The organism is Bartonella australis AUST/NH1, from assembly GCF_000341355.1.
Taxonomy (GTDB): Bacteria; Pseudomonadota; Alphaproteobacteria; order Rhizobiales; family Rhizobiaceae; genus Bartonella; species Bartonella australis.
The window spans coordinates 1415172-1596490 of record NC_020300.1; the positions used below are offsets into that span (position 1 = coordinate 1415172).

General features: G+C 42.8%; 161 protein-coding genes, 1 tRNA gene and 2 pseudogenes (1 of these 164 only partly in view). 74 read left to right on the forward strand and 90 right to left on the reverse strand.

What is annotated here, in order from left to right; translation table 11 throughout:
* From glmM to BANH1_RS06195, 5 genes are all read right to left on the reverse strand, one after another.
* Window positions 1-100: the beginning of a phosphoglucosamine mutase gene (glmM, locus tag BANH1_RS06175; RefSeq protein WP_041583320.1), read on the reverse strand. Its footprint begins 1250 nt before the window's first position; only the first 100 of its 1350 coding nucleotides appear in the window; it begins with the start codon at window positions 98-100; its stop codon lies off the left edge, out of view.
* Between the two features lie 416 nt (window positions 101-516).
* The gene (gene ftsH / locus BANH1_RS06180) at window positions 517-2571 is read right to left on the reverse strand and encodes an ATP-dependent zinc metalloprotease FtsH (protein WP_015398504.1); all 2055 of its coding nucleotides are present in this window, start codon (window positions 2569-2571) and stop codon (window positions 517-519) included.
* A 129-nt stretch (window positions 2572-2700) separates the two neighbouring features.
* Window positions 2701-4272: a tRNA lysidine(34) synthetase TilS gene (gene tilS, locus BANH1_RS06185; protein ID WP_015398505.1), complete on the reverse strand. Its 1572-nt coding sequence runs from the start codon at window positions 4270-4272 to the stop codon at window positions 2701-2703.
* Between the two features lie 583 nt (window positions 4273-4855).
* Complete coding sequence (gene pal, locus BANH1_RS06190; protein WP_015398506.1) at window positions 4856-5368, reverse strand: peptidoglycan-associated lipoprotein Pal; 513 nt, start codon at window positions 5366-5368, stop codon at window positions 4856-4858.
* Window positions 5369-5735: 367 nt separating this feature from the next.
* Window positions 5736-6425, reverse strand: coding sequence for a DUF1013 domain-containing protein (locus BANH1_RS06195; protein ID WP_015398507.1), 690 nt, complete (start codon window positions 6423-6425; stop codon window positions 5736-5738).
* A 361-nt stretch (window positions 6426-6786) separates the two neighbouring features.
* Here BANH1_RS06195 and BANH1_RS06200 point away from each other — a divergent pair, with 361 nt between their 5' ends.
* A complete protein-coding gene (locus BANH1_RS06200) occupies window positions 6787-7533 on the forward strand; it encodes a YebC/PmpR family DNA-binding transcriptional regulator (protein ID WP_015398508.1) in 747 nt (248 codons plus the stop codon).
* 427 nt (window positions 7534-7960) lie between these two features.
* Here the strand turns inward: BANH1_RS06200 and rpmE are convergent, their stop codons facing one another.
* Window positions 7961-8182: a 50S ribosomal protein L31 gene (gene rpmE / locus BANH1_RS06205; RefSeq protein WP_015398509.1), complete on the reverse strand. Its 222-nt coding sequence runs from the start codon at window positions 8180-8182 to the stop codon at window positions 7961-7963.
* Window positions 8183-8390: 208 nt separating this feature from the next.
* Between rpmE and BANH1_RS06210 the strand changes: the two genes are divergently transcribed.
* Entirely contained in the window at window positions 8391-10199 is a 1809-nt protein-coding gene (locus BANH1_RS06210) for an ABC transporter transmembrane domain-containing protein (protein ID WP_015398510.1), read from the forward strand.
* A 155-nt stretch (window positions 10200-10354) separates the two neighbouring features.
* Here the strand turns inward: BANH1_RS06210 and BANH1_RS06215 are convergent, their stop codons facing one another.
* The 4 genes from BANH1_RS06215 to BANH1_RS06230 form a co-directional block, all read right to left on the reverse strand.
* Complete coding sequence (locus BANH1_RS06215) at window positions 10355-11146, reverse strand: inositol monophosphatase family protein (protein ID WP_015398511.1); 792 nt, start codon at window positions 11144-11146, stop codon at window positions 10355-10357.
* Window positions 11147-11149: 3 nt separating this feature from the next.
* A complete protein-coding gene (efp, locus tag BANH1_RS06220; RefSeq protein ID WP_015398512.1) occupies window positions 11150-11722 on the reverse strand; it encodes an elongation factor P in 573 nt (190 codons plus the stop codon).
* Between the two features lie 315 nt (window positions 11723-12037).
* Window positions 12038-13093, reverse strand: coding sequence for a tetratricopeptide repeat protein (locus tag BANH1_RS06225; protein ID WP_015398513.1), 1056 nt, complete (start codon window positions 13091-13093; stop codon window positions 12038-12040).
* A gap of 155 nt (window positions 13094-13248) precedes the next feature.
* Window positions 13249-13923 carry a thiamine phosphate synthase gene (locus tag BANH1_RS06230; RefSeq protein ID WP_015398514.1) on the reverse strand — a complete coding sequence of 225 codons (675 nt, stop codon included), beginning with the start codon at window positions 13921-13923 and terminating at the stop codon, window positions 13249-13251.
* A gap of 37 nt (window positions 13924-13960) precedes the next feature.
* Between BANH1_RS06230 and opgC the strand changes: the two genes are divergently transcribed.
* From opgC to tolB, 10 genes are all read left to right on the forward strand, one after another.
* Window positions 13961-14227 (forward strand): OpgC domain-containing protein, encoded by a 267-nt coding sequence (opgC, locus tag BANH1_RS07640; RefSeq protein ID WP_083878134.1) that lies wholly within the window; start codon window positions 13961-13963, stop codon window positions 14225-14227.
* A 1106-nt stretch (window positions 14228-15333) separates the two neighbouring features.
* Window positions 15334-15855 carry a DUF1465 family protein gene (locus BANH1_RS06240; RefSeq protein WP_015398515.1) on the forward strand — a complete coding sequence of 174 codons (522 nt, stop codon included), beginning with the start codon at window positions 15334-15336 and terminating at the stop codon, window positions 15853-15855.
* A 276-nt stretch (window positions 15856-16131) separates the two neighbouring features.
* A complete protein-coding gene (gene ruvC, locus BANH1_RS06245; protein WP_015398516.1) occupies window positions 16132-16641 on the forward strand; it encodes a crossover junction endodeoxyribonuclease RuvC in 510 nt (169 codons plus the stop codon).
* Window positions 16638-17273 carry a Holliday junction branch migration protein RuvA gene (gene ruvA / locus BANH1_RS06250; protein WP_015398517.1) on the forward strand — a complete coding sequence of 212 codons (636 nt, stop codon included), beginning with the start codon at window positions 16638-16640 and terminating at the stop codon, window positions 17271-17273. The genes ruvC and ruvA overlap by 4 nt, the downstream gene beginning before the upstream one ends.
* A gap of 2 nt (window positions 17274-17275) precedes the next feature.
* Window positions 17276-18370, forward strand: a complete 1095-nt coding sequence (gene ruvB / locus BANH1_RS06255) for a Holliday junction branch migration DNA helicase RuvB (protein ID WP_015398518.1) — start codon at window positions 17276-17278, stop codon at window positions 18368-18370.
* Window positions 18363-18812, forward strand: coding sequence for a tol-pal system-associated acyl-CoA thioesterase (gene ybgC, locus BANH1_RS06260; protein ID WP_015398519.1), 450 nt, complete (start codon window positions 18363-18365; stop codon window positions 18810-18812). The genes ruvB and ybgC overlap by 8 nt, the downstream gene beginning before the upstream one ends.
* A 165-nt stretch (window positions 18813-18977) precedes the next feature.
* Complete coding sequence (tolQ, locus tag BANH1_RS06265) at window positions 18978-19691, forward strand: protein TolQ (protein ID WP_015398520.1); 714 nt, start codon at window positions 18978-18980, stop codon at window positions 19689-19691.
* Window positions 19692-19702: 11 nt separating this feature from the next.
* Window positions 19703-20155 carry a protein TolR gene (gene tolR, locus BANH1_RS06270; RefSeq protein ID WP_015398521.1) on the forward strand — a complete coding sequence of 151 codons (453 nt, stop codon included), beginning with the start codon at window positions 19703-19705 and terminating at the stop codon, window positions 20153-20155.
* A gap of 75 nt (window positions 20156-20230) precedes the next feature.
* Window positions 20231-21391 carry a hypothetical protein gene (locus BANH1_RS06275; protein WP_015398522.1) on the forward strand — a complete coding sequence of 387 codons (1161 nt, stop codon included), beginning with the start codon at window positions 20231-20233 and terminating at the stop codon, window positions 21389-21391.
* 46 nt (window positions 21392-21437) lie between these two features.
* Window positions 21438-22757, forward strand: coding sequence for a Tol-Pal system beta propeller repeat protein TolB (gene tolB, locus BANH1_RS06280; protein ID WP_015398523.1), 1320 nt, complete (start codon window positions 21438-21440; stop codon window positions 22755-22757).
* Window positions 22758-22999: 242 nt separating this feature from the next.
* Here the strand turns inward: tolB and BANH1_RS06285 are convergent, their stop codons facing one another.
* The 4 genes from BANH1_RS06285 to tkt all read right to left on the reverse strand — a co-directional run bounded on the left by BANH1_RS06285 (window position 23000) and on the right by tkt (window position 28609).
* Window positions 23000-24031, reverse strand: a complete 1032-nt coding sequence (locus tag BANH1_RS06285; protein WP_015398524.1) for a class I fructose-bisphosphate aldolase — start codon at window positions 24029-24031, stop codon at window positions 23000-23002.
* A gap of 143 nt (window positions 24032-24174) precedes the next feature.
* Entirely contained in the window at window positions 24175-25368 is a 1194-nt protein-coding gene (locus BANH1_RS06290) for a phosphoglycerate kinase (protein ID WP_015398525.1), read from the reverse strand.
* 227 nt (window positions 25369-25595) lie between these two features.
* Entirely contained in the window at window positions 25596-26606 is a 1011-nt protein-coding gene (gap, locus tag BANH1_RS06295) for a type I glyceraldehyde-3-phosphate dehydrogenase (protein ID WP_015398526.1), read from the reverse strand.
* Complete coding sequence (gene tkt, locus BANH1_RS06300; protein ID WP_015398527.1) at window positions 26603-28609, reverse strand: transketolase; 2007 nt, start codon at window positions 28607-28609, stop codon at window positions 26603-26605. Before tkt ends, gap begins: the two co-directional genes overlap by 4 nt.
* Window positions 28610-28918: 309 nt before the next feature.
* Here tkt and BANH1_RS06305 point away from each other — a divergent pair, with 309 nt between their 5' ends.
* Together BANH1_RS06305 and BANH1_RS06310 are read left to right on the forward strand one after the other, a co-directional pair.
* Window positions 28919-29194 (forward strand): DUF4164 family protein, encoded by a 276-nt coding sequence (locus BANH1_RS06305; protein WP_015398528.1) that lies wholly within the window; start codon window positions 28919-28921, stop codon window positions 29192-29194.
* Between the two features lie 12 nt (window positions 29195-29206).
* Window positions 29207-29596 (forward strand): cell division protein ZapA, encoded by a 390-nt coding sequence (locus tag BANH1_RS06310; protein WP_015398529.1) that lies wholly within the window; start codon window positions 29207-29209, stop codon window positions 29594-29596.
* Between the two features lie 115 nt (window positions 29597-29711).
* On the opposite strand, the gene pyk is transcribed toward BANH1_RS06310, so the two are convergent.
* Together pyk and BANH1_RS06320 are read right to left on the reverse strand one after the other, a co-directional pair.
* Complete coding sequence (gene pyk / locus BANH1_RS06315) at window positions 29712-31148, reverse strand: pyruvate kinase (protein ID WP_015398530.1); 1437 nt, start codon at window positions 31146-31148, stop codon at window positions 29712-29714.
* On the reverse strand, window positions 31145-31717 hold the full coding sequence (locus BANH1_RS06320; protein WP_015398531.1) for a DUF1036 domain-containing protein: 573 nt from the start codon (window positions 31715-31717) through the stop codon (window positions 31145-31147). Before BANH1_RS06320 ends, pyk begins: the two co-directional genes overlap by 4 nt.
* A gap of 238 nt (window positions 31718-31955) precedes the next feature.
* Here BANH1_RS06320 and BANH1_RS06325 point away from each other — a divergent pair, with 238 nt between their 5' ends.
* Window positions 31956-32213: a DUF2312 domain-containing protein gene (locus BANH1_RS06325; protein WP_015398532.1), complete on the forward strand. Its 258-nt coding sequence runs from the start codon at window positions 31956-31958 to the stop codon at window positions 32211-32213.
* Window positions 32214-32229: 16 nt separating this feature from the next.
* Here BANH1_RS06325 and BANH1_RS06330 read toward each other — a convergent pair whose 3' ends face one another.
* From BANH1_RS06330 to BANH1_RS06340, 3 genes are all read right to left on the reverse strand, one after another.
* The gene (locus BANH1_RS06330) at window positions 32230-34053 is read right to left on the reverse strand and encodes an ABC-F family ATP-binding cassette domain-containing protein (RefSeq protein ID WP_015398533.1); all 1824 of its coding nucleotides are present in this window, start codon (window positions 34051-34053) and stop codon (window positions 32230-32232) included.
* The gene (locus BANH1_RS06335) at window positions 34053-34535 is read right to left on the reverse strand and encodes a hypothetical protein (protein WP_015398534.1); all 483 of its coding nucleotides are present in this window, start codon (window positions 34533-34535) and stop codon (window positions 34053-34055) included. Before BANH1_RS06335 ends, BANH1_RS06330 begins: the two co-directional genes overlap by 1 nt.
* Window positions 34536-34627: 92 nt before the next feature.
* Window positions 34628-35308 carry a thiamine diphosphokinase gene (locus BANH1_RS06340; RefSeq protein ID WP_015398535.1) on the reverse strand — a complete coding sequence of 227 codons (681 nt, stop codon included), beginning with the start codon at window positions 35306-35308 and terminating at the stop codon, window positions 34628-34630.
* Window positions 35309-35450: 142 nt separating this feature from the next.
* Here BANH1_RS06340 and BANH1_RS06345 point away from each other — a divergent pair, with 142 nt between their 5' ends.
* Window positions 35451-36938, forward strand: coding sequence for a M48 family metalloprotease (locus BANH1_RS06345; RefSeq protein ID WP_015398536.1), 1488 nt, complete (start codon window positions 35451-35453; stop codon window positions 36936-36938).
* Between the two features lie 172 nt (window positions 36939-37110).
* Here the strand turns inward: BANH1_RS06345 and BANH1_RS06350 are convergent, their stop codons facing one another.
* Window positions 37111-38022 carry an RNA polymerase factor sigma-32 gene (locus tag BANH1_RS06350; protein WP_015398537.1) on the reverse strand — a complete coding sequence of 304 codons (912 nt, stop codon included), beginning with the start codon at window positions 38020-38022 and terminating at the stop codon, window positions 37111-37113.
* Between the two features lie 559 nt (window positions 38023-38581).
* Here BANH1_RS06350 and BANH1_RS06355 point away from each other — a divergent pair.
* The 3 genes from BANH1_RS06355 to BANH1_RS06365 all read left to right on the forward strand — a co-directional run bounded on the left by BANH1_RS06355 (window position 38582) and on the right by BANH1_RS06365 (window position 41367).
* A complete protein-coding gene (locus BANH1_RS06355) occupies window positions 38582-40120 on the forward strand; it encodes a hypothetical protein (RefSeq protein ID WP_041583122.1) in 1539 nt (512 codons plus the stop codon).
* 36 nt (window positions 40121-40156) lie between these two features.
* Entirely contained in the window at window positions 40157-40495 is a 339-nt protein-coding gene (gene fdxA / locus BANH1_RS06360) for a ferredoxin FdxA (protein ID WP_015398538.1), read from the forward strand.
* A 287-nt stretch (window positions 40496-40782) separates the two neighbouring features.
* Window positions 40783-41367 (forward strand): CarD family transcriptional regulator, encoded by a 585-nt coding sequence (locus BANH1_RS06365; protein WP_041583325.1) that lies wholly within the window; start codon window positions 40783-40785, stop codon window positions 41365-41367.
* A gap of 559 nt (window positions 41368-41926) precedes the next feature.
* On the opposite strand, the gene rpmF is transcribed toward BANH1_RS06365, so the two are convergent.
* Window positions 41927-42106 (reverse strand): 50S ribosomal protein L32, encoded by a 180-nt coding sequence (gene rpmF, locus BANH1_RS06370; protein ID WP_041583326.1) that lies wholly within the window; start codon window positions 42104-42106, stop codon window positions 41927-41929.
* A 514-nt stretch (window positions 42107-42620) separates the two neighbouring features.
* Between rpmF and BANH1_RS06380 the strand changes: the two genes are divergently transcribed.
* Window positions 42621-43523, forward strand: a complete 903-nt coding sequence (locus BANH1_RS06380) for a polyprenyl synthetase family protein (RefSeq protein ID WP_015398541.1) — start codon at window positions 42621-42623, stop codon at window positions 43521-43523.
* A gap of 108 nt (window positions 43524-43631) precedes the next feature.
* Here BANH1_RS06380 and ispG read toward each other — a convergent pair whose 3' ends face one another.
* Entirely contained in the window at window positions 43632-44873 is a 1242-nt protein-coding gene (gene ispG / locus BANH1_RS06385) for a flavodoxin-dependent (E)-4-hydroxy-3-methylbut-2-enyl-diphosphate synthase (RefSeq protein WP_015398542.1), read from the reverse strand.
* Window positions 44874-45126: 253 nt separating this feature from the next.
* On the opposite strand from ispG, the gene BANH1_RS06390 reads away from it, so the two are divergent.
* Window positions 45127-45411 carry a hypothetical protein gene (locus BANH1_RS06390; protein ID WP_015398543.1) on the forward strand — a complete coding sequence of 95 codons (285 nt, stop codon included), beginning with the start codon at window positions 45127-45129 and terminating at the stop codon, window positions 45409-45411.
* Window positions 45412-47235: 1824 nt separating this feature from the next.
* Here BANH1_RS06390 and atpC read toward each other — a convergent pair.
* From atpC to BANH1_RS06425, 6 genes are all read right to left on the reverse strand, one after another.
* Window positions 47236-47658 (reverse strand): ATP synthase F1 subunit epsilon, encoded by a 423-nt coding sequence (gene atpC, locus BANH1_RS06400; RefSeq protein ID WP_015398545.1) that lies wholly within the window; start codon window positions 47656-47658, stop codon window positions 47236-47238.
* A 49-nt stretch (window positions 47659-47707) separates the two neighbouring features.
* Window positions 47708-49300 carry a F0F1 ATP synthase subunit beta gene (gene atpD / locus BANH1_RS06405; protein ID WP_015398546.1) on the reverse strand — a complete coding sequence of 531 codons (1593 nt, stop codon included), beginning with the start codon at window positions 49298-49300 and terminating at the stop codon, window positions 47708-47710.
* Between the two features lie 19 nt (window positions 49301-49319).
* Window positions 49320-50231 carry a F0F1 ATP synthase subunit gamma gene (locus tag BANH1_RS06410; RefSeq protein WP_015398547.1) on the reverse strand — a complete coding sequence of 304 codons (912 nt, stop codon included), beginning with the start codon at window positions 50229-50231 and terminating at the stop codon, window positions 49320-49322.
* A 20-nt stretch (window positions 50232-50251) separates the two neighbouring features.
* A complete protein-coding gene (gene atpA / locus BANH1_RS06415) occupies window positions 50252-51787 on the reverse strand; it encodes a F0F1 ATP synthase subunit alpha (protein ID WP_015398548.1) in 1536 nt (511 codons plus the stop codon).
* Window positions 51787-52371, reverse strand: coding sequence for an ATP synthase F1 subunit delta (gene atpH, locus BANH1_RS06420; RefSeq protein WP_015398549.1), 585 nt, complete (start codon window positions 52369-52371; stop codon window positions 51787-51789). Before atpH ends, atpA begins: the two co-directional genes overlap by 1 nt.
* A 289-nt stretch (window positions 52372-52660) precedes the next feature.
* The gene (locus BANH1_RS06425) at window positions 52661-54856 is read right to left on the reverse strand and encodes a primosomal protein N' (protein WP_015398550.1); all 2196 of its coding nucleotides are present in this window, start codon (window positions 54854-54856) and stop codon (window positions 52661-52663) included.
* A gap of 295 nt (window positions 54857-55151) precedes the next feature.
* On the opposite strand from BANH1_RS06425, the gene fsa reads away from it, so the two are divergent.
* Window positions 55152-55805, forward strand: a complete 654-nt coding sequence (gene fsa, locus BANH1_RS06430; protein ID WP_015398551.1) for a fructose-6-phosphate aldolase — start codon at window positions 55152-55154, stop codon at window positions 55803-55805.
* A gap of 8 nt (window positions 55806-55813) precedes the next feature.
* Here fsa and BANH1_RS06435 read toward each other — a convergent pair whose 3' ends face one another.
* Both BANH1_RS06435 and leuS read right to left on the reverse strand, forming a co-directional pair.
* A complete protein-coding gene (locus tag BANH1_RS06435) occupies window positions 55814-56443 on the reverse strand; it encodes an LPS assembly lipoprotein LptE (protein WP_015398552.1) in 630 nt (209 codons plus the stop codon).
* Window positions 56430-59054, reverse strand: a complete 2625-nt coding sequence (gene leuS / locus BANH1_RS06440) for a leucine--tRNA ligase (RefSeq protein ID WP_015398553.1) — start codon at window positions 59052-59054, stop codon at window positions 56430-56432. Before leuS ends, BANH1_RS06435 begins: the two co-directional genes overlap by 14 nt.
* A 148-nt stretch (window positions 59055-59202) precedes the next feature.
* Here leuS and BANH1_RS06445 point away from each other — a divergent pair, with 148 nt between their 5' ends.
* The 5 genes from BANH1_RS06445 (at window position 59203) to BANH1_RS06470 (ending at window position 64640) form a co-directional block, all read left to right on the forward strand.
* Window positions 59203-59883 carry a YggS family pyridoxal phosphate-dependent enzyme gene (locus tag BANH1_RS06445; RefSeq protein WP_015398554.1) on the forward strand — a complete coding sequence of 227 codons (681 nt, stop codon included), beginning with the start codon at window positions 59203-59205 and terminating at the stop codon, window positions 59881-59883.
* 231 nt (window positions 59884-60114) lie between these two features.
* Entirely contained in the window at window positions 60115-62061 is a 1947-nt protein-coding gene (acs, locus tag BANH1_RS06455) for an acetate--CoA ligase (protein ID WP_015398555.1), read from the forward strand.
* 273 nt (window positions 62062-62334) lie between these two features.
* Window positions 62335-62994, forward strand: a complete 660-nt coding sequence (ftsE, locus tag BANH1_RS06460; protein ID WP_015398556.1) for a cell division ATP-binding protein FtsE — start codon at window positions 62335-62337, stop codon at window positions 62992-62994.
* A complete protein-coding gene (locus BANH1_RS06465) occupies window positions 62987-63961 on the forward strand; it encodes a cell division protein FtsX (protein WP_015398557.1) in 975 nt (324 codons plus the stop codon). The genes ftsE and BANH1_RS06465 overlap by 8 nt, the downstream gene beginning before the upstream one ends.
* A gap of 4 nt (window positions 63962-63965) precedes the next feature.
* Window positions 63966-64640 carry a YdcF family protein gene (locus tag BANH1_RS06470; protein ID WP_015398558.1) on the forward strand — a complete coding sequence of 225 codons (675 nt, stop codon included), beginning with the start codon at window positions 63966-63968 and terminating at the stop codon, window positions 64638-64640.
* Between the two features lie 208 nt (window positions 64641-64848).
* Here BANH1_RS06470 and BANH1_RS06475 read toward each other — a convergent pair whose 3' ends face one another.
* From BANH1_RS06475 to BANH1_RS06500, 6 genes are all read right to left on the reverse strand, one after another.
* Window positions 64849-66831 carry a MacB family efflux pump subunit gene (locus BANH1_RS06475; RefSeq protein WP_015398559.1) on the reverse strand — a complete coding sequence of 661 codons (1983 nt, stop codon included), beginning with the start codon at window positions 66829-66831 and terminating at the stop codon, window positions 64849-64851.
* A 3-nt stretch (window positions 66832-66834) separates the two neighbouring features.
* Window positions 66835-68049: an efflux RND transporter periplasmic adaptor subunit gene (locus tag BANH1_RS06480; RefSeq protein WP_015398560.1), complete on the reverse strand. Its 1215-nt coding sequence runs from the start codon at window positions 68047-68049 to the stop codon at window positions 66835-66837.
* On the reverse strand, window positions 68046-69527 hold the full coding sequence (locus BANH1_RS06485; protein WP_015398561.1) for an efflux transporter outer membrane subunit: 1482 nt from the start codon (window positions 69525-69527) through the stop codon (window positions 68046-68048). Before BANH1_RS06485 ends, BANH1_RS06480 begins: the two co-directional genes overlap by 4 nt.
* A 57-nt stretch (window positions 69528-69584) precedes the next feature.
* On the reverse strand, window positions 69585-70400 hold the full coding sequence (locus BANH1_RS06490; RefSeq protein WP_015398562.1) for an exodeoxyribonuclease III: 816 nt from the start codon (window positions 70398-70400) through the stop codon (window positions 69585-69587).
* Window positions 70401-70405: 5 nt separating this feature from the next.
* A complete protein-coding gene (locus BANH1_RS06495; RefSeq protein ID WP_015398563.1) occupies window positions 70406-71053 on the reverse strand; it encodes an outer-membrane lipoprotein carrier protein LolA in 648 nt (215 codons plus the stop codon).
* 292 nt (window positions 71054-71345) lie between these two features.
* On the reverse strand, window positions 71346-73781 hold the full coding sequence (locus BANH1_RS06500; RefSeq protein ID WP_015398564.1) for an FtsK/SpoIIIE family DNA translocase: 2436 nt from the start codon (window positions 73779-73781) through the stop codon (window positions 71346-71348).
* Between the two features lie 213 nt (window positions 73782-73994).
* Between BANH1_RS06500 and BANH1_RS06505 the strand changes: the two genes are divergently transcribed.
* On the forward strand, window positions 73995-75239 hold the full coding sequence (locus BANH1_RS06505) for a ubiquinone biosynthesis hydroxylase (RefSeq protein WP_015398565.1): 1245 nt from the start codon (window positions 73995-73997) through the stop codon (window positions 75237-75239).
* A gap of 509 nt (window positions 75240-75748) precedes the next feature.
* On the opposite strand, the gene BANH1_RS06510 is transcribed toward BANH1_RS06505, so the two are convergent.
* Window positions 75749-76036, reverse strand: a complete 288-nt coding sequence (locus BANH1_RS06510; RefSeq protein ID WP_015398566.1) for an H-NS histone family protein — start codon at window positions 76034-76036, stop codon at window positions 75749-75751.
* A 559-nt stretch (window positions 76037-76595) separates the two neighbouring features.
* Between BANH1_RS06510 and BANH1_RS06515 the strand changes: the two genes are divergently transcribed.
* The 16 genes from BANH1_RS06515 (at window position 76596) to virB11 (ending at window position 90061) form a co-directional block, all read left to right on the forward strand.
* Window positions 76596-77261: a lytic transglycosylase domain-containing protein gene (locus BANH1_RS06515; protein WP_015398568.1), complete on the forward strand. Its 666-nt coding sequence runs from the start codon at window positions 76596-76598 to the stop codon at window positions 77259-77261.
* Between the two features lie 138 nt (window positions 77262-77399).
* Window positions 77400-77693: a KorA family transcriptional regulator gene (gene korA, locus BANH1_RS06520; RefSeq protein ID WP_015398569.1), complete on the forward strand. Its 294-nt coding sequence runs from the start codon at window positions 77400-77402 to the stop codon at window positions 77691-77693.
* The gene (gene trwL / locus BANH1_RS06525) at window positions 77662-77970 is read left to right on the forward strand and encodes a VirB2 family type IV secretion system major pilin TrwL (protein WP_015398570.1); all 309 of its coding nucleotides are present in this window, start codon (window positions 77662-77664) and stop codon (window positions 77968-77970) included. The genes korA and trwL (BANH1_RS06525) overlap by 32 nt, the downstream gene beginning before the upstream one ends.
* Window positions 77971-78113: 143 nt before the next feature.
* On the forward strand, window positions 78114-78422 hold the full coding sequence (trwL, locus tag BANH1_RS06530; protein ID WP_015398571.1) for a VirB2 family type IV secretion system major pilin TrwL: 309 nt from the start codon (window positions 78114-78116) through the stop codon (window positions 78420-78422).
* 154 nt (window positions 78423-78576) lie between these two features.
* A complete protein-coding gene (locus tag BANH1_RS06535; RefSeq protein ID WP_015398572.1) occupies window positions 78577-78891 on the forward strand; it encodes a TrbC/VirB2 family protein in 315 nt (104 codons plus the stop codon).
* A gap of 12 nt (window positions 78892-78903) precedes the next feature.
* Window positions 78904-79212, forward strand: coding sequence for a VirB3 family type IV secretion system protein (locus BANH1_RS06540; protein ID WP_015398573.1), 309 nt, complete (start codon window positions 78904-78906; stop codon window positions 79210-79212).
* Between the two features lie 2 nt (window positions 79213-79214).
* Entirely contained in the window at window positions 79215-81686 is a 2472-nt protein-coding gene (locus BANH1_RS06545) for a VirB4 family type IV secretion/conjugal transfer ATPase (RefSeq protein ID WP_015398574.1), read from the forward strand.
* The gene (locus tag BANH1_RS06550) at window positions 81683-82417 is read left to right on the forward strand and encodes a TrbJ/VirB5 family protein (protein ID WP_015398575.1); all 735 of its coding nucleotides are present in this window, start codon (window positions 81683-81685) and stop codon (window positions 82415-82417) included. Before BANH1_RS06545 ends, BANH1_RS06550 begins: the two co-directional genes overlap by 4 nt.
* 224 nt (window positions 82418-82641) lie before the next feature.
* Window positions 82642-83481 (forward strand): TrbL/VirB6 family protein, encoded by an 840-nt coding sequence (locus BANH1_RS06555; protein ID WP_015398576.1) that lies wholly within the window; start codon window positions 82642-82644, stop codon window positions 83479-83481.
* A gap of 584 nt (window positions 83482-84065) precedes the next feature.
* On the forward strand, window positions 84066-84857 hold the full coding sequence (locus BANH1_RS06560; RefSeq protein WP_015398577.1) for a TrbJ/VirB5 family protein: 792 nt from the start codon (window positions 84066-84068) through the stop codon (window positions 84855-84857).
* A 241-nt stretch (window positions 84858-85098) separates the two neighbouring features.
* Window positions 85099-85989: a TrbL/VirB6 family protein gene (locus BANH1_RS06570; RefSeq protein ID WP_015398578.1), complete on the forward strand. Its 891-nt coding sequence runs from the start codon at window positions 85099-85101 to the stop codon at window positions 85987-85989.
* Window positions 85990-86221: 232 nt separating this feature from the next.
* Window positions 86222-86365, forward strand: coding sequence for a hypothetical protein (locus tag BANH1_RS06575; RefSeq protein ID WP_015398579.1), 144 nt, complete (start codon window positions 86222-86224; stop codon window positions 86363-86365).
* Window positions 86362-87060: a VirB8 family type IV secretion system protein gene (locus tag BANH1_RS06580; protein ID WP_015398580.1), complete on the forward strand. Its 699-nt coding sequence runs from the start codon at window positions 86362-86364 to the stop codon at window positions 87058-87060. Before BANH1_RS06575 ends, BANH1_RS06580 begins: the two co-directional genes overlap by 4 nt.
* A gap of 13 nt (window positions 87061-87073) precedes the next feature.
* Window positions 87074-87871, forward strand: coding sequence for a P-type conjugative transfer protein VirB9 (virB9, locus tag BANH1_RS06585; RefSeq protein WP_015398581.1), 798 nt, complete (start codon window positions 87074-87076; stop codon window positions 87869-87871).
* On the forward strand, window positions 87871-89022 hold the full coding sequence (virB10, locus tag BANH1_RS06590) for a type IV secretion system protein VirB10 (RefSeq protein ID WP_015398582.1): 1152 nt from the start codon (window positions 87871-87873) through the stop codon (window positions 89020-89022). Before virB9 ends, virB10 begins: the two co-directional genes overlap by 1 nt.
* On the forward strand, window positions 88997-90061 hold the full coding sequence (virB11, locus tag BANH1_RS06595; RefSeq protein WP_015398583.1) for a P-type DNA transfer ATPase VirB11: 1065 nt from the start codon (window positions 88997-88999) through the stop codon (window positions 90059-90061). The genes virB10 and virB11 overlap by 26 nt, the downstream gene beginning before the upstream one ends.
* 321 nt (window positions 90062-90382) lie before the next feature.
* Here virB11 and BANH1_RS06600 read toward each other — a convergent pair whose 3' ends face one another.
* The 7 genes from BANH1_RS06600 to rimM all read right to left on the reverse strand — a co-directional run bounded on the left by BANH1_RS06600 (window position 90383) and on the right by rimM (window position 96333).
* Window positions 90383-91162 (reverse strand): succinate dehydrogenase iron-sulfur subunit, encoded by a 780-nt coding sequence (locus BANH1_RS06600; protein ID WP_015398584.1) that lies wholly within the window; start codon window positions 91160-91162, stop codon window positions 90383-90385.
* Between the two features lie 15 nt (window positions 91163-91177).
* Window positions 91178-93022, reverse strand: a complete 1845-nt coding sequence (sdhA, locus tag BANH1_RS06605; RefSeq protein ID WP_015398585.1) for a succinate dehydrogenase flavoprotein subunit — start codon at window positions 93020-93022, stop codon at window positions 91178-91180.
* Between the two features lie 4 nt (window positions 93023-93026).
* Window positions 93027-93413, reverse strand: coding sequence for a succinate dehydrogenase, hydrophobic membrane anchor protein (gene sdhD, locus BANH1_RS06610; RefSeq protein WP_015398586.1), 387 nt, complete (start codon window positions 93411-93413; stop codon window positions 93027-93029).
* Between the two features lie 18 nt (window positions 93414-93431).
* Window positions 93432-93833 carry a succinate dehydrogenase, cytochrome b556 subunit gene (sdhC, locus tag BANH1_RS06615; protein WP_041583329.1) on the reverse strand — a complete coding sequence of 134 codons (402 nt, stop codon included), beginning with the start codon at window positions 93831-93833 and terminating at the stop codon, window positions 93432-93434.
* Between the two features lie 566 nt (window positions 93834-94399).
* A complete protein-coding gene (gene rplS, locus BANH1_RS06620) occupies window positions 94400-94828 on the reverse strand; it encodes a 50S ribosomal protein L19 (protein WP_015398588.1) in 429 nt (142 codons plus the stop codon).
* Between the two features lie 215 nt (window positions 94829-95043).
* Window positions 95044-95742: a tRNA (guanosine(37)-N1)-methyltransferase TrmD gene (gene trmD / locus BANH1_RS06625; protein WP_015398589.1), complete on the reverse strand. Its 699-nt coding sequence runs from the start codon at window positions 95740-95742 to the stop codon at window positions 95044-95046.
* Window positions 95743-95796: 54 nt separating this feature from the next.
* Window positions 95797-96333: a ribosome maturation factor RimM gene (gene rimM / locus BANH1_RS06630; RefSeq protein WP_015398590.1), complete on the reverse strand. Its 537-nt coding sequence runs from the start codon at window positions 96331-96333 to the stop codon at window positions 95797-95799.
* A gap of 173 nt (window positions 96334-96506) precedes the next feature.
* On the opposite strand from rimM, the gene BANH1_RS06635 reads away from it, so the two are divergent.
* Both BANH1_RS06635 and BANH1_RS06640 read left to right on the forward strand, forming a co-directional pair.
* The gene (locus tag BANH1_RS06635; protein WP_015398591.1) at window positions 96507-97331 is read left to right on the forward strand and encodes a SapC family protein; all 825 of its coding nucleotides are present in this window, start codon (window positions 96507-96509) and stop codon (window positions 97329-97331) included.
* Between the two features lie 22 nt (window positions 97332-97353).
* Window positions 97354-98322, forward strand: a complete 969-nt coding sequence (locus BANH1_RS06640; RefSeq protein ID WP_015398592.1) for a tyrosine recombinase XerC — start codon at window positions 97354-97356, stop codon at window positions 98320-98322.
* 29 nt (window positions 98323-98351) lie between these two features.
* Here BANH1_RS06640 and BANH1_RS06645 read toward each other — a convergent pair whose 3' ends face one another.
* Complete coding sequence (locus BANH1_RS06645) at window positions 98352-98651, reverse strand: BolA family protein (protein ID WP_015398593.1); 300 nt, start codon at window positions 98649-98651, stop codon at window positions 98352-98354.
* Window positions 98652-98771: 120 nt separating this feature from the next.
* Here BANH1_RS06645 and BANH1_RS06650 point away from each other — a divergent pair, with 120 nt between their 5' ends.
* From BANH1_RS06650 to cobT, 3 genes are all read left to right on the forward strand, one after another.
* Window positions 98772-99392, forward strand: coding sequence for a J domain-containing protein (locus BANH1_RS06650; protein ID WP_015398594.1), 621 nt, complete (start codon window positions 98772-98774; stop codon window positions 99390-99392).
* A gap of 289 nt (window positions 99393-99681) precedes the next feature.
* Window positions 99682-100692, forward strand: coding sequence for a cobaltochelatase subunit CobS (cobS, locus tag BANH1_RS06655; RefSeq protein WP_015398595.1), 1011 nt, complete (start codon window positions 99682-99684; stop codon window positions 100690-100692).
* Entirely contained in the window at window positions 100683-102572 is a 1890-nt protein-coding gene (gene cobT, locus BANH1_RS06660) for a cobaltochelatase subunit CobT (RefSeq protein WP_015398596.1), read from the forward strand. Before cobS ends, cobT begins: the two co-directional genes overlap by 10 nt.
* Before the next feature lie 187 nt (window positions 102573-102759).
* On the opposite strand, the gene BANH1_RS06665 is transcribed toward cobT, so the two are convergent.
* Both BANH1_RS06665 and rpmB read right to left on the reverse strand, forming a co-directional pair.
* Window positions 102760-103416: a VUT family protein gene (locus BANH1_RS06665; RefSeq protein ID WP_015398597.1), complete on the reverse strand. Its 657-nt coding sequence runs from the start codon at window positions 103414-103416 to the stop codon at window positions 102760-102762.
* A gap of 115 nt (window positions 103417-103531) precedes the next feature.
* Window positions 103532-103825 (reverse strand): 50S ribosomal protein L28, encoded by a 294-nt coding sequence (gene rpmB, locus BANH1_RS06670; protein WP_015398598.1) that lies wholly within the window; start codon window positions 103823-103825, stop codon window positions 103532-103534.
* 272 nt (window positions 103826-104097) lie between these two features.
* Between rpmB and BANH1_RS06675 the strand changes: the two genes are divergently transcribed.
* Together BANH1_RS06675 and BANH1_RS07445 are read left to right on the forward strand one after the other, a co-directional pair.
* Window positions 104098-104883, forward strand: coding sequence for an SURF1 family protein (locus BANH1_RS06675; RefSeq protein WP_015398599.1), 786 nt, complete (start codon window positions 104098-104100; stop codon window positions 104881-104883).
* Between the two features lie 2 nt (window positions 104884-104885).
* Window positions 104886-105047 carry a hypothetical protein gene (locus BANH1_RS07445; RefSeq protein ID WP_187287495.1) on the forward strand — a complete coding sequence of 54 codons (162 nt, stop codon included), beginning with the start codon at window positions 104886-104888 and terminating at the stop codon, window positions 105045-105047.
* 86 nt (window positions 105048-105133) lie between these two features.
* Here the strand turns inward: BANH1_RS07445 and BANH1_RS07280 are convergent, their stop codons facing one another.
* The 5 genes from BANH1_RS07280 to htpX form a co-directional block, all read right to left on the reverse strand.
* Window positions 105134-105286, reverse strand: a complete 153-nt coding sequence (locus tag BANH1_RS07280) for a DUF1127 domain-containing protein (protein ID WP_015398600.1) — start codon at window positions 105284-105286, stop codon at window positions 105134-105136.
* A gap of 167 nt (window positions 105287-105453) precedes the next feature.
* Entirely contained in the window at window positions 105454-107070 is a 1617-nt protein-coding gene (gene purH / locus BANH1_RS06680) for a bifunctional phosphoribosylaminoimidazolecarboxamide formyltransferase/IMP cyclohydrolase (RefSeq protein WP_015398601.1), read from the reverse strand.
* Window positions 107071-107233: 163 nt separating this feature from the next.
* Entirely contained in the window at window positions 107234-108943 is a 1710-nt protein-coding gene (locus BANH1_RS06685; protein ID WP_015398602.1) for a heparinase II/III family protein, read from the reverse strand.
* A gap of 64 nt (window positions 108944-109007) precedes the next feature.
* Window positions 109008-110351 carry an RsmB/NOP family class I SAM-dependent RNA methyltransferase gene (locus tag BANH1_RS06690; RefSeq protein ID WP_015398603.1) on the reverse strand — a complete coding sequence of 448 codons (1344 nt, stop codon included), beginning with the start codon at window positions 110349-110351 and terminating at the stop codon, window positions 109008-109010.
* 51 nt (window positions 110352-110402) lie between these two features.
* Window positions 110403-111458, reverse strand: a complete 1056-nt coding sequence (gene htpX, locus BANH1_RS06695; protein ID WP_015398604.1) for a zinc metalloprotease HtpX — start codon at window positions 111456-111458, stop codon at window positions 110403-110405.
* 85 nt (window positions 111459-111543) lie between these two features.
* Between htpX and BANH1_RS06700 the strand changes: the two genes are divergently transcribed.
* The gene (locus BANH1_RS06700; protein WP_015398605.1) at window positions 111544-111759 is read left to right on the forward strand and encodes a DUF1674 domain-containing protein; all 216 of its coding nucleotides are present in this window, start codon (window positions 111544-111546) and stop codon (window positions 111757-111759) included.
* Window positions 111760-111890: 131 nt separating this feature from the next.
* On the opposite strand, the gene rpsP is transcribed toward BANH1_RS06700, so the two are convergent.
* The 4 genes from rpsP to BANH1_RS06720 form a co-directional block, all read right to left on the reverse strand.
* The gene (gene rpsP, locus BANH1_RS06705) at window positions 111891-112310 is read right to left on the reverse strand and encodes a 30S ribosomal protein S16 (protein ID WP_015398606.1); all 420 of its coding nucleotides are present in this window, start codon (window positions 112308-112310) and stop codon (window positions 111891-111893) included.
* 57 nt (window positions 112311-112367) lie between these two features.
* Window positions 112368-112643: a chorismate mutase family protein gene (locus BANH1_RS06710; RefSeq protein WP_015398607.1), complete on the reverse strand. Its 276-nt coding sequence runs from the start codon at window positions 112641-112643 to the stop codon at window positions 112368-112370.
* 24 nt (window positions 112644-112667) lie between these two features.
* Window positions 112668-114239, reverse strand: a complete 1572-nt coding sequence (ffh, locus tag BANH1_RS06715; RefSeq protein WP_015398608.1) for a signal recognition particle protein — start codon at window positions 114237-114239, stop codon at window positions 112668-112670.
* 230 nt (window positions 114240-114469) lie between these two features.
* Window positions 114470-115129, reverse strand: a complete 660-nt coding sequence (locus tag BANH1_RS06720) for a carbonic anhydrase (RefSeq protein ID WP_015398609.1) — start codon at window positions 115127-115129, stop codon at window positions 114470-114472.
* A 255-nt stretch (window positions 115130-115384) separates the two neighbouring features.
* Between BANH1_RS06720 and BANH1_RS06725 the strand changes: the two genes are divergently transcribed.
* On the forward strand, window positions 115385-120094 hold the full coding sequence (locus tag BANH1_RS06725) for an NAD-glutamate dehydrogenase (protein ID WP_015398610.1): 4710 nt from the start codon (window positions 115385-115387) through the stop codon (window positions 120092-120094).
* Between the two features lie 218 nt (window positions 120095-120312).
* On the opposite strand, the gene BANH1_RS06730 is transcribed toward BANH1_RS06725, so the two are convergent.
* The 3 genes from BANH1_RS06730 to BANH1_RS06740 form a co-directional block, all read right to left on the reverse strand.
* A complete protein-coding gene (locus BANH1_RS06730; protein WP_015398611.1) occupies window positions 120313-121068 on the reverse strand; it encodes a glutamine amidotransferase in 756 nt (251 codons plus the stop codon).
* Window positions 121069-121149: 81 nt separating this feature from the next.
* A complete protein-coding gene (locus tag BANH1_RS06735) occupies window positions 121150-122709 on the reverse strand; it encodes a heme biosynthesis protein HemY (RefSeq protein WP_015398612.1) in 1560 nt (519 codons plus the stop codon).
* 12 nt (window positions 122710-122721) lie between these two features.
* Window positions 122722-123909, reverse strand: a complete 1188-nt coding sequence (locus tag BANH1_RS06740) for a COG4223 family protein (RefSeq protein WP_041583332.1) — start codon at window positions 123907-123909, stop codon at window positions 122722-122724.
* 378 nt (window positions 123910-124287) lie between these two features.
* On the opposite strand from BANH1_RS06740, the gene tsaD reads away from it, so the two are divergent.
* Together tsaD and BANH1_RS06750 are read left to right on the forward strand one after the other, a co-directional pair.
* A complete protein-coding gene (gene tsaD, locus BANH1_RS06745; RefSeq protein WP_015398614.1) occupies window positions 124288-125382 on the forward strand; it encodes a tRNA (adenosine(37)-N6)-threonylcarbamoyltransferase complex transferase subunit TsaD in 1095 nt (364 codons plus the stop codon).
* 322 nt (window positions 125383-125704) lie between these two features.
* A complete protein-coding gene (locus BANH1_RS06750; RefSeq protein ID WP_015398615.1) occupies window positions 125705-126139 on the forward strand; it encodes an EVE domain-containing protein in 435 nt (144 codons plus the stop codon).
* Here BANH1_RS06750 and BANH1_RS06755 read toward each other — a convergent pair.
* Both BANH1_RS06755 and BANH1_RS06760 read right to left on the reverse strand, forming a co-directional pair.
* Entirely contained in the window at window positions 126131-126694 is a 564-nt protein-coding gene (locus tag BANH1_RS06755) for a L,D-transpeptidase family protein (protein WP_015398616.1), read from the reverse strand. The genes BANH1_RS06750 and BANH1_RS06755 overlap by 9 nt on opposite strands.
* An 810-nt stretch (window positions 126695-127504) precedes the next feature.
* Window positions 127505-128212: a TlpA disulfide reductase family protein gene (locus BANH1_RS06760; RefSeq protein ID WP_015398617.1), complete on the reverse strand. Its 708-nt coding sequence runs from the start codon at window positions 128210-128212 to the stop codon at window positions 127505-127507.
* Between the two features lie 36 nt (window positions 128213-128248).
* On the opposite strand from BANH1_RS06760, the pseudogene BANH1_RS07645 reads away from it, so the two are divergent.
* The 5 genes and pseudogenes from BANH1_RS07645 to BANH1_RS06785 form a co-directional block, all read left to right on the forward strand.
* A pseudogene (locus BANH1_RS07645) lies at window positions 128249-129039 on the forward strand (lyase family protein); the annotation flags it as partial.
* 80 nt (window positions 129040-129119) lie between these two features.
* A complete protein-coding gene (locus BANH1_RS06770; protein WP_015398618.1) occupies window positions 129120-129299 on the forward strand; it encodes a hypothetical protein in 180 nt (59 codons plus the stop codon).
* 8 nt (window positions 129300-129307) lie between these two features.
* Window positions 129308-130579, forward strand: coding sequence for a diaminopimelate decarboxylase (gene lysA, locus BANH1_RS06775; protein ID WP_015398619.1), 1272 nt, complete (start codon window positions 129308-129310; stop codon window positions 130577-130579).
* Window positions 130580-130696: 117 nt separating this feature from the next.
* Entirely contained in the window at window positions 130697-133165 is a 2469-nt protein-coding gene (locus BANH1_RS06780; RefSeq protein WP_015398620.1) for a TIGR02302 family protein, read from the forward strand.
* Between the two features lie 261 nt (window positions 133166-133426).
* On the forward strand, window positions 133427-134197 hold the full coding sequence (locus BANH1_RS06785; RefSeq protein WP_015398621.1) for a class I SAM-dependent methyltransferase: 771 nt from the start codon (window positions 133427-133429) through the stop codon (window positions 134195-134197).
* Window positions 134198-135077: 880 nt separating this feature from the next.
* Here the strand turns inward: BANH1_RS06785 and holA are convergent.
* The 4 genes from holA to BANH1_RS06805 are packed head-to-tail and all read right to left on the reverse strand — an operon-like array spanning window position 135078 to window position 138833.
* Window positions 135078-136121, reverse strand: coding sequence for a DNA polymerase III subunit delta (gene holA, locus BANH1_RS06790; RefSeq protein ID WP_015398622.1), 1044 nt, complete (start codon window positions 136119-136121; stop codon window positions 135078-135080).
* A 4-nt stretch (window positions 136122-136125) separates the two neighbouring features.
* Window positions 136126-136920: an ABC transporter ATP-binding protein gene (locus tag BANH1_RS06795; RefSeq protein ID WP_015398623.1), complete on the reverse strand. Its 795-nt coding sequence runs from the start codon at window positions 136918-136920 to the stop codon at window positions 136126-136128.
* Complete coding sequence (locus BANH1_RS06800; protein WP_015398624.1) at window positions 136913-137809, reverse strand: ABC transporter permease; 897 nt, start codon at window positions 137807-137809, stop codon at window positions 136913-136915. The genes BANH1_RS06795 and BANH1_RS06800 overlap by 8 nt, the downstream gene beginning before the upstream one ends.
* A 58-nt stretch (window positions 137810-137867) precedes the next feature.
* Complete coding sequence (locus BANH1_RS06805) at window positions 137868-138833, reverse strand: ABC transporter substrate-binding protein (RefSeq protein WP_015398625.1); 966 nt, start codon at window positions 138831-138833, stop codon at window positions 137868-137870.
* A gap of 181 nt (window positions 138834-139014) precedes the next feature.
* On the opposite strand from BANH1_RS06805, the gene BANH1_RS06810 reads away from it, so the two are divergent.
* Window positions 139015-139089, forward strand: a tRNA-Gly gene (locus BANH1_RS06810).
* Window positions 139090-139252: 163 nt separating this feature from the next.
* Here BANH1_RS06810 and thiD read toward each other — a convergent pair.
* Window positions 139253-140116 (reverse strand): bifunctional hydroxymethylpyrimidine kinase/phosphomethylpyrimidine kinase, encoded by an 864-nt coding sequence (thiD, locus tag BANH1_RS06815; protein ID WP_015398626.1) that lies wholly within the window; start codon window positions 140114-140116, stop codon window positions 139253-139255.
* A 123-nt stretch (window positions 140117-140239) separates the two neighbouring features.
* On the opposite strand from thiD, the gene BANH1_RS06820 reads away from it, so the two are divergent.
* From BANH1_RS06820 to BANH1_RS06830, 3 genes are all read left to right on the forward strand, one after another.
* Window positions 140240-141043 carry a lysophospholipid acyltransferase family protein gene (locus BANH1_RS06820; RefSeq protein ID WP_015398627.1) on the forward strand — a complete coding sequence of 268 codons (804 nt, stop codon included), beginning with the start codon at window positions 140240-140242 and terminating at the stop codon, window positions 141041-141043.
* Between the two features lie 92 nt (window positions 141044-141135).
* The gene (locus BANH1_RS06825) at window positions 141136-142215 is read left to right on the forward strand and encodes a D-alanyl-D-alanine carboxypeptidase family protein (protein WP_015398628.1); all 1080 of its coding nucleotides are present in this window, start codon (window positions 141136-141138) and stop codon (window positions 142213-142215) included.
* A 22-nt stretch (window positions 142216-142237) separates the two neighbouring features.
* A complete protein-coding gene (locus tag BANH1_RS06830; RefSeq protein ID WP_041583131.1) occupies window positions 142238-142504 on the forward strand; it encodes a hypothetical protein in 267 nt (88 codons plus the stop codon).
* Between the two features lie 176 nt (window positions 142505-142680).
* On the opposite strand, the gene BANH1_RS06835 is transcribed toward BANH1_RS06830, so the two are convergent.
* Genes BANH1_RS06835 through BANH1_RS06845 form a run of 3 tightly spaced genes read right to left on the reverse strand, consistent with a single transcriptional unit; the run spans window position 142681 to window position 145431 of the window.
* Window positions 142681-143436 carry a L,D-transpeptidase family protein gene (locus tag BANH1_RS06835; RefSeq protein ID WP_015398629.1) on the reverse strand — a complete coding sequence of 252 codons (756 nt, stop codon included), beginning with the start codon at window positions 143434-143436 and terminating at the stop codon, window positions 142681-142683.
* Between the two features lie 39 nt (window positions 143437-143475).
* On the reverse strand, window positions 143476-144432 hold the full coding sequence (locus BANH1_RS06840) for an acetyl-CoA carboxylase carboxyltransferase subunit alpha (protein ID WP_015398630.1): 957 nt from the start codon (window positions 144430-144432) through the stop codon (window positions 143476-143478).
* 60 nt (window positions 144433-144492) lie between these two features.
* The gene (locus BANH1_RS06845) at window positions 144493-145431 is read right to left on the reverse strand and encodes a tyrosine recombinase (RefSeq protein ID WP_015398631.1); all 939 of its coding nucleotides are present in this window, start codon (window positions 145429-145431) and stop codon (window positions 144493-144495) included.
* Between the two features lie 443 nt (window positions 145432-145874).
* Between BANH1_RS06845 and BANH1_RS07650 the strand changes: the two are divergent.
* The 3 genes and pseudogenes from BANH1_RS07650 to BANH1_RS06855 form a co-directional block, all read left to right on the forward strand.
* Window positions 145875-146284 (forward strand): annotated as a pseudogene (locus BANH1_RS07650) (3-dehydroquinate synthase family protein); the annotation flags it as partial.
* A 411-nt stretch (window positions 146285-146695) separates the two neighbouring features.
* The gene (locus tag BANH1_RS06850; protein WP_015398632.1) at window positions 146696-147088 is read left to right on the forward strand and encodes an MliC family protein; all 393 of its coding nucleotides are present in this window, start codon (window positions 146696-146698) and stop codon (window positions 147086-147088) included.
* Window positions 147089-147105: 17 nt separating this feature from the next.
* Window positions 147106-147498, forward strand: coding sequence for an MliC family protein (locus BANH1_RS06855; RefSeq protein ID WP_015398633.1), 393 nt, complete (start codon window positions 147106-147108; stop codon window positions 147496-147498).
* Between the two features lie 25 nt (window positions 147499-147523).
* Here the strand turns inward: BANH1_RS06855 and mnhG are convergent, their stop codons facing one another.
* The 7 genes from mnhG to BANH1_RS06890 all read right to left on the reverse strand — a co-directional run bounded on the left by mnhG (window position 147524) and on the right by BANH1_RS06890 (window position 154262).
* Window positions 147524-147925 carry a monovalent cation/H(+) antiporter subunit G gene (gene mnhG / locus BANH1_RS06860; protein ID WP_015398634.1) on the reverse strand — a complete coding sequence of 134 codons (402 nt, stop codon included), beginning with the start codon at window positions 147923-147925 and terminating at the stop codon, window positions 147524-147526.
* Complete coding sequence (locus BANH1_RS06865; RefSeq protein WP_015398635.1) at window positions 147922-148203, reverse strand: K+/H+ antiporter subunit F; 282 nt, start codon at window positions 148201-148203, stop codon at window positions 147922-147924. Before BANH1_RS06865 ends, mnhG begins: the two co-directional genes overlap by 4 nt.
* Window positions 148200-148685 carry a Na+/H+ antiporter subunit E gene (locus BANH1_RS06870; RefSeq protein ID WP_015398636.1) on the reverse strand — a complete coding sequence of 162 codons (486 nt, stop codon included), beginning with the start codon at window positions 148683-148685 and terminating at the stop codon, window positions 148200-148202. Before BANH1_RS06870 ends, BANH1_RS06865 begins: the two co-directional genes overlap by 4 nt.
* Complete coding sequence (locus tag BANH1_RS06875; RefSeq protein WP_015398637.1) at window positions 148682-150304, reverse strand: monovalent cation/H+ antiporter subunit D; 1623 nt, start codon at window positions 150302-150304, stop codon at window positions 148682-148684. The genes BANH1_RS06870 and BANH1_RS06875 overlap by 4 nt, the downstream gene beginning before the upstream one ends.
* A gap of 2 nt (window positions 150305-150306) precedes the next feature.
* Window positions 150307-150648, reverse strand: coding sequence for a Na+/H+ antiporter subunit C (locus BANH1_RS06880; protein WP_015398638.1), 342 nt, complete (start codon window positions 150646-150648; stop codon window positions 150307-150309).
* Window positions 150648-153569 carry a monovalent cation/H+ antiporter subunit A gene (locus tag BANH1_RS06885; RefSeq protein ID WP_015398639.1) on the reverse strand — a complete coding sequence of 974 codons (2922 nt, stop codon included), beginning with the start codon at window positions 153567-153569 and terminating at the stop codon, window positions 150648-150650. The genes BANH1_RS06880 and BANH1_RS06885 overlap by 1 nt, the downstream gene beginning before the upstream one ends.
* A gap of 207 nt (window positions 153570-153776) precedes the next feature.
* A complete protein-coding gene (locus BANH1_RS06890; RefSeq protein ID WP_015398640.1) occupies window positions 153777-154262 on the reverse strand; it encodes a BA14K family protein in 486 nt (161 codons plus the stop codon).
* A 157-nt stretch (window positions 154263-154419) separates the two neighbouring features.
* Here BANH1_RS06890 and BANH1_RS06895 point away from each other — a divergent pair, with 157 nt between their 5' ends.
* Both BANH1_RS06895 and BANH1_RS06900 read left to right on the forward strand, forming a co-directional pair.
* Window positions 154420-155517 (forward strand): carboxynorspermidine decarboxylase, encoded by a 1098-nt coding sequence (locus tag BANH1_RS06895; protein ID WP_015398641.1) that lies wholly within the window; start codon window positions 154420-154422, stop codon window positions 155515-155517.
* 61 nt (window positions 155518-155578) lie between these two features.
* A complete protein-coding gene (locus tag BANH1_RS06900; RefSeq protein ID WP_041583333.1) occupies window positions 155579-156817 on the forward strand; it encodes a saccharopine dehydrogenase family protein in 1239 nt (412 codons plus the stop codon).
* A 128-nt stretch (window positions 156818-156945) separates the two neighbouring features.
* On the opposite strand, the gene lpdA is transcribed toward BANH1_RS06900, so the two are convergent.
* The 8 genes from lpdA to BANH1_RS06940 form a co-directional block, all read right to left on the reverse strand.
* Window positions 156946-158352, reverse strand: coding sequence for a dihydrolipoyl dehydrogenase (gene lpdA, locus BANH1_RS06905; protein WP_015398643.1), 1407 nt, complete (start codon window positions 158350-158352; stop codon window positions 156946-156948).
* Window positions 158353-158385: 33 nt separating this feature from the next.
* Complete coding sequence (gene odhB, locus BANH1_RS06910) at window positions 158386-159621, reverse strand: 2-oxoglutarate dehydrogenase complex dihydrolipoyllysine-residue succinyltransferase (RefSeq protein ID WP_015398644.1); 1236 nt, start codon at window positions 159619-159621, stop codon at window positions 158386-158388.
* 32 nt (window positions 159622-159653) lie between these two features.
* Window positions 159654-162653 (reverse strand): 2-oxoglutarate dehydrogenase E1 component, encoded by a 3000-nt coding sequence (locus BANH1_RS06915; protein WP_015398645.1) that lies wholly within the window; start codon window positions 162651-162653, stop codon window positions 159654-159656.
* Window positions 162654-162786: 133 nt separating this feature from the next.
* On the reverse strand, window positions 162787-163689 hold the full coding sequence (sucD, locus tag BANH1_RS06920; RefSeq protein WP_015398646.1) for a succinate--CoA ligase subunit alpha: 903 nt from the start codon (window positions 163687-163689) through the stop codon (window positions 162787-162789).
* A gap of 3 nt (window positions 163690-163692) precedes the next feature.
* Window positions 163693-164889 carry an ADP-forming succinate--CoA ligase subunit beta gene (gene sucC / locus BANH1_RS06925; protein WP_015398647.1) on the reverse strand — a complete coding sequence of 399 codons (1197 nt, stop codon included), beginning with the start codon at window positions 164887-164889 and terminating at the stop codon, window positions 163693-163695.
* An 87-nt stretch (window positions 164890-164976) separates the two neighbouring features.
* Window positions 164977-165939 (reverse strand): malate dehydrogenase, encoded by a 963-nt coding sequence (gene mdh / locus BANH1_RS06930; protein ID WP_015398648.1) that lies wholly within the window; start codon window positions 165937-165939, stop codon window positions 164977-164979.
* A gap of 331 nt (window positions 165940-166270) precedes the next feature.
* Complete coding sequence (gene zapE, locus BANH1_RS06935; protein WP_015398649.1) at window positions 166271-167437, reverse strand: cell division protein ZapE; 1167 nt, start codon at window positions 167435-167437, stop codon at window positions 166271-166273.
* Window positions 167438-167525: 88 nt separating this feature from the next.
* Window positions 167526-168056, reverse strand: a complete 531-nt coding sequence (locus BANH1_RS06940; protein WP_015398650.1) for an AprI/Inh family metalloprotease inhibitor — start codon at window positions 168054-168056, stop codon at window positions 167526-167528.
* Window positions 168057-168304: 248 nt separating this feature from the next.
* Here BANH1_RS06940 and dapF point away from each other — a divergent pair, with 248 nt between their 5' ends.
* The 5 genes from dapF (at window position 168305) to gloB (ending at window position 173203) form a co-directional block, all read left to right on the forward strand.
* Window positions 168305-169156 carry a diaminopimelate epimerase gene (gene dapF, locus BANH1_RS06945; protein WP_015398651.1) on the forward strand — a complete coding sequence of 284 codons (852 nt, stop codon included), beginning with the start codon at window positions 168305-168307 and terminating at the stop codon, window positions 169154-169156.
* Entirely contained in the window at window positions 169156-170439 is a 1284-nt protein-coding gene (gene mtaB, locus BANH1_RS06950; RefSeq protein WP_015398652.1) for a tRNA (N(6)-L-threonylcarbamoyladenosine(37)-C(2))-methylthiotransferase MtaB, read from the forward strand. The genes dapF and mtaB overlap by 1 nt, the downstream gene beginning before the upstream one ends.
* A gap of 14 nt (window positions 170440-170453) precedes the next feature.
* A complete protein-coding gene (gene ftsY / locus BANH1_RS06955; RefSeq protein WP_015398653.1) occupies window positions 170454-171677 on the forward strand; it encodes a signal recognition particle-docking protein FtsY in 1224 nt (407 codons plus the stop codon).
* Window positions 171674-172363: a septation protein A gene (locus BANH1_RS06960; protein ID WP_015398654.1), complete on the forward strand. Its 690-nt coding sequence runs from the start codon at window positions 171674-171676 to the stop codon at window positions 172361-172363. The genes ftsY and BANH1_RS06960 overlap by 4 nt, the downstream gene beginning before the upstream one ends.
* A gap of 69 nt (window positions 172364-172432) precedes the next feature.
* The gene (gene gloB, locus BANH1_RS06965) at window positions 172433-173203 is read left to right on the forward strand and encodes a hydroxyacylglutathione hydrolase (RefSeq protein WP_015398655.1); all 771 of its coding nucleotides are present in this window, start codon (window positions 172433-172435) and stop codon (window positions 173201-173203) included.
* A 449-nt stretch (window positions 173204-173652) separates the two neighbouring features.
* On the opposite strand, the gene BANH1_RS06970 is transcribed toward gloB, so the two are convergent.
* The 6 genes from BANH1_RS06970 to rho form a co-directional block, all read right to left on the reverse strand.
* Window positions 173653-174561, reverse strand: coding sequence for a ParB/RepB/Spo0J family partition protein (locus BANH1_RS06970; RefSeq protein ID WP_015398656.1), 909 nt, complete (start codon window positions 174559-174561; stop codon window positions 173653-173655).
* A gap of 48 nt (window positions 174562-174609) precedes the next feature.
* Entirely contained in the window at window positions 174610-175419 is an 810-nt protein-coding gene (locus BANH1_RS06975; RefSeq protein ID WP_015398657.1) for a ParA family protein, read from the reverse strand.
* 6 nt (window positions 175420-175425) lie between these two features.
* Complete coding sequence (gene rsmG / locus BANH1_RS06980; protein WP_015398658.1) at window positions 175426-176073, reverse strand: 16S rRNA (guanine(527)-N(7))-methyltransferase RsmG; 648 nt, start codon at window positions 176071-176073, stop codon at window positions 175426-175428.
* Window positions 176073-177941 (reverse strand): tRNA uridine-5-carboxymethylaminomethyl(34) synthesis enzyme MnmG, encoded by a 1869-nt coding sequence (gene mnmG, locus BANH1_RS06985; RefSeq protein WP_015398659.1) that lies wholly within the window; start codon window positions 177939-177941, stop codon window positions 176073-176075. The genes rsmG and mnmG overlap by 1 nt, the downstream gene beginning before the upstream one ends.
* A gap of 110 nt (window positions 177942-178051) precedes the next feature.
* Window positions 178052-179359, reverse strand: coding sequence for a tRNA uridine-5-carboxymethylaminomethyl(34) synthesis GTPase MnmE (gene mnmE, locus BANH1_RS06990; protein ID WP_015398660.1), 1308 nt, complete (start codon window positions 179357-179359; stop codon window positions 178052-178054).
* Window positions 179360-179392: 33 nt separating this feature from the next.
* Window positions 179393-180658 carry a transcription termination factor Rho gene (gene rho, locus BANH1_RS06995; protein WP_015398661.1) on the reverse strand — a complete coding sequence of 422 codons (1266 nt, stop codon included), beginning with the start codon at window positions 180656-180658 and terminating at the stop codon, window positions 179393-179395.
* Window positions 180659-181319: the final 661 nt, after the last annotated feature.

Genomic DNA, 181319 nt, shown 5'->3' on the forward strand with positions numbered 1-181319 from the left:
CCCCCACTGCCATTCCTACCTTCATGGCGAAATCCGGCGTCATCGGAAAAAAATTGGCTTTACCCCGAATTCCATCTGTCCCAAAATATTTTCGCGCCATTTTTTTTTCCTTTTTACGCATGCTCCCCCTGTTACCGTCTTTCACTGAACTGAGATTATCCACGCTCCCAAATCCTTTTGAGATAATATAGGCACTTACCGCCCAATATGAGCCCCCCTTGAGAGCATTTTTAAACCCGCCGGAACCACAAACCTTTCCTGTAGCAATCTCCACCCCCACCGCGCCAATAAATCCTCTTTATGGCATCTTTTACGTACCTTTTTTGAGAAAAATTCTAACAGAACAACCTCAAGCAGGGAGCATTCAAACTCGATGCAACAACTCGATTTTCACAGACGGCTTCCCAAAAGCTTCCTTCTACAGCGTTTAAGAGATCTCTTAAACGCGCGAGCCGGTCCACCTGCTTAAAAGAACTCTTTTCATTAGTTTTACTCCGCATCATGAAAAAAGATCTGTCATTCTTTACGCTTAACTGAGTTTGATTTTTTTTCGGCCTTCTTTTTGCCCTCAGAAGCATTAACCGCTTCTGTTTTATTTTTTGTCTTTCGCGTTATTTTTCCGACCTCATCAGGCTCAGAATCACTAGACTCAGCGCGACCAGACTGGGCATCATCAGACTTTGCGGCCTCTCCTTTCATTTTGGCCCCTGTCTTCGGCACAGAAGAACTGCGTGAAGGGATATTGTCATTTCCCTGCAATCGTGAAGGAATTTTTCCCGCAATCACTTCGTTAATTTCGGAACCAGTTAACGTCTCATATTCTAACAAGCCCTGAGCGAGCGCTAACCATTGTTTTTCTTTTGTTTTGAGGATTTTTGAAGCTGCCTTATAGGCATCATCGATGAGCTTGCGCACTTCAGCATCAATCATGCGCGCCGTTTCTTCGGAGACATTCTGTGTTCTAGCGACTGTATGACCCAAAAAGATTTCATCTTGATTATCCCCATAAGCCACATGCCCAAGCAAATCAGAAAATCCCCAGCGCGTAATCATAGCCCGTGCTAATTTTGTTGCTTGTTCGATATCGGATGCTGCACCAGATGTAATATTTTCTTTTCCGAATTTTAATTCTTCAGCAACCCGTCCGCCCATCATAATGGCCAAACGAGAAATCATCCACCGATAGCTCATAGAGTACCGATCTCCTTCGGGCAGTTGCATAACCATACCCAGAGCTCTTCCCCTTGGAACGATCGTCGCTTTATGCACGGGATCAGCAACCGGCACATTCAAAGCAACGATAGCATGCCCTGCTTCATGATAGGCAGTGAGCTCTTTTTCTTCTTGCGTCATAGCTGTTGAACGGCGCTCGGCCCCCATCATGACTTTATCTTTTGCATCTTCGAACTCTTGCATTGTAACCACTCTTTTATTGCGGCTTGCGGCCATTAAAGCGGCTTCATTGACAAGGTTCATGAGGTCAGCCCCCGAAAATCCCGGTGTTCCTCTTGCCAAAATTTTCAAATCGACATTTGGTGCTAAAGGTACATTGCGCACATGAACTTTTAAAATTTGCTCACGCCCAGCCACATCGGGATTTGGCACAACAACTTGCCGGTCGAAACGTCCTGGTCTTAATAAAGCAGGATCGAGAACATCTGGGCGGTTTGTCGCGGCAATTAAAATAATGCTTTCATTGAGCTCAAAACCATCCATTTCAACGAGGAGCTGATTTAACGTTTGCTCCCGCTCATCATTTCCGCCTCCTAATCCAGCACCACGATGACGTCCTACAGCATCGATTTCGTCGATAAAAATAATACAAGGAGTATTCTTTTTTGCCTGTTCAAACATATCGCGAACCCGACTTGCACCGACACCGACAAACATTTCCACAAAATCTGATCCTGAAATTGTAAAGAACGGCACATCGGCTTCACCCGCGACGGACCGAGCAAGGAGAGTTTTCCCTGTTCCCGGAGGTCCCACAAGCAAAACACCTCGCGGGATACGCCCTCCTAAGCGTTGAAATTTTTGTGGATCGCGCAAAAATTCGACAATTTCCTGTAAATCTTGCTTCGCCTCTTCCACACCGGCGACATCTTGAAAGGTGACACGACCATGCGCTTCAGTAAGCAATTTTGCTTTTGATTTACCAAATCCCATCGCGCCGCGTGATCCATTCTGCATCTGCCGCATAAAGAAGATCCACGCTCCTACGATGATAATAACGGGAAGTAATGAGAACAATAAATTGAGTAAGATGCTATTTCCAGAACCTTCAGGCACAGCTTTAATGTTGATTTTTTTGTTTTCTAATTTTTGCACTAAGCCCGGATCTCTCGGCGCGTAAGTTGAAACAACTTTACGATCAACAGTGTGTCCCGTTAATTTTTGTCCTTGAAGGGTAACGGCTTTAATCTCGTTATTTTCAACTTTTTGTAAAAATTCAGAATAAGATATTTCACTGTTCCCGCCGCGCTGATTATCTCCATTAAAAAGAGAAAATAACACGATCAGAATCAGAGCAATGACCCCCCAAATCAAGAGGGAGCGATAATTGGAATTCATATTAAGCCCACTTAGTCAGATAAAGATTTTTAAAAGAGTCGTTTTCACTATCATAGCTTAACATATAACCTTGTCCACGCCTTGCCAAGGCATGAGCGAGTGTTTATCGTCTTTTAAAGCAATTTTTATTTATCTTTTCCATTCAATATTAAAAAAAGGCCCAACAACGCTCACAATAGCAGCGTCTTCACGCGACAGCAACCAGTTAAAGGGAGCCATAATTCGCCTTATGGTGATTTTGTATTGGGGATGAAACGGGTTGATGGACTGCGAATGATCAATTATTTTGTTATTTGAAGTCATAAAGGGCGATGGATAAGTTAACTCCGGAATATCGGTCATTTTATCATTTGAGATCATTAACAGCGATTGCAAAGAAGGAAAATGAGGACGTTTAGGCTCCATTGTACCGTTGTCTAAGGTGATACCGTTGTCTAAATAGCCCTTCAGCTGAGAAAGATTAGCTGTCCCAACTTTTATTGATTCTTCACCGTGGTTGCTAATCTGATAGCGTCCATCCCACACAAAAGTTTTTCCTGGCTCAACGACCGTCTCTTTAATATTTCGGGCTTCGCGCCAAAAAGTTATACCATTTTGGTTATATTCAATGACAGACCCCGCCAGAGTAAAACGTTTTTTTTCAAAATGTTCCAGACACAATCTTTGATTAAGGGCCCTTAATTTTTTATGCGACAGCAAATAAGGGCTTCCCCCCATTAGCACGGCAAACAACCCAACGATAAAGGGGAAATCTGGATGTTGTGATAAGAAAGGCGCCGGCTTTCCAATAAAACATCGCCCATACTCAACAGCAATATCCAATGCTAAAATCAAATCGGCGATTTTCTGGGTTTGTAGGCGACGTTTTAGCGCCGCGTGGTTAACTTTTTTAGCAAGAATAGTCAGTTTTTCTGAGTGCATGGAACGGCGCACACGCGCACGTTCAAAGTTAAGGTTCTCATTTGTTGGATCATCAATCCACGTTTCTCCCCGAAAACGTAAATAATCGCGCAATATCTCGCGCTCTATGCCGAGGAGTGGGCGAATTAACCGGACCTGTTGACGCAACAAAGCCTCGCGCGGGATACATGATAAACCGCGTTCATATACCAATTCATCGCTGTTTTTTGGCGTGCCATTTGTCACGCTTTTGGTCTCAATTTCTGTGCAAGCATTACTCCCTTTTTCTTGCTGAAAAAGACTTATATTCTCTCGGATATGCTGGCTGTGCGTTTGATAAGTTTCATCCTTTTTTTGTTGCAAAATATTCACAGTTTTTGAAATACGCTGACTACGCATTTGGTAAGTCTCGACTTGATCATTCAGTGTATGCCCTGTCATGATCAGAGTCGCGCCTTGTTTTTGAGCTTCATCAAACAGCAAATTATAGCGCGCGATGCGCGATTTTTCGGAGATATTGGTCTTTGGTTTTTCGCCTTCCCACCGCACAATAATATGTTTAATCTGGTAGATACGACAAATTTCCGAAACGCTTTTTGCCTCGTGTGCTGACTCTTTACGCAATTGGTGATCAATCGTCACAACGATCATTTCAGGGGGAGAAGGCAATGTTTTTAAATAATCCCGGACCAAAAATAACAAAGCCAGCGAATCCCCTCCTCCAGAAACTGCAAGGATCAGTCTTCGACAAGTGGCAAAGTCGGATTTTTTAAAAAGATTTTCTGCCAACTGAACAAACACTGGAAATGATTTTCTCCTGTCCAAACATTTACACTGATTGCACTGTGATAGCCTCACAATAATTGCATTTTAGGACGTCGCAAGCAATCATATTTCAACGTTTTACGCCACCAGTATATCCATGAAGGAGATGCAAAGTGCCCTGTTATAGCTGTGCTTGCCCCTCATAAAGACGGCCTTCCCGATCAGCCGGGCACCCAACAGCAGAACACCCTCTAGCTATTTTATTCAAGGCCACAACTTGCGATAAAACCCCGCCCCTCGTTACAAGACTTTATTCTCATAAAATCCTTTCAACTAAAAGTGCCCTACCATCCACAGAATTTTGTCGACAACGCCCCCGAAAAGCCTTTTTAGTTTAAAATATAATGGGGAAAAATAAAACTATATTTTTTTCGCACAATAGGCCGCTGTCAGCGCTCTCGCTGATAATTTGAGCAAATAGACAAAAATTCGGGCAAAAAATTAAAACTTGCCACAAAAAGCGGAATTTAAAATGCTCATTACTTTATTTTACCTACGGGTGCGTTTTTTGCCCCTCAGTAAATTTGATTAATGAGTCAGGTACCTTTCATGCCTATTTTTAATCATTGGTTCCAGTGCTTACTGTTGTGACAGCCCGCCGGTTTTGGTTCCAACATGAAAGAGCATTGCAGATCGCCACGGGTCTTTCTTTTCCGTAGGAAATTGTCCGCATCCGCTGTGCAGAAACACCTAAAGAAACTAGATAATCACGCACTGCAACAGCACGGCGCTGCCCAAGAGCTAAATTATATTCGCGTGTACCCCGTTCATCAGCGTGGCCTTCGATAGTAACAAAATAACGAGGATAACGAAGCAACCATTCTGCTTGACGCATTAAAATTCGCTGAGCGTCCGGCTCAATAGAAGAAGAGTCAAGTTCAAAGAAAACGCGATCTCCAACATTGACCATAAATTCCTGCTTTGAACCCGATGATGCAGCACCGTATCCGGCATCAAAATAATCCCCCATACCCGCGGTGCCGGTATTTTTTTTAGCGCACCCAACTGCGGTCAATAAAACAAAAAGTAAGGTTATAAATGGATGACGGATAATATTTTGGATAGGGCCCACGTGCCAATTCTCCTGTCGTTTAGAACCAAAATTAAATAGCGCAATTTTTTAGCAGCTCTTTAAAAACGATTATAGTTAATATAGAGCTTTTTTCCTTGTTTATTCCCTATTTTTTGCATCCCCAAGGTGCCTCTTCTCCGCATTTTTACCCTGCAGGAAACTTCACGAGGCCAGCTTAAGAGCTTAAACCAACCTTGTATTATAGATCATTTTGAAACTCTCAGAGATATCCACTTGGCAAAAGCCCCGCCGGTATCTAAGCTTCTCGCCGTGCTTTGTCCTGCTTCACCATCATTAAAAACGCAATTCTCCACGGCCCATGCGGGAAGCAAAGTCGCCCCCGCCCTGCTCATACAGGTCCCTGTCCTCATAAATCACCTTGAGGTTCTTTTTGAAGAGCATTCAGCTTGGCAAAAACCTTGCTGGCGTCTAAATTTTCATCGGTAATTTGCTTAGCTTCGCCCTCGTCAAAGACGCCATTTTCTGTAACCGACGCAGGAAGTAAAGTCCCGTCCCCTTCAGCTGGCACAGGGCGGTTTTTTGCCGCGCGATGGAGTTCAATATCTAAATCGATTTGTGAACACAGGCCCAGCCCCACGGGATCTAAGGGAGCTAAATTAGCACTATTCCAATGTGTCCGGTGGCGAATTTGCTCAATGGTTGCTTTTGTTGTCCCGATTAACCGTGCAATTTGTGCATCTTTCAATTCAGGGTGATTCAACACCAACCATAATGTACCATTCGGGCGATCTTGACGCCGGGAGAGAGGGATATAGCGCGCACCCTTTCGTTTTTTTTCAGGGATATGCACTTTTGATTGAGAAATTTTTAAGCGCACTGTTTGATCTGCCTCAGCGCGCGCGATCTCGCTGCGTGTTAATTGCCCGGAACTAATTGGATCAAGTCCTTTAATACCGTGGGCGGCTTCACCGTCAGCAATGGCTTTCACTTCTAACACATGCAATTTACAAAATTCCGCAATCTGATCGAAAGAAAGCGCTGTATTATCAACCAGCCAGACCGCTGTTGCTTTTGGCATCAAAAGTTGTGCTGCCATTTTTATAATATCCTCTTATTCGCCTCTTTATCGAGGCAGGTTACCGCCCGCTCTAAGGCCATTTATCTTCCAGAGCCCTAGAGTCTTTTGTTTCCTAAACCGCCAACCGCCCCCGCTCCGCTTTAACTGAACGGGACACAGAAGAAACCGTCTCTACTATGAAATCACGCTTTTTGATAGTTTATAGCGCGATTTTCAAGTCACTACAAGATACACCTATCCTGTGATGATTACTACGAGAATATCTTTACCTTTGACGCGAATTTTCTTATAAAGATTTTATCGGGTCTATTCACCTTACGCTGTGGTACATTTCGTTAACCTAAAGAGGCGTCTGGTCATCCAAACTGAAAGGTAAGCCATGGCAGGCCATTCACAATTTAAAAATATTATGCACCGTAAAGGGCGCCAAGATGCAGTGCGTTCGAAGATATTTTCTAAGCTCGCGCGCGAAATCACGGTTGCAGCGAAGCAAGGCTCTCCTGATCCGGCAATGAATCCGCGTTTAAGGCTCGCTGTGCAAAACGCCAAAGCGCAATCGATGCCCAAGGACAATATCGAACGCGCCATTAAGAAAGCTTCAGGCGGTGATGTGGAGCATTATGATGAGGTACGCTACGAAGGTTACGGCCCAGGAGGCGTCGCGATTATTGTTGAAGCATTGACTGATAACCGCAACCGCACAGCCTCTAATGTGCGCGCGGCCTTTACAAAATCGGGTGGTGCTTTAGGGGAAACGGGTTCGGTGGGTTTTATGTTTAACCGAATCGGTGAAATTATTTATAAGCCCGAAGCAGGCACTGCGGATAGCATTATGGACGCCGCGATTGAAGCAGGTGCCGAGGATGTCCAATCCGAAGAAACAGGCCACCACATTATTTGTGCTTTTGAAGATATTGGCGAAGTTTCGAAAATTCTTGAAGACACTCTTGGCGAAGCGGAATCGATTAATACTGTTTGGAAAGCAACCACCCTTGCACCGGTGGATGAAGAAAAAGCACTATCAATTTTGCGCCTTATTGCAACGTTAGAAGAAGATGATGATGTGCAAAATGTTTATGCTAATTTTGATGTCAGTGACGAAATTTTAGCAAAACTTTCTGCATAACCGCGACCGGCTGCGTTATAATATGCACCTATAGTCTTCCGGGTATTTTTAACCGGGAGCGTCTAAACCTCTCTGTTAGAGACAAAAAGCGGATAAGTTTGTTTTGCCCAGCGGGCGTATATTGAGCAAACAAAATACAGCTAAAATTGTCCACGAGGACGCGAATATGACGCTCTTCGGGCCACTACTTCCCCGTTGTTGCGGTGCGGATAGCTTCTTCTCAAGCGGTTACACTGTTACGGTAATTATGTTACCGTAACACCACTCTCATAGCCGCATTGCACGATTAACTTCTTGTGCCGGTTCAGTTTTTCACAGATTGGGATACGGCTTCAAATATATGCCTGCACAAGCTCACAGGCCCTGCCTAGGCAATGGAGCACACCCAAGGCCGCTGTTTGAGACAGCGGATCTAATCAGCAAAATTTTAGATGCCGAGATTACCAAAGCGATTTCTGAATTTGGAAACACGCCCGCCACGATCGACCAATGTCTGAGAACCGCCTATCCACGCTGGGTGGGTTCTTGGATCAATATCTAAGCTAAGAGTATCCCCCTCTTTTCCCCATGTTGAACGGGTCGCATAGTGGGTTCCGTCAGTCATAACGACTTTAATCATATGATAATCGGGATGAATATTTGCCTTCATACGGAAAACCCTCTATTTTCAAACAATGAAACACCCCTTTGACTGTATTTTAAGCGCGTTCTCTATTGTTTTTTTGATAAACTGATCGTACTATGGCCGCGTTATAGCTGAATGTGCATTAAAAAACAAGTGTCCAAGAAGCGTAGCCCTGGGGGGAATAAAACGACCAGACGGGCATCGTTAAGCAATCAAGTTGAATTATCATAAAATGAATAAAAAACATCTTATAAAGCCGCTGAGCTCTTCCGTGAAATCCAAAGAGAGGCGCGACAGGAAGCGTTCTGTGTCTTTGCTTTCAAGTTTTAAGCCTTACATTATCCGCTACCGTTGGCTTATCGTTGTCGCTTTTTTGTCCTTGCTTGTCGCGGCCTTTGTCACGCTGGCTTTACCTGTCGCCATTCGCCAAATGCTTGATCACGGTTTTACAGTTTCAAATCACGGAAAAATCAATTTTTATTTTGGTGTTTTGTTTTTTCTAGCGCTGCTTTTAGCGCTTGCTTCAGCCACCCGCTATTATTGCGTTATCACATTAGGTGAACAAGTAGTTGCTGATTTACGGCGTGATGTTTTCGCACATATCATGAAATTTTCACCGGCATTTTTCGATCATTCTCATTCTGGCGAAATTGCTTCACGGCTTTTGACAGACACGACCCAGATAAAATTAGCCATAGGATCAACAGCTTCTATCGCTTTGCGTCACCTGATTGTGGTGGTCGGTTCCATTGTGATGATGGTCATCACAAACGCTAAATTATCCGCGCTTGCCTTGCTTGCCATCCCTGTTGTATCTATTCCACTGATTATCTTTGGGCGTAAAGTCCGCTCACGCACACGCTCTGCACAAGATCGTCTAGCCGACGCAAATGCCCTAGCAACCGAACAGATAAGCGCTATTCGCACTGTGCAAGCTTTTACTGCTGAAAAATTTATTTCTGCACGCTTTTCAGATCTAGTTGAACGTGCATTTCAAACGGCGCGCGCCTCCGTTATTCTGCGCTCTTTTTTCACAGGCTTTGCAATTTTCTTGGTGTTTAGCAGCGTCGTTGCAATTTTGTGGATCGGATCACACGATGTTTTGAAGGGCACAATGTCCGGCGGTACATTAGGTCAATTCGTCCTATACGCAGTTTTTGGAGCAGCAACTTTTGCACAATTATCAGAAGTTGGCGCAGAATTAGTGCAAGCAGCAGGTGCAGCTGAACGGCTTGCTGAATTATTGCAAGAAAAGCCTTTTATTTCATCGCCAAAGCTTCCTTTACCATTAGCACAGCCTGTCCAAGGAGCGATTACTTTTGAGCAAGTTGATTTTACTTATGCTTCTAGACAACAAGAAAAGATTTTGCACAATCTTTCTTTCTCTGTCAAAGCTGGTGAAACAGTTGCTTTTGTTGGCGCTTCAGGTGCAGGAAAGAGTACTATTTTTTCTCTCATTCTCCGCTTTTACGACCCCATGAGTGGCCATATCCTGTTTGATGGTGTTGATATTAACCGCCTTTCCCTTCACGATTTACGCCGCTCAATTGCGTATGTCCCGCAAGATGTTGCTATTTTTGACGGCACATTACGCGACAATATTGCCTTTGGCGCCGAAAATGCCAGTCAAACAGAAATTGAAGCAGCAGCCCAAACAGCCAACGCGCTTGAATTTATCGAAGCGTTGCCAGACGGCTTTAACACTCAAGTTGGAGAACGCGGTATCATGCTCTCTGGTGGGCAAAGACAGCGCATTGGTCTTGCGCGAGCAATTTTGAGAAATGCGCCCTTATTGCTTCTGGATGAAGCGACATCGGCCTTAGATGCTCAAAGTGAAAATCTCGTGCAAAAAGCTTTAGATGGGATTATGCAAAATCGCACAACGTTGGTTATTGCGCACCGTTTGGCGACAGTTTTAAAAGCAGATCGCATTCTCGTGATGGATGGAGGTTCTCTGGTTGAAGAAGGGACCCACGCAGAACTCATCGCACAAAATGGGCTTTATGCGCGTTTAGCCAAACTGCAATTTTCACAAAAATGAGGTCCTCTCCAGCGTTATTAACGGCTTAAATTGCCACAGCGCTGGCATATCCTCGGCGCATTAATATCTCTAAATCACTAATGTACTGAGAGCGCCAACATCTCTCGATGCATCATTGAACCAAATGACGTGTAACGCTCGTTATTTTTGCTGTCTTAAACAGTTTTTTTGAGAGTTTTTCTTAATTCAGCGTGAATCAATTCATTACCGGCGATGATATTTTTTTTACCAAAAATATCATTTCCTCCTTCTCTATCAGTGACAAAACCACCTGCTTCGCGAAGCATCAATATTCCAGCTGCCATATCCCAAATTTGAAGATCATTTCCCCACAATCCATCAGCTCTTCCAGCCGCAACATAAGCCAAGTCGAGAGCCGCTGCCCCTAAACAGCGAACACCAGCAACCTCTGCCATAATATTGCGCAACTCAATGAGATATTGCCCATGATTTGAGTGTCCTAAATAAGGCGCTTCAGTTACAATGACGCAATCTATCAATTTCCGCCGTGCGGCCACGCGGCAGCGCCGGTCATTAAAGAAGGCACCTTTTCCACGCTCGGCGGTAAAGAGCTCATCGGCAACGGGATTATAAATCACACCAGCAACGATCTGTCCTTGACGCTCTAAGGCGACAGAAACAGCGAAAAAAGGAATGCCGTGCAAAAAATTTGTTGTTCCATCTAAAGGATCAATAATGAAACGATGCTGAGAATCTTCACCAATAATTTCTCCAGATTCTTCTGTTAGAAAGCTAAATTTTGGCCGTGCTTTGACCAATTCAGAGAGAATAATTTTTTCTGCTTTACGATCCGCTTGGCTGACGTAATTTGCTGGGCCTTTCAATGATACTTGCAAATTTTGGACCTCGCCATAATCGCGCACTAAGGACCGCCCGGCCTTAATGGCGGCTTGAACCATAACATTCATAATTGCAGAATGGGCCATATTTTATCCTTTTTCATTTGCGCGACGCAAATAAATCAATTCATTAGTATCAACAATAATACGTTCGCCAGCATTCATGAAAGGCGGCACGAGGATACGGATACCATTATCGAGAATGGCAGGTTTATAAGATGATGTAACAGTTTGCCCTTTAATGGCAGGATCAGCCTCAGCAATGGTTACAACGACTTGATCTGGAAGCGATATACCAATCGGTTTTTCTTGATAAAGCTCAACGGTCACAGTCATGCCGTCTTGCAAGAAAGCGGCACGATCGCCGACAAAATCTTTTTGCAACTCAAGCTGTTCATAAGAATGCGAATCCATAAAAACCAGAACATCACCTTGTTGATAAAGGAAAGTAAAGTCCTTTTGTTCAAGTCGGACTCTTTCAACGGTCTCGGCGGCACGAAATCGTTCATTAAGTTTCGTACCATCGATCACATTTTTCATTTCAACCTGATTAAAGGCCCCCCCTTTCCCTGGTTTTACGGCATTACATTTAACAGCTACCCACAAGCCCCCTTGATGTTCAATCACATTTCCAGGCCGAATTTCATTACCATTAATCTTCATAGTCTACACCCACTTTTATCTCTGCAAAAGAGAACTCTACATCCTTATTTTTCATCTTTTTAGAGAAAAATTTTCTAATCTTTCTATAAAAGGAGTCGCATGCGCCTTAATCTTTCAGTTTTCTGTAAGACTATAAAAGGACCTCAAACACAAGCTCCTTAAAAACTTCAGGCCACCATATAGCTTAGCGTATCGGCTCTCTGCAAGACTATAAAAGCATCCTCGCTGCGCGCGCTTTGAAAATTTTTCCGAAACTTAACATAGACGGATTAATACGCTCAAAAAGAACGCAACCTTTTTTGATGAGGGCACCTTTTAGTGAGCAGATATGAATCGTCGCGCTTTCTCACGCGCTTCCTTCAATTGAGTTTCGCCCATCCCTTCCAACATCGTTTCAAGATCCTGGGCCTGTGCTTTTGCCCGCTTTGCAACCATATACCAAGCAGCCGCCATTACGGTATCACCTGTTGTTCCGATCCCATCACGATAAAGTCTTGCCAAAGCGATTTGTGCTGGCACAACCATTTTAATTGCATTATCAGAGAGTAAATAAAAAGCGCGGTGAAAATCGGTATCTCCTCCACGGCCTTGAACAAGCCATTGGGACAAAATGATTTGCGCCATTACATTGTTATTATCAGCTGCCATTTCGATCAATTTTCGTGCGTTATCGTAATCTTTGGGCATTGTTAAAGTTCCCGAAGCAAGAATTTTTGCTGCCGCGAAAGCGGCCTCAGAATCTCCAAGAGCTGCACCTTTCAAGAACCAGACTAAAGCCTGATCCATGGCTTCACTTTCGATATTTTGCGAAGAAACCCCTGCGAGCTCCCGCTCTTTCTGTAAAGCTTTATGAAGGAGCAGCTCCCCATAATAAAATTGAGCTTCTTTAACGCCAGCTTCAGCGGCTTTTCGAATAAACTCTTCCGCTCGTTTTTGATCCTTTGTTACAAAATCACCGTTAAACAACATAAGCCCGTAGCGCAGTTGTGCTTGTGGTTCGCCTTGTTCCGCCGCACGCTGAAACCAAAAAGCCGCACACTCCCCGTTCATTGGAACAGCATATCCTTCCACATATATCCGTGCAACCAAAGTCTGTGCGATTGGGTCATTGAGTTCAGCACGTTCGAGCGCAGTATAAAAAGCCCTTAGATAACGCCCTCGGACATAATAATCATAAGCTTCATCATACTGCCCAGCTTCTAAAACATGGAAAGATTTCCGAACCTTCTCGTTTTTCACAAAATCTTGAACAGCGCGCACTGTACATTTGGAAGCGTCTGATGCCTCATCGGCAGCCTCAATTTGATTTGCAGCCACTGTCGAAGACCAAATTGTCATCAAAGCTAGCGCATAAATGACTCTTTTTACCATGAAGATCACACCTCTATTCACCATGAAAATTATACCCCCGCTTATTATAAAAGGCCGTACCCCAGCTTATACCGTAAAAGGTTGCATCCCTATTTATCATGAAGAATTATACCCCCGCTTAGCATGAAGACCGTGCCTCTCCTTTGCCATAAAGATTACATCCCCGTAGGGAGGGAATAATTTTCACATTTCTTTTTCACTTTATCGAGAACCTCTAAAGGGTCGTCATGAGCGAAAATCATTTCTTCAACAACAATGAATTCACATGTTGTTTTTAAGCTTTCCTCAAAAGTAATAGGATCACTCCCTGCTTGGATAAGAGCAGGAATTTCCATAATTTCTGCCCACCATTGCGCTAACTGAATATTTCGAGGATGAGCATGTGGTTTTTTGTCAGCGCCTAATTTTCCGAACAGCAGATAATCAGCTCCATTTTCAGCAACGCTCATAGCACAATGGCGGTTACGCAAATTCCCAACACCGACTATTTTTTGTTCTTTTTTCTGCTTATTAAGGCTTTTCAGAGCGTCAAGGTCCCCTTCCAGATGCACACCATCAGCCTTTATTCGGCCTGCAATACGGCTATTATCAGCGATGAGAAGAGCAGCCCCACTGTTTTGAATATCGTCAGCGTATAATCGGGCACTATTTTGCAAAAAAACTTCGTCGCTTTGTGGACCTTGCGAATCGTAAATGATCACGCAAGCAAAAGGTTTTTTAAGCAACATCTTACGCAAAAATGCGGGATCTACAGCGCGGCGAATATCCAAGGCTAAAACCAATTGGGGGGAAAGATATGGCTCTGTCGATTTATTTTTTCGCTCTATCATACAGTAACCCCTGCGCACCAAAATAAAGTTTTATTGTATGAATATAACTTGCCAAAAGCAACTGATAGCCTTTGTTTCTTGTAAAGGTCCGTTTACGGCACACAATAGTGTTCCCGATCACGACATCTCCCTTTCCTACCGTAATATACACATAGACATTTTACGTTCTTTAGCGCTGTTGACGATTTTCATCAACCATATTCCTAGAATATTTTACGAACATATAACGCATAAAAATTTTGATTTTTCTGATTCAACCGAAATATTCGTTTTACTTTCAGATATTTTTTCAATCTTAACTTGAATGCCCGCTGATATAAAGCGGGCTTTATTTACGTTGCACACAAACTGCAACAGCAAATTTTCCGGCTTTATAAAGTACAATTTCTCGTCATCTTTACAGTTTTGAGCTTTTTTAGCGCCTTTTTGCTTTGGCACTCCGAGCACCTTTTATCAAGTGAACACTCTCAGCTTATTCCTGGCACAACTTTTTACCGCATCTGTGTATATTAAGCTTTAGTTAATCAATTAGGCTGTCATAATATTTTCCCACTTTATATGACTCTTACGATTTCTGCTCTTTTTGTACTGCGCCTTGACCATAAATCATAAATATAAAAGGTGCCCTCTTGCGCTCTCCTTCATGGTTTAACTTTCTTGCAACCCTTATAGGATTTCTTATCCTTCTTACTCATTATCGGGGCAGCGGTTTTTGGGCCCTTTGTCGTGGCAATTTCTTTTTGTTACCGAACGCTCATAAGTGCTTTATCTCTCAAACAATAACAAAAAACCGATTCTCAATCTCTTTTATTGATTTTATTGGTCGGTTACATCACTCTCTTTACGGGGTTTACTTTAACTTGCGGGGGGGGGTGCTTAGGTGGCTTCCTGGATCCTCACTGTTCATCGACTTTAATAAAAATTTTCTGAGCTTATCTCACCTCTTTCATATTTTAGCTTCACCACCCCCAATTTTCTGTTTACCGCGGCTTCGTAGACTGTTTCACGTATCAAAAAGGCACTTTTAGAAGATTATGAGGGAAATATGACTTATGTTTTTGCAACCGACACCATTTTTGTAGATGCTCGGATAAATTTATAAAACAGTAACGACAAATATATTTTTTTTCAGACGCTCTCTTGATTGTGAGCGGCATCGCTATACAATCCGTCATCGCTATCATTGCGAAAATTCGTGGGATATCGTCGCCTGTTATTTTTTGAGCGTCAATAAATTCAGAGCACCGTTGCGAGGTAAAGTATTCTTGGTATAAGGCCCGTTATCCTTAATACAAAAAGCGCGTTGCGCGATAATCTTAAAGAAGCTATTCTAGGGAATGATGAAAAAACTGCTCAACTTTGTGTTTATTGGTTGTCATAGTTTCTATCTTGGTACGGGAGTGTAAGAGCGTGAGTGCACATGAACGTCCCCATGATAAACCTATTGTCATGATCGAGCACGATGCTTTTGAAAGTATTTTTGACCGTCTTTATGAAGAGACAATGACTCTGATTGAAGAAACGGCGACTTATATTGATACAGAGGGCAAAATAATTGCTCGTTCTCTTCCGGCGGAAATCTCGGCTCTTTACGCAAAGGAAGCTGTATATTTGAGCACGCGGCTTATGCAAGTCGCTTCGCGGCTTTTACTCCTTCGTGCGGAACGTGAAGGAGAAATGTCGCCCGAACAAATTAAGCAAGAGAGTGCGAAAGTCTCTCTTCATACACCGTCCTTAGAGCTAGAGACAACTTACTGGGAAGAATTACCAGAGATTTTCCGCTGCTTTGTAGCTCAGTCGCTGCGTCTAGAAGAGCGGATGCGCCACGTGAGCCATGATGGAAGGCAAGATCTGTCTCAAATTGTCAAAAACAATAACCCGGTTAACAAACAAATTGCGCTCTTGAACACGATTTTCCAGCGCCCTCAATGAATTTTGAGCGTCTTCCTTTCCTCAATAAAGTCTTAACAAGCAACGCTCGTTTCTCCCTGCATACTAAATGCGGCTACAGCTGTTACTTTTCAAGCTCAGACCCAATCCTTTCTTAACCCTTTCTCTGCATAAGCGCGCGATATAGACGCTATTTTCAAACTCAACTTCAAGCCTTCCCTAACATTTTTTAAATTTTGTTTACCTTGATATGTTCTTCTTATGTTCTTTTCCTATTCCCTCTATTCAAGCATATAAAAATAGCATAAACTGGGCCCTATGGCAGAGACGATTCGTATTATAGGTATTGATCCTGGGCTACGGCGGACAGGATGGGGGGTCGTCGACCTATTAGGCAATCAGCTCCGCTTTGTCGGAGCGGGAACGCTCCACTCCGATGCACAGCGTGACCTCGCTTCCAGACTTTGCCAGCTCCATGAAGGGCTTTTAGCTGTCCTGCACCAATTTATGCCCCACGAAGCAGCCATTGAGCATGTGTTCGTTAACAAAGATGCCACGGCCACTTTAAAACTTGGTCAAGCGCGCGCCATTGCACTCCTCGCTCCAGCTCAAAAAGGTCTCCCTGTTTCCGAATATGCACCGAATAAAGTTAAAAAGTCGGTCATCGGTGTCGGCCACGGCGCCAAAGAGCAAATCCATATGATGGTGAAAGTCCTCCTTCCGCAAGCTAAATTTGACAGCAGTGACGCCGCCGATGCGCTCGCGCTTGCACTCTGCCATAGCACCCACCGCACCGGCTTATCTCGTCGCTTAAAGGCCTGCGCATGATTGGCAAATTGAAGGGGATCCTTGAAGACATTTTCGACGACCATATTATTCTCGATGTGCATGGCGTAGGATATGTCGTTTTTATTTCAAACCGGCTGCGTCCTTCTTTACCAACTCTCGGCGAAAGTTTAAGTTTGTTCATTGAAACACATGTTCGTGAAGACGCAATTCGTCTTTTTGGATTTACAACAAAAGCTGAACAAGATTGGTTTTGTCTTTTGCAAAATGTGCCAGGAGTAGGTGCAAAAGTTGCCTTAGCCATTTTGGGTATTTTATCGCCCAATGAACTGACACAAGCAATTACACTCAATGATACGGCCATGATCAGTCGCGCTCCCGGAGTTGGCAAAAAAGTTAGCGAAAGAATTGTCGGTGAACTCAAAAGCAAGACGCTTCCCTTTAGCGAACATATCAAAAGAGTCTTCCCCCCTGCTTTAAATTCCCACTCAGAAGCAGCTAATCAACCAGTCGATGATGCATTATCGGCCTTAATCAAGCTTGGTTTTGAACGTGACCAAGCAGTTAATGCTTTAACTTCAGCGATGAATGACCTTGAAGGAGAAACTATTTCTTCAGCCCTTCTCATTCGCCATAGCCTCAAATTGCTTTCCCTCCCGCTTAACGTAAGGTAACAATGAACAAAGATGAGAATCGACGCCTGCTTGATGCTGTTCCCCTTCCTGAAGATCCGGACCGTTCTTTAAGACCGCAGACACTTAATGATTTTATCGGCCAAGAGGCAGCACGCGCAAATTTAAAAATATTCATTGAGGCTGCGAAAACGCGCCAAGAAGCTCTCGATCATGTTTTATTTGTAGGCCCTCCCGGCTTAGGAAAAACAACCCTTTCGCAAATTATGGCTAAAGAATTAGGGGTTAATTTTCGTTCCACATCGGGGCCAGTCATTGCAAAAGCTGGAGATTTGGCCGCCCTTTTAACCAATCTTGAAGAACGCGATGTTCTTTTTATTGATGAAATTCACCGTTTAAATCCAGCAATTGAAGAAATTCTTTATCCAGCGATGGAAGATTATCAGCTTGATTTAATCATTGGCGAAGGGCCTGCTGCGCGTTCCGTTAAAATTGACTTAGCCAAATTCACTTTAGTCGCTGCAACAACGCGTTTAGGCTTATTGACCACCCCATTACGGGATCGCTTTGGCATACCAATTCGTTTAAATTTTTACACTATAGAAGAATTAGAATATATCGTTCAGCGCAATGCTCGCCTTTTTTCAGTGCAGATTAATGATGACGGTGCCCGCGAGATTGCGCGCCGCGCACGGGGAACCCCGCGGATTGCAGGCCGGCTTTTACGTCGGGTTTGTGATTTTGCTCTTATCAAACGTGCAGGAAAAATTGATCAGGCTACCGCTGATGAAGCACTTTCTCGACTCGAAGTCGATTCCCTTGGCCTTGATCCGCTTGACCGCCGTTATTTGATCCTTATTGCAGAAACTTTTTTAGGCGGCCCGGTAGGGATTGAAACAATCGCCGCAGCTCTTTCAGAACCGCGTGATGCCATTGAAGACATTATTGAGCCTTATCTCTTACAACAAGGTTTTATTCAACGAACAGCGCGCGGACGGATTATCACAGAAAAAGCTTGGACACATTTAGGACTTTGCGCGCCTCCTTCCACGATTTCACCACAAAAGCTCTCTAAAGTGGGCGGGAAACAAGTTAACACATCGGTACAAATTTCTTTATGGGAGGAAAGAGATGACTAAAATAGCGCATCTCAGTGACGTTTGCACAAACCCTTTTCACGATCTTCAAGCACGAGTTTACGTCGCTGATACGGACTTTTCTGGTGTTGTTTACCACGCACGCTATCTAGAATTTTTTGAACGAGGCCGCTCAGAATTTTTGAGAGATACGGGCGTCAATAATATAGAATTAGCATCGGGAGCGCAGGGTGAAAAATTATTTTTTGTCGTTCGGCATATGGAAATTAATTTTTCACGACCTGCGCAAATTGATGACCTTTTGGTGATTAAAACGCGAATTGGCCATATTCAGGGCGCACGCCTTATTATAGAGCAATGTATTATGCGCGATGACGTAATTTTGGTGAGTGCGAAAGTTGAAATTGCTATTATTAACCAAGAAGGGAAGCCACGACGTCTCCCCAAAGGTTTATTTTCTGCACAATCTCCGACAGAGCAGTAGAGACGGAGACATTTATCGAAGTTTCTTTTTCCGAAATAATTCTTTGTTAATAAATTTTATTTTGTTTCGTTGAATTTAGAAACTGTAAAACAATATGCTTTATTGCGTATTTTGAGTCAGTCTTCCGTTTAATAAGTCAGTCTTCCGTTTAAAAAGGGGGCGGTCGTGTCGCAAATAGAATTTACGAATCCCGAAACTTTTGGCATATTAAGCTTGTTTATGCAGGCCAATTGGGTTGTGAAAGTTGTCATGATTGGGCTGCTGTTTTCTTCTGTATGGAGTTGGACGATCATTATCGATAAAATATTAGCATACCGGCGCATGCGGAGTGACATAAAACGCTTTGAGCGTATTTTTTGGTCGGGAAGGCCATTGGAGGAACTTTACACTGTTTATAAAAGTCGGCGTGTAGACGGTATATCCGCAGTTTTTATAGCAGCGATGACAGAATGGAAAAAATCATTCGTAAAAGGGAAGCAACCGTCCCTGAATTTACAAACGAGAATTGATAAAGCTATGGATCTCGCTTTAGCGCGTGAAAGCACAAAAATAGAGTCAAGATTAGGATTTTTAGCTACTCTTGGGTCAGCGGCCCCTTTCGTTGGTCTATTCGGAACAGTTGTTGGTATTATGAATTCATTTCTTTCTATTTCCGCATCTCAAAATACATCGCTCGCGGTTGTCGCACCAGGGATCGCAGAAGCGCTTCTAGCTACTGCAATCGGCTTATTTGCGGCAATTCCTGCGGTTATCGCCTATAACAAATTAACGCATGAAAGTGCGCAAATAATAGCGAAAATAGAAGGGTTTGCTGATGAATTTTCGACAATTATATTGCGGCGCATTGATGAAACCATAACATCTGATTTACCTTTATAAGGAGCGAAATCATGGCGCTTTCTGTTGCTCCTTCTCCTCAAAAAAATACACGTAGGCGGCGGCGTGCGCACGGCTGCTTGATGAGTGAAATTAATGTGACGCCTTTCGTTGATGTCATGCTTGTCTTGTTGATTATTTTCATGGTATCTGCCCCGCTTCTAGTAAACGGAGTCCCTCTTGATCTGCCTCGTAGTCAAGCAGGGCCGGTGCAAGCCAATACCCCCCCGCTAACGGTTTCACTTGACGAAAAAGGGCGCTTAGCCATTAATCATGATTATTATGATACATCTGAAGCTCTCATTGCAAAGCTCAAAGCTCAATTGAAGAACGGCCCTGCACAAAAAGATCAACGTATTTTTGTGCGCGCCGCTAAAACTGTTGAATATCAACAAGTTCTACAGCTGTTAGCTGATATTCAGAAAGCTGGTTTTTCGCAAGTTGCTTTAGCCAGTTTGGCGCAATAAAACCTATTATAAATATCGTATAACGCGCGCAATAACCGTGAGCAATTACCAAAATGGAAAAAGCAAGGCATAGGGATGAACAAAGATCTTCATCATAATACAAAATGGAGCCTGATTTTGTCGCTTGCCGCGCACGTAATTCTTCTTAGTTGGGGGAGCGTGCATTTTATTAATTCTGTTCCTTTACCGCAACAACAGTTGGAAGCTATCTCCGTTACCTTGGCTCCCCTGGACCAAGAGCTTTCCTTTCAACAAGGATCATTAAACGCTCCTCTTCGCGAAAATCCGGCACCACGACCGACCATGAAACCGCAAGACGAAGAAGATGCTCGCCATATTGGTGACGAGACAATCGATAATTTATCTCCGCTCAATCCAAAGGAAAAACTGCAGCATATTGATGCAACAGTCCCACCCTCTGGAGAAGAAGAGGACACACTGAAGGCCCTTGTACCACCGCTCAAAGAACAAGAATTGCTGGAACCAGAAACATCTCCTCAAATAACCGAAAATGAGGCCATAATCCCGCCGAAAGAACCAGATCCAGCGGCACCGCAGGTGCCAATGACGCCCGTTCAAGAACCAGAGTCGGTCGCGCCATTGGTGCCGGAAACTACTAAAGAAGCGGAACCACCAGCACCTGCCGTACCTGTTAAGAAAATAGAGAATCGTGAATCGCCCGAAAAAATTGAGCTACCAGAAAAAACGCCTCTCCCACATCTCAAACCCAAACCGGCTAAGCAATCCGCCTCCCAAGACGCAAAAACTCCTAAGAAACAGGGAGAACTGACAATTGAAGATATTTTAGTGAGAGAAGAAAAAAATCTTTTGAATCGTACGCGCACTCAAGGAGGGGGCGCGAAGCGCTCCAATAAGCCGGAAGCTTTAGGCCCACAAAAAAACGTCGGTGATACCGCAAAAATGGCACAAACATTAGTAAATATCGCTGGCGCATGCATACAAAAAAAGCTTAAACTTGTTGCCATTGGTGGAAATTTAGACAATCGTCCGATTGTGCATTTGCAGTTTTACTTAGACCGTAGAGGGATGGTCGTGGGGGAGCCGGTGATTAAACCATTTAGTGGTGAAGAAAATCAGCAAGCTATAATGATGCGGCAAGTATATGCGGCCGTTTTTTCGTGCCAACCTTACGCAGACCTCCCGCGTGATCAGTATGATTTATGGGGGCAAGGTTTTGATTTTAATGTTGATCCCCTTCGAGGAATGGCACCATAAAGAATATATTTTCTCTTTTAGTGAAAATGAAAGGATACACCCCGTTATGACTACCGCAAAACGCAGCGTTTTTTCTTGGTTTATCGTCGCCGTAAGTTTGTGGCTTTCGAATTTATCGGCCCATGCACAGTTAAAAGGAACCATTGCGGGCGCTGATTTTAACCCTATACAAATCGCAATTACGAATTTTATTTCTAACGATTCGCTGGGACAAAAGATTACCGCGGTGGTCACCGCAGATCTTGAACGGTCGGGGCTTTTTTCACCACTTAGCAAAGAGTCTTTTCTTGAACAAATTACCAATATTAATAGCCAACCGCGCTTTTCCGATTGGCAAAAAATAAATGCACAAGGATTGGTGGCTGGGCAAATCATCAGAGAAACCGACGGGCGACTCAGAGTTGATTTTCGTCTATGGGATGTCTTTAGTGGTCAACAAATTAAAGGACGCCGATTTTATACAGCAACAGAACGCTGGCGGCGTGTTGCACATATGATCTCAGATGAAATTTATAGTAAAATGACGGGCGAAAGTGGCTATTTTGATACACGCATTGTTTTCATAGATGAAACAGGCCCGTACGACGCGCGCACTAAACGTTTAGCAATTATGGATCAAGATGGGGCAAATCTTATCTATCTTTCCGACGGAAGTGAATTGGTTTTAACGCCGCGCTTTTCACCTAAGCGGCAAGAAATTACCTATATGGCTTATGGACACAATAAAACACCTCATGTTTATCTTCAGCAAATTGAAATGGGACAAAGGGAATTGATAGGTGCCTTTGACAATATGACGATTGCCCCGCGTTTTTCGCCTGATGGTCAAAAAGTGATTATGAGTTTGTTGCAACATAATGGGAGTGTGAATCTTTACACTATGGACTTGCGCACGCGGACCATGACGCGCTTAACGACAACTCAAGCTATTGATACATCAGCCTCTTATTCGCCAGACGGTAAGCAAATTGTTTTTTCATCAGACCGCGGCGGAAAGCCACAAATTTATAAAATGGATACGGACGGGGGTAATCTCCAGCGTATTTCTTTGAATGAAGGGAGCTATGCCACACCTATTTGGTCGCCGCGCGGTGATTATATTGCTTTCACAAAACAATATAAGGGGCAATTTTCTATCGGTGTTATGCACCCCGATGGGCGGGGAGAACGAATTTTGACCACGGGTTTTCATAATGAGGGCCCTACATGGGCTCCTAATGGCCGTGTGTTAATGTTTTTCCGTCAAGAGCCGGGTATGGGGCCTAAAATTTATACGATTGATATTACTGGACGCAATGAACGCCAATTACCTACCCCCAACGACGCCTCTGACCCGGCTTGGTCGCCCTTGCTCAGTACTCAATAAAGGAGAACTGTGCGTAGTGGGTAAATTAATATCGTGATGCAGGCGAAAAGCCCTAGCGATCCAGAGCGAACCGTCCGTCAGAGCAAATAAATGCCTCCTTTAGGTCCCCGTGCTCTGGTGGATTTTTGGCACCTCCGACTGTGTACCCGCGGCACCCTCATATAATGAGCGCCTCCTGCAGCAACCCCCCGCCGCTTATTATCATGATAGAGGCAGAGGGAGTGCACAAAATTCGCCTTTGTTTAACTGGGGGATTTTTCTTGCTCTTTTGTCCATTGCCCTAAGGCCGCTAGATGGTTCATCCGCGCGCGGTGACAAAAAGCTTTTTGTGCAGAAGCAATATTCTCTTTTTTCCCTCCCCACGCTTTCAAAGCGGCTGCTTGTAGTGCACGTCCGTAAGAAAAAGTTAATTTCCAAGGAAACGAACCTAAGGCATTCATAGCTGATAAATGGGCGGTTGCTTCTTCATCAGACTGCCCCCCTGAAAGGAAAGCGATCCCTGGAACAGCAGAAGGAACAGTCTGTTTAAGAACACGAACCGTTTTTTCAGCTACTTCTTCAACAGAAGCGTGGCGCGCATCTTTTCCATCAATCACCATATTGGGTTTCAAAATCATACCTTCTAAAATGACGCGTGCCTCAAATAATTCTTCAAAAACTATTTTTAAGACGGCCTGCGTGACATCAAAGCAACGTGTTATTGAATGCCGGCGCGATTGACCATCCATCAACACTTCCGGCTCTACAATTGGTACAAGACCAACTTCCTGACACAAAGCAGCATAACGTGCTAAAGCTTGCGCATTCTGGCGTATGGCACCTCTCGTCGGTAAAGAATGTTCATCGATCGCGATAACTGCACGCCATTTAGCAAAACACGCGCCTAAAGCATCATACTCTTTCAAGCGCTCACGAAGACCATCCAAACCTTCTGTGATCGTTTCATGAGCAAAAGCCGACAATGGCTTAGCACCTGTATCAACTTTAATTCCCGGCAAAGCACCCGCATCACGAATGAGATCTGTCAACATTGAGCCAGTTGACGCTTTTTGACGAATGGTTTCATCAAACAAAATGACGCCAGAAATGGCGCGCTCCATGGCTTCTTTTGTTGTGAAAAGCATTTCACGATAAGCGCGACGATTATCCTCACTTGATTCTAAACCGATAGTCTCAAAACGCTTTCCAATCGTAGCGGTACTTTCATCGGCTGCTAAAATACCTTTACCCGCTCTGACCAAAGAAAGCGCTCTATCTTCAAGACATTTATTCATAAAAAGTTCCTCTTTTTTGGCTCAATTTCCATAAATAGGCGACTCACCCACATAATTCACCCCCCCTTATGCCCCGACCTTACATGAAAGCAAAAATGCGAGGAAGAACCTTTTTCTTTATCCCTAAAAAACTTTACTCTCCTTCAAGCCCGTATTAAAGCGAGAACGCCGGGAAGAACCTTACCCTCCATCCACTCTAAAAAAGCCCCACCTGCGGTTGAAAGATAAGTAAAATCACGGGCAACACCTGCGTGATTCAGCGCAAAAACCGTATCTCCTCCACCGGCAATCGACGTTAATTGACCCCGCTTACTGCGCTCCGCTGCGTGGCGTGCAACAGCAACCGTCCCTCGATCAAAAGGAGGCATCTCGAAAACACCAAGCGGTCCATTCCAGACCAGGGTCGCTGCCGTATCAATTGCCGCATTAATATGAGCGATGGAACGCGTACCAATATCCAAAATCATCCCTTCTTCAGGAAGTGATCCAATATCATAGAGACGATGTGGCGTCTCTTTTTCAAAACGGAACCCAACCATCGCATCCAAAGGTAAAAGGAGTTTACATTGGCTAAGACGCGCCTTTTCAATAATTTCTCTCGTTGTTTCAACGAGCGTGTGCTCACAGAATGATTTTCCGACACGGTAGCCTTGCGCCGCCAAAAAACTATTGGCCATGCCACCGCCGATCACCAAACTGTCAACTTTTTCAAGCAGATGATTCAGGACAAAAAGCTTACTCGAAACCTTAGCACCTCCCACAATGGCCATGACGGGACGCATTGGAGTGCAGAGTCCTTTTTTCAGAGCACATAATTCACGTTGCAGTGAACGTCCTGCGTAAGAGGGCAATAAATCTGTTATTGCCTCTACCGAGGTGTGGGCGCGATGAGAAACCGAAAATGCGTCGTTGACATAAAGATCACCCTGTTGCGCTAAAGCTTCGGCAAAAAAGCGATCGTTTTTTTCTTCACCTGGGTGGAAGCGTATATTTTCAAGCAAAAGGACCCCACCCTCTTGCAATTTCTCAATTGCATCACAAGCTGGTGCCCCAATACAATCTTCTGCAAAATAAACTTTTTGGCCTATTATTTCGGCGAGAACCCCAACAACTGGACGCAACGACAATTCGGGAACTCTCTGGCCTTTAGGGCGGCCACAATGGGAGAGGAGAATAAGTTTAGCGCCCCGTCTTTGCAACTCAAGAAGAGTATCTTTGTGCCGCTCGATGCGCGTTTTATCGCACACCTCACCTTGTGACATTGGAACGTTAAAATCTACCCGCACAAGTACGCGTTTTCCAGCAACATCAGCGTCATCAAGCGTGCGAAACTTCATCTCTGCTCTCTCTTTACTTCTGATTCTTCAGACTATTGCACCTACTCAAATCCCCCACTTACACAAAAAAAGCCCCGCCTCTTTGCTCCCTATTCTGCCTTCTCCGCCTTGCAAAATATAAATTATTTCCGACTTTGACTCAGATATATTTTATACTCTTTATTTTTAAAATAGTTAAGTCACTTTAACCTTTTTTCTGCGTGAGAAAATCCGGAGATTCTCCCCATTTATAACGTCTTCGCAAAAGCCACAGCAGTATCACTCATGCGATTTGAAAAACCCCATTCATTATCGTACCAAGCGAGAACCCGGCAAAATTTACCGTCGATCACTTTGGTTTGATCATTTTGGAAAATCGCCGAATGCGGGTCATGATTAAAATCGCTGCTCACGAGCTTTTCTTCTGTATAACCCAAAATCCCCTTAAGTGGGCCCTGAGCAGCTGCACAAATAGCAGTATTAATTTCTTCAATAGTTGTGGAACGATTTGCGGTAAAAGTCAAATCAATAACAGAAACATTAGGGGTTGGAACACGAATAGATACACCGTCCAACAAACCTTTTAATTCTGGCAAAACCAACCCAACCGCCTTGGCCGCGCCTGTTGACGTAGGGATCATAGAAAGAGCCGCAGCACGCGCACGATAAAGATCGCGATGCAGTGTGTCTAAGACAGGCTGGTCACCTGTATAAGAATGAACCGTCGTCATAAAGCCTTTTTCGATGCCAATGGTGTTATGGAGAACCTGTGCAATGGGTGCCAAACAATTTGTTGTACAGGAAGCATTTGAAACAACACGATGCTCTTTACTTAGTTCTTGGTGATTGACTCCGTAGACAACCGTTAAATCTGCACCTTCAGAAGGCGCGGAAACAAGGACGCGCTTTGCCCCCGCCTCTAAGTGAGCACTCGCCTTATCACGCGCGGTAAAAAGGCCTGTGCATTCTAGAACAATATCAATATCCAATGCCTTCCACGGTAATTGTTTTGGATCACGCTCAGCTATAACCTGAACCAGCCCATAGCCTACTACATCAATAGCATCACCGATAACCTTAACGTCCGAAGGAAAGCGTCCGTGTACTGAATCATAGCGCAATAAGTGGGCATTTGTTTCCACTGGTCCCAGATCATTAATAGCAACAACTTTGATATCTTGGCGCCCACTTTCCACAATGGCGCGCAAAATATTACGTCCAATACGGCCAAATCCATTAATCGCGACACGAACAGTCATTTTGTCTCTTCCTTACTGATTTTTTCGAGCTTTTCCTCGACGCTAGCCACTACATTCTCACAAGTGATACCGAAATGCATATAAAGTTCGTCAATCGGCCCGCTTGCGCCAAACCCATTCATGCCAATAAATACCCCCTCAGAGCCAATGAATTGATCCCATCCTTGCCGGATGGCCGCTTCAATAGCGACCTTGATTGGTGCATTACCAATTAACGCTTGTTGATATGAGACAGATTGTTGCGAAAACAGCTCAAAACAAGGAACTGATACCACGCGTGTTGGGATACCTTTTTCTTCTAGCACACCGTGTGCTTTGATAGCAATTTGTACTTCCGAACCGGAGGCAAACAGAGTAACTTTTGCCTCATCACTCGCCATCAATAATTCGTAAGCACCGAGCGCGCATAAATTTTCTTCTTCATAATCTTGGCGCAATGGAGGTAAATCCTGCCGACTTAAAGCCAAAGTAGAAGGTGTTTTGCGTGCTTTCAGAGCTAATTGCCAACATTCTACCGTCTCCATTGCATCAGCAGGCCTGAAAACAAAATGATTAGGAATCGCGCGCAAAGCCGCTAAATGCTCCACCGGCTGATGAGTAGGACCATCTTCGCCGAGACCGATTGAATCGTGAGTCATAACATAAATTACCCGCAAGCCCATCAAAGAAGACAAACGCATTGCGGGGCGCATATAGTCCGAAAAGCATAAAAAAGTTCCACCATAAGGAATAAAACCGCCGTAAAGAGCGAGACCATTCATTATAGCGCCCATAGCGTGCTCGCGAATCCCATAATGCAGATAGCGCCCTGAAAAATCACGTGCGGAGATTGTACGCATTTGACTCGTTTTTGTATTATTAGACCCTGTAAGATCAGCAGAACCACCGATAGTTTCCACGACAACCTCGTTAATGACATTGAGGGCCATTTCAGAAGCTTTACGCGTCGCGACAAAAGGAGCCTCTGCGGCTAATTGCTCTTTGTAATCATCAATAATGCTGTCAAAGTTCCCTGCGAGATCACCCCGCATTAATCGTTCAAACTCGACGCGCTCCGACATAGGGAAAGTGGCAAATTTTTCTTCCCATTCTTGCCGTTTTTTAGCGGCATTAAGGCCCGCTAGACGCCAACAATCGAGGATATCAGCTGGAACTACAAAAGGTTTCGCACTCCACGCAAGAGCTTTACGCGTTTCAGCGATCTCTTTCGCCCCCAAAGGAGATCCATGAACTTTATTGGTCCCCCCTTTATTTGGCGCTCCAAAGCCGATGGTCGTTTTACACGCGATAAATGTTGGTTTATCGGAAAATTGTGCAGTTTCGATAGCGCGTTCCAGCGCCGCTTGATTATGGCCACTCACTTTGATTGTATTCCAACCAGAGGCTTTAAAACGCGCAATCTGATCTGTACTATCTACCAGAGAAATAGCACCATCGATTGAAATATCATTATTGTCCCACAACACAATCAGCTTATTCAGTTTTAAGTGCCCGGCGAGTGAAATCGCTTCTTGGGCGATTCCTTCCATTAAGCACCCATCTCCTACCAGTGCATAAGTGTAATGGTTAATCAGATCGCCAAAACGCGCATTTTGCAAACGCTCACCGAGCGCCATTCCTACGGCGTTGGCTAATCCTTGCCCAAGTGGTCCAGTCGTTGTTTCTACCCCTGCTGCGTGTCCATATTCTGGATGGCCCGCAACTCTGGACCCTATCTGGCGAAAATTGCGAAGATCCTCGAGAGAGATGTCTTCGTAGCCAGAAAGATACATCACGGCATAAAGCAACATAGACCCGTGTCCCGCCGATAAAATAAAGCGATCACGATTAGGCCAATGAGGATTTTTGGGGTCATGAGCTAAAAATTTTGTGTAGAGAACAGTGGCAATATCTGCTGCCCCCATCGGCAAACCAGGATGACCAGAGTTTGCTTTCTCAATCGCATCAATAGCAAGAAAACGGATAGCATTGGCCATCTGATTCTGTTGTTCGGTATTCGTCATAAATGATAAACCACTTTCATTAAGTCCATTACTTTTGTTTACCCTGTTCCCTCTTGAGCACGTAGGAGGCTCTATTATAGTGCGACAGAAACTACCCATGCATAATTTTTGTGACCACCTGATGAGTTTTTTCTTGCATTTCGCACATACCATTTATGCTAACAATATCAAAAAATCTAGCTTTTAATACACAACAATCCCCTGCTTTGCTTGCTAAAATATCCTACATATTTAAAAATGAATTATATGCAAAAAAAGAAAATGAGTGATTCGTTTTTATACAAAAGACCGATAAAGGATAAAACCGCCATGGACCAGGAGACCGCTGTTCTGCCAAAAGCTCTAGAGCAACTGGAAAAAGCACTCAGAAACTTAGAAATTACCATTATCAACCGCAATGCTGTCATTGATAAAAATAACGAATGGGAAGAAGAAATTCAGCGGCTGAACGCTGATCGTGGTCGCCTTGCCCAAGCACTTGATAAAACTGAAGCACACGCTGAACGACTGGAAGCAGTTAATAAAGAAGTTTCTAAACGGCTAATTAAAGCTATGGAAGCAATTCGTATTGTAATTGATAGGTGAAGGTTTAAACAGATGGAGACTATTCCCGTTACGATTGATGGTAAAGTTTATCGTATGGCCTGCGACGAAGGGCAAGAACATTATCTCACCGAGCTTGCAGCCCAATTAGATCAGTATATCACTCATTTGAAAAAAAATTTCGGAGAAATCGGTGATCATCGTTTATCTGTGATGGCCGGCATTATGATCATAGATGAAATGGAAGAAATAAAACGAGAACACAAAAAGCTTAAGGAAAGCTACACGACTCTTTTGCGTCAAAATGATGAAAGAGACCGCGTCGTGAGTAAGATCGTTCAAGAAACAACCCAACGAATCGAAAAGCTCACGAAGCAATTACTTAAAGACGATCAAGCTAATAGTACTCCGCAGGAAGAAGATAAGGCGGAGACCTCGCAATAATTGTTAAAAGATAGCAGATTTAAATGTCAAAGAATTTTGCGAGAACGACAGCCACAGCGAAAATGCTGAATCTCTTTTCAGAAAAATAAAGGGGCGAGAGTCCTTCCGCGTTCTTTCACACGCCCTTCATTCCATCTTTAGAAACAGCGGCGATACGCAATAAATTTGTGGCACCTGGCGTTCCAAGCGGGACTCCGGCCGTCACAATAAACCGGTCACCTCCCCGGCAAAATCCTTCCCGAAAAGCGATCGCAGCGGCCCTATTGACCATATCATCTAAACTACGTGCATCTTCTGTCACGACACAATGAAGCCCCCAAACTAAAGCCAACCGCCGTGCTGTTTTCACAATGGGCGACAAAGCAATAATCGGTCGGTTTGGGCGTTCCCGCGATGTCCGTACACCCGTCGCACCTGAAGCAGTATAAGCCACAATAGCTGTTAATTGGAGTGTTTCAGCGATCTGACGCGCTGCAAGAGCAATTGCATCTGCTCCTGTCGACTCTGGCACAGGATGCTGTGCACTGACCATTGCTGCATAAGTGCGATCTTGTTCAATTTGCCGCGCGATCCTATCCATCATGAGCACAGCCTCTTCAGGATAAAGGCCAGACGCTGATTCAGCCGACAACATTATTGCATCTGTCCCCGCATAAACCGCTGTAGCAACATCGGAAACTTCTGCTCTTGTGGGAACGGACGCTGTTATCATTGATTCAAGCATTTGTGTAGCAACCACGACGGGCTTCCCCGCTGAACGACACGCTTTTATAAGCTCCATCTGAATAGCTGGAACCCTCTCTAGCGGTAATTCTACCCCGAGATCTCCACGCGCAATCATAATGCCATCTGCAACATCAATAATCTTTTCTATGTGCTCCAAAGCCTGGGGCTTTTCGATTTTAGCCATCAATGATACCCTGCCTTGCGTCACCTCACGAACCGCTACGATATCTTCTGAACATTGGATAAAAGAAAGCGCTATCCAATCAATCTCCTGCTCTAAAATAGCTAAAAGATCAGCGTGATCCTTTGGCGTCATCGTCCCAAAGGGCAAGATTGTATCAGGAAGACTTATTCCTTTTCGGTCGGAAATATGGGTTCCAGCAATCACACGGCACTGGAGAGAATGACCATCGCAAACCTCAGCGCGCAATTCGAGCTTACCGTCATTAATCAATAATCGATCACCCGGTTTAACAGCAGATAAAATTTCTTTGTGAGGCAAAAAAACACGCTTTGCATCACCGGGCATATCGCAATCATCTAAGGTGAAACTTTGCCCAACTACCAAATTTTCTTGGCCACGAGCAAAGCAGCCAACACGCAATTTTGGACCTTGCAGATCTGCTAAAATACCAATCGGCCGATTTACGGCTTTTTCTATAGCCCGTATTCGCCTCACTAAATCACACATCGTTGCATGATCAGTATGGCTCATATTAAGGCGAAACACATCCGCCCCTGCGTTAAAAAGCTTTTCAATCATTGAAGATGAAAAAGAAGAAGGACCAAGAGTAGCAACGATTTTTACTTTACGTGCACGTTTCACGGTGATGGCACTCCTAAAAGAGTAGAACCACGGGAAAGCCGTGATAGGGCCCTTGGGACAATAGGACTTTGCGGAGGTGGATTTGCAGACCAAGAGGCATCTGTTAACTGTATTGTCCAGCTCGTTTGACCACCTGTATCAATTTCCTTAAACTCAACTTTTTGAAATCCTCTAGCGAAACAATCATGAACCCCTTCAATCATAAATTGGCTGTCTTGCACACACATAGCCACGGATCCAGGCCAATAGCCTTTTTTTTGAGCATCTTCAGCGTAAAAATAATAAAATCGCGATGAAAGGGGCCCATCAATCAAAGTTTTACATTCTGTTGTCGGAATGACCCACCACCCCTCACTCACCCAACCTGAAGGCGTGCGATAACCAAGGGCAACGCCAACTGACCTTTGGGTTTCATTACAAACCCGAAAGTCAGCTTTCGCAAAACCGGCAATCTGAAATGAAAAAAGGACGCTTAAAAGAAAAATAGCGAAAGCCCTCTGAAATGTCTTCGCCCATTTTTTAATAATCACGAGCTCAATTTTACGACAAAAGCCACTCAAATAAAACATGCATTCCTTCTCTTCTTTTTGCATCTGGAACATTTAAGCGTGGCGCGTTGTCTCGCTACTCTTTGTGCGCCTCCCCGTCACTATTTTGCTAATAGACACGCTTTATATATAATTAATTTAAACTCAATCTGTGAAAAAAAAACGAAAATCTTGACTTTGCATCTGTTTTTCAGGAATCTCCAACATAGTTATCTATCAAAAAGAACCAGCTTACAACAGACAACCCGGAGAAAATACAATGAGCGATATGATTGATCAAACACAATCTATATCCGTAAACCAACTGCGTGCTTTTATTGAACGTATTGAACGGCTAGAAGAAGAAAAAAAAACAATTTCTGATGACATTAGAGACGTTTACACTGAACTTAAAGGATCGGGTTTTGATGGTAAAGCTGTGCGCAATATCGTACGGTTACGCAAAAAAGAAGACCATGAACGGATCGAAGAAGAAGCTATCATTCAGCTCTATAAAAATGCGCTTGGCATGAATTAATTCGAATCAGAATACACTAATTTGGACACGTTTCCCCTTCTATTTCTTCGCGCAAAATTTCGAGTGTAAACCATTTTTCTTCTTTTTGTGCGCACAGTTTTCGCTTCTCTTCGAGCGTTGTGGATAAATGCTCAAAGCGAGTTTTGTCGCGGCTATAGAGTGACGGGTCGGATAATTCTTTTTCAATTATTTTGATTTCATCCTGCAAAAGAGCAATTTGTTCAGGCAGTTTTTCGAGTTCATAAACCTGTTTATAAGATAATTTGCGCGGTGTTGTTTTGTTTTGCGCAGCTATTTGTTTCACAGGATCACGCTTATAAGGCTTCGGATTTTCTTTACGCTGTGAAAGTGCAACTTGCTTTCTTTGCGCCATCATATCGCTATAGCCGCCTGCGTACAAAATCCAGAAACCGTCTCCTTGGGGGACAAGCATATGAGTTACTGTACGGTCTAAAAAATCCCTATCATGGCTAACCAACAGAAGTGTCCCTGCAAAATCAGCGATAAATTCTTGCAATAAATCCAATGTTTCCATATCAAGATCATTGGTCGGTTCGTCCAAAATCAACAGATTTGCAGGTTGCGATAGGAGCTTCGCCAATATTAAACGCGCTCTTTCCCCACCCGACAATTCTTTAAGTGGAGTTCGTGCTTGTTCGGGCGAAAATAAAAAATCCTTCATATAAGAAACAACGTGCTTTTCCTGACCATTGACCAGCAAACTGTCAGCCCTTCCACCCGTTAAATAATGCGCTAAAGTTTCTTCTTCATTTAAAGTACGCTGTTGATCGAGCAGCGCGGTCGTTAAATTATATCCATATTTAATCGTCCCACTATCGGGTGGTTCTTGGCCGGTCAAAACGGATAACAAAGTTGTTTTGCCTACGCCATTCGGACCTATGATACCAAGCTTATCACCACGCTGAAGCCTCAAAGACAAGTCTTTTACAATGATACGATCACCATAAGATTTTGAAATTCGTTTAGCTTCAAGCACCAATTGCCCTAAATCTTGACTTTTAGCGGCTTCCAAGTGCACATTTCCGGTTGGACCTATATAAGTTTGATGCGATTGTCTTAGTTCTTTTAAAACACCCAAGCGTCGTACATTACGTTTTCGCCGCGCTGTGACTCCGTAGCGTAGCCAATGTTCTTCGCGCTTAATCTGGCGATCTAATTTATGTTGGTTGCAGGCTTCCTCTTCTAGGACTTTATCGCGCCACTTTTCAAATTCGCTGAAACGCTTTTCCAGTCTTTTTAACGTACCACGATCAAGCCATGCTATTGAACGCGTCACCGTCTCCAAAAACCGCCTATCATGTGAAATGACCACAATCGCTGCATTTAAAGAACATAAGGTACTTTCAAGCCATTCAATTGCTGGTAAATCAAGATGATTGGTTGGTTCATCCAACAGGAGGATATCTGGTCTTGCAGCGATAGCCCGTAATAAAGAAACACGCCGCTTTTCCCCACCAGAAAGCTTTGCCACTTTTTCAGTACCCGAAAAACCGAGCGTTCCGAAGAGTGTCTTGACCCATTGCGTATCAGGCGCATCATCTAGCCCAGCTTCCACGTAAGTGCTGATATCGTCAAAGCCCGACAAATCAGGGTTTTGCGGCACATAACGCACTGTAGCCCGAGGATGGCGAAAAATTTCGCCTTCACTCGGTTCTATAAATCCCGCTGCAACTTTTAAAAGTGTTGATTTTCCACATCCATTACGACCAACAAGTGCGATGCGCTCCCCTTGTCTCACCGATAAATGAACTTGATTGAGCAAGGGAACAGTCCCAAAAGTTAAGGAAATACGATCAAGCTGCAGATGCGGTATTGCCATCAATGAGACTTCATTGATCGGGAGCAAGGTGCTTGAAATAACACACCTTTTTCATCACGATAAGTGCACAATTGTGGATGTTTAACTGGCTGAGAACAAGGAGCCTCATAGGTCACACCTCTTGCGTCACGGTAAGTGCATAATTGTGGATGTTTAACCGGCTGAGAACAAGGAGCCTCATAGGCCACGCCTCTTGCGTCACGGTAAGTGCACAATTGTGGATAATTAGGAGCGGCATAAACCTCCCTTTTATTTCTTTTTTTCTGGACTTCAGCAACACCTGCCATTGTTCCAACAAGAGCGCCAACCGTTGCACCTGCTGTTGTTCCAGATCCTCCGCCGGCAATTGCCGTTCCTGCTAAAGCACCTAATGCCGCACCACCGACACCATAATGCGCAACTTTTTCTTGAGAAGTTGTACAAGCGACAGAACTTAACCCGACGATTGAAACAACCGCCATTGTCAAAATTGGTTTTAACATATCAAATCTCTCTCCTTAATTTAAGACCGAAACGAAGTCATATTGACTCACATCAATACCCACCTCTTTCCTTCTTGCTTCATTCTTCTGCACTATGTACCAGAAGAATCTTGTGAAATAGGCAGAGATGCTAGCAATATAGCTTTACCAAAACATAAATGAAAACGAAAAGTTCCAAGAATCCGATTAGAAAGTGTCAAAGATGACCCAAAAGGCACATCCTTGCCATAAAGTGGCCATTTTACGCCTGACAATGTCAAACCTCGCAAATCAGAAAATCCAACAATGCTCACCAAGCATCCATCCTGTAAATCACTTATCAAACATCCATCTGGTAAGTCATAAGAAAAAGATTTTGGCACAACTGGCCAGCCTTCTTCATAACCGCTTGTCAATAAAACTGGGATACCTTTTTCTGCCATCGCTATTGCTTGCATCATATGAGAAAGGCTATGATCGCTTCTTTCTCCCCCAAAAGCGCCGCATAAGATAAGTTGCGTGGCGCCTTGTTGTAACGCTTCCTCACATGCTAACGCACTATCGGTCGCTTCTTTATCAGAGGGAAAAATTTCGCGGTGAACATCCCCATATTTTTTGAGCAAAATCTTGTCAGAGGAATCGAAATCCCCTAACCAAATTTCAGGAACAACGCCCAATGCCGCCGCGTGGCGCATCCCACCGTCAGCGGCAATAAACCGGCTCCCGCGAATTTGGTTACGCAGACGATCGGTGACGCGCATATCTCCGTTTAATAATATTGTAAATGTTGTCATACATATTACGCCTTTGTGAAATTCTTTTTTATATTCGTACAGATACAATCATGAAGAAGTCCAACTGCCCCCTGTGTGCAAAACACGCGCAAAAGCACAAGCAAGTTTTTCAAGGAAAAATAGCCAGTAAACGAGACGTATGATGAACAAAGATACCAGATTCGCTCGGAATATATTCTCTTTTCGCATTAAAATTTGTGCGGTTGTAACTGTGAGTCTAGTATTTCTCCTTTCTGCGTGCCAAACAAGGGATATTCTCCTTTTTTCCAACCATTCCACAAAAATCAATCGGGCCGGCCAGCGTGATATCTCTGCCGCATTAGGTGCTACACAACATTCCCGCCTTTTAGAAACCTACGGACGCGAATATCATGATGCAAAGCTTGAGCGCATGTTAGAAAAAATTACGAACAGACTGACGGCAGCTTCGCAAAACCCCGATCTCGTTTATAATGTAATTATTTTGGATTCGGCCCATATAAATGCATTTTCGCTTCCTAATGGCTCTATTTACGTCACCAGCGGCATGTTAGAATTAGCGAATGATTCCTCAGAAGTTGCGGCAGTTTTAGCCCATGAAATGGCACACATCATGGCTAATCACGGTCTTTTACGCCTGCAAAAAGAAGCCGAATTGCGTCAATTAGATCATGTCCCTGTCAATATTCTTTCTCGCTCAAGAAACTCTCTCCAAAGTGCTTTTAAAGGCAAGCGGCAGTTAGCACAATTTTCCCGTAATCAAGAACTCCAAGCTGATTCTATCGGTATAGAAATGCTCAACCGCGCCGGATATGACCCATTTGCCGCCCCGCGCTTTCTTCAGTCGATGGAAGCCTACAGCGCTTTTCGCAACACCTCGGGAACCACAAATACCTCTTTAGATTTTCTAGCAACGCACCCAACAACGCCAAAAAGGATTCTCCTTGCTATAAAAAAGGCCTCATCGATGAATGCGCCTCACACAGAGAATACCGATCACGATAATTTTTTGAAAAATATTGACGGCATGATTTTCGGTGGAAATCTCCGGGAAGGCTACGTACGTGGCAATCAATTTATTCATCCGCAATTGCGGATAACCTTCTCTGTTCCAAATAATTTTGTGATAGATAATTCAGCGCATACCGTCTTGGCCAGCGGCCCAAACAAAATTGCGGTTCGTTTTGACACAGTACCGCGCCCTGCAGAAATATCTGCAAGTAATTATTTAAAAAGTGGATGGATCGCAGGCCTTGATGAATCCTCTGTCCAACCAATCACCATAACTCAAGGCTTGCCGGCAGCCCACGCCTATGCAACCAATGAGCATTGGCAATTTGATATCGTTGTCATCCTTGGCAAAAATAATATTTTCCGCTTTCTTACCGCTGCTCCTCGTCATTCCCCCAATTTTAGCGCTGTCGCCAAAAGCACAACTCAAAGTTTTCATCTTCTTTCATCATCGCAGTTAAGCGAGCTTAAACCTTTTAAAATCCGTATTTTGCGTGTTAAACAAGGAGACAGCATTGCGAGCCTTTCTAGCGAAATGCGCGGCACGATTTACAAAGAAAAGCTGTTTCGCATTATCAACGGGCTCTCCCCGACTCAAACTTTACGCACGGGAACACACGTTAAGATCATTACTGAGTAAATACGGCACCCTCGATAATCCCCACATTAACCGGCTCTACAGGATAAATGAGCGGCGCTACTGGCGGCTTCCTGCACTCCCCCTCTCTTTAAGATAGGTAAAAAGGGCCCTCTTCTCTTAAGGGAAAAACAACAAAAAAAGCATTTTCTTTTCGGATATACGTCAAACTAGCTTATATCTCATAAGCATCCGCTGGATTCACCGTCAACAATGCAGAACGTAATTTCTGCAAAGCCCGTGCTTCAATTTGGCGTACGCGCTCTTTCGAGATTCCTAATTTTTCTCCCAAAACTTCTAAGGTAGCGCCTTCTTCATTTAAACGACGGAAACGAATAATTTCAAGTTCCCGCTCATTGAGAATTTGCAAAGCGTCATACAACCATTGTGTCCGCCGCTGTCCATCAATGACTTGCTCGATCAAAGCGTCAGGAAGAGGATTTTCATCCACTAAAGCATCCATTTTAGCAACCGGGTTTTCACCATTCTCGGAAACAGAGACACTTAACGAGTTATCAGAACCAGAAAAACGAAAATCCATTCTTTCTACATCATTGACTGAGACACCGAGCTTTTCAGCGATCGTACGAAAGATATCTTGTTTAGTCAGAGCACTGTCGTCTTGCACTAATTGGGCGCGCAAACGACGAAGATTAAAGAAAAGCGCCTTTTGTGAAGAACTTGTTCCCCCCCGGACGATTGACCAATTCCGCAAAATATAATCTTGAATAGAAGCACGTATCCACCACGTCGCATAAGTCGAAAAACGCACCTCTCGGTCGGGCTCAAAACGTGCTGCTGCCTCCAACAGTCCCACATAGCCTTCCTGCACTAAATCTCCCAAAGGCATTTTAAAACGTTTAAAACGGTTAGCAATCGAAATAACCAAACGCATATGAGCTGCTGCAATTTGATGCATAGCATCATCATCGTGTTTATCTTTCCACCGTAGAGCCAAATCATGCTCTTTTTGCCGTTCAAGATAAGGCGCTTGCATCGCAGAACGCACCATATTGCGTCCTAAACTTTTGTCAGCATCGCCACAATTTTTACTGCTTTTGTAAGCAGCATTTGAAAGATTACTCATAATAACCCCTTGCGATTAAAGCTATCGAAATTACTCCGACGACGACATCATCATTTTTTAAAAAAATAACGTTAAAGTTGTATTCCTAAATTAGGACTACTTTAACGTGTATTTTTATAATCGCAATTGTTTTTTTATTATGACCATGAAACTCTCGAGTTTAGGGCCCAGACTCGCAAATTGAACGGCCCATATGGCGTAACCTTATTACCCAAAAAAAGTCCGCAAAATGCTGGTATCCTGGGCTTTTTGATGAGAAGAAAGAAAAAATTAATGCTATAAAGAGAAGAGTTTCTGTTTTATTAAATCGCCGTCTTATTTACTTTTTAGGTTGAACGTTTCATTTTATACTTGGCACCCTTAATACAACCAGCAGTTGTTTTTACGCGTAAAAAAGCTACACTTGATCGAAGAAGAAATACCTAAAATCCAGATAATCCCCGAGGGCTACTATAAGAATGATTGAAGAAAACACACTAAACGTGCTAAAGAAGCGGCATCAATACGAAATTATCGATGGTAATGTCTTGCCCATAAATCGCTGAGAAAGAAAATAATCATGGATAACGAAATCATTCAAAAAGATGATATTTTTACTGGAATGCACGAAAATGGCAGATTTGAAGGATTTCGTTTTTACGCTGATAAAAACGAAACGACTCCTCAGAAAACAGACGAACAAAGCGTAATAGACGACGAAAATTTGGTTATTACCTTCGCTAAACGTGCAGCGCGCTTTTGTGCTTCCTCTAACGGAGATTTTACACTAAGCTCTGATGGAATCGTGCGTTGGATCGGTCAACCAGTAGGGCAACTTGTAGCGACAGAAGATATTTTGAACCCCAAACTCATTCTTTTAGCCGATGCTCAATTAACAGGAGAGGCTCGCAGTAATGTTATTGCTCGGTTAGAACGTTTTATAACTTTTCATTTTGAAACAGCCTTAAAACCACTGTTTGATTTACGCAATGCCGATACTTTAACGGGTTTAACACAGAGTCTTGCCCAACAGCTTGTGGACTCTTTGGGAATTTTATCTCGCCGTACAATAGCTGAAATAATTAAAAATCTTGATCAAGAATCGCGCGCGGTATTGCGGCGATTAGGCGTCCGATTCGGAGCTTTTCATATCTACCTTGCGGCGATGCTTAAACCGTCCCCTGCTCAAGCAATTACACTCCTTTGGCGCCTCAAAAATGAAGAGCAGGACCAAAGCGGTTTAAGTGAAATACTGGCGGCCCTAGCCGCTGGGCGAACCTCATTGGTTGTTGACCCTACCTATAATCGAAAATTTTATCGCTTGTCTGGTTACCGGATCTTGGGACGGCGCGCTGTACGGATTGATATTTTAGAACGCTTAGCCAATCTCATTCGCCCTGCACTTAGTTGGAAACCAGGAATAGAACCAAGACCTGATGGCGCTTATGACGGAAGAAATTTTTTTGTTACCCCAACAATGATGTCTATTCTTGGTGCTAACAGCACAGATATGGAAGAAATTCTCAAAGGGCTTGGCTATCAATCACAGCCCGTCAGTGGAGCTGTTTTTGAAAAAACCATTGCACTAAACAACTCCCCCAGCGATGGCGACACGACAACGCAAACTTGCCCTGAAGCAGAATGTGTTGGTCCGCATTGGCAGGTCGTAAAAAAACCGGAAGCAACCCAAAAAGAAAAAAAATCGCTTGCCGCTGAAAAGCATTTTCGTGTAACCGATTCTTTACCAGAAGCGGAGCCTGTTGGCGATTTTGCTGAACAAAAACACGCACCCACAGAAGATAAAATCACCCTCTTATGGTGTTATCAACGCCAGCATAATCACCATTTTCATAAAAACCGCGATAAATTTAGGCAAAAAGAGCAGAATAAAAAGACTTTTAAAAAAGGCGCTATGAGCGACAATGCTTCCAGAAAAGGCGACGCACACACTAAATACCCACACAAATACAAAAAAATTCGTGCTGAACGCTCGGATAACCCACTTTCTCAGGTACGGAAACGCCCAGATCCTGATTCGCCTTTCGCAAAATTGGCGATACTTCGTGACCAGCTCAAAGAGGATAAAGATGCACGCGCTATTCCTTGCAATGGTCGTTAAATCAAAGATCATGAAAGCGGAAAATGGAGTTTAATCTTGACTTACGTTGTAACTGACAATTGCATTGAGTGCAAATACACCGATTGCGTTGAAGTCTGTCCCGTTGATTGCTTTTACGAAGGTGAAAATATGCTTGTCATTCACCCTGATGAATGTATCGATTGCGGTGTATGTGAGCCAGAATGCCCAGCTGAAGCGATTAAGCCCGATACTGAACCAGGATTGGAAAAATGGCTGGAACTCAATCTGAATTATGCGACCAAATGGCCTAATTTAACTACCCAAAAGAGCCCTCTCCCCCAAGCTAAAGAAATGGACGGTGTTCCCAATAAATTCGAAAAGTATTTTTCAGAAAAGCCGGGAAGCGGTGAATAATAACTGCACAACAAGCAAGAGGTCTTCCTAAAAGCTCAGATCATTTTATGTAAAAACAAAATTCTTGAGTGAACTGATTGATTTTTTTGGTGTTTGATGTTAGGAATAGTTCAGCATAATCATTCGGTAAGGTGTTTTATTTTTGCTTCTTTATTGTAAAGAAAAGTCTTTTTTTAAGTCTGAAAATACTCGATTCTACGTCTTATGAATATGCTTTAATTAAAGAACGTTTGGCGTTCGATCTGCTTTTCGGCACGACTGTTGGTCAAAAAGGAAGTAAATTATATATGGCATCCCAAAACACCTCCTCCTCTAACGCTAAAGGGTTTTCAACGTCTGAATATATCGTCTATCCTACCCACGGAGTAGGTCAGATTATAGCGATTGAAGATCAAGAAGTCGCAGGACATAAATTAGAGCTCTTCGTTATCCATTTTGCCAAAGATAAAATGGATGTGAAAGTGCCAATTGCAAAAGCCCTTTCTATCGGGATGCGGAAATTGTCCGCTGTTGATTCCGTTGAGCGTGCATTAAAAATTTTACGAGGAAAAGCCCGGGTTAAGCGGACCATGTGGTCGCGTCGTGCTCAGGAATATGACGCTAAAATTAATTCAGGAGATCTTATGTGTATCGCTGAAGTTGTACGCGATCTTTTTCGCTCCGACTTGCAGCCTGAGCAATCTTATTCCGAGCGCCAACTCTATACGGCGGCCCTTGATAGGATGGCACGCGAGATTGCCGTCATTAATAGCCTTTCTGAGACAGAGGCCATCAATCTCATAGAGATGCATTTAGAAAACAGAGCGAAACGCGGATTAAAAAATGAAATAGATGAAGTAGACGACGAGGGTGAGGTTGTTTACGCTGCATAATGAGAAAAGCGTGTAGGGTGATAGCATAAACCGGCATAAAGCCGGTTTTTGTATTAGCGGCATATTATCTAATATTCACGCTGTCTTACTCAAAAATAAAAAATCAAAGAGTGATTTTATCAATTTAGTGTCTAATCTCTTTCTTAATCATTTTTCAAATTTTATCGTAAAACATCCCGCAAAATTCTAACTTTGAAAATAATCAAAATATAAAAGATATGCCAGAATTTTCAAAAATAACAGGGTTGGGTAACATAAAGCTTCCAGGCCAAAATTTTTAGAGGCAGCCTGGAGAGGACAAAGTACGCAATAATGCCGGAGTCATCGGCTATGCTCAAGCTTTAGGAAAATCATAAATCCGGTGACAGCAGTGTACTTTCCGGCAACACAAAGATTCACCACGCGCTCATAAAGCGAGCAGCTTCCCTCAACGAGCCCCACACAATCAGGAGCTCGACACTAAGACAAGACCAATCCACGAAAAAACTTAAAGGCCCCGCCCTCCGCGAACAACTTGCCTGCGCAATCAACCAATTTATGCTGGTGCTGGATTAAAATTTCAATCCTTAGCGGGTAAAACCGAACGTCCGCGATACATGCCAGTTTTCAAATCAATATGATGAGGACGACGCAATTCGCCAGAATTTTTATCTTCGATATAAGTCGGCGTTTTGAGGGCATCAGCCGAACGGCGCATACCCCGTTTTGACGGAGAGGTTTTTCGTTTAGGTACAGCCATAAAGAGACACTCCAAATCTACTAAAACAGGACACGCAGCGCTAAAGCCAAAAAGTCCCACCCATGGACACAGTAAAATTTCACTTCCCCCTATACACTGATTAAAACCCTTTGACCAGACTTTCATTCAATTTTTTGTTTAGCTTTCTGACCTACTCGACAAATATAATATGTATAACTATATGAAACAGAAATTTGTTTTTTGATCAACTTATTTGAAGATAAAAAGTGATCTATGGGCTTATGGGACTAGGATTAATCAGAATTCGGCAAACTGGCCATAAAAGAAAAAGCCGCAGCTCTTCCGGCTAATGGATCCCCATAGAGAAGATTTATCAAAATGATAAAACCACAGCTTCTACCTCGTAAATTTAGGACCCCGAAAATAGTATAACCTTTTTTCTTTGTACGGCCTTTTACAAAAGAATGCAATCTTACCAAAATAACCATTCCCTTCTGTATTTTCCTATCATAAAAATGAACAACATTATTTTCCAGGGACAAAGGAAGAAAAAATGCATGAATTCACCACCCTTCTCGCAAAACATGCTTGCGACGTCGAAAAGCGGCTTGATGCGTTTCTGAGCAGTAAAGTACAAAATGGTGAAATTTCCCGCCCTGGAGCTTTAATTAAAGCTATGCGTCATGGTGCACTGAACGGCGGCAAACGTCTGCGCCCTTTTCTCGTTACCCAAAGTGCCGCACTTTTTGGTATACCCGCTGAGCAATCCCTTGATGTGAGCGTGGCATTAGAATGTGTTCATTGTTATTCACTCATTCATGATGATCTTCCTGCTATGGATAACGATACACTGCGGCGTGGACGACCGACTGTTCACAAAGCATTTGATGAAGCGACAGCAATCCTTGCAGGCGATGCGCTCTTAACTTTTGCCTTTGAAATTATTGCCCACAAAGCATACACTCTCGGTCCTCAAACCAAAATTGATCTTATCACTTCTCTCGCACAAGCCTCTGGACTTGGCGGCATGGTGGGTGGACAAATTCTCGATCTTGAAGCTGAAAAAAAGCCTCAAGATTACAGTGCAGTTATAACTCTGCAGCGTATGAAAACGGCAGCTCTTATTAGCTTTGCCTGTAAAGCAGGCGCCATAATTGGCAAAGCTTCTGAAGTCCTCACCCAACAGCTTGCTACTTTTGGCACATATATCGGCCTAGCTTTCCAAATAACCGATGATCTTCTTGATGTTACTGCTAGCAGCTTGACCCTAGGAAAGACGACAGGCAAAGACAAAACAGCGAATAAAGCCACTCTGATTAGTCTTTGTGGCGTCCAAGAAACTCAAAAAAAGCGAGATGAGCTTATCACTAAAGCAGAAGAACTTCTCCACCCTTTTGGCGCTAAAGCTAAAATACTCCAACAAGCCGCACGCTTTATTGCAACGCGCAAAAATTAGAGCTTTACTCCTTACGCGCCAACAAAACCACGCGCGGCCGAAAAGCCCGATCTCCATCCTGTAAAATGACTCAAATAAAAGCAAGCAGAATAGAACAGCGGTTTTTGTTCAGCCATGCCCAAAACGGGTATGGATATAATCACTCAAAATGCATTCAAACTCTTCAGCAATACGGGAACCACGCAGAATCTTCACTTTCTTCCCATCGACAAAAACTGGCGCTGCTGGATTTTCGCCTGTTCCAGGCAATGAAATTCCAATATCAGCATGTTTCGATTCGCCTGGCCCATTAACGATACATCCCATGACAGCAACTTTCAAATTTTCGACGCCAGGATATTTTTCACGCCAAACCGGCATATTTTTACATAAATCCATTTCAATTTTTTGCGCTAATTTCTGAAAAACTGTCGAAGTTGTCCGGCCACATCCAGGACAAGCAACAACCACGGGCAAAAATTGCCGAAATCCCATGACCTGCAAAAGCTCCTGACAAACTCTCACTTCCCGCGTCCGATCTCCCCCTGGCTCAGGCGTAAGCGAAATGCGAATTGTATCGCCAATCCCTTGCTGTAACAAAATTCCTAAAGCAACTGAAGAAGCGACAATGCCTTTTGTTCCCATACCCGCTTCCGTTAAACCTAAATGAAGCGCATAATCGCAACGTTCGGCCAATGCGGTATAAACAGCGATCAAATCCTGCACATCACTAACTTTAGCTGAAAGAATAATTTTATCCCGTCCCAAGCCTATCTCTTCAGCCCAAATTGCTGAATGAAGGGCTGACTGAACGACAGCTTCCCGCATGACCTCAATAGCAGATAAAGGACGTTTTTGCTTAGCATTCTCATCCATGAGACGTGTTAATAATACATTATCAAGAGATCCCCAATTCACTCCAATTCGTATCGGTTTTTGATAAGAGCAAGCAATCTCGATGATTTCCGCGAACTGTCGGTCTTTTTTCGCACCAAAACCGACATTTCCGGGATTAATACGGTATTTCGCAAGCGCTTCAGCGCACGCAGGATATTCTGCCAAAAGCTTGTGGCCAATATAATGGAAATCCCCTACCAATGGCACATAAACGCCTAATCGTTCTAATTTTTCCTGTATTTTGGGCACAGCCGCAGCAGCTTCGTCACGATCAACAGTTATCCGCACCAACTGCGACCCCGCCCGCCAAAGAGCATCAATTTGTTCAACCGTCGCATCGACGTCGGCGGTATCTGTATTCGTCATAGACTGGACGACGACCGGACCATCGCCACCCACAACGACGCCGCCCACCGTAACAGCAACGGACCGACGGCGCTCTAAAGGCTTAGACAAGTAATCACCTGAGCTCATTTGCCTCTACCTACAATCTTCTACACCCGTTTTATCAATTACTCTCTAACGACCTCTATAACGACGTCTACCGCGACACAATCCGAGACAAGCGACTGATTAAAAAATTGCCTCAACGGCGCGAACACCCCGCCCCCCTACAGCGATCGACAAAAGAGAGAATGCAACTTTTCGCTCTTCAGCCCGTTATGGCAGGCCCCTAAACACAATTCTGACTGTCATAAGGCGGCGAAAACTACGAAGGAGTAAATCAATGTGTATATTTTCACCTCGCTCTAAGGATACTAAAATAAAAAAGCGCATCGCACAATTAAAAAATGAACTCGCCGCTATCAACCGCTGGCATTCTGACGATAACAGCTGGAGTGATATGTCTGATACGTTCGACGCATGGAAACAAAAAGGGCGCCATGCTCTTCACCAAGTTAATAAACACACCGAAAAACTGAAACAAAAGGTGGAAAAAAACCCTAAAACAACGTTTGCATTGACCGTCGCGATAGCCCTGGCAGGTTTTCTCATCATGCGCAAAAATTAAAATATATTGGTCATGAACAAAATCCCCCTGTGCCCGCTAAAAAGCGGGCATTTTCTATAATCTGCAGAGAGCTTTGTAACATCCTGGAACCACTTAAAAAAAGAAGGACCAAACATTACTGATTATAAACCAAATAAAATCCTCCAGAGTCAACACCCACTTGCTATAACCAAATGGTACAAAAATTAAACTCAAAATAGCCAATGTCTTAACCTCCAGAAGCGCGTTGCAAAGTGTCTCGGTGAGCGTAATTACCGGCATATTGAAAATAAGCTGCTGCCCTCGCCCTCATACAGAATATAATAACACACACTGCAATAGGTTGCGTAATATAGGCCAGATCGCCGATTACAATATTTATTTAAGAATAAAAATTTTACACCGGCTGCAGGTGCAAAATATGCCATGTGGCCTATTAGCTTTCGATAATTCAATACAACAACAAAGAAAATAACGAACCGCCGCATATACAAAGAAGAAAATTGTCCTTTCTCATAACGAACAATGGTCGAAATACTATCAAAAATGGCAAATATTATCGATTGTATAGTAGGCAGAACATGTCGTTCCACCCATGAAGTAACAAACTCGATCATCCGCTTGCGGAGAAATAAAATTTTAGCGTAAACTAGCCTAAACTTAAATAATTTACCCTGATCCTTCGCCCCCATAACACCTAATTGCAAATTTTTCCATTCAAAATTTAGCCGTTTTTGTAAACAGAGCGCCGTTTGAGAAGTCGCGACTAAACGCAAAAAAAGAAGGACAAATCTGAAAGCTCGATCAGCTCTCAGCCGCTTAAGTTCAGAAAAGACACAACAAAACAGCCGAAAGCAGACAAGCCAGCTTCCTGCAACGTCAATATCTCCCTGCAAAAACCGAAATTGTGAAAAAACATTCACAAATTTTGTATTTTTGGGATTAAAGCTCTCCTGCAACCACGCAAACTGAGCTGTGCTAAAAGCGCTACCTCGTTCAAATAAAACTGCCCCCTGTTTAATCCTTGTGCAATCTCCCTGAATGCCGTAGCACCTAACGGCGCCAGAACTTCGCAAATTCAAAAGAGCAGTACCCCTCCCGATCACAGCATTATACACCATCGAAAAATGCTCACACAAAATAGAAATTTCTGACCAATAAGGGACACAAAAGGACGAAAACACACAACATACGCCCCCCAACCGCCGATTTGACTGAAACGCTTTTATCGTCTCTTTTCATTTTTTTACCGAAATTTCCATACTTTCGAGGTTTGACTAAAGAAAATAAAAAGCACGACACACGAATTTTCACAAAATGACAAACACACCCTCTCCGTTATAAAAAATAAAACCGAAAAACATCATCATAAATTAAAATACACCACCCTTAGCCCATAAAGCGCTCAGCCCCAGTTACCGGCCCCGCCCTTCCGTAAAGCTAATGGGAATCAAAGCAGTATAAAAAGCGGCAATAAACGTTTGTCTTACTGAAAATAGGCAGATCTGTGGCAGTTATTCAAAACACAGCTAAAAACAAATCTGGAAATAAATAATTCAGAAGAAGCACGTCATCCCAATTAATAACAAAATCAGTCAGCGAACGCACGACACCGCCCCTTGAGCATCACATAAATAGCGGTGAACCGTATAAGCTAAATCAATGTGGCACGCAAACGCCCATCCCAATATAACCACAGACTACGAAGCAAGCATAAAGAAGAAAAATATAAATAAAGCGCCTAAGAAAAGAGCTTGCAAAATAACATAAAAATAGAGGAAATTTCTTACTTTTCAGAAAAAAATAGCTGCGTTTTTCCGCTTAGACTGCTTTTTTCAACGTTCTTTATTTTGCCTCTGTCACGGAATCGCCACTATAAACCGCCAGCTGATAAAAAAGCTCTTTTATTTCACGAATATGCTCATTAGTTGAGCCCGCCCCCAACATTGCTCGAATCTGTAAAATTCGCTGTTCCAAATCATGAAAGGGAAGGTGATCGGCGGTAATAACGGCTTCAGCCAAAAGAGAGCACCCCGCAGAAGTAATATCAGCGACTCCCCCCCAAACAGCAAACTGTTTTTCACCCGAAGAAGACGCAACCAGAATACTTCCCGGCACGATACTAACCATTAAAGGTGCATGATGAGCCATAACCGTTAAATAGCCTGAGGCTGAAGGAAGAACAACCGACACTACTTCTTCTGAAAAAATGAGTTTTTCAGGCGTCACAATCTCAAACAAAAAACGCTTTGCTTCATTATTTTCCACAAGGACCTCTTGTCATCTTCTACGGCAAACATTCATTGCAAACTAATTTTTACGAAGAAGCTTCTGCAATCAGACGCTTTCCTTTTTCAACTGCCTCATCAATCGAACCAACCATATAAAAAGCCGCTTCCGGTAAATCGTCATAATTACCAGAACAAAGACCTTTGAATCCCTTAATGGTATCTTCCAACGACACGAGTTTTCCAGGCGAACCAGTAAAAGCTTCAGCTACGTGGAAAGGCTGTGAAAGAAAACGCTCAATTTTTCGCGCCCGCCCTACCAATAACTTGTCATCCTCAGAGAGCTCGTCCATTCCGAGAATAGCAATAATGTCTTGCAAAGATTTATAACGCTGCAAAATAGTTTGGACCTGACGAGCAACAGCGTAATGTTCTTCACCTACCACCAATGGATCCAACATACGCGAGAAAGAATCAAGAGGATCAACTGCTGGATAAATTCCTTTTTCGGCGATTGAACGAGAAAGAACTGTTGTCGCATCTAAATGAGCGAAGGATGTTGCAGGCGCAGGATCAGTCAAATCATCCGCGGGAACGTAAATAGCCTGGACGGAGGTGATAGAACCTGCCTTTGTGCTCGTAATACGCTCCTGCAAAGCCCCCATATCTGTCGCCAAAGTTGGCTGATACCCCACAGCAGAAGGAATACGGCCTAAAAGAGCTGAAACTTCCGCACCGGCTTGTGTAAAACGGAAAATATTATCCACGAAAAAGAGCACGTCCTGACCTTCATCGCGAAAGCTTTCGGCAATCGTTAAACCTGAAAGAGCAACGCGTGCACGCGCACCTGGGGGCTCGTTCATTTGCCCGTAAACAAGCGCACATTTTGATCCTTCAGCTGAACCTTCATTCTCTTTCGGATTCACATTCACGCGACTTTCGATCATTTCATAATAAAGATCATTCCCTTCACGTGTTCGTTCTCCTACACCTGCAAACACTGAATAACCACCATGTGCCTTTGCAATGTTGTTGATCAATTCCATAATCAAAACGGTCTTACCAACACCAGCGCCCCCAAACAAACCGACCTTACCACCCTTAGAATAAGGCGCTAACAGGTCAATCACTTTAATACCTGTAACAAGAATTTCTGATTCAGTTGCTTGGTCCACATAAGCAGGTGCTTCTTGGTGAATAGCACGTGTTTTAGTTGCGGCAATTGGCCCTGCATTATCAACCGGCTCCCCAATGACATTCATAATGCGGCCAAGCGTCGCTTCTCCAACGGGAACGCAAATCTGAGCCCCTGTATCAAAAACCTTTTGGCCGCGTGTAAGACCGTCTGTCGTGTCCATAGCAATGGTACGCACTGTATTTTCACCTAAATGCTGTGCCACCTCTAAAATGAGCCGCTGCCCCAAATTTTCTGTTTCTAACGCATTGAGGATATTTGGCAACTTTCCTTCAAATTGCACATCAACGACAGCCCCAATAACCTGCTTAATCTGACCAACCGAACCTCTTGCACGGTCATCTTTAGAAAGCGTAACTTTAGGCTCAGAAGAAACCGCTCCACTCGCTTTGGATTTCAGGGCGACTTTTTTTGCACCTGAACGAGCAGCTGGCTTCTTTTCTTCAGCTTTTGATGCTCCTTTTTTTGACGTCGCTGCTTGTACCATCAATTTTCACCTTCTTAATTTAAAGCGCTTCAGCGCCCGCAATAATTTCAATCAATTCAGTGGTGATCTGTGCCTGACGTTGGCGATTATAAGTCACAGTCAATTTATTAATCATTTCACCCGCATTGCGCGATGCATTATCCATAGCGCTCATTTTAGCACCCATTTCACCAGCAACATTCTCGAGTAAAGCATGCAAGACCTGCACAGAAATATTGCGTGGTATAAGTTCGTCTAAAAGAGAAGCCGCGTCTAACTCATAATCATAAACAGCCGGTTGTAAAACTTCATTTTCGCCCGCTTTTGCGCCGACCTCTAACTCCTTAAAAGAGCTTTTTTGTGAAATTGTTGGAATTAAATTCAAAGCTACCGGACACTGATTTATCACAGAAATAAATTCAGAATAAAAAAGCGTACACACATCAAATGCACCCTCATTAAATAAATCAACGATACGTTGACTAATTGCCTCTGCCTCTGCAAAACCAACACGCTTTACAGAACGCAAATCAACGTGATCAATCATCAATGATTTAAAATCACGAAATAAAATATCTGCCCCCTTTTTGCCTACAGTCAAAATTTTAACCGTTTTACCAGCGGAAAGAAGCGCATCAATGTGCTGACGAGCATTGCGAACAATCTGAGTATTAAAGGAACCACACAAGCCGCGCTCAGCTGTGCAAACAACTAAAAGATGCACATCATCACGATCGGTACCGCGCATCAAAAATGGCATATCAACTATATCAACGTCAGCGGAAATACGAGCAATAATAGCGGCCATACGCTGAGCATAAGGACGCGCGGCCTCGGCCGCCTCCTGCGCACGGTGTAGCCTCGCCGCCGCAACCATTTGCATGGCCTTGGTAATTTTTTGTGTCGCCTTAACCGAGGCGATACGGTCTCTTAGATCCTTAAGCGATGCCATTTAAGCATTCCATCAATCAATTACGAAAAATTCTTTGCGTAAGTATCAAGGACAGCGACAAGCTTATCCTTCGTTTCGCTCGTTATCTGTTTTTGATTAGAAATAGTATCCAGCAAATCCTGATGATCCCCGCGTAAAAGCGTTAAAAGGCCCTGTTCAAATCGACCAACATCAGAAACCACTAGTGAATCGAGGTAACCATTAACACCTGCGAAAATCACAACAACCTGTTCTTCTACTTTAAGTGGCGAAAATTGCGGCTGTTTCAAAAGTTCTGTTAAACGGGCACCGCGATTTAAAAGATGCTGCGTCGACGCATCCAAATCTGAACCAAATTGCGCAAAAGCCGCCATTTCACGATATTGAGCTAATTCACCTTTAATCGAACCTGCGACCTGTTTCATCGCTTTAATCTGCGCAGAAGACCCAACACGCGATACTGAAAGCCCGACATTCACGGCGGGGCGAATCCCCTGATAAAACAAATTGGACTCTAAAAAAATTTGCCCGTCTGTAATTGAAATTACGTTCGTTGGAATATAGGCAGAAACATCATTTGCTTGCGTTTCAATAACCGGCAAAGCTGTCAAAGACCCAGACCCGTTATCAGCATTCAGCTTTGCAGCCCGCTCTAAGAGACGAGAATGAAGGTAAAAAACATCCCCTGGATAAGCCTCACGACCAGGCGGACGACGAAGCAAAAGAGACATTTGACGATATGCAACAGCCTGTTTTGAAAGATCATCATAACCGATCAAAGCATGCTGACCGTTATCACGAAAATATTCCCCCATCGCGCAACCAGCAAGAGGCGCAATAAACTGCATTGGAGCAGGGTCAGAAGCCGTAGCTGCTACAATAATTGAATAGTCAAGCGCCCCATGTTCTTCCAAAATCTTAACAAATTGCGCGACCGTCGAACGTTTTTGACCAATAGCGACATAAATACAATAAATCTGATCTTTATCTCGTCCAGAACTTTTGTCCCGCGAAGGTTTTTGATTTAAAAATGTATCGAGCAAAATTGCCGTTTTACCCGTTTGACGATCACCAATCACCAATTCACGCTGCCCACGACCGATAGGGATAAGTGCATCGATAGCCTTCAATCCTGTTGACATTGGCTCATGCACCGATTGACGCGGGATAATACCAGGAGCTTTTATATCCACACGACGACGCTCCGCTGCTTCAATAGGCCCTCTCCCATCAATTGGATTGCCAAGCGCATCCACCACACGTCCGAGCAGAGCCGGCCCCACAGGCACATCCACAATGGACTCTAGCCGTTTCACAACATCGCCTTCACGGATATCGTGGTCCGGTCCAAAAATGACAACTCCAACATTATCAGTTTCCAAATTCAGTGCCATACCGCGCACGCCATTTGGAAAGGAGACCATCTCACCCGCTTGGATATTATCCAAGCCATAAACGCGGGCGATGCCATCGCCTACCGACAAAACCCAGCCGATTTCTGAAACTTCGACCTCTTGGTCAAATTTCTTGATTTGCTCTTTTAAAATTTTTGAAATTTCGGACGGTCTAATATCCATCAACTGACCTCTTTTTCCAACGCAATCTTAAGCGAAGACAATCTCGCCACGAGAGAAGCATCAACCTGAGATGATCCAGAGCGGATAATGAGCCCACCGAGGATGCTCGGATCAACGGAGATACGTAGCAAAATTTTTTTCCCAACAACACCTTTCAAAGCCGCGCGCAACTCTTCTTTTTGGTCGGCATTTAACGGGCGTGCAGAAATAATTTGTACCACAGCTTCCCCGCGCGACAAAGCGACACAATGCTGAAAAGCGCGAAAAATACCAGGCAGGGCGGAAAACCGACGATTCACCGCAACGACGCGCAAAAAATTGCGAATAACACGGCCTGCTTGCTCATCAGAAAACCCAATATTTTCACAGACAGAATACACCACTTCAACCCGCTTTTGCGCTGAAAAAAATGGGTTCTGCACGAAACGCTTTAAGTCTTTCTCTTGATCTAAGACGACTAAGAAAGCTGCCAACACCTTTTCAACATTATCGATGTAACCTAATTCCTGAACCAAATCAAAAAGCGCTTGCGCATAACGCCGATCCACCAGCGGCGACGGCACAAGAGACAATAAATCCGACACGAAATACCGCCCCTTTCCTTTGAACAACTCTCTGACAACGACCAGATGGCCACAAACCAAATGCCCCAAATTTCAAGAAACCCCATTTTTGAAATTTAGAACAAAAAAACTTTCCGGCTTCTAGCATAGACACAATCGACTCGCAACACCACAAAGTGGTGCTTTTTGAAAATTTTAAATAAAATAATCAAAACACCTCTAAAAACAATCCAACACTAAAGGCCCCCAAAAAAGAGGAGTTTCCATAATAAAAGCACCTTATAAAAGCGGGTTCTTTTATTTCTCATTTTCACAGAAAACTTTGTGGATCAATATCAATTTGAACCCGCACTGAGCTATGTGTCTTCGGCGCACGAGAAAGCATTGCGCGGATAAATCCCTGCATATCGAAAGAACGCGGTGCATGCAGCAAAAGCCGAAAACGATAACGCCCACGCACAAGCGCTAACTGTGCTTCTGCTGGCCCCATTACCGATACATCTTGAACTGATGGTGCTGCTTGACGCAACATGCGCGCGTAATTTTCTGCTGCCTGGCGTTTTTCCGAAGACACTATTAAAGCCGATAATCGCCCATAGGGTGGTAAATTATAATGTTGGCGCGACGCGATTTCGTTTGCGTAAAAATCTTCAGGCTGCCGCGAAAGGAGTGCCTGTATGACCGGGTGATCTGGCTGATAAGTTTGCAAGAACCCTGAACTTTTTAGCCCCATGCGCCCTGCTCGCCCTGTAACCTGAGACAGAAGCTGAAAGGTGCGCTCACCTGCCCGCAAATCACCATTAGCAAGTCCGAGATCAGCGTCAATTACCCCAACTAGAGAAAGACCAGGAAAATGGTGCCCCTTAGCCACTAATTGTGTCCCGATGATAATATCGACCTCTCCGTTTGCAACCGCTTCTAATTCTCGCCGCAATTGGTTTACTCCCCCTTTCAAATCAGTCGACAAGATCAATAATCGCGCCTGCGGAAACAGTTCCCTTGTTTCTTCAGCGATTCTTTCCACTCCCGGTCCGCAAGCGACTAAATGATCGAGAGTCCCACATTCAGGACAGGCTTCTGGAATAGGTTGATGATAACCACAATGGTGGCATTTAAGCTGGCGTTGCGAACGATGTTCAACCAACCAGCTTGAACAATCCTTACAGTGAAAACGATGCCCACAAATTCGACATAATGTTAAAGGCGCGTATCCACGTCGATTGAGAAAAAGAAGAGCTTGTTCCCCTTTATCCATAGTATGTTTTAAAGCATGCTCGAGAGAAGAAGAAATAAAACGCCCTTTTTCTACCCCTCCTCGGCGCATATCGATAATCTGCAATTGTGGCAACGCCGCCGCTTTAAAACGTGATGGTAAATGTGCTCGCTGATAGCGGCCCCACAGCACATTAACTTGGCTCTCAATTGAAGGTGTCGCTGAAGATAAAATGACAGGAAAATTCTCAAAAGACCCCCGTGCAACAGCCATATCGCGTGCATGATAAAAAACGCGTTCTTCCTGTTTATAGGCACCATCATGTTCTTCATCAACGATAATGAGCCCAAGGTCTTGGAAAGGTAAAAAAAGCGCCGATCGTGCTCCGGCAACGACCCGCACCCTTCCTTCTAAAACTTGTCGCCACACACGTTCCCGACGACGCGGTGCCAAATCTGAATGCCACTCAACGGCTGATGCTCCAAAGCGTGCGCGAAAGCGATCTAAGAATTGTTGCGTTAAAGCAATTTCCGGCAACAAAATCAAAATCTGCTTGCCGCATGTCAATGCTTGAGCTACCGCTTCAAAATAAACTTCGGTTTTTCCTGAACCGGTGACCCCATCAAGCAAAAAAACCTGAAACTGAGAAGACAAAACACCTTCGCGCAAAAGAACCGCAGCTGCTTCTTGCTTTCCTTCTAAAACAGGTGGACAAAAATCAGGATCAGGCGTTGCTGCGAGTGCAGGGGCGGGCATCACAACATCTTCAAAAACTCCCAGTGACCTTAACCCTTCAACAACTGAAACAGAAGTCCCTGCTGCATGAGCGAGGCCAGAACGCGTCCAAACCGTGCCATCGCGCACTAACTCTAAAACCCGCGATCGCGCGGCCGTTAAACGTTCAACCTCTCCCCCACGATACCGTAAACCTAACATCTGTTCTTCCGGCTCTAATGCCGCCGGTACACGTAAAACCAACCGTGCCACAAGGCCAAAAGGGGCCATAGTATATTGGCTAACGAAACGCAAAAACGCGATCATCTCAGCTTTTAACGCCGGACAATTGAAAACATGGGAGACCAAACGTAACTTTTCACGCGCACTTGGTCCATCTTCGGCCGCCTGCTCGCCAACTGCAACGACAAAACCGCAAATCTCGCGTCCTGCGACAGGAACACGAACAAAAGATCCAACCTCTATTTCTAGGTGAGGCGGAATTATGTAGCTATAGGCCTGAAGAACAGGAAGCGGCACCAAAACCGAAACAATCTGCATCTCTGTCTTTGATTTCATCTTTGATACCGGACTCGCTTTGGTGCTTTATTTTTCATACGCACCACTCTGTTTTAATAACTCTTTTTGTTCTGACTTACCGCTCCGCCTTCCCCAAGAAAAGACTTTTTCCTCCTTCACGTTGAGCACGTAAACGCTTTAACATAGCTTTCCTATATTCTTTTCATTTTTCTGCCAGATTTCTTGATCCACCGTTATAGACGGTAATCAGCCTCTTGCCTTCTTAATAAACGATAGCGCATAAAACAAACGAAGAGAATCACTGAGAAGCTTGAAAGCACCAAGGAGACCTAAAATGAAATTTTTTGTGGATAGCGCCAATATTGAAGAAATCAGAGAATTATATAATTTAGGCTTGGTTGACGGTGTCACAACGAACCCCTCTCTCATTCTTAAATCTAAACGCAATATCTTCGACGTTATAAAAGAAATTTGTGCACTTGTTAAAGGGCCCGTTTCTGCTGAAGTCGCTGCGACTGAATTTACAGCTATTATGCAAGAAGCTGCCGTTCTAGCCAAAATCGCTGACAATATTTGCATCAAAATTCCTTTGACACTCGACGGATTAAAGGCTTGTAGAGCCTTAACAGAGCAAGGGTTAAAAACGAATATCACTCTTTGTTTTTCCGCTAATCAAGCACTGCTTGCCGCAAAAGCGGGCGCGACATTTATCTCACCTTTCATCGGTAGGCTAGATGATTGCGGGGTCAACGGCGTAGAATTGCTCCACGAGATCCGCACTATTTACGATCATTACGGTTTTGCAACACAAATTTTAGCTGCCTCGATTCGTACAACCCACCATGTTAAAGAAGCTGCCTTAAGCGGTGCAGACGTTGCTACCGTTCCGCCAGAAATCTTAAAAGCTCTGGTCAAGCATCCTTTAACGGATAAAGGCTTGCAGATATTTTCGGCTGATTGGGCAAAAACGGGCCAAAATATCACGTAAAAAACAGCTTAAAGCTTTGCTACGTCTTTTGAAAGAAGCATAAAAATTTGTTCAGCTAACTCTCTAGCCGCCCGCTCACGTGCATTCTCTTCAGCTTGCATCGTTGCATATTCTTGGCGAAGCCGATCAAAAGATGTGTTTATGGCTCCCGTCCCTTTCGCAACAAGGACATTTTTCATATCTTGTAAGATATAGGAAGCCCTGCTCACTACTGTTTCAACAAAGGGGTAGTCTTCTTCTCTACCCCTTTCTAGCATAGCCTCCATCCGTTCAGAGTGACGTGTAAAAACGGATGTCTCTAACGACAATCGATACGCCGGCGTAGAAGGCTTTCCTCCGTGCCCATACATGAGAAACAGCAAATGATTGCGTACCATTTGGCCGAAACGATCTGAGGGTTCTTCAACTATAATGCTCGCAAATTTTGCAGCAAGCTGTGAAGAAAATATATCTGATTCACTATGGGAAGCCGTAAAACGCCGCGAAGAAAATATATCCGGATGCTCATTAGCAGTATCAGGAGTTATTGTTGTCGACAATTGTGATGTCTGGCGATAAAGCGGCTCAACCGTGCAGCCATATAAAAGAGCTGACAAACATATACCAACAGCGATAAAAAGCCCTTTAAACGACGACATTGACGATCCTTTGCGGAATAATAATAATTTTTTTAACAGGCTTTTCTACTAATTGTGCTCGCACAAAGCCAAGAGCTAAAACAGCCTCTTCAATGGCTTCTTTATCAGCTGTCACCGCAACAGTCACGTCACCTCGTTTTTTACCATTAATCTGCACGGGCAAAGTAATGGAATCTTCAACGATTAATGCAGGATCATAAGCAGGCCACGGGCATTGAGAGATGAGCGTTTTCTTCCCCAATTCAGCATGACATTCTTCTGCTAAATGAGGCATCATGGGTGCAATCATCGCAAGAAAAAAATCCATTGCTTGGCGCAAAGCGGACTTCATTTCATCTTCGGCATTTTCGATCTTATTCAAAAATGGCGCCATAATATTCAATAATTCATAAAGGCGCGCAATAGCTCGATTAAATGCGAGCTTCTCTAGATCATCTTCAACAGCACATAAAGTACGATGCACTACTTTTGAGAGCTCCAAAGCCGCCCCTTGACGGCCTGTACGCGGGACTACTTCTCTTAAAACCGACGCACTTAAAGCCACCGAGCGCCAAATACGCTGTACAAAGCGATGCGCCCCTTCAACCCCGGATTCCGTCCAAATAATATCACGCTCAGGAGGAGAATCTGATAAGACGAACCAGCGCACTGTATCTGCGCCATAGGAAGCAATAATATCGTCAGGATCAACCACGTTCTTTTTTGACTTCGACATTTTTTCAATCGGACCAATTGTGACTTCACTCTGATCAGTTAATTTATAAGCGTGACGTTTTCCCTCTTTTTCTATGATTGAAACTTCCATCGGTGAAACCCACCCCTGGTCATCCCGATAAGTTTCATGCACAACCATTCCTTGCGTAAAAAGCCCTTCGAAAGGCTCGTCTCCAGCGACATAACCTGCAGACTTCATAGCACGCATAAAAAAACGCGCATATAAAAGGTGTAAAATCGCGTGCTCGATCCCACCAATATATTGCTGAACAGGCAACCATTGAGCTGCCGCCTTTTGATCGACCGGCTCTTGTGCCCAAGGATTGGTGAAACGTGCATAATACCAAGAAGAATCCACAAATGTATCCATCGTATCGGTTTCACGTTTAGCTGATCGACCGCAAGAAGGGCAAGCGACTGTTTGCCATGCTTCATGACGTGCAAGAGGATTGCCTGGTTGATCAAAAGCTACATCATCCGGTAAAACAACCGGCAAATCAGCACGCGGTGCAGGGACCACTCCGCAAACCGCACAATGAATCATAGGAATCGGACATCCCCAATAACGCTGTCGCGAAATCCCCCAATCACGCAACCGAAATTGAATTGTTTTCTGTCCTTGGGGCTGATTATTAAGAAGCTGTTCCTCAAGTTTTTTAGCGGATGCTTCAAAAGCTTCCTGTGGCGTAAGACCATTTAAAAAATCAGAGTTGATCATCACTCCATCGCCAGTGTAAGCTGTTTCGGAAATTACAAAGTCCTTGACGTCAGCATCTTTTGGTAAAACGACTGGCCGCACAGGGAGAGCATATTTACGCGCAAAATCCAGGTCGCGCTGATCATGAGCCGGGCAACCAAAAATAGCTCCCGTCCCGTAGCTCATTAATACAAAATTAGCAACATAAACAGGAATGCGTACCGCCGGATTAAATGGGTGGATAGCCAAAAGCGACGTGCGAAATCCTTCTTTTTCAACTTTTTCAAGCGCCGCAGTTGTCGTAGCACCACACCGACAACGTGCGATAAATGCCTCAAGTTCTTCATTTTTTTGCGCCAGAGCTTGTGCGATTGGATGATCCACGGAAAGAGCCAAAAAAGAAGCACCAAATAAAGTATCAGGGCGCGTGGAATAACAGACAATTTCGTCAAAAGTGCTACAGGAATCGTCAGCGATATCTGTTTTATGCAAAGCCCAACGAATGAAAAGACCCCGCGACTTACCGATCCAATTTTTTTGCATAATGCGGACTTTTTCTGGCCATTTATCGAGCTCTTCAAGCCGTGCTAATAAATCTTCACTAAAATCGCTAATTTTAAAAAACCACTGTGTTAATTCGCGTTGTTCAACCAGTGCTCCAGAACGCCAACCACGACCGTCAACAACCTGCTCATTAGCCAAAACTGTCTGATCAACTGGATCCCAATTCACTTTGGCCACTTTGCGTGTGATAAGTCCTTTGTTGTACAGATCAAGAAACAATATTTGTTGGCGGTGGTAATAATCTACATCGCAGGTAGCAAATTCACGTGACCAATCTAAGGAAAATCCCAATCGCTTTAATTGCGTGCGCATCACCGCAATATTTTGGTAGGTCCACAGCTTTGGATGCACTTTATTCTGCATAGCTGCATTTTCAGCAGGCATACCAAAAGCATCCCACCCCATTGGATGCAACACATTAAATCCCTTCGCACGTTTATAACGCGCAACAACATCCCCCATAGCGTAATTTCGTACATGCCCCATATGAATGCGGCCTGAAGGATAAGGAAACATCTCTAAAACGTAATATTTTTCACGCTCATCATCAGGAGTGATTTGAAAAATTTTCTTTTCGTCCCAAATCGCTTGCCATTTTTGTTCTTGCGCGCGTGGATTATAGCGTTCGATTGTCATTCTCGTTATACTCTTTACAAAATTAAACTAAAAAGCCTCTTTAATGCTTCACCATGGATTAACGCCATGGTCAACCTTTTCAGCGAGTATTTTAAGAATTTTGAAGCGATAACTTGGCCGTCAAACAAAAAACAGAAAGCACACAATCATGAATACAGCCAATGAGAACCCCGTTAATGCATGGAAATGCCTTAAACAAAATATTGCTGAAACATGTAAAGATTACCACCGCCCCTTAGAAAGCATCCAGCTCATCGCTGTTTCAAAAACTGTTTCCGCGCAGCAGATTATCCCCCTCTTAAAAGAAGGCCAATCTCTTTTTGCCGAAAATCGTGTACAAGAAGCGGCTGATAAATGGCCCCCCTTGCGTCAGCAATTTGGCGCTATCGAACTTCACCTCATCGGGCCTTTACAATCCAATAAAATAGCAAAAGCTGTCCAAATTTTTGATGTCATTCAAACGATAGACCGGGAGAAAATAGCCAAAGGTTTAGCTGAAGAAATGCAAAAACAAAAAAAACATCTTCCTTGCTATATTCAGGTCAATATTGGACTAGAACCACAAAAAAGTGGTGTTCATCCTCAAGAAACAGCTGCCTTCGTCTCCCAATGCAAAAAGCACTACGGGCTTGACATCATTGGCCTTATGGCGGTTCCCCCTGCACAAGAAAACCCAGGTCCCTATTTTGCACTTTTAAAAAAACTGGCAAAAGAAGCCGGCCTCTCAAAGCTTTCTATGGGAATGTCGAATGACTTTAAAACTGCTCTTCAGTTCGGAGCAACAGCTCTTCGCATTGGCTCGGCTTTATTTGGGGAACGTCCCATTTAAGATTTTCTTGATTATCAAACACCTTGGTTTTTTCGTAAAAACGCTTTCCAAATCATTATTAAACAAGATTCAAAATTAGCTATTTCCCCTCTATAACCTGACCTCTCTCTGAAATAACCCTTTATTTTAGGAAAATTTGTGAAAATTATGCTAAGAAAGAGACAATAATAAAAATAGATTTTTTGATATAATCTAACAAAAAAAGAGGCCGTATTATAAAAGGGGAAGGCCATGCATGAAAAGATTTATCCTATATCAGCGGATACGAAAAAAAACGCACTCATTAATAATGAAACTTATGAAAAATGGTACCAAGACAGCACTAGTGATCCAGAAAAATTTTGGTCAAAACATGGCCAACGCATTGAATGGTTTAAACCTTACACAAAAGTGAAGAACACTTCATTTAACGGTGATGTATCGATTCGGTGGTACGAAGACGGAGTAACGAATGTTGCCTATAATTGCATCGACCGTCACTTAAAAAACCACGGTAATCAAACCGCATTGATTTGGGAAGGAGATGATCCTCATAGCGACAAAAAAATAACCTATAATGAACTTTATGAACATGTTTGCCGTCTCGCCAACGTCTTAAAGGACCACGGTGTAAAAAAGGGCGACAGAGTTACTATTTATCTCCCCATGATCTTGGAAGCGGCCTATGCCATGCTAGCGTGCGCACGCATTGGTGCTGTTCATTCAGTCATTTTTGCAGGCTTTGCTCCTGAAGCGATAGCAAGACGTATCGTCGATTGCGAATCGACCTTTATTATCACCGCAGACCAGGGCTTACGTGGAGGAAAATCGATTAACTTAAAAGACAATATCGACCGCGCCATTGATATCGCCGCACACGACCATGTCTACGTAAACCGTGTTATGGTCGTACAGCGTACAGGAGGGAAAATTAACTGGGTTGAAGGACGTGATTTTTGGTACCATGAAAAATTATCCCACGCCGATACCGACTGCCCAGCAGAAAAAATGAATGCTGAGGATCCATTCTTCATTCTTTATACCTCAGGGTCAACGGGGAAACCAAAAGGTGTTTTGCATACAACAGCCGGCTATCTCATCTATGTGTCAATGACCCATCAATATGTTTTTGACTATCATCCTGACGAAATTTACTGGTGCACAGCCGATATTGGCTGGATCACCGGCCACTCTTATTCAATTTATGGACCTTTATGCAATAAAGCCACAACTTTAATATTCGAGGGCACGCCTAATTTTCCAGATCCTAGCAGATTTTGGAAAATTATTGATAAGCACAAGGTTAATACGTTTTATACTGCACCAACGGCTATCCGTTCTTTAATGGGTGCAGGAGACTCGTTTGTCAAAAACACTTCCAGAAAATCCTTACGCCTCTTAGGTACTGTAGGTGAACCGATTAACCCAGAAGCATGGAAATGGTTCTATAATACGGTCGGAAGTGGTCTCTGCCCTATTCTTGACACATGGTGGCAAACAGAAACAGGTGGCCACATGATTACTCCGCTCCCCGGCGCAACAGAACTCAAAGCTGGATCAGTGACACGCCCTTTTTTTGGTATCCAACCCCAAATTATTGATGCTCAAGGCAAAGTTCTAGAAGGTGAAGCAGAAGGTAATCTCTGCTTTGTCGATTCATGGCCAGGCCAAATGCGCACTCTTTATCGGGACCACGAGCGATTTATTCAAACCTATTTTTCTACATATGCAGGCAAATATTTTAGCGGCGATAGTTGTAGGCGTGATAGCGATGGCTATTATTGGATCACAGGACGCGTTGATGATGTCCTCAATATCTCTGGACACAGACTGGGAACCGCTGAAATTGAATCAGCGCTCGTTTCGCATCCCGCTGTTTCAGAAGCTGCTATTGTCGGATATCCTCATCACATTAAAGGGCAGGGAATCTATAGTTTTGTGACTTTAATGGGAGAAACGCCACCGAATGAAGAATTACGACGAGATCTTATTCAGCACGTTAGGCAAGAAATTGGCCCCATTGCCACTTTGGATAAGATTCAGTTTACTCCCCATCTGCCTAAAACGAGATCGGGGAAAATTATGAGGCGCATTTTACGAAAAATCGCCGAAAATGATTTTAATGATCTAGGAGATACTTCAACGCTCGTTGAACCAGAAGTTGTTGACGATCTTATCGCTAACCGCCAAAACATATAAAGCAGATATTTAACGCGGACAACACCGGCACATCTTTGCCTTTTTCTTTGAAGGATCGATGAAATTAAAAGTTGACGATCTCTTTACTAGCGGCCAAAATGCAAAGGTTGATAAATATCAAGGCATTTAGGCACTCTTCCTGAGGCGGTTAATGCAATAAAAACAAAGGAAATAGGGGGATCCTTTGGTTACAAAAATAAAAGGAACGTGCAGCGGGGATAGAAAGGGGGGACTTACGATGATCCGAAATAAAAATAGAAGTGAGAACTGAGAGTGATTCATTTTGAAAATGTTGGTCTGCGTTATGGCATGGGCCCCGAGGTTCTACGTGATATTAGTTTTCATGTTCCGCCTGGATCATTTCAATTTTTGACCGGCGCCTCCGGAGCAGGTAAAACATCGTTGCTGCGCCTCATATTTTTAGCACTTAAACCAACCCGCGGTCATATTGATTTGTTCGGGACCGACACAGCGCTTCTCACACGACAAGAACTTCCTGCTTTACGGCGGCGTATCGGTGTCGTTTTCCAAGATTTTCGTTTACTCGATCATATGACGACTTACGAAAATGTTTCTTTGCCTTTACGAATTAAAGGACAAGAAGAAGCAGTGTACCGCAGCGAAGTAGAAGATCTTTTACGCTGGGTGGGTCTTGGAAACCATATTCATGTCTTGCCGCCAGTCCTTTCAGGTGGGGAAAAACAAAGAGTAGCGATTGCACGTGCTCTCATTGATCAACCTGAAATTCTACTCGCTGACGAACCCACAGGGAACGTTGATCCACCTTTGGCAAGACGCTTATTACGCTTATTTATCGAGCTAAACCGTTTTGGAACAGCTGTCGTTATTGCCACTCACGACGTAACACTCATGGAACAAGTCGAAGCACGGCGTATGGTTCTTCATAAGGGACAGATGACAGTTTATGAATAAGTCTTTCTCTATCTTCCGCATTCAAAAATCAATATTCACACGCGATAAAGCTGCTAAGACAGCTATTGTTCCAAGCGGCAATATTTCCAGACAAGCATTAATTGCGGTGATTGCAATTATGACATTTCTCTCGAGTTTAGCACTTGTCGGTGTTGATTTAGTCCAAAACGCCGCCAATAATTGGAGCCGCCAAATTCGTCGGGAAGCAACAATTCAAATACGCCCCATCGAAAATGTCGATATCGAAAAAGCCTTACGTGACGCGGCTGCATTAGTCCAAACATTTCAGGGCGTGCAAGACGCCAAAATCGTCGACCAAAGAGCGACTGAAAAATTGCTCGAACCGTGGCTTGGAGCGGATTTGCCCCTCAGTGAATTACCACTTCCCAGACTCATTATTGTAACTTTGAAAAAAGATAAAAAGGCTAATTTTCAAGCAATAAGTCAAGCAATCGAAACGCAAATTCCTGGAGGCCGATTTGACGATCATCACTTCTGGGTAAGCCGTTTTGTAACAATGGCGCAGACAACCGTTCTTATTGGTGTCTTGATTTTGCTACTCGTCTTAGGCTCACTTATACTTACGGTCATCTTCGCCACGCGCAACGCGCTGGCAGAAAATGCTCATATCATCGACGTGCTTTATTTCCTCGGAACTGAAACATATTTTATCGCTCGACAGTTCGACTGGCATTTTTTCAAAACTGCGTTGCGCGGTGCGTTTTACGGCGGCGCTCTCAGCGTACTTCTCTTGAACGCCTTCTCGTTCTGGAAAAATTATAACTTAGACGAGGCCCAATCCAACCAAATTAATGCTTTATTTGGAAATTTTTCTATAAGTTTTACAACCTACGGAAAACTTATATGCCTTGTCCTTTTTGTTTCTTTCCTCACTATGCTGACGGGCCGGATTACCATCTTAGCACAACTGAAAAAAATCGACCAACACGAAAACCGCTTATTTTAGTTTCATGCTCCATAATTCACCTAATCTCGAAACATTAACACCCGAAGACCCGGAGTGCTCCTTGCCAAAGCGGCCCGCGAAGTCCGCACAGAAATATGGTCGCTTTTTTCGCTATTTACCACCGACGGTACTTTCCCTTTTAGCCATCATCTTCTTTTTTTGCACGAGTTTTATCATTTTTTCCGAAAAAACCGGGCGACTTAAGCCGCCAAACCCATTGCCACCGGCAGATGCAATCATCGTTCTCACAGGGGGAGAAAATCGGATAGAGACGGGGTTGAACCTCTTGCAACAAGGAGTTGGTTCACGACTATTGATCAGTGGAGTGAACATAATAGCCAATCCGGACAGATTCACTCGTGCCGCTCGCATTAATCCGCAACTCTCCGTCTGCTGCGTTGATATTGGACGTGAAGCAGCCAACACCCGAGGCAATGCCGAAGAAAGCGCCGCTTGGATAAAAAAACACGGCTATAAGACAGTCTACATCGTCACCCATGATTATCATATGTGGCGCTCCTTGCTTGAGCTTAAACATTTAATGCCTGATGTAAATTTTATCGCTTACCCCGTTAAAAAAAATAACGCAGAGAGTCTGATACAGCAAATCAATTATATACGCATTCTTGCCTCTGAATATATTAAAATTATCAATGTATATATCAGACACATATTCTGATCTTTTTTGATAAATTTCTTACCGCTGAGACCTTTAAGACTTCAGCCCTTTTCGCGCAGAGCCCTGTATCATGGTAACTTGCCTTGTAATTAGAAGAACTTTGACTCTTTATATTGTGCTTCCCTTCACGTCTCTTTTTTTCCTAAAAAAACTCAAAACTGCGCTAAAAACGCACTAGAATAATCTCATTGATCTTAATGAGCGCCCTTTAATCACGGGCAAGAGCAACAGCAGGATCAAGCTGTGAAGCCTTTCGTGCAGGGGAAAAACCAAAACACACGCCGATAAACGTTGAAAAGATAAAAGCCATCACAATGGAATCCATCGTATAGACCAAACTTATAGGCGCATCAAGGAGAGCAAACAAACCACCGATAGAAACCCCAAATAAGACTCCTAAAGCGCCACCAATCACACAAACTAAAATTGCCTCAGTTAAAAATTGTTGCAAAATATCACTTCGGCGCGCACCGACTGCCATACGGACTCCAATTTCATTAATCCGTTCAGAAACGGTGACCAGCATAATATTCATCACTCCAATACCACCAACAATCAATGAAATTGCCGCAATAGAGGATACTAAAAGCGTTAAAATATGTGTACTCTCCATGATGCGTTTACGGAATAATTCCGAATTTCTAATGAAAAAATCTTCCTTTCCATGTCGCATCATTAAAAAATTCCGTATGGTAGATTCCGCTAATTGTGAATTAACATTATCAGCGATCTTAACTGTAATTGCCCGAACAGTTGTGCTTCCGAGAAAACGCGTTTGCAGTGTTGTATAAGGCAAATAAATCTGCAGAGTCGTTGATGCATCCCCAGAATCTTTTGAATCGATGACACCGATGATACGTGCAGGAACTTGACCTACACACACTATTTTTCCAATGGGGCTCTCTCGACTATCAGGGAAAAGGACGGAAAGTGCTTCTTCTTCAACAACTAAATCAACCGTTCGATTGCGTACACTTGTCTGGTCAAACAATCTCCCCTCGATAGCTTTAAGCCCTTGCGTCTGAAAAAATTGCTCCCCTACACCCGAGATAATAGCCTCTGCCTCAATAGCTTTGTAACGTATGGTCGAAGCTGCCGAAATCTGAGGCGTTACTCCAGATACATAAGGTAATGCCGATAAAGCTTCTGCATCTGCTTCAACCAAACTCGTTATCTTTGCTGACTGCCTATCAGAAACCCCCTTGCCGGGAAAAATTGTCAATGTATTTGATCCCAGACTTTTAAAATTTTCCAGAATTTTTTTTTGGGTGCCGTTGCCTAAAGCGACCATTGCAATAATCGCCGCGATCCCAATAATCACCCCAAGCATCGTCAAAAAAGTTCGCAGTCTATGCGCATTCATTGCCAATAAAGCCATAATAAATGTTTCACGAAAACGCTCAGCAAAAGAACGGAAAAATCCGAGTCGCTGTTTATTGTCGAGATTTTCCTTTTCATGAGCAAACTGACGGTCGAATCTTTTCTTTTTAGTCGTTGATGGACGATCAGAAATAATTTTTCCGTCGCTAATTTCAATAATACGGTCTGCTCTCTCCGCTACGTGCATATCGTGGGTCACAATAACAATAGTGCGCCCTTCTTGATGGAGCTCATCTAAAATACGCAGCACTTCTTGACCACTCTTTTGATCTAATGCACCCGTTGGTTCATCTGCGAGAATGATATCAGCATTATTCATTAAAGCACGCGCAATCGACACACGCTGTTGCTGACCACCTGAAAGCTGATTTGGGCGATAGCCCATTCGGTCTTTCATGCCCAGGCGCGTTAAAAGAGCCTGCGCACGTTTTTTTCTGTCTGCCGGTATACATCCTGCATAAATGGCTGGAATTTCGACATTACCAAGAGCTGTAAGCTCACTTAATAAATGGTAACGCTGAAAAATAAATCCAAACTGATCACGCCGCAAAGCCGATAATTCATCTGCTGAGAGTGAAGCTGTTTTTTTACCTGAGATCCAATATCGGCCTACACTTGGTCGATCAAGACACCCCAAAATATTCATCAATGTCGATTTTCCTGAACCGGAAGGCCCTACAATCGCCACCATTTCACCACGCTTAATAGTCAAATTAATATTTTTTAAGATGGGAGTGGATGTCTCACCTACGCGAAATTCACGTACCACATCCTCCAAAATAAGGATGGCATCTCTTTGCTCTATTTCCATGTTTTAGATCTCATCTTCGCTGTGCGAATCAGAAGATACCGGCATTGACCCATCACGCGAACCGGTAATCACCACATCGCCTTCATTTAACCCTGAAAGGATCTCAGCCATGACTTTATTATTCAGCCCGACGGTCACCTGTTTAGCCACAACTTTGTTTTTGCCGACCAACAGCTGAACCCACGCTTTGCGCCCTTTCGTCTCATCGTGCAAAGCGTTGCTTGGAACCAACAATACATTTTGAGCACGTCCCAGTATAATACGGACTTGAGCGGTCATATAAGTCCGCAGGGAATTATCCTTATTATCAACACGCACAAGCCCGTTATAATACACGGCTGATGACGCTAAAAAATTAGTGCTGCCCGTCATACCAGGATTGATACTGACATCAGCGCGAATCGATTCAGGGGCGGGTTCTATCCTTTCTAAGGTTCCTTCATAACGGCGCTGTGAATCACCTAAAACCGTGAAATAAACGGCCTGCCCGGGGTGAATTTTCAGAATATCAGCCTCTGAAATTTGTGCCTTAACCGTCATTTTTGATAAATCGCCTAAAATAACAATTGTTGGCGCCGACTGAACTGCATTAACGTTTTGCCCTTCTTCAACGACAGTGGCCAAAACCGTCCCCGCTGAAGGCGCTGTCACCCGCGTATACCCTAAATTGACCTCTGCACTCTTGACATCAATTTGTGCCTGCTCAATCTTCTCTTGAACCTGAATAATTTGCGCTTCACGTATTTTTACTTGCGCCAGCGCTTCATCAAAGCTAGCGCGCGAAACTGCCCGCGCTTTAGCCATATTTTCCTGCCGCGCTAAATTTTCCCGTGCAAGAGCAAGGTAAGCTTCTTGTTCCACCAAATCCGCGCGATAATGAGACAAAGCCGCCTTTTTTCTTTTCAGATCGTTTTCTTGATCTATAGGGTCGATCTCCGCTAATAAATCTCCCTCTTTTACGACACTGCCTGGTGCAACGTGCATCGCAATAACGCGCCCCGTTGCACGTGCACCAACGGCGACTAATCGATAAGGACGCACGATCCCAGAAGCTAAAACACTTTTTTCAATATCGCCACGTTTCACCAACGCTGTCGTATAAGCCGGCGTAGAGGTTTTGAAAAAAAGCGAACGAAGCAACAATAAAAAGACGATAAAAAATATCGCAATGAAAAATAAAAAAGATTTTTTTTGTTTTATCACCGAAATTTTTTTCATTGACCCACCCTCATATGCTGACGGGAATCCCCGTTGGCTATTTCTGAACGTGATACATCAACCGCACCGTCCCAACCGCCCCCTAATGCTTTCATTAGCGTAACATAGTAAGTAGCTAAAGCGACACGGCTGTCGGTGAGCGTCATTTGTGAAGAATAATACGAACGATCGGCGTTCAATAATTCAAGAAAACTGGTATTTCCACCCTCAAAAAGATCTCGCGAAAGCTTCAAGGAACGTGAATAAGCCGAATCCGCAGTCGTAAGCTTTGCGAGACGCTGACGCTCTTTAGCAAGTCTAACGAGAGCATTCTCTACGTCTTCTAAAGCCTCTAAAACAGCCGCTCGATAAGCGATGAAAGCTTGATCGCGCTGCGCACGCGCTACCGCAACAGAGGCCGCCAACTGCCCTCCATTAAAAAAAGGAAAACGAAGACTAGGTCCAAAAGACCAGCCAATTGTCGAACTTTTTCCTAATTGACCAATCTCCGTTGCCGACGTCGAAATATTCCCTGTTAAACTAAGGGATGGGTAACGGTCTGCTTCACGCTGACCTACACGCGCCGTAGCCTGTGCATATTGCCGCTCGGCTCTGCGTAAATCTGGACGTGTCAACAAAATATCGGCTGGAATCCCTGCTGGAATTGGCCATTGCGGCTGAGGAATTTTTGCTTCTTTAGCGCTCTTGAGCGACAAAGTCTCCAAGGCCGCAGGAACACGACCTGTTAGCACAGAAAGACGATGAATGCTCATCGCTAAATGAACTTCCATTTGTGAAACATTTGCTTCTGTATTGGCCATTTGCGCCCGTGCATTTGAGAGGTCAAGCTCTGAGGCATCACCAGCTATTAGTTTGGCCCGAATTAATTCAAATGTTTTACGCTGCAATGCAGCAATATGACGGGTGATCAGCAACTTTTTCTGCCAACCACGCATTTCAATATAATTTGTGGCTACATCCCCTAATAGCGTTACCATTACGGCCCGCATATTTTCTATAGCCCCCTCCAGACCATAACGCGCCGCCTCAACTGCCCGCTTATTCCCCCCGAAGAAATCAAGCTCCCAACTAGCACTGAAACCGCCATTATAGTGACTTAAAAATGCATCAGAATGTTCAGAATTTCTTGTCCCCGAAATTGACCCAGAAATATTTGGTGCGAGACGTCCCACCGTCTGTCCTAAAGTAGCGCGTGCCTCACGGATCCGCGCTTTAGCGGTAGAAACGTCATTATTCCCAGCAATCGCGTCACTCATTAGCTGGTTTAAAATAGGATCATTTAGACGCCGCCACCACCCTGCAAGCGCGACTGGACGTTCAGAGGTTTGAGCGGAATATTGTGTCCAAGCCCCCGGAACTGTAAAAAATGTCTTCCTATAATTAGGGCCAACGATACACCCTGATAGCGCAAAAAAACATAAAAAAGTGCTATAAAAAATTTTTTCCAAAGCGATCTTCTTCAAATTATCGATATGCATTCTATCTCCTGCACTTTCGAAATCAATTTGTCTTATTGCTCTACCGAAATGCTTATTTCAGACTTCTCGTGAAAAATCAAATATCGTTTGTACCGGAACATGATCCGAAGGTTGAGGCCAACCTCGTGCAGTGCGAAAAATCGAAAGGTCAGAAACAAAGGGTGCTAAATCTGGGGAAGACCAGATGTGGTCGAGCCGCCGTCCGCGGTCAGAAAGCGCCCAATCCCGCGCACGATAACTCCACCAGCTATATAGCTTAGTGGGAACCGGAAATTGCCTCCGCATCAGATCGATCCAACCGCCTCCGTGACATAAATCCTGTAAACGTTCAGTTTCAATCGGTGTATGGCTGACAACCCGCAGCATTTGCTTGTGGGACCAAACATCATCCGCCAAAGGTGCGATATTCAAATCACCCAATAAAAGAGAAGATAACCCATCTCCCTGATCGGCTTGGATAGAAGACATTTCTTCCAAAAAATCGAGCTTATGACGAAATTTTTCATTAATGTTAGCATCAGGGATATCGCCACCAGCAGGTGCATAAAAATTATGGATCCGTATTCCCCTGCCATAAAGTTCGATAATCACCGAAAGATAACGGCAATCTTTCCTTTGACAAAAAAAACGTTTTTCAACACTCCTGAAAGGCAAACGCGAAATGATTGCTACACCATGGTAAGATTTTTGTCCACTCAACGCGATATGTCTATAACCTGCAGCTTCAAAGGCCTCACGCGGGAATAATTCGTCTGGACATTTTGTCTCTTGTAGACACAAAATATCTGCAGGAAACACGTCTAAATATTGAAGAACTTGCGAAAGACGCAAACGAACAGAGTTAATATTCCAAGTGGTAATACGAAAAAACATCAGTCTCAATTCCGATTACGCGGTGCCGGGGCTTTTTTAATCGGAGCCTTTTTATAAGGAATCGTAAACATTCCATCGGCGAATTTGACTCCTGTTCGCACATTCATAATTTGGACAGTGGTTTCTAAATTTTGTTGATCAATAATGCTCCACTGCCTTAGTGCATAGCTTTTAGAATCAAAAATCATTTTTATCCACCCTGCTCCAATACTCCTATCACGCAGAATAATCGTCGTCGCCCCTGGAGTTTCACGAAGTGCCAATAAATGCCCCGATGATAAATCGATTTTATCACCCAACAAAAGCTTCATTGGTGTCTGAAAAAGCTGAGAAAAATTCCATGTGTTCAGAGCCCGATTATTCACACCTACCACTTCACCGTCCGCGATAATTTGTACAGGAACCCCCTTGTAGATGAAACGAACCTTGCCCGGACGTTCTAAATAAAATGTTCCTTCAGTTTTTTTCCCTTTCGGACTAAACTGGATAAAATCACCTGTCATCGTTTTAATTGCCGCAAAATGATCAGCAATATTTTGCGCGCGTGTCACCTGATTGAGAGATTGCGAAAAAGCAGAAAAAGTCCACGATGCACAAATAACGGCCACTGCAACATAAAATGCTCCTCGCCACGATAAAAAAAACACCTTCATTAGTTATGCTCCTGGCCTGCTTGATAGTATAGAACGCACCTCGAATATTAAATAGAAGAGGGGGGATAAATACTTTTTGCGGAGTAATAATTACGGAAAAGCATGAAAAATCCATGACACAAAAGAATAACCTCTGTACCGTAAAATCCCCTTCGCTATGATAAAAAAACGTCTTCAGCGGCAATACTCTATAATATACGGATAACAAGAAACCCACCCCCCGGTATAAGCGGAAGAGAGTGAGTAAATGCCTTTTACAGCATATTACCTGAAAAAGCGACCAAAAAGCCCCTTAAAACGGCTTTTCTTCAGCAGATATCAAAATTTCCCGTTTACCTGCATGATTGGCCGGACCAATAATTCTGTCTTCCTCCATACGCTCAATCAGCGAAGCAGCACGATTATAGCCAATCCCTAAACGACGCTGAATATAGGAAGTTGAAACTTTGCGATCACGGAGGATAACAGCAACCGCTTGATTATAAAGGTCGTCTGCGACAGAAGGGGAAGGTGAAACATCGGCCCCGTGATCTTCGGCCTCTTGCGTAATAGTTTCCAAATAATCAGGCCGTGCTTGAGCTTTGAGGTGTGCAACAACCTGTTCAACTTCATCATCGGCTACAAAAGGCCCATGAACACGCTGAATACGACCGCCTCCCATCATGAAAAGCATGTCCCCTTGCCCTAACAATTGTTCAGCTCCCTGTTCCCCAAGAATCGTTCGACTATCAATCTTTGAACTGACAGAAAAAGAAATGCGTGTAGGAAAATTAGCTTTAATTGTCCCTGTAATCACATCGACCGAAGGGCGTTGCGTAGCCATAATAACGTGGATACCGGCAGCACGCGCCATTTGTGCTAAACGTTGCACAGCTCCTTCGATATCCTTCCCTGCAACCATCATCAAATCTGCCATTTCATCAATAATAACGACGATATAGGGCATAGGGGTTAAATTGAGTGTTTCTGTTTCGTAAAGTGGCTCACCGGTTTCATGATTAAATCCGACTTGGACTGTGCGCGTCATCGTCTCGCCCTGACTCTGCGCCTCTTTCAAACGCGCATTAAATCCGCCAATATTGCGAACCCCAATTTTTGACATTTTACTGTAACGTTCTTCCATCTCACGGACAGCCCATTTAAGCGCAATCACCGCTTTTTTTGGGTCTGTCACAACAGGCGTTAATAAATGCGGAATACCATCATAAATCGAAAGCTCAAGCATCTTAGGATCTACCATGATTAGTCGACAGCGATCAGGCGTCATACGGTAAAGGAGAGATAAAATCATCGTGTTAATTGCCACAGATTTCCCAGACCCTGTTGTGCCGGCCACTAAAAGATGCGGCATTTTCGCTAAGTCTGCGATCACCGTTTCGCCCCCTATTGTTTTCCCTAAAGCAAGCCCTAGCTCGGCTTTATTATCGAAAAAATCTTGTGCTTGTAGAATGTCCCGCAGATACACCGTATCGCGCGTCGCGTTAGGCAATTCTATTCCGATCACATTGCGTCCCGGAACCACAGCGACGCGCGCTGAAATTGCGCGCATTGAACGGGCGATATCGTCCGCTAAACCAATGATACGCGAAGATTTAATACCCGCTGCCGGTTCAAATTCGTACAAAGTTACGACTGGGCCAGGGCGCGCATCAATAACTTTCCCTTTCACTCCAAAATCTAACAAAACGCTCTCAAGTTCTTGAGAATTTTCTTTTAAAGCCGCAGAAGAAAGTTTCACGGTTTTCCGATCTGATGAAGGAACAGAAAGGTAGTCCAACGATGGAAGAATGAAACTTCCATTTGCAGAAACCGCTAAAGAGTTGGCAAAATATCCATTTCGGCGAGAAGCGGACGTCTTATTTTGGGGATCTCTACATTCATTTTTTTCATCCCCAAAAACGGGCTCAATTCGATCAAACGGATCTCCCTTTTTTTCGGATCGACTACTAAACGAGAAAAAATGTCTAAAACGGGCTTGTACAGCATAAAAAAAGTGTAAAAATGCCCCCAAAAACATACAAATAAAACTGGGCCGTCCTTCACGCGAGGAATCTTCTGCGTCTTCTAGCATGTCGAGAACTGGACCCGTAACTTTAGGCCTATGGGCGCTTTTTCTTTTTCTTTTCTTAGCTTGACGTCGCCATACTACATTGCCAGAAATGGCGGCCATTAAAATACTTAAAAATGCCAGAGCAATTCCTAAAAGAACACTCTGCAAAGGAGAGGGAAAAAAAGACAACATTGAGGAGATGATATTCCAAATCTTATCGCCCACGACGCCCCCAAGGCCGATTGGCAACGGCCATTGCGTAAAAGGCGCGATAGGTGTCATCAGAGCGAAAGAAATTGAAAAACAACTTGCGGATACTATCCACGAACAAAAACGAAAAATAAAATTGCGAATATCCTTTTGTGCCAACAACAAAAGCGACCAGAACAATGGAGGCAATAAAACGCCAAGACTCGCTAAGCCAAAGCATTGCATAGCAAAATCTGAAAAAACCGCGCCAGGCCAACCTAGGAGGTTTGTGATTTCATTTGTGTTCGCGCGCGTTAACGACGGATCTTCAACATTCCAAGTCGTCAAAGCTAAAACACAGAAAACGATAAATCCTAAAAGCCCGAGCCCAATAAAGGAACCAATTTGGCGTAAAAATACCCCGACGAGGCGCGAACTTTGATAGTCCGGCGTATCTAATGGATCATAAGGAGAGGAACCTTGATGCATCAATCAATCCCAAATACACAACCTTGTCTCAAAAATAAATATACACCCCCGCCCAGAGAATTGTATCTGAAAATTTATAATACGAAAATATCAATACAGTTTTAACCAGCATAATCACAACAATTTTTCTTTTAAACTACGTAAAAAGTGATATTGGAAAGAGATGCTAAGTTCGCTTAACAGCAGAAAACTACTTAAAAGTGGAAAAACGTAGTGTCTTCTGATGCCTGCCAAGATATAAAACAATGTGATATCCTTGTCGCGGGGGGTGCTGCCGTCGGTCTAACGCTTGCTATAGCGCTTAAACAAGCTGCACCAGAACTGAAAATCAATGTTGTTGATGCCGCTTCTCCAGGAAGCGCGACCGCTAAAAATATACGAGCTCTCGCTATTACCGCCGCTTCTATTCGTATGTTCAAACAATTACAATGCTGGGAATATATTGAACCTCATGCTCAGCCTATTCATTCAATAATCATCACAGATGCGCACACGAATGACCCCGTCAAACCGACCTTTTTGACCTTTGAGGGAGATATCGCTCCAGATGAACCCTTTGCTGCCATGGTCGAAAATAAAGAGCTTACCGACGCCCTTAAAAAACGTACAAAAGATCTCAATGTTACTTTCATCGAAAATATACGTATCGTTGATTTCCACCAAAATGTCCAACATACAACCGTTTTCTTAAGTGACAAAGAAATTTGGCAAGCAAAATTATTGATCGCTGCCGATGGTGCACACTCCGAATTGCGGAAAAAAGCAAATCTTAAAAATTTTTCGCACCCCTATAAACAAACGGCCATTATATGCACCATCGGACATGAAAAACCGCACCATGGTCAAGCGATTCAACATTTTTTTCCCGCGGGACCTTTTGCTCTTTTACCTCTTAAAGGCAATCAATCAGCCATTGTATGGAACGAAAAACATCAATCTGCTCAACATTATCTCAAAGCTAATGAATCTATTTTTGAGATAGAAATCAAAAAACGGGTCGGCCATCAATTAGGAAAAATCTCTTGGAATGGTGAGCGTCAAGCCTTCCCCTTATCCCTTTCTTTAGCGCGTCATTGTATTAAACCTCGTTTTGCGCTCATTGGCGACGCCGCTCATACGATCCATCCTCTCGCAGGACAAGGGCTCAATTTGGGATTACGTGATAGCGCCGCTTTGGCCGAAATTATCATTGAAACAGCCCGATTGGGTCTTGATATCGGGTCGACTGCTGCTCTCGAACGTTATCAAAGCTGGAGACGCTCTGAAGTCGTGTGCATGGCCTTCACCAATCATTGGCTCAATCAGCTTTTTTCCAACGATATCTCATTTTTACGCATGTTGCGCGATATTGGCCTTGGTCTCGTCGATCAGGTACCAAAAATGAAAAAATATTTCATCCAGGAAGCTTCAGGCCTCACTCATAATACCCCACGCCTTTTACGCGGACTTCCGCTTTAAATTAACAAAACGCACATGTATCCTTTTCATTTTGACCCGTAAAAACCTCTATTTTATCGAAGAAAACCAGTGAACAAAGAAGCGCTCCTCTTTCCTTTTCTTTTTCTGGAAGATCTTACTGTGACCGTTTCATTGCGACTTAGATTTTTTCCGTCTTTGCTCAATATCTGATTTGAGCAGGCCCTTTTCTTATTTGTGAACAAAATTTATCGTGGACTGTGACACTATACACCGCACACAAAAAAACGCCCACACGCCAAAAAACTCCTCGGCCTTTCTTGACGGTCATCATTAGCCAACGAGGACCCCCACCTCACGCCCCAATACTCATAAAACCGCAACAAAACGAAGACACGCACAGCTAGGGCAAACAAGAGCTCTCTCATAATTTTGCCGTTTTATCACATTAAATTGCCCAAAAAGAGTCATATTTCTTTACTTAATACCACACCCACATATCATATCCGTCACTGATATCCATTCCTCTCCTTTCAGGTCTTATCGAAGAATTATGTTACTTCTAGTTCTTCGAGCGAGCAGCCGTTTTTTAACCATTCTTTAACCCATTTTGGCTTACGTCCACGCCCATTCCATAACTCCCACTGATTATCCGGATTTCTATAATGGCGCTCTTTTTTAACAAGATCTGCAATATCAATTCCGTGGGTATTGGCAATTTCAAGGATTTTCCGCCGTGCATCCTGCTTTTCCTTTGCCTGCCATTTTTTTAGTTCCACGTCGATTTGAGCGCGTATTTCCCGTAGTTCATCAGGTTTCATACCCCGAAAATCATTCATCTTTTACTCCCCTTGTTAACAAAGAATTGTGATTTGCCATATTTAAAACACAATTATAGATGATTTTCCCCTAGCGTAATCTTTATCGAAATTGAAAGTATGATTATAATCGCTTTCACGGAGGTTGTATTTTGAACTGCGAAAATTCCCTCATTTATGCCTCTGTTGTTTTTGTAGCATCCTTTTTTAATTCAATCGTTAAAATTAGCGGTTTTAGTTGTCGGGTTTTGCTTTACTTCTTCAATTCGCGCGCGCTAATTATAAAAGGTGGATGCAGATCGCTGATCCATAAACTATGTCACCCCTCAGTAAAGGGCAAGCCCTCCGCAGGGTACAATCTTAGTTTCGTCCTACTTGTGTATATTGGGCGTATGTGGGCGTTTGTCAAACAGACATTCGAGCGCTTTAGAGTTGGCGGTTGTGATTGGTGTGTTTTGAAAATAAATGACCTTATTGTACTTATCAACAGTGATATAATTTGGCCACAGACACGGAATCGGCGCTCCGTCGGTTTTTGTGTTTATGTTAATGAAGTTCCTTATCGTCAGGTGTATTGTTGATGGTCATTTCGAATTTCATGACGCTTGCTTCTACATGCGCACCCGCTATTCACCCTGATACGCTTTCAGCTATCATTGCAAGGGAATCGCGCGGTAATATTTACGCAATAGGAATTAATGGCCACCATAAATTGCCGCGTCAGCCATCTACGCTCAAAGAAGCAGTAGCAGTAGCCGAAGAACTCGAGCGGAATGGACACGACTTCGATGTAGGTCTTGGACAGATCAATGTCAAGAATCTTGGATGGCTCCGTATGTCCCTCTCTGATTTATTTGATCCTTGCAAAAACCTCAAAGCAATGCAAATTGTGTTAACGGACTGTTATCAGCGTGCTGCGCTCCGATATGGCGCAGGACAAACCGCGTTGCAAGCTGCATTAAGCTGTTACAACACGGGGAATTTTAGGCATGGTTTTACCAACGGCTATGTGCAGAAGGTCGCTTCGTACGTAAAAGTGAAGGTGCCCGCGCTTGCGCCACTCGATGCTGAATCAAATTATCAACCGCAAAAATCTGCTCAGCCTCGTTCTGCGCAAAAAAAACAAATTTTAGAGGAAAAGGCCTCCGCAAAATCTAATGAGGGGCTGGTAGATGCATTTGAGCATAAAACGACAGGTGTCCGCGACGCTTTTGCGAGAGCGAGTGGTTTTTTATCTGAGAGGTAAGAGGAGGTGGCTGTCGCTGTGTTTTGTAAATTAAAATTCCAATTTTGATAAAATAGAGTGGTAAACAATAGATATAGAGAATATTAGGCCCTAACTAATAAAATTGGACGAAATTCACTCCAAAAAGGGTTAAGGGCAATGAAGATGATAGAACAACACAGCATTGATATAGCATTTAGTCAAAAAGCAGTACGCGAAGTCACGGTCGTCATGCGTTCGGAAAGGGAGTGGTACTTTACATTTGTCGCAGATGATCCCGTAACTAAAAAGCCGAATAAATACGCGCTTCTGACACAGAGAGGAAAATTGAGAACGTGGGCTAATCCTAAGTGCCTTTTTAGTTTTCTCCAAGAAAGGGGCGTTGTTTGTGGTAACTTCAATCTTGACGAGGATGAACAACATGAAAGAACAGAGCATTCTGCGGAAGAATAGCAAAATCATAATGATTTTCACGGCTGTGGCTGCATTTTTGGTGACACAGTCTGTTTATGCCGCTCATCAAGGATTGACTAAAACAAAAACGGTTTTGACTACGATGCAGAGTGAGCTGAATGTCATTGTTCCTATCGCCGCTGCTGTTATTCTTGTATGTCTAGCTATCGGTTATGCAGGCCGCTTCATCGAAAAAAGCACGTTTGTGCGGTGGGCAATTGGCGTCATCATCGCCGGTTCCGCGGTCCAGATTGCTAATGCATTATTCAAGCCTTAATCGGACCTAGCTTTGTAATTGTGTGCTGTCGTTCAGAGACGGGGTTCGGGTCTTAACGGTTTGAGATATGTCGGCTAGTTTCTCTCACACTCTAAGCGAGAGTATTATTTATGGTGAATTCAATCTTAATGAGGATAAGTAACATGAAGCGAAATATTCTTCAAAAAAAGATCAGCAACGAAGTCATGGCTATTTTTACAGGGTTCGTCATGTTCCTTATGGGTCAGCCTGTATACGCGCAACAAAGGCTGACTAAAGCAAAAACTGTTTTAGAATCGGTCCAGACTGAGCTATCTACTATTGTTCCTATTGCTGCTGCTGTCATGCTTTTGTGTTTAGCGATTGGCTATGCAGGCCGCTTCATCGAAAAAGATACATTCGTCCGGTGGGCAATTGGCGTTATCATCGCCGGTTCAGCAACTCAGATCGCTACAACATTATTCAAGCCTTAATCAGGGGTTGACTGTATAATTGCATAACACAGAGTGTTCCATTTTTAAAGCAGGAACATGGTGTGCTACCAACGTGAAATGTATAAGTGATTTTGCTTGGATTGCAAAAGAGCGGCATTACTTTTTGTGACTTCAATCTTAACGGGATGATTACATGAGACAATTGAATATCCTCCGCACGAAAATTGTTGGTAGAATTGCTGCAGCTTCTGTGGCTGCCGTTTTGTTTTTAGCACCTCACTCTATACATGCCCAACAAAAATTAGTCGAAGCCAAAAATATAATGGCAAAATTAAAAGGAGAGCTAAGTACGATTATCCCTGTTATTGCCATTTCTCTTCTTCTCTTTTTAGTGATTGGTCGCGTATTTCGTTTCATTTCAAGAAGTGCGTTCATACGGTGGGCGGTCTGCATTATCACCGCTGGTTTAGCGTTTTACATCACCAATATGTTATTTGAAATAAGCTAATCGGAATGACTCATGAAACAGCAAAAACAGAAGGAGTTCCCTCTATTTAAAGGAGCAACTCGTGTTCCAACGATTTGGGGTGTCCCAATGATTCCGCTCATGGTCATGGCCATGGGGGTGGCTGTTGTCGCTATGACGATAAGTCTCTTATGGTGGTTCGTTGCACTACCACTGTGGTTCATTATGGCACAAATTACAAAAAGCGACGATAGAGCGTTCCGTATCTGGTGGCTGTGGATCGACACAAAATTCCGTAATCGTAATAAAAATTTTTGGGGCGCTTCAAGTTATAGTCCCTCCAATTACCGCAAAAGGAGATAGATATGAAGGCTCTTGAAAGCAGTAAACTGCTCGCATCAGAAATACCCGTAGGCCTGTTCATCCCTTACTCACACCACGTTACGGATACGATTATCTCTACCAAAAATGCGGAATATTTATCGGTTTGGAAGATCGACGGACGTTCGCATCAAAGCGCCTCAGAAGAAGAGGTTTTTCAATGGGTTGGAGAACTAAACAATACTTTGCGCGGTATTGCGTCAGCCAATTTATCGCTATGGACACATATAGTGCGCCGTCGCGTTTATGAATATCCTGATTCAACGTTTGACCGAATGTTTTGTTGCCAGCTCGATGAAAAATACCGGCATAGCTTCACTGGCTACAATCTAATGGTCAATGATCTGTATTTGACAATTATTTATCAGCCTATAACTGATAAGGTTATGTCATTTTTTGCCCAGCATGAGCGTGAGACGCTCGAGCAAAAAAAGATGCGGCAAGAATCATGCATAAAAGCCCTTGATGACATTAATCACACCCTCAACCAATCGCTTAAGCGTTACGGTGCAGAACTCCTCGGCGTTTATGAAAAGAATGGTTATTCATTCTCTTCTGCTCTCGAATTTCTTGGAATGCTCATCAATGGCGAATATTATTCTATGCCTATTTGTCACGACCATTTCTCTGACTATATGGCGGTTAATCGGCCTTTCTTTTCAAAGTGGGGAGCAGTTGGTGAACTGCGCACCTCCACTAAAATACGCCGGTTTGGGATGATGGAAATTAGAGAGTATGACGATACAACCAAGCCAGGGCAGCTCAATGTTCTCCTGGAAAGCGATTTTGAGTTCATATTGACGCAAAGCTTTTCAGTGTTATCGCGGCATGCTGCCAAAGATTACTTGCAAAGACATCAGCGTAATCTCATTGATGCTCGAGATGTAGCAACGAGCCAGATTGAGCAAATTGACGAAGCCCTCAACCAACTTGTCAGTGGACGTTTTGTTATGGGGGAGCATCATTGCACACTGACTATCTATGGCGATACGACACAAGAGGTTCGTGACTATATGGCAAAAGCGAGCTCAGCTATGCTGGATGTCGCGGTATTCCCGAAACCTGTGGATTTGGCTATAGAAGCCGGCTATTGGGCGCAACTTCCTGCAAATTGGAAATGGCGTCCGCGCCCCGCACCCATCACATCGCTCAATTTTCTATCATTTTCGTCCTTTCATAATTTTATGTCAGGTAAGCCGACTGGTAATCCGTGGGGACCAGCGCTTACCATCCTTAAAACGGTCAGTAAAACGCCACTTTATTTTAATTTCCACGCTTCCAAACTTGAGGAAGATGCCACCGACAAGCGCCTTCTCGGCAATACCGCACTTATTGGGCAGTCTGGTTCCGGTAAAACCGTGTTGCTTGGATTCTTATTGGCACAGGCGCAAAAATTCAACCCGACAACTGTCGTATTTGATAAAGATCGCGGCATGGAAATTGTCATTCGAGCTATGGGCGGACGGTATTTACCTCTTAAAATCGGCCAATCGAGCGGCTTCAATCCATTTCAGCTGCCACCAACACAAAATAATCTGATCTTTCTCAAACAATTTGTCAAAAAATTGGCGGAAGCCGGGGGCGAAATTACGCATAATGACGAGGAAGAAATTAACCGTGCTGTTGAAGCCATTATGAGCGATAGTATTGATAAATCAATGCGTCGCTTGTCGTTGCTGATACAATTTTTACCGAATCCGCGTCTTGATGATTTTAATGCACGTCCAACCGTCAGTGCTCGTTTAATTAAGTGGTGTGAAGGGGGTGATTATGGGTGGTTATTCGACAATCTTAATGACGCGCTTGATTTGTCAACACATCAAATTTACGGTTTTGATATCACTGAATTTTTAGATAACACAGAGGCACGCACTCCTGTAATGATGTATCTGCTTTACCGTACAGAAGGAATGATCACCGGACAGCGTTTTATGTATATTTTTGATGAATTTTGGAAGCCTCTGCAGGATCCATTTTTTGAAGAACTAGCAAAAAATAAACAAAAAACCATCCGTAAACAAAACGGTATTTTTGTCTTTGCTACGCAGGAACCGAGTGACGCACTGGAAAGCAATATCGCTAAGACCTTAATTCAACAATGTGCGACCTATATTTTTCTTGCCAATCCAAAAGCGAATTATGAAGACTATACGGAAGGCTTTAAATTAACAGATGCTGAGTTTGAGCTCGTCAAAGGTCTTGGTGAATTTAGTCGTCAGTTTCTTATTAAGCAAGGTGATCAATCCGCACTTGCAGAGCTTAATCTTGGAAAATTTCATGTCACAATTAATGGAGAAACTATCGAACAAGACTTTGACGATGAACTTCTTGTATTATCGGGCACACCCGATAATGCAGAATTGGTCGAAGCCATTATTGCTGAAGTTGGCGATGATCCAGCAATATGGCTGCCGATTTTTTTACACCATGTGAAAACGGAAAGGAGGTCGATATGAAAAAATTGGCTTTTGCCATGATGATGATTGCGATTTTTTTAAACGCCTCGAATTCAGCACTAGCCGCAACCGGATGGGAAATTTTTAAAAGAAAACTTGGTCTTTGGAGTCCTCCAAAGATTCCGCTGTCTCTGGCAGAAACGTTAATTCCACAGATACAGGAACAAACTAAACTCTTGGGGGAATTTGGTCAAAGTGGATCTGAAGATGAGTTAGATAAAATATATAAGTCCCTAACGGGCCCACGAACTTTTCATACTACACAATTGCCACAGAGCAGTAGTTCACTTTTCAAGGATCCAAGGAAATTCTACGAGAAGCGCTCTGATGTAACTCGAAAAGATCAACATAAGGTGCAATCTTTTGGTCCTTTTAATGATATGCTTAAAGAACGTCGCGCAATCGAAGATCGCAAGCAAATTGCAGCGGTCGTTAATAAAGCTGTGAGTTTACAGACTTTTGAAGAAGCTGATAAACGCCTTAAAAAAATTGATGAATTGATGGATCAAATTAAAACAACGCAGGATATAAAAGCTATTTCTGATTTGCAGATTCATATCGACAGTGAATTAGCTTTGATTCAAAATGAAATCACAAAATTGCAAACAATCGCACATTTGAGCAAAGCCGAACGATCGCTTATCAGGCAGAAAAGTCGCGAACGTCATATAAAGATTGTGAATAGTGCAAACACAGAAATGCCGAAGATACGGCAAGACGTCTTGCAATAACCGCACTTATGGCATTAGCCCTGCTTATTTTAAAGACGAGTGGCTGGCACACAGTGTTTGATATTATTGCAAAAATCCGAAAGAATGTGCAAGGAAAATTGACCAACGCGAAGGTAATTACGTTAAAGAGGATTTACAGAGAATTGTGCATATACAAATAGAACGGAACATAGATTAATTTTCAAAGGCGATGAAATATCAAAGAACCGCTCGAAAGGAATATTATGGCCTTCCAGCTATTCACACAACTTTCTTCCAAAATTGACCAGACAACGGCAGCGTACGTCACTGATATTTCGTCTAAAGCAATCGCTGCGATTACGCCAGTCGTATCAGTCGGTCTGAGCCTTGCTTTCATCCTCTACGGATTTCTTATCATACGCGGCGTGATCGATATGCCAATCGCCGATTTTTTAAATCGCTACATACGAATAGGTATTATCACCTCGATTGCTCTAACAGGAGGACTTTATCAAAAAGAAATTGCTGAGTTGATCACAACGATGCCCGATGAATTAGTATCCGAACTCATTAGTGACACATCAAACAGTGACACAATGACCAGGGTGATTGATAAAGCAGCGAAAAAAGGTTTTGACCGCGCAAATGAGGCTTTTGAAGAATCTGCATTTTTTGATTCTAACGGGCTGCTATACGGGATTTTTGGCGTTATCATTCTGCTTGCAACAAGCACTTTAGTGGCGATTGGCGGGGCGTTCATTATATTAGCCAAAATTATACTTGCGATTCTTGCCGGCCTCGGACCACTTTTTATCTTTGCCCTGCTTTGGCAACCAACTTATCGCTTTTTTGAGCAATGGATGTCTCAAATATTGAACTCTATAATTATTATCGTGCTGTTTTCCGCTTTGTTCAGCGTAGTAGTGAATATATTCGGGAACTACTTAGCGAATTTAAAATTTGATGGTACGCAAAACGTGAGTTACTCACTTGGTGGTGCCTTTATTCTATCCCTTTTCTCCATCGTGCTCTTACTGAAATTAGCGAGCATCGCAGGTAATTTAGTAAAAAATATTATGCTTAAACAGATATGGAAAAAGTAAGGCCAATATTTAGTAATACGAAGAAGGTTAGCGCATTTTACTCCACTCATCTGATAATAACCCATACAAATTTGTAACTAGATTACAAATTTGTATGGGTCACTAAGCATAACCGATAATTAAAGCATAGTTGGTAACGCGATAGGGTGACATCTACGCGATCAACCGGGCGCTTTTACAATTACAAAACAGGATGATATTAAAAAAATAAGCAATATTCTTCTATTTATTTACTATCAAAATTAATATATTGATAAAAAATTATAAACTACTCTTGACAGCTTCAAAAAAGGAGTATTGAAGTTAAAATAAATTATTTTGTAACTTTAATGACGGGATCTTTTACCAACTCTAAAGCCAAAGCGGTTCAGTAACTGGAGTTAGATATCTCTCAGGTAAGATAATATCAGGGACGATATGAAAAAAGAAAAGCGAGATCCATCAAAGCTATACAGCGTGGCAACTGCCATAGAGAAAGTTGTAATATGGAGTGCAAATTCGTTGGCAAAGTGATCAAATCGGCGACAACCTAACGATACCGTCGCTGACCTCCTACGGTGAATAAAAGCGGAAAGGGGTAAAAGGTGAAAAAACTGATTATTATGGTGACAATGATTGTACTTCTTGGAACACCAAATTTAGCGTGGGCTTATAGCGCGGGTATTATGGACTCAAAAACAACAAAGCATGTTGACGACATCAATCGTCGCCTAAAAAGCCAATGGGATAGAGAAGATAGAGAATATGCAGAAAGAAAGCGTAGTGTGGCAACAGCTGACGGTAGACTCAAAAGGCATATACAAGAGCAAACCGAACTCATAAAGAAACTCAAGAGTGGCCCAAAAACCGGAGCCAATGCAGATAAAATATACCGATCTATAACGGGGATACGAGATTTTAATATCCAAGACTCACCTCGCTATAAGCACTTTTCCAGCGGCCTTCAGTCGTTATATGCCCAAAACCTACAGGGTGATTTGAAGAAATTTTCCGCAGAGGTTCGGAATACACAGGCAAGGTTTCTAAGTTCCCTCGCGAATGTTCGCGCTGTGCACAATGCAATCGAAAACAGCAGACAATTAGTAGCTTTAAACGATAAAGCTCTGAGTTTGCAAAGCTTTGAGGAAGCAGAAGGACGCTTCAGACAGATCCAAGAATTATCAAGCAAAGTTTCAGAAGCACAGGACATGAAGGCTGTATCTGATTTACAGGCCATTCTTAAAGGCAAGCAAGCTATGATCCAAAATGAAATGACAAAGCTGCAAATGATTGCGCACATGAGCGAAGCTGAACAAGCACTTATTGATCAACGAAATCGCGAACTTAACAAGAAAATATTGAGCAGTGCGAATATAGGAATGCCGATTATACAATGAAATACCTTACAATGACCTCGCTTATCATACCGATTTTGTCCACTTTCAGAAATAGGAAGTCGGCACTGGATATTCGACGCTATTTTGAAAATTTTTCAAAATGGAGGAAAGATTTAATCAGTATGAGCGCAATTTTGCTCCCCGAAAAGCGTAACGCAACTTATGTAAGTGCCGATACAGTGCCACATAAACTGGCAATCCAAGATGATGAGATACCGAGAATTCATTAGAAAGGAATATTATGGCCTTCCAGCTATTCACACAACTTTCTTCCAAAATTGACCAGACAACGGCAGCGTACGTCACTGATATTTCGTCTAAAGCAATCGCTGCGATTACGCCAGTCGTATCAGTCGGTCTGAGCCTTGCTTTCATCCTCTACGGATTTCTTATCATACGCGGCGTGATCGATATGCCAATCGCCGATTTTTTAAATCGCTACATACGAATAGGTATTATCACCTCGATTGCTCTAACAGGAGGACTTTATCAAAAAGAAATTGCTGAGTTGATCACAACGATGCCCGATGAATTAGTATCCGAACTCATTAGTGACACATCAAACAGTGACACAATGACCAGGGTGATTGATAAAGCAGCGAAAAAAGGTTTTGACCGCGCAAATGAGGCTTTTGAAGAATCTGCATTTTTTGATTCTAACGGGCTGCTATACGGGATTTTTGGCGTTATCATTCTGCTTGCAACAAGCACTTTAGTGGCGATCGGCGGAGCGTTAGCGTTCATTATATTAGCCAAAATTGCCCTTGCGATTCTTGCCGGCCTCGGACCACTTTTTATCTTTGCCCTGCTTTGGCAACCAACTTACCGCTTTTTTGAGCAATGGGTAACCCAAATGCTTAATTATGTGATTCTCATTGTGCTATTCGCCACTGTATTCAGCGTGATCATGAACATATTCGGGAATTATATGAATGATTTAAAATTTGATGGTGTGCAGAACGTGAGTTACTCACTTGGTGGTGCTCTCATCTTATGCATTACCTCTGTCGTGCTCTTACTGAAATTAGCGGGCATTGCAGGTAATTTGGCAAAAGGTGTTACGCTTGGGCATATGTGGTTGAGACAAAATATGACATCTAGCTACCGCGGAAATCGCAATGCTCGTCGGTAAGGGAATGTTTGGCGTAAATTTGCAGCGTATCCGTCCGTATGTCAGATAACCAAAAACATAGCCAATAAGATCCTCTGCCATCAGTTAGATGCTTCCGGGACTAGAAAGTGAAATAATGACAAAAAACTGTTGTAAAAAAGCAATAACTGATTATTTATTTACTTATCAAAATTGAAATATTGACAAGTAAATGGTAGACTTGGCCTAATGGCCTCCAAAAAGGAGTATTGAAGTGAAATCAATCATTGCTGCAATTTTGATTATGGGCTTTTTAGCAGCCTGTACGTCGGCTCCGAAACCAAAACAGCCAGGGAGTTGGAATCGAGAGCCTGTCAATAAGACGGTGCCTGACGAAGTTCAGCGGGGTGCAATATGAGAAAAAAGGAGGCAAAACCGGTCAAAGCCGAACAGCTTAAAAGTTATTATGAAGAAAGTCGTGGTCTGGAGCGCGATCTTATTAGCGAGTTCGTAAAATCGCGCAGCGCCGCTTGGCGGACAGCGGGTGCTGCTTGTATCTTCGGATTGCTCGGTATAGCGTGCGCGATTATTGGGTTTTCCCAACCAGCTCCTACCCCCTTGGTGCTGCGCGTCGATAACGCTACCGGCGCAGTCGATGCTATTTCGGTAATGCGTGAACATGAAACGAGTTATGGTGAAGTTGTAGACAAATACTGGCTTAATCAGTATGTGCTCAACCGTGAGAGCTACGACTATGATACTATTCAGTTGAACTATGACACGACAGCGCTTTTGAGTGCACCAGCTGTTCAACAAGAGTTCTTCGGAATCTACGATGGTGAACATGCGCGCGACCGAATATTGTCTAATAAAGCGCGAATCACCGTCAAGGTGCGATCGATCCAGCCAAATGGAAATGGTCAAGCAACCGTGCGTTTCACAACGCAGCAACACAACAGCAACGGTACCGATGATGCACAAAAGCACCAAATTGCGACGATTGGTTACACCTATATCGGTGCACCAATGAAATCATCTGATCGATTGCTCAACCCCCTCGGTTTCCAGGTTACAAGCTACCGTGCAGACCCGGAAATCCTCTCACATCATTGAGGAATTGATTATGATGAAAAGACTTGCGTTTGTTGTCTTGCTGTCTTCGCTTCACGCAATGCCTGTGCGAGCACTTGAGACCCCATCCAATTCACGCTACGATCACCGGATACGCTATATAACCTACAACGTAGCTGATGTAGTCCAAATTGAAACTGTTCTTGGTGTAGCAACGCACATCATACTGGAGGAAGGTGAGCAGTATATAACTCACGCCTTCGGTGATGCTGATGCCTACGCCTTTGCCCAAAAAGGGCGGCATGTCTTTATTAAACCTAAGGCCGAACTCGCCAATACTAATCTGATTATTGTTACCGATAAACGTAGCTATAAATTCCGGTTGCAATTCCGCAATGACCGCGCTGGTGCTACCTATGAGTTAGCTTTCCGTTATCCCGATACAGAATCTCGACAGCTTCGTGAAAACAGCGAACGCACTATTCTCGAGCACGCCTTTAATCGGGGAACGAAAGTGCACAACCTTAACTACACCATGAGCGGTGACAAAGATATTGCACCAATGAATGCTTGGGATAACGGGCACATCACCTACTTCAAATTCTCCGCTAACGCGGACATACCGTCAATTTACGTAGTGGACGCTGAGGGGAATGAAAGTTTGATACCACATACCGTTTTAGGCGCTTCCAAAGAGATTATTGCGGTTAATAAGATCAATCCCAGATGGATAATACGGCTCGGCAGCCGTGCTTTAGCCATCTTCAACGAAGCCTATAACCCTTATGGTATGCCAAGCACAACCAAAACGGTATCCCCAGCGGTTTATCGTATCAATAAAGGAGACAAATGATGTTCGGCAGAGAGAAAGGAGATGAAATCAACACAGGTGAAAAGCCGGATCACACCGACACAAGATATATCGAAGGCGATTATGGCAGCTCTGAGTTAAATTCGGAACACCGCCCGACTATGCCTGGTTCGCGTGCATTATTGGTCGTTGTACTTGTTGCCATAATAGCGATACCCGTTGCTCTATCTTGGAAAGCATTGAGTATGCGCAATGCCATAGAAGCTAGCGAAGAAGATGAGCAATTAACCGTGCAACAAGTTATACCAAGTTATACCCCCCGAGTGATTAAGGAAGAGCCTCCAATCCCAGAAAAAGCGCCGCCGAGAGAGGAAGCTCCTCCGTCAGACTGGAGTCAACTTATTCAGACAGCTCTTCCATCGCAACTTGTTGATGACGTAGAAGAATTAGCGCGTAAACGTATGTTGAATTCTGGCCTTGTCAGTAGTTCTGGTGGAACAGATGCCGCGCATACCCCAAAAGCTGCGACACCCACTGACGATGATAAAGGTCCTACCAGTAAATTATCTGAGCAGTTACAACCAGTGCGATTAAGCGAATCGCGTGCAAGTCGACTCCGTAACCGTGACCTCATTATCACGCAGGGAACACAGTTAGATTGTGTCCTTGCAACGAAGATTACTACAGCGCAACCAGGAATGACTACGTGCCATTTAACACGTGACATTTATTCCACAAGCGGCCGAGTCGTTCTTCTCGATCGTGGTTCCAAGATTATTGGCTTTTACCAAAGCGGCGTACAGCAAGGACAAAATCGCGTTTTTGTGCAGTGGTCACGCGTTGAAACACCGTCCGGTGTTATCATCGATCTTGACTCGCCTGGAACTGGTCCACTTGGCGAAGCAGGCATTGGTGGCTGGGTTGATCGACATTTTTGGGAGCGATTTAGTAACGCGATCATGATTAGCCTAATCACCGACTTCGGCGGTTGGCTGAGGGACACGCATCTGAAGAAGGACAACAAGTCGCCCCCTGCCCTAGATACGCGGGACGCTCAGTCCGTCACTACAGAAATTCTCCAAAGTTCGATGAATATTGCTCCAACACTTTACAAAAATCAAGGCGAGCGAGTCAGCATCTTTGTCGCTCGTGATCTGGATTTTAGCGATGTCTACGCTCTCAAGGCAAACTAACCAAGTACTGCAGAAAGATCAAGCGATCGCGCAACTCTTGCGACCGCTTGATCGTTTTTTAGAAGCGGAAGATGTCATCGAGCTGTCTATCTGTCGCCCCGGTGAAATATGGACAAAAACTTTTGAAGGGTGGCAGGTCCATAAAATGCCCGAGCTGACAACCTCTTTTTTGCAGACCCTTATTACGGCCGTTATCGTTTATAATGGAGTAACTCCCAAAAGCGTTAATTATGTAATTTTGCCCGGAGGGCAGCGTGGTACAATTGTGCAGACGCCTGCCGTCGTCGATGGGACGTTATCGTTTGTTATTCGTAAGCATTCTCTCATCGCTAAAACATTGGACGAACTTAGCAACGAGGGCGCATTTGATAGCTTTATCGATGTAAGCTTTAGCAAACCTTCAGAAAAAGAAGCAAAAAATTTACTGTCAGCACAGGATTTTACGCGGTTAGAGCCATTTGAAGTAGAACTGTTGCAGTTCAAACGTAATGGTAAAATGCGCGAATTTCTGGAACAATGCATATTCTACAAGCGCAATATCATCATTGCGGGAAAGACAGGATCGGGTAAGACCACATTCGCTCGGTCTCTGATCGAAAAGATACCCGTGGAAGAACGTATTATCACAATTGAGGATGTTCACGAACTTTTTCTGCCCAATCACCCTAATCACGTGCATATGCTCTATGGTTATGGCGCAGGCCGCATCTCAGCCCATGAGTGCTTGAATGCATGCATGCGCCAATCACCTGACCGAATTTTTCTCGCTGAGCTACGCGGTGACGAAGCATGGGAATACCTTAATTCTTTGAATACCGGGCATCCCGGCTCGGTCACTACGGTCCACGCCAACAACGCACTACAGACATTCGAACGGTGCGCCACACTGATTAAGAGATCAGAAATTGGCCGCCAATTTGATATGCAAATGATAAAGCTCGTTCTTTATACGACTATCGACGTTGTTTTATTTTTCAAGGACCGGAAACTTACTGAAGTTTTTTATGATCCAATTTTCTCAAAATCGAAAATGGCCTAATTTTTTTTGACAAGGTCGAAAAACCCGATAAAAAGCCCGCGGCAACGCGCCGCGGGCTCTCTTGCATCAACCTGATGCTTTTTAACCTAAGCCGCCGTTTTTATTCAATTTTTTCGGCAAATTTTTGGCACTTCTGCAATATACAAATAAAAAATTGGCATAAAGTGATGAAAAATACGCACGACGGCCCCTTCCCCCCTGCACTTCGCTGCCTTAAGCAACTCACTTCCTTATTTCAAAAGTAAGTGCCCTTCAGCCACTGAAGGTAAAAAAGGAGCGCGCACAACCCCTGTGCCCCATCATGACCCTCAGGGCGTCCTTTTAAAGGCGGCGCTCAATCATAAGCTTCTTAATTTCAGCAATCGCCTTAGCTGGATTTAAACCCTTCGGACAAGTTTGCGTACAATTCATAATTGTATGGCACCGGTAAAGCCGGAAAGGATCTTCCAGATTATCGAGACGCTCACCGCACATCTCATCACGCGAATCGGCAATCCAACGGTAAGCCTGCAATAAAATAGCCGGCCCTAAATAACGATCGCCGTTCCACCAATAACTCGGGCACGACGTCTGACAACATGCGCAAAGAATACACTCGTACAAACCGTCTATTTTTTGACGATCAGAGTAGCTTTGCAACCACTCTTTTACAGGCTCAGGTGAAACAGTCTGCAGCCAAGGTTCAATAACGCGGTGCTGCGCATAAAAGTGGCTTAAATCAGGAACTAGATCTTTAACAACCGGCATAGAAGGGAGTGGATACACTTTAATTGGGTGTCGCACGTCGTCCATACCTTTTGTACATGCCAGCGTATTCGTCCCGTCAATGTTCATCGCACATGAACCACAGATACCTTCACGACACGACCGACGAAGCGTTAAAGTTGGGTCAATGTGATTCTTAATGAACAAAAGGCCGTCAAGAATCATCGGGCCGCAAGCTGAACGGTCCACGTAATAGGTATCAAGACGAGGATTCTCCTCATCATCTGGCGACCAACGATAAACGTGAAATTCCGTCACCCGCTCAGCACCCTCCGGTTTAGGCCAAACTTTCCCAGCTTTAACTCGAGAATTTTTAGGGAGCCTAATTTGTACCATAACTCATCCTTCCCCTTAGTAAACACGTTTCTTAGGAGCAATGCGTTTCAATTCAATACCGCCATCCACTTCAGAGGTTAATGGATCTACATGAACAGGCCGATATGACAATGTCACTTTCCCGTCTTTTGATAAACGCGAAAGCGTATGATGACGCCAATTTTTATCATCACGCTCTGGATAATCTTCACGTGCATGCGCCCCGCGGCTCTCCAAACGCGCCTCCGCGGAATAAACAGTCGTGATTGCATTAGCCATGAGATTTTCAAGTTCTAATGTTTCTACTAAATCAGAATTCCATATTAACGAACGGTCTGTCACTTTAATATCGGACAACTCATCCCAAATTTTGCTCATCCGCCGGCACCCTTGTTGCAAAGAATCAGCTGTACGGAACACTGCTGCATCTTCCTGCATAGCGCGCTGCATTTTCTCGCGCAGCATAGCCGTTGGCATATCCCCTTTAGCGAAGCGCAAACGGTCAAAACGCGCTATAATCTCATCGACAACTACTTCATTAAGTGGCGGAATCTCCGCATTACGGTCGATCACTTCACCGGCACGAATCGCCGCTGCGCGCCCGAACACTACAAGATCAATGAGTGAATTTGAGCCTAAACGATTAGCACCATGGACAGAAGCACATCCTGCCTCTCCCACCGCCATCAAACCCGGCTGAACGCGATCAGGGGAATCAGCCGTCGGATTTAAAACTTCCCCAAAGTAATTAGTGGGAATACCACCCATATTATAATGAACTGTTGGAAGAACAGGGATAGGTTCTTTCGTTACGTCAACACCTGCAAAAATCCGCGCTGACTCAGATATTCCTGGCAAACGCTCGTGCAATATAGCGGGGTCAATATGGTTGAGAACCAAATGAATATGATCCTTCTTGGGACCAACACCGCGCCCTTCGCGAATTTCAAGCGTTATACAACGTGAAACCAGATCACGCGAAGCCAAATCTTTAAAAGAAGGGGCATAACGTTCCATAAAGCGTTCACCCTCAGAATTGACTAAATAGCCTCCTTCACCCCGCGCTCCTTCCGTGATTAAGCAACCGGAGCCATAAATACCTGTAGGATGAAATTGAACAAATTCCATATCCTGAAGCGGTAATCCAGCGCGCGCTACCATTCCCCCACCATCGCCTGTACAAGTATGAGCCGATGTGGCAGAAAAATAAGCACGCCCGTAACCACCTGTTGCAAGAACGACCATTTTTGCAGAAAAGCGGTGGATTGTACCATCATCAAGATTCCACGCAACAACGCCCGTACACACACCATCGGTCATGATCAAATCAAGTGCGAAATATTCGATAAAAAATTGCGCATTATGCTTTAAGCTCTGCCCGTAAAGTGTGTGCAAAATCGCATGACCGGTGCGATCAGCCGCAGCACAAGTACGTTGAACTGGTGGCCCTTCTCCAAATTCTGTCGTATGCCCACCAAAAGGACGTTGATAAATTTTTCCCTCTTGTGTGCGTGAAAAAGGAACCCCATAATGCTCCAATTCATAAACAGCCGCCGGCGCGTTACGCACCAGATATTCCATTGCATCAGTATCGCCAAGCCAATCAGACCCTTTGACTGTGTCATACAAGTGCCACTGCCAATTATCAGGTCCCATATTTGCGAGCGATGCCGCAATGCCACCTTGTGCTGCAACCGTGTGTGATCTGGTTGGGAAAACCTTCGTGATACACGCTGTTCTCAATCCCTGCTCGGCCATACCAAGAGTTGCGCGCAAACCGGCACCACCTGCGCCAACAACAACAACATCAAATTTATGATCCACGTAGCTATAAGGCGCGTTACCCGCTCTCGCACCTAAAGATGACATCGTACTTACCATATTGTTAAGCCCCTAACGCAATTTTCAGAAGAGCAAAAATGATCACGCCACCTAAAATAGAACAAAATAAGACATTCAATATCAAAAATAAGATCCGCACATTTTCGCTTGGAACATAATCTTCAATAACAACCTGCATCCCGAGTTTCATATGATAAAGGTTTAAAAAAATCATCAACCCCATCAAAACGGCGATAACGGGATGCGCAAGCCGCGCGTGAACGGCGTCGTAATCTTTCCCAACAACTGAAAGAATGAGGATAATAAAAAATACTACAAGCGGTATATTAAGGAAACCTGTTAGACGCTGTAACCAAAAATGCCCTGTGCCTTCATGCGCACTCCCTAAACCGCGCACTTTCCCGAGTTCTGTCCGAAAATCTTTGTTCATACTTCTCTTTATCCCTGATTAGACAACGCTGCATCCAATAATCCAAATTACAATAGTGACAATAAGGGAAATAAAAATTGTCGTCCAAGCAGTTGCTGTCGCTTTTTCTTTAGCTAAAAGATGAGGCTTCATGTCCCAAACGATGTGGCGAACGCCGCCAACCATATGATGGACCCCAGCAAGTGTATAAAGGAATAAAATACAAAGCCCCGGATAAGAACCATAAATCCCATTAATCGTTCTAAACGCTTCAACTCCGCAGGCAATTGAAGATACCCAAATAGCGAGAAATATCATTCCAAAATAAAGCGCCACACCGGTAATGCGATGCGCAATCGACATCGCCATTGTAACTGACCAACGATAAATGCCCACATGAGGAGAACGAGGGCGACCTTTTTTCCTAGCTGTCTCCATTATACGTACCCTCTCCCGACTTCCACTAGTAACTTCACCACGAGCAAAAAACTCACACAAAGTGACTAAATGCACCATCGTTCTCACTTGCTTGCTTGGCATCTAAAGGACTGCTACCACGAATCGGCCCACAGAGACAAATTGAAGGTCGCACAAAAAAAGTCAGCCGCCCCACAGACATAAGCTATAAAATCCAATTTCTGTTTAGTACAATTTTATCCTCACGTCAAAGGCTTAACGCCATTTAAGTTTGGGCACACATTTTTATAAGCTTTTTATCGCAGTCGAGAGGCGCTTAAATCACCTGAGCTATCTAGATTCTTTAATAATTTTTGAATTTTAAATGACGTAATGAGCTTTCTTTTTTGCATATTCGTATTGAGCGCAAAAAAGTAAAGATAAATATCAGAAGAACGACAACAAAAAGGCCCTTACACAGCACCAACCAAACCGGCTTCTTCACACTTATTACATTTAACGAGACAATTTCTCCGCGAGCGTACACAATGGGGCCGCGTTACAAAAACACTTCACTCGTGAATCCCAGAAACGGACGTTTATGGGGCAATTTACCCCACAATATTCGCTGTTTCAGCTACTTTCTTCGCTGCCTCTGCGACCTTTTCACCTTTCTTACGGTGATCCATTTTTTCGGTGATACGCGCGGCCTTACCTCTTAAATTACGAAGGTAATAAAGCTTAGCACGACGAACTTTACCGCGGCGAACAAGTTCGACACCTTCAATCAAGGGAGAATAAACCGGAAACACACGTTCGACACCTTCACCATAAGAAATTTTGCGCACCGTGAATGTCTCATTCACTCCCCCTCCTGAACGCGCAATACAAATCCCCTCATAGGCCTGAATACGTGTCCGCGTTCCCTCTGTCACGCGCACCATAACACGCACCGTGTCACCCGCTTGAAAATCTGGAAGCCGGCGTTTTTCTTCAATTTTCGCGCATTGTTCAGCTTCAAGCTGTGCTATAATGTTCATTTTTTCATCCCTCGTGTTCTTCTCGAACAGCCAGAGCGCCCAACTCTTGCCCAAAAACCTTCCTCTGTATATAAATGAGGCGTCTTTTAGACTATGCTTTACACAGGAGCGAATACACCATCTTTTATTTTAGCTCTTATTTAGATTCACAGAAAGCTCTTCGCAAAAAAGCTCCCCAGAAGGTGGATTTGCAATACACTATCTTTCAAGATGAATCAAGTTTTCCGACGATTTTTGTCGTAAAGTGCGTAAAGATCGGGGCGACGTTGCCGTGTTAGCAACTCAGCTTGCTCCTGACGCCAATCTGCAACAGCTTTATGATGGCCTGATACCAATACCGGCGGAATGCTGTATCCTTCAAAAACAGGAGGCCGCGTATAATGCGGATGCTCAAGTAAACCGTCCTCAAAACTTTCACACGCTCCGGAAAGCTCATTCCCCATAACACCTGGTAAAAGCCGTACAATTGCATCCAAGAGAACCAATGCGGCTCCCTCTCCACCTGAAAGAATATAATCGCCAATAGAAATTTCTTCCAATTTTCGCGCTTGTATCACCCGTTCATCTACCCCTTCAAAACGACCACAAATTAACGTTACTCCTGAATTAAGCGCTAAAGAACGGGCATAAGCTTGGTTAAAAAGGCGCCCACGCGGGCTTAGTAACAATCTCGGAGAATCACTTGGACAACTGTCGATCGCAGCGGCTAAAACATCTGCGCGCATCACCATGCCTGCACCCCCACCCGCTGGTGTGCCATCGACACTATGATGTTTACCCGAAGCGAACCCTCTAATCTGCACCGTGTCGAGCGACCATACTCCCCGCCTTAAAGCTTGCCCTGCTAAAGAATGGCCCAAAAATCCCGGAAACATCTCCGGATATAATGTCAAAACACGTGCTCGGAACTTCATTTTTGCATCCTTTTACCCTCTTTCTCTCAATTTAAATCTTACTTCCACTTAATCTCATTCTTTATCACTGAGTAAACCAGCAGCAACCGGATCGATAACAAGAAAACCGGAAGTAATGCAAATTTTTGGCACAGCCGCTTTACTAAACGGAATAAGCACTGTTTTGCGGGTGTCTAAACGCACTTCAAGCAAATCACCAGCCCCAAAATTAAAAAAACCGCTCACCTCACCAAGAAGTCTGTCCGCATGGTCATAAACACGAAGCCCTATTAAATCTATTTGATAAAATTCATCTTCAACCAAATCATCAATCAATTGATCGCGCTCAATATAGAGGTTAATTCCCTTCAAAGCCTCCGCGGCACTGCGCTCTCCCACTCCTTTGAAACGCACAATCGCGTTATTTCTTCGCACCCGAAGCGCCACAATTTCATAAGAACGTCCTGCTTCGTCATAAAGAACACCGTAGGCCTTTAAACGCCGTGGTTCAGCACCTAAGACCTTAACCCGAACATCCCCTTTTATGCCGTAAGCTGCACCAATGACAGCAAGATAGACTTTCTTTTTAGGATTTTTTCTATTATACTGCATGCGGAAATGTCATCTCTTAGCAAATTGAAGGAAAAATCGTTTAAAGAGGCAAATTTTTAATATACTCATAACTTTCTTATTAAATTAACTCCTATTGAAGCTCGTTGCCATACCACGAATCTCCCGAAAGGGCCTTTTTTGGTAACAGAGTAGTTAAAAAAAGGAAAAGTCTTATGGCAAACGTCATGCTCTTTTATAAAAATATCACACCAGTTAACAAAGTTGCCCACAAAAATCTCAAATTTAGCCCCGTAGAAGATATGTCTTTTGCTAAAGATACCCACTGGGTTCCTTTAGCAGGAAGCGAATATTTTCAAGCTGCTCTGGACTATCCTATCTTGTTTATGGGCATGCAAGACGAAGATAAAAAGCAGCACTATACATCTGCCGCCCTCATTGGTCTTTCTAATAATGAAAACGATTACATCACTGCCGATAAAAGCTGGAAAAAAGACGCTTATATCCCCGCTTTCGTCCGTCGTTATCCTTTCGTTTCTGCACAAGCACAAAATGAAAAAGAATTTTCTGTTTGTTTTGACCAACAATCGGGCATGTTTAATGAAGTCACAGGGACAGATCTCTTCAATTCGGACGGATCCGTTTCCCCTTTTATGGAAGAGCGCATCAATTTCCTTAGAAATTTTAAAATTGCTATGGAAAAAACTACCGAGTTCATCAATATGCTCTCAGAAATGGGACTCCTTTGCCAAAAATCAATCAACGTAAAAAACAATAAGGGTGCATCAGCACAATTAGAGCATTTTTGGATCGTCGATGAAGAAAAATTCGATAAATTATCTGCCGCTCAACTCGCTAAATTGCACAAAAATGGGTTTTTAGGGTGGATTTTTGCGCACCTTATGTCGGTGAACAATCTGTTGAAGATACTCTCCATGAAAAGCGAAAATCAAACTGCTCATAATGGGGGACAAACTCAACAAAAGATCGCCAACTCCGGAGCTGCAGAATCTGAAAAGAAAAAAGCACCCGTACACTAAGGAGTAATATTCTTAGCTCGAAATGTCTCTAGAAAATAATAATGGAAAAGATGAAGATCCCTCTATAATCCCGGCGGATTATGCTATCTTGGCCGCCAGGAAGGACTGGTTAGATGACCTCGTGCAAGTGCGTCGCGTGGCTGCGCAAACAGCGGAAGCTTACGAGCGTGATACTCGGCAATTTTTGTCTTTTCTTTGTTATCATCTAGGAAATAAACCGACCTTTGATGATCTTGCCAATTTGCGCGTAGCTGATTTACGCGCTTATTTGGCGCATCGTCGTGCGCACAATATGAGCGCGCGTTCTTTGAGTCGGAATATGGCAAGTTTACGTTCTTTTTTTAGCTACTTGTCTCGTGCACAACTCGTTGATGTTCCCGCTGTTAAATTTATTCGCACACCAAAATATCCAAAATCACTTCCAAAACCCTTGACCGTACGAGCAGCAGTGCAGCTAGTTAAACAAGAAGATTCACAGGAAGATGAGCCGTGGATCATTGCCCGCAACGCTGCTGTTTTGATCCTCCTTTATGGCTGTGGTATGCGAATATCGGAAGCTTTAGCACTCACTCCAGAACAATTTTCTGATCCTGAAGTAAAAAGCCTATCTGTTACAGGAAAAGGCGGGAAAACACGCCTTGTCCCCTTGATTAAAGTTGTTCATGAAGCCGTACAAAATTATCTTGAATGCTGCCCTTATTCATTAGAGAATGGACAGCCAATGTTCCGCGGTGCTCGAGGCGGCCCTTTGCAGCCCGCCATCATTCAGCGAGCCGTTCAAAATCTGCGTGCTAGCCTTCATTTGCCAAAAACTGTGACACCACACGCGTTACGTCATTCTTTTGCTACTCACTTATTGTCGCGCGGGGGAGATTTGCGTACTATCCAAGAACTACTCGGCCATGCCTGCTTATCCACGACGCAAATTTACACGCACATCGACACAGATAACTTATTGGAAATTTATCAAAAAGCGCACCCCCGTGCCTGAAAAACCGAAGCACCTGAGGTGAGAATAGGTCAAACAGCTTTGGCTTCAAGCACTAAAGCGTGGACGCCCGCCGTTAATTCTTGCTGTAAAACAGCATAAATCGCCCTGTGTATTTCTACCCGAGTCATACCTGAAAAAGAAGAAGAGAGGATTTTTACACGAAAATGCGTTTCCCCGCGGCCATCGAAAACATGATTTTCATAATGATGCCCAATACGGATATGATGATGCCCTGCATGCAGATGGCTCTCGTTGATAACTTCAAGTTCTTGTGGACAAAAGGCTTCATTAAGCTTTATCTTAATCGCCGTTTGAATTTTAGTGGACATCTCTCTTTTTCCCTTTGCAAAAACGGGCCGCAACTGATTTTTTTATATCAAATGAACGGAAAAATAAATTTTTAAAAGTCAATTCTTGTAAAAGAGGATAATTTTGCATAAGTCAAAAATATGACGACAACATCTAAATTATTTGACTCAATTCGCATCAGTTCCAATAAAGGAAGGCAAGCTGAATCGGAAGCTCGGCAGTGTCAGTGGGAAGGTTGTGAAAAAGCGGGAGTACATAAAGCTCCAGCGGGCCGCAATCATGAAGGGCAATATTTGTATTTTTGCATCGATCACGTACGCGCCTATAACAAAAATTTCAATTATTTTTCGGGTCTTAACGACGAGGACATCGCCAAATTTCAGAAAGATGCTCTCACAGAGCATCGTCCAACATGGTCTACAGATCTCAGAAATAGCGCGTCAAAAAAAGCAGCCTCCCATTACGCAAAGATTCGCTCTGGGACAGCTGCTTACCAAAACCGTATGCGCGATCCATTCGCATTTTTTACTCAACATTCTTCAGCGGTTTCTGGCTCACGAAAATTAAAACCCTTGCAAGCCAAAGCTTTCGATACTTTGGGGTTACGAGCAAATGCTTCAGCTGAAGATATCAAAACAAAATACAAAGAACTGGTCAAAAAACACCACCCTGATGCCAACGGTGGTAACCGTTCTTCCGAAGAACGCTTCCGTGATGTTCTACATGCCTATAATTTACTCAAAAAATCTGGCCTATGCTGAAAATAGATCACACTCAAACGGCCCTGTTCAATATCGAGCGATCGTTATTTTCTTAAAGACATCGCGAAATATATAACGACGCGCTCACCCTTATCTAGATTTCATGGGTGGTGTCCAGTATGAAGGCGGCTCTGCCGATTACTTTAAAGCCCCCACGGGATAAGCTCTCCTTAAGCAATGCCCGTTCTTTACACCAAATAACTCTACTATAGAACATTGCATAAGCATCCTATGTCTTGTATCATTTTAGGCAAAAACGAGAAAGAGAAAACGCCCTTCTTGAAAAAATATGACAAAAACAAATCTTACAGATGAAAATACGCCAGATATCACATTTTGTGTTCGTGATGTATTTAATATCAATACTGATATGAAAGTGCCGGCTTTTAGCACGAAGAGCGCGCATGTGCCCGATATAGATCCTGATTATCTTTTCGACCCACAGACAACTTTAGCCATTTTGGCAGGCTTTGTTTTTAACCGCCGTGTTATGATTTCGGGCTATCACGGCACAGGCAAATCAACGCACATCGAACAAGTTGCTGCGCGTCTTAATTGGCCTTGCATTCGAATTAATCTCGACAGTCACGTCAGCCGTATTGACTTAGTAGGAAAAGATGCCATCGTTTTGAAAGAGGGTATGCAAGTCACGGAATTTAAAGAGGGTATTTTACCGTGGGCTTACCAAAACAACGTCGCTCTTGTCTTCGATGAATATGATGCAGGTAGGCCGGATGTTATGTTTGTCATTCAACGAGTCCTTGAAGCTTCTGGGCGACTCAGTTTACTTGATCAGAGCCGTGTCATCTCTCCTCACCCAGCATTTCGTCTTTTTGCAACGGCCAATACTATTGGCCTCGGTGATACAACAGGACTTTATCACGGTACACAGCAAATCAATCAAGCTCAGATGGACCGCTGGTCCATTGTAGCGACATTAAATTATTTACCCCACGATAACGAAGTCAATATTGTTTGTTCAAAAGTTAAATATTTTCAAACACCCGGAGGAAAAAAGACAGTTTCAAAAATGGTACATGTAGCCGATATGGTGCGTCAAGCCTTTATAAATGGCGACCTTTCAACAGTCATGAGCCCACGTACTGTTATTATTTGGGCAGAAAATACCGAAATTTTTCAAGATATCGGCCTCGCTTTCCGCTTAACTTTTCTTAATAAATGTGACGAGCTCGAACGCGCAACTGTCGCGGAATTTTACCAACGCGCTTTTGGAAAAGAGCTCCCTGAATCACTCATTCATAGTGTTTTTCCCCAGACAACGCAACGATCATGCTCGTAAAAGCTGGCAATAATAAAAAAAATCTGACGAAACACCCTTTTAATAAAAGCTTTGATTCTGAGGCTTTTAAAAAAGCTATTTCTGCCTGTATTCGTGCAATTGCTGGTGCGCGCGACCTTGAAGTTGTTTTTAGCCACAACAACAGACCATCACTAAGCGGTAATAACGTTCATCTAACGGAATTGTCAAAACAGGCAACAGACAAAGATATAACCATCACCCGCGGACTAGGTGACTCTATGGCACTACGTAAGGCGTGGCATAACAGCCATACTCACGCTCAATTAGCTCCGACAGAGCCAAAAGCGCGCGCTATTTTCGATGCTCTTGAACAAACACGTATTGAAGCAATCGGCACTTTAACAATGGAAGGAATCGCGTATAATCTCGATGCTATGCTTGCTGATAAATATCAAAAAGCTCATTATCAAACAATTAGCGAGCAAAGCGAAGCACCTATTCAAGAAGCAATTGCGCTCTTATTGCGCGAAAAAATAACAGCACGTACGCCTCCACCAGAAGCGGGACTCGTGGTGGAGTTATGGCGTTACTCAATTGAACAAAAAGCAGCGACAGAACTCTATGAACTTACCCACCATATTCATAATCAAGATATTTTTGCGCGAATCGTGCGGAGAATGCTTGTTACCCTGAAAATGGCTAGCCAACTGGAAGACAACAATACCAACAGCAAACACGACAAAAAACAGAAAAGTGAGATTGATACCCGACATACAATAGTAAAAGAAAGTGAAGACAAAAAACGGTTCCAAAGTGAAAAATATGCGACAACTGAACAAGAAAGTAATGCGCAAAACAAAGGAACAACGCGAGCCACTCAGCCTAGCAATTATTATGATGGAACAGAAGAAGAACAAAAAGGCCCGCAGCGAAAAAAAATGAGAAAATCTGAGTACCTTTTTGGTACTTCTCAGCGGATAAAAAGAGAGGCCGATTATAAAATTTTTACCCATCAATTTGATGAAATTTTAGAAGCTGCCGATTATTGCTCTGAAAGCGAACTGAATCATTTGTGGCATTGCCTTGATAAGCAATTAAATCACACTAAAAACATCGTCGGACGCCTAGCAAACCGCCTGCAACGCCGTCTTATGGCGCGGCAAAACCGTGCCTGGAATTTCGACCTTGAGGAAGGATACCTTGATACAACGCGCCTCCCTCGCCTTATCATCGACCCCACGCAATCACTCCATTTCAAAATGGAACGTGATACACAATTTCGTGATACAGTCGTCTCATTACTCATCGATAATTCAGGATCGATGCGGGGACGGCCCATTATCGTCGCAGCAAATTGTGCTGATATTCTGACGCAAACTCTTGAACGGTGTGGCGTTAAGGTTGAAATTTTAGGTTTTACCACCAAAACTTGGAAAGGCGGGCAATCTCGTGAAAAATGGAACAATCAAAATAAGCCTGATAATCCTGGGCGCCTCAATGATTTACGCCACATAATTTATAAAAGTGCAGACACACCGTGGCGCCGCGCCCGGCGTAACTTAGGTTTAATGATGCAAGAAGGGTTGCTGAAAGAAAATATAGACGGTGAAGCGCTTATTTGGGCCCATCAGCGCCTTTTATCACGGCGCGAACATCGCCGTATTTTGATGGTCATTTCAGATGGGGCACCGGTCGACGATTCGACACTTTCCGTTAATTCTAGCGATTATCTCGAAAAGCATCTGCGCGCCGTTATCAGAGAAATTCAAACACGTTCACCTGTAGAATTAATCGCCATCGGGATTGGCCACGATGTTACGCGTTATTATCAACGCGCAGCAACAATCGCGAACGTCGAAGAACTTGCTGGTGCTATGATAAAACAACTAGTCGCGCTTTTTGATTATCAAGCAGCCTAATCCTCGCACGACATAAAAATGAATACCGAAACTGGCTCTTAAATGTCTGAACTGCAATAAAAATTAAACCATCTGCACACAATACAGTCCCCGCATATCCGGCATTTCTACGAAAACACAGTGAAATTACACTATATTATAGCAAAAAAGTAAATCTTATCATTTCTGGAAGGTCGATAAATTACTTTTACAGCTGTCTTGGTGAAGGATGAGCACCAAAATAGCTGAGAATTGTGCCATAAGGCACAAGCATCAACAGACTCATAACAATTTTCACCGAAAAATCACCAATAGCCAGGGAAAACCAAACCGGAATTTCAAGCCCTCCAAAAGCCACACTGTCCATGATGGAGCCATCAACATAACTCGTTATGCGGTCAATAAAAGCAAAATAGTGAGAAAAAGCAACCGCAAAAAATAAAATTGTATCCAAAGCCGAACCAACCAATGCCGCTGCTAAAGGCGCTTTCCACCATGTTTGACGTCGCAGAGGAGTAAACACGGCTATATCAAGTAATTGTCCAAATAAGAATGCCGTACTAGAAGCAACTGCAAGCCGTGGTGTAGCTAATATCCAAGAAACAAAAAACCCCGCTATAAAACCAGCGTAGACTACATATCGTGCCGCAACCGGCCCATGAAAACGGTTAGTCAAATCATTGATCAGAAAAGCGATCGGATACGTGAAAGCCCCGTAAGTCAGAAACTCGCTGAAACCAAACCAGTAAACAGGATATTGAACCAAAATATTAGAAACGGTCACCGCAACACACATTGCAAGACCAGAAATAATTATATATCTTTTTGCGTCCTGTACTGCCCAAAATCTAAACGCCGACAACATATTTTAACCCAGGGAACGAAACTAAAATTAACGAGGAACTGCGATAAATAGCTAATGCGATAACGCACCGCTCCCTACAGCAAGGGCGAATATACGAATGCGACGAATAAGATCACTAAGCCGCTTGCTCAGCTCTTTTCTTAGTGATTTGGCGTTTCAGCAAGCGTGCCGACTGCGATAATTCTTTATCATCAGCCTTAACTAAAAAACCATCAAGGCCACCGCGATGCTCGACTGAACGTAAAGCATTTGCCGAAATACGCAAACGATAACTTTTCTGGAGCGCTTCCGAAATCAATGTCACATTGCAAAGATTTGGTAAGAAACGACGACGCGTCTTATTATTTGCATGGCTAACATTATTGCCATACTGCACCGTTTTTCCTGTCAATTCGCAGGTACGAGACATAAACTTCACCTTTAAATCTTAAAAAAATCTCTAGACTCTAAACCCAAAAAAACAAAATAGGCGCAAAACGCGCACGAATACTGCCTTAAACGGGCTATCAGAGAGTTGTGTTCCTATAAGTCGTTAACGGCAAAAGGTCAAGCCTTTTATTAAAGCCTTTTTTTCCCGCTTCTCTGATCAATTTCGTTATATTGTCCTACAAAATATACTGTTCTATAAAAATGTATGAAATATTTTTTGTGGCCCTCCGCACGCTAAAAAGAATTTTTACTATGACTAAGACTGACCAACCTGCTGCAAAACACAAGCACAAAAACATAAAGCTTTATTCTATTCTGCTTTATGGTTCGTGCATATTTTTCTTCTTTGTCTTTAGTGCATTAGGTCTTTGGCAAATACAGAGACTCAACTGGAAACTAAATCTTATCACCAGCGCAAATAAACGTGTTTATTTACACCCTATTAAAGCGCCGCCCCAAACTCAGTGGGCTCATATTACCTTTGATACAGATGAATATCGACCTGTCACAATCACCGGAAAATTCCTTATCAACAAGAATATCCTCGTAACTGCCGTTACTCAAAACACAACTGGCTATTGGGTTTTGGCCCCTTTACAAAGGACCGACGGCACACTAACTTTCGTAAATCGTGGTTTTATCCCCATGGATGCTCGCCACCGCTTTCAACGACATGAACAATTGCAGAAAAGCGACGCGCTTTATCACCATTTTGACACAGAAACAGAGCCGACCACAATCACGGGTTTTCTACGCATGAGTGAAAAAAATGGAATTTTTCCACGCAAAAATAACCCCGAGCAAGATCTGTGGTACACACGCCAACTTCCCGCCATGGCACAAAAACTTGGCCTGCCCACTGTCGCGCCTTATTTTATTGATGCCAACACAAAAACAACCACACAAGACGATCTCCCCATCACCGGCTTGACTGTCGTACAATTCCGGAACAATCATCTTACCTATGCTATAACATGGTTTATCTTGGCCGCCGGGGTTTTAAGTGCCTTCCTTTTTTTGCTGCGATACAAGGACTAAAAATGAGAAAGAGAGCACCCCGCTTTATTGAGCAAATAGCAGAGAATGAATATCTTCGCTACACGATCTTAAAGCTTTGTGCTAAATCTTATACGCCTCACTTGTCTCTTTCAAAAATGGCATTCAACAATCCCGATGAAGCGCTACAAGTATTTTCAGCTTGATCTGTCTGTCCGGTAAAAACAGCCCCCCGGCAAAACAGCGGGGGGCCTTCCTTTAATTTTTAATAAAGCATCTATCTGCGTGTAAATCAAAAAGGCTTACGTGTAGAACGCCACGCAACTGCGTTAATATCGCCACGATTAACACCAACATCCTTAAGTTCATACACTGAAAGATTGCTCAATGCGCTAACCGTTCGACGATAACGACGCCAGCGACCATAAGAACGCAAAATATTCATGTCTCTCACCTAAATTTACCCTACATTCCTGAACCCGTAGATTAAAGTAAATTACAAAAATGAGGTATGATATAAATGCATAACTAGCGTGCATCTATATAGCAAGAATATACCCAATTCTGCCCTATTCCCCGCGGGAGGGGGGGTTGAAGAAGGGATACACTCATTTAGTGACGAAAATGCCGGATGCCCGTGAAAACCATCGCTAAACCATGCGCATCAGCTGCTGCAATGACTTCTTCGTCACGTAGCGATCCCCCCGGTTGGATTACCGCTGTCGCACCAGCTTCAACAACTGACAATAAACCATCCGCAAAAGGAAAAAATGCGTCTGATGCAGCCACAGACCCTTTAGTCAAAGGCTGCGTCAAACCCATTTTCTGCGCATTTTCCTCAGCCTTACGTGCAGCAATTTTAGCGGAATCAATACGACTCATTTGACCGGCACCGATACCGACTGTTGCACCGTTTTTCGCATAAACGATAGCATTTGATCTGACATGTTTAACCACACGAAAAGCGAATTGAAGATCACGCATCTCATCTTGACTGGGAGCCCTTTTTGTCACCACACTCAATTTAAGATCCTCAACAACTGCATTATCACGCGACTGGACCAATATCCCTCCTGCGAGCGTTTTGGCCATCATCCCTTCACTACGTGGATCAGGCAAACCACCTGTTATTAATAAACGAAGATTTTTCTTCCGTGCAATAATTTCGCGCGCAGGCATTGTAGCATCGGGAGCAACAATTACTTCTGTAAAAACTTTAATAATCTCTTGCGCACATTCTTCATCAAGAGGCTGATTTAAAGCAACGATCCCACCAAACGCCGACATATTATCGCACATAAGGGCTTTTAAATAAGCTTCTTTTAAACTCTTCCCTTCTGCGACTCCACAGGGATTAGCATGTTTAATAATAGCCGCAGCTGCGGTTTTTTGGGGATCAAATTCTGCCACCAGCTCAAACGCCGCATCTGTATCATTGATATTGTTATAAGAAAGCTCTTTTCCTTGTAAAACTGTTGCAGTTGCAACCCCAAAACGTCTATCACTATTGCGGTAAAATGCAGCCCGTTGATGTGGGTTCTCTCCATAACGCATCACATTTTCAAGATGACCAGAAAAACTTCTCCAAGGTGGTGTTTCGATATTCAAATTTTGTGCAAACCACGATGCTATTGCCGTATCATAAGCCGCTGTACGCTCATAAGCACGCATAGCTAATTGATGCCGCAATAAAAAGCTTAAACACCCATCCCGCTGCTTTAATTCGGCTAAAACCAAATCATAATCACAAACCGCCGTTACAACACCTGTATAAGCATAATTCTTAGCCGCAGCGCGGATCATTGCTGGCCCACCAATGTCAATATTTTCAAGAACTGTTTGCGGATCTGCCCCTGATTGATAGGTCTCTTCAAAAGGGTAAAGATTGACAACAAGAAGGTCAATTCCGCTTATCCCGTGCTCTTCCATAGCTTCTGCATGATCTGGATCTCCCCTTACTCCTAATAAAGCACCGTGAATCAAAGGATGCAGCGTTTTAACACGCCCATCCATAATTTCTGGAAACCCCGTTACTTCAGAAACATCTTTCACCGGCAAACCAGCAGTCACCAAGGCTCTAGACGTCCCTCCCGTCGAAATGAGTTCAACCCCATAAGCGTGCAGTTCCCGCGCTAACTCCACCAAACCGGTTTTATCAGAAACGGAAAGGAGAGCGCGACGGACCCGACAAAAATCAGGCGTGAGAAAATTTTTTGAGGCGACGACCATAACCAAAATCCTAAAAATAAAACAGCTAAAATCTGAGAAAATCCCTTAACATATAACAGAGATTATAATACGAGCTTTCGGTAAAGCATACTCAAAGAATACTGCGTTTTTCTTTGACCCACAAATAATAAACCGGTTTTTAGCTAGATCATAAGGAAACGGATTATCGCCCCGATTCAAGGCGGGTAAAACGCCAACGAATTTTTTCCTGTAATGCAGGGCGGAAATATAAAACGATCTGCCGTGTACGCTGCGGACCTGTTAATCCGGCAAAATCAATTGAATCTTCAAGACAAATATCAGTGTCAAGTGATACAAAAAGCCACCCCAATCCACCTTTTACGGCTAATCGCACATAATCGCCATCACGGCTAACCTCAACCTGTGGATGAAGGTGAAATCTGACAGCAACATTGTTCTGTCCATTTTGGTCTTCTTTATGCCTGTTTAGCCGGCCATTGCGCGGCGCGAAAAAGCGGTCAAACCCTTCAATCATCTTCCCATTTGCGGATAAAACAAGACCGCGCTCGTGAAAAAGATTGAAAGATCGTATATAGCCATCATGGCGTGCAATAAAGCCGGTTACTTCTGGACCTTCTATTCGCCGCACTCTAACGTCCGTTGGCCCTCTAAGTAAAAGCGAAGCCCTCTTATTCTTTTTGTTATGAAAAACACCCACTGAATGATCATTAACGGTTGCGGTTGAATGTGCCGCTGTAACACGCCCAAGATGCCGATATTTTTCACGCCCATAAGAATCAATCCCTGCGTTAATAATGAAGCGGTTTCCTTGTGAAGACATTTCAAATGATAAGCACCCTGAGCACGCATGCTCTGCGGCGAAACGTGGTGGAAATTTTCCTGTATCTGCAAGGATTGTTGTCTGATTGGCATGTAGACGCTGGAAGCCCGAATAACGTGCATGGCTAAAAGGATGTCCCGCCGCTTCATCAAGATCCAAAATGGCCGATAAATACGCCGGCATAATGGGCCCGACTCCGTTAAAACGCGCTAAGGTTCGGTCCTCATGTACGAAAAACCGCAAAGCGGGCAGCATACGTTCAACAGAATCAATCAAAATACGCGGTGCTGTCTCGTCACTGTGCATGTAAAGATGGCGCAAAGACAATAAATCCGATAATAAACTGAGTAGAATGGCAGGGCTGCGTGAAATATGACCACCATCGACAAAAATCTGACGCGAAAGTTCACCTACAAGACTAGTTCGTACCTTTCCCTTCATTGCTGCAGAGATAGGCAGAGCTAAAGACGCGAACGTCAAAGCTATCGCTGCGAGTAACCGCTGATCGTTATTTTCCATACTGCGAATCGATACACGCAGATAGCGAAACTGAAAACCAAGCGCACGTAAAAAACGCTTTTCAAACCGCTCACTCGCGCCCTCTAACAACATTTGAGAATGGCAAATCCACGAAATTAAACGCCGTGTTACAACCGATCCGTCCCAAGGGCGCCCTTTCATCCCTTTGCTACTATGATCAAGCCAATCTTCTAACAAAGAACGCGCATGTACTTTGGCCAACTCGCTGCGCGCTGCTGTCATATGCCTTAGCCAATGAAAATCATGAAGCGCCGCTTCCCATTCCGGTGTAGGCGGAATGACCAAAAAAGGCGAAGTAGCACCTACATGAACGATAGAGCCGGCAAAAGCGAAACGGCCATGATAAAATTCATGCGCCATCGCGGGCTCAGCCAAGCGCAAATCAACGGGATGCGCTAAAATCTTGTGCGGACGAAAACCAGAAAATCGCCAACGAAACAGCGGACCTACCCATAAACGCCGCAGAAATTGATGCGCCGTATATACAAAAGCTGGTGTCTTTGCCTGAGGAACTGTCACTGCAATCGCCACAATCCTGTCTCCATGCACGTTTAATTAAAGGTACCTTCGCCTATTTTAGTAAATGAAGCATTAATTAAGCGATTTTTCGAAAGCGCGCTGCAAAAAAGCCGTCCATCCCGGATAATAATTCCCCTTCGATATCAAAATTTTTGCCAAAAAAATCAGCAGGCGTCGTGCGCAAAGTGCCTTTAACTGATAACAAGTGCGCCATAGCGCCCATTTCCTCTGCCAAAATAGGCTCCAAAATAATATCGCTGCGCGCGGACAAAATCTTTTCAGTAAGATCTTCGCCCTCTTCTCTTGCCAATGAACAATTAGAAAAAACGATACATCCACCCTTCTTCACTAAAGCAATTGCTGCACACAGCAACTCATACTGCAATGCCGCTAGCTTAACGATATCGTCTGGTGATTTTGTCCATAAAATATCCGGGTGACGGCGTATTGTTCCGGTAGAAGAACACGGTGCATCAAGAAGAACAGCGTCAAAAAGCTCATCGGGGCGAAAATCTCTTACGTCGCCGACCCAATAGCGTACTGAGAATTGAAGCCGGTCCATATTAGCACTAAGGCGTTTTAGTCGATTAGCCGAAAGATCAATCGCGGTTACATCGGCTCCTTGTAAAGCTAACTGCGCCGTCTTCCCACCAGGGCTTGCACAAAGATCAGACACTTTTTTACCCCGGATATCTCCCAATAAACGGGCAGGAAGCGCCGCTGCGACATCTTGAATCCACCACTCTCCTTCTGCATAGCCTGGCAAATCGACTACAGAACAATCCAAAGCAGAAAGCCGAACTGAACCATTAGGCAAAACAACACCCCCAAGCCGCTTTGCCCAACCCGCACTGTCAGATTTTACGGTTAAATCAAGTGGTGGTTCTGTATTTTGAATCGCTAAAATCTGGTCAGCCTTATCTGCTCCGTACGCCGACATCAAAAGCTGCCCGAACCAAACCGGAATATCTTTAATAGTCGGTGTTTGCGACCGCAAAAATACTGCTTCACGCGCGAAATGACGTAAAACAGCGTTAACTAAGCCTGCAAAACGCTGCATGCGCGGATCCTTTTTGGCTACACGCACAGCCAAATCAATCGCTGCATGATCAGGAACATCAAGATACAAAATTTGCGCCGCACTAATATGGAAGAGATGCTGAAGCGAGGATGCTCGCGACGGCAAAGGCCGCACTAAAAAGCGCGATAAAGCGGTCATAATCTGACCGCGGCGGCGCAATGCTGCCATCAAAATAGCCCGACATAGTAAACGATCTCGGTGCGAGAGCCCCAAATAATACGGATGCCCGTGCTCATTATCTGTCAAAGCCACAAGAGGAGTACATTTATCAATCACTGCGCCTAAAAGACGCACACACACTCGCCGAACAGCTAACCCTGGAACATTCGTCTCAGACACACTCCCCACTTTCTCATTTTTTGAAACAAGATCTTTATAATTTTGCCTTCTTTAAGACTTCGATTCAGGCTTATTTAAATCTTTGTACCGAAGCCAAGCAGGGCGCTTTTTTTCCCGCCGAAGATTCCCTCTCTCCTGGCCGCTTAACATACTGTCCCCAAAAGAGAGGTCTAAATCTTTATCGCTCAAGCTCCCGTCTCCCTTACTAAGACCGCTTTCTTTCCCCCACTGTATATTTTTGGACGTCGATATGTCCATTTCTTCCGCTTGCTTATAAAGAGCCGCGATGCGATTCGCGGTTGCGGGATGAGTAGAAAAAAGACTATCAACACCTTCACCGCTTAAAGGGTTAATAATAAACATATGAGCCGTCGCCGGATTATGTTCCGCCTCTTCATTATACACCGTGTGTTTGCTTCCTGCAATCTTACTCAAAGCAGACGCTAGCCATAAAGGATTACCACATATTTCAGCTCCCCGCCGATCAGCGGCATATTCGCGCGTACGACTAATGGCCATTTGCACCAACATCGCTGCAAAAGGCGCGACGAGCACAGCAATGACGCTTCCCAAGACTCCGGCACCATGAGAATTATCTGAAGAATCGCGCTGTCCACCCATAAATAAAGCAAAATTACCAAGCATTGAAATCGCTCCTGCAATTGTTGCCGTCAGAGTCATTGTCAGGGTATCACGATGTTCGATATGTGCCAATTCATGCGCTATGACTCCGGAAACTTCTTCTGCACTCAATTGTTTCAGCAGTCCTGTACTTGCAGCAACGGCTGCATTTTGCGGATTGCGCCCCGTAGCAAAAGCATTTGGCTGTAAGTTATCAATGATATAAACTTTTGGTCGTGGCAAGGAAGCCCTCTGAGCTAGTTCGCTCACGATCTTATAATAAATTGGCGACGAGTGCTGATTAACTTCATGCGCACCATACATACGCAGAATAATTTTGTCCAAATTCCAATAAGAAAAAAAGTTTAAGCCACCTGCCACCAAAAGCGCAACAACCATACCACTACTGCCTCCGATGAGATAACCAACTCCCATAAAAAGAGCAGTCATGAACGCTAAAAGTATTGCTGTGCGCACTATATTCATTATTTACAAAACTCCGTGATAAAGCATAATAATAATATAATGATGGGGTTCTTTTCCCGCTTCTTCAATGGAATATAGGTGTAAAATGGATAAAAAAGACGAGAAAACGAACAATAAAGACGCAAACGCCCCCCGACGGCGTCCCCTCTCGCCAGAAGCACAGCGCGCTCTACAAGAAGCCGAAGAAAGGCGTAAATACGAACTACATAAAGAGAAGCCTTTAGAAAAAGGCGGACGCGGCGGCAAGGACCCCGCGCGCTACGGAGACTGGGAAGTAAAAGGCCGCGCTATTGATTTTTAAGGGACCCCCGCACCGACTTCCGAAAGGCCGAACAGCTTTTTAAAAGCGGCGCTTTTTAGACGAAAATGAACAATAGTCACGCGCCTTGTAAAAAACTTTTAAAACGCACATTTAAATGCGTTTCAAGATAATTATACTTCCCCTGACACAGACTCTGACGCTGTTTCAGCCGCCGACGCTTCTTCGGCCGCCAATGCTTCTTCGGCCGCCAATGCTTCTTCGGCAGCTTGCTTTTCCGCGGCTAACCGCTCTTGTGCTTTTTTCCCTGGCTCACCCTTTCGCGGATTATTACGGGCGGGACGCTTTCTTAAACCAGCCGCATCTAAAAACCGTAAAACACGATCTGTCGGCTGAGCGCCCTTGTCAAGCCAATATTGAATGCGCTCTTCGTTGAGTTTCACGCGCACTCCGTCCTTAGGCAACATTGGATCCCATGCACCAACACGCTCAAGAAAGCGACCATCACGCGGACTACGAACATCTGCAACGACGATATGGTAGTAAGGGCGCTTTTTTGAACCCCCACGGGATAAACGAATTTTTAATGCCATATTCTTCTCCTACTATCAGCTCTGGCTTTCATCTAAACTCATTTTTTATTTTGCTCTTTAGCAATATGATGGCGGATAACTTCTTCGATAATGAATTTTAAAAAATTTCTCAGCAATATCGAGATCAAGATGGCTCTCTAGAGATTGCCACCAACGCTCAACCTGCCGTTGCTCACGAACAAGATCCACCCAAGGAAAATCACGACAGGTCTTTAAAACCCCGACTACTTGCGTGTAACGAAAACGCCCCGCCGAGATATGGACCAAAGCCGCACCGAAATTATTAACAGATGCCGGAAAACGCGCCGATTCATTTAGTATTTTTTCCTGCATCGCACTTCTTTCTCATTTTGCCTTTTATTTTTTCTTGGGAAGCTGAGGAGATTTTTTCCCGCTACCAGAAATGCCGCAGGGAAGGCCAGGAAGTGTGGCTTCACTCTTAGGAAAATTAGGCATCCCCCCCCTCATAATATCGTTTTTTGCTTGCTTCTGCAGCGTTAATAACTGGCTTGGATCGAGCTTCGATAAATCAGGTAATGCACCCAAATTACTTCCGGGCACGCCCATATTACCGAGCCCCATTTTGGAACCAAGCCCCCCAAACATTTTCCCCATCAGCCCCTTTTTGCCTTTTCCCCCCATAGCTTTCATCATGTCAGCCATCTGGCGGTACATCTTCAAAAGTTTATTAATATCAGCCGCACTTGTACCCGAACCTTTAGCAATCCTTTGCTTACGGCTATGTTTCAAAAGTTCAGGATTAGACCGCTCTGCAGGCGTCATGGATGAAATAATAGCTAACTGACGTTCAAAAAGACGGTCATCAAAACCCGCGGTCATAATTTGATCTTTCACCTTCCCCAGACCAGGTAACATCCCCATGATACTACCCATACCGCCGAGCTTTTTCATTTTTTGTAATTGCTCTGCAAGATCATTCAAATCAAACCGTCCAGCTTGCATCTTCTTCGCAAAAGCCGCTGCTTTTTCCTGGTCAATCGTTTCAGCGGCTTTTTCAACCAAAGAAACGATATCACCCATGCCGAGAATACGATCAGCAATACGATGCGGATGAAATTCTTCAAGAGCGCTTATTTTTTCACCAACTCCAATCGCCTTAATAGGCTTACCCGTAACGGCACGCATCGAAAGAGCTGCACCACCGCGGCCATCACTATCCATGCGTGTTAAAATAATACCTGTTATGCCTACACGCTCGTCGAAAGAACGCGCAAGATGAATAGCGTCCTGACCAGTGAGACTGTCGGCAACCAACATAATTTCGTGAGGAAGCGAAGACGCCTTAATCTCAGCCAATTCAAGCATTAGAGCTTCGTCAATATGATTACGCCCCGCCGTATCAAGCAGCACCACGTCATAACCGCCTAATTTAGCTGCTTGCACTGCACGCGCAGCGATATCGACGGCGGATTGACCGGAAATAATAGGTAAGCTAGCGAGTTGTGCCTGTTCTCCTAGTTGCCGAAGTTGCTCCTGCGCGGCGGGGCGGCGTGTGTCTAAGGAAGCCATCAAAACTTTTTTATTTTGTTTATCGGTTAAACGCTTCGCGAGCTTTGCGGTTGTCGTCGTTTTTCCTGAGCCTTGCAGACCAATCAGCATAATAACGACAGGCGTAGGAGCGTTTAAATCAGTTACAACACTTTCGCCCCCCAGCATATCAACAAGTTCATCATGAACAATCTTAACAACCATTTGGCCAGGTTTAATGGACTTAATAATCGCAGATCCAACCGCTTTTTCACGGACTCTATCGACAAAAGCACGGACGACATCAAGCGCAACGTCGGCTTCCAATAAGGCACGACGAATCTCACGCAGTGCTTCCGCTACATCCTGATCTGACAAAGTACCACGCCCCGTCAAATGAGACAGAATGGAACCAAGCCGTTCTTGCAGTGATTCAAACATCATTGACCTCATTACCACATAACAAATAAACCAAAACGCCACCCGAGAACGCAACGCGCCGTCGGATGTTGACCTCCGGGATCTTTTTACACCTCACATAGGGTCCCAGTCGGTGGCTCAAAATTAATTCCTGCCTTGAATATCTCCTTCTTCAAACAACAAAACCCCTCCTTTGTCAAGGTTTATCGTACAGTACTTTAATTTCTAGGAAGAATCTAAGGGCAAAAATTTTATAACTGAGTAAAAAATCTATTCCCGACACGCGCAAAATTGCCCGTTTCTTGTTCCATGCTCCACAATTCGCCGTTTAGGATATCAAACCAAGCTCCGTGCACCGTCAAGAGGCCCTGGTCTATACGCGCCTTTAACCATGGGAATGTTTCTAAATTTTTTAAAGAATAACGAATAGAAATGTGCTCCAGCGCCGTCTGTTTTTCCTCTACAGTCATCAATTTATCACTGAAAACAGCTTCCCCTTCCGGCGCCAAAAGGCTCATCCATTGGCCAATGAAGTCATCTGATGACAAAGATTTGAACGCTCCGTCAAAAACAGCGCTGACCCCCCCGCAATGCGCGTGGCCTAAAATAACAATATGTTTGACTTTAAGCAATTGAACAGCGAACTCAATGGCCGCTGATGTTGCGTGATATTGATTATCGGGCAAAAAAGGTGGCACTAAATTTGCCACATTGCGCAACACAAAAATTTCACCCGGCTTAGCGTCAAAAATTGCTTCTGGTATAGTGCGTGAATCACAGCAAGCAATCACAAAAATCTCAGGTTTCTGCCCTTCATCAACCAATTGCCGATAATGCGCCGCCTTGTATGAAAAATGATTTTTTACGAAAGACTCATAACCACTTAAAAGTTTTCCTGGCAAACGTGTCATAAACTTACCTTCACTCCGTCCTTCAAAAAACGCTATTAGGCCGCAAAAGCGCTAAAATAAAATATCCTTTCATCTATGCAAGATATTTTCTCTAAGACATTAAAATTACCGCTATAAACTGGGGAAATAATTTTCTTAACCAATAAAAATAAACAACTATCTCCTTCGAAAAGAAGATGCTACATTGAAAATGATATAATGTCCTGCTCTTGTGGAGGAGGAAAATCGCCGAAAACAAGTAACAGGGAGGTTATTGTGTCAAGACAAAGGTCATTAGATGCAGAAAATAGCGAAGATAAAATAGAGCAAATCCTTTTCACTCATACCGACGAAGAAGATATAGCCTGTTACGAAAAAGAAGAGCTTCAAAAAGCCGCGGCTTTCGCTGCTAAAGCCCTAAACCTCCATGAGACGGGAAAAAGCACTTTATGCTTTGAACGAGAAAACATCACTCGCAAAGGCGAGCCTATAACAGTCATCACACTTGTTAATGATAATAAGCCTTTCCTTCTCGATTCTATTTTGAATGTGTTCAACCAGAATGGACACCAAATTTACTTGATTGCACATCCTGTTATTGATTATGCCTCCGGACAACGTATCAGCTTGATGCAAATTCATATCGAACTCTTAAACAAAGAACAAGCCCAGGAACTCGGAGAGAAACTTACCTTAGTACTCGAGCAGGTCAACGCCGCTGTGCGGGACTGGAAACCTATGCTTGAAGAAATTAACAAGCATATCCACGCTTACCAAACGAATCTCCCGCTGAGCTACAAAAAAGAAGGTGAAAAAACCATTGAATTCCTCAAATGGCTTATAGATGATAATTTCATCTTCCTTGGAATGCGTACCTACGACTTTATAAAAGGCCAAGAACCTATAAAATCTTTCAAAGCCGGTAGCATCGAACTCGGCATCCTCACAGACGCTTCTATTCGCATCATCGGTGACGCCCGCGTAGAAGAACCGCCTCGAGAAATTCTCTCCTTTATGGAAAGCAATAATCTGCTTATCGTGACAAAAGCAAATAGCCGCTCGAAAATTCACCGCCCTGTTTGGTTGGATTATATTGGTCTTAAAATCTTTGATGGAAAAGGTCATTTACGCGGGGAATTGCGTGTTGTGGGTTTATTTACCTCCTCAACTTACACACACTCTATTTTACAAATCCCCTTTTTAAAAGAAAAAGCCGAAGCCATCATTCAACGCCTCGGATATAATCGCGCCGATTATTCCGGAAAAACACTTATGGATGTTCTGGAAACTTATCCAAGAGATGAAATGTTTCGCTCTGATGTTGATACACTAACAAAGAATGCCGAACTGATTATGCAATTAGACGAACGCCCGCGCTTGCGGGTTCTCGCTCACACAGATCCTTTCGGACGCTTTGTTTCCGTATTCGTATACGTGCCACGTGACCAATATAACAGTAATATTCGCGAAAAAATTGGCGAATATTTCATGGACATATATGAAGGTGATTTTTTCGAATACTATCTTCTTTTCTTAGAAAGCACCCTGACCCGCGTTCATTACGTTATCCACCGCAAAGGAGGTGATAGCGTCCCTATTATTAAACGCACGATACTTGAACAAAATATTCGTTCTATAACGAGAAGCTGGGAAGACAGCATTCAAGCTGTAGCTCTTATTACACCCCGAGTAACGGACCAACAAACGCTTCTAGCCTGCCAATTCCCCAATAGCTACCGCGACTTATTTTCAGCTGAAAGCGCTATTAAAGACGCGGGTCATATTTTAAATCTTAATGATAAACGCCCTCTTTGTGTCACTTTTTATGACACTCACAATAAAGAAAAACAAACAATTTCTCTCAGGCTCTTCCACCGCCGTGAAGCACTCGCTCTTTCTAAACGCGTACCACTCCTTGAAAATATGGGCTTCCGTGTCATAGCCGAGCAAACACTTGAATTGCCAGATGGACACGGAAGATATGTATATCTCCATGATATGCAGCTGGAAAGTGCTTTTAAACTCTCCGTCGATCTCGACAAAAACGGCTTAAAACACGCCGAAACATTTGAAGCTATTTGGGCACAAAATGCTGACAATGACGCCTTTAACACCTTAACACAAACCGCTCAACTCGATTGGCGTGAGATTATTATTTTACGTCATTATGGGCGCTATCTCCAACAAACTGGAATTCCTTATTCACAAAAACGCGTCGCTCAAAGCCTTAACTCTTACCCCGATATTACCCAAGATCTCTACGCTTTATTTCACTTAAAATTTCATCAAAGCCACACAGAAAAAGAGCGGGAAAGTGGTGAGAAAATCATTCAGCAGCGCATCGAAGAAAAACTGCAGAATGTTCCAGGTCTGGATGATGATCTCATTCTACGCCGCTACCGTAATCTCATTTCAGCGAGCTTACGAACTAACGCTTTTACCCCCCTTCCAGATGGCAGCCCACGGCGTATTTTAGCAACTAAGCTGGATCCTCGCCAAATCGAAGGTCTTCCTGAACCGCGTCCTTACCGGGAAATTTTTGTTTATGGGCCGGAAGTTGAAGGCGTGCATCTGCGTTTTGGCCCCGTCGCCCGTGGTGGCATTCGCTGGTCTGATCGTGCATTGGACTACCGCACCGAAGTATTAGATTTAGTCAAAGCTCAACAGGTTAAAAATGCAGTTATCGTCCCTGTCGGTGCAAAAGGCGGATTTTACCCACATCGCCTCCCCCAGACAAATGACCGCGCTGTTGTAACAGAAGCCGCACGACAAGCTTACATTGAGTACATCACAGCGCTTCTTTCTATTACGGACAACCTGATTGATGGCAAAGTAAGCGCACCCCATAATGTAATCCGTTATGATGGCGATGATCCTTATTTTGTCGTCGCGGCAGACAAGGGTACCGCGACTTTTTCTGATACTGCAAATGCTATTAGTCAAGCGCAGAATTTTTGGCTTGATGATGCTTTTGCTTCTGGGGGATCGGCAGGCTACGACCACAAAGCCATCGGGATCACAGCGAAAGGTGCGTGGGAAGCTGTCAAAAGACATTTTCGAGAATTATTCGATCACGATATTCAAGAAACTCCCTTTACCTGTGTTGGCGTTGGTGATATGTCAGGTGATGTTTTTGGTAATGGGATGCTCCTTTCTAAAAAAACGAAACTTATTGCTGCCTTCGATCACCGCGATATTTTCATCGACCCAGAACCAGATATAACTGAAAGCTACGCAGAGCGTATGCGCCTTTTTCAACTTCCCCGCTCTAGCTGGCAGGATTATGACAAAATGAAATTGTCAAAAGGCGGTGGTATCTTTTCACGAACAACCAAAACCATTACTCTTTCGCCCGAAGCTGCACGAGCTATTGGCTTCGAAAAACAAACGGGCACACCTTTTGAAATTGTGTCCGCTATTCTTAAAGCACCTGTTGATCTTTTGTGGTTTGGTGGAATTGGTACCTACGTGCGTGCAACGACGGAAACTGACGATCAAGTAGGCGACCGAGCCAATGATGCACTTCGCGTTACCGGTAAACAAGTACGTGCTAAAGTTGTCGGGGAGGGAGCTAATCTTGGCCTCACACAACGCGGCCGAATCGAATATATTTTAAATGGCGGACGCTGTAATACTGATGCTATTGATAATTCTGCTGGAGTCAATTGTTCTGATCTTGAGGTTAATATCAAAATTGTCCTGGCATCGGCACTCCGAGCGAAAACGTTAACTCGTGAGGCCAGAAACGAATTACTGAAAAAAATGACCCCACAGGTTGAACAATTAGTTCTGCGCAACAATTACCTGCAAACGCTTTCTCTTTCCTTGGCTGAAAGTCGCAGCGTTGTTGATTTGCCTTATCAGATGCGCTTTATGCGCGATTTGGAACAAAAGAAATTGCTGGACCGTAAGGTTGAAATTTTGCCTGATGAGCAAATTTTGCACCAAAGAATCGCCCAGGGCCAAGGTCTTACACGGCCCGAACTGGCTGTTATTTTAGCTTATGCTAAATTGACTTTACAAGAAGAGATTGCCCATAATCCCGTCGTCGATGATCGTTATTTTGACTCAGTCTTATTAAGCTATTTCCCAACCCAAATTCAGGAAAATTTTGAAAAAGAAGTCATTAACCACCAATTACGTCGCAATATTATTGCCACTCTCATTGCCAATGATATTGCAAATCGTGGCGGACCTACTTTTGTTAATCGCCTACAAAATGCGACAGGGCAAAAAATTGAAAATCTCATTCGCGTTTTTATTGCTGTCCGTGATGGTTTTGAAATTTCTCAGATTTCTGATCAAATTGATAATCTTGATAATAAAATACCTGGCCTTGTCCAAAATAAATTCTACGCTGCAATTACTTCAATGCTCTTTGAAACGACAAATTGGGGCCTTCGTAATATGGATTTATCGGATCCATTAAAAGAGATTGTAAAAACAATCAAAGAGGCTCGTATTGTTATTGAGAAACAGCTTACACACCCGAGTAGTGAAGATATTCGACAAAAAATTGAGGAAAAAACTGTATATTATAGCGCAGAAGGAGCACCAAAAGCTCTAGCAAAACAATTAGCTCTTCTAGAAGTAGCTCCGATGATTTGTGACATTTCTCTGGTTGCAAAACAAAGTGGCAGCGATCTCATTAAAACGACGAAAATTTATTCTTCGTTCGCCCAAATGATTCGCATAAATCGCATAAATGAGGCAAGTCAAACAATCCCTGTTCTCGATTATTACGACGATATGGCTCTAAGTCGAGCCAGAGAAGATATTGCTGAAAGCTTAAGGCGAATTGTTATAAAAATTTTGAAAAATTATGGTGAGAAAAGTGACCCTCTCGCCGCTTGGAGTAAAATAGGAAAAGATCAAATTCACAATGTGACGAACCGAATTGGCGCGCTCATCGAGAAAGATCTTAATATCTCCCGTTTCACCTTTGCAGCTGGTATGATCGCTCAATTAAAAGATGTCGCCTTCTAAGCTTAAAATAGAGGAACTCTGTTCTACCTTACGACCTGCCGGGGCAAAATGATTTTGCCCCACTTGTTGTGTGCCGCGGAGCCCTAAATAAACCACGATGCGCCGTTAACTTGCGTGAAGGGAAATACTGCATGTCGCGGCGAGGGTAAATTCTGTTTTTTCGTCGTATATCCCTTTATGATTTTAAGAAATTCCTTACGCAAAAGGCACTGCATGTCCTAACCTTCATACGATAAAGCAGGGGAAACACCAAAAATCCGTCGTAATATCTTTTCAAACCATTTGTGCAAAGCCCAATCATAAATTAAACAACCTTCCAAATGTGCCAAAGCGGGCTGAGCGCCTTTTTTAGTCAAATCTTGGGCCGAATCCATCAGCAAACGCCGTATCATAGCTCGCGTAAATTCAGCGTGAAATTGCCAACCCCACGCGTTATTTCCATAACGGAAAGCTTGCACGGGATATGCCTGACTTCTTGCTAAAAGAACTGCCCCTTTAGGCAAATCGTGAATACCTTCGCTGTGAAAATGATAAACCATCTCTGGCCAATCTATGAGCGCTCTGCCCTGCGGAGTCGTCTCCAATGGATACCAACCAACTTCAACAACTCCATCGCTTCTTGCACCAACACGTCCACCTAAATTACGGGCCAGCATTTGTGCTCCAAGACAAACACCCAGAAAAGGCTTATTATCTTTCAAAGATAAAGAAATCCAGTCAATCTCTTTACGAATATAGGCGTCCTCATCATTCACACTCATCGGACCGCCTAAAATAACGACGCCAGCATAATTTTCCAATGTATCAGGGAGTTTTTGTCCCAACATAGGACTGTATGTATCAAGAACAAAACCACTTTGTTGCAGTAATCGCCTCAGCCAACCAGTGCGCGCGGGCTCACGGTGGAGAACTACTGCAATTCTCGATTTACTGTTTCTTTCCTCTTTACCAAAACCCTTTTCTGCTGGAAACATTTTTCAACCAATCATTTTTGTAACCGAGATAAATTTGATTTTTTAAAATATAAGGGCACAAGCTTTTATGAGCGTCACCCGCTATAGTTTCCTTTTTTTAATAATTGAAATTTTTTTTAAAAGGGAAGGACTTTTTACAGCTACCTTAATTCCTGGATCATCCACGTTCAAACGTGTCTGACTGGGCACTTCTTCACCTTCGTTCTTTACCTGAACTTCGTGCAAAAGCTCATCTCCTACAGGGGATAATTCCTGAAGCGGCTTATCTTCAATAAAAGCTATTTTGGCAGTAATATCTTCTTTGTTTTCTTCTTTCAGCATAATACCATCAGCTTCTAATGTCTTTGGGGGCCGACAAGGTGGTATTTTCCACTCAAAACAGCCTAATCGCCCGCTTATCGGAGAAACAAGAGACCAAGAAGAAAAAAGGACACCATCACAAATCCACGCTGGGTCACGCTCTGCACGCAATGCCGAAGAAAGATATTGACGGACTAATCCCTGGTCATTTCCTTGCGCTTCTTCGATATCTGCCAGCAATAAATAAACGCTTTCACGCGGATGATAATCGAGAGCCTTTTGCGCACATTTTTTTGCTAATTCCACTTCGCCCGCATCGAGGGCAGCTTTAGCAACAAGAAAAGCCGATTCGAATGTATCCTTATTATAGGAAGCGAGTGTTTTAGCTTTTTTTAGGCGCCCAACTGCCCCTTCTTCTCTCTTAAGATAAACCGCTCCTAAATCAGGGTGAGGATTTTTTTGCCAAGCTCCGGTAATCATTTTATCAGCTTTACGGGTTTCATTTAACGTGTAAAGAATGTCCGCAGCGATCACCGTTATAGGTACAAAATCGGGCACAAATTTATGCGCTTTTAAAATAGCCGTGCGCGCTTTTACAGGATAATTCTTCAGCAAATGAAGTGCTAGCCCACTAAGCAACAGAGCATGTGTATGATTACGCTCTGTCGTAAAACGCGCAGAGCGTGGTAGAGCGTTTTGCGCCCGATTAAAAATATCAAGTGCTTTGTCCCACTGCTCCTCAGCACTAAGCCTATCAAGCACAATCTGATTGGCCCATAAAAGCGCTGGAGACAAAGTCAGCGCTTCTTCTGCATATTGCTGTGCTGCTTCATAAGCTTTCGCGTTTACAGCTTCGCGAAATAAACCGTAAAGCCCAGCAAGCCTCGTTGGTGCTTCTTTTTTGAGCTCCTCATAAAAACGAATAGCACGGATAGAATCCGTTTGTAACAATAAAGTTTGAGCTTGTAAAAGCTTCACCAACGGCTCTTGATTTCCTTCGAGATATTTCAAGGTGCACTCTTCCATTTTTCGCGCAGTCACATAATCACCCGCAAAAACTGCAATAAGCCCCTGCGAAAGAGCTTCATGACCACGTTTTTCGTGACGCACACGAAAATAGTTCGATAAAACTCTAGGAACAGAAACAATAACACCCAAAAGCCACCATAGAAATACGAGCACCGCGAGAAGAAAAACAAACGCAATCAGCGCCGTCAACAATGAAACAGTAAGCCGAAGATGTGGAAATGTTATGACTAAAATACCATTGTGATTGGCGACCCACCCAAAAACAATTCCCAACACACACACGATAAAGATATAAACAAAAATGCGTATCATCCTTAACCCTATTTACATCTTAGTTGCTTCGAGTGATTTTTGTTGTATAGAAACCAATAATTCTCTAAGGACGTCATGAACAGCAAGATATGTTTCAATCTGACGAATAAAGTCTGCCGAAACAACTTTGGCGTTTTCGGGGAGATCCCGCCATTCAGCGAGAGCCTTCTCATAATCGCCAGCTTGAATGGCTGCTTCCATTCGCGCAGCGATTGCACCCGGCGTCACACCTTCTACATTTCCTACAGGTCGGGAAATGACAAGACTTTTCGTCCGTACCCAAATTTGTTCAAAAAAACCAGCACCTGGTACAGTAGTGTTTTGCGTACCGGCGATCGCATCTGCGACATGGGCAAAATCAGCTGAAAGTTTAGCAGAACTTGGAAGACCTGTGCGCGCTGTTTTTTGCAATAAATCAAGCCCAGCAGCGGAAGGTAAAAAATGCCGCACCATTTCTAATTCATTGACATAAGATCCACCGCGATCCACAGCATTTTTTAGAGCACTAACTGCGACAAATATAGCGGTATTTACCCCGTTTTTCTCACTATTTTTAGTGATAATCTCTTCCTGCATATTATCTAATTGCTGCTTTAGCACGGCAAGATCATTTTTATTGCTTTGCCCCATGAGTAAAGCTGCATTAACATTTTGCGGTGTTTTAGCCCACGCTTGCGCATGCTCTTCAAGGGCATTCACCTTTTCTTCTAAAGCCGCGAGAGCCTTTTTGTTTTCTTCTTGGGGTACTTCATCTCCCCGAAAATTTTCAAAATGCTGCGACGAAAAAGAAGAAAAAGCTGTTTTCAAAGCGCCGAGTTCTTGAACAACATGGTCTAATTGTTCTTCCGCCTTTTCTGCTTGGCTTTTTGCAGTTTCGGCAATCTGAACAATTTTCTCTCCTTCAACAGAATAACCCGCTGAGAAAAAAGGAAAGAAACCCATCCACTGAATTCCTACCCAGAAGCTTAAAGTGATGAAACCGCCAACAATCCCTGAAATTAATAAACAAATCCAATTTACGCAAAGTGTACCTTTACTGTCTGCCCTTGGCTCGCTTTGTTTCCCCATTGTCGCCGGTTTTTCTGAATTCGACGCTTTTTGCTGTGAATTATGTTCCGCAACTTCATGCTCAATCACAGGCGCTTCGCGACTTCCTCCCTTATAATACGGTTTTTTTTTCGGTTTTGAAGAATCTGTCATCATTATCACTTATTTTTCATTCCTTATCCGTAATAAAATAACAAAATGGAAAAAGCTTTAAAAGTCAAAAACCGCGCAATTCTTCTGTCTTTATGCAAAAAAAGCGTCTGCGGGGGCGGGGTTTCGTTGTGCAATCAGTCATATATAAAGGCTCACTGCCAATTCTTGTTAAAGAGGCGCTTCTATTTCCATTTTTGCATTTTTAAGAACAAAACGAATATATAAACAATTATTAATACACCATCTTATTGACCGCAAGTAAAATCAGTTTGCTCTCCTGTAAACCAATAAACACCAATTTCGGGAGAAGTTCTTTGCATCCTCATTCATTCGTGATACCTACCATTAAAAATTTTTCGATGTAAGGTTCAACCTGAAATGCGCCTGTTGGGAATTGAAACAAGCTGCGACGAAACTGCTTCTGCTATCATTGAACGCGACAATGAAGGGAAGAGTCGTATCCTTTCCAATATTGTTTGGAGTCAAATTGATGATCACGCACTCTATGGTGGCGTCGTTCCTGAAATTGCCGCTCGTGCTCATGTTGAAATTCTCGACAGCTTAATTCTCAAAGCGCTTGAAGAAGCTAACATAGAAATCAAAGAGATTGATGCCATCGCCGTCACTAGCGGCCCCGGTCTGATAGGAGGGCTTTTAGTTGGGCTCATGACCGCAAAAGCTCTAGCCCTCGCCATCCGCAAACCATTGATTGCCGTCAATCATCTAGAAGGACACGCCTTGACAGCTGTCCTGACCCATAATGTTAATTTCCCCTATTTATTGTTGCTCGTTTCAGGTGGCCATACACAAATAATTCTTGTCCGTGGAATAGGCGATTATCAACGTTTAGGGACAACCATTGATGATGCATTAGGAGAAGCTTTTGATAAAACTGCAAAACTTTTAGGCCTCCCTTATCCTGGCGGTCCAGCGCTCGAAAAAGCAGCTCTATCAGGCAATAAAAATCGCGTTCCCCTCCCACGACCTTTAAAAGGCGAAAAACAGATGAATTTTTCTTTTTCCGGCTTAAAAACTGCCGTTCGACAAGCAGCGACGGCTATGGCTCCGCTCACAGAAAGTGATATAGCTGACATTGCCGCAAGCTTTCAAGCTGCAGTCACCGATATATTGCAAGAGCGCGTTGACTTAGCTTTGCAACAATTTACACGATACTACCCCCGCTCCTGTTATCAGTCATCTTCCCTTCCTGCTTTAGTTATTGCCGGTGGAGTAGCCGCTAATCAAGCTATTCGTTCTACTTTGCAAAAACTTGCTCATAAGCACGGCTTTGAATTTATTGCCCCCCATCCTTCTTTATGCACCGACAATGCAGCAATGATTGCTTTCGCCGGCGCAGAACGAATAGCGCGGGGTGAAACAAGCCCTTTTGATATTGCCCCTCGCTCACGCTGGCCACTCGATGAAACAGCCACTCCTTTAATCGGTACGGGGCGCCGTGGAACAAAAGTATAAAGGAAGTAAAATTGCCCTTACGCAGTATATTTGGCTGAACCCGGAATAATAATTGAATTTTCAGTACTTAACGATTTTAATTTTAATATTTTCTCCCGCACAACCGTGCCAATGTTCTTCATAAACCCTCCGTGTCAGAGGACATTTACCCGAAACGTACAACTAGCAGAAGGTGTAACGAATCCCTTTATCATAACGCAATTATTTTATAAAAAAGAAAGAAAGCATTCATGATCAACACTGCTCCATGCTCTTTAACACTCTATCGCCTCTCAAACGAAGCCCCAAAATGCGTCAAAATTTACATAAAGGAGGAGTCTTGATGGCTTATTGGCTTTTCAAATCCGAACCTCATAAATGGTCATGGAGTATGCAAAAACAGAAAGGCACCTGCGGCGAAGAATGGGATGGTGTGCGCAACTATCAAGCCCGCAACAATATGCGTGCTATGAAATATGGCGATAAAGGTTTTTTTTATCACTCAAATCAAGGATTGGAAATAGTAGGTATTGTAGAAATATGCGCTGAAGCGCATCCTGATTCCACGGCGTCTGACCCACGATGGGAATGTGTCGATATCCGCGCTGTCTGTGATATGCCATATCCTGTTTCATTAAAGCAGATTAAAGCTAATCCAAAATTGCAAAATATGGCATTGGTTAAAGCCGGACGCTTATCGGTACAGCCGGTTAGAGAAGATGAATGGAGAGAAGTTTGTTCTATGGGCGGACTTAGGCCAGAAGAAGCTTTAGCCTAAGACAACAATTTTCGTACGCCGGCTAATATGCGGCAAAAGACGCGCCATATCGCGGCGAGTAAGCGCTATGCATCCTTCTGTTGGCGCGTAATTATTACGTGATAAATGCATAAAAATTGCGCTCCCTCTCGCCATTTTCCGTTCTGTGCTATTCCAATCCAGGATGAGACCAATCGCATACAGGCCATCTTTACGCTGCATCTTTTCAGCACTTTTACGGTAAGGGAGACGCACTAGACGATTATAATTAGCGTCGCCACTAGCATCACACCAGCCATCCTGTTCTCGAATGCGACGAAATGGCAAAACTGAGCGCGGAAAGGAATGATAAAAATTACTACGAAATCCCCCTAAACAACGCATGCGAGCGAGGGGTGTAGCACCATCTCCCTCACGTTTAAAAGCAGAAATACCGGCTCGCCCTAAAGCACAAAAAAAACGATGCTGGCCAACACAAAGCACACCCCGCGCGCGCGTACTCGCCAGCCGGCGAACAATTACAGAGTCAATAAGTGTTCGTTTTTTACAGGATTTCTTTTTTAATGCTACCTGCATGAAATCTCATTTTTGTGAAACTGCTCTTGGTCGATCATAGCACAAATACATCTCACGGGGAAAAAATGAACAACTATACTCTCTTAATCGCCAAAAAAGACGCTGATATGCGCCCTATTTTAATATAAAGACTCCAAATTCACGAGGAATTTTTAAATTCTTCAAGCAAAAACGGCCGAAATAGGGATCCAAATAGCCCAAAAAGAAGATTTTGACTTCATTCTTTTTGATATTGGACTCCCCCCAATTCTGATAACTGCGAAGCGGCCAGAGAATTACGGAACCAGGGTCTCATGCTGCTATTATCGTGATTACTGATGACAATACAGACTATGGCACATTTTTAGATTTAGAAACGGGCGCCAATGACTATGTAACACCCCGGGCTCTAAGGTATTATTAGCGCACCCGCCCACGCCTAATTACGCCAATATGAACGAAATGCAATAAGTAATTATTGATGGCGTAAAAAGACTATATAAAGGACTAATTGAAAGGTAGGCATTCCTGAAAAATCGACTGTACGAATTGATTGACCGTACATTATACGTGCGAGATCGATCCTGTTATCGCATATTATACTTTAGTACAGTGCAAATCGCGCAGCCTAGGAAAGCCTTTTTTGAAAGGGGTGCATTTGTGGCACAAACTCAACCAGATGATTTTTAGGTATATGTAATCTTCAAAAGATTCACAAGGACGAAGCAACTCAACAGTGGGTGGGCCTTAGTCTTTTATCGTAAAGACCAACCCCACCTTTCAAAGTACCAAATTCGGCTATATTAAGGTCCAAAAAGGGTGATTTTGAAGTTACCACGTCGTTTCAGTAATTGCTTTTATAAGTGCTTTAGCATCATCATTAGCCCATGGTGCCGCGCCATTGAATGAAGCAATAAGGCGGCCATTTTCATCAACGAGAAGCGTTACGGGTAGTCCTAAAGCAAGTCCTTGTTTTCTAATATCTTGCAAAATATTCATTGTTTCATCACGGTAATAAACCAGATTATCAGCGTGAACTTCGTGCAAAAATTGCTGAATTTTTTCAGGAGAAGCAGTTTTATCAATATTGATGGCTATTACGTCAAAATTTTCACCACTCATATCACGTTTTAATTGCCCTAATTCGGGCATTTCTGCGCGGCATGGGACACACCAAATGGCCCATAGATTGATGAGCATCGGTTTTCCCGTAAATTCTATAAGTTTATGGTCATTTTCCTGAATATCTTTAAAAGAAAGCTGGCTCATATCATAAGGGATATCAGCGAACCGGAGATGAGTAAAAAAGCCCTTCGCTGCTTTTTTTACAGTTATCATTTTTTCCGCTCGTACCTTATTTGTGTTTTTTTCTTGTTCTTTTGCAGTCAAAATAAAGTTTGGAAGGAGAGATGTTTTACCGTCACTGCGGTTTATGATTGCGTATATGCTTGAAACGATTATAAATAATGCGAGAAAAACGAGAAAAAATTGCACTTTTTTATTTTTGTTTTTTCGGTAGATGAAAATTTGAGAAGCCATAATTCTTGTCCTTTTAACGGGTGCTTTTGAGATACGACAGATGCAAAATTAAAAAACCAAACGCGCGGCAGCCAGTTTCCGGAGAAGCCTGGTGCAATTATGGAAGAAATTAATACTTCAACTGATTTTGATAAAAAACTTTGTTGTCAAGATATTGAAAATTCCTTTTCTCATGCTTTAATTTTAGCGAAAACGAAGACTATTTCGCAACATGATTATGAAAAAATTATTCGTGATTTAAAGGCTATTCGCCAGGAAATTGAAAAAGTATATTATTTTTTCACGAAATCTCGAAGATATCCATATGAATATTGAAGCACGATTAAGAAGATTGACCGGTCCTATAGCAGGACGTTCACACACAATACGCCCCCGCAACGACCAAATTGCGGTTGATTGTCTTTTGTGTATGTATGAAAAGGCGCAGAAAATAATGCAAGCTTTAAAAGGACTGACGGAGCAATTTCCTTATTCGAGCAGAACAGAATGTCGATATCGTTATACTAGGATTTAACACATACGCATTATGTCACTGAACGCATGAATAATTGCCTTTAGGATCGGATATTTTGGTGGAGATGGGCTTTCCGACTTATCTTTATATGACAGCATAAGCGCCCACTTTTTGTGACCCTGCACATAATTCAATTGACAGTATTCCGGACCGTGATTTTGCATTAGAGTTTTTAAATGCTGACGCTCTTTGTGCAGTGCGTTTTTCGATATTAGCAGATTTTAATGTTTTAACGATTAAAAAATCAGTTGAGAGCCACAAAAATTTTGGTAATACCGCGTCTTCAGAAATTCTTCACCAAATTTCTTATTAGATAAAACATCTTGCAACTACCTGAGTAATTTCATTTTATTAAAAATAAAGATTGGGTATTGATATGAGAGGAAAAGGCTTATGAAAGCCATTTTAAAGAACTTAATGATTCTCTTTTTGGGAAGTATTTTCATCGTTGGATGTGGGCGTAAAGGGACCTTAGAATCGCTTCCTTCAACGGCAGCGGAGCCTCTACAAGGAGCGCTTATTTCCAAAAGTAAAGCAGATAAATCTTTTGTTCTTGATCAGTTGATACAATAGGAATTTTTATGCATTTTTTTTCTTATCATCAGGGCATTCTTCATGCTGAAAATTTTTCACTCTCCACACTTGCACAGAATGTAGAAACGCCTTTTTATTGTTATTCAGCTAGCGCGTTGATTGCGCGTTTAAAAGACTATCAGGATGCATTTCGAGAAATGCCGAATTTGATTGCTTATGCAGTTAAGGCTAATTCTAATCAGGCGGTTTTACGGCTTTTAGCAGCAAATGGGGCAGGAGCCGACGTCGTGTCAGAGGGTGAGTTACGGCGCGCACTTGCTGTAGGTATTCCTGCTCATCGTATTGTTTACTCTGGCGTGGGTAAAATGGTGAAAGAGATAGATTTTGCTCTTGCACATGATATTTTTTGTTTTAACGTTGAATCAGAGCCGGAACTTGAACAATTGTCGGCGCGTGCCGTCGCTCTCTCAAAAACAGCACGTATTTCATTGCGCATTAATCCAGATATAGATGCAAAGACCCATAAAAAAATTACAACGGGAAAATCTGAAAATAAATTTGGTATTCCGCTGTCCTCGGCGTGGAGTGTGTACGAAAAAGCGGCCCAATTGCCTGGTCTTCGTGTGTGCGGCGTCGATATGCACATTGGCAGCCAAATTTGTGATTTAAGACCGTTCGAAGATGCATTTTCCATTGCAGCGAACTTTGTACACCAGCTGCGCAGTGGCGGTCATAATATAACCCACGTCGATATTGGAGGTGGCCTTGGTATTTCTTACGGCAACGAGCAACATTCTATCCCGTCTCCTTTTGATTATGCGGCATTGGTAAAAAAATATATCGCACCTCTAGGAGTTGATATTATTATAGAACCGGGGCGTAGTATCGCCGGTGAAGCTGGTGCTTTGATTACGTCTGTAGTGTATGTAAAAAAGGGAGAAGGACGAAATTTTGTTATTGTTGATGCAGCGATGAATGATTTCCTTCGTCCGACACTTTATGATGCATGGCAAGATGTGATTCCGGTAAAGCAAATTTCGATGGTTCCACTGATGAATGCAGATATTGTTGGCCCAGTTTGTGAAACGGGTGATTATTTAGGATTGAATCGTTCTTTACCCATGCTGGCGGCAGGTGATCTTTTGGCAATTATGGGAGCTGGGGCTTATGGCGCAGTGATGGCGAGCACTTATAATAGTAGGCCTCTAGTCCCAGAAATTTTGGTTAAAAACGCACATTATTCGGTTATCCGTCCGCGCCTTGATTATGCACAATTGATAGGACTTGACCATATTCCAAATTGGATGGATGATTTTTAACTGCCTTTGGTTTTATTTTTACTTGGTCTTGGCGAAGCAATTTATTTTCTGGAAATTGTTGTGTAGGGGGCTTATGATTTTGGCCCACTACCTTAAATAAAGGGCGAATATTTACACATGAGAAACGAAAATACCAAAAGTTTTGCGATAAGAAAGCTTTTGTGTTTACGTATTTCGGTCTGGTTTATTTTATTTTTCAAGCGGATATGGCCGCGATTGTTGCCGTTTTTTATAGTCCTAAGTCTTCTGTGTTCGCTCAGTTGGTTTGGCATTTTTGGCATTTTGAGTTATTGGCCACATCTATCCCTTTTATGCCTCTTGCTCGTTGCTGCTGTAGGGAGTCTTTTCCCACTCTTCAGTTTTCGCTTTCCTACAGCTAAAGATGTTGATTACTATATTGAACAGGAAAACGGGCTCGAAAACCAGCCTTTGAGTGTTCAAGCGGATCAATTATGTTTTGAAGATGATGGAAATTTTAGTGCAGTTATTTGGCGTGAGCATCAACGCCGCATGGCAGAAAAATTGCATCATTTACAAATTGGGTCGGCCTATCCCAATAGCGCAGCCTACGACCCTGCAGCCCTTAGAACTTTATTTGTTTTGCTTTGCGTCTGCGCTTTTAGTTTTTCTTATGGTGCATCGGGAGGCCGTTTAGCAGATGCATTTGATTTCCGTCCTATAATAGATGAAGCATCCATACGAATTGATGCTTGGGTTGTACCACCTGCTTATACGGGAGTCGCACCCATTTATTTAACTCGAGGTGAGGCAACGCAATTGTCAGTTCCTGAAAAAAGTAGCGTGATTGTGCGTATTGTTAATGGTGCGGGTGTAGAGGTCAAAGCGATTTCTGAAGAAGATGGACATGAGATTTTTCTTTCTAAGAAAAAGGAAAAAATGACTTTAGACGATCCCATCATTCATTTTGAAACAAATTTAGAACATTCAATAAATTTATCTGTGTCCTCGCGTTATAAGCAACGGCAATGGCGGTTGCATGCGATTAAAGATCAGCCGCCAACAATTCGTTGGCTGGAAAAACCGGGTCGAGTTTTAGCCGGATCACTAGAGTTGCAATATGAAATGGACGATGATTATGAAGTGACGAAAGCTTTCGCTAAAATAGAGTCCCTTTTTGATCAGGATAAAAACGCTTCTCCTCTTTATGGAGCACCTGAGGTAAAACTTCTTTTAGCACGCGACGGAAAAGGTAAAATGCGGACAGTACGAGATTTGTCAAGTCATCCATGGGCTGGTTCGGAGGTAAAAATCACTTTAGTAGCAGAAGATGGTGCGGGCCAGCAGGGAAATAGTAGTAGTTTTCTGATGACATTGCCACAGCGTATTTTCATTAATCCGGTTGCTCGTGCAGTTAGTGAACAACGTCGTTTGTTAGCTCTTAACGCGTCTGCGCGTGAATCTGTGCTGGACATGCTTTCCGCTTTGCTCGTGCGTCCTGAAGATGGCATCAAAAATATGACACATTTCCTTATATTACAGAGTGCATGGACGAGACTGTCTATGTCAGAAACAGAGGAGCAATTGCGCGATGTAGCCCAGTATTTGTGGAAAATTGCTCTAGCTATCGAGGGTGATCAATTTGGATCAGTTCAACAAAGATTAAAACAAGCGCAAGCAGCCCTGCGCGATGCACTCCGTTATGGTGCTTCAACTGCGGAAATTGAGCGACTTGTAGCAGATTTGCGCCAGGCTATGGGTGATTATATTAGCGCGTTGGCTGAAAAAGCGCCAGGCATCGACAATGCCAGCAATACCAATATTTCTCCTAGTGATTCTGACCTTTCTTCCAATGATACCACCCTTTCTAACGATGCATTACAAGAAAAACTCAATTCAATTGAAGAAATGGCTAAGATGGGTTCTTCTTCTGCAGCTGAGCAGCTTTTGGCTGAAATTGAACAGACCCTCGACCATTTGCGTGTTCGCAAAGGTGATCAAGAAAAGAGGAAGGATGATAGCCAAACAGTATGGATGAAAGAAAAAATTGATCAGCTTGGTGATTTGATGCGCCGTCAGCAGGAAATTCTCAATGATACACATCGCTTAGAAATAGAACGGCGACATGAAGAAATTACACCGGAAAAGCAGCAAAAGCAAAGTGAAACCCTGAAAAAACGTCAAACCGAGTTGCAGTCCGAATTATCGGCATTAGAAAAAGAATTATCAGCGCAAAATATCGAGCAAAGCAACGCACTGAAGAATGCAGAAGAAGAAATGAAGTCTGCAGGAGCCGATTTTGATAGTGGGAACCACGAAATGTCAATACAACACCAATCTGGTGCTTTAGAAGCTTTACGGCAGGGCGCGCAAGATGTTTTAAATAAAATGCGTGAGACACTTAAAAAAGCGAGAAACAATCAAAATACCGCTTTTGGTCCTCGAGACCCATTAGGGCGTTCCCTTTCTTCAGAAATTGATAAAGCCAAAGAAAACACGATTGCGCCACAGGAAAATGAAAGAACGCGCGCGCGGCAAATTTTAGAAGAAATCCGCAAACGTCTTGGTAATGATCGTATTTCGGAAGAAGAAAAAACCTATCTTGAAGAGTTACTTCATTTTAATTGATTACTCGGCTTTTCCCCTCATCAATATTGAAAAAACTAAATTGAAAATTTTCACGTGGGTGACAAACTAAAGGTTAAAGGACATGGTAAAGAGTTAGTTGCGAAAAAGTTACAAAATAATTTATTTTGCGGCTTTATTTTTAAGTGAAAAAACTGAGACGCTGAGATTTTTTACCTTGCGGAGAAAAAAGAGAGGTACATATACAACCGAGTATATGAAAATCTTCGGCGTTTAAAATTTATTTCTACATGGTATGCTAAATTGGATATAGTCACACTCAGAGATTTTTACGCTTCTGCACTTGGTAAGCGTGTGCAGACGACGCTTTCTGATCAATTAAATTTATGCTGGCCGGACCTCGCCGACAAGCGGGTTGTAGGTTTTGGTTACGCGCTTCCTTATCTTTCGGTGTTACGCGCACGTGCTCAAGGATGTTTTGCTTTCATGCCCGCGGGTCAAGGTGCTCTGCCTTGGCCTTGCGCTGATAGAGTTGCTACAGCGCTCGTTTTTGAAGAAGATTTACCCCTTCCTGATGCTTCGATTGATTGTATTTTATTGGTGCATGCACTCGAATATTCGGAAAACTCACATGAAACACTGAACGAAATATGGCGTATTCTGACTCCTAATGGTCGTCTGATCGTTATCGTGCCCAATCGCAGTGGTTTTTGGGCACGCAATGACCGCACACCCTTCGGCTATGGTGAGCCTTACAGTAGGCAACAGGTCGTTCGTTTATTTGAAGAAACGAATTTTATTTCTGGCCCGGTACGAGAAATCGTGCATTATATGCCTTCCTTGGGTCATACTTCACGATTATTCTCTTTTTTTTATGGGCCGTTTGCGCGTCGTCTTTTCCCTTATTTTGGTGGACTTTTAATATGCCAAGCGCAAAAACGTGTTTACCAGGGATTGTTTGTGCGACGTCGCCAGTCGAGGCGCGTTTTTATTCCGGCACTCTCACCGCAAATTCGTGAAGGGTGTATTTCATCTCGGTCTGACATTATATCCAAGAGAAAGAAAGATCGATAATATTAAAGATATTTTGGAAGAGTTACTGCAGGTAAAGCTTAAGGCAGTAAGGTCGGGGCTCGTAACGAAGATTCTTACGCGTGGTTTTTTTTCAATTTTTTGCTGCAAGCGATAAATATAAGTTTCTGGTGTATGGACAACCATATTTTTATTGTAGCCCAGAATTTGGAGCTAACGACGCTTCACATCTTACGACCTGAGTGCCAGTGTGATAGAGAATATTCGGGAATTTCAGCTTCCTTCCCTGTAAGGTGGATTATATTGCCGCATTGACCAGTACAGAATTTTGCCTGGACTTAAAAATGTAGGGCCCACTATCGAGAATTGTGTCTTCATTTTGTTCATGTTGACGCAATTGGACGCAGGTGCGCGCCAATAATGCCGCAAAGCGGAAGGGTTCCGTCATAAATTCTTAATTCAAAAATAGAAACGGTTAGGCATAAAATACTATTTTATCATTATTATTAAGAAACCCCCACAGTTTCACTAACCTTTTACTTAATTGATGATTCCGTAAAATATGCTAATTTTGCGCAGAACAGAGCTCTACAGTAACAAAATAACTCGATCTTTTTTCATATTCATGAGCTGACCGAATAGCCGACGAAAAAATATAGTGATCTTGAAATTGTCCATTTTCCCAACGCCGTAAATGCGTAAAGAACCTAGTAATTTTATACTATTAAGGACACATCAAAATGAAAAATGCTCACCTAATAGACGCTATATCTTCTGCCACAAAAGTCTGCAGCAGCAGCGGATACGGGTTATCGAAGAACCGTTTTTTGCTACAAAAAACGAACGCCCTTTAAAGGAAAACCCACTTTATAAAATTTCGCCAAGCTATAAAAGGGATCTGATGCAAATATGGACCAAGATTTCAAGAAGCAATTTTGCGCTGTGCAGTCACTGCCAGCCCCAACAAAGTTTGGCGAATAATAGCTTCGCTCAAAAGCGGATTTTTACGGCTCTCTAAAACAGCGCTCTGAATTTTCTCCATAGCATAAGAAATTTGCTCTAATTTCCAATATTTCAAAGCTCGCTCAATTGTTTTTTTTCGCTGAAAAAAAATCGGCGGTCGTGCTTGAGAAATCACTGCAAGAGGAATTTTACCTTCAATCTCTACTTGATAACGTAAAAGCTGTAATTGCTGAAAATGCCTTTGCGCAGTGCTCAAAATAAAAAAAAGCGCACCGTGTATAATCGCATGCCGGCTAAAATAAGTGTCAAAACCTGCAACATCTCCTAATAAAACGGCATCAATCACTTCATCTTGAGAAAGAGCACTAACATCGCTTACCACTGCTTTAACGTCCTCAAGAGAAATGTGAGCCTTATCCAAGGCATAAAGGCAAAGCTTTTTCAGTTCACTACGCGAAGCAAGGCGATCTCCTCCTAGACTTTCATGCAAACACTTGCGCGCTTCCAAAGAGATGGCCATATCAAAATCACTTAATACTTCATCGATCAACATGTCGAGAGAACGAGCATCATCTGCAAAACAAGGCAGAGCCATCGCTGTCGACGCTGTTTCGATAACACTGCGCAACGTCGCTCCCTTTTTCAAATCTCCCGCTTCAATTAAAACAAAACTTGTTTCCGGTGGTTCTTTAATTAAAAGCTTAAGCGCTTCAAGAAAACCTTTCTGATTAGCGCCATTAGATATCCACACCAAGCGGTTACCGCCAAAAAGTGATAAAGTACGCGCTTCATCTCCCAGCCTTGCTGGATCCTTATCAATTTCAGATGCATCTAAACGAATCGTTGAGAAAGGGTCCTCTAACGCTATCTGTGTAAGCTTAGCAAAACGCTGTGCGCGTTCACAAACAAGGCCACGATCAGGACCATAAATTAAAATAATAGGGAAAGAACGCGAAAGATGTGCTAGAAAATGATTAACCTCGTGTGCTTTTTTCTGAGCCAAAATATTAATCCATTAAGAGTTCATCATTATCAACGGCTTCACCGCGAACCTTCTGAAACATACCGATTAAATCATTTACACTTAAGTCTTTACGCTTCTCTTGACATACATCCAAGATCACTTCCCCTCTATGCAGCATCAGTGTACGGTCCCCGTAATCAAGAGCTTGGCGCATAGAGTGCGTCACCATCATAGTAGTTAATCCTTTTTCTTCAACAATTTTCTCGGTTAAACGCATCACAAAATCAGCCATTCCCGGATCTAACGCAGAGGTATGCTCGTCAAGTAACAAAACGTCCGCATGCGCTAAAGTAGCCATCACTAAACAAATTGCTTGACGCTGCCCACCCGATAAACTGTCCATACGGTTGTGGATGCAGTTCTCAAGACCAAGACCTAATTGAGCAATCTTTTCTCGAAAAAATTGCCTTTTCTCACGATTTAAAGCTGAACGAAAACCACGCTTCTTTCCGCGGAGAGCAGCAAGAGCCAGGTTTTCTTCAATTGTCAAAGAACTACAGCTTCCTGCTAAAGAGTCTTGAAAAACACAAGCAACTCTACCGGCCCTCGCACTCACAGACTGGCGAGAAACATTTTCACCATTAATCGCGACTTTTCCTTTTGTTAGCGGAAGTGCACCCGATAAAACACTCAATAAAGTCGATTTACCAGCACCGTTCGAGCCAATAACCGTGACAAAACTACCTTGTTCAATTTTGAGGTTAATATCGATTAAGGCCTGTTTTTCTAGAGGCGTTTTCGGTTTGAACGTGACTCCGACATGAGAAAATTCAATCATGTTTCCGCCTCTCTAAATAGCGTGGTATAGTAAGAGTTAAAACAACTAAAAGCGCTGTAATCAATTGAAGATCCGTTGATGTATCAATGCCGATACTATGGGCCTCAAACGCAAATTGCACTGCAACGCGGTATAAAACAGACCCCGTGATACAGCTAAAAATGATCCAAAAAATGTTCCGCGTACGAAATAAAGTTTCGCCAATAATGACTGCCGCCAAGCCAAAAACAATTGTACCCATCCCACCCGTAATATCTGTAGCGATTGCTATTTGAATATAAAGGGCCCCTCCAAGCGCAACACACCCATTTGAAAGCCCCATACCAAAATAAATTAACGCTGATGTGTGGACCCCTTGTGCTGAAGCCATACGCGGATTAGCCCCCATTGCCCGCATAGCAAGACCTATTTCACTTTCTAAAAACCGCCAAATTCCGAATGCGACGACCAGCAAAATAATACCGACAAAAAGGGGACGCACGAACATATCAGGCATGCCGAATGAACCATAAAAGGGTGTTAAAACTGTGTCAGAAAGCGCTAAATTGATATTAGACCCCCCCATAATCCCCATGATACGAAGATTAATAGTGTAGAGGGCCGTCATCGTTAAAATCGAAGCTAAAAGATTTAAAATACCGAGCTTTAAATTCAAAAAAGCTGTCAATAAGCCGGCCAACATCCCCGCAAAAAAGGCACATGCAGTAGCGACCCAGGGATTAAAACCCAAAAGAATCAAGACACCACAGACAGATGATCCAAGAAGAAATGAACCATCAACCGTTAAATCAGGGAAATCTAAAACGCGAAATGAAAGGTAAACCCCGATAGCAACAAACGCGTAAATAAAGCCTAATTCTATAGCCCCAGAAAGAGCAAATATACTCATTTATAGCCCCCTTTCACGAGCGTCAAACATTCTTTTTCTTAATTTTATTAATAAAAACTTATTGAATAACTCCCACCGCGCGCTCTAAAATCGCTTGTGGTACTACAATGGAAGCCTTTTTAGCTGCTTTCATATCAACCCAGATATTCTTATTAGCTGCGTACACAACATCAATATCGCCTGGTTTTTCGCCTTTTAAAACACGCAAAACCAATTTCCCCGCATCAATCCCTATAGCATGGAAATCTACGCCCTGGGTCATAAAAGGACCCCGTCCGATGGAATTAGAATCCACGGCAAATAAAGGGGTCTTCGCTTCAAGTGCGACTTTTGCTGCCCCTTCTAAAACAGAAATAATTGTATTGTCAGCGGGAATCACAATGATATCCACCTTACCAATTAAGGCCCGAGTTGCTGCTTGAACGTCAGAAGATTTTGGTGCAGATGAAGGAATAACTTCGATCCCAGCCTTACTTGCTAAATTTTTAAATACCTTAAGAGTTGAAACAGAATTAGCTTCAGATGCGTTGTAGAGATAGCCAATTTTTTCCAAATCTGGCTTTACTTCTTTTAGGCTTGCAAGAATTCCTGAAACATCCAAACGATCAGAAATTCCGGTTACATTACCGCCAATCTTGGTAAGGGAAGGCACCACTTTTGCCTCAATAGGATCAGAAACCGCTGCAAAAATGATAGGGATTTTTTTTGTTGCCGCCACCATTGTCTGTGCCGAAGGCGTGCCAATTGCCACGATTACATCAGGTTCATCACCGACAAATTTGCGTGCAATCTGTGTGGCCATGGGTATACTTCCCTGCGCGGATAAAAAGGTTAATCTCAAATTTTCACCATCTTTGTAGCCATTTTCCGCTAATGCGTCCTCTACCCCCTTGCGGATTGTATCTGCGGCAGGATGCGCTACAAGCTGTGTTATCGCTACCTTAACCTGACCTGCTTCTTTCGCAAAACCATTCACCGTGAAAGCGGCCATAACAGCAACACACACGCTTATTACCTTCAGCACAGTTATCCTCCCTTATTCGCAAAGGCGGCGAACGTAGCGTATTCAAAGGGCTCTGTCAAAATTAATTCTTTGGGATATCGAAAAAAATAAATCGCCGTGAAACGTTATTTTTTTGTTGCAATTCAGGTAAGCCTAGGCCATACAAACACCGTTTGAGATAGAACATATTTCGAATTTGTGAGCGGGTGTAGCTCAGGGGTAGAGCACAACCTTGCCAAGGTTGGGGTCGTGGGTTCGAATCCCATCGCCCGCTCCATTTAATTTTTGGGTGGTTGTGCCCTAAAATAGGAAGTTTCCGGGAAGTAAGTTTTTTCGGGAGCCATTTTATCGATGTTTTTTCTCTCCGTTGCGCTTTTCTCTCCCTTGTGGGCAATGTTTGTGCGGTATCCTTTTGCGCGCGTAGATGAAATTATCTTAAATCATCCATTACTCCATAGTTCACAGAAATGGTGAACTGGGCCTCTGCCTTTTCCCACCTGCAAAATATCTGAACTTGATAAAGCATTGCTCAGATAATTTTTTGCTCTTTTAACTGCGCACACTAAAGGCTCTGTGGGCAAAAGCGCTGCAATTGCAGCTGAAATAGTACAACCTGTGCCGTGGTTATTAATTGTTTTGAGACGGGAAGCTTCAAGTGTCACAATACCGTCAAAGTCACAATAAAGGTCTGGACTGGATAAAGTCTCATCAGCTGCGCTCATATTAGCAAAACTGTCCAAATGCCCTCCCTTTAACAAAACCGCGTTACAACCAAGCGCTAAAAGCTGGGGACTGTACTGGTACATAGCTTTTAATGACCACTGCACTTCGCGCCCCAATAACATCGCCGCCTCGCGCAAATTTGGCGTTATCACCGTCGACATAGGAACAAGAACGTCACGAATAATTTCAATTGTATCAGACTGTAAGAGGATATCGCCACTTTTTGCCACCATAACTGGATCAAGAACAATAGAACGAGCTCGGTAATAAGTTAAACGCTCTGCAATAACTTGTGCAATTTGAGCATTTGCTACCATACCGATTTTAACTGCATCAACGTGAATATCCTCAAAAATAGAATCAATTTGGTCTGCAACGAAAGATGCGTCCAACGCTCGAAAAGAACGCACACCCTGTGTATTTTGTGCAACTACAGCTGTAACGACACTCATACCATAAGTCTTCATCGCTGAAAAAACCTTCAAATCTGCTTGCATTCCGGCCCCTCCGGAAGGATCAGTGCCAGCAATGGATAAAATCCGTGGAATAAAAAATTTATCTTTGCCAGCCTGCGGCATCATTGGTCTCTTTCCTTATTCTTTCCTTGTATTGTAAAATACTCCGGCAAATGTAAATAAATATAGTTTTTCACGTCAATTACGTTGCAGGTTGAAGCCTTTTGCAAATTAAAATGGGAAAATATAGTGGTTACTCTTCGTTCTCTGTTTTTTACGTTCGCTTTTTATACAACAACTTTTGTGCAAATGATTCTTTACGCACCCTTTTATTTTTTAATGCCACGCAAAAAGGCGTGGATTGTACCTAAAACGTGGGCGCGTGTTACATTATTCTTGCAAAAATACATCGTAGGCACAAATTACGCAATCGAAGGCATAGAAAATTTACCAGATGGTGCCTATATCATCGCTCCAAAGCACCAATCTGAATGGGAAACCTTCGGCCTTGTCCCCCATCTCGATGATCCTGCTCTCATTATGAAACGCGAATTAACGTGGATTCCCCTTTTTGGCTGGTATATGGCGAAAACAGGAATCATACCGATTAACCGAACAACTCCTATTAAAGCTCTCAAAACCATCATAAAATGCGCGAAACAAAAAGCGAAACAAGGGCGTCAAATTTTAATCTTCCCTGAAGGGACACGCCGACAGCCAGGCCAAGAGCCAAATTATAAATCGGGAGTTGTTGCTCTTTACAATGAACTGGGGCTTCAAGTCGTCCCCATTGCCCATAACGCCGGTTTATACTGGCCGCGCGATAATTTCCGTCGTTACCCAGGGACGATTCGTATTCGTATCCTGCCCCCTATTGAATCAGGCCTCCGTAAGCACGATTTCCTGGATCAACTTATCCAAAAAACAGAAAAAGCCTGCGATGAATTGCTTTTATTAGCTGCTCAAGATCCCACTCCACCACCTATGCCGCTCTCCGCCGTTAAAAGACTTCAAGCGCTTGGTCACCACTGGAAGGGAGAGGTGCGGCATTAAAATCCCGCCTCTTAGCTCATTCTTAAAAATTTATTATAATTTATTAAGCAGCTTTGAATTACTCCAAACTGAAAAACGGGAAGGCTCACTTCATGCGTCGATTTTTCTGCAACCTGTTGTTATCTTTTATTTTGAGCACGATGAGCTTACCGTCCTTAGCTCACCCCTTGATCTCTGTCGATGTCGAAACCGGGCGGATATTAGCACACAATCAAGCCTTTGAACGCTGGTATCCCGCCTCTTTAACAAAATTAATGACAACTTACGTTATTTTTCGCGCCATGAGTAAAGGAGAGATTCTACCTCAACAGGCCATCGTTATCAGCAAACATGCAGCGAACACTCCTGCTGTCCATTCAGGTTACAAAGCTGGCTCTGTCCTTACACTCGAAACAGCTTTAAGTATCCTCCTCGTTAAATCCGCTAATGATTTGGCAATCGCTATCAGTGAAGCTTTTTCTGGTTCAGAGAAAGCTTTCGTACAACAAATGAATATTCACGCTAGGCGCTTAGGCATGTTTGGGACCCATTTCGCCAATGCAAGCGGGTTGCCAGACCCCAACAATTATTCCACAGCGCGTGATATCGCCCTCTTAGCCGTTCAAATTCGCCGCGAATTTCCTCAATATGCCCATTATTTTTCTATCCCGGCCATTGATTTTGGCGACGGCAAAAAAATCAAACGCAATTCAAATAATCTCATTGGCCGCTTCAATGGAATAGACGGCATGAAAACCGGCTTCATTTGCGCATCTGGTTTTAACCTCGTTGCTTCAGCAACCCGTAATCAACGCACAATTATCGCCGTTATTTTAGGGGCAAACAACATCAATGAACGAGAAAGTATAGCCGCACAACTGCTTGATACAAGTTTTTCGAAAAAAGGATCACCAAAATTAACTTTAGCAACACTGAGACCCTATGGCGCTAAGATAACACAAGTAACTGATATGAAACAGAAAATATGTAACCCTAAAACAAGAGAGATATATGCAGATTCTTACGACCAGCAAGGTAACGTCATTCTTACTTCACCTTTAATTACTGCTTTGCCTTCTTTTATCCTTCCATTGCCGGTACGCCTGATAAATAAGAAACAGACACACAAAATCGCAAAAAAAATGTCACAAGGCATTCCTATTCCACATAAACGACCTGCCTATACCCCGTGATGAAAGTAGTCCGCAAAAATTGATGTTTCCCACGAAAACTACACACATTCCCGTTACCCCCGTGGTCAAGCTTTTAGATTTTAGCAAAAAAAATTTTCGACCGTGTGCTAAAAAGCCCGTGTTGGCCGGTGCTGTTATTATCAACGAATTTAGTGTAGGAAGTTCGACTACCTCTTCACTAAAAAAGCCGCAAAAGACGTCATTGCGAACTCAATTTGTTATTATTGCCGACAGTATCAAGGAAGAAGCAGCGCGGAGACTTTTTGATATTTTTCAGGCGACTCAGTAATCGATACTGCGGATAAAATCGCCGCGTCGTACCCCTTAGCTACCTGGGGATAAAATTTTAACTTTCTTTCCAAGCTTTAATGAAACGGTACCTTATAAGGAAACACAAACGCCCACCGCTCCCCATTATAAACAGAGTGCCCTAAGACATATTACAGCGCTAATGCTACAATAAATTTATATTTCAGGTATTACAAAAGCTAATTTCTCATCACCAGAGTAATCGAAAATGTAGCGTTTTTCATAAACCTCAATTTTCGGAGGTTTGCGCCTCTTTTCAAATAAATCATAACCTTCTTTAAGCATTACCCAAAATTGGTAATTAGAATCTGCACGATGACGTTTCATATTAGCATCCGTCATGCGAAAAGGGAAGGCATGTAGCTGAAACTCACTTTGTCCTCCTCTAAAAGCATCCCGCGCGAAAGCATAAATTTGTGCCATATTTTTGTCGCTCATCGAATAACAGCCCGCAGAAGAACAAGCACCGTGAACCATAAGATTACTCCCTGTACGACCATGTGCTTGATCATAAAGATTAGGAAAACCTATATTAAAAGAAAGGTAATATCTTGAATAAGGATTCATCTGGTCCGCATGGATAGTATAAAAACCTTCAGGCGCCTGACGGTCCCCTTCTTGATATTTTGGCCCAAGTTGGCCCGACCATTTGCAAATATGATACTGCGCCACGAGTATAAAATATCCTGTGTCGTCCTGTTTCCAAATTTCAGCAATATTTTCTTCTTTGAAAAACCGCATCATAATCGGCGCATATTGATCAATATGGTGCGCAACCATTCTCTCTTGAATTTCTTTAGGCAATTCCTGTTCAACCTTAGCTTGAATAGAAGTTGGCAGCCTTTGCTGACAAGCACTTAAAACCCCGATTATCGACAAAAGAAATACTGAGAAGGATTGCTTTAATTGCATTGAATAAAACTCTAATTAAAAAAATTATACAAAAAAATATCATACTAAAGAGCGACCAATTTGGAGATACTTGTCCCAACGTTCTTGTTTGACAGTTTCGCCATCCTTACCAGCCATAGATTCTAAAGCAGCTGAAATCGCATTTCCTGTAGCTTCAATTGCTGCCTTCTTGTCCCGATGTGCTCCTCCTATAGGTTCAGAAATAATGCCGTCAATAATTTTTAACTGATAAAGGTCTTGAGCAGTAATGCGCATATTAGTCGCCGCATCTTTTGCGCGAGTCGAATCGCGCCACAAAATAGAAGCCGCACCTTCTGGCGAAATCACCGAATAGATCGAATGCTCTAACATATAAATTTTATTAGCTGCAGCAATTGCTATTGCACCCCCAGAGCCACCTTCTCCAATGACAACAGAAACAACAGGAACCTGCAGACGCAAAGTTGCCGCTGTTGATTGGGCAATTGCTTCTGCCTGTCCGCGCTCTTCAGCACTCACGCCGGGATAGGCACCTGCTGTGTCTACAAATGTGAGTAACGGTAAACTAAAACGGTCAGCCATTTCCATGATACGGGCAGCTTTGCGATATCCCTCTGGACGTGCGGAACCAAAATTGTAACGTAAGCGAGTTTGTGTATCATGCCCTTTTTCTTGGCCAATATAAGCCACCGCTTCACCTTTAAAGCGGGCAAAACCGGCTTGAATGGCCTCATCTTCAGCAAATTTACGATCACCTGCCAAAGGTGTAACATCACTCAATAATTGCGCCGAATAATCCATAAAATGAGGCCTATCGGGGTGACGAGCTACCTGTGTTTTTTGCCACGGTGATAATTTTTTATAAAGATCCCTCAGAGCTGTTTGAGAACGTGCCTCAAGGCGTGCGATTTCATCGCCTGTATCGAGGCTACCTTTTTCCTGGGCAATTTTTTTCAGTTCAAGGATTTGCAGATCGAGATCGGCAACTGATTTTTCAAAATCAAGATAATGATACATAGCACCCAACCTATTTTGCGTAATCTATATGGCCGTAATTTATTTTATAAAATACTCTTTTTAGTCAGACTCACTCTGATCAGCAAGTGGATGATGCTCATTCACCAAACGATAAAGCCCCGACTCCAATACATGTGTATAAATCTGAGTTGTAGAAATATCACAATGACCCAGTAAATGCTGCACTGCGCGCAAATCAGCACCATTTTGCAAAAGATGACTAGCAAAAGCGTGCCGTAATACATGAGGAGAGAAGTTGTCACTTTTTATTCCCGCTCTTTTAGCAAGATCTTTCAATTCCCGCGCAATAAATTGGCGAGCAACATATCCTGTTGATGAATGAGCAGGAAAAAGATAAGGGCTTGCTGCGTCCTTTCCTTGATCTCGTAAAACCAACCATTGAGAAAGAACCCGACACGCTTTAGCTGATAAAAGCACTATGCGTTCTTTTTTACCTTTCCCCTGAACCAAAATACATTGTTCCTGTCCCCGTACCGCTTGAACCGGTAAACTAATCAATTCACTGATACGTAATCCCGTCGCGTAAAGCATTTCGCTCAGCACCTGAAGACGCAGCGCGCGGAGATGATCTTTAGACCCATAGTCTGCCTGATCTGTTTCTGATTGAGCAAAATCAAGCAATTTTGCCACTGTATTTTCATTAATGATTTTTGGCAAAGGGCGCCCTTGACGCGGCGCATTAATATCACTGGAAGGATCATCTTCTCTCAATCCTTCAGAAAAAAGAAATTGATAAAATTGGCGCAAAGCCGATAAACGGCGAGCCTGCGAAGCAGCTGTAAAACCAAATGTGTGCATAAGCGACAAAAGAGCGACTAAATCTTCTCTTTGCGCAGATAAAAGCGAAACAGAACGCGAAGATAACGCACCTTGCGCCCATCGCAAATCACGTCGATAAGCCGCGAGCGTATGAGAAGAGGCTGCCCGCTCAGCACTCATCATTTCAAGAAAACGGTCTATTACAATGTCACTTTTCATAGATCTACTTTCGAAGATGAACTCAATGAATCTAAGGGAACATCGATATACATATCCACCACTACTGGCTCAACTGAAATCACAAGTGCAACCATGATACTGAAAAGAATGATAATAAAAATGAAGAGAATCATTAAAAATCTGGTTAATGTTGGCATGAGGAAATAAACTATCTAAAGAACATTATATTTTTTATCATGCCCTATAAAAATTAAAAGAAGCTGACTTTAAAGCAGATAAATGTGGAAATAAAGTTATAAAAGACGATCAGTTTAAAAATATCCTGATGTACAAATAAAAAATCAATTATTATCATTTCTTGACAGACAAGTCCTTGATTTATCGGCCTTATGGACCCGGGCAAATCAGTCATTGGAAAACGTTTTCTGCCATACTCGGCTTATCTCACGCCAATTTACAAATATCGTAGCCCAAAATGAACGGAAACAGGGGAACGCACGCTGCTAAATCTAGACCATATTTTGGGGCACGTGCCTGAAACAGCGACTTCTTATGATTTAAATTGTCTGATTCACGGCGGGAGATGTGACCGTCGAAGTGATTTTAGCCGCTAATTCTCTGCCCAATTGAATTCGATAAGCCCTATATCGGTACAACGCGTTAAAGTGCATTTCGGAACCGTTAGCTTACCCACGTGGATACAAGATATCCCGGGTGAACCGCCAAATGCCGGGACATTAGTAGCTTTTATCGCCCAGGATAAAAAATTTTCACTAAATAGCTTGATCCTCACCCTAACATGCAAGCTCAGTCAATCATTCACCGCAAAAAATGTTCCAATAGACACGCTGTCTTGACCTTCTTGAAGCAGAAATTAATTAAAACTTATTGAGTGATATTTATACAATTGATTAACTTTTATACTTTCGCTAAAAGGATCAAGTGCAATTGGGTCTGCGTAGCTCAGTAGGATAGAGCACAGGATTCCTGAAAATTGGGCGCCTTGAAGAGAAATCTTCAAAGTGGATCTGTTCAAATTCGGGGAACGCTTCATAGGGAACTATATGCCAATCCCGAGCCAAGCCTCTCTTAACACAGAGAGGAAGGTGTAGAGACTGAACGGGCAGCACCTAAAAAGCGCGAGCTTCAAGGTGAAGAGACAGTCCAGACCACGAACAGCCTGTTTTAATAAGGCTGGCGATGAAAATCGAAGTGGTATGAATCCTGGGGTCGCAGGTTCGAATCCTGCCGTGGACACCATAGCATTTTTCAAAGTCACCATTCTGAATAATAAGGAAACATTATGAAAAAAACTCTAATTTTGGGATTTTTTACCGCTTTAAGTTTACCATTTTTCAGCTCAATTAGTGCCTTTGCTGGCTCCTTAATTATTGAAGTGCCAGACGACCCAAAACCCTCAGCACAAACCCTTGCCTACCAATGCGATATCGGAACCGAGAAAGAGCGAATCGAAGCAACCTACCTCAATGCTGGCTCTATTTCGTTAATTGATTTTGAGTGGAAAAATGAACGTGTCATCGGCGCACAGGTGATCGCTGATACAGGAATAAAGTACGCAGGCGCTCATTATATTTGGCTAGAAACCAAAAAGAGAGTCGCACTTTACGACCTTAAAAACGACCCACAAGAGAAAAAGCCCATCTACTGTGTAGAAGAATCGACGTTATTGTTCTAAATAATTGAGGAAGCATTATGAAAAAAAATTTACTCATCCTAGGATTTTTGAGTGCCTTAAGTTCGCCAATTTTCACCCCGCTCAGTGCCTTCGCTGAAGCTTTAATTATTGAAGTACCAGACGATCCGAAGCCTACAACACAAATAGTCGTCTATCAATGCGACACTGGGAACAACAAAGAGGAGATTGAAGCGACTTATTTTAACGCTGACAATGTTTCACTAGTCGATTTTCAGTGGAACGGTGAACGCATTATCGGCTCAAATGTAATCGCCGCCTCGGGAGCAAAATATGTGGGAGCCCAATATATTTGGTGGGAAACAAAAGGAACTGTTATACTCTACGACCTTATTAATGACCCAAAAGAGGAAAAACCTATTCGTTGCATAGAAGAGAAAAGAACACAGTAAAATCAGCTTTTGTAGATTAATAGCTCTATGAGCCGTCGATTTGGTGTTTTTTTTCTAATGCAGGCGAGCCTCCGTCTGCTTCGTGCGACGAAAGGGACAGGGGCTTTCTTTGATAATTCTCTGAGTGATCTCTGTAAACCGCCGCCTGCGACAGTAATATGGAGGTCACGGGCGCTGTTACGAATAAAAACACCGCTAATAATATTTCGTGGAAGACAAAACGATCATCCACGAATATTGAGTAAAGAACTGAAGCGATTAGAATGCTCCCAGCACCCCAGCTTGTCCCTAATGAAGGCATATGCAGACGCTCATAAAAATTTGAAAATCGAACCAATCCTATCGTCCCAATCAGCGTAAGGCCTGACCCCAGCACTAAAAAAGCAGTTATAACAAAAGCAATCCACGGCGAAATATCATTATTCATTCGATGATTTCTCCACGCATCAAAAATTTTGCCAAAGCTATACTCGATGTAAAACCCAAAAGGCCGATAATAAGAGCCACTTCAAAATAAATGGTTGTTCCCGAAAAAATATCAAATGTAAGGAATAAAAGAATAGCTGTCGTATAAAGAGCGTCTAAACCAACGATTCGATCTTGTGCTCTTGGGCCATAAATCAGCCGAAATAAGGCCACAATCATCGCTAAACTCAAGAAAAATTGCGAAGCAAATAGTCCCCAATAAAGAATTACCATGCTCATGAGAAAATCTCCAAAAGCAATTTTTCGTACCGCTGCTTGATCAACTGTCTATAATCGTTCCCATCCTTTAAATTTAATACATGAATCAGGAGTTTATTATTTTTGCTATTATACGTGACCCAAATAATACCTGGGCTTGCTGATAAAATGCATGCCAAAATAGCTAAAGCCGTACGGCTTTCAAGCAAAAGAGGAACAACAATAAAACCAGAATGCTGTCCTTTATACCTTTTCGTTAAAGTAAACCAAGCTACTGAAATATTTGCAGAAATAGAATCAAAAAACACTCGGAAAATCAACTTAAAAACTATATTCCAGTTTTTAACAGCTCTTTTTTCTGGTTGAATAAATTGCGTCACCCAACCACAAAATAAAGCAACTATAATTCCTAACAGCAGCTGTCCAAGACTAAAGTTATTTAAAATCAGCCACATGAGCGCAATTAAACCACTTAAAAACGGATAAGGAAAAAAGCGGTTCATTGATTCCTCCCTATATCTTTTGGAAAAAAATCCACAAGAACGCTATCGATGTAGTTCTTGGGAAGAAGCAAAATTTCTGCAGTCTCGGACATATAATGACCGATAGGGCCAGCTGCAATCGTCATAATAAAACATAAAGTTAAAAGAACAGCGATAGGAGCAAACTCACTCACTTGCACGCGCGGTACTTTTCTTTCAAGAGGAATCCAAAAAATTCGAATACCTATGCGCGTCATCGCAATCAAAGCTGAAAAACCAGAAAGTGTAATAAAGATCGCAAAGAGCCAATCACGCAAAACTGGCATAGAGGCAGAAAAGTCTCCCTCACGTGAACTAAGAACAGCCTTAAGCATCATAAATTTTGCAACAAAACCAGAAAAAGGCGGTAATCCAACGATTAAAATTGCACAAATCGCAAAACAAGCCCCTAGAATTGCTAAAGTTGCGGGAAAATAAATGCCAACTTCCTCTTCTTCCTCTTTTTCATCATCACCATATACTTCCATTGTAACAGCCAAAATATTGGCTGCTGTATCCTGACCGCGCTCAACCAATTCAACCAAAAGAAAAAAAGCTCCGAGCGTTAAAGTTGAAGAAACAATATAAAAAAGCGCGCCTGCTATCAGCGTTTCATTAACAACTCCGATCGCTGCTAACAAGGTGCCAGAAGATACAAGGACGCTATAAGCCGCCAAACGCCCCAAACTTTGACTAGCTAACATCCCAATAAAGCCAAAAGTCAAAGTACAAAGCCCACCATAAAACAAAACTGTCTGACCAAAATGGGTAAAATATCCACTCTCAAAATCGGACCATAATAGCATCAAACGCAAAATAACGTAGATACCTATTTTACTCAGAATTGCAAAAGAGGCACCCACGGGTGCTGCCGCTGCGCTATAGGTTGGCGTCAGCCAAAAATTAAGCGGCCACATACCCACTTTGAGTAAAAAAGCAATACCTAAGAATACCACACCTACTTTAAATAAAACGACATCCGTTAAAGCTATATGTTTTATTTTGACAGCTAAATCAGCCATATTAAGTGTGCCAGCTACTCCGTAAATGAGTGCTGAACCAATTAAGAAAAATGAAGAGGCAACAAGATTAATGACCACATAATGCATACCGGCACGCACCCGTAACTGACCAGAGCCGTGTAAAGCAAGTGCATAAGAGGCCGTCAACATAACTTCAAAAAATACAAATAAATTGAATAAATCTCCTGTCAAAAAAGAACCATTTATCCCTACCATCAAGAACTGCATCAGTGAATGAAAATGGGAGCCTGCTTTGTACCAGTATGCCTGCGAAAAAACTAACGCAGAGGCGATCAACAAGCTTGAAAGAAAAATCATCATAGCACTCAAGCGATCGAGGACCAAAATAATTCCAAAAGGAGGAGGCCAATTACCAGGCTGATAAACATCTGAAGCTGGCGCTACTTCAAGAGCGCGTACAAGCAACAAAATAGAAATCACAACCAATAAAGCTGCAGAAGAAAGACTAATGAGTGATTTTAATTTTGAACGACGCTCATCATAAAAAAGCAGCACTGCTCCAGCGCCCAATGGCAAAAGAATAGGCAAAATAAGTAGATGATGCGACCAGGCTTCCATCGTTATTTTGCCTCGCGTCCATCAACATGATCTGAACCGGTTAAACCACGTGAAACTAAAAGAACAACCAAAAACAAGGCCGTCGTCGCGAAACCAATTACAATCGCTGTTAAAACCAGAGCTTGTGGTAAAGGATCGGCATAATTAGCAGAATTAATTACGACAGAAGGATCAACAATAGGTGCCACATTTTTACGCGGCCTGCTTATTGAAAATATGAAAAGATTGACGCCGTATGAAATAAGCGACAAACCTAGAATAAGTTGGAAAGTCCGTGGACGCAAAAGAAGCCAAATGCCCGATCCAATCAGAACACCAATACCTAAAGAAAGAACCGCTTCCATTAACTTTCCTTCTCTTTCAAAACAGATTTCTTACCGATGCGATAAACGCGGATTGATTGGTGTGCAATCGCAATTAAAATAAGGACTGTAGCCCCTAAAACTAGAGAAAATACACCTAAATCAAACAAGAAAGCAGACGCCATGGGAATTTTCCCAACCCAAGGAAGGTCGGTATATTGAAAAAACGACGTTAAGAAAGGATACCCAAAAAACCAAGCTCCCATCCCGGTCGCCATTGATAATAATAAACCGAAACCCATCCAAAGCAAAGGCAAAACCCGTAAACGATTTTCCACCCAACGAATATTAGTCGCAAGATATTGTAAAATAAACCCTATTGCCAAAGTAACTCCACCAGCAAATCCACCCCCTGAAGCATCGTGCCCGCGTATCAATAAATAAACTGCAAAAGCAATAATGACCGGGAAGAGCCAACGCATAATAACAGAGGGAATGATCAAATAATCCGGCGAAGTGCTCCCTGTTTCATAATCAAGCTGTACCGCATCGAAGGCTTTTTGGATACGTTGTTGAGAAGGAGCGTCAATACTGTCAGGGGCAGGGCGGAAACGTCGCAAAAGTGCAAAAACGGCGAGCGCAACTACGCCCAAAACCACAATTTCCCCCATTGTGTCAAACCCGCGAAAATCGACTAGCAATACATTCACAACATTACGACCACCAGCATCAGAATAAGCGTGAGTGAGAAAAAAATCAGAAATTGTGTTTCCCTGTGGGCGCGTCATTACCGCAAATGATAACCACGCCATGCCCGCGCCCCCCACAAACGCAATGATTAGATCACAAACGCGACGCGAATATACTAAAAAATGCGCAGGCTGCCGAACAGGATCATTCAAACGTTTAGGTAACCATCGCAAACCGAGAAGTAAAAGAACCGTTGTCACAATTTCAACAACCAGTTGTGTCACCGCCAAATCAGGCGCAGAAAGCCACACAAAGGTGGCACAAGTCATCAAGCCGGTTCCTCCCAATAACATTAATGATGCAAGACGGTGAAATTTTGCCTTCCAAGCAACTAAAAGTGCGCATATTCCGCCGACAAACCAAAAAGAAATAAAAGGAAAATCTAGAGGAAAAAGCGGTAACGAACCGGCTGAAATCAAACCATCATACCAAAGTACGAGACCAATAAATACAAAGCATACCGAAAGTACCCAACGCAATTGAACTTGTAGACGACGCGTTGATAAAAAAGCTTCCGCCGCACGCGCCCACTTCCAAGAAATAACAAGGAGAATTTGTCCAAAAATGCGCCGTCTTTTTGTCACCTTCTGAAAAGATGATCTTTCCTCACAGGATAGGAAATAACGGCGCCCCAAAATATAAAGCAATACACCCCCTAATAAAGCTGTAAAACTCATAATCAATGGGGCGTTGAAACCGTGCCAAACAGCTAAATTATAAAAAGGCGCCTCTTCTCCCAAAACAGCCACTACCGCGTTATCTAAAATAGGTCCTATCGTTAAATTAGGGAAGACACCGACCAGTAAACAAATAAAAACTAAAAATTCTATCGGAAAACGCATAAAATGCGGTGGTTCATGCGGTATTTTAAGTAAATCGACGGGTTTTGGTCCAAAAAAAACGCCATGAATAAACCGCACAGAATAGGTTACACTGAATAGGCTAGCCAGCGTCGCCACGTAAGGCGCAATCCAATCCAACCACGATTCCATGTTGGTCGTAACCGCTGCAGCAAAAAACATCTCTTTCGACAAAAAACCATTCAGCAAAGGAACTCCAGCCATTGCCGCACTCGCGACTAAAGCAAGTGTCCCCGTGATAGGCATATAGCGAAAAAGACCTGTCAACTTACACATATCACGTGTACCCGTTTCATAGTCAATAATGCCTGCTGCCATAAATAAAGAAGCTTTAAAAGTAGCGTGATTGGCCATATGAAAAATCGCTGCAACACATGCAAGTGGGCTGCCAAAGCTTAAAAGCGAAGTAATCAAGCCGAGATGGCTAATGGTCGAGTAAGCAAGAAGGCCTTTCAAATCTCGTTGAAACATTGAAAAATAAGCGCCAAGGAGTAATGTTGTAAGCCCCGAAAAACCAGCCAACCAGAACCAACTTTCTGTCCCCGACAAAACCGGCCATAAACGAACAAATAAAAATAATCCTGCTTTCACCATCGTCGCTGAATGCAAATAAGACGACACAGGAGTTGGGGCAGCCATGGCGTTCGGCAGCCAGAAATGGAATGGAAACTGTGCACTCTTAGTTAATCCTGCTAATAAAATACAAACAAGTACCGGAATATACAGGGAGCTTGAACGAATTAGATCACCAGATTCCAGCACCTTATCTAAATCAAAGCTGCCAACAATACGGCCGACGAGTAAAACACCAATAAGGAGCGAAAAACCACCGAGGCCCGTGATCGTTAAAGCCGCACGTGCCCCATCGCGCGCGCTTGCATTACAATACCAATAACCAATCAATAAAAAGGAAAAAATGCTGGTTAATTCCCAAAAAATTACTAAGAATACGAGATTTCCTGATAGGACTATTCCCTCCATCGACCCCATAAATGCCAAAAATAAAGAAAAAAAACGCGGAACCGGATCTGCTGGATTCATATAATAGCGCGCGTAAACGACGATAAGTAGCCCAATTCCTGTAATTAAAAGGCAAAAAAGCCACGACAAACCGTCCATACGTAAAACAAAATTGACTCCCCACTCAGGAAGCCAAGGAATATCCAAGCGCACTACGCGGTTTCCACAAACCATCGGATAAAGAACGATCGTAAAAAGAAAGCTGAAAAATACAATTATTCCAGCGAACCACGCTTCATTATTTTTGGCGGTCGAACGAAAAAAACCTATGATAGCACTACCACCAAAGGGAAGCAAAACCAGCAATATCAACATTGCTTCCCGTACCGTCATTACCTAAACTCCAACCTATTCTCGACCCATCATTAACAAAACGAAAATAAGAAAGTATAAAACCACATCACCCCTATTCTTTCACACCTATAATAATAAAATTTAAATAAACTTAAGGGGCACCGAAAATTCTTATGAAGCAACCTTTTTATAAAAAAGTTACACAAAATATAAAATATTCCAAGACCCTCGTGTCTTCTCTCCCCTTTACCCCGGAAAAACGCGGGAAAAGCACTGCCTCCGAGGCCCATGAAAAGGCTGATAACTATTATCATTTTGGTTATAGGAACGATAACGAGCTATACAAGAATTAATATGTTCTTTCAGCATCCATGGCTCTCTTTTCCCTAAAGAAGGGGTGGCGTCTGGCTTTTTCAAAGCTAGCGTCGCTTCTAATGATGGACGTTTTATATCTAAACGCGCAACCTCTGTAAATGCTGTTTCGGGGTACCACCAACCATCGCTATATCTGCGATAACCTCGCCGATAATTATAGTAACCTTTGAAACCATTAAGCTCTTTGCGCCCTGTAAAAACTAAAGGAACCAGACTCTCCTGGACAAGAGTTTGAGGAATCATCTCAACTTCAACACTGCTTTTTTGTATCGAACCAGCGATATTAGTCGTTATAATGAAAAACACTCCGAAAGTCATAATAACAAGAGAATAACATAAATTTCTAATCATACGCATAACACAAATCTCAAACACAACTAGATTAAGGGCAACCTTCTATCGCTGAACAAAAACAGATTCTCTTTTATGATTCTTTTTCCTTGAGACATGCTGTTAGTCCATGTACTAAACGTTAATATGCATGATAAGATCCTTCAAAGAGAACGAGTAAACAATGATTGAGACTCCTTATTACCTCATAGAGAAATCTAAGATTATGAAAAATATGGAAATCATTGCTCGTTTACGAGAAATATCGGGCGCGAAAATTTTACTAGCCTTGAAATGCTTTGCCACGTGGAGCCTGTTTAATTTTATGTCCAAATATATGGATGGAACTACATCATCATCCCTCTATGAATTACGTTTAGGAAAAGAAAAGTTCGGCAAAGAAACCCATGCCTATTCAGTTGCTTGGGCAGATAATGAAATCGATGAAGCATGTCATTACGCGGATAAAATCATTTTTAATTCAATCCAACAACTTCGACGTTTTGCAGGCACTACAAAGACTATTCAGCGAGGTTTAAGACTAAACCCAGGCATTAGTGCATCCAATTTTGATCTTGCAAATCCTTCGCGCCCCTTTAGCCGTTTAGGCGAAACAAATCAAAGTGCTATTAAAGAAATCTTGCCTCTTATCAATGGCTTAATGATTCATAATAACTGCGAAAATGCTGATTTTAGTCTTTTTAACCAAATGCTTAACCAAATTGAAGAAAAATTTAAAGATCTCTTCGCCGCAGTTGACTGGATTAGTCTTGGCGGTGGCATTCACTTTACTGCTGAAAATTATCCTCTAGAAGCCTTTGCTGAACGTTTAAAACGTTTTTCTCAAACCCACGGTGTAACCGTTTTTTTAGAGCCAGGAGAAGCTGCTATCACCAAAAGTTCTACATTAGAGGTCAGTGTCCTTGATACATTGTATAACAAAAAAAAACTTGCTATCGTTGACAGCTCAGTCGAAGCGCATATGCTTGATCTTTTGATTTATCGCGAAAACGCTCAATTAGAGCCAAATCAAGGATCAAACGAAATTATGGTTTGCGGCAAATCTTGCCTTGCTGGTGATATTTTTGGGACATTTCGGTTTCCCGAACCGCTGAAAATAGGTGATAGACTGTCTTTTCAAGACGCTGCGGGCTATACAATGGTTAAGAAAAACTGGTTTAATGGCATCGCGATGCCCGCTATCGTCGTGAAAGAATGCGATGGAACGCTGACAATCCAGCGCAAATTTAGCTATAATGATTATCAAAATAGCCTTTCATGATAAAAATGGCATACAAAAGGACAATCACGCAGCAATATTAAAAAGGAGATAAACCCCTATGATGAAGAAGAACGTTCTCATTATTGGTGCTGGAGGTGTCGCACAGGTTGTTGCACATAAATGTGCCCAAAATAACCATATCCTTGGTGAAATTCATATCGCTTCACGAACACTTAAAAAATGTGAAGCAATTATTGCTTCTATTAAAGACAAAAAAACAATGAAAGAAGAAGGTATTCTTAAAGGTCATGCACTTGATGCAATGAATGTAGAAGAAACCGTAAAACTTATTCAAAAAAATAAATGTAAAATCGTTATTAATGTCGGATCTCCCTTTCTTAATATGTCCGTTCTTTCAGCTTGTATCGAAACCAAATGTGCCTATATCGATACCGCAATCCACGAAGACCCTTTAAAGATTTGTGAAACACCTCCTTGGTACAACAACTACGAATGGCCTCGGCGCCAAGAATGCGAAAAAGCGGGTGTAACCGCTATTTTGGGAGCTGGCTTTGATCCTGGTGTTGTTAATGCTTACGCAGCGTTAGCGCGTGATAACTATTTTGACACAATTACCGATATTGATATTATCGATATTAACGCGGGGAATCACGGGCATTGGTTTGCCACCAATTTTGATCCAGAAACTAACTTTAGAGAATTTACAGGAAAAACATGGTCGTGGCAAAATAAGAAATGGGTTTCTAATCAAATGTTTGAAATCGGCCATGAATGGGATTTACCGGTTGTTGGAAAACAAAAAGCCTATATGACGGGGCATGATGAAATTCATTCATTATCTAAAAATCTTGATGTTCAAAACGTCCGTTTTTGGATGGGATTTAGCGAACATTATATAAATGTCTTTACCGTTTTAAAAAATCTTGGGCTCTTATCTGAACAACCTGTTAAAACAGCAGAAGGCCAAGAAGTTATCCCTTTAAAAGTTGTGAAAGCCGTTTTGCCCGATCCAGCTTCTCTCGCACAAAATTACACAGGAAAAACCTGCATTGGAGACTTAATTAAAGGCAAAAAAGATGGAAATCCGAGAGAAATTTTTTTCTATAATATAGCCGACCATAAGCAAGCTTTTAACGAAATTGGAACGCAGGGAATTTCTTACACAGCCGGTGTGCCAGCTGCCGCTGCTGCTGTTCTCATTGCTACCGGTGAGTGGGACGTCAAGACCATGGTCAATGTAGAAGAATTACCCCCGCGCCCCTTCTTAAAATCTCTCGATCATATGGGCCTTTCAACCTATATGAGAGAACAACAAAAGGATGAAAAGCTGCAATTTTAGTTTATTGATACGCAAGAAATACGACGAGACAGCCCCTAAAAGGGGCTGTTTCATCATAAAGATATTCAGCCTATAAAAATTCTTCCGCCGTACTCAGACAAACGTCGTGAGCCTTTCCTTACAGCGTTTTAAACATGAATAGGTTTAGAAAACACCGCTAAAGCTGCCTCCCGCACCGCTTCTGATAAGGTAGGATGCGCGTGGCAGCAACGGCCTAAATCTTCTGAAGAACCGCCAAATTCCATAAGAACCACAATTTCGTGAATCATTTCACCGGCACCAAATCCAAGAATATGCCCACCTAAGACTCGATCTGTTTTTTTATCAGCGAGGATTTTAACGAACCCATCACTCTTTTGCATTGCTCGCGCACGTCCATTAGCCATAAAGGGGAATTTGCCAACATTATAATCAATTCCAGCTGCTTTAAGCTCCTCTTCCGTCTTGCCTACACTAGCAATTTCTGGCTGCGTATATACAACACTGGGAATGACGTTAAAATTAACATGGCCTTTTTGACCTGCCAAAATTTCAGCCACAGCGATACCTTCTTCCTCAGCTTTATGCGCCAACATTGGTCCTTTGACGACGTCGCCAATCGCATAAATTCCCGGAATATTTGTTTGCCAATGCTCATCCGTTATAATAAAACCGCGCTCATCTAATTGAACACCCATTTCCGCTAAACCGAGACTCTCTGTATATGGAGACCGTCCAGTAGCAACGAGGACAATATCAGCTTCCAAAGTTTCAATCGCTCCACCTTTTACAGATTCAACAATTACTTGAGCGGTTGAATTAGACCTGGTCACAGCGGTCACTTTTGTACCAAGCTTATATTCAATTCCTTGCTTTTCCATTAGCTTCTGAAACTGCCGTGAAATCTCACTGTCCATTGATCCCAAAACTTTATCAAGAAATTCAACAACAGTAACCTTGGCACCCAAACGGCTCCATACCGAACCGAGCTCCGAACCTATGACACCAGCACCGATAACGATCATGCGCGCCGGGACCTTTTCAAGTTCCAGCGCTCCCGTGGAAGACACAATAACCTTTTCGTCAATTTCTAGATTCACACCCGGAATGCCTGCAACATTTGAACCAGTAGCAATGATAATATTCTTTGTTGCGACGGTTTGTTTGCCACCATCTTCGGCAACAACTTCAATCTGACCTGCACCCAAAATTTTTGCCGTCCCTAAAAAAATATCAATTTTATTTTTCTTCATCAAAAAGGAAACGCCACTGGTATTAGCCGTTACAACAGTCCTTTTGTGCTCCATCATTTGCTCAAGGTTAAGCTTAGGTTTAGAAACAGAAACACCAAGCGTTTCGAAACCGTGCTGTGCTTCAGCAAATACCTCTGAAGCATGCAATAACGCTTTAGAAGGAATACAACCGACATTGAGACATGTACCACCTAATGTTGCACATTTTTCGATGATTGCAGTTTTAAGGCCCAACTGTGCTGCTTTTATCGCCGCTACATAACCACCGGGACCTGCTCCAATCACAACAACATCATAAGACATGCGTTTTCCCTTTCATCTTGAAAAACTGTGCTTTTATAAATCAAGAACAAGACGCTCTGGATCTTCCAAACTTTCTTTAACCCGCACGAGGAAAGTTACAGCTTCTTGACCATCTACAATACGGTGATCATAAGAAAGCGCTAAATACATCATCGGGCGAACCACAATTTGGCCTCCTATAACCATGGCGCGTTCTTTGATCGCGTGCATCCCTAAAATACCAGACTGCGGTGCATTTAAAATCGGCGTTGACATTAACGACCCATAAACGCCACCATTAGTAATGGTAAATGTCCCACCTTGCATATCAGAGACCGCTAATTTCCCTTCGCGAGCAAGACGCCCTAGACGGCCAATCTCTTTTTCAATCTCCGCAATCGACATTTTGTCCGCACCACGAACGACTGGAACGACAAGCCCCTTGTCGGTTCCAACGGCAATCCCAGTATTGACATAATTTTTATAAACAATATCCGTCCCGTCAATTTCCGCATTAACAGCAGGAAGCTCTTTTAACGCATGGCAAACAGCTTTAGTAAAAAATCCCATAAAGCCGAGCTTAACGCCGTGTTTTTTCTCAAAAACATCTTTGTAACGCTTGCGTAAATCCATGACTGTAGACATATCGACTTCATTAAAAGTCGTTAACATTGCCGCTACATTTTGCGCATCTTTTAAACGACGTGCAATCGTTTGACGCAACTTTGTCATACGGACTCGCTCTTCGCGCGTTTCATCAGCGGGAGCAACTGGAGAAGCAGGCGTTAAAGCATATGCTTTTTCTCCTTTTTCTAATGCACTCAAAACATCTTCTTTAAGAATTTGTCCTCGCTTCCCAGAACCTATAATATCATTTTTTTTCACATTATTTTCAGCCATTAATTTTGCTGCTGAAGGCGCAGGAGGCATTATACCGCCTGAAGAAGGTGAAACTGACCCAAACACCGCGGCTGGAGCAGCCTTAATGGAAGGGTTGGAAGCTGACGAAGAAACATCAGCGGAAGGTGAAGACGGTGGAGAAACATCGGTAGCTCCAGCCTCAACTAAACCTAAAAGAGCATTTACTTCAACTGTATCACCCTCTTTCGCAATGATCTTAGATAATTTTCCTGTAACAGGTGAGGGAACCTCGACTGTTACCTTATCAGTTTCTAATTCAACCAAAGGTTCGTCCATGGACACGGTTTCACCAAGTTTCTTGAACCATTTGCCGACCGTCGCTTCGGTGACGGATTCGCCCAAAGTAGGAACGCAGATTTCAGTAGCCATAATATTTTTCCATAGGTCAGAGTGATAATAAGTTAAGAACCTAACGCATCTTCGAGAAACGCGGCAAGTTGTTCAAGATGCTTTGACATTAATCCAGTAGCTGGCGATGCACTCGCAGAGCGTCCGGCGTAACGCGCACGCGGATACCGCGCATTAATATGAGTCAAAACCCATTCCAGATAAGGCTCAATAAACGACCAAGCGCCCATATTTTTAGGTTCTTCTTGGCACCAAACAATCTCCGCCTGTAAGAAACGCGACAATATATTCACCAACGCCTTGGCTGGGAAAGGATAAAGCTGCTCAACACGTAACAAATAAACATCGTCAATTCCTCTCTTTTCACGCTCTTCGTAAAGATCGTAATAAACTTTGCCTGTACAAAGAACAACGCGGCGAATTTTGCCATCTTTCCGTAACTTAACCACTGAATCCTTAAGATATTCTGCATCATCAAGCAATAAACGATGGAAACTTGTCCCTGGCCCCATCTCACTTAAAAGAGAAACAGCCCGCTTATGGCGTAAAAGCGATTTTGGCGTCGTTAAAATCAACGGTTTACGGAAATCGCGTTTAATTTGTCGGCGTAGAATATGAAAATAATTTGCAGGAGTTGTGCAGTTAGCAACCTGCATATTATCTTCCGCGCAAAGTTGCAGAAAACGCTCTAAACGCGCTGAAGAATGTTCCGGTCCTTGTCCTTCAAAACCGTGAGGTAATAAGCACACAAGGCCGGACATACGAAGCCACTTACGTTCCGCCGATGAAATAAATTGATCAAAAATGACCTGTGCACCATTAGAGAAATCACCAAATTGGGCTTCCCAAAGCGTCAAACCACGTGGTTCAGCGAGTGAATATCCATATTCAAAACCAAGGACCGCTTCTTCAGAGAGCATAGAGTTAACAACTTCATAAATAGCCTGGCCCTTTTGCAGATTATTTAAAGGAATATAACGGTCTTCATTTTCTTGGTCGTAAAGAACAGAGTGACGTTGCGAAAAAGTCCCACGCTCAACATCTTCACCAGAAAGACGAACCGGAGCTCCCTCTAAACAAAGTGAACCAAAAGCCAAAGCTTCAGCTGTTGCCCAGTCAACCCCTTCTCCAGTTTCGAACATTTCAGCGCGGTTTTTCAAAAAACGCTGGATGGTTTTATGAACATGAAATTTTGATGGAATTTCGACAAGTTTCTGCCCAATTTCTTTCAAAGTTTTTAGCCCAACACCTGTCTTTCCGGAGCGTTGTTCATCGGCATTACTCGCCGCTTTAAGCCCCGTCCAGCTTCCATCAAGCCAATCAGCCTTATTAGGCTTATAAGATGAACTCGCTTCTAACTCAGATTCAAGCTTATCACGCCATTTTTTCTTGTATTGCTCAATCTCTTTTGGATCGATTATCCCTTCTGCTACTAATTTGTCACTATAAAGCTGAACAACCGTTTTGTGACCGCGAATGGCTTTATACATGAGCGGCTGTGTAAAAGAAGGTTCGTCTCCTTCATTATGCCCATAACGACGATAACAAAACATATCAATCACTACCGGCTTATGGAAGATTTGGCGGAATTCCGTTGCCACTTTTGCTACAAACACAACAGCTTCAGGATCATCACCATTCACATGAAAAATCGGCGCATCAATCATTTTCGCTACATCAGACGGATAAGGTGAGGAGCGCGAGAAGCGCGGATCAGTCGTAAATCCTATCTGATTATTGATAATCACGTGAACAGACCCCGCGACGCGGTAGCCCTTTAAACCAGAAAGGCCAAAGGTTTCCTGAATGACTCCTTGTCCTGCAAAGGCAGCGTCACCGTGAATTAACAAGGGCATTATTTTCGACCGCTCGCTTAATGGGACAACCTCAGTGCGTACGGGACCAACAAGTTGGTCTTGCTTAGAACGCGCCTTCCCTATGACAACTGGATCAACAATTTCAAGGTGAGATGGATTCGCCAAAAGTGATAAATGAATTTTTTTACCATCGAATTCGCGATCAGCCGAAGTCCCTAAATGATACTTTACGTCCCCCGATCCTTCTACATCGTCAGGTTTATAAGAACCACCTTTAAATTCATGAAAAATAGCCCGATGCGGCTTCGCTAAAACCTGCGAAAGAACATTCAAACGGCCGCGATGAGCCATCCCAAAAATGATTTCCTGTACGCCCAAAGAACCACCGTGCTTAATAATTTGTTCAAGGGCGGGAATAAGCGCTTCACCGCCATCAAGGCCAAAACGCTTTGTCCCTTTATATTTTACATCCAGAAACTGTTCAAAACCTTCCACTTCAATAAGCTTATTGAGGATAGCTTTTTTACCTTCCTGTGTTAAAGCGGTTTGCTCATCAGCCCCTTCAATCCGCTCCTGGAGCCACGCTTTTTGGGCCGGATCAGAAATATGCATATACTCTACACCGATTGTTGAACAATAAGTACGATGGAGAATTTTAAGCATTTGCGAAACAGTCGCATATTCTAGACCCAGTGCATTATCAATAAAAATCGGACGTTCATAATCAGCAGGGCCAAAACCATAAGCCTCTGGGGACAACTCCTTATAATCTTCCTGTTTTTCCGATAATTGAAGAGGATCAAGCTGCGCGCGAAGATGCCCACGTTCTCGAAAAGCACGAATCATCATGAGGGCATTAATAGAATCGCGTGTCGCTTGGATAATATCGTCTTGACTAGGAATATTCCCCTTTTGAGCGGCACTAACCGCTGCTTTTTCTTTTAATTTATCTTCAATATTTTTTTCAAAAACGGACCAATTACCATCTAAAGCAGAAACTAATTCCCCGTTTGCTTTTAATGGCCAATGCGCACGTTTCCACGTCGCCCCTTCAGCGTTTTTAAGAACATCTTCTTTGTCGTCTTTAAAAGTTTCAAAAAAAGCGCGCCACTGCGGATCTACATTATTAGGATTTTTCTCATATTCGGCATAAAGCTGATCTATATAATCCGCATTTCCACCATACAAAAATGATGTTTGCGCAAAAATATCATTTGTTTCATCCTGCCTTGCCATACTTCCTTCCGGAACCTTAGTCCCGTCTCCTCATTTTAAAATAAGAACCACAAAATAGCGAAAAAGCCCTTAGTTTCCGCGAACTATACTTTATCTAAACAAGTATACAGATTTATTTAGATAAAGCTGTTTTCTAATCTTTCAAAACTTCTACCAAAGTCTTACCTAACTGTGATGGTGAAGGAGAAACGCGGATTCCTGCTGATTCCATCGCAGCAATTTTATCTTCCGCACCACCTTTCCCACCAGAAATCACTGCTCCTGCGTGGCCCATTGTGCGTCCTTGAGGCGCTGTACGGCCGGCAATAAAACCAACAATAGGTTTTTGGCGACCTCTCTTTGCTTCATCTTTGAGGAACTGTGCGGCTTCTTCTTCAGCGGAACCGCCAATTTCACCGATCATAACAATAGACTCGGTTTCATTATCAGCTAAAAACATTTCCAGCACGTCGATAAATTCAGTTCCTTTAACAGGATCACCACCAATACCTATAGCGGTCGTCTGTCCGAGTCCTTCATTACTCGTTTGGAATACCGCTTCATAAGTTAAAGTTCCGGAACGAGAAACAACTCCGACAGAACCTCTTCTAAAAATAGAACCGGGCATGATACCAATTTTGCATTCATCAGGTGTGAGGATACCTGGACAATTTGGGCCAATCAAACGTGATTTTGATTTCTCTAATTTGGCCTTAACCGCGACCATATCCATAACTGGTATACCTTCTGTAATGCAGACAATCAGACCGATTTCAGCTTCTATAGCTTCTATAATAGCTCCCGCGGCCCCCGCGGGTGGAACATAAATGACGGAAGCATCGGCCCCAGTTTTTTCTTTACCTTCTGCAACACTGGCGAAAATAGGAAGAGTTTCACCTTTTGCACCCTCCCACGTTTCTCCCCCCTTTTTGGGATTAATACCACCGACCATTTGTGTACCATGGTAAGCAAGCGCTTGTTCTGTATGAAACGTTCCCGTTTTTCCCGTAAGTCCCTGAACCAGAACTTTTGTGTTCTTATTGACAAGAATCGACATAACTTAAGCTCCCTTTACGGCCACAACAATCTTCTGAGCAGCATCATCTAAATCATTAGCGGAAATAACGTTCAAACCACTGTTATTGATAATCTCTTTACCCTGCTCAACATTAGTGCCTTCAAGGCGAACAACCAGAGGAACTTCTAAACCGACCTCTTTAACAGCAGCAATCACACCCTCGGCAATGACATCACAACGCATGATTCCACCAAAAATGTTAACTAAAATGCCTTTAACATTTGGATCAGCAGTAATGATCTTAAAAGCAGCGGTTACTTTTTCTTTCGAAGCCCCTCCTCCAACATCGAGGAAATTTGCCGGTTCAGCTCCATAAAGTTTGATAATGTCCATCGTGGCCATAGCAAGCCCCGCGCCATTCACCATACAACCTATCGTACCGTCAAGAGCGACATAAGCAAGATCATGCTTTGATGCCTCGATTTCTTTTGGATCTTCTTCTGAAATATCACGCAATTCTAAAATGTCTGAGTGGCGGAATAAAGCATTATTATCGAAAGAAACCTTCGCATCGAGAACCCGCAGATGACCATCTTTCATTATAATAAGTGGATTGATTTCAAGAAGGCTCATATCTTTTTCACAAAAAGCCTTATAGAGGATAGGGAAAAGTTTTTCACCATCTTCACGTGCACTTCCGCACAATTTTAGCGCGTCACAAAGTTTCACGCAGTCTTCAGAAGTAACACCCTTCGAAAAATCAATGGAAAGAGTCAGTATTTTTTCCGGCGTTTTTTCGGCAACCGTTTCGATATCCATACCCCCCTCTGTAGAAACGACAAAAGAGACTTGCCCTGTCGTACGATCAACCAGAAGTGAAAGATACAGCTCTTGCTCAATGTCAGCACCATCCTCAATATAGAGGCGATTAACTTGCTTACCTTCTGGTCCAGTTTGCTTAGTTATCAAAGTCTTACCAAGCATCTCCTGGACGTTAGCCACGACTTCTTCAACTGACTTTGCAAGCCTAACACCACCTTTTGCATCAGGACCTAGTTGTTTAAACTTTCCCTTACCACGGCCACCAGCATGAATCTGGCTCTTTACGACATAAAGTGGTCCGGGTAATTTCTTTGCCCATTCCTCAGCTTGTTCTACAGAATAGACAGCAACACCATTTGCAACCGGCGCACCATACTCATGAAGCAGACGTTTAGCCTGATATTCATGGATATTCATTTATCTTCCCTCTTCATTTACGGATCACATAATTAATCCAAAAAATACTTTAAATTCCCCGCTTTAACCGGCAGAATCCAGTTTAATTTATTTAAGATTAGGCGCGATAACAACGCAAGCTTCGCAAAGCTTCTGCACCGCTCCTACTGACTTTTCAAAAGCAGCTCTTTCATTTTCGTCAAGATCAATTTCAATGACCCTCTCAACACCATCAGCGCCAATAACAACGGGCACGCCAACGTATGTATCCTTAACTCCGTATTCACCTGAAAGGTAAGCAGCGACAGGAAGCACACGTTTAGTGTCCTTCAAATAAGCTTCAGCCATGGAAACAGCAGAAGAAGCAGGTGCATAAAAAGCGGACCCTGTTTTTAATAAACTTACGATTTCTGCACCGCCATCACGCGTGCGCTGAACAATTTGATCGAGTTTTTCTTGTGTAATCCACCCCATTTTGACGAGGTCAGGCAAGGGAATACCCCCAACTGTCGAATAACGAACTAAAGGCACCATCGCATCGCCGTGCCCTCCTAAAACAAAGGCTGTTACGTCTTTAACAGAAACATTAAGTTCCTCAGACAAAAAATAACGAAACCGCGCCGAATCAAGAACACCAGCCATGCCAATAATTTTTTGTGTAGGAAGAGCAGAAAATTTCTGCAACGCCCAAACCATTACATCAAGAGGATTCGTAACACAGATCACGAACGCTGAAGGCGCGTATTCTTTAATTCCCGCACCGACCTGCTCCATCACTTTTAAGTTCGTATCCAAAAGTTCATCTCGGCTCATACCAGGTTTTCTTGCAACGCCAGCTGTTACAATAACAACATCAGCTCCTTCGATTGCCTTATAAGAACTGGTGCCTATTAAATTCACATCAAAACCGTTGATTGGTGAGGATTCAGCAATATCTAAAGCTTTCCCCTGCGATAATCCTTCTGAAATATCAAACAAAACGACATCACCAAGCTCTTTCAGCCCGATCATATGGGCCAAAGTACCACCGATCATACCTGACCCAATAAGGGCTATTTTTTTCCGTGCCATTTCCGTTCCTTCCTAATTTTCTATTAGATGACAGAATGCGACTCCTCTCTCATGCTAATATCATTGAATATTTCTTTTAGACTCCGCCCCTTTAAAGCTGATCCCCTCTGATACAGCTTTGTTATCAAAACCTGGAAAAATGAAATTTATCGAATTTTTCATCCTTCTCGATGTAGAATCTATTCATGAACGTCATTGTCAAAAACCTACTATATCTTATCGATAAGATGAATTTGAAAAAAATACAACAGATTATTACAACTTCTTCAAATTCAAGAGGATAACGTATTAACAGTTTACGTAAAGGTAAATAAGCAGCCACTTTTTTTCTTCAAAAAAACCGTTTTGCCCAAATATCTAAATAATTTTGGCTCTGCATTTCAAAAAGGCGTGACTGCGTTCTCTGAAACTCGAATGTCTCCGTCGTTTGTGAATATCCTTTATATAACCCCTCGAGTTCTGTTGCCGCTGACATAAAAAGTCTCATGTGGCGTTCATAAAGAATATCAATAAGTAGGATAAATCGTTTAGTTTCATTACGATGCATATCGTCCATCACCGGGACATTATCAATAAAAACTGTATGATAACGTTCCCCTAAAGCCAAATATTCAGCAGTTGCCCGAGGTTTTGCACAAAGATCTTGATAATCAAAGCGCACACACCCCGCACCTGAGCGTAAAATATGAATAAAACGCCCCTGTACAGATATACTATCAGACACTTCTTTCTGACCTTTTAGCGCTAACACCCACGCTTGATCCATGCTTTTATCTGCTGCTGCCCCCAACGGTGTTACATAAACATGCTGCGGATTCGATTTTTCGAGACGATAGTCTGTTTTTGCGTCGAGGTTAACAACATAAACACGTGCCTTTAAAATTTGGATAAAAGGCAAGAAAAGCTCTCGATTCAAACCATTATAATAAAGGCTATCAGGAGGAACATTTGAAGTCGCAACAAAAATAACCCCTCGGTTAAATAAAGCAGTTACAAGACGACCAAGCACCATAGCGTCTGCAATATCTGTTACACTAAACTCATCGAAACAAAGCACGCGCGCTTCTTGCGCAAGATCTTCCGAAACTGCCGAAACAGGATCATTTTGTTTATTTTTTTTGCGTAAAAGTCCTTGCCGATAAGCATTAATACGCTCATGGACGTCAGCCATAAAATCATTAAAATGAACGCGTTTTTTGCTCCCTTCCGGCAAACAGGAAAAAAATAAGTCCATGAGCATAGTTTTGCCACGCCCTACTTCACCATAAATATATAAACCTTGAATGAACCCCTTAGGACCGCCTTGTTCTGAAATAGAAGGATAAGTCTGCCTTTTTTTCTTTAAATAACGCCAAAATGCCCAAGGAGGAGAAGTATTTTGTTCTGAAATTTCCTGTAATAAACGGTCAAAATGCCCTGTTAAAGCCGCCTGAGCTGGATCAAAACTAACCTCTCCTTTTGAGACAAGACTCTTATAGCACGATGAAACTAAGACCATCCGGATATTCCTACTTCAAACCGCCCTCGATAAAAGAAAATTTCATACAATATAATGCATGTTTTTTTTCATAAACGATATAAAAAATTTAACGGTCTAAAATAACAAATTGATGATCAAATGTACGCCCTTCAAAGTGATCCATGCCCGTAGAATAAAGAGCTGCTGCGACATGACCTAAGTTATCATGAAAATACAATTTTTTTCCCTCTACTGACCACGAACTCACCCTAGAAAAAACCCCCGGACAATGTAAAGGACCAGCGCGATATCCTTGGCCAAATTTTGTTTGTGGCGTCGCAATTCGGCAAACTGCGCCACTTACAGAGAGATTCCATACACCTGCAATAGTTGCAGGCGACAAATGGAGAGCGTTGCTAGGTGGTTCAAAGCCGATTATTTGTCCATCAGAAGGATATCCTTCCCCGTAAACTGAAGAAGCAGATACCTCAGATGTCATTAAATCAGATGTTATCGAAGGCTCTGTAATTTCCTGAACAGGATAAAAAATTCCAGCCACATTGTTTCTGCTATTGTCCTCAAATTGTGTCATTAAGCAACCACCTAAAATAACTATACTTGATACCGCAGAAAAAAATAAAATCCTTGAAAACATCATATCCTTACTTTCTTCCCCACACCGACAAATAGAATCACCCTGAAAAAAGCCTCTGACCATCACACGCTATTTCATCTAGATAGCTTAATAAATAAAAAATACTAAAGAGACAATGCAAGTTGTCAATTTTGATCAGCAATATCTTCTACAATGGGCTTCATTTTATTAAATACTGGAAATTTACAAAATTTTCAGCCATATAACTCTCATTATGCTTCATCATTAACCGCTGAAAACAGATAAACTTTATGAAGACACCATTCAGCAAAATGAACGGCCTGGGAAATCAAATTATCGTCGCCGATATGCGCAAAAGTGCGCACGATATCACGCCGCAAGCAATTCTGACTTTAGCCACAGACACTCAAACACGCTTTGACCAAATCATGACGCTTCATCCACCAACAAAAAACGGAGCTGATTTTCGCATTGAAATATGGAATTCTGATGGTTCAGTGGCAAAAGCTTGCGGCAATGGCACACGTTGTATTATTGAATGGCTGGCAAATAACAATCTTGGGAAAAGCTTCCGACTCGAAACACCAACTGGAATTGTTGAAGGTAAGCGCCAAGCCAATGGTCTTATTTCCGTCGATATGGGGCGCCCACATTTCAATGCAAAAAATATGCCTGTTTCACGTGAAATAGCGGATACCAATCATGTAGAGATATCTGCAGGCCCCTTGAGAGACGCTTGCCTCGTATCTATCGGCAACCTTCATGCTATTTTTTTTGTTGATCACAATATTCAACATATCCCGTTAGAAAAATACGGACCAAAACTCGAACATGATTCACTTTTTCCAGAACGGTGTAATATTTCTGTCGCTTATGTCGCATCACCAAAAGACTTGATTTTAAGAACATGGGAACGAGGAGCTGGATTAACACAAGCATGCGGTAGCGCTGCTTGCGCCAGCGCGGTAGCTGCTTATCGACGGAAATTAACAGGCCGCAACGTTAACGTAAATCTGCCAGGGGGGGCACTTTCCATACTTTACCGACAAGATAATCATATTGTCATGACAGGTCCAGTAGAATATGAATTTAGTGGCTTTTTAAACCCTTTAACCGGAATCTACAAAAAAGGTCTCTTCTAATGGCAATAGAAATTATAACATTCGGTTGTCGGCTTAATAGTTATGAATCGGAAGTTATACGTAAAGAAAGCACTTCTGCAGGCCTTGATGAACTTAAAGATGATGCAATCATTTTTAATACTTGTGCTGTTACTGCTGAAGCTGTGCGGCAAGCTAAACAAGCCATTCGAAAAGCTAGACGCGAAAACCCTTATGCCCGTATTATCGTCACAGGATGCGCCGCACAAACAGAGGCAGCAAGCTTCTCTGCTATGACAGAAGTGAATCTCATCTTAGGGAATGAAGAAAAACTTCATGCCCATTCCTACCGCCAATTACCTGATTTTGGCGTTAATCATGAAGAAAAACTGCGCGTTAATGATATTATGGAAGTACGTAAAAATGCTCCCCATATGATTGATGCGGTAGAAGGACGTACACGCGCTTTTGTACAAGTACAAAATGGATGCGACCATCATTGTACATTTTGCATTATTCCTTATGGCCGCGGACCATCGCGTTCAGTTCCTATGGGCGCTATCATTGAACAAATAAAACGGTTAATAGATAATGGCACACAAGAAGTAGTCCTGACAGGCGTTGACCTCACAAGTTATGGCTCTGATTTACCGGGAAAAACGACCCTAGGAAAATTAGTTTCAGCTATTTTGCATCACATTCCTGATCTCCAGCGGCTGCGCCTTTCATCTATTGATTCTATCGAAGCAGACCAAGACTTAATAAATCTTTTAGCCTATGAAAAAAGGATAATGCCGCATCTGCATCTATCTTTACAAGCAGGTGATAATATGATTTTAAAAAGAATGAGACGAAGACATCTGCGTGAGAACGCAATACAATTTTGTCAAGATTTACGCGCTAAACGCCCTACAATGGTCTACGGTGCTGATTTGATTGCTGGTTTTCCGACTGAAACTGAAGAAATGTTTGAAAACAGTTTAACTTTAATTAACGACTGCGGCTTGACGCACCTTCATGTCTTTCCATTTAGCCCGAGGGAGGGGACGCCGGCTGCCCGTATGCCACAAATTAACCGTCAAACAATCAAAAATCGTGCAGAAAAATTACGCAAGGCGGGTGAAAAAGCTTATCAAAAACATCTCGCTCATCTGCAGAATAGTCAACAAACAATCCTTGTAGAAAAAGATGATATTGGACGAACAGAAGATTATACTCTGGCGCAAATTAAAGGTGCTAAAGCGGGGACAATTGTTAGAGCCCTTATTATTGACCACGACGGTAATAAATTAATCGCTGCTCTCCCAAAATCGAGTGCCGCTTGAGCAAGGGAGCTCTCATGACGAAGTCTTTTATAAAAAAAATATTCTCTTTTAATAAATCTGAAGAACAAAAGCGGATTACTAGCTCTCACGAAGCCGATATAACTGAGCACAGCAAATACAAAGATGAGATTGTTGAAAACAGTCATATCCCAGCTATAGAGGAAGAAAAAAAAGAGCAAAAATATACACAAAACTCCGCAAAGCACGACGAAGCAATTTCACCTTCTCAGATATCTTTTGGCAAAGTTGTCGTAGCTCACGCGGTTACAGAGAAAAAAACTGAGGAATCTCCAATTATATCCAGTGTTAAAGAGACGGAAGTAGCGTGGTTTAAACGTTTTAAAAACGGATTATCCCTTTCCTCACAGCAATTAAGCACTTCAATCGGAGCGCTTTTTGTTAAGCGAAAATTTGATAAAGACACATTACAGGATTTAGAAGATATTCTAATACAAGCTGACCTCGGTGTAGAGACGGCAGCGCGTATCACAAGTATTTTAGCTGCTGATCGCTATAAAAAAAATTTATCCCAAAATGATATCCACACGATTGTAGCTAACGAAATCGAAAAAGTTCTTGGACCTGTCGCAATTCCCCTGGAACTTGATCTCACTCATAGGCCGCACACTATTTTGCTGGTAGGTGTCAATGGCACAGGAAAAACCACGACCATTGGGAAACTGGCCGCTAAATTGATTTCTGGTGGATTAAAAGTAACCTTGGCTGCTGGTGATACATTTCGTGCCGCTGCTATTGAGCAACTTCATATTTGGGGTGAGCGTACAGGCGCCTCTGTTGTTTCGACAAAACTTGGGGCAGACGCTGCCAGTTTAGCTTTTGATGCTTACGAAAAAGCAAAAAAATCAAAGAGTGATGTGTTAATCATTGATACAGCTGGACGTCTACACAATAAAACTGAATTGATGGATGAATTAGCGAAAATTATCCGTGTTTTGAAGAAACACGACCCTCAAGCGCCGCATACAACGCTCCAGACACTTGACGCAACCACCGGGCAAAACGCGCTCAATCAAGTGGATATCTTTCACGATATCGCTGGGGTTAATGGTTTAGTTATGACGAAGCTTGACGGTACCGCGCGGGGGGGAATTCTCGTCGCTATCGCGGACAAATATAAACTGCCCGTTTATTTCGTCGGAATAGGGGAAAATATTGAAGATCTCGAACCTTTTTCTGCTTCTGATTTTGCTGAAGCCATTGCAGGAAGACACTTATGAAACATTTTTTCTTAGAACCTAATTCACACGATCACCCTGACTCGAATAATCTCAATAAAAGTCGAAGGATATCTCCCTCACCAACACTTAAATTTTTCTTGGAAATAGGACCATTAATTATCTTTTTTTTCGCTAATTATAAAGGTGAATGGTTGTTAAACAATGTTGCTTTTTTCAAAAATTTCAGCAAGCCTATTTTCCCCGCAACGGCCATTTTTATGACTGCGGTCGTCATTGCTCTAGGGCTATCATGGATTCTTACGCGTAAAATTCCTATAATGCCGCTCATCTCAGGAATATTTGTTTTAGTCTTTGGTTTTTTAACTCTTTGGCTTCATAATGACACCTTTATCAAAATGAAACCGACAATTATTAATAGTTTATTTGCTTCTGTCCTCTTTATTGGTCTTTTTTTAAAAAAACCATTATTGCGTTATGTTCTTGATTTTACTATAAAACTAGATGATGCTGGGTGGAAGAAGCTCACTTATCGATGGGCGTCTTTTTTTATTTTTCTTGCTCTTCTGAACGAAGTCATTTGGCGTAATTTTAGCGATAATTTTTGGACGAGCTTCAAGGTATTTGGAGTCATGCCTATAACAATTTTATTTATATTGGCACAAATTCCCATCATCATGAAACACTCAAAAAGCCCTTTAGTAAAAAATGGTAGATCTAATTCTTAAACGTAATATATTTATCATTATGAACTGTTTTCTAGGTTTGTCGCCATACACTATTTGTGGAGAGAATACGTGCTAGTCGAGCAGTTTATTTGTAGAAAAGATAATTTTGGTGTCATTATTCATGACGAAGAAAGCGGTTATACAGCCGCTATCGACGCGCCCGAGGGGGAAGCGATTCATAATGCATTAAAAAGGCGCAATTGGACACTTCAGACCATTTTTGTGACTCATCATCACCATGATCACGTGGAAGCACTAGCGGAACTAAAACAGGCTTATAAAGCCACAATTATTGGACCGGCAGCGGAAAGCGAAAAAATTATTCCTCTTGACCGGACATTTCACCCTGAAGAAAATTTTCGTTTTGGTGCGTATATCCTCTCAGCTCTCTCGACACCTGGTCACACGCTGGGATCGTTATCTTATTATTTTCCTGAGGCAAATTTACTGTTTGCTGGAGACACGCTTTTTTCACTTGGATGTGGACGTCTTTTTGAAGGGATACCCGCACAAATGTTGAACTCTTTAAAAAAAATTCGTCAACTTCCGGACGAAACACTCCTTTATTGCGGACATGAATATACAAAAACTAATGCTCTTTTCGCATTAACTATTGACCCACATAACGAAAAACTTCGTCAGAAAGCAGAAGATGTTTTTTCGTTATATGCAAAAAATTCTGTAACTTTACCGACGACACTAGGACAAGAAAAAGCTACCAATCCTTTTCTTCGTTGGGATGACAATGCTTTGCGAAAAAATCTTGCGATGGAAAATGGAACTGACGAAGAAGTATTCGCTGAAATTCGAAAAAGAAAAGATAATTTTAAGCCGTATTAAAAATTGTACTGTATTCATTTTTATTCTTTTCTTATAATGTACATTTTAAAAGCGGTATTCGGATAAAAAGTACTTCCCCTTTCCTGGAATCAGCCGACACTCTCTCCAGAAACAGTTAATATCCACAATTAGCAGAAGATTTTTGACTAAGTAGAACGGGTGAGAAAGGAGTTTGCAGCTAAAATATAGCAGCATCTCATACTGGGAGTGACAACAGTACCAGGGGACTTCGTTGCTTCTATGTCTAATGACTTCCAACTATATAACATTTTGAAATAAATTTTTACATAAAAGACCATATCATTGGCTTCATAGCACTTCAAAAATGCCAACTGCGGCGGCAAAAAACAAGGTGAAAGCGATCCTTTTTGACAAAACAGTGATATCCCGAAAAAACCAAAATTTGGTTAAAGACACAGCGACTACATTTATACTCTTTTAACAACTAATTAACTTTGTAAACGTTTGCAAATATCATCCAGCTGCTCTAGCGAGGAATAGTGAATTTTTAAATTACCACCTTGTTTACCGCATCGAATTGTCACTTTCGTTCCCATTACATCAGAAAGTAATCTTTCTAAGGATTTTGTTTCTGCATCTTTTTCCACTGGTGACCGCTCTTTAGCAATTACATCAGTCTGCTCGTATACAAGCATCTCCGTCTGACGAACAGAAAGCCCCTCTCTAATAATCTTTTCTGCTAGATTTTGCGGATCATCAGCAGTGATAAGACAACGTGCGTGGCCAGCTGAAAGCAAACCTTCTATTAAAAACTGCTGCACTTTTTGTGGAAGTTTTAACAAACGAAGAGTATTAGCGACATGACTTCGACTTTTTCCGATAATTTGCGCTAAATCTGCTTGAGTATAACCATGTTCATTTACCAAAAGCTCATAACCCTTTCCTTCTTCAATGGGGTTAAGGTCAGTGCGTTGAACATTTTCAATAATTGCTAATTCTAGAGCCATTTTATCATCCACATCGCGGATAATAACTGGTAATTGGCTCAAATTTGCCCGTTGTGCCGCACGCCAACGTCGTTCACCCGCGATTAACTCAAATCGATTAGGATGATCAGGCAAAGGCCTCACAATAACGGGTTGCACGATACCATGTTGGCGAATTGATTGCGCTAAATTATCAAGTTCTGAGTCAGTGAAATAGCGTCGTGGATTGTGCGGATTACGAGAAATATACTCAATAGGTATACGCCGTTCAGAGTTAAGAGGGGCTGCACCGGGCTTCGTTGTGAGTTCAGAAAAGTTTGACAATTGTACAGGATCAATATTTAAGTTGATATCTCCGATCAACGCTGCTAATCCACGTCCAAGTCTTTTTTTTGATTGATCATCATTCATGATTCCGCTCTTCGATTTTTTTACAATAAGTTATTTATATCGCATTTTCTAGGCACTAAGTAGCAGCTTTGGGTGCTTGTTTTTCTCACGTTGAATAACTTCTGACGCTAAGCGTAAATAAGCTTGGCTCCCTGTGCATTTAAGATCATAGAGTAATACCGGCTTACCGAAAGAAGGAGCTTCAGATACACGTATATTGCGCGGAATAACAGTACGATAAACTTTTTCCCCCATAAAAGACCTCACATCTTCAACAACTTGATTTGAGAGATTATTACGCCCATCATACATAGTTAAAACAATTCCTTGAATTTCTAGAGACGGATTTAAAGTAGATCGTACTTGTTGTACTGTTTCGAGCAATTGGCTTAAACCTTCAAGTGCCAAAAATTCACATTGCATTGGTACCAAAACGGAATCCGCCGCTCCCATAGCGTTTAATGTTAAAAGATTAAGCGAAGGGGGACAATCAATAAGAATATAATTAAATTTCTTGATCATTTTAGGATCATCATAAAGGGCTCTGCGCAACCGTTGAATGCGATCTTGCGATGAAGAAATTTCCATTTCAATACCTAAGAGATCAAGTGTAGAAGGAACGATATAGAGATTAGGCACAATCGTCTTCAAAGCTGCCTCTACAACTGATATTCCAAAAACCAAAACATCATAAGATGATAGAGGGCGGCTGTTCCGATCAATCCCCAATCCTGTACTAGCATTACCTTGTGGATCAATATCTATAATAAGAACATCCTCACCAACAGCTGCCAAAGCCGTTGCTAGGTTAATTGTCGTGGTTGTTTTACCCACTCCGCCTTTTTGGTTTGCAACAGCGATAATCCGTGTTTCGCTCATTCTGCTTTACCCTTTACATGATCGAACGCGAGAAATTTCTAAAATAACAGAGTTTTTATCAATTTTACTTTGATGTTTTAACAGATCAAAGTGCCAATTGGCAGAGGCATTTTTTATTTCTATAGCGTAATCCCTACCTTTTTGCAAAAGAGCGATCGTTTTTTTTGTTAACCAAGGAGATATAAGCCGCAAAAGACTATCTAAGGAAGTCAAGCCTCGCGCTGTTATGGCTTCTGGTGTTTTTATTTTTTTATAAACATCTTCAATTCTACAATGGTGAACTGTCGCGGGAAGCTCAAGCTGAGCAATGGCCATCCGCAAAAAAGCGACTTTTTTCCCATTGCTTTCCACTAAATCAATATGTCCTTCTTTCTTTTCTTTAAGAAAAATAGCAATAACAATTGCGGGAAATCCTCCTCCAGATCCAAGATCACACCAATGCAATAATTGACTATGTAAAGGATAAATTTGTGCAGAATCGAGAATATGACGCGCCCATATAATTGGCATTGTTGCAGCAGATATTAAATTAATATGTGTATTCCATTGAAGAACAAGGGACTCAAACTGTATCAAATGTTCCATAGTTTCACGTGAAACAGAAGGGATTATATCTGAAAGTTCTTGATATTTTTTTTCTGTTGAAAGAATCATTAAGCTAATTTTGCCTTTTCACGTCGTTGACGCTGAATATGCGTGAGAATTAAAGATAACGCAGCAGGTGTCATACCATCAATTTTTTGTGCATCAGCAATTGAACGCGGTGACATTTTTTGAATTTTTGATTTTAATTCATTTGAGATACCGGAAATTTCCTGAATATTAAGAGAAGAAGGTATCTCTAACTGCTCATCCCGTTGAAGAGCAGCAATATCTTGTTTTTGCCTTTCTAAATAAACTGAATATTGCGCTTCAATTTCCAGAGTTTCAATAGTTTTTGGATCAATTGACTGCAATTGCGGCCAAAAAAGTGAAAGACGTTCTATATTTATGTGAGGATAAGATAAAAGATCATAGGCTGAGCGCCGAACACCATCGCGATTTATTTGCAATCCACGAGAAGAAGCTTCATCAGGAGTTAAAAAGAGCCCTTGGCAAACCGATCGTGCTTGATCAAGTTTTTTCTTTTTGTGCTGATAAAGAGCTAAACGCGTATCACTAATAATACCCCATTGCTCCGCTAAAGGCGTCAAACGGGTATCTGCATTATCGGCGCGTAAAGACAAGCGAAATTCGGCTCGTGACGTAAACATTCTATAAGGTTCGCAAATTCCACGTGAAATCAAATCGTCCACCATAACACCAATGTAAGCTGTAGAACGACTCAAAATAATTTCTTCCAATCCACCAACTTGGCGTGCAGCATTTAACCCAGCTAAAAGACCTTGCGCAGCCGCTTCTTCATACCCCGTCGTGCCATTAATCTGACCAGCCAAAAATAATCCCGGTAAAGATCGCAGTTCTAAAGTTTTTGCGAGTTGTTGTGGATCAACAAAATCGTATTCAATAGCATAACCTGGTTGTAAAACTTCAACATTTTCTAGCCCTTCAATGGTTTTTAAGAAAGAAATTTGTACATCCTCAGGAAGAGAAGTAGAAATGCCATTTGGGTAAATAATATCATCAGTTAATCCTTCCGGCTCCAGAAAAATCTGATGCCCATCACGTTCACCAAATTTTAAAATTTTATCTTCTATAGAGGGGCAATAACGCGGCCCTAATCCTTCTATAGCACCGGAATATAAGGCAGATCGATGGATATTTTCAAAAATAACTTGATGTGTTTTCGTATTCGTACGTGTTATTGCGCATTCAATTTGAGGCTGTTCAATTTTTTCTGTTAAAAAAGAAAAAGGTACTGGATCTTCATCTGCTTCTTGTTTGAGAAGGTCATCCCAGCGAATTGTCTTTTTATTAAGACGAGCAGGAGTCCCTGTTTTTAGTCGCCCGAGATTTATGTTATAGCTTTTCAAACGTTCAGCAAGCCGCACGCTTGACTGTTCCCCCATACGTCCAGCAGGCCACATTTTATCACCAATATGTATAAGACCATGCAAAAACGTACCTGTTGTCAAAACAACAGCACTAGAAAAAACATTTCCTTGTTTTTCCAAGCACACGCCCGAAACACGATTATCTTTAATAATTAAATCAATAACTTCATCTTCAATAAGAGTTAAATTATCTTGTTTCCTCAGAAGTCTCTGAATTTCTTTTTTATACAAATATCTATCAATTTGCGTACGTGGCCCCCTTACTGCTGGCCCTTTACGTCGATTAAGAAGTCGGAATTGAATTCCGGCTGCATCTGCCGCTAATCCCATTAAACCGCCCAACGCATCTATTTCGCGAACCAAATGTCCTTTTCCGAGTCCGCCAATAGAAGGATTACATGACATCGTCCCAATTGTCGATATTTTATAGGTAACGAGTGCCGTTTGTGCTCCAGCACGCGCCGAAGCCGAAGCAGCTTCACAGCCAGCATGTCCTCCTCCAACAACAATGATATCATATGGTCGCATTCTATTCGTCCCGCACAGAATTACTCTGAATTTTCGCGAGAGATAAGCTACGTAAAATACATTCCCATTAATCTATTTATGAAATATAAATGTTTCACGTGAATCATTATTTATTTCCCAATACAAAATTGAGAAAAAATAACATCAAGCAAATCTTCTACATCAATATCGCCTGTAATTCGCCCAAGCGCATCACTCGCACGACGAAGATATTCCGCACGCAAACTTAAATCAAGAGAAATATATTTTACTGAAGCATCAATCTCTTTAACAGCCTCTTTTAACAGCTGAAGTTGCCTTTTCCGTGCCGGAAAAACATCCCCAATTTCGGCAATATGATTTAAACAAAATGACTCCATTTCCTTTATAAAATAATTAAAATTCAGGCCATTTAATGCCGAAAATTGTATAGGCCAACGAGCTGTATCTCCTTCATAAAGGTCAAGTTTATTGCCAACGCGCCATATTTTAGCAGATGTTTCTGGTAAATCAATTTCTTGAGGATTTACCATGTCATAAACTAAAATGACCAAGTCGGCATCTATAATACGCTGTTTTGCCGCCTCTATACCTAATTGTTCAATCTTGCTTTTTGTTTCTCTAAAACCAGCAGTATCCGTTAAAAAAACTGGTAATCCACCAAGAACTAATCTAATTTCTAAGACATCGCGCGTTGTTCCCGCTTCTTCAGTTACAATAGCAACAGACCTCCCAGCTAAGCGATTAATAATGCTTGATTTTCCGGAATTTGGAGCACCTGCAATGACAATTTTCATTCCGTCATGTAAAACACTTGCACGCTCTCCTTCAGCAATATATTTACGAAGAGAACGGCAAAGTTCTTCCATATCCCGCCAAACTTTATCAGACACTAAATTAGGAACATCAGCTTCATCGGAAAAATCAAATTCTGCTTCAATCAAAGCGCGTGCCGTCATAAGTTTATAGCGCCAATCACGATAAAGTTTCGTTAAAGCACCACTTGTACCCATAATAGCTAAACGTCGCTGACTTTCTGTTTCTGCTTCTATTAAATCAGCGAGACTTTCTGCTTGGATGAGATCTAATTTTCCTTCAATAAACGCTCTGCGCGAAAATTCGCCCGCTTCCGCAATGCGACACCCGGGAAATGTGGATAACTCGTCAAGAAAACGATTAACAACAGCCTTACTTCCATGCAAATGAAATTCTGCACAATCTTCACCTGTAAAACTACGAGGAGCAGGAAAAAAAACTGTTAAAGCAGAATCCAAAAAACTGCCATCACGAGCGGTAAGATTCCCATAATGCATAAACCGCGCCTTAGGCAAAAAACCACAAAGCGTCTCAACAATATCAACAACACGAGAGCCAGAAAGACGAACAACCGCAACCCCAGAAGGTAACAATCCACTTGAAACAGCAAAGATTGTATCCACGGGATTAATCCTAATCAAAAATTATAATGTTTCTTACGTATTCATCGAATCAAAGAATTCACTATTGTTTTTCGTTTGTTTCAATTTATCAATTAAAAATTCAATTGCGTCAGTCACACTCATAGGCGCTAAAATACGGCGAAGCACGAAAATTTTATGCAAATCTTGGCGCGCTACTAAAAGATCTTCTTTGCGTGTTCCCGACTTCAAAATATCCATAGCTGGGAAAATGCGCTTATCAGAAACTTTACGGTCAAGAACGATTTCCGAATTACCTGTTCCCTTAAATTCTTCGAAGATAACTTCATCCATACGGCTACCTGTGTCAATCAGAGCCGTTGCAATAATGGTTAAAGACCCCCCTTCTTCAATATTACGCGCAGCGCCAAAAAAACGCTTAGGGCGCTGTAGAGCATTTGCATCAACCCCTCCTGTTAAAACTTTACCTGATGAAGGAACAACAGTATTATATGCGCGCCCGAGACGCGTGATTGAATCAAGAAGAATAACGACATCACGTCCATATTCCACTAAGCGCTTAGCTTTTTCGATAACCATTTCAGCCACTTGGACATGACGTATCGCTGGCTCGTCGAAAGTTGAAGAGACAACTTCTCCTTTTACAGAACGCTGCATATCGGTAACTTCTTCTGGACGTTCATCAATCAAAAGGACAATGAGATAACACTCAGGGTGATTAGTCGTAATAGAATGAGCAATATTTTGTAATAAAACAGTCTTTCCTGTCCGAGGAGGAGCTACAATCAACCCACGTTGACCTTTTCCTAACGGAGATATTAAATCAATTACCCGAGACGACATATCCTTTCCAGTAGGATCTTGTATCTCCATCTGGAAACGTTCATTTGAATAAAGGGGGGTGAGATTGTCAAAGTGAATTTTGTAGCGGATTTTTTCCGGATCCTCAAAATTAATCGTATTTATCTTAAGAAGAGCGAAATAGCGTTCTCCTTCTTTTGGACTGCATATGGGACCTTCAACGGTATCTCCTGTTTTTAAGGAAAAACTTTGAATTTGTGTAGGCGAAAGATAAATATCATCAGGTCCTGGAAGATAGTTAGCATCTGCGGATCGTAGAAAACCAAACCCATCCTGCAAGATTTCAACGACACCTTCCCCGATAATTTCAACGTCCTGCGAAGCGAGTTTTTTTAAAATAGCAAACATCAACTCCTGTTTGCGCATCAATGAAGCATTTTCAACCTCTAGTGCTTCAGCAAAAGAGACGAGCTCAACTGGATTCTTACTTTTGAGTTCCTGTAGTTTCATTTCCTGCATACAATATTCTCTTTGATTAGAATGGGAAACTATTACTGAAAAAAAATTCAATTTGTTCTTGGAAAATTTGGAGAATAGAACATTCCTCTAAGACGGATTCTTTATATACTTAACTCTCTAAAACTGCAAGTGTCGCCATCATAATTCCATATTTTAACACATTTTAGCGAATATATAGAAAGCAGTAGTTATACAACTTGCAAAAAAATACAAGTTTCTGCAGATTGTTACTGTTTAATGGAGTTTCATGAATAAAGCCCTTTTTGCGGCTAAATAATTCTATTATTTCAAATGATAGCTAAGTGCAAAAAGTCGATTTTAGTTCTGAGAAAACAATCTCGGACATCATCTAGCAGGTTAATATTTTTTTACAATTAATAAATTTGTGAGATGAAGAGGATTCTTCTTATTTAAACTTGTGTTTAATGTGGATTATTATTTTTACTTCATTTATCCTCAATTTTGTCCACATAAAGGATAAAAAAAAACAAAGGCTAAAAACTAGTTAGAGATGTTATCCCCGTTTTTAAATTCTAAGAGAAATTTATCCGCTTCAGTCATTCAATTTGTGCATAATAATGAAGAGTTTTCTCAAATTTTTCTTTCCATAAGAAATTTCGAGGTTATATGCACACTTATTAACAAGGAGTTAAAATTTTCG

Bases quoted from the DNA above. Each gene is read 5' to 3' on its own strand.
- ftsH (WP_015398504.1), bottom strand. From the start codon at position 2,571: ATGAATTCCAATTATCGCTCCCTCTTGATTTGGGGGGTCATTGCTCTG.
- BANH1_RS06195 (WP_015398507.1), bottom strand. From the start codon at position 6,425: ATGGCAGCACAACTTTTGATGCCAAAAGCAACAGCGGTCTGGCTGGTT.
- BANH1_RS06200 (WP_015398508.1), top strand. From the start codon at position 6,787: ATGGCAGGCCATTCACAATTTAAAAATATTATGCACCGTAAAGGGCGC.
- rpmE (WP_015398509.1), bottom strand. From the start codon at position 8,182: ATGAAGGCAAATATTCATCCCGATTATCATATGATTAAAGTCGTTATG.
- BANH1_RS06210 (WP_015398510.1), top strand. From the start codon at position 8,391: ATGAATAAAAAACATCTTATAAAGCCGCTGAGCTCTTCCGTGAAATCC.
- BANH1_RS06215 (WP_015398511.1), bottom strand. From the start codon at position 11,146: ATGGCCCATTCTGCAATTATGAATGTTATGGTTCAAGCCGCCATTAAG.
- efp (WP_015398512.1), bottom strand. From the start codon at position 11,722: ATGAAGATTAATGGTAATGAAATTCGGCCTGGAAATGTGATTGAACAT.
- BANH1_RS06225 (WP_015398513.1), bottom strand. From the start codon at position 13,093: ATGGTAAAAAGAGTCATTTATGCGCTAGCTTTGATGACAATTTGGTCT.
- BANH1_RS06230 (WP_015398514.1), bottom strand. From the start codon at position 13,923: ATGATAGAGCGAAAAAATAAATCGACAGAGCCATATCTTTCCCCCCAA.
- opgC (WP_083878134.1), top strand. From the start codon at position 13,961: ATGAATATAACTTGCCAAAAGCAACTGATAGCCTTTGTTTCTTGTAAA.
- ruvC (WP_015398516.1), top strand. From the start codon at position 16,132: ATGGCAGAGACGATTCGTATTATAGGTATTGATCCTGGGCTACGGCGG.
- ruvA (WP_015398517.1), top strand. From the start codon at position 16,638: ATGATTGGCAAATTGAAGGGGATCCTTGAAGACATTTTCGACGACCAT.
- ruvB (WP_015398518.1), top strand. From the start codon at position 17,276: ATGAACAAAGATGAGAATCGACGCCTGCTTGATGCTGTTCCCCTTCCT.
- ybgC (WP_015398519.1), top strand. From the start codon at position 18,363: ATGACTAAAATAGCGCATCTCAGTGACGTTTGCACAAACCCTTTTCAC.
- tolR (WP_015398521.1), top strand. From the start codon at position 19,703: ATGGCGCTTTCTGTTGCTCCTTCTCCTCAAAAAAATACACGTAGGCGG.
- BANH1_RS06275 (WP_015398522.1), top strand. From the start codon at position 20,231: ATGAACAAAGATCTTCATCATAATACAAAATGGAGCCTGATTTTGTCG.
- tolB (WP_015398523.1), top strand. From the start codon at position 21,438: ATGACTACCGCAAAACGCAGCGTTTTTTCTTGGTTTATCGTCGCCGTA.
- BANH1_RS06285 (WP_015398524.1), bottom strand. From the start codon at position 24,031: ATGAATAAATGTCTTGAAGATAGAGCGCTTTCTTTGGTCAGAGCGGGT.
- BANH1_RS06290 (WP_015398525.1), bottom strand. From the start codon at position 25,368: ATGAAGTTTCGCACGCTTGATGACGCTGATGTTGCTGGAAAACGCGTA.
- gap (WP_015398526.1), bottom strand. From the start codon at position 26,606: ATGACTGTTCGTGTCGCGATTAATGGATTTGGCCGTATTGGACGTAAT.
- tkt (WP_015398527.1), bottom strand. From the start codon at position 28,609: ATGACGAATACCGAACAACAGAATCAGATGGCCAATGCTATCCGTTTT.
- BANH1_RS06305 (WP_015398528.1), top strand. From the start codon at position 28,919: ATGGACCAGGAGACCGCTGTTCTGCCAAAAGCTCTAGAGCAACTGGAA.
- BANH1_RS06310 (WP_015398529.1), top strand. From the start codon at position 29,207: ATGGAGACTATTCCCGTTACGATTGATGGTAAAGTTTATCGTATGGCC.
- BANH1_RS06320 (WP_015398531.1), bottom strand. From the start codon at position 31,717: ATGTTTTATTTGAGTGGCTTTTGTCGTAAAATTGAGCTCGTGATTATT.
- BANH1_RS06325 (WP_015398532.1), top strand. From the start codon at position 31,956: ATGAGCGATATGATTGATCAAACACAATCTATATCCGTAAACCAACTG.
- BANH1_RS06330 (WP_015398533.1), bottom strand. From the start codon at position 34,053: ATGGCAATACCGCATCTGCAGCTTGATCGTATTTCCTTAACTTTTGGG.
- BANH1_RS06335 (WP_015398534.1), bottom strand. From the start codon at position 34,535: ATGTTAAAACCAATTTTGACAATGGCGGTTGTTTCAATCGTCGGGTTA.
- BANH1_RS06340 (WP_015398535.1), bottom strand. From the start codon at position 35,308: ATGACAACATTTACAATATTATTAAACGGAGATATGCGCGTCACCGAT.
- BANH1_RS06345 (WP_015398536.1), top strand. From the start codon at position 35,451: ATGAACAAAGATACCAGATTCGCTCGGAATATATTCTCTTTTCGCATT.
- BANH1_RS06350 (WP_015398537.1), bottom strand. From the start codon at position 38,022: ATGAGTAATCTTTCAAATGCTGCTTACAAAAGCAGTAAAAATTGTGGC.
- BANH1_RS06355 (WP_041583122.1), top strand. From the start codon at position 38,582: ATGGATAACGAAATCATTCAAAAAGATGATATTTTTACTGGAATGCAC.
- BANH1_RS06365 (WP_041583325.1), top strand. From the start codon at position 40,783: ATGGCATCCCAAAACACCTCCTCCTCTAACGCTAAAGGGTTTTCAACG.
- rpmF (WP_041583326.1), bottom strand. From the start codon at position 42,106: ATGGCTGTACCTAAACGAAAAACCTCTCCGTCAAAACGGGGTATGCGC.
- BANH1_RS06380 (WP_015398541.1), top strand. From the start codon at position 42,621: ATGCATGAATTCACCACCCTTCTCGCAAAACATGCTTGCGACGTCGAA.
- ispG (WP_015398542.1), bottom strand. From the start codon at position 44,873: ATGAGCTCAGGTGATTACTTGTCTAAGCCTTTAGAGCGCCGTCGGTCC.
- BANH1_RS06390 (WP_015398543.1), top strand. From the start codon at position 45,127: ATGTGTATATTTTCACCTCGCTCTAAGGATACTAAAATAAAAAAGCGC.
- atpD (WP_015398546.1), bottom strand. From the start codon at position 49,300: ATGGTACAAGCAGCGACGTCAAAAAAAGGAGCATCAAAAGCTGAAGAA.
- BANH1_RS06410 (WP_015398547.1), bottom strand. From the start codon at position 50,231: ATGGCATCGCTTAAGGATCTAAGAGACCGTATCGCCTCGGTTAAGGCG.
- atpA (WP_015398548.1), bottom strand. From the start codon at position 51,787: ATGGATATTAGACCGTCCGAAATTTCAAAAATTTTAAAAGAGCAAATC.
- BANH1_RS06425 (WP_015398550.1), bottom strand. From the start codon at position 54,856: ATGAAATCAAAGACAGAGATGCAGATTGTTTCGGTTTTGGTGCCGCTT.
- fsa (WP_015398551.1), top strand. From the start codon at position 55,152: ATGAAATTTTTTGTGGATAGCGCCAATATTGAAGAAATCAGAGAATTA.
- BANH1_RS06435 (WP_015398552.1), bottom strand. From the start codon at position 56,443: ATGTCGTCGTTTAAAGGGCTTTTTATCGCTGTTGGTATATGTTTGTCA.
- leuS (WP_015398553.1), bottom strand. From the start codon at position 59,054: ATGACAATCGAACGCTATAATCCACGCGCGCAAGAACAAAAATGGCAA.
- BANH1_RS06445 (WP_015398554.1), top strand. From the start codon at position 59,203: ATGAATACAGCCAATGAGAACCCCGTTAATGCATGGAAATGCCTTAAA.
- acs (WP_015398555.1), top strand. From the start codon at position 60,115: ATGCATGAAAAGATTTATCCTATATCAGCGGATACGAAAAAAAACGCA.
- BANH1_RS06465 (WP_015398557.1), top strand. From the start codon at position 62,987: ATGAATAAGTCTTTCTCTATCTTCCGCATTCAAAAATCAATATTCACA.
- BANH1_RS06470 (WP_015398558.1), top strand. From the start codon at position 63,966: ATGCTCCATAATTCACCTAATCTCGAAACATTAACACCCGAAGACCCG.
- BANH1_RS06475 (WP_015398559.1), bottom strand. From the start codon at position 66,831: ATGGAAATAGAGCAAAGAGATGCCATCCTTATTTTGGAGGATGTGGTA.
- BANH1_RS06480 (WP_015398560.1), bottom strand. From the start codon at position 68,049: ATGAAAAAAATTTCGGTGATAAAACAAAAAAAATCTTTTTTATTTTTC.
- BANH1_RS06485 (WP_015398561.1), bottom strand. From the start codon at position 69,527: ATGCATATCGATAATTTGAAGAAGATCGCTTTGGAAAAAATTTTTTAT.
- BANH1_RS06490 (WP_015398562.1), bottom strand. From the start codon at position 70,400: ATGTTTTTTCGTATTACCACTTGGAATATTAACTCTGTTCGTTTGCGT.
- BANH1_RS06495 (WP_015398563.1), bottom strand. From the start codon at position 71,053: ATGAAGGTGTTTTTTTTATCGTGGCGAGGAGCATTTTATGTTGCAGTG.
- BANH1_RS06500 (WP_015398564.1), bottom strand. From the start codon at position 73,781: ATGCATCAAGGTTCCTCTCCTTATGATCCATTAGATACGCCGGACTAT.
- BANH1_RS06510 (WP_015398566.1), bottom strand. From the start codon at position 76,036: ATGAATGATTTTCGGGGTATGAAACCTGATGAACTACGGGAAATACGC.
- BANH1_RS06515 (WP_015398568.1), top strand. From the start codon at position 76,596: ATGGTCATTTCGAATTTCATGACGCTTGCTTCTACATGCGCACCCGCT.
- korA (WP_015398569.1), top strand. From the start codon at position 77,400: ATGAAGATGATAGAACAACACAGCATTGATATAGCATTTAGTCAAAAA.
- trwL (WP_015398570.1), top strand. From the start codon at position 77,662: ATGAAAGAACAGAGCATTCTGCGGAAGAATAGCAAAATCATAATGATT.
- trwL (WP_015398571.1), top strand. From the start codon at position 78,114: ATGAAGCGAAATATTCTTCAAAAAAAGATCAGCAACGAAGTCATGGCT.
- BANH1_RS06535 (WP_015398572.1), top strand. From the start codon at position 78,577: ATGAGACAATTGAATATCCTCCGCACGAAAATTGTTGGTAGAATTGCT.
- BANH1_RS06540 (WP_015398573.1), top strand. From the start codon at position 78,904: ATGAAACAGCAAAAACAGAAGGAGTTCCCTCTATTTAAAGGAGCAACT.
- BANH1_RS06545 (WP_015398574.1), top strand. From the start codon at position 79,215: ATGAAGGCTCTTGAAAGCAGTAAACTGCTCGCATCAGAAATACCCGTA.
- BANH1_RS06550 (WP_015398575.1), top strand. From the start codon at position 81,683: ATGAAAAAATTGGCTTTTGCCATGATGATGATTGCGATTTTTTTAAAC.
- BANH1_RS06555 (WP_015398576.1), top strand. From the start codon at position 82,642: ATGGCCTTCCAGCTATTCACACAACTTTCTTCCAAAATTGACCAGACA.
- BANH1_RS06570 (WP_015398578.1), top strand. From the start codon at position 85,099: ATGGCCTTCCAGCTATTCACACAACTTTCTTCCAAAATTGACCAGACA.
- BANH1_RS06580 (WP_015398580.1), top strand. From the start codon at position 86,362: ATGAGAAAAAAGGAGGCAAAACCGGTCAAAGCCGAACAGCTTAAAAGT.
- virB9 (WP_015398581.1), top strand. From the start codon at position 87,074: ATGAAAAGACTTGCGTTTGTTGTCTTGCTGTCTTCGCTTCACGCAATG.
- virB10 (WP_015398582.1), top strand. From the start codon at position 87,871: ATGTTCGGCAGAGAGAAAGGAGATGAAATCAACACAGGTGAAAAGCCG.
- virB11 (WP_015398583.1), top strand. From the start codon at position 88,997: ATGTCTACGCTCTCAAGGCAAACTAACCAAGTACTGCAGAAAGATCAA.
- BANH1_RS06600 (WP_015398584.1), bottom strand. From the start codon at position 91,162: ATGGTACAAATTAGGCTCCCTAAAAATTCTCGAGTTAAAGCTGGGAAA.
- sdhA (WP_015398585.1), bottom strand. From the start codon at position 93,022: ATGGTAAGTACGATGTCATCTTTAGGTGCGAGAGCGGGTAACGCGCCT.
- sdhD (WP_015398586.1), bottom strand. From the start codon at position 93,413: ATGAACAAAGATTTTCGGACAGAACTCGGGAAAGTGCGCGGTTTAGGG.
- rplS (WP_015398588.1), bottom strand. From the start codon at position 94,828: ATGAACATTATAGCACAGCTTGAAGCTGAACAATGCGCGAAAATTGAA.
- trmD (WP_015398589.1), bottom strand. From the start codon at position 95,742: ATGAAGTTCCGAGCACGTGTTTTGACATTATATCCGGAGATGTTTCCG.
- rimM (WP_015398590.1), bottom strand. From the start codon at position 96,333: ATGCAGTATAATAGAAAAAATCCTAAAAAGAAAGTCTATCTTGCTGTC.
- BANH1_RS06635 (WP_015398591.1), top strand. From the start codon at position 96,507: ATGGCAAACGTCATGCTCTTTTATAAAAATATCACACCAGTTAACAAA.
- BANH1_RS06640 (WP_015398592.1), top strand. From the start codon at position 97,354: ATGTCTCTAGAAAATAATAATGGAAAAGATGAAGATCCCTCTATAATC.
- BANH1_RS06645 (WP_015398593.1), bottom strand. From the start codon at position 98,651: ATGTCCACTAAAATTCAAACGGCGATTAAGATAAAGCTTAATGAAGCC.
- BANH1_RS06650 (WP_015398594.1), top strand. From the start codon at position 98,772: ATGACGACAACATCTAAATTATTTGACTCAATTCGCATCAGTTCCAAT.
- cobS (WP_015398595.1), top strand. From the start codon at position 99,682: ATGACAAAAACAAATCTTACAGATGAAAATACGCCAGATATCACATTT.
- cobT (WP_015398596.1), top strand. From the start codon at position 100,683: ATGCTCGTAAAAGCTGGCAATAATAAAAAAAATCTGACGAAACACCCT.
- BANH1_RS06665 (WP_015398597.1), bottom strand. From the start codon at position 103,416: ATGTTGTCGGCGTTTAGATTTTGGGCAGTACAGGACGCAAAAAGATAT.
- rpmB (WP_015398598.1), bottom strand. From the start codon at position 103,825: ATGTCTCGTACCTGCGAATTGACAGGAAAAACGGTGCAGTATGGCAAT.
- BANH1_RS06675 (WP_015398599.1), top strand. From the start codon at position 104,098: ATGACTAAGACTGACCAACCTGCTGCAAAACACAAGCACAAAAACATA.
- BANH1_RS07445 (WP_187287495.1), top strand. From the start codon at position 104,886: ATGAGAAAGAGAGCACCCCGCTTTATTGAGCAAATAGCAGAGAATGAA.
- BANH1_RS07280 (WP_015398600.1), bottom strand. From the start codon at position 105,286: ATGAATATTTTGCGTTCTTATGGTCGCTGGCGTCGTTATCGTCGAACG.
- purH (WP_015398601.1), bottom strand. From the start codon at position 107,070: ATGGTCGTCGCCTCAAAAAATTTTCTCACGCCTGATTTTTGTCGGGTC.
- htpX (WP_015398604.1), bottom strand. From the start codon at position 111,458: ATGAATATAGTGCGCACAGCAATACTTTTAGCGTTCATGACTGCTCTT.
- BANH1_RS06700 (WP_015398605.1), top strand. From the start codon at position 111,544: ATGGATAAAAAAGACGAGAAAACGAACAATAAAGACGCAAACGCCCCC.
- rpsP (WP_015398606.1), bottom strand. From the start codon at position 112,310: ATGGCATTAAAAATTCGTTTATCCCGTGGGGGTTCAAAAAAGCGCCCT.
- BANH1_RS06710 (WP_015398607.1), bottom strand. From the start codon at position 112,643: ATGCAGGAAAAAATACTAAATGAATCGGCGCGTTTTCCGGCATCTGTT.
- ffh (WP_015398608.1), bottom strand. From the start codon at position 114,239: ATGTTTGAATCACTGCAAGAACGGCTTGGTTCCATTCTGTCTCATTTG.
- BANH1_RS06720 (WP_015398609.1), bottom strand. From the start codon at position 115,129: ATGACACGTTTGCCAGGAAAACTTTTAAGTGGTTATGAGTCTTTCGTA.
- BANH1_RS06730 (WP_015398611.1), bottom strand. From the start codon at position 121,068: ATGTTTCCAGCAGAAAAGGGTTTTGGTAAAGAGGAAAGAAACAGTAAA.
- BANH1_RS06735 (WP_015398612.1), bottom strand. From the start codon at position 122,709: ATGATACGCATTTTTGTTTATATCTTTATCGTGTGTGTGTTGGGAATT.
- BANH1_RS06740 (WP_041583332.1), bottom strand. From the start codon at position 123,909: ATGACAGATTCTTCAAAACCGAAAAAAAAACCGTATTATAAGGGAGGA.
- tsaD (WP_015398614.1), top strand. From the start codon at position 124,288: ATGCGCCTGTTGGGAATTGAAACAAGCTGCGACGAAACTGCTTCTGCT.
- BANH1_RS06750 (WP_015398615.1), top strand. From the start codon at position 125,705: ATGGCTTATTGGCTTTTCAAATCCGAACCTCATAAATGGTCATGGAGT.
- BANH1_RS06755 (WP_015398616.1), bottom strand. From the start codon at position 126,694: ATGCAGGTAGCATTAAAAAAGAAATCCTGTAAAAAACGAACACTTATT.
- BANH1_RS06760 (WP_015398617.1), bottom strand. From the start codon at position 128,212: ATGGCTTCTCAAATTTTCATCTACCGAAAAAACAAAAATAAAAAAGTG.
- BANH1_RS06770 (WP_015398618.1), top strand. From the start codon at position 129,120: ATGAAAGCCATTTTAAAGAACTTAATGATTCTCTTTTTGGGAAGTATT.
- lysA (WP_015398619.1), top strand. From the start codon at position 129,308: ATGCATTTTTTTTCTTATCATCAGGGCATTCTTCATGCTGAAAATTTT.
- BANH1_RS06780 (WP_015398620.1), top strand. From the start codon at position 130,697: ATGAGAAACGAAAATACCAAAAGTTTTGCGATAAGAAAGCTTTTGTGT.
- BANH1_RS06795 (WP_015398623.1), bottom strand. From the start codon at position 136,920: ATGATTGAATTTTCTCATGTCGGAGTCACGTTCAAACCGAAAACGCCT.
- BANH1_RS06800 (WP_015398624.1), bottom strand. From the start codon at position 137,809: ATGAGTATATTTGCTCTTTCTGGGGCTATAGAATTAGGCTTTATTTAC.
- thiD (WP_015398626.1), bottom strand. From the start codon at position 140,116: ATGATGCCGCAGGCTGGCAAAGATAAATTTTTTATTCCACGGATTTTA.
- BANH1_RS06825 (WP_015398628.1), top strand. From the start codon at position 141,136: ATGCGTCGATTTTTCTGCAACCTGTTGTTATCTTTTATTTTGAGCACG.
- BANH1_RS06830 (WP_041583131.1), top strand. From the start codon at position 142,238: ATGTTTCCCACGAAAACTACACACATTCCCGTTACCCCCGTGGTCAAG.
- BANH1_RS06835 (WP_015398629.1), bottom strand. From the start codon at position 143,436: ATGCAATTAAAGCAATCCTTCTCAGTATTTCTTTTGTCGATAATCGGG.
- BANH1_RS06840 (WP_015398630.1), bottom strand. From the start codon at position 144,432: ATGTATCATTATCTTGATTTTGAAAAATCAGTTGCCGATCTCGATCTG.
- BANH1_RS06845 (WP_015398631.1), bottom strand. From the start codon at position 145,431: ATGAAAAGTGACATTGTAATAGACCGTTTTCTTGAAATGATGAGTGCT.
- BANH1_RS06850 (WP_015398632.1), top strand. From the start codon at position 146,696: ATGAAAAAAACTCTAATTTTGGGATTTTTTACCGCTTTAAGTTTACCA.
- BANH1_RS06855 (WP_015398633.1), top strand. From the start codon at position 147,106: ATGAAAAAAAATTTACTCATCCTAGGATTTTTGAGTGCCTTAAGTTCG.
- mnhG (WP_015398634.1), bottom strand. From the start codon at position 147,925: ATGAATAATGATATTTCGCCGTGGATTGCTTTTGTTATAACTGCTTTT.
- BANH1_RS06865 (WP_015398635.1), bottom strand. From the start codon at position 148,203: ATGAGCATGGTAATTCTTTATTGGGGACTATTTGCTTCGCAATTTTTC.
- BANH1_RS06870 (WP_015398636.1), bottom strand. From the start codon at position 148,685: ATGAACCGCTTTTTTCCTTATCCGTTTTTAAGTGGTTTAATTGCGCTC.
- BANH1_RS06875 (WP_015398637.1), bottom strand. From the start codon at position 150,304: ATGGAAGCCTGGTCGCATCATCTACTTATTTTGCCTATTCTTTTGCCA.
- BANH1_RS06880 (WP_015398638.1), bottom strand. From the start codon at position 150,648: ATGGAAGCGGTTCTTTCTTTAGGTATTGGTGTTCTGATTGGATCGGGC.
- BANH1_RS06885 (WP_015398639.1), bottom strand. From the start codon at position 153,569: ATGACGGTACGGGAAGCAATGTTGATATTGCTGGTTTTGCTTCCCTTT.
- BANH1_RS06890 (WP_015398640.1), bottom strand. From the start codon at position 154,262: ATGCGTATGATTAGAAATTTATGTTATTCTCTTGTTATTATGACTTTC.
- BANH1_RS06895 (WP_015398641.1), top strand. From the start codon at position 154,420: ATGATTGAGACTCCTTATTACCTCATAGAGAAATCTAAGATTATGAAA.
- BANH1_RS06900 (WP_041583333.1), top strand. From the start codon at position 155,579: ATGAAGAAGAACGTTCTCATTATTGGTGCTGGAGGTGTCGCACAGGTT.
- lpdA (WP_015398643.1), bottom strand. From the start codon at position 158,352: ATGTCTTATGATGTTGTTGTGATTGGAGCAGGTCCCGGTGGTTATGTA.
- odhB (WP_015398644.1), bottom strand. From the start codon at position 159,621: ATGGCTACTGAAATCTGCGTTCCTACTTTGGGCGAATCCGTCACCGAA.
- BANH1_RS06915 (WP_015398645.1), bottom strand. From the start codon at position 162,653: ATGGCAAGGCAGGATGAAACAAATGATATTTTTGCGCAAACATCATTT.
- sucD (WP_015398646.1), bottom strand. From the start codon at position 163,689: ATGTCGATTCTTGTCAATAAGAACACAAAAGTTCTGGTTCAGGGACTT.
- sucC (WP_015398647.1), bottom strand. From the start codon at position 164,889: ATGAATATCCATGAATATCAGGCTAAACGTCTGCTTCATGAGTATGGT.
- mdh (WP_015398648.1), bottom strand. From the start codon at position 165,939: ATGGCACGGAAAAAAATAGCCCTTATTGGGTCAGGTATGATCGGTGGT.
- zapE (WP_015398649.1), bottom strand. From the start codon at position 167,437: ATGGTCTTAGTTTCATCGTGCTATAAGAGTCTTGTCTCAAAAGGAGAG.
- BANH1_RS06940 (WP_015398650.1), bottom strand. From the start codon at position 168,056: ATGATGTTTTCAAGGATTTTATTTTTTTCTGCGGTATCAAGTATAGTT.
- dapF (WP_015398651.1), top strand. From the start codon at position 168,305: ATGAAGACACCATTCAGCAAAATGAACGGCCTGGGAAATCAAATTATC.
- mtaB (WP_015398652.1), top strand. From the start codon at position 169,156: ATGGCAATAGAAATTATAACATTCGGTTGTCGGCTTAATAGTTATGAA.
- ftsY (WP_015398653.1), top strand. From the start codon at position 170,454: ATGACGAAGTCTTTTATAAAAAAAATATTCTCTTTTAATAAATCTGAA.
- BANH1_RS06960 (WP_015398654.1), top strand. From the start codon at position 171,674: ATGAAACATTTTTTCTTAGAACCTAATTCACACGATCACCCTGACTCG.
- BANH1_RS06970 (WP_015398656.1), bottom strand. From the start codon at position 174,561: ATGAATGATGATCAATCAAAAAAAAGACTTGGACGTGGATTAGCAGCG.
- BANH1_RS06975 (WP_015398657.1), bottom strand. From the start codon at position 175,419: ATGAGCGAAACACGGATTATCGCTGTTGCAAACCAAAAAGGCGGAGTG.
- rsmG (WP_015398658.1), bottom strand. From the start codon at position 176,073: ATGATTCTTTCAACAGAAAAAAAATATCAAGAACTTTCAGATATAATC.
- mnmG (WP_015398659.1), bottom strand. From the start codon at position 177,941: ATGCGACCATATGATATCATTGTTGTTGGAGGAGGACATGCTGGCTGT.
- rho (WP_015398661.1), bottom strand. From the start codon at position 180,658: ATGCAGGAAATGAAACTACAGGAACTCAAAAGTAAGAATCCAGTTGAG.